Origin of the sequence: Achromobacter sp. ESBL13 (genome assembly GCF_036668755.1) — a bacterium.
Taxonomy (GTDB): domain Bacteria; phylum Pseudomonadota; class Gammaproteobacteria; order Burkholderiales; family Burkholderiaceae_B; genus Achromobacter.
Genome location: NZ_JAZEVT010000001.1, coordinates 1,658,354 through 1,887,332, shown reverse-complemented (window position 1 = coordinate 1,887,332; position 228,979 = coordinate 1,658,354). Strand labels below are relative to the sequence as shown.

Genomic DNA, 228,979 nt, shown 5'->3' with positions numbered 1-228,979 from the left:
GCCACCAACCATCCCAGCCCGCCCGTGGGCACGCTTTCGATCAGCGGCTTGATGGCGATGACCACCAGCCAGCCCATCGCCAGGTACAGCCCCGTGGACAGCGCCGGCCGGTTCAAGCGTTTGCTGGCTTTCAGGCCGACGCCCAGCAAGGCCATGGCCCAGACCAGGCCGAACAGCGTCCAGCCCCATGGCCCCCGCAGCGCGCCCAGGGCAAACGGCGTGTAGGTACCGGCGATCAGCAGGTAGATGGCCGAATGGTCCAGCACGTTGAAAATCTGTTTGGCGCGGCACAGCGGCAGCGCGTGATAGATGGTGGACGCCAGGTACAACAGGCACATCGACGCCGCGAACACGGCCGCCGCCGCGATGAAGGCGGCGTCGCCCTGGCGTACGGCGGCCACAATCAAGATGGGCGCGGCGGCCAAAGCGCCAACGGCGCCGATCCCGTGGCTGATGGTGTTAGCGATTTCCTCGCCTAGGGTCTGGGGTCTGTCGTTCGGAAACATGTGCGTCTGGTGAATGCGTGGTGCGGGTTGCAAGATCATCACCTTAAGCGCTTTGCGCGGCGGGCTCAACGGGACGGGGCTGGCCACCGCAGCGGAAACGCGCGCCGCTTGATTTTCAGCAAGAGGCGCCGCCACGCGCAGGACAAAAGGGTGGGAACGCTGGTTACCCTGTGATACATTTCCTGCGGCTGTTTTACCGACACCGGTTGACTGAGTTCTACCGCCCGCAGAGGTGGGCTACGTTCTTTTTTCTGGGCTCGCACCCGCGTTCGCGCAGTCGCGCAGGACGCAACGGATATCCTTACCGATCTGACCATCGCCGTCGCGCTGGTGGCCTGTGCGCCATGCGCGGCAGGCGGCCCCGGCCCGGCCGGGAAGGTTCAAGCAGGTTTACTGGCCGAGGCCTACCAATGGCGCGCAGTTTCTCCAATCTGTTTTTCAAAGCCGCAAAGAAGATCAGCAAGCTACAGCGCACGGCGCTGCGCATGGCATCGCCCAAGCCCGCCAGAAAGCGCGCCACCCCACCACGCAAAACCGCGACCAAGACGGCATCCCCCGCCACCGCCGCCCGTCAGCCCGCGACCCCATCGTTGGGCAACGGGCGCTGGGAAGGCACCCGCCAATTTTCCGATGGCAAGGGCCGCCAGCTGACGTTTGCGCGGTACACCCCGGCCGGTGCCACGCCGGGCCATCTGCCGGTCGTGGTCATGCTGCACGGTTGTCGGCAGACCGCACTGGCTTTCGCGCGCGGTACGCGCATGAACCAGTGGGCAGACGCCGGCGGCTTCATGGTGCTGTACCCGCAGCAATCCATGACGCGCCAGGTGCAGCGCTGCTGGCGCTGGTTCCAACCCGATGACGCCCATGGCGGCGCAGAGGCCGACCTGATCGCGGCGTTGATCCAATCGGAAGTGGCGCGGCATGGGCTGGACCCCGAACGCGTGTATGTAGCCGGCTTGTCCGCAGGCGCGGGCATGGCGGCGCTGGTGGCGTTGCGGCACCCGTCGTTGGTCGCCGCCGTGGCCATGCATTCCGGGCCGGTAGTGGGCGACGCCCATAGCGCCGCCGCCGGCATCGGCACCATGCGGCGCGGCTCGCTCAAGCCATTGGCGTCGCTGGTGCGTGACGTGGCTGACCCCGCCGTGTTCGAACTGGGCATGCCCGCGCTGATACTGCACGGCCAGTTGGACCCGGCCGTGGCCCCGCGCAACGCCAAGCAATTGTTCGAGCAGTTTCGCGCTTTGAACGACCCGCGCCCCGAGGACGTGCCCGTCGAGCGTGTCTTGGGTTTGGGGTCCGAGAAGGCGTATCGCCGCGTTGACCTTATGCGGGGACGCAAGACGGTGCTGCGCCTGTGCGAGATCACGCGCTTGGAACACGCCTGGAGCGGCGGCGATCCGTCGGTGAAATATCACGCGCGTAACGGCCCGGATGCGTCGGCGTTGGTGTGGCGGTTTTTCCAGGGACTGCGGCGCGCGGGCGCGGGCGGACCCGGCTCCGGAGACTGACGCCGACCCCGACCCCGACCCCGACCCCGACCCCGACCCTGACCCCGGCCCCAACCCCGAGCCCGCTACCAATTGTTCGCCGATTGGGAATGGATATGTCGGCCCGTCGCATCATGGCGCCGGCCCTGCGCGGCGGTAACATCGCCGCATCCCCGGTTGGCGCTGCATTGACGCAGCCGCCGGCCAGGACTCAACTGGAACTTCTGCCATGACTCTTTCTGTTTATCAGGCTTCCGTGCCTGTGTTCATCCGCGGCATGACCGTGCTGGCATCGCTGCTTGAAAAGGCGGCCGCGCATGCCCAGGCTCAAGGCATCGACCCCGCCGAACTCGTCAATGCCCGCCTGGCGCCCGATATGTACCCGCTGTCGGGTCAGATCCAACGCGCCAGCGACGCCGCCAAATTCGCGGTGCAGCGCCTGTCGCAAGGTCAGGCGCCCAAGTTTGCCGACGAAGAAAAGACCTTTGAAGAATTGCAGCAGCGCATCGCCAACACCATCGCCTACCTGCAAAGCGTGACGGCCGAACAGGTGGAAGGCGCCGCAGACCGGCAGATCGTCGTCAACTTTGGCGACTTCAAGCCGGAATTCCGAGGCGACACCTACCTGCTGACCTTCGCGCTGCCCAACTTCTACTTCCACGTGACGACCGCTTACGACATCCTGCGCCACGCGGGCGTGAAGATCGGCAAGCTGGACTTCCTGGGTCCGTATTCGCAGTAAGCGGATTCTGACGTTGCCAGGAAGGGCGGGGCGCTCAGCGGGTCAGTCGGCGTTGCCGCAGCCTGACATCTCGCCCATCTTGGCCATGTTCTGCTGGATTTCTTCGGGCGTGTAATCGAATTGGTGCGTGGCAATCGACCAGCGGTGGCCGAACGGGTCGATCACCTGGCCGTAGCGGTCGCCCCAGAACATGTCGGCCACCGGCATCGCAACCGTGGCGCCGGCATCCAGCGCCTGTTTGAACGAGGCGTCCACGTCCTTGACGTACAGGTGCAGCGTCACCGGCGAGCCCTTCAGCCCCTTCGGGCCCAGGCTGCCCCACTGAGGAAAATCGTCCATCAGCATCAGCACCGAATCGCCGATACGAATGGCCGCGTGCATGACCTTGCCTTCCGGCCCGGGCAGGCGCGCCAGTTCTTCCGCGCCGAAGGCTTTTTTGTAGAAGGCGATGGCGTCGGACGCGCCCTCGCAAACGATGTGCGCGGTCAGCGTGTGCATGCCGGCGGGAATGGGCGTGGTTGCGGGCGTAGCCATGATGCGTCTCCAAAATCGGTGTTGGGTTGGCGGGACAAGCTGTAGGCCCTGTCCCTGCCTATACGACGAACGGGCAGCGCCGATATCGACACGCCCCACGGTTTTTATTTTGCTACCAGCGTGCTGAATCCGCCCCAGCACATGCGTTTGAAATCAAATACGCCTTCGCAGCACGTGTTGGCCAGGCGCGGATCGGCCATCACCAGCGCATTGATTCGGTCGCGTTCGGCCTTGCTGGCGTAGACGATCCAGGCAAACACCACGGTTTCGTCGTCCTTGGCGCTGGCCGCTTCCCTGAACGACCGAAAGGTTTCGCTGGCCAGGTCATCGGCCACGCATTCGCGGTAATCCAGCGCGCCGTGCTCCAGCCAGACCGCCTTGGCCTGGTCCGCCATCTTCTGGTAGGCCGGCACGTTCGCCTTGGGCACCGGCAGCACGAAACCATCTATGTATTCCTGCATCGCACACTCCTTGGGTTGCTGTTGTTGTGTTGAAGGCGGCATGCCCGCTGGCCACACCCCCTCCACCCGGCACGAGGGGCCGGTAGACGCCACTTTATCGGGATCGCCGGCGCTTTCAGATAGGGGATTGCGACATTCTTGCGGGTGGATTGCGACAGCGCTCGGGCGTATGCTTACCGACATGAAAAACGTCGCTTTCCTACTGCCGACGGGCACCAATATTGCGTCCCTGGAAACGGCGCGCCACGGCTTCCAGGTGGCCAACGCCTACCTGGTCGCGCAAGGCCGCGAACCGCAATTCCACGTGTGCACGCTGGCGTTGACGCGCGAGGTCAGCCTGGACGACGGGCGTATCAAGGTGCTGGCGGATCAGGTGCTGGCCGACGCGCCGCGCATCGATATCTGCATCGCGCCGCCCCTGCTGGGCGCGGTGCCCGACGTGGTGCTGTCCAACCGCGAACTGATCGATTGGCTGGCAAGCCACCATCGCGCCGGCGGCGAAGTGGCCAGCCTGTGCATGGGGGCCGCCTTGCTGGCGGCGGGCGGCGTGTTGGACGGGCAGCAGGCCGTGGTGCATTGGGTGGCGCAAAATCTGTACGCCACCCTGTTTCCCAATGTCCACTGGATCAGCGATCGCGTGGTGATGGCCGAGAACGGCGTCTACACCAGCGGCGGGGCGTTTTCCGCCGCCCATCTGGTGCTGCACCTGATCGAAAAATACACCGATCGCGATACCGCCATCTGGTGCGCCAAATATTTCCAGCTGGACTGGAGCCGTCAGAGCCAACTGCCGTTCGCCGTGTTCATGGGCCAGAAGGCGCATGCCGACGAGGTCGTGCGCGCGGTGCAAAGCTACATCGAACGTTGCTACACGGAAAAGATCACCGTCGAGTCCCTGGCCGAGCGCCACGCGATGGGACGGCGCACGCTGGAACGGCGCTTTCGCCAGGCCACCGGCAACAGCATCGTGCAGTACCTGCAACGCGTGCGGGTGGAGGCCGCCAAGAAACGGCTGGAAACGTCGCGCATAAGCGTGGCCGAAGTCATGTATGAAGTGGGCTACAACGACACGAAGGCGTTTCGCGACATCTTCAGCAAGCACTGCGGGATGTCGCCGGTCGGGTATCGGGACCGATATCAATAGGACGTCGAAGAAGTCGCTATGGCACTCGCAAAAGTGCTAGCCGAACTCCCCCTGAAAATAGGATATCTACTACAGCTATTGGCGCGCCACCGGCCTATCCTTGACACGTCGCGGCCTGACCCCAGGCCCGGAGGGCGAGTCAAGATGAGCATCAGCGTGACGCCAGGCGATCCCCGCTACAAGACCTTGAAAAAGGGCTTCAACCTGCGTTGGCCGGCGCGGCCCAGCCATGCGGCCACGCGTATCGAACTATGCGAAACGCCGGAGCAGGCGGCGGCGGCACTAAGTCGTATCGTGGCCGAGGGCAAGCGCCCCACGATACGCAGCGGCGGCCATTGCTATGAAGACTTCGTCTCCAACAATCCGGGCGGCGTCATCCTGGACCTCAGCCTGCTGGACCGCGTGCCGTCCTCAGAGGGCCTGCTGCGGGTGGCGGCCGGTTCGCAAAACTGGAATGGCGATCAAGACCTCTACAAGCGTCACGGCGTGTCGCTACCCGGCGGGTCCTGCTATTCGGTGGGCGCGGGCGGCCATATCAGCGGCGGCGGGTATGGGCTGCTGTCACGCCTGCAAGGGCTGGCGTGCGACTGGCTAAGCGCGGTCGACATCCTGACCGTGGACGCCCACGGCAGTGTCGTGCCACGCACCGCCAGCGCCACGCAAGACGCCGCTCTGTTCCGCGCATGCCGGGGGGGTGGCGGCGGCAATTTCGGCGTGATCACCAGCTATGGCTTTGCCGCGCTACCGCGTGCCCCGCGCGAAGTGGCCATCGCCACCGTCGCGTTCGACTGGGCGGGCATGACGCCCAGCCGCTTCGCGCAGTTGCTGGATATTTACGGCGGCTACTGGAACACGCGCGGCCGCGACGCCGACACCTGGGGCATGTTCTCGTTGCTGAAACTGACACATCGCTCTGCCGGGCAGATCGTCATGATCGTGCAATTTTGCAACCCCGACGGCACCTGCCAGGACCTGTCCGTGCTGCAAGATTTCCTGGATCGCTTCCGCCCCTGCGCACCGGTGGCCGCGCGCGCCACCACGCCGGGGCTGCCGCGTCCACGCGCAGGCGGCGACCTGCTGTGCAGCGAACCGCACACGGTCATCCGCCATGACTTTCTGGTGGCCACGCAAGCGCTTAACGGCTCGGGGCCGAATCAACGCGGCAAATACAAATCCGCCTACATGAAGCGCAATTTCACGGCCCACGAAGCGGCGCGCATCCACGCCCACCTGACGCGCGACGTCCCTGGCGCCGACCTGCGCCAGTCGCTGTTGCAGGTGGATTCGTACGGGGGCGCCGTCAACCAGCCGGACCGCCTGCGCGACACCGCCGTGCACCAGCGCGCGTCCACCATGAAGCTGCAATACCAAACGTACTGGAACCACGCCGACCACGACCCCCTGCACGTACGCTGGATGGCGGATTTCTATCGCGATGTATATACCGACCCGGCGGCCCGGCCCGAACACGCCGGCACGCCGTATCCCGGCGACCGCTACGAAGGGTGCTACATCAATTACCCCGACAGCGACATGCTGGCGTACCCGTTCTGGCCACGGTTGTACTACGGCGACGGCGGGCTTTATCCTTTCCTGCAAGAGGTCAAGCGCCGCTACGATCCCAACAACGTCTTTCACCACGCGATGTCGGTGCGCCCGTCATGACGCGCCGCCCGCCTTGCCGGATTTCGCCATGAATTCCCTATCCAGTGCTCCCCGCAGATCCTTCATCCAGTTCGCCGGAGGCTTGTCGGCGGCCAGCGCGGCGGGGCCCTGGCTGTCGGCCATGGGCGCCACGACCGCCCGCGCCGATGCCCGCTACGCCTATGTGGGTACCTATACCCGCGACGCGCCCGGCGGCACTGCCGGCGGGCCGCCATCGCGCGGCATACATGCCTATGCGCTGCGCCCGCAGGGTGGCTGGCATCTGATCCAGGTGATGGAAAGCGACAATCCGTCCTACCTGGCCGTACACCCCACGCAACGCTTTCTTTACGCCATCAACGAGATCGATCAATGGGAAGGCCTGGCCCGAGGCACGGCCGAATCCTATGCGATCGACCCGGCTGACGGCAGCCTGCGCTTTTTGAACCGGCAGCCCTTGTCGCTATCCAGCACCGCGCCTGCGTACCTCGCCGCATCCCCGGATGGCCGCTACCTTGTCACCGCGCAATACGGGGGTGGCACCTACAACGTGCTGCCCATCCAGGCCGACGGCGCGTTGGGTGAAGTGTCGGGCATCGTCAAGGAAACCGGCTCGGGTCCGCGCCCCGAACAACAATCCGCGCACCCGCACATGGTGCTGTTCGACTCCACCGGCCAGCGCGTCCTGGCTACCGACCTGGGCAGCGATCGCATCAACCTGTTCACGTTCAAGGACGGCAAGCTGGCGCTGTCCGAACGCACGACGCTGCCCGCGGGCAGCGGGCCACGCCATCTTGCGCTGCATCCCGATGGCGCGCTGTTATATGTCTTGAACGAGCTTGACGCCTCTATCGCATGCTTTGGCTACGACGCCCGCGCCGGCCGCGTGCTGGCGCAGCGCCACCACGTAGCTGCCACACCACCCGGATTCACCGGCGCGGGCAACGCGGCGGCATTGCTCATCCACCCCTCTGGGCGCTTCCTGTACGCATCCACCCGCCGCGTCGATAACGACCACCCGCAAGCCGACAGCATCGCCGTCTTTGCCGTCGCCAAAGACGGCGCATTAAGCCGCGTGCAAACCTGGACTGACGGGCTGCGCTTCCCCCGCGCACTCACCCTGGCGCCAGACGGGGGCAGCTTGTACGCGCTGAACCAAAAGGGCGATTCCATCCTGCGCTTGCGCATCGATGCGGCAACCGGGCATTTAAGCGACATGCAGGTGGCGGCGCAGGCACCGACACCGGTTTGCCTGATGTTCGTCTAGAAGGCTACGGCACGCGATATTGACTGCCGGCGGGACAGCCCCTCGGGAACCCCTCGGCATACCCGCCGTCGAACCTTGCATGACCGTTGATCCTGTATTGCGCTTCCTTCGCCGCCTTGTCGTCCTGGGCTTATTGATCTGGCTTGCTGCCTGGGCATGGCCGCGCCTGCCCGACGCCGCGCGCGCACCCTGGCATATGGCCCGGCTGGCCTGGCAGCAAGCGCCGACGTCCTTGCCCGTGCCGGTACAGGGCGTGTCCGCCAGACGGTTGGCCGACACCTGGGGCGCGGCCCGGGCGGGCGGCCGCCAACACGAGGGCATCGACATCTTCGCCGCGCGGGGCACGCCTGTGCTGTCCACCACGGAAGGCGTGGTCATGCAGGTGGGCACGAACAACCTGGGCGGTCAGGTCGTGTGGGTGCTGGGCCCCGGACGCCAGCGGCATTACTACGCGCACCTGGATGGCTACGCCGATATTCAACGGGGGCAACTGGTGGCGCCCGGAGACGTACTGGGCTACGTCGGCAACACCGGCAACGCGCAAGGCACGCCGCCGCATTTGCATTACGGCATCTACGACGGCGGCGCCATCAACCCCTATACGTTGCTGGTGGCGCCGGCAGCACCGCCCTGACGCTTTGCGCCAGCACCTGCGCCGTCGCGGCTGACAACGTCCACCCCAGATGCCCGTGCCCGGTGTTGTAGAACACCCCCGGACGCTTGCCCGGCCCCACGCGCGGCATCATGTTGGGGGTCATGGGGCGCAGGCCGCACCACGGCACGACGCGCGTGGTATTGATATTGGGAAAGTGCTTGCGCGTCCAGTCGATCAGCGGCTGCACGCGCTCGGCTCGGATGTCCATGTTGAAGCCGTTGAATTCGGCCGTGCCCGCCACGCGGAAGCGGTCCCCCAGGCGGCTGGTGACGATCTTCGCGGCTTCATCCAGCAGGCTGACGCGCGGCGCGGCGCCCTGGCTGTCGGCGTCGTCCAGGTGCACGCTGATCGAATAGCCCTTGACCGGATAGATGTTGATCGAATCGCCCAGCAGGCGGGCAAATTTCCTGCTGGCCGCGCCTGCGCACACGACGATGGCGTCCGCCTCGTGTCGATCGCGCTGCGTGCCGCCGTCGCGACGGATGTCCAGCACGTAAGGGCGGTCGTGGCGTTGGATGTTGTCGATGTCGGCATCGTGCACGAACGTGACGCCACGGCGCTGGCATGCCCGGGCCAGGCCGCGCGTGAACTTGTGGATGTCGCCGGTGGCGTCCGACGGGGTGTAGAAACCGCCGTGGCATCCGGCTTGCATGGCGGGTTCGATAGCGCGCGCTTCGTCGGCGGTGACTGCATAGCGGTCCAGGCCGCCGGCTTGCAGCAGCGCGTTGGCGCGGTGCGCGGCCTTGAAGCTGTCGGCGTCATGGTAGATGTGCAGGATGCCCCGGCGCTCCAGGTCGAAGTCGATGCCTTCGGCCTCGGCCATGTCGAACAGATGCTGGCGCGCTTCGATGGCCATCCGCGTGGTGGCGATGGTGTTGTCACGGTAGTGCGGAATCTGCGCCATGAACTGCGCCAGCCACGAATACTTGTGCCAGCTGAAGCGGGGGTTCAGCAACAGCGGCGCGTCTTTGCGCAACATCCAACGCAGGCCCTTGATGATGGTGGCCGTACTGTTCCAGACTTCGGCGTTGCTGGCGGACAACTGGCCGCCGTTGGCATACGACGTTTCCATGGCGGGATAGCGCTGGCGGTCGTAGACGGTGACCGCGTATCCCAGCTTCGACAGGGCATAGGCGGACGTGACGCCGGTGATACCGGCGCCAATGATGGCGATGCGGGGCATGGTGGCTCCAGGCAAGGTGGCCGCGACCAATGTGGACGCGGCACCCCATCTGTCTTTGGTACCTGAGAGTTTCACCCGCGCGGGCGGCGGGTTCCCCTTCGGTGGGCGCGCACGGCGCCTCTCTCCAGATTGTCTACACGCGCGCAGTCCTGTTGCCTGAGAGTTTCCGGGGCGGTTGCTCCGTCGGCGCCGGCCGCAAGGGCCGGTCTCTTCTGCGCGGTTTTGAATCGACGGCGTACAGAATAGCTAAGTTCATGTCGCATTTGCTTCAGGGTTAGTACTATGTCGCCTGCGCCGTTGGGCTGGCGTGAATTGAAATAGGACGATAGGAATGAGCTTTCACGCCGCGCGACGCGCTGTTTTGCAAGCCCTGGCCGTGATGGCCGGCGGCGCCGTGTTTTCGTTGGCCGCAGCCGAACCCGTGGCCCCCGGCGCCGACATCAACGACGCCGTGCATGCGCTGATGCGCGAGTACGACGTGGCGGGCCTGGCCATTGCCGTTACGCGTGAAGGGCGACACGAATTCCGCAGCTATGGCGTGGCCTCTTTGCAAACGCAGGCGCCTGTCAGCCGTGACACGCTGTTTGAGGTGGGCTCGATCAGCAAGACGTTTACCGCCACGTTGGCGACTTATGCCCAGGCGTTGGGCAAGCTGTCGCTGACCGACAGCCCGGCGCGCTTTGTGCCCGCCCTGCAAGGCACGGAGTTCGCCAAGCTGAACCTGATCCACCTGGGCACGCACACGGCTGGCGGCTTCCCGCTGCAAGTGCCCGACGCGGTGCGGGACAACGCCCAGTTGATGGCCTACCTGTGCGCGTGGACCCCGCGCTACGCCCCGGGCACGTACCGCACCTATGCCAACCCCAGCATCGGCATGTTGGGCGTGGTGGCGGCCAAGAGCCTGGGCCAGCCTTATGCGCAGGCCATGGAGAAGACGCTGTTGCCCAGGCTGGGCCTGGCCGACACCTATATTCACGTGCCGGCCGCCAGGATGGGCGACTACGCACAGGGCTACAACAAACAGAACGCGCCGGTGCGCGTGAACCCGGGCGTGCTGGCCGACGAAGCCTACGGCGTCAAGACCAGCGCCAGCGACCTGATCCGCTTTGTGGACGCGAACATGGGCGTGGCGTCAGCGCCCGCGCAATTCAGCGCCAAGGCCGCCCGCGATGCGAAGATCGCCAAGGCCGTCATCGCCGACCCCGTAGTGTCCAAGGCCTTGGCCGATACGCATGTGGGCTACTACGACGTGGGCGGAATGACGCAGGACCTGGCCTGGGAACAACTGGCGTATCCGGTGACGCTGAACGCGCTGTTGGCAGCGAACGCCGGCACGTTGAACAGCCAGAACCACCCGGCCAAGGCCTTGACCCCGCCGCAGCCGCCGCGTGCTGATGCGTGGATAAACAAGACGGGTTCCACCAACGGCTTTGGCGCCTACGTGGCATTTGTGCCGTCCAGGAAAATCGGCGTGGTGATCCTGGCGAATCGAAATATTCCGAACGAAGCCCGCGTGCGTCTGGCGTATCGCATTCTTGAAGAGGAAACGGCGGCGGAGACGGAACCGGGATCGCAACCGGGATCGCAACCCGACGCCCCCGCGCAAGCGAACTGAGAAGGGCAAGCGGCGTACCCGGCCCCCTTGCTGGCCTCTTGCTGGCCTCTTGCTGGCCTCTTGCTAGCCCTTGCCGCCCTCAGCCGTCAGCGCCCGGCAACGTGCGCGCCCCGTCAAAGCGCGGCAATAACCCCATCACCTCCAGCCTTTTGCACAGCTGGCCCAGGCGCTGCATCTTGTAGGCGTCCACGTCCCTGTCGGCGTAGTCGTAAAAGCCCTTGCCATCGCGCAGGCCGTTGCGGTTTTGCTCCATGTTTTGGGCAATGACAGCAGGCGATGCAAAGCGCGGGCCGATCTCGGCTTCCAGGTAGCGCGATGCGTAGTACAGGATGTCGCCGCCGCCCCAGTCGATGAACTCCAACAGGCCCAACACCGAAAACCGCAGCCCGAATCCCAGGCGCACGGCAGTGTCGATATCTTCGGCGCTGGCCACGCCTTCCTCGACCATGCGCGCGGCCTCGTTCATGGCAAGCGCCTGGATGCGCGGCACGATGTAGCCGGCTGTGGGCGCGCATTGCACGGGCGTCTTGCCGGCTTGGCGCAGCACGGCAAGCAACGCTTGCAGGGCGGCATCGGCGGTGCGAGGCCCGGCGCTGACTTCAACCAGAGGAATCAGATAGGCGGGGTTGAGCCAGTGCGCATTCAAAAAACGCTCGGCGCCCGGCATCAGTTCGGCCAGCTCGGTCACCAGAAACGTGGACGTGGTTGACGCTATGACGGTGTCTGCCGCGCACACCCGGCCCAGCCAGGCGAAGGTGTCGCGCTTGGCGTCCAGGCGTTCCGGCACGGCTTCGAAGACGATGCGCGCGCGTTGCAGGTCGGCCTGGGCTTCGTCGCGTCCGCACAGGCGAACGCGCTGCATGGCGGTGTCGGCTTGCTGGGCATCCAGCAGGCCAAGCCGGCTTAGCGTGGCCAGTTCCCGCCGCAGGTTCGCCAGCACGCGCGCGTGGTGGTCGGCTTGTTCTGTCGGGGATCGGGGTTTGATGTCGACCAGCGTCACGGCGCGTCCCGCGTGGGTGTATGACAGCGCGATGCCTTCCCCCATGCGCCCGGCGCCGATCACGCAGATTCTTTCTTCCATGGTCAGCATCCTTGTTCCAGCAATTCAGCCATGCCGGCGCGCGACAGGCGATCCAGCCCCAGGCGTTCCAGCGTGCGGCCCTCGGCGTACAGATCGCGGCCCGTGATGGCGCTGGCGATGCCAAGCAGGCCTTGCGCCACCGGCGTTGGCACGCCTGCCCAGCTTCCCGTGGACACCAGGAAGGAAAGACCCAGCCGCGTGTCCTCAAGCATGTAGCGGTGCGTGTGCAGGTCGATGGTTTCGCGCCAGTCGCCACTGTCGGTCAGCTTGCCGTGTGCGCCGCGACCGTACATCCATTCATCGCCTTCGGTGGCGTAGTGGTCTGCCAGTGGAAAGTGCGGCGCGGCATAGCCCAGCGCCTCGCGGATGGCGATGCGTTCGGCGTCCAGCGCGTCGGTGACGCGGCGGATCGACGGCTGCGTGCCTTCGTTGTGAATGTCCCACTTGTCGAAATGCTCCAGGGGGCCGGCGTTCATCATGATGAGCGGCGGATGAATGATGGGGCCGGCGTTCATCAAGGCGCCCGCTAATCCGTCTTCAATGGGCTCGATGCTGGGGTAGACCTGGCCCAGCAACGCCAGCGCGTCGTCGGTCAGCCGGCTGGGGAACACGCCGGTGGGCAAGCGCGTGGCGTAGCCGCTGATGACGACCGTGTTGCCGTGCTTGCGCGCCAGATAGGGCAGGGTGCCGGTCTCGGCAAACGCCACGCGGGCGGTGTTGCCGGCGTCCCGCTGCGCGCGGGCAAACAGGTAGCAGCCAAACGTGCCGGGCGGCAGGAACACCACCTGCCCGTCCTGCAACAGCGGGGCCAGCATGGGCGCAAGCGCGTCGTGAGTGGTCGAGGGCAGGGGAATGACGACGACCCGCGCGTCGGCCAGCGCGGCCTCCAGCGAGGCTTGCAGCGCCAACTGCCCGGGGCCCTGGCCCAGCGGGACCTGGCGCGTGCCGCGGTAGTCTGTGACGGTCAGCGCACCGGCCTTGCGCAAGCCGTCGAACGCGTCGTCATCCCGGCGCCACCAGCTCACCTCGTGTCCTTTTTCGGCAAGTTCGGCCGCGGCCGCGTAGCAGCCGTGGCCGCCGCCAATTACGCTGATTCGCATGATCAAGCTCCTTCTTTGAAGGCTTGATCCTAGCGGCGGCGCGGCGCGTGGGCTGCGCCAAATGCGCAAGCGCCGTTCCGATCCGGCAAGGGATTGCGACGGGGCGGGCGCGGGATTTCGATGGCGCGGGCGATGGCCGACGACATCGCGCTAGGGCCGATGCCGACGCAGCGTGTCCGACGGCAGGCAGCCGTAGCGCTTGCGGTAATGCGTGGCGAAATGGCCAAAGCTGCTGACGCCGTGGCGCAGCAGGATGTCGGTCACGCTATCGCCGCCGCGCGCCTGTTCCAGCGCGGCGTGCACCAGGGCCAGGCGGTGGTTGCGCACGTAGTCGCTGGGGCTTTGCTTGAGGAACTGCGTAAAGCCGTTTTGCAGCGTCCGCACCGACACGCCGCAGTGCGCCGCCAGATCCGCCAGCGAAATCGCTTCGTCGACATGGCTTTCGATGTAGTCGCGCGCGGCGCGCACATGTTGGGGCAGGGGCTGGCGGTGGTCGGCGCGCAAGGCGTCGGAATAGTTGTGCGGCAGCTGGGTCAACAGCAGCGCCAGCAGGTAGTCGGAAAAGCCGGCCGCGAGCGTCTGCGTGACGCCGTCGATGGCGGGGTGCTGGTATAGGCGACACAGGTAGTCCAGCGTTTCGCGCACGGCGGCCAGGCCGGGGCAATCCGGCGGCGCTTCCAGGTCGAACACCAGCGCGTGCTTGATGGGGCGGTCCAGCAGGCGCTGCAATTGATGTTCCAGCGCCTGCCGCTCGACACGCAGGATCAGGTTGCGGCAGTCGCGGCCGATGCTGATCACGCTGGGTTCGGACGGCGATGAAATCGTCAGGCTGCCCGCTTGCATGGACGCGCTGCGTTTGCCCAGCGTGACCAGACCCGACCCTTGCAGCGTGATGCGGATCAGGTAATAGCTGGAGATGTCGCCCGCGTCGATTTCGACTTCGGCGCCGTAGTGCAGATCGAACAGCGCCGCGTTGCCGAAGAACACGCCATACAGCCGCGATTGCAAGGGTTTGCCCTGGGCCACGCACATGCGGTGCGACCACAGGTGTTGGCTGACCTGGTCTTTGACCTCGGCGGCGTTGCCCGAGTCCAGCAAGCAATGGCGGTTCAGCGGATAGGTGTCGTTGAACATGCTTTCCTGCGCGGTGGGAACAGTCGTTGCGCGCCGCGTATAGAGGCCGGCTGCGCAAAGACCTACAAACGATGGACAAGACTAAGCAAAACAAGGGAAAAACATGACTGACGCGACGCTGCCGCCACTGACGAAACGAAGCTACGCCTACGAGTGGTACGTCGTCGTGATATGCATGCTAGCGTACATATTTTCCTTCGTCGACAGACAGATCCTGGCGCTGATGATCGAACCGATCAAGCACGATCTGCGACTGTCCGACACGCAATTCAGCCTGCTGCACGGCTTGGCATTCTCGCTGTTCTACGCCGTCATGGGCATCCCCATCGCCTTGCTGGCCGACCGCTATTCGCGCCCGAGGATCATCGCCATCGGCGTGGCGTTCTGGAGCCTGGCAACCGCCGCCTGCGGCCTGTCGCGCAGCTTTGCGCACATGTTCCTGGCGCGCATCGGCGTGGGGGTGGGCGAGGCCGCCTTGTCGCCCGCCACCTATTCCATGCTTAGCGATATGTTCCCGCGCGACAAGCTGGGCCGCGCCGTCGGCATCTATTCGATCGGCTCGTTTATTGGTGGCGGCATGGCGTTCCTGATCGGCGGCTATGTCATCAACCTGCTCAAAAGCGTGGACAGCGTGGTGGTGCCGTTGGTCGGCGCGATGCGACCGTGGCAGGTCACGTTTTTCATCGTGGGCTTGCCGGGTCTGCTGGTGGCGCTGCTGATCCTGCTGACGGTGCGCGATCCGCGGCGCTTGGGCTTGCGCCGCAACGCAGACGGCCACGCGCCCAAGCCCACGGTGGCCGACACGTTTCGTTTTCTGGGCCGTCATCGCCGCACATTCTTTTGTCACTACCTGGGCTTTTCGTTCTATGCCATGGTGCTGTTTGCCTTGCTGGGCTGGACGCCCGCCTTCTACATGCGCAAGTTCGGCATGTCGCCGGTGGATGTGGGGTACATGCTGGGTGTGGTGGTGCTGGTGGCCAATACGGCGGGCGTTTTTTGCGGCGGCTGGCTGATGGACGGGCTGGCCCGACGCGGCTATCGCGATGCGCCGATGCGGGCGGGCGTGATCGGCGCGGTAGGCATGGCGCTACCGGCCGTGGCGTTCACCCAGGTGGACAGCTTGGCGGCGTCGGTGGCGCTGTTGCTGCCGGCAATGTTCTTTGCGTCCTTTCCCATGCCCACGTCCACGGCGGCGATGCAGATTCTGCCGCCCAACCAGATCCGCGCGCAGGTGTCGGCGCTGTTCCTGCTGATCTCCAATTTGACCGGCCTGGGGTTGGGGACGACGGCGGTGGCGTTGTTGACCGATCGCTTGTTCAAAAGCCCGGCGGCGGTGGGGCAGTCGTTGTCGTTGCTGATCGGCGTTGCCACCGTGCTGTGCGTGCTGCTGCTGGCGGCGGGATGCGCCAGTTATCGGCGCAGCCTGGGGCAAGAGGAATCGCGCGGGGAAAACGGGGTCAGTTCCGCATTTGCTCCCCGACCCCGTTAAAACTGTTTCAAGGGATCACGGTGGGCGGGGGGCGATTCGCCACCGGCCCATTCCTGGCCGATAATGCCCGCTTTACGCCAAAAGCCGGACCCCTCATGCCCAGCGTTACCCGTCGTCTGCCCGTTTCCTTGTTTGTCTGCCTGACGGCGATCCTTGCGGGATGCAGTTCGCCCAAGCCGGCTTACGAAAGAGAAGACTTCGCGCAAAACGATGTGTTCTCGCGCACCTTCCCCTCGGCCAGCACCACCGCCTGCGATGCGGGCCGGCGTGCCCTGCTCAGCCAGGGCTACAACATCGACCGCTTCGACCCGGCCCGCGTGTCCGGGCACAAGAACTTCCAGGGCGAGGACGGGCTGCACACGCAGATCAATTTCAATATCGACTGCGCCTCGGACGGCAGCGCCAACCAGCGCGCCACGGTGTTTGCCAACGCGGTGCAAGACCGCTATTCAATCAAGCGCACTTCCAGTTCGGCCAGCGTGGGCGTCAGCGTGCTGGGTCAGGTGTCGATGCCGTTCGGCTCCAGCGACGACTCGCTGGTCAAAACGGCCAGCCAGACCGTGTCGCGTCCGAAATTCTACGAAGGCTTTTTCCAGCTGTTGCAGCGCTTCCTGCCCGACGCGGAAGCCGCCGCCGCCCCGCATGTGCCGCCAAGCCCCCGCGCCCGCGCGTCGCAAGCCAAGCCGCCCGCGCCGCCTGCCGATCCGGTCGTGTCCCCGGACGCGCCCGCCGACACCTTGAATCCCGCTGCGGCGAACGGGCCGTCGGGGCCAGGCGCCGGCAGTGACAAGGCCGGTGACAAGGCCGGTGACACGACCACGCAAAAGCCCGCCGTGGACACGCCCCACGCCGCGCCGGCATCCACACCGGGCAATACTCCAACCGGCACGCCGCCCGCCGCGGCCGCCACGTCTCCGGCGTTGCCGGGGCCGGGCGCGTCGATCTCGACTCCGTCAGCGGTCAGCCCGTCCGCTGCACCGACCGGTGCGACCTCCAGCGCTACGACCAGCGCCACGGCCGGCGCCACGACCAGCGCCACGACCAGCGCCACGGCCGGCGCCACGGCCGGCGCCGGGGGCCCAGCCACGGCTGCGACCGCCGGTACCACGACGGGCTCCACCTTCACTGTCAGCGGCGCCGCTGCCGGCCCCGCAGCGTCCGTGTCCTCCACCGGCAACTGAGCCCTGACGCGCACGCCGGACCCGGCGTGCACGCCGGCGCGCTCTCCGGCATGTCATCTGGCCTGTCATCCGCCGCGACCGACATGCCGCCGCGGCCGACTACTGCCCGCCGCTGCATCCGGCGATAATGCCGGCCATGACTTATCAACTGCTGAAAATGGCCCACGTGGCCGCCGTGGTGGCCTGGCTGGGGGGCTCGCTATTTGTTTCGCTGTTCCTGCTGTCGTCAGCGCCGCAAGAGGGCGATGAAGCGCCCAAGGAACGCAAGATGCTTGGCGCGCTGCGTCGTTGGACCTTATGGGTGACCACGCCCGCGATGGTCGTGTCGTGGCTGATCGGCCTGCATCTGGCGATGACATTCGGCTGGTTCGCCATGAACTGGATCTGGGTCAAGGCAGGTTTCGCCTTGGCGCTGTCGGCGCTGCTTGGCATCCAGAGCGCGTCGTTGCGTCGCATGGCCAACGGTACGCTCAAGCGCCCGCCGATGGTGGACTTCTACGCGCCGTTCACCGTCATTGCCTGCGGCGTCATCGTGACGCTGGTGCTGGTGAAGCCGTTCTGACGGTGGCGCGCAATATCGACCCCGGCTTGTAATAAGGATTCAACCAAGTCGTCGTTGGCGCACGGCTGCCGGCTGCCTAGAATCGTCTGTCCTGTCCGCGCACGCTTTCCATTGCACGGACGTATCCGCGCAAGACCGCGAAGGCGATTCGATCATGACAACCCGCACTGTCCAGACCGACGCGGGCCGGGAAGACGGCAACGCGTCGCCACGCAAGCCCAGCCACCGAAGCTGGCTCCGGGCGCTGCTTGGCGCCGCGCTGGATGCGGCGTCGATGTTTCATGGGCCGGATTTTCCGGCGGACCCCAGCGCTTTCAACAACAAGCGTCCGCGCCAAGCTTCCCGCCACTGACGGGCGGCTGCGCGCCGGCAGCGCCAGGTGGCGCTACGGCAGCACCGCTGCAACACCAAGGCAACACCAAGGCAACACCAAGGCAACACCACGGCAACACCACGGCAACACCAAGGCAACACCAAGGCAACACCACGGCACCGCTATGGCAGCGCCGAGAACAAATTGGCCAACTGTTGCTTGCCCAGCTTTTCCTGTTCGGTCGCCATGGTGTTGATGGCCGCCATATGCGCGTAAAAGCGCTTCAGGTCATCGTCGCGTTCAAACATCAGTTCGTCGTGATCCGCGTACCAATACTGGCGGTTGTCGTCCAGCAGCGTGATCATCTGGCCAAACTCTTGCAGGATGCGCGTTTCCAGCAGCCACACCTTGCCCAGGCTGTCGCTGCGGCGCGCCAGCGTAGAGGTCAGCGTCGCCATCATTTTCTGTTTTTCGGGTTCCCGAATGGCCAGCGACCGGATCAGCTCCGGCATGTCTTTCAACACCTGCATGCTTTGATCGCGGTATTTCGGCACCAGCCGTTCGGCAAGCTCAAGAATCATGCGGCTTTCCACCAGCCCCGTGTCCAGCGCCAGCCGATGCGCGTCCAGCAGCCGGGGCATGCCGATGTCTTTCAGCTCATTCAGATAGGCCTTGTGCTGCGCGACGCGCTCGCTGGCCACGGTTTTGATCGCGCGTTCCAGCTCGCCGTAAAAGCCTTTCGCCTTGGGGGTGGGGTCGATGGAGGGCAGGTTGTCCGGCACGCCGTCGCCGCCCGTCACCATCTGGTTAAGCGTGTCGGCCACCTTGCGGATTTCAGCGGTAGCGACTTTTTCTTCCGCGCGTTCGCCCATCCGGTTCCAACCCACGGCCAAGCCCAGCGCCAGCAGAATCAGCGCGGCCCCCGTTAGCAAGCGCCGGCTGTCACGACGCACGCGCAAGCGCCTGAAAAGCGTAAGGGTGTCTTCCTGCGGAGTCATGGCGCACCAAGATTGGGGTCATAGGGCATGAATGTAGTGAGCGGGCCAGCACGCGTCAACGCGCGCCGGTAGCGGTAACGGTCTGGCGAGGGTCAACGGCCGGTCCGCGGCCGCTCTACGGCGGGTCTACGGCCGGTCCAGCGCCGGTCTACCGCAAGTGCCGTGCCGGCCTCGCCCGCCGGGCGTTATGACGCGGCGGCATCGCGCCGCCACGCCGCCCATTCGCCTTCGCCTTCAAAGTGGCGGGGGCCGCGCGCCGCGGTGGCCAGCCCCTCTTGCAGCACGCCCATGTCCAGCCCCGGCAGGTTGCGGAGCAGTGCGGGCGGCAAGTTCCTGGCGTCAAGCAGGCGCTCGTCCAGAATCACCCGCATCATGTCGCCGTCGTCACAGCGCACCCATAGGTACCAAAGGCTTTCCATGTAGTCGCCGGACCAGGGGTCGGGGTATATCGCGGGGCGAAACGAGAAGCCGAATTCGTGCACGTCCGCCCAGGCCCAGTGCTCTTGCAGGCCTATCGCGCGCGCCAGTTCGCAGTGCCGGGTGAAGCCGGTGTCGTCAAAGCTGACCGACTGCCGGAATGGGTCTTCCACGGGGGGCGGACCGGACAGAAAGCGCTTGATGCGTGACCACATGGGATAGGGGATGGGAATCGGGGAAGGAAATCGGGGAAGGAAATCGGGGAAGGAAATCGGGGAAGGAAATCTGGGGAAGGGAATCGGAGAAGAAACTCGGGCGCGCGCGGGCTGGCCGTGCCAGGGACGTTTACGGGAGTGTAGCGGGCGCACACTCATGTAATAAATGTTACAACGTTTGATTCTCGTCAATCCCATGCGGTCTACAAGCGGGTAGGGTGGCGCCTTGCCTCTTGGGGCGTCCCGTAACGGGGCGACACCGGCGTGGGGCAGACGACCAGCGCAGCCAGGACAGGATCGATGACAGACAAGACACCGCAAGCAGCCTCCAAGCAAGACATTGCCGTGACACCGCGCAAGCGCGGCACCGCGTCGCCCGGCGCCAAGCGAAGCGCCGCAATCGCCAAGGCGGCGGGGGCCGGCCCGGCGACGAAGACGGCTTCCAAGGCGCGTTCCAAAGCAACTTCCAAAGCGACCTCCAAAGCGACCTCCAAAGCGACCTCTGAGACGGCTTCCCGCCCCGCCATCAAGCAGCCTTCCGAGCACACTCTGCTGGCGCGCAAGAAAGTCGTGGCGCGTGAAGACGCTGCTCGCCAGGAAGCGGTGTCGGTGCTGGCTGACATTGCGCGGCGCTACAACGTGGTGCCACAGGCGCAAGCCCACGAGGCGCTGCGGTCCGTTATTGAAGAACTGTCGCCCGATGACGCACGCGCCGTGCATCGCGCCTTGCTGGAGGCAAACGCGCAGGCCCCGGCCGTGCGCCGCAACCCCGACGAAGAGCTGGCGACGGACTGGCGCGACGGCATCTATCCGTATCGCAACCGCATGCTGCGCCGCAACTACGAAAAGCAGAAATACCAATTGCAGGTCGAACTGTTGAAGCTGCAAGCCTGGGTAAAAGCGACGGGCCAGCGCGTGGTGATCCTGTTTGAAGGCCGCGACGCGGCGGGCAAGGGCGGCACCATCAAACGCATGATGGAACATTTGAACCCGCGCGGCGCGCGCGTGGTGGCCCTGGAAAAGCCGTCGGACACGGAAAAAGGCCAGTGGTATTTCCAGCGCTACGTGCAGCATCTGCCCACCGCCGGCGAGATCGTGATGTTCGATCGGTCCTGGTACAACCGCGCGGGTGTTGAGCGCGTGATGGGCTTTTGCACGCAGCAGGAATATTTGGACTTTCTGCGTCAGGTGCCCGACTTTGAACGGCACCTGGTGTCCAGCGGCATCCACCTGGTGAAGTTCTGGTTTTCGGTCAGCCAGGAAGAACAGCGCCGCCGCTTCCTGCAACGCAAGGTGCACCCGCTGAAGCAGTGGAAATTAAGCCCCGTGGACCTGGCGTCGCTGGACAAATGGGACGATTACACGCGCGCCAAAGAGGCGATGTTCGCGCATACCGATACCGCGGACGCGCCGTGGATCGTGGTCAAGTCGGACTGCAAGAAGCGCGCGCGGCTGAACGCCATGCGCTATGTCTTGAGCCGCCTGCCGTACGAAGGCAAAAGCGCCGAACCCGGCCTGGCGCTGGACCCCTTGATCGTGGGCCGCGCGCTGTAAGCGCTTAGCCGCCCAGCGCGGCCAGGTTCAACGTGTGGCTATGCCCGATCCACACCGCGCAATCGCGGTGGTCGCGCAGCGAATCGCCCGTGTTCGGATGCATGAATACGTCCAGCGCGCCGTGGTTCAACGTCAACCACGTGGCGATCTCGGCCAAGTGCGTGGGGCCGAAGGCAATCTGATAGCTCCATTGCGGGTGCGGGCCGACGGGGCGCTCATGGAAGCGCCCCATTTCCATCTTGCCGTCGAAGTGCACCACCACGCGTTCGCGTAACGCAAACGCGGCATCGCGGCTGGCCGCGTCGAAGTACACATGGGCGTGCCAGCTGGTCACGCCGCTTACTGCCAGATCGTTCATGGTTGTCTCGTTGATTCAGCCGCCGGCGCGCTTGGCGCGATGGCCGCTGGTAGTCAGCACTTCGATGATGCGTGCGCAGTGGTCGCCCTGCACTTCGATCACCCCGTCCTTGACCGTGCCGCCCGACCCGCAGGCCGTGCGCAATTGCTTGCCCAGCACGGCCAGCGCCATCGGGTCCAGCGCCAGGCCCCGCACCACGGTCACGCTTTTGCCACCCCGGCCCTTGGTCTCGCGTGACACGCGGGCAACGCCGTCGCCCGCCGGTGCGCCGCGCGCCGCCGCCTGGCATTGGCATTGCGCCAGTGGCTGGCGGCATTGCGGGCACATGCGGCCGCTTTCGGTGGAATAGACCAGCCCGCCGGTGGTTGCGCGCTTCATCACTTGCCCCGCATCAGGTCGATCAGGCGGCGGTCACGCTTGGTGGGCCGGCCGGTTTCGATGCCCAGCGCGGGCTCTGGCGCCAGCCGCCGCATTTCCGCCGCGCGTTCGCGGGCGGCGATGCTGTCCGGCGTTTCCTCATACAGCAGGCGTGCCACCGGCGCGGGGCCGCGCACGCCGCTGACCGCAACCACCTTCACCTGTAGCGCCGGGTCTTCCTTGCGGATGGTGATGCGGTCGCCGGGCGCGACCTCGCGCGACGGTTTGGCGGCCTGGTCGTTCACGAAGACGCGACCCTTGCCGATCTCTTGCACGGCCAGGCTGCGCGTCTTGTAAAAGCGCGCGGCCCATAGCCATTTGTCGAGTCGAATCTTGTCCATGTTGCTGCTCTTTGCGTGGGTTCTAGCCAAGCCGCAATCATAGCGCCGGGATGCAGGCACAAAAAAAGCGCCCTTTGGGGCGCTGGGGTGCTGCGGTGTAGCGGTGCTGGGTTGCAATGCTGTGTTGCTGGGTTGCAGTGCTGTGTTGCTGTGTTGCTGTGTTGCTGTGTTGCTATGTTGCTATGTTGCTATGTTGCTGCGTTGCGATGTAGCGGTGCAGCGATGTAGCGGGCCAGATGGCCCGCCCCGCTTTTAATCCAGTTTCAGATTGGCTTCGTTCACCACGCGCTGCCATTTGGCAATTTCGGCGCGGCGGAACGTGTCCAATTCGGCCGGCGTCGAACCGATGGGCTCCGCGCCGATACCCGCAAGCTGCTCGGCGATGGCCGGATCGCGCAGCACCTTGGCCAGCGCTTGCGACACCTTGTCCACAATGGCCGGCGGCGTGCCGGCGGGGGCGAACACGGCGTTCCATTCGTACGTCTCGTAGCCCGGCACGCCGGATTCCGCGATGGTGGGCAAGTCGGGCGCCGTCTTGGACCGTTCCAGCCCGCCGACCGCCACCGCGCGCAGCTTGCCGTTCTTCACGTGTTGCCAGGCCGAGCCCATGCTGGCGAACATGACGGGCACCTGGCCCGACATGACGTCGATCATGGCCGGGCCGCCGCCCTTGTAGGCCACGTGCTGCAAATGCGTCTTGGCCAGCAGGTTGAACAATTCCCCGGCCAGGTGCTGGGCCGACCCCGGGCCTGCCGACGCGAAGTACACCTGCTCTTTCTGTCCGGGCTGGCCCAGCCTGATCAGGTCGGCCACCGACTTCACTTCGTACGACGGCGTGACGACCAGCACGTTGGGCACGCGCAACAGCAGCGACACGGGCGCGAAAGCGCTCAGCGTATCGAACTGCATCTTGGAATGCAGCGCGGGATTCTGCGCGTGGTTGGACGCGTCCAGCATCAGCGTGTAGCCGTCGGGCTGCGCCTTGGCGACAACCGCGCCGCCGATCATGCCGCCCGCGCCGCCGCGGTTTTCGATGACCACGGGCTGGCCAAGTTCGGCGGCCAGCTTGGGGCCGATCAGGCGCGCCACCACGTCTACCGTGCCGCCCGGCGGGTATGTCACGACCAGCGTGACGGCGCGTTCGGGGTAGGCGGCGGACGCGGTAGCGCCCGCACCCGCCAGCAGGCCGGCGGCGGCCAGCATCGCGCTGTTACGCGCCAGACGTTTGATGAAGGGGGTCATGATTTGTCTCCTGGGAGGTGGATCTGGTTTTGGTTTTGGGTTTCGCCTTGGGACTGGCCTTGGGTCTGGGCCTGGGTCTGGCTTTGGGTCTGGCTTTGGGTCCGGTCTTGGATCTTGAATAGCTGCATCGGCGTGTCCGCCAGCACGATGCGTCGCTGCGTGGCGTCGTCGATCCACGCGTCCAGCCACTGCGTCGCAGCGGGGTAGGACGCCAGGTGGCGGTGTTCGGTGTGGGGCCAGTCGCTACCCCACAGCAACCGCTTGGCCGTATAGGCGGCCAGCAGCAGCTGGGCAGCCTGACGGCCGGCAACGCCGTAATCGGGGATGCCCGGGCGAAGGGCGAGGCCGGTGAGCGCGGACGGGGCGGTGGGCGCGTTGGCATCGGCGCGGTCGGCACTGTCCGCTACCGGCCAATTGCGGTAGGGCGCCGACAGCTTCACCCATACCTGCCCGCTTTTGGCCTGTTGCAGCAGGTAGGCAAAGCCCGGGTCCGACACGCCCAGCGCCGGGTCAGGCCGACCGAAGTGATCGACAACCACGCGGCAGCCCGCTGCCAGCAACGCGGGCAACACGTCGCCGAGCCGGCCCGCTTGCACGTGCACCTCAATATGCCAGCCCAGCCCGTTTACGCGCGCCAGCAAAGCCTGCCAGTGTGGGGTTTGCAGCTCGGGCGTGGGCAGGCCGATCAGGTTCAGCCGTATGCCCACGACACCGGCGTTGGCCAACGCCTGCAACTGCGCGTCGCTGGCTTCAGGGGACACGACGGCCACACCGCGCAGGCGCTGCGGGGCCGCGCGCAACGCTTGCACCAGGTGGCTGTTGTCGGTACCCAGGAAGCTGGGCTGCACCAGTACGCCGTGGCTCATTCCATAGGCGTCCAGCAACGCCAGGTACTGCTCCAGCGTGGCGTCGTAATCGGGGGTATGGCGGCGGGTGTCCGCCAGCGCCAGGCCTTGCCGGAAAACATGGGCATGGGTGTCGACGGCAACGCCAAGGGGGGGCGGGGGCAACGCGGTCTCCTGTCTTATGCGCCGGCGTGGCCGCGCGCTGTTCTATGAGGCGGATTCTAGGCAGCGCGGGTATAGTTTTCTATTGGCTAAAGCCGCTTTTTATATATCGGAACAATATGGAAACCCGGCATTTGCGGTATTTTCTGGCGGTGGTGGACCATGGCAGCGTCAGCCGCGCGTCGGAATGGCTGGGCATCGCACAACCCGCGCTGAGCCAGGCCCTGGGCCGCATGGAAAAGGACCTGGGCGTGCGTCTCTTCGACCGCTCGCGCCAAGGCGCCGCGCCCACGCCCGCCGCGCTGGCCATCCTGGAAGACGTGCGCATCAGCGTGGCCCGCATCGACGCGGCGGCCCATCGCGCGCGCGAGATCGGGCGCGGCAGCGCGGGGCAGTTGACCGTGGGGCTGGTGTCGTCCGCGCTGTTCGACACGCTGCCGCGCGCGTTACGCGAAATGCGTCGGCAGGCGCCGGGCGTGCGGGTGATCCTGCGCGAGATGAGCAACGCCGAGCAGGCGGATGCGCTGCAAACCGGCGAAATCGATATCGGCCTGATGCACACGCCTGTCGCAGTGGGCGGACGCATGCGCGAACGTCAGCTGCTGCGCGACCGGCTGGTGGCGGCGGTGCCGGACGAGTTCGATGTGGCGGCCGATGGCACGGTAACGATGGCGCAAATTGCACAAGCCGGCCTGGTGATGTATCCGCAAGCGCAATTGCCGGCGTTCTATGCCGGCATCATGGACGCGATGCGCAAGGGCGGCCATGCGGTGCAGGTCGCGCAAGAGGCCAACCGCACGCTGACCGTGTTGTCGTGCGTGGCCGGCGGTTGCGGCGTGGCGCTGTTGCCCAGCTGGATCCGTACGATGAATTTTGGCGGCGTCCGTTTTTGCGAAGTGCGCGATGGACAGGCGCTGCCCAGTTTCGACCTGAGCGCCATCTGGCCCGCCCGATCCGTGCCCACGCTGGCCGACGTCTTCGCCAATCTGGACCTGGGCAGAGGCTGATTTCCGCCCATCTTTCAATGCGCCTTCAGTTGCCCCGCCAGAACGCTTAAGCGACGCTTAAAGCGGCAGTTTTCGTGGAACCCGGCGCACGCCTCCCGTCTAACCAGAAACGGTTTCGAATGGGGTGCGCCAATGGATCTGAACTGGCAGCAGCAGTTGATGGAAAGCGCCATCTGGCTGGCGCAAGCGTTTGGCATCACGGCCGTCGTGCTGGTGGCCGTGGCTGTCGTGCTGGCACGCACGACGGATTGGGGGCAAAAATTTTGGCGCCTGGCGTGGCCGTATCTGACGCCCCGGCGCAGTTGGCGGCCGCTGCTGATGCTGGCGTTGTTGCTGCTGTTGGCGATGGCCGCCGTGCGCATGACGGTGCTGTTTTCGTTTTGGTACAACGGCTTCTACAGCGCGTTGCAAGCGCTGGACCAAAGCGCGTTCTGGCGCTTCCTGGGCATCTTTTCGGTATTGGCCTGTGTGCATGTGGTGCGCTCGCTGGCGGACAGCTACGCGGGCCAGGCCTTCGACATACACTGGCGCGTCTGGCTGAACGACCGCCTGACGCACGACTGGCTGGGCGCGGGCGCGTACTACCGAGGCCACTTTGTTGAAGAACCGGTCGACAACCCCGATCAGCGTATCGAGCAAGACATCGCCATGTTCGTGACGGGCTCGCGCACGTTGGCCATCGGCGCGTTAAGCGCGATGGTGTCGCTGGTGGCGTTCACGGGCATCCTGTGGGGGCTGTCCGGGCCGCTGACCGTGGCAGGTGTCGAAATTCCCCGCGCGATGGTCTTCGTCGTGTTCCTGTACGTAATCGTCGCGACCTGGTTTGCCTTCAAGATCGGCCGACCGCTGATCCGCCTGAATTTTCTGTCTGAACGATTGACGGCCAATTTCCGCTATGCGCTGGTGCGGCTGCGCGAGAACGCCGAAAACGTCGCGTTCTATCAAGGCGAAGCCGTAGAAAGCCGGAACCTGTTGCAGCGGTTTTCCGCCTACATCGTCAACCTGTGGGCACGCGTGTACCGGGGCTTGAAGTTCGACGGTTTCAACTTGTCGGTCAGCCAGGTGGCCGTGGTGTTCCCGTTCATCTTGCAGGCCCCACGCTTCTTCAGTGGCGCCATCAAGCTGGGTGACGTGATTCAAACGTCGCAGGCGTTCGGGCAGGTGCAGGATGCGCTGTCATTCTTTCGCACGTCGTACGACACCTTTGCGCAGTACCGCGCCACGCTGGACCGTCTGAACGGTTTTTTGGATGCCAACGAAGCGGCGCGCGCGTTGCCGACGGTGCATACCGAACCCTTGCCCAACGGCCTGGACATTGACGGCGTCACGGTCAGGCGGCCTGACGGCAGCACCTTGCTGCGCGAGTTGACGCTGCGCCTGCGGCCGGGCCAGACCCTGCTGATCAAGGGGCCGTCGGGCAGCGGCAAGACGACGTTGCTGCGTGCGCTGGCGGGCTTGTGGCCGTATGCACAGGGCCGGGTGCGGCGGCCGGAAGGAGCGCTGGCGTTGTTCCTGTCGCAGCGGCCGTATCTGCCGCTGGGCGACCTGCGCAGTGCCGTGGCGTATCCCGGACACGCACAGCCGCAAGACGATGCGCGCCTGGCGCAGGCGTTGCATCAGGTCAACCTGGGCCACTTGAGCCAACGCCTGGACGAGGCCGCGGATTGGTCGCGCATCTTGTCGATTGGCGAGCAGCAGCGCGTGGCCTTTGCCCGCGTGCTGTTCAACCGACCGGCCATCGTGTTCCTGGACGAAGCAACATCCGCTACCGACGAAGGCCTGGAACATTCGCTATACAGCCTGCTGCGCAGCGCCTTGCCCGATTGCATGCTGGTCAGCGTGGGCCATCGCAGCACGCTGGACCCGTTTCACACGCACCGGCTGCAACTGGACGGCGCGGGCGGCTGGACGATGGGACCGATCGGACCGATGGACCCGTATGGCCCGCCGCAGGCGGCGGCGCTGCGCGAGGCGGCGTGATGCTTAAGTGCCCACGCGCAGCGGGCCGGTCAGCTTGCGCAACGCGGCAACGACGCTTTGCGCGGTGATGCGGCCGGTCTTGGGATTGGCGGAGGGGATGTTCTGTATTTCCATCGAGAAATTTGCCGAGTCGGACACGACTTCCACGCGGTGCACGTTACGTTCCAGCGACGGGTCGGCCCAGATTTCCAGCGTGGTGCGATCCGGCCCGATGCCGGCCAGCGACACACTGACCGCCACATTCAGGTTGGCGGGAAAACCCGTGGCGGCATCGCGCGGCGAGCCTCGGAAAATCAGGCGGGGTTCGGTGACGTCGTCAAGGCTGATGTTGTTGTCCGTCAGGTAGGGCGCGCCCAACAGCCCGCGCGGGGGCTTGCGGGTGATCATCGTGACCGAATGGATGACGCCTTCGGCGGCGGCCGTGATCGCATCCAGCCCCAGGATGGCGCCGGACGGCACCAGGATCTGCCCGTGATGCTGGCGCGCCACTTCGATCAGGTCTTCATTGGCCAGCAAGGCGCCGGAACTGAGCACCACCAGCTTCTTGCCGGCGCGCAGCACAGGTTCGGCAATGCTGCGAAACACGGCGGCGGGTGCGCATTCAACAACGACGTCGCAATGTTCGTGCAGGGCGTCCAGCGTGGTGAATTTGGGGGCCGCCTGGGTCCAGGCGAAGTCGGGCGCGGCCTTGGGGTCGCGCACAGCAACGGCGGCCAGCGCCAGGCCGGGCAGCCCGGCGTCCAGGGATTGCGCCACGGCCTGGCCGATGGCGCCGAAGCCGGCGATGCCGACGCGGTAGCTGTTCATGGTGAATCCGGAAGGTAGGGCCGCGGCGGACCGCAAGCCGGGCTAAGAAAAAAGAACGCCATCGATACCGATGGCGCAAGATTGCCAGCCACTTTATCCAGCGCCCGGGCGGGCGTCAATGCGTAGCGACCGCAGGCTACCGGCTCAGCCGCCCGACTGTTGTTGCGCGCGCGCCATGTAGTCCACCGTCAGGTTCGACAACGCGCGCACCCCGTTGATCAGGCCGGATTCATCCACGTAAAAGCGCGGCGAGTGGTTCGGCGCGGCCTTGTCCACGTCGGTGCCCTTGGGGGTGACACCCAGGTAGAAGAACATGCCCGGCACCTTCTCTTGATAGAACGAGAAGTCCTCGGACGCGGTGGACTTGGGCTGCAAGCCATAGTTGCCTTCGCCTGCCACGCGCCGCAAGGTCGGGCCCATCTTCTCGGTCAACGCCGGGTTGTTGACGGTGGCGTTGTAGAGTTCCACCACGCGCACATCGGCCTTGGCGCCCGCGCTTTGGGCAATCATGTCGGCGGTGCGCGCGATACGCTGGTGAATGTCCTTCTTCATGCCCTCGTCGTAAGTGCGGATCGTGCCCGTCATGGCCACGCTATCCGGCACGATGTTCATGCGGTTGCCGCCGTGGATGGCGCCCACCGTGATGACGGCCGGCTCCAGCATGCTGTTGATCTGGCGGCTGGGAATGGTCTGCAAACCCAGAATGATCTGCGAGCTGACGACGATAGGGTCGATGCCCGACCACGGGCGCGCGCCATGCGTCTGCTTGCCGGTGACGTCGATCCAGAACTGATCGGCGGCGGCCATGGCCGGACCGCTGCGCCACGACAACCAGCCGGCCGGATACGCGCTGGACACGTGCAAGCCGAAGATGGCGTCCACCTTGGGATTTTCCAGCACGCCTTCCTGCACCATCATCTTGGCGCCCCAGATCTTCTTGCCGTCGGGCTCGAAGTCGGCGGGGCTTTCCTCGGCGGGCTGGAAGATGAATTTCACGCTGCCGGGCAACTGGTCTTTCATGCCGGCCAGCACTTCGGCCGTGGCCATCAGGATGGCGGTGTGGGTGTCGTGGCCGCAGGCGTGCATCACATCCACTTCCTTGCCCAGGTACGTGCCCTTGGCCTTTGATGCAAACGGCACGTCAACTTGTTCCTTGACGGGCAACGCGTCCATGTCGGCGCGCAGCGCGACCACGGGGCCCGGCTTGCCACCCTTGAGCACCGCGACAACGCCCGTGCCCGCCACGCCCGTCTTCACGTCCATGCCTAGCGCGCGCAGGTGGTCCGCCACCAGCTTGGACGTGCGCGTTTCCTGATTGCCCAGTTCGGGGTGCTGATGAATGTCGCGCCGCCACGCGATGAGCTTGTCTTCGATGGCGCGGGCGCGCGTGTCGATCTGTTCGGACAGCGCGGCGTTGGGGGCGGGCGCAAGCGGCCCCTGCGTGCCGGGGGCGCTTTGCGCGGCTGCCGGGCCGCTGATCAGCAGATGGGCGGCCAGGGCCAGCGGCGCCAGCCGGAATCGCATGTTGCGAGACTGCATGGGTGTTCTCCTCGTGGTTGTTAACCTGTTATTGGACAAGGATCTTACCCAAGCGCCACACCGCCGGCGTGTTTGTTACGGATGCTTAAATTCCGGCTGGTTTGATTCCGAAAGGTGAAATTTTCTCCGTGGAGTTTCTGCATTGACGTGTCTACTGCAACTTGATGCCCAGCTCCTTGATCAGCGGCTCCATGTCCGCTCGGTCCGCCTTGATGGTGGCCGCCAGTTCTTCCGGCGTGCTGCCGATTGGGATCATGCCCAGCGTTTCCATCTGCGCGCGCATCGCCGGTTCTTTCAGAATGTCCGCCACCGATTTCTGAATCAGCGCCACACGGTCTTGCGGCACACCGGCGGGCGCCATCAAGCCGATCCAGGGTTGCGGGGCGTAGTCTTTCAAGCCCGACTCCTTCAACGTGGGCGTATCGGGCAGGCCGCCAAAGCGTTCCGGACTGGTGATCGCCAACGCGCGCAAGCGGCCACTGTCGATCAAGCCCTTGGAGCTGGACGGCGCGTCCAGGCCCACGTCCAATTGACCACCTATCAGATCGTTCTGCGTTTTGCCCGACGAGGACGACGGCACGTACAAGGCGCGGATGCCGGCGCGTCGCGCGGTTTGTTCCCAGACCAGATGAAACGCGGTGCCGATGGAAAACGAGCCCACGCCAAGGCTGCGCGTCTTGCTTTCGCGCACGAAGTCGTCCCAGGTCTTAAGCGGACTGTCCTTGGGCACGATGAAGATGAATGGCGTGCGCGCCACCAGCGAAATTGGTTGCAGGTCTTTTTGCGTGTCAAAGGGCAGGCTGTCGACCGCGAAGGGCACGATGGTGACGGACGACGCCACCACCATGCCCAGCGTATAGCCGTCGGGCGCGGACTTGATCAGCGCGCCGGTGCTGATGATGCCGGACGCGCCGGGGCGGTTTTCGACGACGACGGGCTGGCCCCACGCCGCGCCCAGCTTGCTGGCCAGCACGCGCAGCATCACGTCCACCGGGCCGCCGGGCGGGTTGGACACGATGATCTTGACCGGCTTGTCGGGATAGGCGGCTTGCGCGGCCAGCGGCGTCAGCAACGTGAGCATTAGCATCAGTGCCAACGTGCGCATCGGCGCAATGTTCTTAATCATGGAATTCCCCTTGTGTTGTAGGTGTGTACAGAATGTTCGCCGTCAAAGGTCAGGCTTTGGCGTCCGGCATGTGCCATCCGGCGTGTGCCATCCGGCGTGTGACATTTGGCATGTACCCTCCGGCAGTGACATCTGGCACGTGGCGTCGGGCATGTCACATCCGGCAGGTGACATCCGGCAGGTGACATCCGGCAGGTGACATCCGCCGCCCCAAGTCAGCGGTCAGGCAAAGACGTGCAGGTGCGGCGCCATCGGCCAATCGGGTGCGTCGCCGCGTATGAACGCGATCCATGCCTGCTGCGTCTGCGCGGTCAGGCGCTGGGCGTGGGCCGCGTCCAATCCGGCCAGCATCGGCGCGTCGCCGAACGCGGATACCGTGTCGAACACGAAGGGCAGTTCAATGCAGTGGCACGCCATGAAGCGCGCGGTCGGAGCAACGTCGAAACGCGCCAGCCAGGCTTGACGGCCCTGCGTGGCCGCCGCCCGCGCCCACGCGCGTGACGGTGCGCCGAACACTTGATCGCCGATGGGGTCGCCAAAGGCGGCGACGACGTGGTCAGCGTGGCCGATGTGGTCGACGTGGCCAGGCTTGACGTGGTCGAGGTGGCTGGGGTCGACTTGGGCGCAGGCGTGGTCATCCTTCGCCGCCTGCCCTTCGGCCTTTGTTGCAATCGCCACGTACCCGGGAAAGGCCGCCATTTCATTGCGCGTGTACGCCACCAGCACGTCGGCGCGGGACACGGCCCGCTGTAGCGCTGGCGCGATGTCCTCGGGCAGCACGTGCCCGTCCAATACCGGGCAGAACTGGCTGCGGCTGCTGCCTTCGGCCCGCAACACCTCTGCGACCGCAGGCGATTGCTGCGCGGCCAGCAAAGCGGAAACGGGAAGCGCGCGCGCGGCGTCCAGCGACGCTACACCGGCCGCTTCCAGAAAGGCCTGGCCTAACGCCTGCGCCTGTGCCGCCGACCGAAACCCCCGGCCCAGCGCGGCGCTTTGCAAGATAGCGCGCGAGAAGCGCGGCTTGCGCGCCAGCATTGCGCAGATCGACGACGCGCCGGCCGACTGTCCCATCACTGTGACGCGTTCGGGGTCGCCGCCCAGGCCCGTGATGTTGTCAAACACCCAATCGATGGCGGCCTCTTGGTCCAACAGGCCCACGTTCGCGGTCTGACCCGGCACGTACAGCCAGCCCAGCGCGGCCAGCCGGTAGTTGACGGCCACCACCACCAGGTCGCCACGCGCGGCCAGGGCGGACCCGTCATACCAGTCCAGCGCGCCGCCGCCGCTTTGCCAGGCGCCGCCATGCAGCCACACGACGACCGGCCGACGCGCGCCGTCCGCGGCCGGCGTCCATACCGTCAGATGCAAACAGTCTTCGGATTGCGGCGCGTTGAAGTCGCCCATGGCATCGCGCAGGCGCGACGGCAGTTGCGGCGCCACGGGGCCGGGCCGTGTGGCGTTCAGTTCCCCTTGCCAGGTCGCGGTTTCAGGTGGCGCAAAACGCAGCTTGCCCACCGGCGGCCGCGCATAGGGAATGGCGCTGAAGCGGCACACGCCGCCGCGTTCCTGCACACCGGTCAGCGTGCCTGCCGGCAGCGTCGCCTGGACGGTTTGATTCATCGTTGCCCCTGTCTTTTCGTGGTGGCTGTTCATATGGCGCCAAGCTGCCGGCGTCGGGATAGCAGGCCTATGGTAGGGACGAAAGCGGCGCGGCGGACATGCCGGTTTTGAACGAGGCCATGCGAAACCCGCATGGCCGGCCGGGAGGCAAGGGCGGCGTAAAAGGGGCGGCGTGAAAGGGCATGCCGGACCAAAGTCGCCCACCGTCGCGCGGGCCAGAATTGACTCGACCGGGCCAATTCTGGCCCAGTGAACCTCCTTAGGAATCAGGCACTTGCAAAGCTCCGGGCCAGATCTGGCCTGATTTATTGCAGAACAAGCCGGTTTTCGCGAGGAATCCCTGTGTTTTCACGGGGTTTGGCGCGTTTGGCGATAACCAGGTCCATTTCTTCGCCGTTTACCCTGCACCCGAAATCCTAAGTCGCTGAAAGCATTGGGTTTAACCGGACGCCGTGAAAGTTGGCATGGATGTTGCATAGCTGTGGGGACTTATTCCAGGATCCCCATGGCCCATTCATCCGACCTGCGTTTTACCTTCGTGCCCGCCGCCCGTGGCGTGGCGTTCGACGTTATTGAATTCACGCTGGACGAGGCCCTGTCCGAGACCTATCGGCTGGAGCTTGATTTATCCAGCTTCGACCCCGCCATCGACTTTGGCGCGCTGCTGGATCAAACAGCGCTGTTCACGCTATGGCGGCGCGATGTGCCCGTGCGCCACGTGCACGGCATCGTCACCGCCTTCGAGCAAGGCGACACCGGCTTTCGGCGCACGCGCTACCGCGCCGTGGTCGAACCGTCGCTGGCGCGCGCGGCGCTGTGTTCGGACTGGCGCATCTACCAGCAACTGTCCGTGCCGGAAATCCTGGCCGATGTGTTCAAGCGCCATGGCATTACCGACTACGAACAGGTCACCACCCACAACCACCTGGTGCGCGAATACTGCGTGCAGGCCGGCGAAACCGATCTGGATTTCGTGGTGCGCCTGGCCGCTGAAGAAGGCTACTTCCACCGCTACGCCCATACCGAAAATTCCCACCGCCTGATTCACGGCGATCGCATCTACATCCATGGCGAGATCGCAGGCGGGCCGGTCATCTACCACCCCACGCCGGGCGGCGATCAACACCAGCCCGCATTGCATCGTTTCATCTACACCGAACAACTACGCACCGCCCGCCAGACGCAACGCGACTACACCTACACACACCCGCAGTACGACCAGGAACACACGCACGTTGCCACCGACCTGCAACATCAGGACACCCGCTACGAACGCTACGACTATCCCGGCCGCTACAAGCGCGACGAGGCAGGCAAACCCTTCACGCAAAGCCGTCTGCTGGGCCTGCGCCGCGACGCGCGCATGGCACAGGTGCACGGCGACGACGCGCGCCTGATTCCCGGCGTGGCGTTCGACCTGACCGGCCACCCGCGTGATGACTGGAACCACGGTTGGCGCCCGGTGCGCATGCGCCACCATGGCATCCAGCACACCAGCCAGGAAGAAGACGGCGCGGGCGCTGAACAAGGCACGCGCTATGGCTATACCGCCGACATCGTGCCCGACAAGGTCGATTGGAAACCCGAGCCCAGCCGAAAGCCGCTAGTGGACGGCCCGCAGATCGCTAGCGTGGTCGGCCCGCCCAATGAAGAAATCTACTGCGACGAATTCGGCCGCATCAAGGTGCAATTTCCGTGGGACCGGCTTGGCCAGAACAACGAGCACAGCTCGTGCTGGATTCGCGTGTCGCAGAATTGGGCCGGCGCGGGCTGGGGCCACATGGCCATCCCGCGCATTGGCCAGGAAGTCATCGTCAGCTTTCTGGACGGCGATAGCTCGCAGCCGATCGTCACGGGCAGAACGCACCGATCGATCAACCCGCCGCCGTACGAGCTGCCGCGCCACAAAACGCGCATGACCATCAAAAGCCAGACACACAAGGGCGATGGCTATAACGAGCTGCGCTTTGAAGACGAACGGGACCAGGAAGAGATATACGTCCACGCGCAAAAAGACCAGAACATCCACGTCAATCACAACGAGACCACCTTCGTCGGCAACGACCGCAGCGAACAGGTCGAGCATGACGAAACCATCACCATCGGCCACGACCGCGGTGAATCGGTGGGCAGCGATGAACAGGTCCACATCGGCCAGGATCGCCGCCACACCATCGGCCAGGACGACTTCCTGACCATCGACCGCAACCACACCATCGCCACTGGCCGCGACCGCACGGAAGACGTGGGCAACAACCGGCGCGACAAGACGGTGGCCAATCACTGGATTGAAACGGGCGGCCATGTGGAACATAAGGTGCAGGGGCATTTCCAGGTGCATGCAGGCGAGCGGATCGAGGGCAAGACGGTGACGCTGGAGTTGCAGGCCGCGCAAAGCGTGGTGATCAAGGGGCCGGGCGGCACGATCACGATCAACGGCTCCGGCATCACATTGGAAGCGCTTGCCATCAACCTCAAAGGCCCGGTCGCGCAGGCGGGCGGCGGCGGTAATTCTCTGTCGATGTCGGGCGATGTGGTCGAAGGCTTGCTGGACGACTGCATGGAACGCGCCCGGTGACGGTGCGCACGGTGACGTCAGGCAATATGACGGCGGCTACGACGGGGGCAGTCCAGCCTGCGGCACGCATGGTGCCGACAGACCCGGCGACGTCAGGCACGATGGCCGCCCTGCTCGCAGAGCGCCGCGCAGCGGATGACAGCGTCTACCTGTTGTTGAATCCCCTGGCGGACTGCGCGCCGGAGCACGCGTTAAGTCTTGCGTCGTTGACGAAGGCGTCGGGCGCCGATGCGCTAACGACCGTCGCGCGCCCCGACCTGGCACACTCGCCGGAGGCATGCCCGGTGCTGGTCCAACTGGCCGGATGCGGCAACGCGCCCAAGCTCGAACTTTTGGAGCGCGTCGAGCAGCTTGCGCGGGCCGACGCTGCCCGCCGCCGTCGCTACGTGTGCGGCTGCCTGCTCAGTCCCTTGGACGGGCACGCGTTAGCCGTTCACGTGGCCGCGCGCTGCATCGACTTTTCGGCGGATGCCCCGCGCGGAATGTCTCCATGGTTCGAACCGTTGCGGCTGGAACTGCTGGCCGCGTCCATCCACGCTGAAACGCTGGGGCCGCTGATGTGGCCGATACGCACGTGGTTGCTGCCTACCAGTTGGGGATCGCTTGCGATGGTGAGTGGTTTCCAGCGCAGTAAGGGGAATGGTGTGGAAAGTGGCCCGGGGCGCATTGGTGCCGGCATTGGGGTCGGGATTGGAACAACAAGCGCGACGATGACCGGGCCAGCGGCCGGCACCGCCCTTCAGCCGTCCATCCCGCTCCCCGCGCTTGCCAAACAGACTCAACGGGACGCGCCGCTAATTGCACAACTGCTGTCGGCCTGGCGTCGATCGCTGCAATTGCCGTTGTCGTACGCACCGCGTCGCTGGCAAGGTCCCTCGCTATTGCCCCCTCAGGCCGCCGCACAAGCCTTCCGCTGGATACGCCAAGCCCGGCAAGCGGGGCTGACCGATACCCGGGACATCACCGTGCTGGCGTTGCACCAAGCGGCAATACACCCGCGCTTACTCGATTACGAACCGCTGCGACTCGCACTTGCCAGTGCAGCGCCCGGCGGTGCTTCCACCGTGCTGGCCGCCTATGGCGACCATGCCTGGCACCGCATTGCCGCCCATCTTGACCAAGCAGGTTTGCCCACATGACCACCAGCAGCCAATTAGCCATCGCCGCCCAAGAGACGTCGCCCCTGCCGTTGGGCAGCTGCCCCGCCTGCCGGCGCACAGGCATCCCTATCCTGTTGCTGCGCCCCGCCGTCATACCCAAGACGGGGTCGTTGCACGGGCACGGCGCAATCAAGCACCCCGACCTGCAACAGTCGCTGCGCTTGCTGCGTACTGGCTACGTCTACGTGCTGTTGGACCATGAGGTCTGGCAGGCGTACGAAGTCACCGACGCCGGTCACCTGCGTCAATTCGACCCTTACGAGATGGCTAAGGGCCCACCCGCGCTCTTGTCCGAACGCTGCGTCCAGAGCGCGCACGATCTGCCGGCGTCTTTTATCGGTATCGACGTCGATACGTACACGACAGCCTGGGTCGCGTACGCGCAAGACCCGTGGCCCGTGGCTGTGCTGGACGGGTACAAGGCCGGCGCGGGTGCCGCGAAGGCGGCGAGGGCGTCACAGCCGGCAGCGGGCGCCTCACACGGGACGGCACGCGCGGCACATCCAGTCGCTGCTGCCCAACAGGCGACAGCGAACTCGGACCACGCACTGCGCTTTGTCATCCTGGACCTATCCAAGCTGCGTGAAGAGCCCACGGCGGGAGGCGCGGCGCTGGCGCTGGAACACGCCCACCGCATCGATCGACACATAGCAGAGTACAGCCACGGCGTCCGTGATTTTGGCAGCGTCCATGGCTGGCATTCGCGGGTATTGCAGGCTACGGGCATGCGCAATTATCTGAGGCTGATGGAGCTTCAGCACGATCTGGCCAAGGGCGTGCCCGGGCTGATCCTGCCCGACCCGGTGGGCCTGGCGCAGGAACTGAACAACTTCCGTTTGGCCGCCTACACGCAAAAGCGCATGTGGGCGGAAGAGCCGCAGCGGCGCTATGCGTATCTGACCTCGCAATGTCTGCTGGGCATTGAGCAGCTTTACGCCGCCCAGGCCGATGCCGATATACCGGACAGCCCCACCTACATGCTGGACACGATGCCCAGCGAATCCGGCATGGCGCCGATCTTCCGGGATCCGGCCTTGGAGCGCCGCGAACGCATCGCCTACAAGACCGCGCAGCGGATGGATCGGCTGAAGGAACGCTATTGGGAATCTGACCCGCCCTCCGAGCTAGGCCGCAAGGGCCGCGCCAGTTTTCAAGCGAGCTATGACAAGGAGTCCAAACGGCTGGAGGCAATCATCGATGCCTATGGCGAAGACTGGGCACAGGTTGTGCGCGGCGCCGCCTGGAAGCGGGTGGTAGAGCTGGATTACAGCGACACCGATGAACGCTCGCGCCGCCTGCGCCTGCTGATGGTCAGCGCGTGCCTGGACGGCGGCATTACCGATGCGGTGCCTGTGCCGCTTGTCGTTGCGGGTAGCGGCGCTTCGTCGGGCGCCGCCAGCTCGGCTGCGACGGCGAATCAGGCGACTGCCGGACATTCGGGGGCTGCTGCCGATCCCGCCCGCACCGACAATCCGGGCCCCACATCGCAAGCTTGGAAGGAGCTATTGTCCGACCCCCACAGCGCCGTCTATCTGGCGTTGAACGGCCAAGGCGGTGATCTGCAATCCAGCTTTCTGCCCCTGTTCAGTGCAGGCGCTGGGGGCGGGGCCAACGACGCCGCGAAGAAATACTTCGACGCCGTCAAAAACCTGGTCAGCAGCAAAGAGATCGGCGCCTGGCGCGAAGGCTTGGCGGCGGACGCCGCGGACCAACTGCTGGCCGCCGTGCACGGCGCCAGCAGCCGCCTTCACGCCCAGTTAAACGACGCCACGCGCGCGGCCGTCAACGCCGTGCACGTCGGCGGCGCCTGGCTGTACCGTGGCGCGCAAATGACGCAGGTCGTGATCCAACTGACGGTCAGCGAGCTCCTCGCCATTTACGCCGACGAACTGCAACGCGTCGGCGATTCCCTGAACCAAAACACCGGCCGCCGAGTACGCGCTTTCATCTTCGCCGGCCTGATCAGCATTCCGGACCCCGCGTTGCACAAGATACTGGTCAACGTGACGATCTGGATGGAAGGCAGCGCGGAGGATATCGCCCAGAGAATAAAAACAATGAGGACCGGCGCGGCGGACGTGTCCGACGCAGCGCGAGACGCCGCGCACAGCATGCAAGCGGCCATTGATGACGTCACGCACAGTACGCGCGCCATGGCGGGCAGCCTGATGCGAAGACTGTCGATTGGCGTCCATCGCCTGGAAGCCCCGGTAGCCGACCTGCTGATCGGTCTGGAACTGACCGCCGAACAAGCCCGAGAATTCGCCAAGAACGGCTTCATCAGCTTGAAGCGTCTGTCGGTAGGCTCGGGCTACGGCGCGCTATCGCTCGTCAGCCTCTACTTTCTGCACGACAGCGTACAAGCCAGCCTGCAATCCGCTCGAAACGCGGTGGGCGCGGAGCATGCCGAGGCGATGGCTGCGTTGTACGGAGCGGGCATCGGCATGCTAGGCGCGGGTGTCGAGGCGGGCGGGTTGGCGGTCAGTGTGGCAGGCGAGGCGGTCCAGCCGTTTATGCGGAGGATTGCGAATGCGGAGCTGGGGGTGGTCGCGAAGGCGATTGGGTTGGGGAAGGGGTTGGTGAAGGCGGGTGGGGCGATAGCGGCGTTGGGGGGAGTGGCGGATGGGGTTGGGAGCTTTAGGGCTGCGGGGCGTGCCGGTGCGGTGGGGGACGGCGATGCAAGCACGACATACACCATCGCTGGATCGGTCTCATTTGCTGGAGCTGTCTTTAGCTTTATTGGGGCCGCGACTGGGGCCGTATTGTTGGGGCCCCTAGGGATCGGGATTGCGGCCGGGCTTTTGGCATTCACTCTGTTGCAGGCTGCAAAAGCTCAAGAGTCAGACGCCCTGGAGTTATGGGCTCGTCGTTCGTATTTCGGTCAGGCAGAAGCCAACTTCCGATGGCTGAAGGCAGACCAAATGGATGCCGCCATCTCGGAGCTGAATGCCGCACTTATCGGTATGGAGGCGATCCTCGGCTTTCGTTCGATCAAGCGGCCAATGGATGTCGATTCGCTCCTGAAGACCGACATATTGCATATCCAGGCAACGGGCGGCATGGAATCGAGCTCGGAGCTCGGCTATCGAATCGTCCTGCCGGGCTTCGATCCGGAGGTGTCACGCTATGAATTCAAGCTTCTTGTAGAGTGCTTCGGGGTAAACAAAGTCGGACGACATACTCCGGCGACGGTAGAAGGCGTTCTTGAGTCCGTCCATCACAACAGCGTCCTAAGTGCTCTCACTCTCGATGAATTCCGGTGGTTGACGCCTAGAGGCCAGGTGTTGCCGACTAAGGAAGCGCCAATGCTAGCGTGCAATTACTCGCTCGAGCCTTTGCACGGAATCAAGAGTGCCACGGTCAGCATCATCTATTGGTGTGACAAGGACGATCTTTCCGGTTATGCCAGCATCACTCGGACGGAGGTGGCGTGATGGCGCGATCCAAACTCATTCCTTCGTGTGCGGGATGGCAGCGCGATTTGTCGGGCCCAAATGAAAAGCCCGTTGTGACGCCAAGCATCAGGACGGATGCCCCCAATCACGTTGACGACATCTACTTGGAATTATCCAGACGTTCATCCACCATCCGGGGGCTATTGCTGTTCGCGGCGGTCTTAACAGGTTATTGCGCCATCGTTGAGTCGCCAATCGTCCTTTTTAGGGTGATTTTGCGCGCGCTTTCCACTTTTAGTGCATTCCATCTGCTTATGGTTTTAGCCGCGTTGCTCGCCATGGCGTTATGCATCTGGGTCACCGTGCTTGTTTATCGAATCGAGGTGACGCAACCCCGCGACCTCCCCATCCGCTTCAACCGTCTCCGCCGAAAAATCTACGTCTACGGTTTCCACATGGTCTGGTGGAAGCCTTTCTCCCACTGGTACGTCACCACCGCCAGCTACGACTGGGACGACGTTCGCGCGGAAGTCTGGGAGCAATGGGGCGCGTCATCCAGCGGCACGCTGATGATCAAGTGGGGCGTCTCAATCGCCATCGTCAAACCCGGCACGAACGAAGTTATCGAACGTTTCCACCTCAGCACCTACAACCAAGACCTGGACAATCTCTGGGCCTATGTCTGCACCTACATGCAGCAAGGCCCTGACGCCTTGCCGCCGTGCGAGATCGAACCACGCGATGCCAATGACGTGCCGGCATACAACCTGGCGCTGCGTTGGGCGCCGTTGGTTGAATGGCCGGAGGCAATGGATATCGAATCGCGGAGTGCGCCGTGATGGGCGATACCAGATTGAATCAAGCTCGCGAAATAGCCAGGGGCTGATCCCTCCGCTGCTTTACATCTGGCCACGGCCGCACCGCCTTCCTCCACGCCTCACTTCGCGATGCGCGCATCCAGACTGTTATCCGCCAGCGCCTTCGCCTGATCCTGCGTCATGCCCAAATGTTCATGCAGCGCCTGAAAATTCTCGGTCACATACCCGCCGAAATAAGCCGGATCATCCGAATTCACGGTGACCTTCACGCCCGCGTCCAGCAGCGTCAGGATGTTGTGGTCGCGCATGTGTTCGAAGACGCGTAGCCGGGTGTTGGATAGCGGACAGACGGTCAAGGGGATCTGTTCGTCGATCAGCCGCGCGATCAGGTTTGGGTCTTCGGCAGCGCGCACGCCGTGGTCCACGCGCAGCACCTTCAACAGGTCCAGCGCTTCCCAGATGTACTCGGGCGGGCCTTCTTCGCCCGCATGCGCCACGGCGGGCAGCCCTTCGGCGCGCGCGCGGTCGAAGACGCGCTGGAACAAACGGGGCGGGAAACCTTTTTCGCTGCTGTCCAGGCCGACGGCGATGAATGCGTCACGAAAGGGCAGGGCCTGGTCCAGCGTGCGCATGGCTTGCTCTTCGGGCAGGTGGCGCAGGAAGCTCAGGATGAGCCCGCTGGATACGCCCAGCTGCTTGCGGCCGTCTTCCAGTGCGCGGCTGATGCCATCCAGCACGACCTGGAACGGAATGCCGCGATCGGTGTGCGTTTGCGGATCGAAGAAGGGTTCGGTGTGCACCACGTTCTGCTCGCGGCACTTCAACAGGTAGGCCCAGGTCAGGTCGTAGAAGTCCTGCTCGGTGCGCAGCACGTCCGCGCCCATGTAATACAGGTTCAGAAATTCCTGAAGGTTGCCGTAGTTGTAGGCGCCGCGCAGCGCATCGATGTCGGGCCAGGGCAGCGCAACACCGTTGCGTTGCGCCAGCTGGAACAGCAGCTCGGGTTCCAGCGAGCCTTCCAGGTGCAGGTGCAGTTCCGCCTTGGGCAGTGCGTTGAGCCAGTCGTACATGGGTGCTCCGAAAAAAAGGGGCGTGTTCAGAAAATGGGAATCAGCGAAAAGTGCCGGCGTTATAACGAACGATCACGCGGCCAGCGCGATCTCGTCCGCTTCGATGGCCTGCGCCAAATGCGCCGCGAAAGCGCGGGCCTGTCGGGTGCTGGGGCGGTCGCGCCGCCAGATCGCGGCAAGCGGGGACTTCTTGATCGCGGGGCGCGCGGGCAGGACGACCAGTTCGCCGCGTGCCTGGCGCACCGTGGCCACGCTGCCGGGCAGCATCCACAGATAGTGGCCGTCTAGCAGCATTTCGCGGCCAAACTCCAGGGACAGGGCGCCGATCATATCCGGAATCGCCAAACCGGCCTGGCGCAGGGACATTTCCAGCTCGCCTCGGATACGGCTGCCGGGCAACGCGGTGATCCAGGGGTAGGCCACATAGTCAGCCAGCGTCGTGCCTGCCACCCCGGCCAACGGATGGTGCGTGGCGCAACCGAGCACGACGGCGTCTTCCAGCAAGGTGGTGGAACGATAGATCTGCGGGTTGACGGTGGACGAGAATCGGCTGATCAACACGTCCAGCGCGCCCGCGTCCAGGTCTTCGATCAGGCGTTCATGCGTGCCGATCTCGATGGTCAGCGTGATGCGCGGATACGCTTGCCGAAACGAGCGCGCCGCCTGCGCCACCGGCCAGCCGGCAAACATCGAGAAGCAGCCGACGGTCAGGCTGCCTTCGTCGCCGCGCGACACGGCGGCCAGGTCGATCTCTGCCTTGCGAAAATCCGTCAGCAGCAGGCGGGCGTGGCGGCACATCGCCTCGCCCAGCGGCGTGCAAGTGGTGCCCTTGGCCGTGCGCTCGAACAGGCGCGCGCCCACCAGCTCTTCGATCTCGGCGATAGCGCGCGACAAGCCGGATTGCGTGCTGTGCAGCTGCGCCGCCGCTTTGGACAGGTTGCCCAGCTCGGAGACGGTCAGCACGATTTCCAGGTGCCGGATGCGAAGTTTGCCTCGGAACGGTGTCATGGTGCGTGGCCGGTGGAGATGTGCCGATTATTCTCCGCCGCGCACCGCTTGGCAACGGCGGGGCGGGTTTCAGATATAGTTCAGCGCCGATCCCGGCTGGACGCGCGCCAACAATGAATCCATCCATATTTTCCGCCCAACCGCTTGCTGCGCCCTGCGCGAGCCGCGTGCCTTCGCTTGTCCGCATGGGGGCGACAGGCCTGTTGACGTTGACCTTGGCCGCTTGCGGCGTGTCGCGCGTGGATGAAGTGGCCGTCACGTGGCCGTCGTTCAAAAGCGGCGAGCCGGTGGTGCTGGCTTCGGACCCTGTGCAATGCCCAAAACTGGCGGGCACGTATCGCGCCCAGGGCGAATTGCGCGCGGGCGAAGAGAACGGGGCGTTAAAGGACCTGCGTACCTTCTTCCTGTATCCGCTGGACTTGCCCGGCATGCGCGAATCGCTGCTGCCGGAATGGCGGTCGACGGATCAGGCCACCGTGTCACTGGTGGCCGAAGCCCGGGGCTGGAGCGTGCTGGCGCTGGACGGGCAGGGCGCGCACTCCGTCGCTCGGCTGCCGATGCAGGACGGCACGCAGGACATGACGGCCATGCCGGGCGATGCGCGTTTGAACATGCCCGACGGCATTCGGCGCTACACCGGTTGCACCCAGGGCAGGCTATGGGTCAGCGTGCGGCACGATTGGCGCCAGCATGAAGCCATGGGTGTGCGACGCCACGTGGCAATGTTTCGGCCCCAGGACGGCGGCCTGCTGGTGACGGTGCAGCGCGAGTCTGACAGCATCGGCTTGCTGCCGTGGTACTCGAACGAAAGCAGAGTGTCGCAATATTGGTTCGCGCCGGTCCAGCCCTGATTTTCATCCCGTATTCCATGCCCCCATGACCCGTAAAAGCCTGCTTATCTCCGCCTTGGTCTTCATCGCCTTCATCCTGCTGACCGCGTTGTTCTGGCGGCAGCAGTTTGCGCATAACCCGCTTTCGCTGCGCAGCATGATCGAAGACCCGGTGGGCAATGACGCGCATGTGTATGGCGAGTCGCCGCGTCAGGACGCCTTGGCGCAGCGCGCCTTGCTGGCCGATGCCCAGCGCGGCAATCCCGACGCGCAATACGTGCAGGCGATGATCCTGGAACAGACGGATATGAAAGCCGCACTGCACTGGTACGAAGCGGCCGCCGCGCAAGGCCTGGAGGCGGCCATCGAACGCTTGCAGCAGCTGCGCGGCGACGCGGCGCCTCGGTAGATAGCAGTGGATACGCCCCGCGCGACGCGACCTGAAGCCGCATCCACCAGCGTGGGGCATGAGGCGGGCGTAGACGACCACGCAGCCGTCGGCGCGGGCCAGTCAGCGTATCCCCAGGCTGACGTCTCGCGCGCCCGCTTCATAGCGGGGCCGCTCGGGCCGCATGTGCTTGAAATGGTGTTGACCGGCTGGGCCAGCATGCTGGCCGTCTTCGCTGTGGAATTCCTGTCGCTGTTGTATCTGGGCACCTTGCACGACGAAGCGGTAATGGGCGCGGTGGGCTTTGGATCGATGACGCAGTTCACGATCACGTCCGTGTGCATCGGCGTCACCGTGGGCGGCGCCGCGCTGGTGTCGCGCGCACTGGGCGCGGGCAATGCGCCGCGCGCGCGCACGTTGGCCGGTGCGTCGCTCATCTTGATGGCAGGGTCCGCGCTGGCGGCCGGTGTCCTCTTTTTGGCGGCAATCGGCCCGTTCACGGCGGCGATCAAGCTGGCGCCCGACATGCGCGAACACCTGTTGTCCTACGTGCTGATCACGACGCCGTTCGCAGTGGTGATGGGCATCGGCATGATGTTGTCCAACCTGCTGCGCGCATCGGGGCGCGGCAGGCAGTCCATGTGGGTGCTGTTGGCGGGGACGACGACGGTGGCGGTGCTGGATCCCATCGTCATCTTCGTGCTGGATGGCGGCATGCAAGGCATTGCGTGGGCGGGCGGGGTGGGGCGCATGGCCACCGTGGCGTTGGGCGGCTGGTTGGTGTTCGGCAAGCATCGCCTGGTGGCGTGGCCTGTACGGGCCGCACTGCTTGGCGACCTGGCCGCCATAGGCAGGATCGCGCTGCCGGCCGCATTGACCGCGCTGGCGACGCCAGCGGCCGTGATCTTCACCGTGTCGACCTACGCCACGTTCGGCCCCAGCGTCATGGCGGGGGCGACGGTGGTCGACCGCGTGCTGCAACTGGCTTATTCGCTTTACTTCGTGCTGCCCGGCGCGATAGGCCCCATTCTTGGACAGAACCTGGGCGCGTGCCAATGGGACCGTGTCAGGCAGGCGGTAAGCCTGACGTCGCGCTGGGCTGTGTTGTATGGCCTGGGTGCGGCGACCTTGCTGGCGCTGGCCGCGCCGTGGGTGGCCGACCTGTTCCGCATGACGGGGCCGGGGCGTGACCTGGTGATTTTCTTTTGCCGCTACGGCAGCTTCGCCTGGGCAGTAAACAGCCTGTTCTTCGTGGCGGTCGCCGTGTTCAACAACCTGGGGTACGCCACGTATTCGACGATGATCGGTTGGCTGCGGTCCACGGTAGGCACGATGCCGTTTGTGTGGCTGGGCGCGCACTATGGTGGCGCCGAGGGCGTGCTGCTGGGACAGACGCTGGGCTTTGCGGTGTTCAGCCTGATTGCGATGGCGGTCTGCCTGCGCGTGTTGCGCGCGCCGCCGGTTGACCAGAATCAGTCGCGCGCGGCCTGACGTCAGGCGGGGCGGCAAGGCGACGCAAAAACATCACTGCGCCGCGTTCGATTTCGGCGGCCGGTCGCGGTACGATCCGGGCTGACTTGGATTTTTCAGGAATACCATGCGTCTGCGTTCTTCACGCCCTCGAATCGATTCCCCTGGCCTGTCGCGCCTGGTGTTGGCAGCCGCCATCATCGCCGCCGTGGGCACCGCCCACGCGCAATCGCCCGCATCCGCCACGGGCTCGCGCGCGCAGAGTGCACCCGCGCCCGCCCAGCCGCAGCCCACGCTGACGCCCAAGCGCAGCTTTGACGACGTTGTTGCCGAGCAGGAAGCCGCAAAGGCAGGCACCGCAACGCCCGCGCCGGCCGCCGCGTCGTCGTCGGCGCCCGCTGCCGCTCCGACTGCCGCTGCTGCCCCAGCCGCTGCTGCCCCAGCCGCCGCGGCTCCGGCCGCTGCTGCCCCAGCCGCCGCTGCTGCTCCAGCCGCTACCGGCACACCCGCCACCACTGCCACGCCTGCGGGCGCCGCCGCCGCGCCGACGGTCATCATTCCGACCGAGCTGGACACGAAGGCGTGTATCGCCAAGTTGCGCAAGGGTGCCACCGCCAATGGCCTGACCGTGGCGGATTGGGATAAATACACAGCCAGCGCCAAGCTCCTGCCCACTACCGTTGCGTCCGCCAAGGGCCAGCCCGAAGGGCGCGAAAGCTGGTGGGACTACATCGCCAAGACCGTGGACGACGAGCGCGTCAATGACGGCCTGGCGGTGATGAAGAAAGTGGGCCCGCAACTGGGCACCATCAGCCAGCAATACCAGGTGGACCCCGCCACGCTGGTGGCGATTTTTGGTATTGAAACCAACTACGGCCGGCAGATTGGCAAGACCGACGTGCTGAATGCCTGGTTGACGCGTGCCTGCACGGAAAACAAAACGCTGTGGGAAAAAAACGCCTACGCCTCGGTGCGCCTGCTGCGTGACGGCACGGTTCCGGCGGACAGCTTCGTGGGTTCCTGGAGCGGCGCTTTCGGCATGACGCAGTTCATTCCGACGTCCTTCTACGAACTGGCCGCCGATGGCGATGGCGACGGCCGCATCGATCTTTACAATTCGCTGCCTGACGCGCTGGCGTCTACCGCCAACCACCTGCGCAAGCGCCGCGCCAAGTGGACGCATGGGCTGCCGGCCGTGGTAGAAGTGCGCGTGCCGGCCGAATTGGCCGCCGCCATCCCGCCCGAACCGGACGCGGAATACGTGGGCTCGCAAGACCGCCGCACGATTGCCCAGTGGGCGCAGGCCGGCTTGAAGCAGGGTGATGGGTCGGTGCTGAAGCTGCCGTCGGGCAATGACGAGCAAGCCTATCTGTTCGCGCCCACCGGCGCCAAGGGGCCGGTGTTTCTGGCTACGGTGAACTTTGACGCCATCCTGCATTACAACCAGTCGCGCCGTTATGGGTTGGCGGTGTCGTTGCTGCTGAACCGCTTGCAGGGCCGCCCGGGCATCATCGCGGCGTGGCCGACGGATGACCCCGGCCTGTCGCGCGCCGAGATCAAGCAGTTGCAGGAAGAGCTGTACGGCCGTGGCTACGACGTGGGCGAGGCGGACGGCATACCCGGCGCCAAGACCCGCGACGCGGTGCGCGCCGAACAGGAACGCCGCAACCTGCCGCAAGATGGCCGGGTGGGCAAACGCATTCTGGATGCGCTGAAGGCTGACAAGCCCGACGCCCTGCGCGCGCGGCCGGCGAAGTAAGCCCGCCGTACCGGGGCGGCTACTGTCATGCGTCGCCTTGCGCCGCTATGATGTAGCCGCCCCGTTTTCTTTTCGACCGTCATGCCGCATGCCGCATTTCCTGACGTTTTCCTGACACCTCGCTTGCGCGCCGAGCGCATGCGTCAGTCGCACCTGCCGTTCATCACGCAGATGCATGCCAATGCGGACGTGATGGCCACAATGGGCGGTACGCGCGACGCCGCCGCCAGCCGGTTGTACTTGGCGCAAAACGTGGCCCATTGGCTGGACCATGGCTACGGCATGTATGTGCTGCAAACGCGGGAGCATGGCGCGTTGGCAGGGCGCGCCGGCCTGAAGTTCACGGTTACCGATGAAGGCGGCGCCATTGAGCTTGCCTATGCGTTCGACCCGGATTGCTGGGGCCGGGGTTACGCCGTCGAGATCTCAACGGCGCTGGTCGGGTTGGGTTTCAGGCTGCTGCCGGTGGACACGTTGTGCGCGGCCGCGATCCGATCCAACACGGCATCGCGCCGGGTGTTGGAGAAGATCGGCATGCGCCTGCTTGGCGATGTGGAGGCGGCAGCTGACAACGCCAACGCCAACAACGCCAACAACGCCAACAACGCCAACAACGCCAACAACGCCAACAACGCCAACAACGCCAACAACGCCAACAACGCCAACGCCAACAAGGCCGACAACGCCGTCGCCAACGCCAAGCCCGACTCCAACGCCAAGGTCCGCTACGAGATTCACCGCGGGCAATGGCGCGACCAGCAAGACGTGGCCGACGCGAATGCAGCGTTGCCGTCGCGTTAACATCCGGCCATGAGCCCCCGCCTACCGACCCCTCCCGACGACGATCCTATCCCTGTCCCGCCGGAACCGCCCGCGCCGGATGAATGCTGCAACAGCGGCTGCATCCCCTGCGTGTACGACCGGTATGACGAAGCCATGGACAACTATCGCCAGGCCCTGAAAGCCTGGCGTAGCCGTCATGAGGCGCTCAGCCCGCCAGCTTCATGTGAATGATGGGGAAGGGGCGGCCGGCGTCATCGTGCGCCGAGCGCCCGGTGTCGACGAAGCCGTAGTGCTTGTAGAAGCCATGCGCCTGCGGGTTTTGTTCATTGACGTCCACCAGCAGCGTGCCGTGCAGCGAGCGGGCAAAGTTCAGCAGGCGGCGGCCCGCGCCCTTGCCGCGCTTGCTGGCATCCACGAACAGCATGTCGACCTTGTTGCCCGTCAGCCCCATGAAGCCGGCGATGTCGCCGTCTTCATCTTCGCAGACCCACACCCGCACTGACGGGAGGTAAGTGTTGAGGATCTGCGGGTACATCCCCTGGATTTCTTTTTCGGTCAGGAAGGAATGCGTGGCGCGCACCGAACGGAGCCAGATGTCCGCCAGGGCCAGGTCGTCGCCGTGATTGCGTTCTCGGATATTCATTTCTTATTGGTCTTTACAGCCCTGAGCGGTACAGCTCGGTCGCAGCCAGGACGGTTTCCATTTGCACAGTATGCGCGAAGATAAAGCGGTCGCCGTAGACGGTTTCATCCGGAAACTCGGAAATCAGCGCCAGCGGCAGTTCTTCGCGGTCGGTCTCGGTGATCTGTACGGGAATGCCGTTCATGACATCGAACCCTGTTTCGAGTGCATGCGCATGAAACAGTTCCAATTGCCGCGCATTGAATTCCACCAGCCCCGGCACGTTGCGGGCCAGGCGCGCGGTAACGCCTTCTATCAGGCGGTGCGCGCGCTCGCCCCAACCCGGGTGATGGCGCAGCACCAGGAAGAAGCCCTTGGGGATCGTCCACAGTTCAAAGTTGCGGGGCAGGTAGCCCGATAGCGGCCGGGTCCATTCGTGCGCGGGGTAGCCGTGCAGGTTGATGTGCAATTGCGCGCCGCTGATGGCATGCGCCTGATGGCGGCCGTCGCGTTCGAAGAATGGAGCATGCTCGCGGTAGGCGATATCGTCGCCCAGCGCGCTGTAGCGCGAGGCGTGCAGCATGTGGCGCGGGTGGTGTTCGCGCAGGCGGTTGAACAGCGCGTAGCCGTCGGGGTTTTCCGAGGCAATCAGCGCGAAGTGCGCGTCGCCGCGTTCGGCCAGCGCCTGGGTGGCGCGCAACGCGCCGACGACGCCCGAGGTTTCATTGGCATGCTGCGCGCCCGAAATGAAGACGGCGGGGCCCGGGCCACGGACATACGTCCCCAGCACGGGTCTGCCTTGGCGCGATACCGCCTGGAACGTGTCGCCGCCAAAAGCCGCCATACAGCCGGCGATCTGGCCCGCCGTCAGCGGCTCGCGGCATTGCGCCAAGGGGGCGTCGGTCAGCACGGGCGTGACGGCTGCAACATGCGCGAACGGCTCTAGCGAAATCTGCACGCGTGCCGCGCCGTCGTGGCGGCGGATGTCGGGAATGATCTGGCCCGGTTGCAGACCGCGGTCGCCGGACGGGCGGCCCGAATGATGTTGAAAATGTTCCAGCAACGTGAAGTAAACGTCCTCGTGCAACGCCTCGAACGTGCTGACGATTTCTTCATCCACCGGCAGCGCGAAGTCCATGCCGGGCAGGTCCACGCGGATTTCCAGGCGGTCGAAATACGGTTCATGCGCGCCCCAGGGGTGGTTGCGCACCGTGTCCACGATGCTGCGGAACACCTGCTGGTATTCAGTCGATTGCGCGCCATTGGTTTGCACCACGCCGTCGGCGTCCTGCACGCGCAGCCAGCCGGTAGGCGAGAGTTCGGGCGTGCCATCCTGGGCCGCGCCCACGACGTTGGGGGCGAACACGCGTGCGTCGACCTGGCGGCCGTCGGCGTAGGTCAGGGTGACGTCGTAATGCAAGTCGTTGGCGCCGGCCTGCATGACGACGCGCACGCCGTCCAGCAGCGCAACAAGCGGATACGCTTCCAGCGTGAAGCGCTTGGCCTGCGCGTGTTCGTGCAGCGGGTAGCGCACCAGCGCGGACACCAGGCCCTCGCGCTGGACGTCTTCCAGAAAGAAATGCAGCAGCGGTTTGTACGCGCTGCGAAAGCGCGCGGTGACGCCGGCCTGCGCCAGCCGGGCCTGCGCCGCGCGGCGGGCTTCCACGCCTTCGAAGAGCCAGCCTTCCACGACCGCGCCGCGCCAGGCGGGCGCCAGGTAGGCATGGGTCCAGGCGTCCAGCGTGCGGTCAAATGTTTTATCAAGCAAAGACATGCTTTGTGTTCCTTCGGGGTTCTGGCGGCATCCTGCAAATTCACAAATGCCCCTTGCGGGGCATTTGGTCTTTTACACCTTTCCGGTCGGGTCCAGGCGGTCGCGCAGCCAATCGCCCAGGAGGTTCAGGCCCAACACGGTCAGCATGATCGCCACCCCGGGAAAGACGCTGACCCACCACGCCGTCTGCATATACGTGCGGCCATCGGCCAGCATGCCGCCCCAGCTGGGAATCATCGGGTCCACGCCCAAGCCCAGGAAGGTCAGGCTGCTTTCCAGCAGGATGTTGTTGGCCACGTTCAAGGTCATCAGGATCACCAGCGGGCCCAGCAGGTTGGGCACGATGTGGTGGCGGATCATGGCCAGGTCACGTACGCCGAACGCGCGGGCGGCCAACACGAATTCGCGTTCACGCAGCGCCAGCACCTGGGCGCGCACCAGCCGCGCATACTGCACCCACTGCGACACGATCATGAAAAAGATCACGTTGAACAGGCCGCCGCCCAGGATGGCGATGAACGTGATGGCCACCAGGATGAACGGCAGCGCCAATTGCACGTCGGCAAAGCGCATGACGATCATGTCCCAGAAGCCGCGGTAATAACCGGCGATCAGGCCCATGACGATGCCCAGCAACGCGCCGCCGATCACGGACGCAAAGCCCACCATCAGCGAGATCTTGCCGCCGACGATGACACGCGCCAGCACGTCGCGGCCCAGCGGGTCGGTGCCGAAGGGATGCGCGGCCGACGTGAAGGGCGCCATCAGGCGGGCGGCCAGGTCCATGGATTCGCCGCCATCGGGAAACAGCCAGCCCGACGTCAGCACCAACAGGATCATCACGCCGGTCAGCAACGCGCCCAGCACGAATTCCAGCGAACGATAGCGGCTGCGCGGCTTGATGGGGGCGGGCGCGGCGGCGGTGGAGGAGGTTGTCTGCATAAGGCTCAGCGCGTGCGGATACGGGGGTCGACGATGCCGTAGGCGATGTCGACGATCAGGTTGACCAGGACAATGACGGCAGCCAGCACGGTGACCGTGCCTTGCAGCACCGGGTAGTCGCGGCCTGAAATGGCGTCGAACGCCAGCGTGCCCAGGCCCGGCCAATTGAAGACCATTTCAATGACGACGATGCCGCCGATCAGGCCGCCAAATTGCAGCCCCAGATACGTAATGAGCGGAATCGCGCAATTGCGCAGCGCATGCTTGTACAGCACCACGCGTTCCTTCAGGCCCTTGCTGCGCGCCACCATGATGTATTGCGCCGACAGCGTTTCAAGCATGGTCGTGCGCACCAGGCGGATGTTGGTGGCGCTAAGGATGATGGCCATCGTCAGCGACGGCAGCACCAGGCTGGCCGGCCCGCTCCAGCCCGAAGGCGGCAACAGCGGAAAGGTTATCGACAGCAGCAGCACCAGCATCAGCGCCAGCCAGAAGTTCGGAAACGACAGGCCCACCAGCGACAGGATGCGGATGGCTTGGTCCGTGGCCTTGCCGCGTTTGATGGCCGCCTGGATGCCCAGCGGCAGCGAGATCAGAATCGACACGATCAACGACGTAAACGCCAGCATCAGCGTGGCGGGCAGGGCGTCGCCGATCAGCTTGGCGACAGACGTGCCGCCCATGAAGCTGCGGCCGAAATCGCCATGCAGCAGCCCTTGCATGTAAGACAGGTATTGTTCGTGGAAGGGGCGGTTCAGGCCCAGCGCCTGGCGGATGTTGGCCAGGTCTTGTTCGGTGACGCTGCCCGAGCCCTGGCTGAGCATCAGCGCGGGGTCGCCGGTCAGGCGTACGGCATAGGAAACCAGCAATGTCACGGCGACGATCACGAAGACCGCCTGCAACACGCGCTTAATAAGAAATCCGGTCATGAGGCGCCGCCCCGGTTTTCACCGGGGCGGATCAGTGAGTTGATGCTACGAGTCCTGCTTTGGCCTGCCGGCGGGATGCCGCCGGGGCGAAGCGCCTGGCGCTTCGGAGCCGTTACTCCACGCTGGTCTGAAGGAAGCGGAAGCGAATATCGCCGGGCACTTCCAGGTTCTTCACGCGCTTGTTCACGCCCACGATCGTGTTCAGGCTGTACAGCGGCATTTCCAGCGCCTGATCGGCGACGTACGCAGCGATTTCCTGCAACATGGCTTCGCGCTTCTTCACGTCATAGACGGTGCGTTGCGCTTCCAGCATGCCGTTCAGCTTGGCGTCATTGTCGTACGGGTTCCATTTCTGGCCCGTGTGATACATCAGGTATGCGGTGTTGTCGTAGTCGTACGTCCAGCCGCCCCATTGGTTCTGCCACATCTCGCCCGTCTTGCCGCCCGGGATGATGTCGTTAAGCAGCACGCCGGTTTCATACGGCTTGATGGTGGCGCGCACGCCCACGCCTTGCAGGTAGCCGGACACGGCCTGGGCCACTTCGCGGAAGTTCGAATCGCTGCCGCGCACGTCGATCTGCACGGTGGCGCCCGGCTTCACGCCGGCTGCGGCCAGCAGCTTCTTGGCTTCGGCGGGGTTGAAGGGCAGCGGCTTTTGCTCGGGGTTGTAGCCGAACGATTGCGGGCCCTGGAAGCTGGCAATGACCTTGGCCTGGCCCAGCAGCAGCTGCTTGACGATGGCCTCGCGGTCCACCGCCATGATCAGGGCGCGGCGCACGTCACGGTTCTGCGTGATGCCGCCGGTGGTCTTGTAGCGCAGGGCAAAGGCAACCGGGCCGCCCGTCGAGATAACGTCGGCGTTGCCCGACTTCTTCACCGTTTCGATCAGGCCCAGCGGGATCAGCGTGGCGATGTCGATGCGGCCGGCTTGCAGTTCGGCCACTTGCGTGCCGGGTTCGCTGATGAAGCGGTACACGACCTTGTCCAGCTTGGGCTTGCCGCCCCAGTAGTCGTCGTTGCGCGCCAAGGTCACGTTGACCTTGGGCTGATAGCTTTCAAACTTGAACGGGCCGGTGCCGACCGGGTTCGTGTTGAAGTAGTCCTCGCCCTTTTCCTTGATGTACTTGGGCGGCACGATCATGGCGCCGTAGCCGGCCAGCTTGGTCAAGAGCACGGGGTCCGGCTGCTTCAGGATGAAGTCGACGGTGTAGTCGTCCACCACCTTGATTTCACCGATGGAATCGTAGTTGGACTTTTGCGGGCCCTTGGCGCCTTCCGCGCCCAGCAGGCGTTCAAACGTGAACTTCACGGCTTCGGCGTTGAAGGGTTCGCCGTTATGGAACTTGACGCCTTCGCGCAGCTTGAAGCGCAGGCGCTTGTTGTCGTCCAGGTATTCCCAGCTGGTGGCCAGGCCCGGTTGCAGTTTCAGGTCGGCGCCGCGCATGGTCAGGCCGTCGTACAGGTTGCCGCCCACCGAGCCCCAGAACGTCACGAAGGTGTCGATGGGATCCCAGCTGCCCGGGTCCTGGTTGATGGCTACGCTGAGCGTGCCGGCGGCATGCGCGGTCGAGAAGACGGCGGGCATCGCGCCGCCCAACGCCAGGGTCAGGGCGGTGGCGGTGAAGGTGGTGCGTAGGAATTGCATGTTCGCTCCAGGGACGGGAACTCGGATCACACCGAGGAAAAAAAGGGGGGCTGAGGCTAGGCCGCGCGGGCCACCTGGTGGCCGGGCGCGAATTCAGTCAGCGGAATAATGGCCGGTTCGTCGCCGACGCGGCGTACCGGGCTGGGGATTTCACCTTCAATCAGCGACGTGTCGATGTGGCGGCCGGGTTCGGCCACCGGCACGGCGGCCAGCAGCTTGCGGGTGTACGCGTGCTGCGGCGATTCAAAGATCTGCCGGCGCGTGCCTAGTTCCACTATCTGGCCCAGGTACAGCACCGCGACGCGATGGCTGACTTTTTCCACCACCGCCATGTCGTGCGTGATGAACAGGTACGACAGGCCGCGGTCCTTTTGCAGATCCATCAGCAGGTTCAGGATCTGCGCCTGGATGGACACGTCCAGCGCCGACACGGATTCGTCGGCAATGATCAGCTTGGGGTTGCTGGCCAGGGCGCGCGCGATGCACACGCGCTGACGCTGGCCGCCCGAGAATTCATGCGGATAGCGCTTGGCGTGCTCGGGCTTCAAGCCCACCTGTTCCAGCAGTTCGCCCACGCGCCGCGCGATGGCGTCTTCGCCATGCAGCAGCCCGTGCGTGCGGATGGGTTCGGCAATGCTGAAGGCCACCGTCTTGCGCGGGTCCAGCGATGCGTAGGGGTCCTGGAAGATGTACTGGATTTCCTGGCGCAGACGCTGGCGGCCGGCGGCGTCCATCGAAAAAATGTCCTGGCCGTTGTAGCGCACCGCGCCCGAGGTGGGCGCCACCAGCTGCTGCAAGGTCTTGCCGATGGTGGATTTGCCGCTGCCGGACTCGCCCACCAGCGCCAGCGTTTCGCCGGGATAGACGTCAAAGCTGACCTCTTCCACGGCATGCACGCGGTGTGTCACGCGGCCGAACAGATCGTGGCCGACGTCAAAACGCGTCGTCAGCTTTTCCACGCGCAGCACGGGTGCGTCGTACGTGGCGGTGTCTTGTTCGCGGGTTTCGCCCACTTCGCGCAGGCTGTCGCCTTCCAGCACGGTTTGCGGCGTGCGCAGGGGCAGGTCGCGGCCCGTCAGGCTGCCCAGGCGCGGCACGGCGGCCAGCAGCGCGCGCGTGTACGGGTGCTTGGGTGCGTTGAAGATCCGGTCGACGGTGCCTTGCTCGACCTTCTTGCCGCGCAGCATCACGACCACGTCGTCGGCCATCTCGGCCACCACGCCCATGTCGTGCGTGATGAAGATGACGGCGGTGCCCAGGTCGCGCTGCAATTCGCGGATGGTGTTCAGGATCTGCGCCTGGATGGTGACATCCAGCGCGGTGGTGGGCTCGTCGGCGATCAGCAGGCGTGGCTGGCACGACAGCGCCATGGCGATCATCACGCGCTGGCGCATGCCACCCGACAGTTGGTGGGGATAACGGTCGAGCAGCTGCTCGGCATCCGGTAGGCGCACCTTGTCCAGCAGCTTGCGCGCGGACGCGCGCGCGGCCGAGCGCGACAACTGCTGGTGCAGCATGATGGCTTCAACGATCTGGTCGCCGATGGTGAACACGGGGTTCAACGATGTCATCGGTTCCTGGAAGATCATCGCGATGTCGTTGCCGCGAATGGCGCGCATCTGCTCGTCCGTGGCGCGGGTCAGATCGGTCTCGCGGCCGTTGTCGTCGCGAAACAGGATCTGGCCGGTGGCGATGCGCCCGTTCGAGTAGTCCGTCAGCCGCATGATGGCCATGGACGTCACGGACTTGCCCGAACCGGACTCACCGACAATCGCCAGCGTGCGGCCGGGCTGGACGTCAAAGTCCAGGCCATCGACGGCGCGAAACACGCCGTTGTCGGTATTGAAGTCAACCGATACGCCGCGCACGGACAGCAGCGGGGCGGATGAAGATGCGGTGGTGCTAGACAACGTGGATTCTCACAGCGAGGTGGCGGCGCGGGCGGCCTGGTCGTACAGGCCCGACAGGGCGCGCAGGGTGTTGGCCAACTGGTGGCTGGCCTCGTTTGCCGCGGGCGAGTCGATGAAGGACTTGACCAGGCACTGCTCGCGCACTTCGGCGTAGCGCGCAATGGCGGCGGCGCCGGCGTCGGTGGTGGTGTAGATCACTTCCTTGCCGGTCTTGGCGCTTTGCACGACACCCAGCCGCTCAAGTTTCTTTAGCGAATAGTTCACCAGATGCGTGTCTTCGACGTTCAAGGTGAAGCAAATGTCGGCCAGCTTCTTGCCGCGTCCACGGTGATACACGTGGTTCAGCACCAGGATGTCCAGCGAAGTCAGATCAGGCAGGCCGGCGCAGGCCATGCAGCGCACCATCCAGCGGTTGAACGCGTGCGACGCGATGATCAAGCCGAACTCCACCTCGGATAACTGCGGGGCGGACGTGGCCAGATGAGCGGAAGAAACGATGGCGTCCCGGATGGAAGCAGACATGGCAGGTGTAAAGGGACGGATCGATGACAAAACGTTGGCGAATTATTGACGATTTGTTGTTATGCAGGCATTCGGGATAACCCTGGGTAATAAGGGACGCCTTTCGTGTGGGCCTGCGCTTCGCGGTTGCCCTGGCGTAGCGTCCAGCCGCCATCGTCGGCGCACGATAAATAGTGCGTGGGGTTGAGCCGGTCCAGAAACACCGCATCGTGCGAGACCACGACCAGCGCGCCCGGGTAATGCGTCAACGCGTCCTCCAGCGCCTGCGCGGACGCCATGTCCAGGTGGTTCGTGGGTTCGTCCAGCAGCAGCAATTGCGCGGGCTGCCTGCGCCACAACGCGCAGGCCAGCGCGGCCTTGATGCGTTCGCCGCCGCTTAAAGTGGCTGCGGGCGCCTGGACCTGCGCTGCGCCCAGGCCGAGCAGGGCCAGCCGGCTGCGCAATTCGCCCGGTGACAGCGGCGTGCCCTGCGCTTCCAGGGTTTGCAATAGCGACGCGTTCGCGGGCAGTGCATTCGCGCGCAATGCGTGTGCAGGCGATGCGTGTGCAGGCAATGCGTTGGCAGCCTGGTCCAGCATCGCGGTGGGCACCCGCACATCGCAGCGGCCGGCACGTGCCGTAAGCACACCGGCCAGCATCGCCAGCAGCGTGCTTTTGCCACAGCCGTTGGGGCCTTGGATGGCCAGCCGGAACGGGCCGTCCAAGGTCAAGCTAAGCGGTTTGGCGTGGGACGGCCAAGGCGGCAGGGCGGCCTCCAGATGGAGAACGCGCCGCCCGGCCGGCACCGTGGTGTCGGGCAAGGCCAGCGCAATGTCCGCTGCCGTGGGCGCCCGGGATACGGCCTGTCTGACGGCGTCGTCCAAGGCGGCGGCGGCTTCTTGACGGCGCAGGCGGTCACGTCCGGCGTGCGCTTGTGCGCTGGCCTTTTTGCCGCCCAGCAGCACGGCGGCCTGATTGGTTTCGCGGGCGTTGCGGCTGTTGCGCGCGGTGCGTTGTTGCTGGGCATCGTGCTGTTGCCGGAGCGCACGCAGGCCCGTGGCCCTTTCATGGCGGGCATGCGCCAGGGCGGCGAGCGCGGCGGCGTCCTGCCTGTCGCGTTGCGCGCGCCAGGCGCTGTAGTTGCCGGTGTGGCCGCGAAGGGCCGCGTTGTCCAGTTCGACGATGCTGTCCATGGCGTCCAGCAGGCGGCGGTCGTGGCTGACCACGATCAGCGCACCCCGCCAGGCATGGATTTTTTTTGTCAGCCAATCGCGCGCGCGGGCATCCAGGTGGTTGGTGGGTTCGTCCAGCAACAGGCCGTCGGCGCCTTGCAGGAAAGCGCCCGCCAACGCCACGCGGGTCAACTCGCCGCCACTTGCCGCGCGGGCGGGATGCGCAGGCTGCCAGTCCGGCAGGGCGGCGTCGGCAAGCATGCGCGCCCAGTCTTGATGGATCAGCCAATGGCCGTCGGCCAAGTCAAAGTCTGCCCGGTCGGTGCTGCCCGCTTCGATATTGGCCAAGGCGCGAAACACCGGGCCCAGGCCCGCAACATCCGCCAGCGTGGCGTTATCGGGCCAGGCTGGCGTCTGAGCAACATAGGCCAGCCGCCCGTGGCGCACAATGCGGCCGGACTGCGGCGGCAGGGCGCCCAACATGACGCGCAGCAGCACCGATTTGCCCGCGCCATTGCGCCCGATGACGCCATGACGGACGGACGCGAAGTCGTAATTAACGTCGTTCAGCAGCACGCGGCCGTCGGGCAGGGCGATGCTGACATGTTGCAAGCCAAGGAACAGGGACGCGGAATGCGGCAAGGGTTGCGCCGGGGGCGGCGCGCTGGATGACCGGGCCATGGATAGCTCTCCGAAATAATGAACGCTTTGCGCGGCAGCGGCCATAGGGCACGGACTGCTGAGCAAAGGGAAATCAAAGGGAGTGCTTAAAGAATCATGGCCTTGCGGGTCTCCGGGATAGTGCGAGCGGCACTGGCGTTCGAACCGCATCGTACGCGAAAGTTCCCGCCGAAGCCCACTGACGTAGCCCCCGTCAGGTCTCCAACAGCCGCAGGTCCGGCGGTCGGTTTTCAATGATGGCTTCCATGCTGAAGAAGCCTGTCACGGTGGACAGTTCAAAGTCCGTGATCAGCTTTTGGTAGAAGCGGTCGTAGCCCGCCATGCCGCGGCAAACCACTTTGATCAGGTAGTCCCAATCGCCACCGATGCGATAGAACTCGGTCACTTCCGGAAGGCGTTCGACGTGTTGGCGAAAACCGTCGGCCCAGGCCTTGGCGTGGTGGCTGGTTCGGATCATGACGAATACCGTCAGGTCCAGCCCCAGGGCAACCAGGCTGACCTCTGCGCGGGTGCCCCGAATGATGCCGCAGGCGTTCAAGCGCTGTAGCCGGCGCCAGCACGCGTTCTGCGACAGGCCGACCCGGTCGGCCAGCTCGCGCTGGGACAGGGAGCCGTCTTTTTGCAGGCAAGCAATGATGCTGAGATCAAGCTTGTCTATTTTCCCAATTGGTTCGTTCATATGACCCAATATCCATCCATTTATGCAAAATAACGGTGATGTTTGTTGTTGGCTTCCATCGTATGATATTTCGCATAAATTGGAAGACTCATCATGACAACGCTTAACGCCACGGCCACGGCCGGGGCCATAAACACCGAAAGCCCCTTGCAGCAGTTTCAAGACAGCCTGGCATTCCCAGACATCGCGGCCCGGCTTGCCGATGGGCTGATCGGCAAAGACGCGTTCATTGACGGCCCGTTCGGCCGCAAGCCCCTGGTCTATGCCGACTACGTGGCGTCGGGACGCGCGCTGATGCAGGTCGAGCGCTTCGTCATGGAACAAGTGCTTCCGTATTACGCCAATTCACACACCGAAGCCTCGTATTGCGGCGGCTTCATTACCCGCTTGCGCCGCGAGGCCCGCGCCGCCATCGCGCGTTGCTGCGGCGCGACCGAGGCCCATGCCGTGATCTTTGCCGGGTCCGGCGCCACGGCGGGCATCAACCGGCTGGTGCATTTGTTTGGCGTGCACGCGGCGGTGGCGGCAGGCAAGCCGGTCCGGGTCATCATCGGCCCGTACGAACATCATTCCAACATCTTGCCGTGGCGCGAATGCGGCGCGCAGATCGTGGAAGTTGCCGAGGCCGCCGAGGGCGGGCCTGACCTGACCGCGCTGGACGCGGCGCTAGACGCGCCCGACGGCACGTTGTTGATCTGCGCGTTGTCGGCCGCGTCGAACGTGACCGGCATCGTGACGGATGTGGCCGGCATCACCCGGCGCGTCAAGCAGGCAGGCGCCAAGCTGTTGTGGGACTACGCGGGCGGCGCGCCCTACCTGCCTATCCGTATATCGCCGGCGCCGGACGCGCACATCGACGCCATCGTGTTCTCGCCGCATAAGTTCATTGGCGGGCCGGGCGCCTCCGGCGTGCTGATCGTTCGCCGCGATGCGGTGATCGACGCCAAACCGACCTGGCCGGGCGGCGGCACCGTCAAGTTCGTGTCGCCCGAAGGCCATGACTACAGCGCCAGCCTGGAATCGCGCGAAGAAGCGGGCACGCCGAACGTGGTGGGCGACATCCGCGCCGCGTTGGTGCTGCTGGTCAAGGAAGCGCTGGGCGCCGACTTCATGCGCGAGCGCAACGCGCATTTCGTGCAGCGCGCACTTGCCGCCTGGCAAGGCGCCGAACAACTGGAACTATTGGGTTCGCTGACGGCCGAGCGCTTGCCGATCTTCTCGTTCCGCGTACGCGACGGCAAGGGCGGCTATGTGCACCAGCAATTGGTGACGCGCATGTTAAGCGACCGTTTCGGCATCCAGGCGCGCGGCGGTTGCGCCTGCGCGGGGCCGTACGTGCATCGGCTGCTTGATATCGGGCCTGCGCAGTCGCGGCAGATGCGGCAAGCCATCCTGGATGGCCGCGAAATTGAAAAGCCCGGCTTCATCCGCCTGAACTTCAGCGTGTTGCTGCCCGACGCCAAAGCGGACTTCATCCTGGATTCCGTGCTGGCCCTGGCCGCCGACGCCACGCAGTTCGAATCGCGTTACGGCTTTGATCCCAGCCGCGCGATCTTCTACCCGCAAAGCGTCGAAATGGAAATGACGATCTGAGCGACCGGCAAGGCGGTGGGGGCAATGAGAACAACGGGTCAATGGGCCTATCGCCAACCGGTTGGCCCCGGGGCCCCCGCTTGCGGTCAGTCCTTCATCTGGCGGCCGCAGGTACGGACCCAGGCCGCCTTGGCGTCGGCCAACTCGTCCGACGCGCGAGTCAGGTCGCGCGCGACCGCCTCTGAGAATGTGGTGCCGTTGCGGCGGCACGCTTCGAAATCATCAACCAGCGCATAGCGCGCATCCAGCAAGTCCAGCCGACCCTGGCATAGCTCGCGGTTCAATTGCAGGTTGTCGGCGGCCTCGCGCGTGCGCTGCACATCCTGCGCGCGCTTGATCGTACGCAGCTGCTCGTCGACGCGCGACACGCACGCGTCGTCCGCGTGCGCGGACCAGGCAGCGCATGCCGTCATGATGAAAAAAACGGCCAGGGGCCGGCGGTGGTTTGCTGCCATGCGAAAAGCCTTCGTGTGGTGTGCATCATAACTGGTGCGAAAAAGCCCTGCGGCATGGTGCGCCGCACGCCTGCCACTGCATGGAAAACCAGTATGGTGAATCGGCCGAACGCGTCTACCATCAATCACCGCATCACTGACCGTTCATGTTTTCAAAATGACCCGACCCGCAACGGGATCGGGCGCCTTCTTGGCTGCTGTTCTGTTTTATCAACACGTACGTTGGAGATGAAAGAGAATGACGACACCCCTCATCACGGTCGACCTGGACCAGTCCCCTTACGAAAACAAGCAGATCCATAACCGGTGGCACCCCGATATCCCCATGGCTGTCTGGGTCAAGCCGGGCGATGACTTCGTGCTGGAAACCTATGACTGGACTGGCGGAGCCATCAAGAACGATGACAGCGCCGACGACGTGCGCGATGTGGACCTGTCCACCGTGCACTTTCTGTCGGGGCCAGTGGGCGTCGAAGGCGCGCAGCCCGGTGACCTGCTGGTGGTTGACCTGCTGGATATCGGCGCCAAGCCCGACAGTCTGTGGGGGTTCAACGGTTTTTTCAGTCGCAATAACGGCGGCGGTTTCCTGACCGAGCATTTCCCGCACGCGCAAAAATCCATCTGGGATTTTCACGGCATGTTCACGTCGTCGCGCCATATTCCCGGCGTGAATTTCGCCGGCCTGATCCATCCCGGACTGATCGGTTGCCTGCCCGACAAGAAGCTGCTGCAAACGTGGAACCGGCGCGAACAGGCGCTGATCGACACCAACCCCAACCGCGTACCGCCGCTGGCCAATCCGCCCGCGCCCAAGACGGCCCACATGGGCGCCTTGCAAGGAGCCGACCGGGAGCGCGCGGCAGCCGAAGGCGCACGCACGGTGCCGCCTCGCGAGCACGGCGGCAACTGCGACATCAAGGATCTGTCGCGCGGCGCGCGCGTGTTCTTTCCGGTGTACGTTGACGGCGGCGGCTTGTCGGTCGGCGATCTGCATTTTTCGCAAGGCGATGGCGAAATTACGTTTTGCGGCGCAATCGAAATGGCGGGCTGGGTGCACATGCGCGTGTCGCTCATCAAGGGCGGCATGGAAAAGTACGCCATCAAGAATCCCATCTTCAAGCCCAGCCCCATCACGCCCGCGTACAAGGACTACCTGATCTTCGAAGGCATCTCGGTGGACGAAGAGGGCAAGCAGCACTACCTGGACGTAAACGTGGCGTATCGGCAGGCGTGCCTGAACGCCATCGAATACCTGAAGAAATTTGGCTATTCCGGCGCCCAGGCCTATTCGATTCTGGGCTGCGCGCCCGTGCAAGGCCACATCAGCGGCGTGGTCGACATCCCCAATTCCTGCGCCACGCTGTGGCTGCCCACCGAGATCTTTGACTTCGATATCCAGCCGTCGGCATCCGGGCCGATCAAACATATAAAAGGCGGGGTGGACATGCCGCTGTCACGCGATCGCTAGGAGAACCGCCATGCCCATGTATGACTATTCCTGCGGCGGATGCGGCGACTTTGCCGCGTTGCGGCCGCTGGCGCAATGGCGCGAACCGGCCGCCTGCCCGCAGTGCGGCACCTTGTCCGCGCGCATCATCGGCGGCGCGCCTGCCATCTCGGCCTTGTCGTCAGCCGTGAACCGGGCGCGCGCGGTCAATGAACGCAGCGCCAACGAGCCGCGCAGCTCGCGCGCGGGCCATGGCATGAACTGCGGCTGTTGCTCGGGCGGACGCGCGTCCGGCAAGACGCGCACCAGCAGCGCCGACGGGGCAAAATCATTCGCGGGCGCCAGGCCCTGGATGATCAGCCACTAGCCTACCGGGCGAGGTCAGGGCGCGTCGTCCTGCGGCGCGTCCTTGTCCATGCCCTGCATGTTTTCCAGCAGCTTCAGCAGATAGTGCAGGGTGTGGCTCAGATCGCCGACCGAGAAGTCGGCCAGCGCGTCTTCGTAGTAATCATGGATGCGCGGAATGGCGTCGTGCACCCACACTTTGCGACCGGATTGCGTCATCGTGACCAAGCGCGAGCGCCGGTCGCGCCCATCCGGTGCACTGCCGATATGGCCGTCGCGCTCCATCCGGCCAAGCAAACCCGACAGGCTCTGGCGACTGACCATCAGGTAGCGCGCCAAGTCGCCCACGCTCATGCCGTCGGCCGCTTCCGGCCGCGATAACGCGCCCAATACGGCCCATTGCTGCGTGGTCAGCCCCAGATGTTCAACGGCGCGGCTGCCCGTTTTGTGCAGCATGTTGGCGCATTGGTAAAGCCGAAAAAACAAGCGATTGGCTAACTCCATTCGGGCTATTTCTGTGTTTTTGTTAGGGTTTTTCATAAGCTTGGTACCGTGTTTCGCAACTTGATGCGGCGTCGCCAAGCCTCTAATATACGTCAACATGTTTACGTATATGGGCTTGGCCTGATTCGTTGGCAAGGATACCAAGCCTGCAATCCACGCAGAGGAAATCATGCAAAGACTGGCAGGCAAGACGGCCGTGGTGACAGGCGGCGGTGGGGGTATAGGGGACGCGACCTGCGCGCGTTTCGCCAGGGAAGGCGCCGCCGTGGCCGTGCTGGACTTGAACGAAGAGCATGCGCGGCGGGTAGCCGAAAAAATCGAAGCGGCCGGTGGGCGCGCGTTGGCCATCGCTTGTGACATTACTCAGCGCCACGAGGTGGACGCGGCCATTGCCGAAACGGAAACCGTGCTGGGCCCCATCGACATCCTGGTCAACAACGCCGGGTGGGACGTGTTCAAGCCATTCACCAAGACGGAACCCGCGCAATGGGAGCGGCTGATCGCCATCAACCTGGTGGGCGCCTTGCATCTGCACCACGCCGTGCTGCCCGGCATGGCGGCGCGCAAGGCCGGGCGCATCGTCAACATCGCGTCGGACGCGGCGCGTGTCGGCTCTTCGGGCGAAGCGGTGTACGCGGCGTGCAAGGGCGGTCTGGTGGCGTTTTCCAAGACCATCGCCCGCGAGCACGCGCGGCATGGCATCACGGTCAATGTGGTGTGCCCGGGTCCGACCGACACCGCGCTGTTCGCTGATTACAAGGAAGGCGCCGGCAATCCCGAAAAATTGCTGGAGGCCTTTACCCGCGCCATCCCCCTGGGGCGAATCGGCCAGCCGGACGACCTGCCCGGTGCGATCCTGTTCTTTGCCAGCGACGATGCCGCCTACATCACCGGGCAGGTGTTGAGCGTGTCGGGCGGTTTGACGATGAACGGCTGAAGGCCGGCGACACCGCTTTCGCATGCCCCTTAAGGACCCAGAATGAACTACGAAGATATTCTCTACGACGTGCGCGATGGCGCCGCCTGGATCACGATCAACCGGCCCGAAAAGATGAACGCGTTTCGCGGCCGCACTTGCGACGAACTCATTCACGCCATCAACCGCGCCGGCTACGCGCCCGACATCGGCGTCATCGTGCTGGCGGGCGCGGGGGACAAGGCCTTCTGCACCGGCGGCGATCAATCCGCGCATGCCGGGCAATACGACGGCCGGGGCACCATCGGCCTGCCCATGGAAGAACTGCACAGCGCCATCCGCGACGTGCCCAAGCCGGTGATCGCGCGCGTCCAGGGCTACGCCATCGGGGGCGGCAACGTGCTGTGCACCATTTGCGACTTCACCATCGCGTCCGATAAAGCCGTGTTCGGCCAGGTGGGGCCCAAGGTCGGGTCGGTGGACCCGGGGTACGGCACCGCGTACCTGGCGCGCGTCGTGGGCGAAAAGAAGGCGCGCGAGATCTGGTACCTGTGCCGCCGCTATCCGGCGGTGGAAGCCTTGGCCATGGGCCTGGTCAACGCCGTCGTACCGCACGAGCAACTGGACGACGAAGTGGCCAGCTGGTGCGCCGAGATCATGGAGAAAAGCCCCACGGCCATCGCCATCGCCAAGCGCTCGTTCAATATGGACACCGCGCACCAGGCCGGCATCGCCGGCATGGGCATGTACGCGTTGAAACTCTATTACGACACCGAGGAATCCCGCGAAGGCGTGCGCGCGTTCCAGGAAAAGCGCAAACCGGATTTCCGCCGCTACGCGAAATAACCGAGACTGCGCCGCAACGATCGGCGCGCCGGAGGAGACAACATGAATCCGTACATCGACGAAGACCTGACCGTCTTGGCCGAGCACGCGGGGCGATTTGCAGCCGGGCGCGTGGCGCCGGGCTACCTGGAGCGCGACCGGACCCGTGTGCTGGATCGCGCCCTGATGCGCGAAATGGGGCAGCTGGGATTCATCGCGCCCGAGTTGCCCGAGGACTGCGGCGGACAGGGCCTGGGTTGCATGGCGGCCGGCGTCATCCATGAGCAGATCGCTCGCGCCGACTTGAGCTTTTCCTACGTCAATCTGCTTGCCTCGTTGAATGGGCAGATCCTGGCGCAACATGGTCAACGCGAGGTCGCCGCGCCGTGGCTGAGCCGGCTGACGCAGGGCGACGCGCTGCTGTCCATTGCCTTGACCGAGCCGCGCGGCGGTTCGGACGCGGCCAACCTGCGGCTGCGGGTCGAGCGCGTGGACGGGCACTACGTGCTTAACGGTGAAAAAACCTCCATATCCGCCGCCGATCAAGCCGACGCCGCCATCGTGTTTGGCCGCAGCGGCACCGTGGAATCGGGCGCGCATGGCGTGACGGCCTTGCTGGTGCCGATGGACTTGCCCGGCATCACGCGCAACCGCTTCGACTGCCACGGGCAGCGCGCCATCGGACGGGGCTCGCTATTCTTCGAGAACGTGCGGGTGCCGGCGGATCATCGGCTGGGGCAAGAGGGCCACGGCTTTGTCCAGGTCATGCAGGGCTTTGATTATTCGCGCGCACTGATCGGGCTTCAGGTGCTGGCGGTGGCGCGCGCGGCGCTGGACGAGGCGTGGGCGTATGCGGCCCAGCGCGAGGCGTTCGGCAAGCCGTTGACCGCATTCCAGGGCGTGTCGCATCCGCTGGCCGAGGCTGAAACCCAGCTTGAGGCTGCGCGCCTGCTGTGCCTGCAGACGTTGTGGCTGAAGGACCGCAACCTGCCGCATGGCACGCAAGCCGCCATGTGCAAATGGTGGGCGCCCAAGCTGGCGTACGACGTGGTCCATCAATGCCTGCTGACGTTCGGCCATGGCGGTTACGACCACGGCTTGATGGAGCAACGGCTGCGCGATGTGCTGGGATTCCAGATCGGCGACGGCACCGCGCAAATCATGAAGATCATCATCGCTCGCGAGCGCGCGGGTCGACGCGCCGTTCCCGCTTGAGACGGCATCGCTTTCTTTGCAACCCTTCTGGGAGAGGCATCCATGGAATTTGACGCCGTATTGATCGCGCCGCGCCGGGCGTTGAGTATCGCCAGCGGTTGGTGGCCGGACGTGACCATCAACGACCTGCTGGACCAGCGCGTGGCGGCGCATCCCGACAAGATTGCATTGACGGCCGTGCAGTCCGACGCCGGCACGCAGCGCGCGTTCTCGTATCGCGAGCTGGCTGCGCTGGCGGACCGGGCGGCCGTGGGGCTGGCGCGTCTGGGCGTGGGGCGTGGCGATGTGGTGGCGTGCCAGTTACCCAACGGCTGGGAATTCGTCGTCACGTATCTGGCGTGCTCGCGCATTGGCGCGGTGATGAATCCGCTGATGCATATTTTTCGGCAACGCGAACTGTCGTTCATGCTGCGCCATGGCGAAGCCCGCGTGTTGATCGTGCCGCATCGGTTTCGGGGCTTTGACTACCCGGACATGGTGGCCGGCTTGCGGGCGGATCTGCCCGCGTTAAAGCATGTGATCGTGGCGGGTAGCGACGGGCCCCAGGGTTTCCACACGCTGCTCGTGGGCCCCGAATGGGAACGCGAGCCGGATGCGCACCGCATCCTGACCCAAACCCGCCCCGGCCCGGACGACGTCACCCAGCTGATGTACACGTCTGGCACCACGGGCGAGCCCAAGGGCGTCATGCACACCGCCAACACCTGCCTGTCCAACATCGCCGCCTACGCCGAACGGCTGCGCCTGGGGGCCGATGACGTGGTGCTGATGGGCTCGCCCATGGCGCACCAGACCGGCTTCATGTATGGCCTGATGATGCCGTTCTATCTGGGCGCCAGCGCCGTCACGCTGGATATCTGGAATGCCGAGAAGGCCGTCGCGCTGATGCGCGAAATGGGCGTCACGTTCAGCATGGCATCGACGCCCTTCCTGACGGATATCGCGCGCCAGGTGGCGCAGTCGGGCTTGACGGTGCCCACGCTGCGCGTCTTTCTTTGCGCGGGCGCGCCGATCCCCGGCCCGCTTGTCGAACAGGCGACTCGCGCGCTCGGCGCGAAAATCATCTCGGCCTGGGGGATGACGGAAAACGGCGCGGTGACGTTGACGTTGCTGGACGATGACGACACGCGCGCGTGCACCACCGACGGCAAGCCCCTGCCCGGCGTTGAAATCAAAGTAACGGACACCTCGGGCGCGACCTTGCCCGCCTGCGTCGAAGGCCAGCTTTGGCTTCGGTCATGTTCCAATTTCGGCGGCTACTTGAAGCGGCCGCGGTTGAACGCGACGGATGCCGACGGGTGGTTCGATACGGGCGACATGGCCCGCATCGACGCCGACGGCTATCTGCGCATTACGGGGCGCAGCAAGGACGTCATCATCCGAGGCGGCGAGAACATCCCGGTGGTTGAGATCGAGTCGCTGCTGTATCGGCATCCCGCCGTGGAAATGGCCGCCATCGCGGCGTATCCCGATGCCCGCCTGGGTGAACGCGCGTGCGCGGTGGTAACGCTAAAGCCCGGGCAGGCGTTGACCTTGCCGGACCTGGTGCAGTTTCTGACGGGCTTCGGCGTGACCAGGCAATACATACCCGAGCGGCTTGAGGTGCTGGATCAACTGCCCGCCACGCCCACGGGCAAGGTCCAGAAATTCAAGCTGCGCGAGATGCTGCGCGCAAACCTGGGCGAGGGGCAGGACGGGACGCCGGGGTAGGCGGACGTCGGATATCAGGTCTGATATCACATGGGGGCGGGGCGTACTGGCCGAAACAACCCGGCTCAGGCTGGCGCGGCTTCCAGCGGCGCCACCGCCGCGCCCTGGATCTTGTGGCGCGCCAGCGCGTCGGCCACAAACCCGGCCTTCTTCATCGCTTCCACGTAGGCCGCCAGATAAGCACTGGCCTTGTCGCCCCGGCTTTTGGGCACGCCCATGGCTTGGCGGATCAACATGAAATGGCCGTCCAGCAGCCGCAGGCCACCCAGGCGCGCGGCGTCGGCTTGCAACTGCTGCTTGACGCCTGCGGCCACTTCCAGGTTTTCCTTCATGAAGGTATCGACGACGGCGGGCGAGGTCGGCGCGCGGAAGATCTCGGCGTGCTTCAGTTCGCGCGTCAGGTACAGGTCGTAGGCGCTGCCTTTGCCCACCACCACGCGCACGCCCTGGCTGTCGACCTGGTCCATCGCGGTAACCGGCGAATCGTCGCGCACCAGGTAGGCGCCTTCGATCACGACGTAGGGGGCGGTAAAGGCGATTTGCGCGCCGCGCAACGGGTCGATGGCGAAAAATCCCACGTCCGCCTGTTCAGCCGCCACGGCGTTGACCGATTCGCCGGCCGATTTGAACACCACCAAATCCAGCTTGACGTCCAGGCGGCGCGCCAGTTCCGTGGCCAGGTCCACCGACACGCCGACCGGCTGGCCGGTGGCCGGGTCGGTGTTGGCCAGTATGGGATTGCCCAGGTTGATGGACGCGCGCAGCGTACCGGTGGGGGCGAATGCGGAAAGCAGCTCGTGGTCGGTCTTCATGGCTTCCTTGATCGGTATGCGCCGCGCCGTCAGGGTGCGGCGGTTCGCCCTCAAGAATAGCTGGATCGGCGGCGCCTGTGCGCGGCCGGGTCGGCGCCGGCATGAAGCCCGAGCCGCGCTTTATTGTGCGCGGCGCAGCACGTAGTGCGGGGCTAGCGGGCCGGTGGGGCGGGTGCCGTCGCGGTACAGCATCGTCACCTGGTTCTCGGCGACGAAGTAGCGTTGGCTGTCGCCGGCGGCGTCCAGGCGGATGGTGCTACCGTCCGACTCCCAACTGAATGTGCCGGTCACGATTTCGGGTTGCGGCTCGCGATCCAGGTACTGGGTCTGGCGTTCGTAGCGGTCGCCCTTGAGTAGCGTCAAGCGCGTCTTGATGCCGGGGCAATCCGCGCAGGGCAGGGTGCCTTCGTAGCTGCCCGGCCAGTCCAGGGCATTGCGGGCGGTGTGGTTATCGGCGGGCGTATCGCGCGCGTCGTGCGACTTGAACGGCGCGCAGCCGGCAAGCAAGGCCAGGCTCAGGGTGCAGGTCAGGGTGGTCTTCATCATGGCGAGCTCCTGTGGGTAAGTGGTTTGCCGAAAGTCTTGCTGGGAAGTGTCTGGCTTGAAGTGTCTTGCGGGAAGCGTCGTGCTGGATCCACGATACGGACAGTAACGGGAGGGTGCTGAAACGGGATGTAAAGTGCCGCAATCCGTTGCGGGAAAGGCGCATTGCAAGCCTGAACGGCTGGAGTAGACTGCCGGCATCAATCTCCTGACGCGCCATGGATCCTGAACTGCTCAACCTGCTGGTGACCCGCGATATGCCGTTTGGCAAATACAAAGGGCGACTCATCGCTGACCTGCCCGGTCCTTACCTGGCATGGTTTGCGCGCAAGGGTTTTCCGCCTGGCGAGCTTGGGCGCCTGCTGGCACTCATGCATGAGCTGGATCACAACGGCTTGTCGTCGCTGCTGGCGCCGCTGCGTCCTGCGCGGGCCGGGTCTGGGCCCAGAGCGTAGCCCTGGATGTAGCTCAGAACGGCGCCAGAACCGAGCCCGGAGTGGCACAAGGGCCGGCCCCAGAGGTGGCCGCTGGAGGCCCACACAATGCCCGACCGCATGGCCCGGTCGGAAACGGCGCGAAACAACTGTGGGGGCGCTTGTAGCGGTTTGGCACGACGACGGCGCGCACCGGGCGCTACGATAAGCCGGCGCGCCCCGGGCGGCCGCGCATCCGCCATCCGGTCGCCAAGGGCGCTTGCCCATTAAAGAAGAGGTCCCCATGAAGAAATTCTCCGTTCCGGCCGCCATGTTTGCCGCGCTTTGCACGTTGGGCGCCGCCAGCGTGGCGCATGCTCAGTCCATGCAAAGCCCCGCGCCCGCTTCCCAGGAAATGCAGTTTCCCAGCATGCCTTCCAAGGACGGCAGCCAGTCGCCGCCGTCAACCTTGCGCATGACCGTCACGCCCGACCCAAGCGCACTCCCGCCGGTCATGCGCGACACCGAGGAAAGCCGGGCGCAGTACGTGCGTTGCCGCGAAGTGTCCGACCGCGCGGCGGTGTCGAACGCCCAGATGCAGGCCGGCGTTGCCCAGTGCCTGAAAGAACTGGAGCAGCGCCGCCAGCAGCAGTAGGCCGCGGGCAGGGCGCGCTGGCCCCGCTCGGTTTGAACTGCCCGCTGGGAACCGCCACTGAAGCCACTGACGCCCGTCCCTGATATACCGCCTTGGCAACCGCCGCGCAGGCGTTCCCATCGTTCATCAGCGCAGCGCTGCATCATTGATGGCCAGCTTGGGCGACGCGGCGCTTGCCTTGGGTGGCGAACGCGGCGGGCCTTTGGGCGTAGTCGCTTTCGGATTGGCGCCGGGCGTGAAGACGGGTGCGGGCGGCGCCGGCGCCGATTTGGATGCCTCGGCCAACAGGGTTTGCGGCAAGACAAACCCATCAAAACTCGCCTGCGTGAACGGGTTGTTCGACTTCTCGGCCGTGATGCGATAGCGCATGGCGCCGTCGTTGGCCGAAAAGCTCAGGTCCACGCTATTGGCCGTTGCGCTGTCCAGGCGCGCCTGGCTCAACAGGCGGAACATCGACCACGACCCGCGATACACCAGCCCGCTGCTGGTGCCCGCCGCGCTGACCAGCGTGATGCGGCTTTCAGTGGAATCGCCCAGATTGTTTGGCCAGATCAGGCCGACGCTATTGCTCGGGCCGTGGCTGTAGGCAATCAGCTGCCCTTCGACGCTTAGCACGCTGCTGCGGCGGCTGGACGTCAGCCCCAGCGGCTCGATGCTGAACTGCACGCCCAGCGCTCCACGGCTGTTGAAGAAGGCGTCGCGGATTCGGTCGGCCGCCTCAAGCTGCTTTAGCACGTCCATGCGCACCAGGTAGCCGCCACGGCGTTCCGAATACAAGGCTTCAAGGTTGTCATCAAAGAACAGTTTCAGGTATTGCTCCTTGAACTGCGCCAGCCTGCCTAGCGGGCCGAACAGCGCCGTGAAGTCCTCAAGCGAGGCATCCACGCGGCTGTTCGGGTTGAACGGGTAGCGCCCGGCCAGCCGTTCCTGGTAGTAGCGGTAGACGTCGGTGTCCCAGCGCCGTTCCAGTTCCTTCAGCGCCTCGATCAGCAACACCTGCGAGGATTCGTCGGCCAGTTTTTTCACCTGCCGGTTCAGCGGTTCGGGCAGGCCCACCGCCACGCGTTGCAGGTTGCCGATGGGGTCGGCGCCCTTGAGCGCAAAGCGGTCCAGCACGACGGCCAGCGCCGCCTTGCCGGGTTCTGGGCTGTCATGCACGCTTTTCAGGGTGTCGTGGACGCGGCCGATGGCGCCCATGCTTTCATCCAGGTAGGAAGGCTTGTCGCCCTTGGACAGCAGCAGTTCGGACAGGGGCGCAAACGGCCGCGCTATGACCGCCACCTGCGGAACGTTCGCGCCCGTGATGGCGTTGGCGGTTACCGGCTCGACCTTGTCAGAAGGCTGGCCGGGCGTGGCGACGCCGGGCGAGGGCGGGCTCAACACCGTGTTGTCGCGCACCGTTTCGACCAGGCGGCGCAGCGGCGCAGCCGGGCTGGTGACGTTGCCCAGCACCGTTACCGCCTGGCCCAGGTCGTTGAAATCCACGACTTCAAGCTGGTTCAGGTTGCGTTGCCAGGTGTCGATGTAGTCGCTGCTGTACAGCGCGCGCACGCGTTCGGCCAGCACCTGCTTATCGGCCTCTGAATAGTCGATGCGTTGGCGTTCGCCCAGGGTCCAGCGGTCGATCATGGCCAGGTCGGTAAAGTCCTTGCCGTGCGCAGCAAAGTAGCCGTGATAACCCGCCGCCGTCAGCAGCGGATCGATGCGGGTGGTGGCGCCCGCGGTGCTGCCCGGCGCGGCGGGATCTTTGTAGAGGATGTCGAAGGCGGGGCCGACTTCATGGCGCAGGTCCAGAGGCGAATGCAGGAGCTTGCCGGCCTGTTCGCGCATCGTCATGTAGACGCGCTGCGGCATGGGCAACTGCCGCAGGCGCTGCTGGACGTCGGCGATGCGTGCCTGGTTTTGTGGCAGATCGGCGTCGGCATATTTCATGGCGTAGTCCAGGTGTCGCATCAGGCCGTTCTGCACCGAGCCCTGGCCCGGGTAGGCCGCCTGCCATTGCTGCGTCATCCAATCTTCGACGATGGGCGCGCGGCGGTTGTCGCGGTCTTCGATCATGCGATAGACGCGCAGCGCGGCCAGTTGCTGGTTGCTGCCCGACGGCGCGCTGTTAATGGCGTGCATGACACCGCCGGCCAACTCGGGCAGGAAACGCTTTGACAGCAGTTGCAAATAAGCCTCGTCGACCTTAGGCCCGATCTTGCGGCCCTGGTACAGACCCAGCTCGGACACCACCGGCCAGGCACCGCGGTAATCGCCCACGACCGCGACGGCGCTGCGGATCCGGTCCAGCGGCTGCAACAGGTTGCGCCCCGTGGGGTCGCTGCTGCCGTCGATCTTGTGCACGCTGAATTCCCGGCTTTTCTCCAGTACGGACATCGCCATCTGGCGGTTGACTCCGTGGTAGTGGTACCAGCCGCCGGCCATCAGCAGGCAGCCCAGCCCGGCCACGCCAAACCCCACCAGCAGGGTGCGGCGCTTGTCGGCCATGACCTTCAGGTTGTCGCCGGCCAGCCCGGCTTCGGGGTAGATGATGCGCTGGAACACCTGCTGCGCAAAATACACCACCGAGCGCCCGCTGGGCTTGGCATGCACGGCCGCCTCTTCAAGGCCATACGATTGCGACGCGGCATTGATGAACGCGTCGCACAGCAGCCCTTGTTGATAGACGGATGAAAAGTACACGCCGCGCGGCAAGGCGGGCGTGATGTATCGATCACTGCCCAGCACGTCTTCCAAAAAGCCCAGCAGCACCGGCCGCATGCCGGCCAATTGCCGCACCAGTGAAAACAGCGCCTCGCGCGCTTCCATCGTGGCGGCCTGGCCCAGCGCGTCGAATATCTGTTCGTTCAAGCGTTGGATGAAGCCGTCATAGCGGCCGGCCAGCTCATCCAGCCACGCGTCGTAGTCGTGCACCGAGTCCAGCGTGAAGGTGAAGCCGAAGATGTCTTCGCGCACGGCGCGCGGCAAGCGGGCAAAGAAGGGTTCAAAACCATTGAGCAGGTCGAACTTGCTCAAGACGACATACAGCGGCGGGCGCGTGCCCAGGTGGCGGCTCAGTTCGGCCAGGCGCGTGCGCAGCAGAATCGCCAACGCCTTGCGGTCGCTGGCCTTTTGATTCAGCAGCGTCACCAGGTCAACCATCAACACCACGCCGTTCAGCGGACGCCGGCTGCGGTTGCGGCCCAGCCAGTCCAACAGCCCGGCCCACAGACGGGCGTGCGCGCCGGGCGGCAACAAGACCTGCCCCGGGGAACGCGAAGAGGGGACAGCCTGTGGGGGGGATGGTGGGGTGGACCGTGTGCCGGCAAGGGCGGGACTGTCGCCCAGGGGCGCGGCTTGCGCGGCGGCCTGAGCAGCGGCCGTGGCCCCGTCGCCAGCCGCGCCGGCATCGGCTACCCGGTCCACGAGTTCCGGCGCCGGCGCGGCCTCTGTCTGGCTGACAAGTTCGCCGGGTGGGTCGATCAGCACCGCCTCATCGCCCATCCACCAATCGATTTCGTACGCCAGGTCCGGGTCCGCATACGCGCGGCGCACGCCGGCCTTGACCTCGTTGCTTAGTGAAAAGCTCTGGCTGGATCGGTTGATGAAGCTGGTCTTGCCGGAGTTTTCCTGACCCAGCACCAGATACCACGGCAGCTCGTAGATCGCGTTGCGGCCCTTCAGGTTGGCACGCAGCACGTCAAGGCTTTGATCCAGCGCGCGCTCTTGCGCCTGGACGAAGCGCAGCGCCGGGTCGTCCTCGCGCCGCGCCAAAGCGCCGCGCTCGGCCTCTAGCCGGCGATTGCGTCGGCGCAACGCCCACAGCCATCCCAGCGCGGGCGCCATCAGGATCAGCAGCGTGCAAAGGATGCGCAGCGTCAAGTCAGCCAATGGCTGCTGGCCACGCCAGGTCCAGAACGGGCCCAGCCACCACAGGCCGATCAGCAGGAACGCGATGGCGATCAGCACCAGGATCGGCATGGCGCTTTTGAATTGACTGGCGACCGGCACGCCGTAGCGCTTGATCATCGACCACACATTCTTCATCGCAGGACTCCTTGGCTCTTGCTGTCCGCGTCGTTGGCGGGGCGCGCGGGCAGATTTGGGTTCAATTGTTCGGCCAGCTCGGGCTCCCATTCGTGGGCGGGCATCGCGCGCAGCGTGACGGCCACATTCGTGTAGAGGTTCTGAGCCAGCCATGACAGGCCGCGAGCGGCAAGCAGGTCCGCCGCGATGACGGTGGCGTACGCGCGCTGGCGTGGCGATTCCGAATTGCCCTGTAGTTCTTGCAGCCGATGCAGCACGGTTTCGACCCCGTCGCTGTCCAACTGCGCAATCAGTTCTTCGCGCAGGGCGGAAAATTCCGGGTGAGGGCCGACGCTGCCGTCGTGGCCATCCGCGCCGCTGATCCAGGCCAGTGTTTCGCTATCCACAAAGGCGCGGCCGTCGCTGAAGCTCAAGTCCACCAAGGCGGGAATGCGGCGCACGAAGCGTTCCGTGGCAAGCCGGATTGCGGCGGCGGCATCCTTCATTTCAAGGCGCGCGGCGATACCGGCCGCCAGAAAGCTGCCGCGTATCCAGTAGGGCGACGCGACGACGCTTTTTTCCACGCGTTGCAGCAGCGCCGGGTTGACGGCGTTGCCGGCCAGGGCTTCGCCGTAGCCGTCCACGATGTCGGTGGGCACCGCCATCAATTCCGTCCGCATGCCCTGACGCGTGTTGGGCGCGGCGTGCAGATGCGCCCACAGCGCGAAGCGGCGCAGCTGGTAACCAGTGGGGTCGTAGGCGTCCTGCTGGTTGATGAATTCGGCCACGCTCAACAGGGAACGGCGGTTCTCGCGCTCGTCGCCGGCGCTGAGCGAGGCAGTGGGCGCGGCGCCGGAGAACGTGCCGGAAGATCCCCCGGCGGACCCACCGCCAAACCCGCCACCAGAACCGCCACCAGAACCGCCGGGTCCGCCGAAGAAGCTCTCGCTGATGGCCTGACCGCCTTGTTGGCCGGCGCCTCTTTTGGGGGAGGCGGATGTGGCTGCGTCGGGATACCGGGCCTGTTCGACGCGGCGGGAAAAATGCGCTTCCAACCGGGTCAGCACCGCCTGGTCCAGCTTGGCCTCGGGCGCACTGGCCTGAAGCCGGTCCAGCGCCTGCTGCGCGCGGGCCTGATCCGCCGGGTTGAAACCCGCCGCCGGCAACGTTTCCAGCGCGTCGCGCAGGCGGTCGGCCAGTAGCGACACCAGACGGCGCTTGCCCAGATAGCCGGTGGGTCCGGGCTTGGGGTGCCCGGTTTCCCAGTAGTGCTGGACCATGCCCGCCAGCACATCGGCCGCCTCGGCCCAGCGGCGCCACGAGCCCGCCTTGATGCGCGCCGAAATCAAATGACCCGCGACGCGAAAGTGCTTGCACTGTGATGCCAGGTACTGGCGGGCGGCCTCGTCTACGTACAGCCAGTCCAGCCGCGCCTCTTGCAGACCGCCCAGCTTGATCATCTCGTGGTCGATCCCCTGGAAGGTTTCGTCTTCTTCGTCGAAGTGGCCGGCGGGCTGGCGCGCATCCAGCGGCGCCAGCAAGGCATCCATGTCAAGAGCGGCGTAGTGCGTCACCAGTGACACGCCTCGCGCTGGCGCGACAACAGGGCTTGCAGACCCGTGGCGTCAAACGTCAGGCCGTTGACGGGCGCATAGTCGCTTTCCACGCGCAGCCGCGCGCCCGCGACGAAAGGCCGCAGCTGCTCGATGGCAACCAGCCCCCGGCCGGCGTCCGCCACGTTGCCTTCGTCCAGCACGCGCCACGGCCGCGCGGGCGACAGCGGGCGATCGTCCATATACAGCCGCACCGACATCTGATGCCGTTCGAAGGGCCGGTCGGCCAATAGCTGCAGCCGCGAGATATTGGACAGGCAGGTGATGGCCAGATAGATGGGTGGGCGCATGTTCAACGCGGGCGCGGAAATCACCACGCGCTGCTGGCCGGCGGGCGGCTCGTTCGAGTCGCTTATCAAAAACGACCTGTCGCCCTCGGGGCGCGTCGATTCGTTCTGCCTGACGATGTCGTACGCCCGGGCGGATGGCGGCAGCAGCGCGGCCGACGCGTCGGGGGCGGGGGTGGGCTCGGCGGTCCACGGGTTGCCTGCGGCTGGGTCCAGCGCAACCGTGTGCCGATGGCCGCTCAGCGGCGTGGAGAGCGCGGGCGGCGTGCCCGCCGCCGCATCAAAGCAGGCCAGCCGTTCAACGCCGGACACGATCTGCGTGCAGTCGCGCGCGGGCGCGTCAAGGTCGTTGGCCGCCTGGCCCGCAGGCGCGGCCAGCATCAGCACAACCAAGCTAGGGGCAAGTTTCATGAGGTGTGGTCCTCCCGATCCAGATTCCACGCCTGACAGCGGCGCGCCAGCGTACGTTTGGGGATGCCGAGGCTTTGGGCAGCCCGGCTACGAGATCCATTGACTTGCCGCAGGCGCGCACGGATGACCAGGCTTTGAAAGGCGTCCAGCGCCTGCGGCAGGTTGTCGGTGTGCAGCAGGCCATGCAGCAGATCCGTGCCAGCGGTGTGGCCCGGCAACGGCGGCACGTCGCCTTGCGACAGTTCAAGCGTGTCGGCGCGGATGGCATGTCCCGGCGCCGTTCTTTCGGAGGCCACCAGGATCAGGCTGCGAAGCTGGCGCACGTTGCCGGGCAGGGCATGCGCCGCCAGCACCGCCAGCGCGTCGGGCGCGATACCGGTCACGCGAGTCTGGCGCTCGCGATTGTGTTGCAGCACGGTGTGGTGGGCCAATGCAGGGATATCTTCCGGCCGCTCGCGCAGCGGCGGCAGCGCCAGCGTCAGCTGCCGGATGCGAAAGTACAGGTCTTCGCGAAAACGGCCATCGCGGATCAACTGCGGCAATGGCCGGTGGGTGGCGCAGATCAAGCGGAAGTCCGAGCCGTGCTCGCGCGTGGCGCCCAGCGGCCGGAACTTCTTTTCATTCAGCAGGCGCAGCAGCGTGCCCTGCAACGCCATGGGCATGTCGCCGATTTCATCCAGGAAAAGCGTGCCGCCGTCGGCTTCGGCAACCAGGCCGGTACGCGCCTGCACGGCGCCGGTATACGCGCCGCGCACGTTGCCGAACAGCTCGGCTTCGATCAGGTCTTGGGGAATGGCCGCGCAGTTGACGGGCACGAACTTGCCGTTGCGCGACGAGGCCTGGTGTATCAACCAGGCGGCGTGGTCCTTGCCTGTGCCGGTTTCGCCGGTAAGCAGCACAGCTAGCGCCGAATCCGCGAAGCGCAGCATCGCTTCCCGCGCCGCTTTTGCCGCCGCGCTGATGCCGATGAATTCGGCCGCCAGCAAGCGGGCGGCGCGCTGCTTGCCTGCGTCGGCCGCCGGGGTCTGGCGCAGCGCCCGTTGGTAGCGCGCGTCGTCGGCGGCATGCGCCTGGGCGTGCAGCCGCATGAACAGCGCTTCGTGCGTTGCCTGCAGGGCGCGCCAGACGGGGTGGTCGCGCCACGTGGACAAGGTCAGCGAGGGCCCCGCCAGAATCAGCACGGCCAACGATTGCCGGCGCGCATCGTGCAGGGGCACGGCCAGCAAGCCGTGCCCCGCGCCCAGGCGTTCACGCAATCGTTCAAAGCCCGCGCCCACGCCCACCAGGGCGGACATCCGCTCTACCAGGCAGGGCTTGCCGCTGGTCATTGCGTAGACCAAGGGGTCATCCAGCGCGTCCATGCTGATGTCGTGCAGGTCGGCGCCGGGAGACCCGGCCGACGCCAACGGCACCAGCGTGTCGCCCGTGGCGTTGCGGGCGTACAGGCAGGCGGCCGAGACGGCGGGCGCTGCCGCGCAGGCGGCGACGAACACTTGCGCCAGCGCGTCGGGCCGGCTGGCGCTTGCCATGTCGCGGGCTACGTTGGCCACGCTTTGCGCGTCCATGTCGGGCCTCAATGCAACTGGGCGGTGAATGCGCCCTCGGCCCAATGCAGATGCGCGCCGCCAATGGCCTCGCCGGTAGCCAGCCGCCGCAGCACGGCTAATGACAGCGGCGGCAGCAGTTCGCCGTCGATGCCGGCGTCGAGCAGGCGCGCGCCGTTTTCGTGGCGGATGCAGCGTCCGCGCAGTTCGTCACGGGCGCTGTCCGTAATGTGCAGGGTGGCATCGTAGCGGGTGGCAAACTGAACGCGCAGACGCTCAAGCCGGCTGTGGATGATCTGGTCCAGCACGTCTTCGCCCAGGTACTGGTAGGGAACCAGCTGCATCCGCGCAAGCAGAGCGGGCTTGAAGAAGGCGCCCAAGCGGGCGCGCAACGCGTCTTCGGACAGGTCGGCAAGCTGCCCGTCCTGTTGGTCGAAGCCCAGGTTCGAAGTCAGGAAGAACAACACGTTCTTGCAGTCGATCTGGCGGCCTTCGCCGTCGGCAAGCTCGCCTTTGTCGAAGGCCTGGTAGAACAGGCTCATGACTTCCGGGTGGGCTTTTTCCACTTCGTCCAGCAGCACGATGGAATAGGGCTGGCGTCGGATCGCTTCGGTCAACACGCCGCCTTCGCCATACCCGACATAGCCGGGCGGCGCGCCCAGCAGCCGCGACACGGTGTGCCGTTCCTGGAATTCCGACATATTGATCGTCGTCAGGAACTGCCTGCCGCCAAAGAGCGCGTCGGCCAGCGCCAGCGCGGTTTCGGTCTTGCCCACCCCGCTGGGGCCGGCCAGCAGGAACGCGCCCAACGGCGTGCCGGGCCGGCGCAGGTCGGCCATGGCGGTCAAGAGGTGTTTGTGTATGCGGTCGATGGCCGCGTCCTGGCCCTTGATGCGTTCGCGCAGCGCGTCGGGTAATTGCGTCAGCCGTTCCATCTGGCCGCGGCTGATGGTGGTGGCGGGTATGCCGGTCCAGTCGGCGATCACTTGTGCGATCTGTTCGTGGCCGACGTCGGCGTGCAGCAGCGCGCCGCCCCGTTGCAGGTCGTGGAGTTCGGCAACGGTTGTGGCCAGCACGTCGGCAGTAAGCGCCGCACCACTGTGCGCGAGGCGGTCATTCACAACCGCGCCATCCGCGACCTGTTCATCCACGACCTGTTCATCCGCGACCTGTTCATCCGACAGCAGCGCGGCGCGCAAGCCCAGAATCTTATCCACAAGCGCCTTTTGGCGTTCCCATGCCTGTTGCAGCGCCAGCATGCGGTCGGCCACGCCCGCGCCGTCCGCCTCAAGCTGCGCAATGCGACGCGGGTCGGGCGTTCGGCCCGCGCGCGAGTCGCGCCGCAACTGGGTCAGTTCCGCCGTGATCTGCATTTGCTCGTGTTCCAGCGCGGTCAAGCGGCGCGGAGGCTCGCCCAGCGCGGTCGCGACGCGTGCGCTGGCGGTGTCCAGTACATCGATTGCCTTGTCGGGAAGTTGCCGGCCGGACAGGTACCGCGCAGAGAGGCTGACGGCGGCGCGCAAGGCGTCATCGCCGATGTAGACCCGATGCGCCTGTTCGTAGGTGGCCCGCAAGCCGCGAAGTATGTGCACCGCTTGTTCCTGGGTGGGTTCGTCCAGCTTCACCAGTTGAAAGCGGCGCGTCAGCGCGGGGTCTTTTTCAAAGTACTTTTTGTATTCCGACCACGTGGTGGCTGCAATGGTGCGTAGCTCACCGCGCGCCAGGGCGGGCTTGAGCAGGTTGGCGGCATCGCTGCCCCCGGCCGCGTTGCCCGCGCCGATCAGGGTATGCGCTTCGTCGATGAACAGGACGATGCGGCCCGCCGATGCCTTGACCTGATCAATGACGCTTTTCAAGCGCTTTTCGAATTCGCCCTTGACGGACGCGCCCGCCTGCAACGCGCCCAGGTCCAGGCCCCAAAGGGAAACGTGATGCAACGGTTCGGGTACACGTTGCTGCACGATGCGCAGCGCCAAGCCTTCCACGACCGCGCTTTTGCCCACGCCCGCATCGCCGACCACGATGGGGTTGTTTTTGCGGCGCCGGGAAAGGATGTCGATCATCAAGTCGATTTCGGCGTCGCGGCACAGCACCGGGTCTACCGCGCCCGCGCGGGCCTGCGCGGTGAAGTCGTGCCCGTATCTGGCCAGCGCCGTGTCGTCGCCATCGACGCGTGCAGCGGGTGCGTGCGCCGCGGGATCGGGCGATTCGGCCGACTGCGCGAACAGCGTGTTGAACGTTTTGCGCAACGCTTCGCGGTTGACGTGTTCGAACAGGGTGATGGCGGCCAACGGCAGGTAGCGACCCGCGTTCAATAACGCGGCCAGCGCCAGGCTGCCGCCGCGCAGCTTGGTCTGTGCAAGCTCAAGCGAGGCCAACAGCCAGGCCTCTTGCAGCCATTCGATCAGCAGCGGAGAGAAGGTGGGGTATTGGCCCGGCGTGGCCTCGTGATAAGGGGTGCCGTTCGCCAGTGCCTGCCGCACGGAATCGGCGTCTAGACCCGCGTGCTGGATCAGCACGCGCATGTCGGACAGCGGCTGATCCACCAGCTTGGTCAGCACATGCGCGACGGTGATTTCGGCGCAATGCTGGCTGATGCACAGGCTGGCGGCTTCTTCGACCGCCTGGCGGCAAACGGGGTTCAAGCGATCGATGAGGGACGAGAGATCAATTCTGATCATGACTCACACACTTTCGAACAAAGAAGTAATCCGCAACGACAACATGCCGCGATTTTTATTTCCATAGGAGGAATCAGAAAGAGATAAATATCGCGGTTACTACTAAGCGAAATTGCGCGTGATTGCGAAGTTCCGGCGTTTTCTTATTCGTCCTATTGCCGCTTCGTATCCCGCGCTCTTAGCATCCCAGCACTACTTATCGCGGTAGCCCCGAGTGTTTTTTTTGTGATTCACAACAGGAGCTTTCATGTCGAAGAAATCGGTCTCCGTCGCCCCGCCGGAACGGATCAACATCAAGTACGTGCCCGCCACCGGCGACCAGCAAGCCGAAGTGGAATTGCCGCTGAAGATGTTGATCACCGGCGACTTCAAAGGCCACGGTGAAGAGACGGCGTTGGAAGAGCGGCAGGCCGTTCGCATCGATAAGGACAACTTCGACGACGTGATGGGCGAAGCCGGCCTGGCGCTGACGATGCAGGTGCCCTCGCGGCTGGGCGAACCCGGTCAGGAAGACGACACGCTGAACGTGTCGCTGAACTTCAAGCGCATGAAGGACTTTGCGCCTGACGCCATCGCCCGCCAGGTGCCGGAGCTGAACAAGCTGTTGGACCTGCGCGAAGCGCTCGTGGCGCTTAAGGGCCCGCTGGGCAACGTGCCGGCGTTTCGCAAGCAGTTGCAGACGCTATTGGCCGATGACAAGGCGCGCACGGCGCTGGCCAAGGAACTGAACCTTGTGTTGGACAAGCCGGCTGCGTAAGCCGCCATTCCTGTCGCAATGCCAAACCGCAATCAAAGGATATGAGCATGAAGGCCCAAGCCGCCGCCAAGTTGGAAGATAAGCCGTCGATCGGGTTGCTGGAGCAGATCATGGCCCAGACCCGCATCGAACCCAGTCACGAAGGCTATGCCGTGGCCGAACGCGGGGTTGCCGCGTTCATCTCGGAAATTCTACGAACGCAAGAACCGCAACAACAGGTCAACAAGCAGTTGGTCGACCAGATGATTGCGCAGATCGATCGCAAGCTCGGTCTGCAAATGGACGCCATCCTGCACCAGCCGCCGCTGCAAGAGCTGGAGTCCGCCTGGCGCGGCCTGAAGCTGCTGGTGGACCGCACCGATTTTCGCGAGAACATCAAGATCGAAGTCCTGCACGTCACCAAAGATGAAATGCTGGAAGACTTTGAAAGCGCCGGCGACATCACGCGCAGCGGCCTGTACAAGCAGGTCTACACGGCGGGCTACGGCCAGTTCGGCGGCGAGCCCGTGGCCACCATCGTCAGCAACTACACGTTCGGCCCGTCATCGCCCGACATCAAGTTGCTTGCCTATGTGGCGTCCGTGGGTGCGATGTCGCACGCCCCGTTCCTGGCCGCGGCCGGGGCAGAATTCCTGAACATCAAGAGCTTCCAGGAACTGCCCAACCTGAAGGAGGTGCGAGACATCTTCGAAGGCCCGCGCTTTACCAAGTGGCGCGGCCTGCGCGAATCCGAAGACGCGCGCTACCTGGGCCTGACGATGCCGCGCTTCCTGCTCCGGCAACCGTACGACCCGTTGGAAAATCCCGTCAACAGCTTTAACTACCGCGAAACCATCGACGGCGCCCACGAGAACTACCTGTGGGGCAACACGTCGTACCTGCTGGCCAGCCGCATCACCGACAGCTTTGCCAAGTACCGCTGGTGCCCCAACATCATCGGCCCCCTGTCGGGCGGCGCGGTGGACGACCTGCCGGTGCACCTGTACGAGTCGCTGGGTCAGTTGCAGGCGAAGATCCCGACCGAAGTGCTGATCTCGGACCGGAAGGAATTCGAGTTGGCCGAAGAGGGCTTCATCGCGCTGACGATGCGCAAGGACAGCGACAACGCCGCGTTCTTCTCCGCTAACTCTGTGCAAAAGCCCAAGCTGTTCCAGAAGACGCCGGAAGGCCAGGCCGCGCAGACCAACTTCAAGCTGGGCACGCAGCTGCCGTACATGTTCATCGTCAACCGCCTGGCTCACTACATCAAGGTGTTGCAGCGCGAGCAGATCGGCAGCTGGAAAGAACGCCAGGATCTGGAACGCGAACTGAACACGTGGCTGCGGCAGTACATCGCGGATCAGGAAAGCCCGTCATCCGATGTGCGCAGCCGCCGCCCGTTGCGTGCCGCCAAGGTCCTGGTGCAGGACATCGATGGCAATCCCGGTTGGTACCAGGTGTCGCTGGCGGTGCGCCCGCACTTCAAGTACATGGGCGCCAACTTCGAACTGTCGCTGGTTGGCAGGCTGGACAAGGAATAAGGGGCAGGCGGATGCCCAGGTCGCGGGGGCAGGGCAGTTTGTTCGAACGGCTGGTGCCGGACGCCCAGCCCCGGCGCACCCGGTCGCGGCAGGAGCTGGCGGCCGAGCGCATCCACGCCATCAAACGCCACCTGGAACGCATCCTGAACAGCCCCGAGCTGGGGCTGCATGACTTCAACGACGCCGCGATGGGCAGTGCCGACTTGCTGGCGCACGTCAGCCAGGACATACGCGCGTCGGTGCTGGCGTTTGAACCGCGCATCAAGGTCCTGCATGTGCATTCGCGGCCGGACCCGGCCCAACCCCTTAGCTTGAACTTCAGGCTGGAATGCCTGGTGCCGGTCATGAACCACGAAGAACAGGTCGAGATCGATCTGGTGATTCACCATCAGGACCGGTACGCCCGGGTTGTTTGAGCGCGGTGCCACGGAGGCGGGACGACATGCCGTTGCGAGGAAAATTTCGCGAAGAGATCGATTACCTGCGGCGGCTTGGACGCGAGTTTGCGCGTGACAACCCGCAGCTGTCGCAGTTTTTAGGGGATGAGGCCGCTGACCCCGACGTGGAACGGCTGCTTGAAGGCTTTGCATTCCTGACGGCCAAGCTGCGCCTGAAGATCGAAGACGATCTTCCGGAACTTACCCATTCGCTGTTGCAACTGCTTTGGCCGAATTACCTGCGGCCCTTGCCCAGCGCGACCATCATGCGGTTCACCCCGGTTGAACGCGCGATCACGACGCGCCAGGTGATTCCCAAGGGCACACGCGTGCTGTCCCGGCCGGTTGACGGCACCCGCTGCCAGTTTCGTACCAGCACGGATGTGGTGATTTATCCGCTGGAAATCGTCGAGGTCAGCGACGCGCACACGCGCGAGAAATCCATCATGCGCGTCGATCTGGCGCCGCTGGCGGGAAACGCCATCGATACCTTCGATTGCGACAAGCTGGATTTCCATCTGTCAGGCGACGACACGACCGCCATGACGCTGTACCTGTGGCTGTCTTGCTACCTGGGCGAAATCCGCCTGGAAGCCGGTGGGCAAACGCGCATGATCGCGCCCCGGCAAGTGACGTTTCCCGGTTTTGCGCCTGAAGAATCGTTGCTGCCGTATCCCAGGAATGTGTTCGATGGCTATCGCATCCTTCAGGAGTACTTCATTTTTCCGCGACGCTTCCTGTTCTTCAGCCTGAATGCGCTGCGTTCGTTGTGGCCCGAGGGCACGACCGAGCGCGTGCGGCTTGAATTCCATTTCACGCGGCCGATGCCCGCCGACATCCGCCTGCGCATCGGCGATCTGGCCTTGTATTGCGCGCCGGCGGTGAACCTGTTTGAGCAAGATGCCGAGCCGATCAACCTGAATGGGCGCGCGGTTGACCAGCGGCTGCTGCCGGGCGGCCACCGCGCCGACGCCTGCGAGATCTTCAGCATCGACGAAGTCACCGGCTGGCAGAGAATCGCCGAAGGCAAGCGCGGCCGCTACCTGCGCACGTTTCATCCCTTTGAATCGCTGCAACACGAGATCGAGCACGCGCGCGGCCGCCACGCGCTGTACTACCGCAGCCGGATCGAAAACGCGGTCGGCGAACAGGGCGTCGCGCATCGCATTGCGTTTATCCGTGGTGACGAAACCGACTACATCGACGAAGACGAGACCGTCTCGCTGGCGCTGACCTGCACTAACCGCGACTTGCCGCTGGCGTTGGGCGTGGGCGATATCTGCGTGCAGACGCAGACAACGCCCACATTCGCCCCCTACAGCAATATCGTGCGTCCCACCCCGCCATACCGGCCGGTATTGGACGGCGCGTTGCAGTGGACGCTGATTTCAAACCTGTCGCTCAATTATCTGTCACTGCTGTCCACCGAACCGCTTAAAGCCGTCTTGCGCGCCTATGACTTCGCGGCCTTGCATGACATTCAGCATGCGCGCGCCGGCAGCAAGCGGCTGGACGGAATCGGCGACGCCGTCACGCAACCCACCGATCTGCTCATGAAGGGCTTGCCGATACGCGGGCTGAAAACGCGGCTCACGCTGGATCCCGCCGCGTTTCTCTGCGAGGGCGACCTGTATTTGTTCGGCACGGTGTTAAGCCATTTCTTTGCCTTGTACGCCAGCATCAATTCCTTCCACCTGCTGGAAGCCGCCAACACCGGTAACAACGAGCTCTACGAATGGCCGATGCAAACAGGAAGACAACCGCTGATCTAGCGGACCATTTGCTGGCCGATGCGAAGAACTACGACTTCTTCCGGTTGCTGGAGCAACTGCACGGCCTGCATGACGATGACCTGGAATCCCGGGACAGCCACGAGCCCGAGCGCCAGCGTGTGCGCCTGAGCAGCTACGCCGGGCTGGGGTTTCCGGCGTCGGACGTGGCGCTGGCCGAGCGCATGCCTGCCGGCGCGCGCACCGACTACCACGTGCAGGCGACGTTCTTTGGCCTGCATGGGCCTGACTCGCCGTTGCCGGGCCACTACCTGGACCGGCTGGCCTACGAATACGGCCAAGGCGTCGGCATCCGCCCGGCGTTTCTGGATTTCTTCAATCACCGGCTGCTGACGCTGCTGCACCAGGCGTGGCGCAAATACCGCTATTACGTCAGGTTTCGGCGAGAAGCGCGGGATAGGTTTTCGCGCTATGTGTTTGCCATGGTTGGCCTGGGCGACGTCGAACTGCGGGGCGCCACGCCCATCCCCTGGAGCCGGCTGCTGAGTTTTGCCGGCGTGATCGCCAGCCGCAGCCGTTCGCCGCAGGTGGTGTCGGGCATCGTCGCGCATTGCTTTGACCTGAAGCACGTGCGCGTGCGCGAGTTCGAGCAGCGCTACATGCATGTGGCGGACAGCCAGCGCCTGCGGCTTGGGCGCCGCAACGGGGTGCTGGGGGACAGCTTTGTCGTCGGCGGGCGGGTGCGCACGCGCTACAGCAAGTTCTCCATTGTGATCGGCAATCTGGATCAGGCGCGGTTCCGCGAATTCCTGCCCAGCGGCGAGAACTTCGAACGGCTGCGCAAACTGATCGATTTCCTGTTGCGCGACCCCGCCGCCTATGACCTGGAACTGGGTTTGCGGCATGACCAGGTGCCGCCCTTCAACCTGGGACGCGACACCGGCGCCCACCTGGGCTGGACCAGCTTTGTCCAGCACACGGCGGTGCGCCGGCCGTTCACTGTTCGTATCAAGGCCCGTCTATGACCTCTACCGCAACCTCGCCCAAGGCGTTGGCGCTTGTTGTCGCCAACCCTGGATCCCTGACCCATGGCAGCAAGCCGCATCACAGCTTTGACGCCGCCGGCGGCACGATCGGCGGACGGGGCGCCGATTGGACGCTGCCGGACAAAGCCGGACGCGTCGACCCGATTCATAGTGAAATCGTCTACCGCGATGCCGCCTTTTGCGTGGTGGACCGCAGCGGCCACACCCGTGTGAACGATGCCGATGCGCCGCTGGGCAAGATGGTCGGCGCCAAGCTGCGTGACGGCGACGTCCTGCACATAGGCCCGTACGACATCACCGTGCACCTGAACCATCCGCACCAGGAACTGCTGGACCCGGCGCGGCACCTGGCGCAGTACGGGGTGGGCGAGATCCTGGAAGGCGAGTCCAGCGGCCATGACGACCTGCCTGCCGGTTCCTACGTGTTTGAACAGGACGCCGCGCCGCCGCCTGCGGACGCCGACTTCTTGGCGCTGAGCACCCCGTTTGACGCGCGCGCCGACAGCGACCCCCTGCGGGCGCTGGATGCGGCCGAGCGCGCCGCCGCTCTGCCTGCCGTGGTGATGGAACCCTGGGATGTGCGGCGCGGCGGTTCGGCCGCGCCGACCCAGGCGGACCTGGCCACAACGCGATTCGAAGCCGTGACGGGGTCGCCCGTTACCGGTTCTCCCTTGCCATTTCCCGGAGAAGTCCCCATGCCGAAGTCCCTGCACAAACCGTCGCCCCAGCCTTATCGCCTGAACAACCGGCAGGCCATGGTGGGCGACCCGACCGAGGCGGCCGAGCTGTTGATGCAAGGGCTGGAAGTGCCGTTGGGACCGCTGGACGCGCAGGCCGGACAGGCGCTGTTGCACGAAGCCGGGCAGGCGCTCAATGCCGCCATTCGTGGCATCGCCCAGGTCTATGCCGCGCAGGCGGACGACACGCAGCCACGGCGGCTGTTGGGCCGCAGCCTGCAACCGATTGAAGACAACCCCTTGCGGCTGGGCCTGAGCTATCCCGACACGGTGCGCGCCATGTTCGCCACCGATCGCAGCGTGGTGCACCTGTCGCCCAAGGCGGCGGTGGATGAAAGCCTGGCGCAGTTGCACGCCCACCATGGCGCGGTCACGCAGGCCATCCAGGCCGGGCTGGACGCGGTGTTGCGCAGCTTGGCGCCGGCGCTGTTGCTGCAACGCTTTAACCGTTACCGCCCCGACCAGGCATCGGCAGCGGGTGGCGGCGATGACTGGGCCTGGGGCATGTACACGCACTACTACGACGAGCTGGCCTCCACGCGCCAACGTGGCTTTGAAAAACTGTTCTGGGACGTGTTCGAGCAGGCGTACGACCGCGTGTTGCGGGCGGAGGCCGAATGAAGCGGCTTGCGTCCGTTGTCGTGCTGACGACGCTGTTGACCGCCTGCGGTACGGTGGGCGATGTCCTGTCCAAGACGGGGCAGATCCTGATGGATCCGTCCATCCCCATCGGGCCGCCTGACGAGCAGCCTTCCCTGGTGGGCCTGAGCCTGTACGCCGCCGCCGACGTCAACCCCAACCCCGCCAGCATGCCGGACGACAGCGCCGACACCGGGCCGGACCCGGCGTCCAACCGTGAAGAAGGGCCGCTTGAGGTCAAGCTGAAAAGCGGCGACCGCCAGGAACTGACCGAGAGCCTGCGCAGCCTGCTGGAAGAGCTGGAAGAAGGGCGCCCGTCCTTGCATCCCTTGCGGCGCGTGGATACCGGGTCGTCGAAATTATGGCGGGGTCCGGTGGATGTGGGCGCGGTGGAGGATGTGGAAGACGTGGATGGCGTGGTGGGCGTGGATGGCGTGATTGGCCTGGCGCGCCAGGCCACAGCCAAGCCCGTGCCTGCGCCGGGTTCGTCGCTGAATGCCGTCGTCACGCGCGAGCTGTTGCCGCCGCCAGGGATTTCGCCGCATTACCTGCCGGGGCGGCAATTCGGTTCCGGGCGGCACGTGTTGGAGCAGGGGTTTTCGGGCGTGCCCTTGCCGGTGGGCGGTGGCTTGGCCAGCGCGCCGGCGACCGAGGCGCCCGACGCGATGCCGCGGACAGGCGAAGGCGACCTCGGCTCCAGTTCGGGCGGGGACACGGGCGCAGACACGGGCATGGGTGCCGGCAGCGGCCTGGGCCTGGGCCTGGGCCAATACAGCCGGGGGGCCAGCCTGCCACCGGCTGATCCCGCCCCGCCGCCGCGCGGCGCCGCGACGCCCATCGCCTTCAAGGTGCTGCAACTGAAAGACGATTCGCTGTTGCTTAACGTGGACCCGGAACAATTGGCCAAGGATCTGAAAAAGGCGCTGGGCAGCACCTATATCACCCAGGACGACTACGTCTTGCAGCCGGGCCAGTTCAAGTTCATCGACTTTGCCCGGATCGATAAAGACACCCGTTACGTCGCCATCGTGGCCGACTTCCACGATCAGAATGGCGCGGTATGGAAGCAGGCTTTCCGACTGGAACCCAATGGCCGCCGCTACGCGCTCTTGATGACGTTGCACGGCAACCGCGTCGGTATCGTCGATGAGAGCTTTCGCGCGTCGCAACCGAGATCCCAACCATGACTACACGCAACCCCGTCATCTGGAACGAAGGGCTGTTCGTCAAGCCCCAGCACTTTCAGCAGCAGGCCCGCGCCCTGGAACACCACGCAAACCAACGCATCGGCGGGGTCAGCGAACACCTTTATGGCCTGAGCGAACTGGAGCTGAATCAGGAATACCTCAGCTTTGGCAAGATCGCCATCGTGCGGGCCCGGGGCGTGATGCCGGACGGTACGGTGTTCGACATTCCGAACGACCAGCCCCCGCCCGTGCCGCTGGCCATCACCGATACGTCGTCCGTCAATCAGACCGTTTACCTGACCCTGCCGCTGCGTTCGGACGGCGTGCTTGAAGTGCAATGGCCGGACACCTACGCCAAGGCGCGCTACGTGACGCGCAGCGAAGAGGTGCGCGATACGCACAGCCAGGAAGGCGATTACGTGGCGATGGACCTGGCCGCGCCCAACCTTCAGCTGACGCTTGAACGCGAGGACCGCAGCGCATTCACGGGCGTGGCGCTGTGCCGCCTGCTGGACCGGCGCCCGGACGGCAGCTTGTTATTGGACGATGCGTTCTACCCCACCGGCATGTCGCTGAACGCCATCCCGCCGCTCAAGCGTTACCTGGGCGAGATCGCCGGCCTGATGCGCGAACGCGCCAAGAACATCGCGCAGCGCATCGGCTCGCCCGGGCAGGCTGGCGTGGCGGACGTCACCGACTTCAACCTGCTGCTGGTGTTGAACCGTCTGCACCCTTTGTTTTTGCACCTGTCCCGCTTGCGCCACGTGCACCCTGAACAGCTGTACGTGGCCTTCAGTCAGGCGTGTGGCGAGCTGGTTACGTTTACCGACGAAGGGCGCTTGCCGCAAGAGTTTCCGGCCTATCAGCACGACGACCCCCGACAATCGTTCCGGATGCTGGAAGACACGCTGCGACGCGCGCTCAGCACGGTATTGCAGCCACGCGCCGTGTCGCTGCCGATCGAGCGCCAGCAATACGGCGTGCTGACGGCCGCCGTGCACGACCGCGCGCTGTATGCCGATGCCGACTTCATCCTGGCAGTGCGCGCGCGCATGCCGCTGGACCGGTTGCGCCAGCAGTTCATGCAGCAGACCAAGGTGGCGTCAATGGAAAAGCTGGGCGAACTGGTCAGCCTGCAACTGCCGGGCATCCCTTTGCAGCCGCTACCGGTCGCGCCGCGCCATTTGCCGTTCCACGCGGGATTCACCTATTTCCAGTTCGACCGCAGCCACCCTTCGTGGCAGATGCTTCGGGATACCGCGGGCTTCGGCCTGCACATCGCCGGCGACTACCCCGAGATGGAATTGCAACTGTGGGCCATCAGGAGCCAATGACATGACCACCCCCGCCACCGCCGAGCGTGCCAGCGGCAATTTCCTGCGCACGTCCGCCACGCCCGAAGTCAACGACAAAGCGCGCATCGGCTATGACACCATCGGCCATATCGACCGCGACGAAGACCTGGGCTTTCAGCTGCGCGGGCATGGCTACAACCCCTTGGTGGACGGCGCGCTGCCGCTATTCGGCCTGGTGATCCGCCTGCGCAAACTGAGCGAATACGACAACATCCAGAACCTGTACGCCACCGTGCGCGACCAGATATCCGCGCTGGACGAAGAAATCCGCCAACACGGCTACGACGGCGCGACGCAGCTGGCATACCGCTACGCGCTATGCACCTTCATCGACGAAGCCGTGATGGGCACGCCCTGGGGCGCGCATTCAACATGGGCGGAACGCTCGCTGCTAAGCGTGAACCACAGCGAGACCTGGGGCGGCGAGAAATTCTTCACCGTGCTGTCGCGCATGATGATGGACCCGGCACGCTATCGCGACGTGCTGGAATTCAAGTACCTGTGCCTGTGCCTGGGCTTCAAGGGCAAGTACGGCTTGCAGCACAACCAGAACGAGGCGCTGCAAACCATCATCGTCAAGCTGCACCGCGCCTTGCGCGAACTGCGCGGCGAGACCCCGGAAGCGCTGACAGACGCCAGCACCAACATCGCCTCCCGCCGCTATCGCGTCGGCCGCCAGTGGCGATGGTGGACGCCCTGGCTCAGCGCCGCGGTGCTGCTGGCCGGCCTTTACGCCGCATTTGCGCTTAGCCTGGGCAGCACGACCGACATCGTGCTGCATTCGCTGGACGGGATATTGAAAAACTAGGCAGATGAAAGCGGCGCCCGGGCGTGTGGGCGCGGCGTCTAGAGTCCCATGTCGCACGCTTCCGATTTTCGGTTTGAGTTTTCGGTTCAGTTCGGCCCTGCCTCACACAAGTAGCCGAATGGCGCATTTGGGGGACGGATTATGGCCGCCCCTGCCCGGGGAAGCGAGTACACTTGTCCGCCGTTTTGCTTTCAGCCCCAGAATTCTCCATGATCTCCACCGCATGCGGCGTCGACTTCGGTACGTCTAACTCCACCGTCGGCTGGAGCCGCCCCGACCAGCGCGCGCTTCTCGCCCTGGAAGACGGCAAGACCACCTTGCCGTCGGCCATTTTCTTCCATGACGAAGATGCCGAGGTCAGCTACGGCCGGGCGGCGATTTCCGATTATCTGGCGGGTTACGACGGGCGCTTGATGCGCTCGATGAAAAGCCTGCTGGGCAGTTCGCTGATCGATGGGTCCACGGAAGTCCAGGGGCGTTCCATTCCGTTCCGCGTGCTGTTGACGCGCTTTATTGCCGAACTGAAACGGCGCGCCGAAACGGCCGCCGGTCGTGACTTCACGCGGGCCGTGCTGGGCCGGCCGGTGTTCTTCGTGGATGACAACACCGCCGCGGACCAGACCGCCCAAGACACGCTGGGCGAGATTGCGCGCAGCGTCGGCTTTACCGATATCGAGTTCCAATTCGAGCCGCTGGCCGCCGCGTTCGATTACGAGTCGCAGATTGACCGCGAGGAATTGGTGCTGGTCATCGACATCGGCGGTGGTACGTCCGACTTTTCCTTGATCCGCCTGGGACCGGGCAGGGCCGCCAAGGCCGACCGGCGCGAAGATATCCTGGCGTACGGCGGCGTGCATATCGGCGGGGTGGATTTCGATAAGCAGCTGAGTCTGGCGCACGTCATGCCCCTGCTGGGGCTGGGCAGCCAGTTGCGCAGCGGCAAGGATGTGCCGTCGACCCAATACGGCAACCTGGCCTGCTGGCACACCATCAACCAGGCCTACACGCGCAAGGCGGCAGAGCATTTTGCGTACATCCGTGCCGAAGCGGGCGACCGTGACAAGATCGACTTGCTGTTGAACCTGGTGAAGCAGCGCGCCGGCCACTGGGTGGCGGTACAGGTGGAAGAGGCCAAGATCTCGCTGTCTGAGAATCCGGCGGCGCGCATCGATTTGTCGCGCGTGGCGCCTGACCTGGGCGTGGATGTCACGCGCGCGTCGTTCGATGCCTGCGTCAGCCGCCTGATTGAAAAAGTGGAAACTACCGTTGGTGCCTTGCTGCGCGACGCGGGCGTGGCCACGGCAGATGTGGATACGGTGTTTTTTACCGGCGGCTCCAGCCGCGTGCCGCGCTTGCGCGAGACGGTATCGGCGCTGGTGCCGGGCGCGCGCAGCGTGGAAGGCGACCTGTTCGGCAGTATCGGCGCCGGCCTGGCGCTGGATGCCAAGCGCAAGTTCGATTAAGCCGCTAGCAGTTGCTAAAGGCCCGGGGCAGGGCTGTGCCCGACTGCTGTCCGGCGCTGGACGTCTGAGACAAGTGTGTTCAGGCCCGGGCACAGTGCGCCCAAGCCGCGGGCGTAGCCCGTCAACGCGCCGCGCCCGGCGGCGATGGTAAGCTGCAAAGCTTGCCCGGGGCGGCCCGCCGCCCGCTTGTTTCAACAGACCCAGTTGCCGTCATGACCCGCCCATCTTCCGTTAGCGATACGCATCTTGTCGAAACGCTGGTGACCAGCGAAGCGCCGTTTGAAGGCAGCTTTTTGAAGGTTCGCCGCGATACCGTCAGCCTGCCCAACGGCCACACCGCCACGCGCGAATACATCGTGCATCCGGGCGCGGTCGTGGTGATTCCCTTGCTGGACGATGGCCGGGTGTTGCTTGAACGCCAGTTCCGCTACCCGATCGGTCGCGTCATGACCGAATTCCCGGCCGGTAAGCTGGACCCGGGCGAAGACCCGCTGGTGTGCGGAAAACGCGAATTGCTTGAAGAAACCGGCTATACCGCCGACCAATGGGCGCATGCCGGCGCGCTGCATCTGGCGATTGCCTATTCCACCGAAATCATCCACATCTTTTTTGCGCGCGGTCTGCGTGCCGGCGACAGACAGTTGGACCAGGACGAGTTCCTTGACGTGATCAGCGCCGACCCCGCCGAACTTCTGGCTGCATGCAGCCGTGGCGAAGTCACCGACGCCAAGACGTTGACCTGCGTGTTGTGGATGCAAAACGTCCTGTCGGGCGCCTGGAAGCTGGACTGGCAAGACAACGCCGCCTAGGCGCCACGGGGACCTGAGCCGCCATGGCCGCATTTCCTGTTCTGATCCAGCCGTCCGGCCTGGGGTTTGACGCCGACGCGGACAGCTCGGTGCTGCTGGCCGCCCAGGCGGCCGGCATCAAGCTGCCCAGTTCGTGCCGCAACGGCACTTGCCGGGCCTGCATGTGTTTGATGCTGGAAGGCTCGGTGACGTACTCGGTCCAATGGCCCGGGTTGTCGCGGGACGAAAAGGAAGAGGGCTGGATTCTGCCGTGCGTGGCCAGGGCGACGTCGGCGCTTGAGATCCAGGCCCCGCATGCCGAGCCGATCGCGCCCGCGCCGCCGGCCGCGCGCCCGTTGACGGGGGCTCGGCGCTGAAGGCAGCCCGTGGGCGCCCTAAGCGCCTCTGAGTGCGTCCTAAGCCTATCTCTCTGCGCGCCCCAAGCCCGTCTCTGCGCGCCCTAAGCCCATCTCTGCGCGCCCCAAGCTCGTCTCTGCGCACCCTAAGCCCGTCGCAGCGCGGCCAAAGGCAACACGGCGACCGCCATGCCTGCCGCCATGCCAAGCACCAAGCCGATAAAGGGCGACGCGCCCGCGGATAGCGCCATCCCCACGCCCAGCCGTGCGCCCACCACCATGCCGGCAGCCATCAGCGCGGCGCACAATGCGCGCGCGGCGGCCGACGGCGCGCCGGGCCAGGGGGCCAGCGCCGCCAATGCCATCGCGACGCTGGTGGCAGGCATCAGGGCGGCATGCCGCCACGCCAGCTGCCACCAGGTGCCCGGCGCGCCGCATTCGCTGGCGAGCAATGGCGCGGGCGTCTGGCGGGCGTCGATCGCCAGCCCGATCAGCATGGCCGCCACGCAAGCCAGCCATAACCACGTCATGGCGCGCGCCGCCCGGGCCGCGCTAGCCGCACGCGTGGCAGGCCGACGGGGCGTTGTCGTACCGGTCATGGTGGCGCACCCAGTCGCCCAGGTTGAACTGCGGGCCGGATTCGTTGCGGCCCAGCGGCGCGAATTCCAGGTAGTTGTAGGCGCCCGCCAGGCGTTCCACGCCGCGTTCGAACGTCGAATAGGTGTGAAAGATTTCGCCGTCCGGGTCACGGAAAAATGCGCTGATACCCGATCGCTCTTCAACGCGGTCGTCAGCCTGGGCGACCGAGGCCTGCATGTCGAAATTGAAGTCGCAACCTTCGGACGATACCCACGGAAACTGCCAGCCCATGCGCTGCTTGAACGCTTGCAGCTTGGCCAACGGCGCGCGCGATACGCCGACCACCGACACATCGTGATGGCGCAGATGCAGCAACGCCGCGTCCAGATGGTCGACCAGGAACGAGCAGCCTACGCAGCCTTCATCCCAATCCGGTCCATACATAAAGTGGTAGACCAGCAACTGGCTGTTGCCGGCGAACAGATCGGTCAGGCCCAACGGCCCGTGCTCGCCTTGAAACTGGTAGCGTTTGTCCACCTGCACCCAGGGCAGCTCAAGGCGTTCGCGTGCCAGCGCGTCCTGGTTGCGGGTCAGTGCTTTTTCGCGGGCCAGCAGCGCCAGGCGCGCGGCTTCCCATTCGGGACGTGATACGACGGCGTGATTTGTCTGCATGATGCGGCTCCTGATGGCGGACCGGTCCGGCCCGCGGGCGGCAAGGCAACTCAGACGATGCTTGCCAGGTGATCCGCCAGTCGGTCCATGGCGCCCGCCCAGCCGGTCTCGTGGCCGTCTCGGGTTGCCTGGTCGACAAACGGGGTTTGCAGGAAGGCCAGTTCGGTGCCGCCCTGCGCGGGGGTGAATTCAAGGGTGATCAATGAGGTTTCGTCGGGCGTGTCGCGCCACGCCCAGGTGAACACCAGGCGGCGCTGCGGCTCGACTTCCTGGTACACGCCGCTGGCGTAATGGGCCTGGCCGTCGTCCGTGACGAAGCCAACTTCATAGGCGCCGCCCACGCGCACGTCGGTGTCGGCCTGCAACACGCGCTGCGTGCCGGCGGGGCCGAACCATTGCATCAGCGCTTGCGGGTCGGTCCACGCGCGCCAGAGGCGCTCGGCCGACGCGGTGAAACGTCGGGTGAGTCGGAGTTCAAGCGGGGCGCGGGCGCTGGCGTCGCTGCCGGCGCCGCGGCTTGGGTCGCGGCCGGAAATGGCGGCGGCGTTGTCGCCGGGCTTGTTTGGGATGGGTTCGGTGGGCATGGGTGGATCTCCTCGTCGTGATACAGGTATCGGGCCAGTGAATCCAGTTGCCCGGTCCAGAACTTCTCGTAGCGCGCCAGCCAGTCGGACGCGGCCCGCATCGGCTCGGGCGACAACGTGCAGCTGACCACGCGTCCATCCTTGGCCCGTGCGATCAGCCCCGCGTCTTCCAGCACCCGCAAGTGTTTCAGGAAGGCGGGCAAGGACATCGCGTGCGGGCGCGCCAGTTCGCTGACGGACGCGGTGCCGTTTTCCAGATCGGCCAGCACCCGGCGCCGCGTGCCGTCGGCCAGGGCGGAAAAGACGCTGTCTAGCGTGTCATCGTTTAAGTTAACCATAAGGTTAAGTATCCGCCCGGAAAAAAGCCGGCGTCAAGCCGGCGGTGATTGGGAATTTCCCTGACGTCAATCGTGGCGGTGCATGGCGGATTGATGCTTGGTGTCTCGCATCGTGGCATACACCAGCAGCGACACGAAAATCACGCCGGCCAGGTAGTAATAGAACCATTGCTCGTGGCCTTGCTGCTTGAAGAACAGCGCGATGGCCGGCGCCGTGCCCCCGAAGATCGACACGGTGATGGCGTAAGGCACGGCCACGCCGGTGGCGCGGATGTTGGTGGGAAACAATTCCGCTTTCACGACGGCGTTGATCGATGTGTAGCCCGCCGTGAAGACCCACGCGCCGCAGATCAGCAGAAACGCGATGAAAGGGGATCGCGTGTGCGACAGGGTCATCAAAATGGGCACGGTCAGCGCCGCGCCCGCCACGCCGAAGAAGATCAGCAGCGGCTTGCGTCCTACCTTGTCGGACAGCGCGCCATACAGCGGCTGAAGGATCAAGGCAAAGATCAGCGAGCCGGCGATGATGTAGGTGGTGGTGATGTCGGTAAAGCCCGCCGTCTGGCGGACAAAGGTCTGCATATACGTGGTGAAGGTGTAGAAGGCGGCCGTGCCGCCGGCGGTCAGGCCGACCACGATGGCGACCTCGCGCGGGTACTTCGTCAAGCCGCGCAGCGAACTCGTTCTGGGCTTGGCTTTCTGCGCCTCTTGCGCCGCTTTATACGAATCGGTTTCTGGCATGTCGCGCCGCATCAGCGCCGTCACGATGGCCAGCAATGCGCCGATCACGAACGGAATGCGCCAACCCCATTGCACCAGTTCTTCATGCGTCAGGAACACGTTCTGCAGCAGCAGCAACACCAGGATGGCGCAAAGCTGGCCGCCGATCAGCGTGACGTATTGGAAGCTGGAATAAAAGCCACGATGTTCGGGGTCGGCAATTTCGGTCAGGTAGGTGGCGCTGGCGCCATATTCGCCGCCCAGGCTCAGGCCTTCGACCACGCGCGCCAGCGCCAGCAGCGCGGGCGCGGCAAAGCCGATCGTGGCGTAGGTGGGCGTCAGCGCGATGATCAGCGAGCCCACGCACATCATCCCCACCGATACCATCAGCGACAGGCGTCGCCCGTGCCGGTCCGCAAGGTGGCCGAACAGCCAGCCGCCCAATGGCCGCACGATGAAGCCGGCCGCGAACAGCGTGGCGGCATTCAGTTGCTGGACGACGGGATCGTGCGAAGGAAAAAAGGCGGGCGCGAAATACAGGGCAAAGGCGGTGTAGGCGTAGAAGTCGTACCACTCGACCAGGTTGCCCATGGACCCGATGAAAATCGCCTTGATGCGGCGTTTGGCGTCGGGCATGGCCAGATACGTTTGCGTCATGACTGTTCTCAAGGTGAGCTTGTCGGGGAGTCGCCGGACACGCGAGCGCGCCTTGTCCTCGCCCGTCAAGATCGCAAGGTCAGCCGCGAAATGGAACACGCACGGGCAATATCTTGCGCCTGCCGGCCGCGAAATGCACGCGTCGGCAAGGGCTCTTCTTTCAGGTTTTGGTCAGGTATGGCGCTTGCGACCGTGGCCCGCTGGGCCGCGCATTGCCCGCATTGCCGCGCGTCGCAAAGCGGGGCCGTAAGCCCGTTATTTGCCTGCTGTTTGCGGCCTGTTCGTCGCCTGTTCGCCGGCCAGTTGCCCGCTATTTACCGCGCGGCTTGATGATGTCGCAGGCAGCGGCGCGGTCGTCCGTCTGGGCATCGCTGCCCAGCAACGCCTGGGCGCCGCAAACCGAAGTGAACATGCCTTTGTTGTCATGCCCGACGCCGCCCACCTCGAAGCTGCTGCGATGCAGCGGGACGGGTTTCGAACCACGGCCGGCCAGCACATATTCGTATTGGATGTATCCCGTGCCTCGCGCCAGGCGGGTGGCGCCCTGCGCTTCGGCGCCGCAGGTTTTGTCCAGCAGCCGGTGTTCGGGATTGTTGTCGGCGCCGCCCAACAGGTAGGTCACGTCGCGCGCCGCGTAGCGCACGAACAGCCGGGTGTCGTCGGTTTCGCGGGCGTAGGCGGGCAGCTTGTCGGTGCCGTACTTGTACTGGTTGTAGGTGGGGCAGATGCCGCGTTCGTAAGGCGCGTAGCCCTTGCCGTCGGCGCGGGGGCGCTCGTTGGTCAGGTACAGGTAGGACGACGGGTTGGCGATGACGTAGCGCAACGCCAGGCCGTCGCGCCGCAGCGCGCCGTCAACGTTGTTCAGGATGGCGTAGCGTTGCACCAGCTGCGCGCCGGCGGAATGGCCGGCCAGCACGATGCCGGCCAACGCGGGCAGGCGCTTGCGGTCGTCCAGGCTGCGCAGCAGATCGTCCAGCACCTGGAACGAGGCTACCGGCGCGGGGCGGCCACTGGCCTGAATGCTCTCTTCGCCGTCTTCCCAGCTGGATTTGCGCCACGCGGCCATGCCGCCAAAGCCCGAGTCGATCGACCCCGAAAACCGGGGCGCCAGAATCAAGGTGTCTCGGGCACGGTCGGGATTGTGCGACAGCAGTTGCGCGGCGGTGTCGTAGTAGCGGTCGGCGTCGCGCTTGACGCCATGCACCACGATCAACACCTGCTTGATGTCGCGCAGGTCGTCTTTGCTCAGGTTGCGGTTGGCGTAGACGGGAATTTTGTAGCGATGCCCCGGCTTGCCCAGCTCAACGGGCTGCCAACGCAAGGGCGTGGCGCGCTTGGGCGCGGGCACCGTTTCGTCGTAGTCGTAGGGGTCGGGCAGGGGCGTTTGCGCGGGTGCCGGCCGGGGTGCAAGCACGGCAGCCAGGGCCAGCGACACCCCCAGCGCTACGCCAACCGCCCGCCAAGCGGCGGGACGCGGGGTGGAGCGGGCGGTGGCATGAGCGGCGGTTGCGCGCATGACGTGGGCAGCAGAAGTTGTTGCAGCAGAAGCTGTTGCAACAGAAGGGGCAGGCGCGCGTCGCATGGCGCGGCGGGCGTTCAGCAGGCCTCGTGGCCCAGCAGTTGCTTCAGGGCGGGCAGGTCCAGGATGCGGACCTCGCGCTGGTTGATCTTGATCAGGCCTTCGCGCGCGAATCGGGAGAACAATCGGCTGACGGTTTCCAAGGTCAAGCCCAGGAAGTTGCCGATTTCTTCGCGGCTCATGCGCAGCACGAACTCGGTCGACGAATAGCCCAGCGAGGCATAGCGTTGCGACAGATTCAACAGGAAGGCGGCCAGGCGCTGCTCGGAACGCATCGACCCCAACGAGGCCAGCATCTGGTGCGACCGCGTGATCTCGCGGCTCATCAGGCGGCGAAACTGCTGTTGCAGCGAGGGCAGGTGCGCGGCCACGCGATCCACTTCGTTCAGGCGGATGACGCAGACTTCAGAGTCTTCCAGCGCGACGGCGGCGGACACATGCTTGCCTTCCAGCATGCCGTCCATGCCGACGATTTCGCCGGGCAGGTGAAAACCGGTGATCTGGATCTGGCCGGTGGCGTCTTCCAGCTGCGTCTTGATGCTGCCAAAGCGCACGCCATACACGGCGTCAAGCGGGTGATCCAGCGAGTACAGCATCTTGCCTTTCTCAAGGCGTACGCGTTCTTGCACCAGCTCGTCCAGCTTTTCCACTTCGGCGGCTGCCATGCCCACGGGCACACACACGTGACCCAACATACACGTGGAACAGTGGGCGGCATCCGGGGCGACGGGAACCCGTTTTTGCATACGATGACCTTTATAGTGCCCGTCGCGCCGGGAATGGCGCGTACGGGTGTACAAGCGTGAAGACAAAAAGCATTGTAGTCGGTTGTTACTACGGGCGTCTTACGTGCCGTTGGTTGCCGGACGCGACTTCCGGTAAGCGATCCAGTCGTCTGTCGGGATATCCACGGCCAACGCCCGTAGCGACGGATCTATTGGATAGTACTGGCAGTGCACGTCGCGCCCGCCGTTCAGGGGCGCTTCCAGGCGCGCGATGGTTTCCCGGCGCACGAAACAGCAGGTTTGCCCGGGTACGTATTCCTCGATCTCGTCCATCAGCGCGATCAGCGCAGGTTCGACTTGATACACATCGCCGCGCACCCGCCGCCCGTCGTCCACGGGGATCAAGCCGGGCCATGCACCGAAGTCGACCAGCATGCCGGGCACCGTGGCCGGGCCCGCCCAGCGGGCCTCGGGCAGGCCACGCCGGGCGGCTGCCTGGGCCAGGTCATTGATTTCGCCCGTGCGTAGGGTGCCGTAGACGAAAACGTATATGCTCATAAATCGGTTTATCTCGCACGTCGAAGCAATGAAGTGGGCGGCTGGGTGTTGAAATTTTGTCATCCGGCCACATATTCAGGGTATCGAGCCAGCCGGCACGTATCGGTCAGGCTCTCCAACAAGCCAAACGACCATTATGCGATTCGACAAACTAACCACCAAGTTCCAGCAAGCCCTGGCCGACGCCCAAAGTCTGGCCGCGCGCAACGACCACCCCTACATCGAGCCCGTGCACGTGCTGTCGGCGCTGCTATCCGACCCGGACAGCGGCGCGGGCAGCCTGCTGGCGCGAGCGGGCGTGGCGGTTAATCGCCTGACCCCCGCGCTGGAGGCCGCGATGAAGTCGCTGCCGCAAGTGCAAGGCGACGACAACGTGCAAGTGGGCCGCGATCTGAACGCGGTGCTGACCCGCACCGACAAGGAAGCCGCGCGCCGTGGCGACACCTATATTGCCAGCGAGCTGTTCCTGCTGGCGCTGGCCGAAGACAAGGGCGAGGCCGGCCGCATCCTGCGTGAAGCGGGGTTGCAGAAGAAAGCTCTGGAAGCCGCCGTCGACGCCGTGCGCGGTGGCGAAAACGTGTCTGGCGCCGAAGGCGAATCCAACCGTGAAGCCCTGTCCAAGTACACCCAGGACCTGACCGAGCGCGCCCGCCAGGGCAAGCTGGATCCGGTGATCGGCCGCGATGATGAAATCCGCCGCACCATCCAGATCCTGCAACGTCGCACCAAGAACAACCCCGTGCTGATCGGCGAACCCGGCGTGGGCAAGACCGCCATCGTCGAAGGGCTGGCGCAGCGCATCGTCAACGACGAAGTGCCCGAAAGCCTGCGCGGCAAGCGCGTGCTGTCGCTGGACCTGGCGGCGCTTTTGGCCGGCGCCAAGTTCCGTGGCGAATTCGAAGAACGCCTGAAGGCCGTGCTCAAGGAATTGGGCCAGGACGACGGCAGCAACATCGTCTTCATCGACGAGCTGCACACCATGGTCGGCGCGGGCAAGGCCGAAGGCGCGATGGACGCGGGCAACATGCTCAAGCCCGCGCTGGCACGCGGCGAGCTGCACTGCATCGGCGCGACCACGCTGGACGAATACCGCAAGTACATCGAAAAGGATGCCGCGCTTGAGCGCCGCTTCCAGAAGGTGCTGGTGGACGAGCCCGACGTGGAATCCACCATCGCCATCCTGCGCGGCCTGCAAGAGCGCTACGAGATTCACCACGGTGTTGAAATCACCGACCCGGCCATCGTCGCGGCGGCCGAGCTGTCGCACCGCTACATCACCGACCGCTTCCTGCCCGACAAGGCCATCGACCTGATCGACGAGGCCGGCGCGCGCATCCGCATGGAAATCGATTCCAAGCCGGAAGTGATGGACAAGCTGGATCGCCGCATCATCCAGCTGAAGATCGAGCGCGAAGCCGTCAAGAAGGAAACCGATGACGCCTCCAAGCGCCGCCTGGGCGTCATCGAAGATGAGCTGGAAAAGCTGCAACGCGAATACAACGACTTCGAGGAAATCTGGAAGGCCGAGAAGGCCGCCGTGCAAGGCACGCAGGCTATCAAGGAAGAGATCGACAGCGTGCGCGCCGAAATGGCCGAGCTGCAACGCAAGGGCCAGTTCGACAAGTTGGCCGAACTGCAATACGGCAAGCTGCCCGATCTGGAGTCGCGCCTGAAGGCCGCCGAAGTGGGCGCCGCGCAGGCCGCGGAAAACGCCGAGGGCGACGATAGCCGTCCGCGTCTGTTGCGCACCCGTGTGGGCGCGGAAGAGATCGCCGAGGTCGTGTCGCGCGCCACTGGTATTCCGGTGTCCAAGATGATGCAGGGCGAACGCGAAAAGCTGCTGCACATGGAAGAGTTCCTGCACAAGCGCGTGGTCGGCCAGGACGAGGCCGTGCGCCTGGTGTCGGACGCCATCCGCCGTTCGCGTGCGGGCTTGGCGGACCCGGCTCGGCCGTATGGGTCGTTCCTGTTCCTGGGCCCCACCGGTGTGGGCAAGACCGAACTCACGCGGGCGCTGGCCGAGTTCATGTTCGACTCTGAAGAGCACCTGATCCGCATCGACATGAGCGAGTTCATGGAGAAGCATTCGGTGGCGCGGCTGATCGGTGCGCCGCCCGGATATGTCGGCTACGAAGAGGGCGGTTACCTGACCGAAGCCGTGCGTCGCAAGCCGTACAGCGTGGTGCTGCTGGATGAAGTTGAAAAGGCGCATCCGGACGTGTTCAACGTGCTGCTGCAAGTGCTGGACGACGGTCGCCTGACCGATGGCCAGGGCCGCACGGTGGACTTCCGCAACACGGTGATCGTGATGACGTCGAACCTGGGTTCGCATCACATCCAGAGCCTGGCGGGCCAGCCGTACGACGTGGTCAAGGAAGTGGTGTGGGGCGAGCTCAAGCAAACCCTGCGTCCTGAATTCCTGAACCGTATCGACGAAGTGGTGGTGTTCCATGGGCTGGAAGCGCAGCACATCGAGTCCATCGCCCGGATCCAGTTGCGTCGCCTGGGCGCCCGACTGGAAAAGCAGGAGATGCGGCTGGAAGTCACCGAGGCCGCGCTGGCGGAACTGGCGCGGTCTGGGTTCGATCCGGTGTTTGGCGCACGCCCCTTGAAGCGTGCCATCCAGCAGCAGATCGAAAACCCGGTCGCGCGCCTGATCCTGGAAGGCAAGTTCGGGCCGCGCGATGTCGTGCCGGTGGATTGGCGCGACGGGGAATTCGTGTTCACCCGTACGTTGCAGTAAGCAAGTCGCTTTGCGGTAAACAAAAAGCCTGGCATTGAAAAATGCCAGGCTTTTTATATGCTCCTTGCGGGACTTACTGTGCAACCGTCACGAACACCGGGTTCGAATAGAACCACAGGTCGTTGTAGTTGCGCGCGTTGATGGCGTTAAAGCGCGCCACATTGTCGGCCAGGTCCACCTTGGCGTCGGGCAGCGGTTCACCGGCCGCGGTCTCGCCGGCAACGTCAACGCCAAGATTGGTGCCGCGCAGACGCAGGTACTGGCTCTTGTCCGCCGTGATCGTGGTCTTGATGACGTTGTAGCCGTCGGCGTCCACCGTCCAGTCGGCGCGTGTGTACCGGGCCAGCACGCGCGTGGACGGGTTGGTGTCGGCGTCATATCCCGGCGTGCCGGCGGCGGCGCGTGCACCGACGTCGCCCACGATCAGGTCCACGTGGTTGACGGTGGGCTTGACGTAAGTGGGGTTGCCGCTTTCGATCGGGTATTCGTAATGGTTGCTGTCCGGGCTGCGAAAGCGGATGGTGACCTCCACCTTTTCGCCCTTCGTCGCTTGCAATTCACCGCCCATGTGCACGACGCCGGCCGCGCCTTGCGCCTGGAAGTCCAGCGCATCGATCAGGTCGCCGAACACGCCGAAGACCCGGCCGCTTTTCAAGCCGGCCACCACCGCCTTCATGTCGTCGCCGTCCTTCCATACATGCGTCTTGGCGTATTCGCCCGGCGCGTAGCCCGAGCTGTACAGCCCTGAGGCGGTGCGGAAGTGGAAGTCGGAATCGGCCACCGTCCAGATGCGTCGGCCTTCGCCCAGCAGCGCGTCCCAGGTTCCGCCCAGGTGCGCCACCAGATAGTCCACGCCGCCATACGTGCGGTTGGGCAGGAAGGCGTTGGTATAGGCCGTGGCGTAGCCGCCGCGATCCGGTTCCATCTGGTTGCCGACCATGCCTTCGATGGCGAAGAAGATGCCGGGCGCCAGGTCGTTCATTTCGCGCAACTGCGCGGCGGTGTACTTGCCCGCGTACCGCGACGGGTGGTTCAGCAGCATGTAGCTGTCGGGATGCTTGCCGCGCAGCCACGTCAGCGCCGCCAGCGAATCGGCATGCGTGGTGTAGGCACGGGTCTGGCCCGACAGGCGCGACACCAGCAGGGGGTCGAACAGCGCGGGGGCCCGGTTGGTGAACAGGTATTCGAACTCCGCCACGGCTTGCAGTGACTTGGCCGACAGGGGGTCGTCGGTGCCGATGCCGATGTTCACGTGGTCATGCGTCGGCATGTCCCATTCGAACGACGAGAAGATAATCTTGTCGGCATAACGGCCGGCGGCCTGCGCGGTCTTGATGAAGGGCACTTCATACTGCGCCATGCCGGTGGAAAACGGGATGGCGCCGCCCGCCAGCGTGGTGCCGGTATGGTCGCGTCCCGATAGCCGCAGATGGTTTGAAATGGCCGCCCAATCCAGCTTGTAGCGGTCAAAGGCCTGGTCCAGCGCGCTTTCCAGGCTGACCTGTGCGTCGTCGGACTGATAGGTGTGCACGTGCAGGTCGCCCGTGGACCAGGCGCCGGTTTCGACGGGCTTGGCGGGTTCTACCGGCGGGGCCGGCTCGGTGATCGCGGGCGGGGTGGGCGGCGCGACGGGTTCTTCGTCGTCGTCGCTACCGCCGCAGGCGCTCAACAAGGTGACGCAAGCCAGCGACAAGGGCAAAATGGCCCGCCGCACGCGGGATACTTCGAACTGCATGGACACACTCCAACGTCTGGCGACCCGCAACGGCGGGCCGCAAAACGCGGAACTATGCCCACGACGAGTGACGCGGGCATGACAGCAGGCAGCCCCGATACGACGCGCGCGCTTATTTCTTGGCCTTGCTGCCGCCCTTGCCCACGCCCGTGCCCCCGCCGGTGCCCGCGCCCGCACCCGCGCCCGCACCCGCGCCCGCGCCCGCGCCCGCACCCGCCTCGGCCAGCGCCTGCGTGATGATGGCGTTGGCCGTCCAGCGCACCACGTCCGTGACGGCGGGCAGGTCCAATTGCCAGATGTCTTTCAACACCAGGAACACTTCGGTGCCATACACCAGCGACAGCGCTTGCGCCACGCGGTCCTGGTGCGCGGGCGTCAATGTCTGCGCCAGCGGCGCGATCGCCCGCTTGAGGATGTCGACGCGATGGCCGCGTACCAGTCGGGGCTCGGCCGCGTCCTTGCCGGCGTTGGCTTGTGCATGCTGCTGTAGCGACACCATGATGGCCGCGCGCAACGGCGCCTCATGGGACGCCAGCCGGGGGTAGGCAAAGCGCAGCAGTTCGTCGACACGGGCGGCTGCGTCGGACGAGTCGGAATCCCAGGCCAGGATGGGGCCCAGGCTTTCGTCCACCACCGCCGCGATCATTGCGCTTTGGCTGGGAAAGTAGCGGTACGCAGTCGCGCGCGACACCTTGGCGTGTTCCGCCAATTCCGCCACCGATGGGGTGATGCCCTGAGCCATCAGCTGTTGCGCCGCGTCCAGCAAGGTCTTGCGCATGCGCGCGCGCGGCCCGTGCGGCGGTTCGCCGCTGGCTTCGGCTTGGCGGCTGGCGGGGGCGATCAGCCGGGCCGTGCCGCTGGTGGCCGAACGGCTTTCCGGTACGGCGGGAGTTTGACGTGAGACAGGCGTCTCAGTATGATTCTTTCGTCTCATTTCTTGATTCTACACAGGCCTTCAGGGCCTCACATATCGAGGCGCGCACCGAGTGTAGCCGCCCGCGGAGGAGCCATGACGCATTCGAACCGGCGGGTATTTGTTGCCGCCACCTATGACACCAAGGGCCAGGAAGCCGAGTACGTCGTTGACCTGCTGCGCCGCGACGGCGTGGACGTGGTGTCGGTGGACGTGTCCACCACGGGCGCGCCCAGCGCAGCGCGGATCCAGGCGCGCGACGTCGCCGCCAGCCACCCGGGCGGGGCGGAAGCGGTGTTCACCGGTGATCGCGGCACGGCCATCGCGGCCATGGCGCTGGCGTTCGAGCGCTACGTGGCCGGCCATGCCGGCATTGGCGCGCTGTTGGGGCTGGGCGGTTCCGGCGGCACGGCGCTGATCGCGCCGGCCATGCGCGCGCTGCCCATCGGCACGCCCAAGGTAATGGTGTCCACGATGGCATCGGGTAACGTCGCGCCCTATGTCGGCCCGTCCGATATCGCGATGATGTATTCCGTGACGGACGTGGCGGGGCTTAACCGCATTTCGCGCCGCGTGCTGGCCAATGCGGCCGGCGCCATTGCGGGCGCGCACCGCATGGCCGCTGCCAGCGCCACCGACAATGACGGCCGCCCCGCCGTGGGCATCACCATGTTCGGCGTCACGACGGCATGCGTGCAGCAGGTGACCCCGCTGCTGGAATCGCGCTATGACTGCCTGGTGTTCCACGCCACCGGCACGGGCGGGCAATCGATGGAAAAGCTGTTGGACAGCGGCTTGCTGGCCGGCGTGCTGGACCTGACGACCACCGAAGTCTGCGACTTTCTCTTTGGCGGCGTGCTTGCCTGCACGGGAGACCGCTTCGGCGCCGTGGCTCGCACGGGCGCGCCCTATGTGGGGTCTTGCGGCGCGTTGGATATGGTCAATTTCGGTGGCATGGATACCGTTCCTGCACGCTATCAGGGCCGCCAGTTCTATCCGCATAATCCGCAGGTGACGCTGATGCGCACCACGGTCGAGGAAAACCGACAACAGGGCGAGTGGATCGCCGCGAAGTTGAACCAATGCAATGGCCCCGTGCGCTTCTTGATACCGGAAGGCGGCGTGTCGGCGCTGGATGCACCGGGCCAGGCGTTCTGGAACCCCGAGGCCGACGCCGCCTTGTTCGCGGCGCTGGAGGCCAATGTGGTCCAGACCGCCGACCGCCGCCTGGTGCGCGTACCCTGCCATATCAACGACCCGCTGTTCGCCAGCACGGCGGTGGACCAATTTCTTGCCATCGCCACCCATTGAATTCGCTACCCATTAAGGAAGGCCCCCATGCCGCGTTTTGACCGTAACGAACTGCTGGACAAGTTCCGCGCCATGGTGCGCGCCCGTACGCCGATTGTGGGCGGTGGCGCCGGCACGGGCTTGTCGGCCAAGTGCGAGGAAGCGGGTGGCATCGACCTGATCGTCATCTATAACTCGGGGCGCTATCGCATGGCGGGACGCGGGTCGCTGGCCGGCTTGCTGGCCTACGGCAACGCCAACGAGATCGTGGTCGACATGGGGCGCGAAGTGCTGCCGGTGGTCAAGAAGACGCCCGTGCTGGCCGGCGTGAACGGCACCGACCCGTTCTGCGATTTCGATGTGTTCCTGGACGACCTGAAACGCCAGGGCTTTGCCGGCGTGCAGAACTTTCCCACCGTTGGCCTGATCGACGGCACGTTTCGCGCCAATCTTGAAGAAACCGGCATGGGCTACGCGCTGGAAGTCGACATGATCCGCCTGGCCCACCAAAAGGGCATGCTGACCACGCCGTACGTTTTCAACGAGGACGACGCCGTGGCCATGTCGAAAGCGGGCGCGGACATCATCGTCGCGCACATGGGCCTGACGACGGGCGGCTCCATCGGCGCGGAAACGTCGCAGACACTGGACGATTGCGTCGCCGCCATCGACCGCATTGCCGATGCCGCGCTGGCGGTGCGCCCGGATATCATCGTGCTATGCCACGGCGGGCCTATCGCCACCCCGGAGGACGCGGCCTACGTGCTGCGCCACTGCAAGCAATGCCATGGTTTCTACGGCGCCAGCTCGATGGAACGCCTGCCCACGGAACTGGCCTTGACCGCCGCCACCCGCGAATTCAAAAACCTGACCTTCTGAGGTTCTCATGTCGCATACCGTCTTTGTCAGTGCCGTTATCCACGCACCGCTTGAAAAGGCGTGGCCGTGCTTTCGCGATTTCGACGGCTTGGCCGCCTGGCATCCGGGCGTGGCGCAAAGCCGCCTGGAAGCGGACGGGCGCCATGACGCGGTCGGCAGCGTGCGGTATCTGACTCTTGAGCCATCAGGCTTTGTGCGCGAGCAGTTGTTGATGCTGGACGATCCCAACGCGGCACTGCGCTATTCGATCATTGAAACCGACCTGCCCATGCGCGACTACACGGCGGGGGTGTCCTTGCATCGCATCACGGAGTCTGGGCAGGCATCGGGCGAACACACGCTGGTGCAATGGTGGGCGGACTTCCGTGTCGAAGGCGCCGAGCTTGCCGATGTGGCCCGCGCCGTGGGGCAGAATGTATTCGCGGCGGGGCTGGCGGCGCTGGACGAAAAGCTGCGCACCGGCCAGGCATAGCGCATCGCGCAATCGCCGCCGCTACGTCAGCGGCAACTCGGTCAACGTCTTGCGGCTTGCCGGCACGCGCTTGCACCCGGCGGGTAGCGCCGCGCTGCGCAGGTAATCGTGGATCGCGCGGATCAGCGCCTGCGCAGCCGGGCTGGTCGGGTATTCCTTGTGGCGGATGACGCATACGGTTCGCACCACCGTCGGGCGAGCCAGCAGCGCATAGGCCAAGCCGGGTTCCTGTACCCGGGCGGCGGCCAGTGCCGGCAACAGCGCCACGCCCAGGCCGGCCTTGACCAGCGCCGCCTGCGACGTGGTGCTGGACGCTTCGTAGAAAGGGGCGCCGGCTTCGATGGGCAGGTCGGCGCGGGCGCGCAGCAGCGCCATGATGCCGGTTTCGTCCACCACCCCCACCAATTTGCGCCCCGCCAGATCCGACCACCGCATCGTGCCGTCCCGCCCCGGCGTCAGATGCGGGTCATCGGCCCGATACAACACGCCGAAGCGGTCTTCCAGCAAGGGCTCAAAGTGCAGCCCGGGCGCATCGGCCCACCGGCTGGTCAGGCCGAAGTCCACCTCGCGCGCGGCCACCTTGCGCTGGATGCGGCCGGAATTATCGTCGCTTAGATATAGCCGCACGGCGGGATATTGCGCCGCGAATGCCGCCGCCGCCGGCGCAATGATTTCGGTGATGGCCGACGGTGCGGCCGCCACGCCCACGCGCCCGCGCTCCAGCGCGCCATAGCGCACCACGTCTTCGATCACGCCATCAAAATCGGCCAGCAAGCGCATCACGCGCGGCAAGAATTCTTCACCTGCCGCGGTCAGCAACACGCGCCGGCTGGTGCGTGCGAACAGCTGCGTGGCCAGCGCGTCTTCCAGCTGCCGCACCAGGCTTGTCACGGACGATTGGGTCTGGAACAGCCGCTTGGCGGCGTGCGTGAAGCTGGATTCCTGGGCCACCGCGACAAACGCGGTCAGGTGCTTCAACGTGACATGCTTGGGCAGGCGATTCATTTCAAACCACGATAGATGGATCAATAAAAACAATTTTTCCAGATTGATCCCCCGGACGATACTAGGGGCTTCATCCAGGCAGGGCACACATGGACCACGGAAAATTGGATCTGATCATTGAAGGCGGCTGGGTCATCGATGGCCTGGGCGGCCCGCGACGGCTGGCGGACATAGGCGTGAAGGACGAACGCGTGGTGGCCATCGGCAGTCTGGCCCATGCCCAGGCCACGCGCCGCCTCGACGCGCGCGGCAAGATCGTGGCGCCCGGCTTCATCGACTCGCACGGTCACGATGACTTGATGTTCGTGGAAAAGCCCGGCTTGCCGTGGAAGACCAGCCAGGGCATTACATCGGTGGTGGTGGGCAATTGCGGCGTCAGTGGCGCGCCCGCGCCCTTGCCGGGCAACACCGCGGCGGCCTTGGCGCTGCTGGGCGAAACGCCGCTGTTTGCCGACATGCACGCGTACTTCGATACGCTGCGCGCGCAGCAACCCATGATCAACGTCGCGGCGCTGGTCGGCCACGCCAACCTGCGCCTGGCCGCCATGCGCGACCCGACCGCCACGCCAAGCCCGGACGAGCAGGACACCATGCAGCGCATGCTGGACGATGCGTTGACGGCCGGCGCGGTGGGTTTCAGCACAGGGTTGGCCTACCAGCCGGGCGGCGTTGCACAACAGCACGAACTGGACGGCTTGGCCCGCGTGGCGGCCGCGCACGGCGCGCTGCACACCAGCCACATCCGCAACGAAGGCGACGAGGTGGAAGCCGCCGTGGACGAGGTGCTGTCCGTGGGCCGCAACACGGGCTGCGCCACGGTGCTGTCGCACCACAAGTGCATGATGCCGCGCAACTGGGGCAAAAGCCGGGCCACGCTGGCCAACATCGACCGCGCGCGCGCCGAAGGCATCGACGTGGCGCTGGACATCTACCCGTATCCCGGCAGCTCGACGATCCTGATTCCCGAACGCGCCGACAGCATCGACGACATCCGCATCACCTGGTCGGTGCCGCATCCCGAATGCAGCGGCGAATCGTTGTCCGACATTGCCGCGCGCTGGGGCTGCGACAAGATGCAGGCCGCACAGCGGCTGTGCCCGGCCGGCGCCATTTACTTCGCCATGGACGAGGCCGAAGTGCAGCGCATCTTTCAACACGAATGCTGCATGGTCGGGTCGGATGGCCTGCCCAATGACGCGCACCCGCATCCGCGCCTGTGGGGCAGCTTTACCCGGGTGCTGGGCCGCTATGTGCGCGAGGCCGAATTGCTGACGCTTGAAGCCGCCGTGGCCAAGATGACGGCATTGCCCGCGCGCGTGTTCGGGCTGTCCGGGCGAGGCCAGCTCAGCGTGGGCGCCTGGGCGGACATCGTGGTGTTCGACGCGGACACCGTGGCCGACCGCGCCACCTGGGACGCGCCGACGCTGCCATCCATTGGCGTTGAACACGTGCTGGTCAATGGCCAACAGGTATTCCCCGAAACCCCGGGCATGAACCGCCCCGGCAAGATCTTGCGGCGCGAAGCCCCTGACAAAACCCCCAAGGAGACAAACCCATCATGATGCAGAAGACATTGATTGCCCTGGCGCTGGCGGCGCTGCTGCCCACTGCCCACGCCGCGTTCCCGGACCATCCCATCACGCTGATCGTGCCGTTCCCGGCGGGCGGGCCCACCGACATTGTCGGCCGGGTGGCAGCGGCCAAGGCGGGCGAAATTCTGGGCCAGCAGATCGTGGTGGAAAACCGTACGGGCGCATCCGGCACCATCGGCATGGCGGCCACGGCGCGCGCCAAGCCCGACGGCTACACCGTAGGGCTGGCCACCGTCAGCACGCACGGCACCGCGCCGCACCTGTTCCCGAATCTGGCGTACGACCCGGTCAAGGATTTCACGCCGATCAGCAATCTGGTCACCAGCCCCAATATTCTTAGCGTCAACCCGAGCTATCCGGCACGCACGCTGGCCGATTTTGTGGCGCATGTGCGCGCCAATCCGAACAAGGACGGCTACGCCAACGCGGGCGCGGGCGGGGTGAACGATCTGGGCATGATCTGGTTCTTGCAGATCATCGGCGGCAAGATGAACAGCATTTCGTACCGGGGCTCGGCGCCGGCGCTAACCGATACGGTGGGCGGCGTGGTGCCCGTCATCTTCGATAATTTCCCGTCGTCGTTGCCGTATGTGAAAAGCAAGCATCTGCACCCGCTGGCCATCACGGGCACCGAGCGCAACCCGCGCCTGCCCGATGTGCCGACGTTCGCCGAGCAGGGCTACAAGGATTACGACGTCACGGCCTGGTATGGCGTGGTGGGCCCGGCCGGCATGCCCGCGGAGGTGCGTGACAAGCTGGCCAAGGCGTTTGCGCAAGCGGTGCGCGACCCGGCCACGGCCGCCAAGATGGAGGAAACGGGCGCCTTTGCATTGGGCAATACGCCGGCGGAATTCGCGGAACAGATTCGCACGGAACGCGATCGCTGGAAAACGGTGATCGACCGCGCGCAGATCAAGCTGCAATGAGAGCTGGCTGTGAGGAGAGCCGGCTGTGATGCGATCAAGCTGCGATGAGATCAAGCTGCGATCAGATCGATCTGCGCGAGATCAAGCCGCAATCAGCAATTGGGGCCGGGCTGCGGCAGGCCCCGGCTGCGATGGCATCGTGCGCAGCGCCGTAGCCTTAGTACACGTCGCGCCGGTAACGGCCGGCGTGCAGCAACGCCTGCAAGGCGTCGTCGCCCAGCACGTCTTGCAGTGCCGTGTCTACCCCGGACGCCATGCCTTGCAGGCTGCCGCAGACGTAGATGGCGGCGCCGTCCGCTACCCAGGCGCGTAACGCATCGGCTTGCTCGCGCAGCACGTCTTGCACGTAGCGGCGCCGGGATTGGTCGCGCGAATAAACGGTGTCCACGCGTTCCAGCGTGCCGTCCGCTTTCCAGACGTCGATGTCGGCGCGGCAAAACGCATCGTGCGCGGCGTTGCGTTCGCCGAAGATCAGCCAGTTGCGTCGATGCCCTGCCGCGCGTCGTGCCTTGATCAGCGCGCGCAGCCCGGCCAGCCCGGTGCCGTTACCCACCAATATCATCGGGCGGCCATCGTCCGGCGCATGGAAGTTGCGATTGGTGCGTACGCGCAGATCGATCTGATCGCCCACCTGCGCCACCTGTGTCAGCCAGCCGCTACCCACGCCCAGTCCACCGTCTGCCCCGGGCATCTGGCGCACCAGCAGGTCGATGGCGCCGTCTTCCGGCAGCGATGCAATGGAATATTCGCGGTGCGTTTGCAGCGGCCCGTCGCGCTGTAGCCGGGGCCCGATTTCCGCGATGTCACCGGCAAGCCATTCCGGCTTGCCGTGGGCGGGGGGCGTCAACGTCAACAGGTAGCAAGGGCCGCCAGCGCTGCCGGGGTTCTGCAATGTGCGCGCCGCGAGCCGCCACGGTTCGTAATCCGGCGCCTGCCAGTCCGGCAGGTCGCTGCGGCCGGTCAACAGGCCCAGGTGATGTTGCCAGTGACGCAGCGCAGCGGGGTCGCCGTTGTCCACTTCCACCATGTCGAACAAGGGCGTGGCGCCCTGGGCGTGCAGCCAGTCGTTCAGCTGATGCCCAAAACCGCAGAACCGCGTGTATTCGCTATCGCCCAGCGCCAGCACCGCGACCTGTACGCCGGCCAATGCGCGCGAGGGCGCGCCCTGCATCTGGCTGGCGAAGGCGGCAGCGGCGTCGGGCGGATCGCCTTCACCATAGGTGCTGACCACGAACAGCACGCGGCGGTAGGCGGGCGATTGCCCCGACAAGCGCGCCACATCCAGCTGCCCCAGCGACGCCACATGCACCGTCAGGCCGCCCGCGCGCAGTGATTGCGCGGTTTGTTCGGCCAGGGCCTCCGCATAGCCCGTCTGGCTGGCATACGCGATCAGCAAGGCATTGGATGCAGTACCCCCGTGGGCGTTCAGGCTCAAGGCGGCCAGCGCCCGCGCCTGGCTGGCCTGATGCCGCCGCGCTCGCCGCCATGCCCACAGGCATAGCAACAGCCACACTGCCACCACGCACGCTGCGGCGAACAATCGGGTGGCGCTCATCGGGTCAGCAAGCTTGAGCCAGCGCCTGAAACGCCGGGGTGGCGACGACGCGGTATTCGCGCGCGTCGCGCAGAATGAACAGGGCCGCCAGGTCGTGGCGGCGGGCGTAGGCCAGGCCGTCGGCTTCGCCCAGCACCGTCAACACCGTGGCCAGGGCATCGGCCTGCATGCACTCGGCGTGCAGCACGGACACGGACGCGACGTTGTTGCGCACCGGCTGCCCGCTACGCGGATCGATGGTGTGGGCATAGCGCGCGTCGCCGCTGCCGGCGTGCCGTCGATAGTCGCCCGATGTGGCGATGCAAAGGTCTTGCAGTGGCAAGGCCAGCGCGTGGTTGTCGCTGGCATCCGGCACCTCGATCGCAACGCGCCAGGCCTGGCCATCGGGCCGCTTGCCGCGCGCGCGCAGTTCGCCGCCTACTTCCACCAGGTATTGCGATACACCCAGCGCGTCCAGCGCCAACGCGGCGCGGTCCACGCCATGGCCCTTGGCGATGGAAGACAAATCCAGGTACGTGCCGCCAGGCTGCATCGCGGCTTGTCGCGCGACGTCCAGCGGCACGCGGCGCCAACCGCAACGGGCGCGCGCCGTGTCGATGGCGGCAGGCGAGGGCGGTTCAAAGGCGCGCTGATGCGGGCCGAATCCCCAGGCATTGACCAGCGGCCCCACCGTGGGGTCATACGCGCCGCCGCTGTCCTCGGCCAAGGCCAGCGCATGGCGCAACACGTAGAAAAAGCCGTCGGGCAGCACCTGCCAGCCTGGCAGGGCCCGGTTGAACCGCGTGATGTCGGAGGCCGATTCCCAGGTACTCATCTGCGCCACGACGTCGTCTAGCGCCGCCTGGATAGCGCGGCGGGCGGCGTCACTGTCCATGCCGGCTGGCAGCGCCATTCGCGCGGACCACGTCGTGCCCATGGTCGCGCCCGCCAACGCCGCCGGCTCAGGCAGTGCGGGCGGGGCAGCCAGCGCGGCCGGCGCGGACGACGTGGCCACGGCGGGCGACGCTGACAGGGCTGGCGATGCTGACAAGGCTGGCGATGCTGACAAGGCGGGCGACGCTGACAACGCTGGTGATGCGGGACGCGCCGCCGGCATGGCGCCATAGCTCACGCGCACGGCGGGAGCCGCCGTGCCGCGAGGCGCATAGGACCGGGCAGCCGACACGCGCGGCGCCTTAGGGTTGCAGCACTTCGACGGTGCCGGCGTAGGACAGGCGGCGCTTGGTGGCCTTCGGCACGCTGACCTTGGCGTCTTCCATGCCCGCTTCAATCCAGTACAGGCCAGGCTGCGGCCACTTGACCGAGAACTTGCCGTCCTTGTCCGTGGTCAGCTTGATCTCGCCGACCTTGTCGCGATAGCGGCTGCCGCCGGGCACCACGTTCACTTCCAGGTTGGCGGCGGGCTGGCCGTCCAGCAGCATCTGGAAGGTGGCCGCTTCGTCCGTGAACAAATCGTTGGGGTGCGTGACCGGCGCCAGTTCCAGGCCACGGCCCACCGGCTTGACGGTCGACGGCTTGCCCGCCGTGACGAACGTTTCCACTCGGCCCAGGCTTTGGGACACTTCCAGCTCTTGCGCGTGTGCCGGCACGGCCTGCTCCATGCCTTCGACCTTGCCGAAGTAGCGCTTGTTCTTGCCGTCTTCCTTCCAGCGCGCAAACACGCCGTCGTTGACCACGGCCACGCGATAGGTGCCGCTTTGCTTCAGTTGCAGGTCGAACGTGCTGCGCAGCTTGCCACGGTTCAGGTTTTCGGCGTCGGCCGGCTTGCCGTCCGGCGCGATGACGGCCAGGCCGTCCAGGCGCATCGGCGCATGGTTGAAATAGAACTTGTCGTTGCCGACGGCGGCGTCAACGGTGATCCAGCTGTCGGTGCCCGACAGCACGGTGGACGACGGCACGATCCACACGTCATGCGCGTGGGCGGCAAAGGGCAGGCACAGCGCCAGGGCGGCGGCCAGTTTGGCGGCGGTTTTCATGGTTGCGGTCCTTGAAGGCATGCGGGGGGCATCAGGGTTTGAGGTTGAGCGCGATGGCGCCCAGTTCGTGTTCGCCTTGCGCGGTCAGCTGTTCGGCCTTTTGCGGAGGCCACTGGAACGGAATGCGCAGTAATTCACGGCCGCCGACTTCGCGCGCCGCTTCCACCACGACCGCGTACTGGCCGGGCTTGAGCGATGCCAAGGGCTTGGAAGCCGCGTCGAAGCTCAGCGCGTGCTTGCCCACGGGCTTGGTCGCGCCGCTGACGCCGTCCACCGGAAACTGCTGGTTGCGGCCGCTGCGGCGCCACCATTGGCGCATGTCCTTGAGCCACTCGGTGCCTTCGTTGTTCTTCTTGGCCACGTCGTACCAGACGGCCAGGTCGGCGGCCACGCTCTGGTCGGGGTTTTCGATCCAGATCGCGACGTACGGGCGGTGGTATTCGGCCACATCCAGGCGCGGCACCTCGATGGACAGGCCGATGTCGGCCGCATTGGCCGTTCGGGCGATCGCGCCGGCCAAGAGGGCCGACAACAACAGTTTGCGCATGGAAATCTCCAGGGGCGGATCGAAGGAATCAGTGGATGAAAATCAGTGAATGAAGAGCAGCGCGAGGACGACGGGAATCACAACGCCAAGCCCCACCATGGGCCAGGTGGCGCCGCGGTTGCCGGCGTGCATTTTCAGCAGCACCAGCCCGGTCAACGAAAAGACCAGACAGGCGAGGGCGAAGATGTCCAGGAACCAGCTCCAGGCCAGTCCGGTGTTGCGGCCCTTGTGCAAATCGTTCAGGTAAGACACCCAGCCGCGATCGGTGCGCTCGTATTCGACATCGCCGCTGGCGCGGTCGATGGACAGCCAGGCGTCGCCGCCCGCGCGGGGCAACGACAGGTAGACTTCGTCGGCGGACCATTCGGCGGCCTTGCCCGCCGCGCCGGCATCCAGGGTGTCATCCAGCCACTTTGCGACAGGAGCCGGTAGCGGCGCTTTTTTCTGGCCGGGCGGGGCGGTCAATTGCTTGAGCTCGGGGGCAGGAAGTTGCGCTTGCCGGCTGGTCACCACCGCACGGGATTCAATGTGCGACGCGTTGTTCAGCGTGAGGCCGGTGACGGCAAACAGCAGCATGCCCAGCAGGCATAGCGCCGAGCTGATCCAATGCCATTGATGCAGCGTCTTGAGCCAGTAGGCCCGGCGCCGTGGAGTGGGTTGACTGTCCATGCGGGATTCGGTTTGAAGCGGCGGATTCTAACATTTAATGAGAATTACTCGTATAAAAGGCAGGGCCCGCGGGACACGCTGATTTCAATCGATTTCGAACGCGTGCCGCCGCAAAATCGCCGGGTTTGCCGCGCAGCCGTGATCCCCTTGTTCGGCCCGGCTTCGGGGGCGGCGCGTTATGCTGCTGCTGGCCTTTTTCTTGCGCCTTGTCCCCGCCTGGCGCCCCGACACTTATGACTGCCTATCAAACCCTGATCCCGTTGAATTTCCTGGCCGTGGGCCTGGGCGCCGTACTGGGCGCCTGGACGCGGTGGCTGGTCAGCCTGTGGCTGAACGTGGAGTCCTGGCCATGGGGCACGTTCGCGGTGAATCTGGCGGGCGGTTATTTCGTGGGCGTGGCGCTGGCGCTGGTAGCCGGGCATCCGGAATGGCCGACGTGGGTCCGGTTGGGCGCCATCACCGGGTTCATGGGCGGCTTGACGACGTTTTCCACCTTCTCGGCGGAAACCGTATCGATGCTTGAACGCGGCGCGTATGGCACGGCGCTGGGCTATGCGGGCGTGAGCCTGGTGGGATCGTTGGCGCTGACGGCGGCGGGCATCGCCACGGTGCACTGGCTGCGGTAGGCGCCAGGGGCAAAGAGCAGGGCGTTTGGCGGTGGGTGTTATGCGCCCTAGCCGCCGGGGCTGGCGACGGGCTGTCGCCCGCCGCATTCACCCATCAATCGGCGCGGGGGTTCAACACGCGAGCGGCTTGCAGGCCGCTGCGCACCGCGCCTTCCAGCACGCCGGGGTAGCCCGTGTCGGTCCAGTCGCCCGCCAGCGCCAGGGTGCGCCATGGCGTGGTGTTCAGCGGACGCGTCAGGCCGGGCAGCGCCGCGAAAGTGGCGCGCTTTTCAATCAGCAGTTCGGCCGCCGTCACTTCCGGCATGGCGGGTAAACGCGCGGGATGGCGCGCCGCCTGTTCGGCGACCTGGTCGATCAGCGCTTCGATCACCTGGCGCCGGTTGCGTTCGGCAATGCTGGTGGCCGCGCTGGCCACCACGGCAAGCTCGCCCGCCTTGGTGTCGCCCGCCAATTGCGCGCGGTCGAACACCCATTGCCCCACATGCCCGCGCGCGGCTTCTTCGCGCAGCATCATCATGGGTTCCGGCAGCCGCCAGGGTTCGGCCAGCCGCACGTTCAGGGTGGCGATCGGCAGATAGTCGAACGCCTTCAGCGCTTCCAGCAGGCCGGTCGCGCCGGCCAGGCGCAAGGGCGCGTCCAGCAAGCGGGCCGCATAGGTCGGCGGTACGGCCAGCACGGCGGCGTCAAAGCGTTCCTGGTTGACCACAATGCCGTCGTCCGACGGATGCAGTTGGCGCACCGTGTTGCCATAGCGCATGGTGACCTGGCGCGCCGCTGCGTCGGGCCACAGCGCCGACAGGTCGGTGCAGGGCAGCAGCAGATCGCTGTCTTCGCGCGTGCCCGCCAGGCTGTCGCGCAATACGCGCGCAAACAGTGTGGCGCTGGCGGTGGCGCACGGCGTGTTCAGCGCGGCCAGGCACAGCGGTTCCCAAATTTGCCGGATCAGCGCGTCGGATTGCGCGTGATAGTGCAGCAGATGCAGCACGGTCCAGTCGCGCGGCGGCGACCAGGACATGGCCTTCAAGCCGCGCATCAGGCGCAGCGACGCATAGCGGTCGGCCCAGCTCAGCCCGCGCGCAAACAGCAAGGCGGCGGCCATGTGCAAGGGCGCAGGCAGCCGGGGCGCGGACAGGCGAAAGCGCCCGTCCAGGCTGGCCAGCCGCAGCGGCCGGCGCATCAGCAGCGCATCGGGGTTGCGGCCCACGCGGCGCATCAGCGCAAGCGTATGCCGGTAGGCGCCCGACAAAATGTGCTGGCCATTGTCCAGCGGCGCCTCGAACGATTCATGAAAGACGCGGCGCGCGCGCCCGCCGGGCGTGTGCCCGGCTTCAAATACCGTGACCTTGGCGCCGGCTTCGCGCAGCGCGATGCTGGCCGCCAAGCCGGCCCAGCCCGCGCCAATTACCGCCGCCTTCACCGCGCCAGCCGGCGGACCAGTCCGCGTCCGCCGCCCACCCAGGTTTTCCAGGCCAGCCACAGCTTGCGCAGTGGCGTCAGCGAGATGCGCTGGTGCAGCACCTGCCAGTTGTCGCGCTCGATTTCATCAAGCAGCGCGTAGTAGATGGCGGCCATCATCAAGCCCGGCCGCTGCGAACGGCGGTCGACCTCGGGCAGGTTGCTCATGGCTTCGCGATAGAGTTCGCGGGCGCGATCGGCCTGGAACTTCATCAGCGCGCTGAAGCGCTCGGAGTATTCGCCATTCAGGATGTCCGAAGCCTTGACCTCGAACTGCTGCATGTCGTTGACCGGGATGTAGATGCGGCCACGGCGCGCGTCGTCGCCGACGTCGCGGATGATGTTCGTCATCTGGAACGCCAGACCCAGCTTTTCGGCGTAGACCAGCGTCTTGGGATCGCTATAGCCGAACACGCCGGCAGACAATTCGCCCACCACGCCGGCCGCGTGCCAGCAGTATTTGCGCAGGCCGGGCCAGTCCAGGTAGCGCGTCTGGTCCAGGTCCATTTCCATGCCGTCCACCACCGCCAGCAGGCGCTCGCGGGTGATGGAACAGGTTTCCAGGTGCGGTTGCAGCGCGCGCGTCACGGGGTGATCGGGCTTGCCGTCGAACATCTGGTCAACCTGCGTGCGCCACCAGGCCAGCTTGATGCGGGCCAGCGACGGGTCGGTGCATTCGTCGACCACGTCGTCCACTTCGCGGCAGTAGGCGTAAAGCGCCGTGATCGCGCGGCGGCGTTCGGGCGGCAGGAACAGGAATGAGTAGTAGAAGCTGGAACCGCTTTTGGCGGCTTTCTCCTGGCAATATTCGTCAGGGGTCATAGATAGGCAGGGCCTGTTACTTGATAGAGCGCCACAGCATGATGGCCCAGTCTTTGGCGCCCAATTCGGGGCGGTTCATGAATACATCGTAGCCGCTGGCTTCGATACGCTCCAGCACGCGCAGCCCGCCTTGCACCACCAGGCGCAACTCCAGGCCGATGCGGCCGGGCAGGCGGCGCGCCAGCGGAGCGCCGAAGTGTAGCAGCGCGCGCGTGCGTTCAACCTCAAAGGCCATCAGCTCGCGCCATTGCGCGGTCAGCCGGCATGCGGCCAGGTCTTCTTCGGTGACGCCATGGCGGCGCAGGTCTTCCTGCGGCAGATAGACGCGCTGCTTGTGCCAATCGACCCGCACATCCTGCCAGAAGTTCACCAGTTGCAAGCCGGTGCAGATGGCGTCGCTTTCGGCCACGTCTTGCGGGCTGGACGCGTCGAACAGATGCAGCATCAGGCGGCCCACCGGGTTGGCCGAACGCGTGCAGTAGTCGGCTAGCGTGGCGTAGTCTTCGTAGCGCTTGACGGCAATGTCCTGCTCGAAGGCGGACAGCAGGTCGTAGAACGGCGTGATGGGCAGTTGATGGCGCGCGATGGTCTGGGCCAGCGGCGTGAAGATGTCGGCCAGTGGCGGCAAGCCTGGCGCGGGCGTCACGCCCGGTTCGGCGCCAATGCGGTGAAGTTCGGTGCGAAAGGCCGCCAGCTGCGCCAGCCGCTCTTCGTCGGACGCGCTGCCTTCATCGGCAATATCGTCCGCCGCGCGGGCAAACCGGTAGATATCGGTCACGGCGCCGCGCAGCCTGCGCGGCAACAGCAGCGAGGCGACGGGAAAGTTCTCGTAGTGATCGATGGACATGGATAACGGGTACAGGGGGCGGTCCCGGGACGGGATCGCACCATTTTAGAGTAGTCGCCTTTGGGGGCGTGATGCCATCAGTGATGTCATTGCAGAGGCCCTCCCTCTCGGGCGGCGATCAGTTAGACTTAAGCGCCACAGGATCTCACACCATGCCGCGCCCCATATCCGCCACTGTCTCCGTCTCCGCGCTTGCGCACAATCTTGCCACCGTGCGCCAGCATCTTGAGCAAACCGCCGCCGCCGCGGCCGGGCTGCCGCCGTCCATCTGGGCGGTCATCAAGGCCAACGCCTACGGCCACGGCATTGAGCAGGCGGTGACGGGGTTTTCCAAGGCGCAGGGCCTGGCCATGCTGGATCTGGACGAAGCCGTGCGCTGCCGCGAGGCCGGTTGGGGCGGCCCGATCCTGCTGCTGGAAGGGTTCTTCAAACCCGCCGACCTGGATCTGGTCGACCGCTATCACCTGAGCACCACCGTACACAACCGCGAACAGCTGGACATGCTGTCGCGCGCCCGCTTTACCCGGCGCGTGGACGTCATGCTCAAGCTGAATAGCGGCATGAACCGGCTGGGCTTCAGCCCGGCGTCTTATCCCGCCGCGCATGAGCGCGCCATGTTGCTACAGCAGCAGGGCACGTTGGGGTCGGTGGGCAAGATGACGCACTTTGCCTGCGCCGACGGCCCCCAGGGTGTGACCGAGCAGCTGGCCCTGTTTAATTCGGTGACGCATAAGATGCCCGGCACGGTCAGCGTATGCAACTCGGCCGCCACGCTGCGCTTTGCCGACATCGCGGTCAGCTCGCCCACGCAGACGCATTGGGTGCGCCCGGGCATCTGCCTGTACGGCGCGTCGCCGTTCGCCGATGCCGAAGCCGCGTCGTTCGGCTTGAAGCCGGCCATGACGCTAAGTTCCGAAATCATCGCCGTGCAGGAACTCAAGGCGGGCGATTCCGTAGGCTACGGCGCAATCTTCCGCGCCGAACGCGCCATGCGGATCGGCATCGTCGCCTGCGGCTACGCCGACGGCTACCCGCGCCACGCCACCACCGGCACGCCCGTGGTCGTGGCGGGCATCCGCACGCAGCTGGTCGGCCGCGTGTCAATGGACATGCTGATCGTCGACCTGGACCCGATTCCTGCCGCGGGTGTCGGCGCGCCCGTGGTGTTGTGGGGCGAAGATGGCCCGTCGGTGGACGAAGTGGCACAGGCCGCCGGCACCATCGGCTACGAATTGCTGTGCGCCCTGGCGCCGCGCGTGCCGGTCAGCCGCGACGCCTGAGCGATCCGCCGCCTGGTCTGGCCGATTTTGGCCGGGTGTCCGGTGCGCAGAAATTGCTACGCAATTTACAAGACAGCCATCTCCGGATGGTGTCTACTTGGAACACCGGGCGCCCAAGCGCCCGTTTTTGACCCAGCAATCTGACGACGAGGTTTCAATCCATGAAGGACAAATGCGTGCTCATTACGGGCGCCACCAAGGGCATAGGCTGGGCGCTGACGCAGCGTCTGTCCGACATGGGCTGTCATGTGGTCGGCATTGCGCGGAACACCACCGATGTGGACTTTCCCGGCTATCTGTACGCCTGTGACCTGGCTGACGCCGGCCGCACCGAGGAAGTGCTGCGCGAAATCCGCGAGAAGTTTCCCGTGGACGCCGTGGTCAACAACGTGGGCATCGCGTCGCCGCAGCCCTTGGGCGAGATCGACCTGGCCACGCTGTACAACGTGCTGGACCTGAACGTGCGCGTGGCGGTGCAGGTCACCCAGGCGTTTATCGAATCCATGAAGGTGCGTCGCGCCGGCCGTATCGTTAACGTGGTCAGCCGCGCCATCCATGGCGGGTTGGACCGTACGGCGTACTCGGCCGCCAAGAGCGCGCTGGTGGGCTGCACCCGCACGTGGGCGCTTGAACTGGCCGAATACGGCGTGACCGCCAACGCGGTGGCGCCCGGCCCGATCGAAACGGAAATGTTCCGCGCCACCCGTCCGGCGGGTAGCGATGGCGAAAAACGCGCGCTGGCCTCCGTGCCCATGAAGCGCCTGGGCACGCCGGCCGAAGTGGCGGCGGCCATTGCCTTCCTGCTGTCCGATGACGCCGGTTTTATTACCGGCCAGGTGCTGGGCGTGGACGGCGGCGGCAGCGTGGCGGGCCGATCCTGATCACGGTCTGGCCCAAACTAAAAGCGCACCGGAATGAGTCGGTGCGCTTTTTTTCTGCCGTTTGATGCGTCGTAGATTCAGTAGGGGCCTTTGCCCGCCGCCACCGGCCGCACGTCCTTGAATTCGGCGGCCAGTTTTTCCGCCGCGCGCGCCAGCAGCACGGCGTCCACGCCCACGGCCACGAAGGTCGCGCCCAAGGACAGGTAGTGCTTGGCCTGTGCCACTCCGCTGTGCAGGATGCCGGCGGCCTTGCCCGACCGCACAATGCGCGCAATGGCCTGGTCGATGGTCGCCAACACCTCGGGGTGATCCGGCTGGCCCAAAAAGCCCATGCCTGCCGACAGGTCGGCCGGGCCGATGAAGGCCCCATCCACCCCGTCCACCGCCAGGATGTCGTCCAGCGCGTCGATGCCGGCCGGCGTTTCAATCTGCACCAGCACGCACATCTGATCGTTGGCGCGTTCCAGGTAGTTGGGGATGCGGTTCCAGCGCGAGGAACGCGCCAGCGCGCTGCCCACGCCCCGGATGCCTGCCGGCGGATAGCGCACGGCGGCCACGGCCGCGCGCGCTTCGTCGGCGGACTGGATCATCGGCACCAGCAAGGTCTGCGCGCCGGTGTCCAGGATCTGCTTGATCTGTACCGGGTCGTTCCACGCCGGGCGCACCACGGGCGCCACCGGGTAGGCGGCCACCGACTGCAATTGCGACAAGGTGGTCTGCAAGGTGTTCGGCGCATGTTCGCCGTCGATCAGCAGCCAGTCGAAGCCGGCGCCCGCGATGATTTCCGATGTGTAGGCGCTGGCCAGGCCGGCCCACAGGCCAATCTGGGGTTGGCGGTCGCGCAAGGCTTGCTTGAAGGTATTGGTCAGGATGTCCATGGACGGCGTGCCGTGTTAGTTGAAATGACAGTTGACGGAACCCAGCGCGCCGTAATCGACGTGGAAGGTGTCGCCCGGCCGCGCGGCCACGGGGCGGGTGAACGAGCCCGACAGAATGATCTCGCCCGCTTCAAGCGCCACGTCGTGGGCGGCCAGCTTGTTAGCCAGCCATACTACGCCATTGGCCGGGTGATTCAAGACGCCCGCGGCCACGCCGGTTTCTTCGATCACCGCGTTGCGTGACAAAATCGCGCCGACCCAGCGCAGGTCGAAATCGCCCATCTTCACAGGCCGCCCGCCCATCACCACGCCTGCGTTCGCCGCGTTGTCGGCAATGGTGTCGAACACCCTGCGCGGGCGCTTGGTGTCGGGGTCGATGCCGTGCGAGCGCGCGTCAATGATCTCCAGCGCGGGGATCACGTAGTCAACCGCGTCATATACCTGGAACAGCGTCACCCGGGGGCCTTGCAGCCGCTTGCCCAGCACGAAGGCCAACTCGACTTCCAGGCGCGGCAGGATGAAGCGGCCGGCGGGAATGGTACCGCCGTCCTCGAAGAACATGTCGTCCAGCAGCATGCCGAAATCGGGCTCGTCGATCTGCGATGACTGCTGCATCGCGCGGGACGTCAGGCCGATCTTGTGGCCGCGCTTGACGCGGCCTTCGGCCAGCTTGATGTCCATCCAGGCGCGCTGCACGGCGTAGGCGTCAGCGATATCGATGTCGGGATGGTCGAGCGAAATCTGGCGGATCTGCGTTCGCGTTCGTTCCGCTTCATGCAGGCGCGCGGCGATGCTGCGTACGGTTTGGGTGTCTAGCATAGAGAGTCCGGTTAAAGGTTAAGACGGGAAGGGCGCCAGCGTGTTGACCAGCCTTCCGACGCCTTCGATTTCGGTCACGACCTAGTCGCCGGGCATGACGTTGACGATGCCGTCCGGCGTGCCGGTCAGGATCAGGTCGCCGGGGGACAAGGTCATGAAGCTGCTGAAGTATTCAATCAGCGCGGGCACGTCGAACACCATGTCGCGCGTGTTGCCCAGCTGGGTCTGAACGCCGTTGACCGTGGTACGCAGGGTCAGGTTCATGGGGTCGGGCACGTCGTCGCGGTCCACCAGCCAGGGGCCTAGCGGCGTGCACGTGTCGCGGTTTTTCACGCGCAGGTTCGGGCGATACCAATTTTCCAGGTAGTCGCGCAGCGCATAGTCGTTGGCCACGGTGTAGCCCGCTACATAGTCGTAGGCTTGCCCGCGCGGGACGTTGCGCGCCGTCTTGCCGATGACCACGGCCAGCTCGCACTCGTAGTGCATGAAGGCTACGTCGGCCGGGCGCAGCGTATGCGCACGATGACCCACGAAGGTGTTCGCGGCTTTCAGAAAGCCCAGGGGCTCGTCGGGCGCCTTGAACGCGAGTTCCTTGGCGTGGTCCGCGTAGTTGATGGCCAGCGTGAAGGTCGTGCGCGGTTCGATGGGCGGCAACCACGTCACGGCGTCTTCCGCCAGGACGCGCCCGTCTGGCAGCAGGACGCTGCCCGGCGCGCTGTCCGCTTCGGTCACGGTGTGAATGGCGCCTTCGTAGGCGATGCGTGCGTGTTTCATGGCGATGTCCTCAGGATGCGGCCAACGTGTTGCCCAGCGTGCCGACCTGAGCGATGCGGATGTCAAAGCGTTGCCCGGCACGCACGCGTGGCGCGTCGTGCGGCGTGCCCACCAGCAGGATGTCGCCGGCGTCAAAGCTCATGAAGTCGGTTACGTCGGCGATCAGGCGCGCAACGGGGCGGATCAGGTCGGCGGTGCTGGCGCGTTGCCTGACGACGCCATCCACCAGCACTTCGATGGCCAGCGCATCCGGGTCGATTGCCGGCGATGCCGGCGCCAGCGCATCGCCGATGGGGCAGAAGCCATCGCGGCACTGTTGTTTAAGGGCGGGCCGGAAGTAGCTGTCGTGCGGCACGGACAGGTCCGCCACCACGCGATAGCCCGCCACGTAGTCCAGCGCATCCGCCTGGCTGACTCGGCTGGCGCGGCGCGCGAACACCACGCCCAGGCAAGCGCCCACCTGCACCTCTTGCACATCGGCGGGCAGCGTGATGGTGGCGCCATCGCGTGCATAGGTGTTGGCGGGCTTGATGTACAGCACGGGCGCGCGCGGCGCGGCCTTGTAGGGCGGCGCGTTGACGGCGTCGCCCAGCGCGTCCAGAGACTGGCGCGTGTTGAGCGCCACGCCAACCACGGTGCGCGGCGGCTGCGCCAAGGCCGCGCTGGCCGCTTCGGCGCGCTGCGCAAGATAGTGGCGGTAGTTATTGTGCTTGTAGTTCAGCACCGGGTCCGCTTCTTCGATCTGCATCGAAATGCCCAAGGGCCGCATGGCCAGATGCGGCGCCAGCGCGGTGTTCAGCGCCTGGAACACCCGCTCGCCCAACGCCGCCTTTTGCGCGTCGGTGCGGCCGTGGCCGATGCGCAGCACGACGTGCACGAAGGCGTTGTGGGGGTGGCCGTCCACGATCAGGCAGTCGTCCACGCGTAGCGCCCGGGTGCGGGCGCCGGCCAGCGGAAACAGGCTGCCGTCGCCAATGGCGGCGCCTTGCACCGCGCGCATCAGCGCGCGGGTATCCAGGGCAAGGTTGCCTGAATACTCGATCCAGATATGGGGCATGGTGTCTCCGCCATAATAGTTAGCATGTTAATTAGAATAGCGGGAAAGTCGGTTGGCGGCAATGCGCCGGACGCGCGATGCGGCGCGGGAATCCCGCCGTTGACAGCGCCACGTCAGGCAGCATAAAGTTAACGTGTTAATTAAATGGGGCGGCGCATCGCGCCGCGATAAGAACAAGGAGCCGCACGTGAGCATCAAGCATTGGATCAACGGCCAGCAAGTCGATAGCGCTGACCGCTTCGTCACCTACAACCCGGCCACGGGCGAGGCCATCGCCGAAGTGGCGGCGGGCGGGCAGAAAGAAATCGACGCGGCCGTGGCGGCGGCGGCGGATGCGTTTCCCAAGTGGGCCAACACGCCCGCCAAGGAGCGCGCGCGGTTGATGCGCCGCCTGGGCGAACTCATCGACGCCAACGTGCCGCACCTGGCCGAACTTGAAACGCAGGACACGGGCCTGCCCATTTCGCAAACGCGCAAGCAGCTGATTCCCCGCGCGTCCGAGAACTTCAATTTCTTTGCCGAAGTCTGCACCCGCATGAACGGCCACACGTATCCCGTGGACGACCAAATGCTGAACTACACGCTGTATCAGCCGGTGGGCGTGTGTGCGTTGGTGTCGCCCTGGAACGTGCCCTTCATGACGGCCACCTGGAAGACGGCGCCGTGCCTGGCGCTGGGCAATACCGCCGTGCTGAAGATGTCAGAATTGTCCCCGTTGACGGCCGACCAGCTGGGCCGGCTGGCGCTTGAAGCCGGCATCCCCGCCGGCGTGCTGAACGTGGTGCAGGGCTATGGCGCAGATGCCGGCGATGCGCTGGTGCGGCATCCTGGCGTGCGCGCCATCTCATTCACGGGCGGCACGGTCACCGGCAAGAAAATCATGGCCAGCGCGGGCGGCATCAAGAAATACTCGATGGAGCTGGGCGGCAAATCGCCCGTGCTGATTTTTGACGACGCCGATGTAGACCGCGCGCTGGACGCGGCGCTGTTCACGATCTTTTCGCTGAACGGCGAACGCTGCACCGCGGGCTCGCGCATCTTCGTGCAGCAATCCATCTACGACGATTTCGTGCGCAAGTTCGCCGCGCGCGCCCAGCGCCTGGCGGTGGGCGACCCCACTGATGAGGCTACCCACGTGGGCGCGATGATCACGCGTCAGCACTGGGAAAAGGTCACCGGCTACATCCAGCTGGCCGAACAGGAAGGGGCGCGTATCCTTGCGGGCGGCGCGGGCAAGCCGGACGGGCTGCCGGCCCATCTGGCGGGCGGCAACTTTGTGCGGCCCACGGTGCTGGCGGACGTGGACAACCGCATGCGTTGCGCGCAGGAAGAAATTTTTGGGCCCGTCGCCTGCCTGATCCCGTTCAAGGACGAAGCCCACGGGCTGGCGCTGGCCAACGACGTCAAATATGGCCTGGCCTCGTACATCTGGACTAGCGACATCGGCCGCGCGCATCGCTTGGCGCGCGGCATCGAAGCAGGCATGGTGTTCATCAACAGCCAAAACGTGCGCGATCTGCGCCAGCCGTTCGGCGGCACCAAGGAATCCGGCACGGGACGCGAAGGCGGGGAATACAGCTACGAGGTGTTCGCCGAAATCAAGAACGTGTGCGTGTCGATGGGCAGCCACCACATCCCCAGATGGGGCGTGTGAATGCAACAAGGAGACAACCATCATGGGTAAGCTTGCACTGGCCGCCAAGGTGACCCACGTGCCGTCGATGTACTTGTCGGAGCTTCCGGGCAAGCATCACGGTTGCCGAGAGGCCGCCATCGAAGGCCACCGCATCATCGGCCAACGCTGCCGCGAGCGGGACGTGGACACGATCGTGGTGCTGGACGTGCATTGGCTGGTGAACGCGGGGTATCACGTCAACGCCAACCGCGCCTTCAAGGGCTGCTACACCAGCAACGAACTGCCGCATTTCATCAAGGACATGCGCTACGCGTACGATGGCAACCCCGATCTGGGTCGCCGCATCGCCGAAAGCGCCAACGCAGCGGGTGTGGGTACGCGCAGCCACGAAATCGACAGCCTGGAACTGGAATACGGCACGCTGGTGCCCATGCGCTACATGAACGGCGATGGCCGCTTCAAGGTGGTCTCGGTGGCGGCGTGGTGCGCCTGGCATACCCTGGACGACAGCCGGCGTTTCGGCGCGGCGCTGCGTCAGGCCATCGATGCCGGCGACAGCCGTGTTGCCGTGCTGGCCAGCGGGTCGTTGTCGCACCGCTTCAACGACAACAACAGTCCCGAAGCCGCCATGCACCAGATCAGCCGCGAATTCTTCAAACAGGTGGATCTGCGTGTCGTCGATCTTTGGCGCCAGGGCGACTGGAAGACGTTCTGCGCCATGCTGCCCGAATACGCCGACCTGTGCGTGGGCGAGGGCGGCATGCACGACACCGCCATGCTGCTGGGCCTGTTGGGGTGGGACGGGTACGACAAGCCAGTGGAAATCGTCACCGACTACTTCACCAGTTCGGGCACGGGGCAGATCAACGCGATCTTTCCGGTGCCGGACTAAGTCGCGGCAGGCGGCCGGCAGGCGCGGCTACGCGTCGGCCGTGTCCTTGGCGGTGGCCGGGGGCGGGTCACGGCGTATCAGCTCGACCATCGTGTCAACGTCCTGGTACAGGCGGTCGAGCAATTCCTTGCCGATCTTGGCCTCGATTTCCTGATACTTCGCGTCCACGTGCGGGCGCATGCGGTCGATCAGTTTGTGGCTCTTGGGAGTCAGGGATATTTCCTGGCGACGCTGGTCCGCGCTGGACCGGGCGCGTTTGATCAGGCCCTGTTCTTCCATGCCGGCCAGCATCCGCGTCAGGCTGGGGCTGAGGATCTGGCAACTACGCGCAATCTGATTGGGCTCCATCGCGCCCGTTTCGCTAAGGGTGCGCAACACCCGCCATTGTTGTTCGGTGACGCCGGCCGCGTGCAGCACGGGGCGGAAATGCGCCATCAGGGTTTCGCGCGCGTATAGCAGCAGGTGGGGAAGATTGCGGTGGTGGAAGCTCGGACTCATGGCGGCTATGTTAGCAAGAAGCCGCCCAATTTTTGACCACAAATTTTGATGCGTCATGCACGCAACACCGCCGCCCGCGGCGCCTGAAGGGCGGGGCGGCGGCGGTGCGGCCAAGCCCGTACGGGGGTGCTATGTCCGCCCGTCAGGCCGGATTCTGCTGAGCCAATTCCTGCAAGTCGTCGGGCAAGGTCAGGTCGGGCGCGCCTTGTTGCAGCTCGTGCAAGGCCTGCACGGCATCGGCTTGCTGGTCGTCTTGCACCAACTGCCGGATGTGCGCCACGCGGGCCTCGATATCGGCTTCGCTGAACGCCACGACCTCGGTGGCCGTCGCGTCACCCTCTTGAGCAACGCCCGCGGGGGCGGCTTGCGCCTGAGGTTCGGCGGTGGCCGCCGGTAGCGGCGGGGCGGCGGCAGGTTCGTTTTGGGGGGCAGAGACGCGCTGGGCCACGGCGGCCGACTTGCCCGCCAGTGCTTCCGTCAAGGCAATGGGGGACGGGCTGCGGTCGGTGCTGCTGTCATGGGAGGCGGTCAGCGGCGCGTTCTGATCTTGCATGTCCGCGGCTTCGCGCATGTCCGTCCAGGCGAACAGGCCGGCGACCATGGCCGCGCAGGCGGCGGCGGCCCAGCCGGGGTGCCAACTGTGGCCGGGGTGCCAGGCGCGACGTACCGCCGCGTCCAGTTCGGGACTGCTGCCGGGTCCGGGCTTGCGGTACAGGGCGCGCAGATCCCGTTCATCGTCTTCGTCGAAGGGGGGCCGATAGGTAATGCTCATGCGCGTACTCCTCGCGGCGGCGTCTGGTGGCGGGACGCCTACGCGTTTGACCTTTGCTGGGCGCTGCGCCGGTGGGCCGGCGGTCTCGTCGTGGCTAGGGTCGTGTTCCGGTTTATGCGGCCAGGGCCGCAGGGCGAATGCGCCGCGATTCCCGTTGCTGCGCCCTGACGGGCGTTCGGCGCCGGGTATGCCGCCCTGGGCTGGGCGGTTCGACAATGCGCTGCACTCGACGATTATGCGCGATTTGCGCGATTCCGGGAGGGGTTTTCTTGCATGCCGACGATGTTATTTTGGCCCGGCCCTGTTATTGAAAGCAGATTGAAATCTTGCGCTTGCCGGTACACTTTCGCGCATGGCCAAATCCCGAACCGTATATGTGTGCGCCGACTGCGGCGGCACCACCCCGAAGTGGCAGGGTAAATGCCCGCATTGCAACGCCTGGAACACGCTGGAAGAAACCGTCGAGTCCTCGACGCCCGCCGCCGCCGCGCACCGTTACGCGCCGCTGGCGTCCGCCAGCCCGGTGCGCAGCCTGTCTGAAATCGAAGCCCGCGAAACACCACGCCAGCCGACCGGGCTGGACGAATTCGACCGCGTGCTGGGCGGCGGCCTGGTCGCCGGCGCCGTCGTGCTGATCGGCGGCGATCCGGGCATCGGCAAGTCCACGCTGTTGTTGCAGGCGCTGGCCTCGCTGTCCGAAACCACCAACGTGCTGTATGTGACGGGCGAGGAATCGGCCGAACAGGTCGCCTTGCGCGCGCGCCGGCTGGACTTGCAGACGGGCAATGTGAACCTGCTGGCCGAGATCCGCCTGGAAGCCATCCAGGCCGCCGTGTCCGAGCAGAAGCCCACCGTGGCCGTCATCGATTCCATTCAGACGCTGTACAGCGGTGAACTCAGCGCCGCGCCGGGTTCGGTGTCGCAGGTGCGCGAATGTGCGGCGCAACTGACGCGCCTGGCCAAGCAGACCGGCATCGCGATCGTCATGATCGGCCACGTCACCAAAGACGGTGCGCTGGCCGGACCGCGCGTGCTGGAACACATCGTGGACACCGTGCTGTATTTCGAAGGCGACACGCATTCCTCGTTCCGGTTGGTGCGCGCGTTCAAGAACCGCTTTGGCGCCGTCAACGAGCTGGGCGTTTTCGCGATGACCGACCGTGGCCTGCGCGGCGTGGCCAACCCGTCGGCCCTGTTCCTGTCCCAGCACGAGCAGCAGGTGGCCGGTTCCTGCGTGATGGCCACGCAAGAGGGCACGCGCCCGCTGCTGGTTGAAATCCAGGCCCTGGTCGATAGTTCGCATTCGCCCAACCCGCGCCGCCTGACGGTGGGGCTTGAAGGCAACCGGCTGGCCATGTTGCTGGCGGTGATGCACCGGCACGCGGGCGTCACCACGTTTGACCAGGACGTGTTCGTGAACGCGGTGGGCGGCGTGCGCATCACCGAGCCGGCCGCCGACTTGCCGGTGCTGCTGGCCATCATGTCTTCGTTGCGCGACAAGCCCTTGCCGCGCGGCCTGATCGCGTTCGGCGAAGTTGGCCTGGCCGGCGAGATCCGTCCCGCGCCGCGCGGTCAGGAACGCTTGCGCGAAGCCGCCAAGCTGGGTTTTTCAATTGCGCTCATCCCCAAGGCCAACGCCCCGCGCCAACCCATTGAAGGGTTGGAGATCTGGGCCGTGGACCGGCTGGACGCCGCGTTGGACAAGTTGCGCTGACGCGCTGTTTTCCCCTTGCCGCGCAGGCAAGGGCTGTTGGAGCAAGACGTGAGTCTGTTAGTGATTGCCGCGTGCCTGGCCGCGGGTAGCCTGATCGGTTTCATGGGCGGCGTGCTGGGCATCGGGGGCGGGCTCATCGCCATTCCGGCGCTGGTGCTGTTGATGGGCATGTCGCAGCAGTTGGCGCAGGGCACCGCGCTGATCATGGTGCTGCCCGCCATCACCATGGCGGTGCGGAAATACAACCAGCAAACGCGCATCGATAAACGGGTGGCGGCTGCCGGGGCGGCCGGCGCGGTGGTGTTCACGTGGGTGGGCGCGCGGCTGGCGCTGGGCATTGATTCCAGCCTGCTGCGTCGAAGCTTCGCGGTGTTCCTGTTCTTTATCGCGCTGTTCTACGTCTGGCAGACCTGGCGTGCCGGCCGCCTTGCCGCACGCCGTGCAGCGGGGCAAGCGCCGACCAGCGCGCAAGCGGACAAGAGGCCCGCACCGGCTTTCACGCCGCGCCGCGCCAGCGTGCTGGGCATGCTGTGCGGCACTTTGGGCGGCTTCTTCGGCGTGGGCGGCGCGGTGCTGGCCGTGCCCATCATCACCACGCTGTTCCGCTTGCCGCAGACCGTGGCACAGGCGCTGGCGTTAAGCATGGTGATCCCCGGTTCGACCATCGCGCTGATTACGTATGGATGGGCGGGCCAGGCGGACTGGATGGTGGGTGTACCCCTGGCCATCGGCAGCCTGTTGTTCGTGCCAGTGGGTGTGCGCCTGGCCTACAAGCTGCCTGAACGCAAACTGAGAGCCTGCTTCGCGTTGATGCTGTTCGCCACCGTGGCGTTGCTGGCGTTTGAATCATAGGCATCACTTCGGACCATATTTCCAAGCGTTAGCAGCCGAAATTTTCTGGTTCCGCGTTGAACCTTCGCGGCGCGTGAACTTCAAACGGAGTACGGGGTAAGCGGCGATGTTGCCGCCCCGTGTCGGTTAGGCTTCGGCCTTGCACATTCAGGAGTTCATGTAATGACGACTCACTCCCGTATCGCTGCGTTTTTATCCACCTCGGCCTTGTGCCTCGGTCTTGCTGCTGCGCCTTCGGCGTTCGCGGCGGGCGCCGATGCCACGGCCAAGGCGGGTGATACCAAGACCCACGCGCAGCACAAGCATCACAAGTCTGACAAAACGTCCGCCAAACCGGCGGCCGCGAAATCAGGCGCAACAAAGATGGACCATTCCGGCGCCACGACGCCGGCGAAGTAGGCAGGGGGCTGAAAAGCCCAACGTAGTTCCTTTGCAGGAAGACTACCGACCTCTTGGGGCCGGAAAGTCGAAAGCCTCTCGGTATGGGCACCGAGAGGCTTTTTCATTTTGGTTTCTGCTATCTGCCTTGCCGCGCCAACGCGCGGCGGCGTTCATTCCACCGGCGTGATCACGCGGCCCGTGTCGAAGTACGCCTTCAGGTTGTCCAGCATCAGGTTTTCCATGGCCAGGCGCGTCTCCAGCGTGGCGCTGCCGATGTGCGGCAGCACGACGGCGTTGTCGCCGGTCTTCAGCGCGTCCGGCACCTTGGGTTCGTGCTCGAACACGTCCAACGCGGCGCAACCCAGCTTGCCCGCTTCCAAGGCGGCCACCAGCGCGGCCTCGTCAATGACCGGGCCACGCGCGATGTTGACGATGATGCCCTTGGGGCCCAACGCTTCCAGCACGGCCTGGTTGACCAGGTGGCGCGTGCTGGGCCCGCCCACCGTTGCGACCACCAGGAAGTCGGCCCACGCGGCCAGATCCACCAGCGATGCTTCATAGCCGTACGAGATGTCGTCGCGCTTTCTGCGGTTGTGATAGCGCACGTCCATGTCGAAACCCGTGCCCCGCTTGGCGATGGCTTCTCCAATGCGGCCCAGGCCCACGATGCCCAGCTTCTTGCCGCTGACGCGCTGGCCCAGCGGGATGCTGCCATGCACCTGGCCCCATTGGCCGGCGCGCACAAAGCGTTCGCCTTGGCCCATGCGGCGCGCGCCCGCGATCAACAAGCCCCAGGCCAGGTCCGCGACGCAGTCCGTCAGCACGTCCGGCGTGTTGCTGACCTGCACGCCGCGTTTTTTGGCGGCGTCCACATCGATGGTTTCATAGCCCACGCCCCAGCTGCAAATGGCTTTCAGGTCGGGCAGCGCGTTGATCAGTTCAGCGTCCGCGCCAAAGTTGGCTGACGTGACGACAGCGGTGATGCCCGTGCCATGCTCGGCCAAAGCCGCCTTGCGGTCAGGAAATTTCCATAGCTCCACGACGTCATAGCGGTCGGCTAGGTTCTTGTTGGCGGAGGGCGAGCCGGCCAGCGAGCCGACCTGGATGATGCGATGCTTGGTGGTCATGTTGTCGTACGGATGGGTGGCAAAACGGTCATGCTACTTGATTCGACCTTGAAAACCGCTGAGGGGATGCCCGTAGGCATCCCCGCAGGGGTTGCTTGGCCCTGGCGCGGCGGCGTTTTACTCCAGCTGGATGTTCGCCTTCTGGATGACGTCCTTCCACCGTTTGACTTCGCCTTGCTGGAACGCGGTGAACTGCTGCGGAGTATTGGCCACGACTTCAAAGCCCAGGCCTTGCAGCGTCTGCTCGGTCTTCGGGTCGCGCAGCGCGGTCTGCAAGGCCTTGGACAGCTGTTCAACCACCGCCGGCGGCGTGCCCTTGGGCACGGCGAACCCTTGCCACGAATACACCACCATGTCCTTGATGCCGGCTTCGGCCAAGGTCGGCACGTTGGGCAGATCGGTGGCGCGCGCATCGCCCGTGATGGCCAGCGCCTTGAGCTTGCCGGCCTTGATGTGGTTTTGCACCGCGCCCAGGTTCTGGAACGACACGTTCACCTGTCCGCCAATCAAGTCCGCGATGGCGGCGCCGCCGCCCTTGTAGGGCACGTCCACGCCCGTGCTGTCCGTGCGCTGGCGAAACAGCACCGCCGACAGGTGGTCGGACGACCCCGTGCCGGACGACGCGTACGACACGCTGCCCGGATTCTTCTTGGCATAGGCCACCAGTTCCGCCACCGTGCTGGCGGGGAAGTTGGGGGACGCGACCAGCACATTGGGGTTGCGCACCGCCTGCGTCAGGTAGGCAAAGTCTTTGCTGGGGTTGTAGGCCAGGTTCTTGTACAGCGCCTCGTTGATGGCGAAGGTGCCGATCGAGCCCACCATCATCGTGTAGCCATCCGGCGTGCTGCGGGCCAGCGCCTGCGCGCCGATGGCGCTGTTGGCGCCTGGCTTGTTCTCGACCACGAAGGTCTGGCCCAGGATCTTGGTCAGCGCCGGCGTGACCGAGCGCGCGGTGATGTCGGACGAGCCGCCCGGCACGAACGGCACGATCATCGTGACGGGTTTTTCCGGATAGCCGGCAGCCTGCGCCGTCGGCCCCGCAAGTAGAACGGCGCCCGCCGCGGCAGCCGCGCAGAACAGTTTATTCATGTTGTCTCCTGGTTCGCGTGGTGATGAAAAGCCCGGCGCTCACGCGTTGCGCACGGGCCTGAATCTACGTGGTTCAGTCGACTTTCGCGCCCGAGGCTTTCACCACCTCGGCCCACTTGACGGTCTCTTGCGCCATGAACTGTTTGAACTGCGAAGGCGTGTTGCCCGACGGCGTGGCCCCTTGCGCCTGCAACTGCGCGCGCACCGGCTCTTGCTGCAGGGCGGCGGCGACGTCGCGCTGGATTTTTTCGACAATGGCCGGGGGCGTGCCGGCAGGCGCCAACAGGCCGAACCAGCTGGACGCCTCGTAGCCCTTCACGCCGGCTTCGGCCATCGTGGGCACGTCGGGCAGCGCGGGCGAGCGCGCCGCCGTGGTGACGGCCAGCGGGCGCAGCTTGCCGCCCTTGATGTAGCCCATGGACGAGGGCAGGTTGTCAAAGATCAGGTCGGCCGAGCCGCCCATCACGTCGGTCAGCGCGGGGCTGCTGCCCTTGTAGGGCACGTGCGTCATGCGCGTGCCCGTCATTGTCTGGAACAGTTCGCCCGACAAATGGGTGGACGTGCCGTTGCCGGTGGACGCCATGTTGACGCTGTCGGGATGGGCCTTCAGGTACTTGATCAGGTCCGCCACCGTGCGGATGCCGTGCTTGTCCGCGAACTTCGGATTCAGCTCAAGAATGTTCGGCACCGGGATGACCAGCGTGACCGGTACAAAGTCCTTTACCGGGTCGTACGGCAGTTTGCTGTAGACGGACTGGTTGATGGCGTGCGTGCTGACGGTGCCCATCAACAAGGTGTAGCCGTCGGCCGTGGCGCGCGCGGCTTCGGCCGTGCCCACATTGCCGCCCGCGCCGGCCTTGTTGTCGACCACCACCGACTTGTTCCAGCTTTTGCCCAGCTCCGCGGCCACTACGCGCGCGGCGATGTCGGCGGTGCCGCCGGCAGGGAAGGGCACGATGATCTTCACGTCGCGTTCGGGATAGTCGGCGTGGGCCTGCGCGGCGGGCAAGGCCAAGGCAATGGCCGTGAGGCTGGCGGCAGCAAGCAGCCGGCGTCGCGCGAATAGGGCATGCATGGTGTTGTCTCCTCGGTGTGCGCGTGGCCGCGCATCGTTTGTGGGATGTTGTGGTGATGCCGTTTCACTTGTCAAACAAATATAGGTATTGAGAATATGCTTGTCAACCAAGTATACTTTTTTCACCTTACTTATCTGACAACTGGATCAGCCAGGAGCCCCGTCCATGAAAACTTCCCCGGTCACCGCGCAGGACTTGCAACGCTCGGTCATTGCCGTGCCGCCGCTGGCGCGCCACGACGATCTTTCGCTGAACGAAGCCGCCAACAAGGCCCTGCTTGGCCATCTGGAAGCGGGCGGCGTGCGCAACGTCATGTACGGCGGCAATGCCAATTTCTACAACGTGGGCGTCAGCGAATACGCGCGCATCGTCGACATGCTGGCGGGTCTGGCCGGCGCGGACACGTGGATCCTGCCGTCGGTAGGCCCCGACTACGGCAAGATGATGGACCAGGCCGCCATCCTGCGCTCGCGCGCGTTTCCCACCGCCATGCTGTTGCCCATGTCGTTCCCGTACACGGACGCCGGTCTGGCCGACGGCGTGCGCCGCTTTACCGATGCGCTGGGCAAGCCGGCCGTCGTCTACATCAAGTCGGCCGACTACCTGGCCCCCGAGACCGCCGCGCGCCTGATCGAGGAAGGCCGCATCGCCGCGTTCAAGTACGCCGTGGTGCGCGATGAACCCGCCAAGGACGCGTACCTGTCGTCCATGCTGGAAGCGGTGGACGCGCGCTGGATCGTCAGCGGCATCGGCGAACGTCCCGCCATCGTGCACTACCGTGATTTCGGCTTGAAGAGCTTCACGTCGGGCTCGGTCTGCATCGCCCCGCGCGGGTCCATGCGCTTGCTGCACCTGTTGCGCGATGGCCGCTACGACGAAGCCGAATCCGTGCGCCAACATTATCTGGGCCTGGAAGACTGCCGCGACGGGATCAGCCCGATCCGCGTGCTGCACGACGCGGTGACCTTGTCCGGCGTGGCGGACATGGGTCCCATGTTGCCGCTGCTGACCGGTATTTCCAGCGCCGAGCGCGAACGCGTGGCGCCGGTCGCGCGCAAATTGGCGGCTTGGGACCGGGAAGCCGTGGCGGCCTGAACGTGAGGGGCACGGCCACGCATCGCCCGTCTCACCGCCCGTTGGCGGTACGATGGGCGCTGTCCGCGTAATGGCGGGCAGGCCTTACGCATTCAGGAGGTTTCGTGGCCCGATCCAAAGCAACAACATCATCCGAACCGCAAGCACCGGCCGAGACCGAAGCGGCCGGTTCCCATGTGCTTGAACGGGGACACCGGGTGCGGCTGGCGGACCAGGTCTACGGGCAGATCTTCGAACAGATCGTATCGGGCGGGCTGAATGTCGGCGACAAGCTGCCGTCCGAAAATGAAATTTCCGAACGCTTCGGGGTCTCGCGGCCGGTGGTGCGTGAAGCGCTGCTGCGCCTGCGTGCCGATGGCCTGATCACCGCGCATCAAGGGCTGGGCACCTTCGTCAGCCACCAGCCCGCGCCACGCCTGAAAACGTTCAACGATGTGCAGAACGTCAGCGCGTACCTGCGCGCACAAGAAGTCCGCGTGGCGCTGGAAGGCGATGCGGCGCGGCTGGCGGCGCTGCGCCGCACCGACGAACAGCTCAAGAAGATCACCGACGCGCACGCGGCCTTTGCCGACAGCCTGACGCATGGCCAGGTTTCGCCCGAGGCGGACCTGGCTTTTCACGCCAGCATTGCCGAAGCCAGCGGCAATGACTTTTACCTGGGCGTGCTGGAAAGCATTCACGAATCCATCAACGGTTTCATGCGTCTGACGTTGAGCCTGACCCGCACCGGCTCGCGCCAGCGCGCGCAGCGCGTTGTGGACGAACACGCCACCATCCTGGACGCCATCCGCGAACAGGACAGCGAACGCGCCCGCGTCGCCATGCAGTTTCACTTGGGGCAGGCGCGCCATCGGCTGGTGGACCGCGAACGCGATTGACCCCCACGCGTGGCGCGCCGCCGCCCTTCATCACATCAAACGGAGACAACCCGTGCAAGGCAATGGAGCAACAGCGAGAAACGTGCCGGTAGAGCAGGTGCTTGAACAGATATTGCAGGTACTGCAAGCGTGGGGCATGGACGAAGACCTGGCCCACACCACCGCCAGCCTGATGGCGCGGACGGACCTGTTGGGAATTGATTCGCATGGCATTTCGATGCTGCCCTCGTACGAGGAAAAGTGGCGCGCCGGGTCGTTGCGGCTGGATGCCCGCGCGCGCGTGGTGCGCGACAGCGGCGCCAGTGCGCTGATCGACGGCATGGGCGGGCTGGGCTACCCGGTGGCGGCGCAGGCCATGCATCTGGCCGTGGACAAGGCGCTGGAACACGGGGTGGGCGCAGTATCCGTCTGCAATTCGCATCACTTCGGCGCGGCCGGCGTCTACGCGCGCATCGCGGTGGAACGCGGCGTGGTCGGTCTGGTGACCAGCAGCGCCAATGGCATCATCATGGTGCCCACGCGCGGCGCCATGCCCATGCTGGGCACCAACCCCATCGCGTTCGGCGCCCCGGCCGCGCACAACGAAGCTTTCGTTCTGGACATGGCCACCACGACGGTGGCCGCGAACAAGGTCAAGGTCTATGACTTTCTGGGCAAGCCCTTGCCGCCCGGATGGGCGGTGGACGGGCAGGGCGCGGCGGTCACCGATGCCGACGCGGCGATGCAGTACATCTTCAAGCAGCCCGAAGGCGGGCTGACGCCATTGGGCGGCACGCCCGCAATGAGCAGCCATAAAGGCTACGGCCTGGCGATGATGGCGCAGATCCTGGGCGGCACGCTTAGCGGCAGCGCGTTTGCCGCGCGCCGCGCACCTACGCGCAAGGCCGGTGAACCGGATGACGTGGGTCACTTCTTTCTGGCGCTTAACCCCGATGCGTTCCGTGCGGCGGGCTCGTTCGAAGCCGATATGGACGACATGATCGACGCGTTGCACGACACGCCGCCCGCCGACCCCGACGAACCCGTGCTGGTGGCGGGCGAGCCCGAAGCGGCCGAGCGCGCACGTCGGCTGCGTGCGGGCATCCCCATTTCGGCAGCCTTGGCCGAACGCTTGCGCGGCATCTGCGAACGCGCCGGCACGCCTTATCTGCTGGACGATATCTGAGCGCACGGCGCTTGTTGCACTGACTTTGTTGTACCCATAACAGCAGACCCGGCCACCGGGCTCATTCCCCAAGAAAAACCATACGGAAGAGACAACCATGCAACAACCCAAACCTTCGGCGCGCAGACGCCTTGCCGTGCTCGCGGCGGCCACGCTTGGCGCCCTGACGCTATTGCCCGGGGCGGCAATGGCGCAGGCCGCCTGGCCAGCCAAACCGGTCAAGCTGATCGTGCCTTTCCCGGCCGGCGGCAGCACCGATTCGGTCGGCCGCCTGCTTGCGGCCGAGCTGTCCAAAGAGCTGGGCCAAAGCGTCATCGTCGAGAACAAGGGCGGCGCCAACGGCAACATCGGATCGGACGTCGTGGCCAAGGCAGAGCCTGACGGCTATACCTTGCTGCTATCGGGCGTGGGCTCCAACGCCATCAGCTACGCCGTCTACCAAAACATGCCGTATCGCAACAGCGACTTCGCGCATATCTCCTTGCTGGCCACCGGCCCCAATGTGCTGGTGGCCAACATGGAATTCCCCGGCAAGACGTTTGCCGACTTCATCAAGTTGGCGCGCGAGAACCCCGGCAAATACACGCATGCCAGTTCGGGCAGCGGGTCGTCGGGCCATCTGGCCATGGAGATGCTGAAGCAAGACGCCAAGATCGATCTGGTGCATGTGCCCTACAAGGGCGGCGCGGCCGCGATTACCGACATGATCGGCGGGCGGGTGTCGGTGATGTTCCTGAATCAGGACACGCTGCTGCCGCAGGTCACGTCGGGCAAGCTGCGCGCGTTGGCGGTGGCCAGCGCCAAGCGCAACCCCGCATATCCCGACACGCCGACGGTGGCGGAATCGGGCTATCCCGGCTTTTCGGCTGAATCGTGGTTCGGCTTGTCGGCGCCCGCCAAGACGCCGCCCGCGGTGATCCAGCGTTTGAACCAGGCGACGGTAAAGGCGTTGGCGTCGCCCGAGATCCGGCAAAAGCTGGAAAGCGTGGGCTTTGTGGTGGTGGGCGACGACCCGAAGTCGTTCTCGGCGTTTGTCGACAACGAAATCGCCAAGTGGGGCAAGGCAGCCAAGGCGTCGGGCGCGCGCATGGATTGATACGGGCGCGCCGGGCTTCGGTCCCGGCGCGTGCTCTCTGATTTTTATTTTGCGATATTGAAGGTGGCAATGAACTCACCCTTACCCAACCGTTTCCGCCAACGCATCCTGGCGCGCGAGCGGCTCATCGGCTTTTGGATGTGCATGTCCAGCCACATCACGGCCGAACTGGTCGGCCTGGCGGATTTTGACTGGCTGCTTCTGGATGGCGAACATTCGCCCAACGAAGTGCCGATGTTCCTGCAGCAGCTGCAGGCGTTGCAGGGCAGCGCCAGCGCGGCCGTGGGCCGACCGTCGTGGAACGATCCGGTGCAGATCAAGCGCTTGCTGGATATCGGCTTCTACAACCTGCTGATCCCGTTCATTGAATCGGAAGCGGACGCGCGCCTGGCGGTAGCCGCCACCCGTTATCCGCCCGAGGGCATACGCGGCGTGGCCGGCGCGCAGCGCAGCAACCGTTACGGCACGGTGCCCGACTACCTGCAAACCATCAACGACAACATCTGCGTGCTGCTGCAAATTGAAAGCCGTCCGGGCATCGATGCAGTGGACGAGATCGCGGCGGTGGAAGGCGTGGACGGCGTGTTCATCGGCCCGTCGGATCTGGCTGCCGCGTTAGGCCACATCGGCAACCCGAGCCATCCCGAAGTGCAAGAGGTCATTCGCCATCTGCACGAGCGCGTGTCGGCTCAGGGCAAGGCCGTGGGAATCCTGGCACCCGTGCAGGCGGACGCGCGCCGCTATCTGGACATGGGCATGCAGTTTGTGGCGGTGGGTACGGACCTGGGCGTGTTCAAACAGGCCACGTTTGCCTTGCGGGAAACGTTTCCCAGCTGATTGCGGCCGCTGGTGTTGGCATGCAAAACGCCCCGCGACGATGCGGGGCGTTTTGTGTTTTGCGTTTTGCGTTTTGTGCTTTGCGTTTTGTGTTTTGCGCGCTGTTTGCAGTGCTTGGTTTGCAGTGCTGGGTTGCTGGCGCCTTGTTGGTGGTGCATTGGGCGTTGTGCCCGCTTTGGTGTTGCCCGGCGTCAGTCTTCCAGCGCCAGCAGTTCGCCGACTGTTTGGCGACGGCGGATCAGCCGCGCCTGGCCGTTGTCCAGCAACACTTCCGGCGCCAGCGGCCGACTGTTGTAGTTCGATGACATCGACGAACCGTACGCGCCCGCGTTGTGCAAAACCATGAAGTCGCCGATGCGCGGCTGCGGCAGCAGCTGGTCCGACATCACGCCGCCTTCTTCCTGCGTGAACACGTCACCCGATTCGCACAGCGGCCCGGCCACCGCGATGCGCGTCTGCGGGACGCCCTGCGGGTCGGAACCGTCCGGCGCATGCACGGAAATGCGGTGGTAGCTGCCGTACATGGCCGGGCGCATCAAATCGTTGAAACCCGCATCCACCAGCGCGAAGTCGCGCTCGGGGCGGTGGTTGATGGCGTGCACTTCGGTCACCAGCGCACCGGCTTCGGCAACCAGGAAGCGTCCAGGTTCGATCTCCAGGCGGATCGGGTGTTGCAGAAACTGTTCGATGCGCTTGCGGGCCGCGTCCCACTGTTCGAAATAATGGTCGCAGTCGATGCGGGGCTCGCCATCGCGGTAGGGAATCGACAGGCCGCCGCCTGCCGAGATCGCTTCGATGTCGTGGTCCAGCGAGCGCACCACGTCGACCATGGCGTCGCAAACGCTGGACAGGTGGCCGTAGTCCACGCCCGATCCGATATGCATATGGATGCCAACCAGCTTCAGGCCGTGGCGGCGCACGATGGACACGGCGCGGGCCACGTCGTCGATCCAGATGCCGTGCTTGCTTTGCGGGCCGCCGGTGTTGGTCTTGTTGCTGTGGCCATGGCCGAAGCCGGGGTTGATGCGCAGCCAGACGCGGTGGCCGCGCGAGGCTTGGCCCACGCGGTCCAGCATGTCCAGCGAACCGGCGTTCACGGTGATGCCATGGCGCAGGACGGTGGCCAGCGTGGCGTGGTCGATTAAATCGGCCGTGAAGACCATGCCTTCCGGCTCGCCCTTAGGATCAAATCCGGCGGCCAGGCCGCGTTCGATCTCGCCCAGCGAAACGGCGTCGACCACCGCGCCTTCCTCGCGCATCAGGCGCAGGATGTGCAGGTTCGAGCACGCTTTCTGCGCGTAGCGGATGGTGTCGAAGCGGCGCAGCTGCGCAATGCGTTCGCGGATGACGCCGGCGTCGTACACCCACAGCGGCGTGCCATGTTGCGTGGCGAGTTCGGTAAGTTGGCGCGGATCAAAAACCATGACGCATGAACCTTGAAGAATGAGAGGAAACCAGGCGGCATGATGCCGGGTTCGCGTCATCCAGTAAAATGCTTATATGTTCAAGAGTCATTCATTCCTGATATGGAGTGCGCCGTGTTGACGCATCGCCATATCGAAGTATTCTGCGCGGTGATGATCGCGGGCAGCGTGACGCGCGCAGCGCAGCTCCTGAACACGTCGCAACCGACCATCAGCCGTGAATTGGCGCGGATGGAGCAGAGCATCGGCTTTGCATTGTTCGAGCGCGTGCACGGGCGTTTGCGGCCCACCATGCCGGCTTTGGCGCTGTACGACGAGATCCGGCAATCGTATGCGGGGCTGGAAAGGGTCGTGTCGGCGGCGGCCCGTTTGCGAGAGTTCCGGGGTGGGCAGCTGTCCGTGATTGCGTTGCCGGCGTTTTCGCATTCAATTTTGCCTGACGCGTTTCGGCGCTTTCACGGTCGGCATCCCGGCGTCAGCCTGTCGGTGGAAACGCAGGAATCGCCGTTTCTGGAAGAGTGGCTGACGGCTCAACGCTACGACCTGGGCTTGACCGAGCGGGATGCCGCGCCGGCCGGCACGCGCTTGCAGCTGTTGTTGCAAGTGGACGAGGTCTGCGTGTTGCCCGACGGGCATGCGCTCTTGGCACGTAAGGAAATCGATCTTGCGGATTTCGAAGGGCATGCCTTTGTCAGCCTGTCCGCCCACGATCCCTACCGGGTACAGATCGACGAAGCCTTCGCTGAAGTCGGCGTGCTGCGCCGGTCGATCGTGGAAACGCCTACCGCCGTGTCTGTTTGCACATTCGTGCGTCAGGGCCTGGGCCTGGCGATCGTGAACCCGCTGACCGCGCTGGACTTTGTCGGCAGGGGCCTGCATATCCGGCCGTTGCGGCGTTCGTTGCCGTTCAGTGTTTACGCAGTGTTCCCCGAACATCGCCCGGCCAATCCCTTGGTCAACGAGTTCATGGCCTCGTTATCCGAGGCGGCTGACGCAATCAAGGTCCGCTTGGCCAAGCCCTAGCCGCGCGTTGGCCTGGTAGTTGTGCCCGAACCGATCAGGCAACAAAAAAGGATGCCCAAGGGCATCCTTCTTCATTTGCCGTATTCATGACGCCCCAGAAAGCGGGGCGGCAGAATCTTAGGCCAGCGCCTTGATAGCGGCAGCCAGGCGGCTCTTGTGGCGAGCAGCCTTGTTCTTGTGGATGATGTTCTTGTCAGCCACGCGATCGATCACGCTCGAGGCCTTCTGGAACACGTCGCCAGCCGCAGCTTTGTCGCCAGCGGCGATAGATTGGCGAACGCGCTTGATGGCGGTGCGCAGCATCGAGCGCAGGCTGGAATTGTGCTTGTTGCGCTCAACGGATTGGCGAGCGCGCTTGCGGGCTTGGGCGGTATTGGCCATGTTGCTATATAAGTTGAATTCGGCAAAGTCGAACATTGTAGCAAGTCCCGATGGGATTGCAAGCTTTTAATGTCAGATCTGTCGATGGAGCGCCCGTCAACCGGGCGGGGGGCGCTGGGGGGAAAAAGTTCCTGGGCTAAAGAGTCCTAGCTAGAGAACCCTTTCGGAAGATTCCCTGCCAAAGCCTGGAATACAGCCTTGAGGAAAACCCGCGGCGCCTACTGGATAAAAACACGGTGCTCAGTATACAACGAAGCGGGCGCCAGGCACAGGTGCGCCGCATAGCGTTGTCAGGTCGCGACGCTGATCGAAACAAACCACGGGGTGAAGCGGCGGACATGGATGGGCATCATCTCTTGCAGCGTGTCCAGCGCGGCGTTGGTGTCGTCCAACGGGAAATGCCCCGAAACGGGCAGGCCGCCGGCCGCCATCGACACGCGCAGGGCACCCGTGCGATAGGGGCGCAGCGCGGCGATTACCTCGGCCAGCGGGCGCCCCCGGGCATCGACCCAGCCGGATTCCCATGCGGCTTCCGCCATCAGCTCGGCGCGCGGGATGTCCATGCGAGACACATCGAACCGCGCGCCCGTTCCGGCGCGGACGGTGCCATGCGCGCCGGCCATGGTTTCCACTTCAACCTCGTGCTCATGCACCACGACCACGGTACGTTGCGCTTGCTGGCGCACCATGTAGCGGGTGCCCAGCGCGCGCACGGTGCCCTCGGCGGTCTGTACCAGGAAAGGGCGGCGCGCGTCGGGCGCCACGGAGACCGTGACGGCGCCATCCAGCAGGCGAACCTGCCGATAAGCGGGGGTGAAGTCCAGATTGACGCGGCTACGGGCGTCCAGCAGCAATTGGCTGCCGTCGGACAGCAGGTAGCGGCGGCGTTCGCCGGTGGCCGTGGCGGCATCGGCGGCTACGTTGTTCAGCGGATAGAAGGCGTTGCCGACATACGCGGCGCCGGCTGCCGTACTGGCGAGCGCCAGCGAACCGGCCAGAAAACGGCGGCGTGGCGGCACGATGGCCGGGGGCGGAGGGATCAGCGGCTGCGACGTGGGGGCGGCTCCGGCGGCGTACCCGGCTGCGGGATAAGCATCGCCTAGTCGTCCAAACGTCGAACCTGCCAATGAGCCCGTCAGCTGTTGCCAGGCGTTCTCATGGACAGGGTCAGCCGCACGCCACGCCAGGAAGTCGTTGTAGTCCTGCGCTGTCGCTTTACCCGAGCGCAGCAGTAGCAACCAATTGATCACCTGGTCCGCCATGGGTTGTCCTTGGGCGTACTTCACTTCGTGTTCCCGCCAGTGAATCGGCGGGGGTTCCTCTTGATGGCAATTTGTAAATAATAAAGGTTTTTTACCAAAGATTACGGGGCTGTTGGCATTTCTTGACGAATCTAGTGCAAAAAGCCGGCAGGAAGCCGGCTTTTTGGTGGGTTTGTCAGCGCAGCGGTCGAAATCAGGCTTTTGGCCGACGTCCAAAGTCCTTGAGCCGGAAGCCAAAGAGTAACAACGTTCCGAAGTACACCACCCCGCTTGCCACCAAAACGCCACCCAGCAAGCCGGCGCGCTGTCCCGCATGGGCCTGCATGCCGAGCCAGTCGATTTTGCCGTCGGCGTACCACAGCAATGCCGCCAACGCCGCCAGGGCGGGCAGCAGGCGCAGCACGAACACGGTCCAGCCCGGCCCCGGCTGGTACACGCCCCGGCGGCGCAAGCCGATCAGAAGCGCCAAGGCGTTCAGGCAGGCGCCCAGGCCAATGGCCAGTGCCAGACCGGCATGCGCCATGAAAGGTACCAGCACCAGGTTTAGCAACTGTGTCAAAACCAGCACGCCGATGGCGATCTTGACGGGCGTGCGGATGTCTTGCTTGGCATAGAAACCCGGGGCAAGGATCTTGACGGCCAACAGGCCGATCAAGCCGGCGGAATACGACATCACTGCCAGACGGGTTTGCAGCACATCCTGCGCGGCGAAGGCGCCATAGTGGAACAGCGTGGCCACCAGGCCGTCTGATAGCAGCGCCATGCCCACGGCGGCGGGCAGGCCCAGCAGCAGCACCAGCCGCAGGCCCCAGTCCAGCAGGCCGCTGTAGCCGCCATGGTCGTCGCGAGCGTGGGCCGCGGACAGGCTGGGCAACAGCACGGTGCCAAGCGCCACGCCCAGCAAGGCGGTCGGAAATTCCATCAAGCGGTCGGCGAAAGACAGCCACGTGACGCTGCCCGGTGTAAGCCAGGTGGCGATATTGGTGTTGATCAACAGGGAAATCTGCGCCACCGACACGCCCAGGGTGGCGGGCGCCATTTGCTTGAGGATGCGCTGGACCGTCGGGTCGGCCCACGCTTCGCGAAAGCGCAGCGAAAAGCGCGGCGTCAGGCCCAGGCGGGCCAGCGCCACCCACTGCACGGCCAGTTGCGCTACGCCGCCGATCATCACGCCGACGGCCAGAGCGTAGACGGGCACATCCATGCGCGGCGCCAGCCAGATGCAGGCGGCAATCATCGACAGGTTCAGCAGTACGGGCGTGAAGGCCGGCACGGCGAATCGGCGCCAGGTGTTCAGCACGCCGGAGGCGAACGCAATCAGAGACATGCAGAAGATGTAGGGAAACATCATCCGCGTCATCCAGACGGCGGCGCCAAATTCGGTATCGCGGGCAGCGCCACGCAGGCCGCTGGCCATGGCCGACACCACCCAGGGCGCGGCGACGATGCCGATCAACGTGATCAGCATCAGCGTGGCCGTCAACAGCAGCGCCACGCGGTCCAGCAGTGTGCGCACTTCTTCTTCCGACCGCTTGTTGCGCGCAGCGCCGAGTATGGGCACGAACGCCTGGGCAAACGCGCCCTCGGCGAACAGGCGGCGCAGCAGGTTGGGAATGCGGAAGGCGACCCAGAAGGCGTCGGTGATGGGACCGGCGCCAAAGGCGCGCGCGACCAGGATGTCGCGGATCAGGCCGGAAATGCGGGACAGCAGGGTGAAGCTGCTGACGGTGGCCGCCGAACGAAACAGGCTCATGGATGGGACTACGAAAAATTGGGGCAGACTGGCCCCGTAAACACAACGCCTGTTGAAAGGACCGGCGCGCTCCCCGCCCACGCACTACGCAAGAATGCCCTTTCCCCGCCGGGCCGCCCCAAGGGGAAAGACGCCCCCCCGGGGGTCAGCAAGCGTGCGCAGCACGCGCGGCGTGGGGGCCGCATGCCGCCGCCGGGCCGCCCCAAGGGGAAAGACGCCCCCCCGGGGGGCAGCAAGCGTGCGCAGCACGCGCGGCGTGGGGGCCGCATGCCGCCGCCGGGCCGCCCCAAGGGGAAAGACGCCCCCCCGGGGGGGCAGCAAGCGTGCGCGGCGTGGAAGCATTATTACTTCGGCGGCATGCGGATGGCGCCGTCCAGGCGGATGGTTTCGCCGTTCAGCATGTCGTTCGTGACGATGCTGTAGACCAGTTTGGCGTAGTCTTCCGGGCGGCCCAGGCGGGCGGGGAAGGGGATGCTGGCGGCCAGCGAATCCTGCACTTCCTGCGGCATGCCGAAGATCATCGGGGTGCCGAAAATGCCCGGGGCGATGGTCATGCAGCGGATGCCGGTCTTGGCCAGATCGCGGGCGATCGGCAGGGTCATGCCCGCCACGCCGGCCTTCGATGCCGCGTAGGCAGCCTGGCCGATCTGGCCGTCGAAAGCAGCAACCGATGCCGTGTTGATCATGACACCGCGTTCACCGGTGGGTTCCGGGGTGTTGGCGCTCATGGCCTCGGCCGCCAGGCGCATCATGTTGAAGCTGCCGATCAGGTTGATCGACACGACCTTCTGGAACAGTTCCAGCGGGTGCGCGCCGTTCTTGCCGACGATCTTCGCGGCGGGCGCAACGCCCGCGCAGTTCACCAGGCCAAACAATGCACCCAGTTCCAGCGCGGCCGCCACGGCGCTTTTGCCGTCGGCTTCCTGCGTGACGTCGCAATGCACATAACGCTGGCCCAATTCCTTGGCCAGGGCCTGGCCCGGTTCGTCCTGCACGTCGGCAATGACGACCTTGGCGCCATTTTCCACCAGCATGCGCACGGTGCCCGCGCCCAGTCCGGACGCGCCACCCGTAACGATGAATACCTTGTTCGCGATTTCCATGTCTCTACCAGTTCAATTCAAAGGTGATGAAAGCGGCGCGGCAGGCGCCGAATGCGACAAGGCCTTCGGGCCGATGCCGGAGCGCAGTGCGTCCAGCCGGCGCCGAAGGCCTTTGGGCCAACCAAGCGCCTATCAGCTATTGACAGCCTCGAACAGGCGCGACTTGATTTCGTCGACGGCGCCCACGCCCGAGATCTTTCGGTACTTCGGGGCTTCGGCGGCGTTTTGCTGCGCCCAGGTCGAGTAGTAATCAACCAGCGGACGGGTTTGTTCGCGGTACACGGACAGGCGGTGGCGCACCGTTTCCTCGCGATCGTCGTCGCGCTGGATCAGTTCTTCGCCGGTGAGGTCGTCGCGGCCTTCAACCTTGGGCGGGTTGAAGCGCACGTGGTAGCTGCGGCCGCTGGGCTGGTGCACGCGGCGCCCGCTCATGCGTTCGATGATGTCCTCTTCGGGCACTTCGATTTCCACCACGTAGTCCAGCTTGACGCCGGCGCTTTTCAGCGCGTCGGCTTGCGGGATGGTGCGGGGGAAACCGTCGAACAGGTAGCCGCCGGCGCAGTCGGGCTGCTTCAGGCGGTCCTGGACCAGGCCGATGATGATCTCGTCGGAAACCAGACCGCCGGCATCCATGACCTTTTTGGCTTCAATACCCAAGGGCGTGCCTGCCTTCACCGCGGCTCGCAGCATGTCGCCGGTGGAGATCTGGGGAATGCCGAAGTGTTGGGTGAGAAACGCGGCCTGGGTGCCTTTGCCGGCGCCGGGAGGTCCGAGCAAGATGAGACGCATGAGTGCTCCTGATGGGGTTTATTTTTTGTGATCCGGGGGATTATGCCGCAACGCAGCAGCCAATGCGGGGCTGCGCCATGGGAAATAACCCTTACATCTGTTTGCTGTAGACCAAGCGCACGCGTTCCAGGTCCGCCGGGGTATCTACGCCCGCTGCGGGAGGGTTGAGCGTGCGGTGTACGACGATTTGATGGCCATGTTCCATGGCGCGTAGCTGTTCCAGTGCTTCGAACCGTTCCAGCATGCCTTGCGGCAGCGTCGGGAAGCGGCGCAGGAACGACACGCGGTAGGCGTACAGGCCGATGTGATGCCAGGCGGGCAGCCCGTCGGCCAGCACACGTTCGCCGCCGGCCAGCGCATCGCGCGCCCAGGGAATCGGGGCGCGCGAAAAATACATGGCGCGATCGTCGGCGGTGCACACGACTTTCACGACGTTCGGGTTGAACAGCGCCTCGGCGTCGGCCAGCGGGCAGGCGGCGGTGGCGATATCGGCGTGGGGGCAAGCTTGCAGCTTGGCCGCCACGGCGTCGATCAGTTCGGGTTCGATCAGCGGTTCATCGCCTTGCACGTTCACCACGATGGCGTCGTCCGGCAACCCCAGTTGCTGGACGGCTTCGGCCAGGCGGTCCGTGCCCGTGGGGTGGTCGCCGCGCGTCATCAGGGCGGTCAGGCCATGGGCCTGCACGGCCGCCTGCACGCGCGCGTCGTCCGTGGCGATGTACAGCCGGGATGCGCCCGATAGCGCGGCACGGTCGGCCGTGCGCACGACCATCGGCTTGCCGGCGATATCGGCAAGGGGCTTGTCGGGCAGGCGGGTCGAGGCGGCGCGCGCCGGAATCAATGCGATGAAACTCACGGTGCGGCGGTCAGGTGGGGGCGGTTTCGTCCAGCACCCGGGCTTCCGACTCCAGCATGACGGGGATGCCGTCGCGGATCGGGAAAGCCAGGCGGTCGGCGCGGCAAACGAGTTCGGCGTGCTGCCGGTCGTTTTCGAGGCGGCCCTTGCACAGGGGGCAGACGAGGATGTCGAGAAGTCGGGATTCCATGACCGGGATTCTAAAACAGTTTGCGGCGGGCAAGGCTGCGGCGGGCAGGGCGAAAGTCCGATTTTCGCCGCGGCAAGTGCACGGCCGGGCTCGGGTGAGGGGTGAACGGCACGGTGCAACGCGCCGATGGGCACAGCGCTAGGCGGGAGCCCGGTCGCGCAGCGCCTGCGCCAGCCAATCGAACAACCCCGGGTCGGAAAACGCCGCTTGCACCGGCACTTCCCACAGGCGCGCGTCGTGCAGCGCGGCGCATTTGATGGCGTCCTTGGACGTCACCAGGATCGCGTCGGCCGTCAGGCCCCGGAACGGCGAGTCGGCGTAGTCGTGATGGTCGGGTAAGGGCAGGGTCGCGTCCGGTTCGATTCCCGCGGCGCGCAGCGTCGAGAAGAAGCGGTCCGGGTTGCCGATGCCCGCGGCGGCCGCCACGCGAGGCTGGCCCGCAAAGGCGGAAAGCGCCCGCGTCGCGCCGTCTTCGATGTGACGGGCATCGCCCGGTTCCAGCCACATCCGCACCGGGCGCGGGCGGAGGGGGGGGGTGGCGTCGGCGTTGGCCGGTTCACCGGCGCCGTCAGCCGTACCGATGTTGGTGATGAGCACATCCACGTCTTGCAAGCGCTGCGCGGGTTCGCGCAGCGGGCCGGCGGGCAGCAACCGGCCGTTGCCCACGCCGCGCGCGTCCTGCACCACGATTTCGACGTCCCGCGCCAGCGCCAGGTGTTGCAGGCCGTCGTCCGAGACGATCACGTCCACGTCCGGATGCGCCCGGAGCAGCGCACGGGCGGCCAATGCGCGTTTCGGGTGTACGGACACCGGGGCGCCCGTGGCGCGCGCGATCAAGGCGGGTTCGTCGCCAAAGCGATCCGCCGCCAATGCGCCCACTCCGACCCGGGCTTGCGGGCCGACTTTCACGCCATAGCCTCGGCTGACCACGCCGGGCGTGAAGCCGCGCGCGCGCAATCCTTGGACCGTGGCGATCACCATGGGGGTCTTGCCCGTGCCACCGACGTAGATGTTGCCCACCACCACCACCGGTACCGGCGCGCGGTAGCTGGGCTTGGCGCCACTGAGGTAGGCGGCGCGCTTTCTGGCCACCGCCCATTCGGTCAGCGCGGCCAGCGGTGACAGCAGGGTCGACAGCCAGCCGCCATGCTGCCACTGGCGGGCCAGCAGCGATGGGGACGAACGCGGGGTGCTCACCGTGACGTCTGGGCGGCGAAATTGACGCGGCCGATGCCCGCCAGGCGGGCGGCTTCCATGATGTTGATCACGGATTGATGGGTGGCTTGGGCGTCGGCGTTGATGATGACCAGCGGCTCGGTCTTGCCGGCCGCCGCCTGACGCAGCACGTCGGCGATTTCAGGAGGCGTGGACACGTCGATCAGCGTGCCGTTCAGCGCGTAGCGCCCGTCCTGGCTGACGGCCACCTCTAGCGCGGGCGGCGTGTCTTGCTCGGACGATGCCTGCGGCAGGGTCACCTTCAATTGCGTGAATCGGGTGAACGACGTGGTGGCGGCCAGGAAGATCAGGATGACCAGCAAGACGTCGATCAGCGGGATCAGGTTGATGTCCAGCTCGTCGCGATCGCCCCGGGAACCGCGGAAATTCATGAACGCCCCTCGCGCGCGGGGTAGGCGGAAGGGGCGGGCGGCACGGGCGACACGGCGCGTACCAGCCGCGAGGCGGATTGCTCCATGGCGCTGAGATAGCCGTCGACCCGACCGCGCAGGTAGCGATGCGCAATCATGGCGGGAATGGCAATCAGGATGCCGAAGCCGGTGTTGTACAGCGCGATGGAAATGCCGCGTGCCAGTTGGGCGGGGTCGCCGCCGCCGGGTGTGTACGACCCGAAGATCTCGATCATGCCGACCACGGTGCCGAACAGCCCCATCAGGGGCGCGACGACGGCGATGGTGCCGATGGCGGGGATGTAGCGGCTGAGGTCATGAGCGACGGCCCGGCCGGTGTCTTCGACCACGTTGCGCAGTTCTTCGCGGGGCAAATGGCGGTGACGCATCACTTCGGCCAGCACCCGGCCCAGCGGCGAATTTCGTTCCAGGCGGTTGATGGCTTCGGGGGTGTCCTGGCGGTTGCGCAGCATGTCCACGACCTGTTCGTTCAGGCCACGGGGCAGGATAAGGCTGCGGCGCAGGGAGAGGAAGCGCTCGAAAATCAGCGCCAGTCCCAGCACGGATGTCGCCAGCAGGGGCCAGATGGGCCAGCCGGCCTCGCGCAAAATGGAAAGCAAAGCGTTCAACTCCCGGGGGCCATAGGGCGGCAACAGTACGTGCGCCGTGGCATCAGATCAAGCCGAAACTGTAACGGCGCGGCGGGTTTGTGGCAAGGCGGGAAGGCCCCCGATTTATCCACAGAAATTGTGGATAATTCTGTGCAAAACTTCGCCGGAACGCTTGTGGGCACAGGGCTTGCGCTTGTTTGCTTCAAATTAGCGCAATTGAGTTTTTATAATTTGTCTATAAAAATCAACGGCTTGCACGGAGTTTGCTGGCTTTCGGGCCTGCCGCTGCAAAAATCTGTGGACGCGGTATCATTGCGCCCCGCTACGTATGCCCTGTGGACAGGTACGCATCGGAAAGCCTCATGACAATTGAATTTGCAGTCACAAACAACGCATTCACGCGGGATATCCTGACAGTTGCCCAGCTAAACCAAGCAGTGGGGCAGTTGTTGGAGCGCAGCATCCCGGCTTTATGGGTGCGCGGAGAGATTTCGAACTTCACGCAGGCGGCATCCGGGCATTGGTACTTCACGCTCAAGGACAGCCGGGCCTCGGTGCGGGCTGTTATGTTCCGAAGCCGCGCCAGCGCGGTGGGTTTTGTACCCAAAGCGGGGGACCAGGTCGAAATCCGTGCGCGGGTGTCCCTGTACGAGCCGCGCGGCGACTACCAGTTGCAGGCCGACGCCATGCGCCGGGCCGGTCTGGGCAATCTGTATGAAGCGTTTTTGCGCCTGAAAGAGCAATTGGCCTCGGAAGGTCTGTTCGACCCGGCCCGCAAGCGCGAACCCGCCCGTTTGCCGCGCGCAATCGGGGTCATTACGTCGCTGCATGCAGCGGCGCTGCGCGATGTGTTGTCGGCGCTTGCCCGGCGCGCGCCGCAAGTGCCCGTCATCATCTATCCGGCTCCGGTTCAGGGCGCCGATGCCGCCCACCGCCTGGCTGCCCAGGTGCGGCTGGCCAACGCGCGCGCCGAGGTTGACACTTTGTTGCTGGTGCGCGGCGGGGGCAGCATCGAAGATCTGTGGAGCTTCAACGACGAAGACCTGGCGCGCCAGGTCGCGGTCAGCGAAATCCCGGTGATCAGCGGCGTGGGGCATGAAACCGACTTCACCATCGTGGACTTTGTGGCCGACGTGCGCGCGCCCACGCCCACCGCCGCCGCCGAATTGGCCTGCGTACCGCGTTCCGAATTGATCGGCCGCGTCATGCAGTCGGCCCAAGCCATGGTCCGCGGTCAGCAACGGCGGCTGGAACGCGCCGCGCAACGCCTGGACCGTGCGTCCGGGCAGTTGGTGTCGCCCTCGCAACGGCTTGAGCATCAGCAAGAACGCTTGAACAGCCTGCGCTTCCGGCTGGCGTCGGCGTGGTCGGGCCCGCAAGCCCGGCGCACTGCGCGCGTCAATCTGCTGACGCAACGCCTGGCGCATCGCGTGCCCGATACCGGACGCGCCGCCGACCGCCTGGCAGGCGCCGTGCGCCAGCTGGGCCAGGCGCATGCGCGTCTGCTGGTGCAGGGCCGCAATCGGCTGGCGGCCGCCACGGCGCAGCTGCGCGCGCTGGACCCGGGCAATACCTTGTCGCGCGGCTACGCCATTGCACGGGATGCCGACGGCCGCATCGTGCGGGATGCGGCAAGCCTGGCTACCGGGCAGGCGCTGGACCTGAGCTTTGCGCAGGGTGGCGCACAGGTTCAGGTGCAGCAAACCCGCAAGAACCGCGACGCCGGTTAAGCAAAAACGATCCGCCGGCCGGCCACGCCCACGCATTCGGCGCGGCGTCGGCACGGTGGCGTGGGACAGGTCGACGCACTCTGAGGCGATGCAATGCGGCACAACGAAAGCATGGGTTGGATGGCCGGTGTGTTGGCCGGAACGGTCATGGCACTTGGGCATGTAGCGCTAGTACAAGCGGCAGAGGCAAGCGCGGTGCAGGTAACCACCGAGGTGACGCCGCCCATATCAGCTGGGGTATCGGCGCAGGTTTCCGCTGATGTGTCCGCTGATGTGTCCACTGAGGTCACAGCGCCGGCAACCGTTCAGCCGGCAAGCCAGCCCCCCGCCGCCAACTGCGATTGCCAGTCTCCGTACCGTGCCTATAAAGAGGCCGATACCCCCGCCACCCAGGCACTGTTTGCCGCCGTACGCAACAACGATCCCGACGCCTTTGTCTCTGCACTGGCGCAGGTCCAGCAGCCAGGCGACTACGCGCTGGACGGCGTGCCGCTGCTGCATGCGCTGCTCATGCCGCCGCGTGAACTGCGCGCCCAAAACGTGTACTGGGGCATTTCAACCGAAGACGCCGACCGCATACGCCAGACTTTGCAGGCCACGCTGCCTGCGCGCACGCGCATGCTGGCCGCGCTGCTGGCCACCCGGCCACCGCTGAACGACGTCACGTACGAATCGCGTCGTCCGCCGCTGCATCTGGCGCTGCTGTATGGCACGCCCGACTTCATGGACATGTTGCTGGCGGCGGGCGCCGACGCCAACCAGCGGGGCGATGAACACCGCACCCCGCTTGAATTCCTGTTGAATCGCGATTTTGAATTCGCGGTGCGCATGACCTATCTGCCGCGTCTGGTCGATCGGCCATCGATGACGCGCATGGTGCTGGCCCTGTTCAAGGCCGGCGCTGGCAAGCCCTTTGCCGATGCGGGCCCCGATGTGGCGGATTACCTGGCGTGGTCGCCGCTGGTGGAACTGACCGAGGGCGCGGCGCCCTTGCAGGCGCTGGCCGCCACCGGTACCAAGCCGGCGTATGAAGATGGGCTGACCGCCTTGGCGCTGGCCGCCTACCCGGGCAACGCCGGCGCGGTGCCCGTGTTGAAGGAACTGGGGCCGCGCCACATTCCCGCCACCGGCTACGGCCAGACCGGTCAGCACGATGTCTGGCTGGATGCGTCCCAGGCGGCGGTGCAGGGCGGGCATCCCGATATTGCGGCGTTGCTGCTGCAAAAAGACATGCCTTTTGCGCAACGCGGCCCACAAACCGGTTCCAGCGCAGCGCTGTTCACCAAAGTGGAATCCGACGCCCAACCCATCATGAATCTGGCGGCGCGCCGTGGCGACGTGCAAACGCTGCACCGCCTGCTGGCGCTGGGCGCGCCGGTTGATGGCGACCCGCAAGATAAAAATGGCAACACGCCGCTTGCCGATGCGGTGCTGGCCCGCAAACCGGAAGCCATCAAGCTGCTGTTAGCCGCGGGCGCCGACCCCCGCGCCAAGCGCGAAGGCTATGACCTGAAATCGCCTGTCGATGTCGCGGTGCAATCGGGCGATGCCGCAACGCTGCGCCTGTTTGCCGATGCGGGCTTTGACTTGCAGGCGTTGGGCACCGGCGCGATCCGGCGCGCGCTGGAAAACCGCGATACGTCATTGGCGATGATGCTGATCGAAGCCGGCGTGCCCATCGAAGTGAAGGCGGGGGACGCGGATAGCGGCGACGGCGCGCCGCTGTTGTTGCTGGCCGCAGCGTCGGGGCAAGTGCCGGTCGTTGACGCCTTGCTGGCCAAGGGCGCGGACCCTGTCGGCCTGGCGCCCGATGGCGAAAGCGCGCTGTATTGGCTGGTCGGCAGGCAAGACACCGCGATGCTGGAACGGCTGCTGCGCGCGGGCGCCAAGCTGGACGATCCGCGACTGCCGCGCGCCCCGGCCTCGTACGCGCTATTGAACGCGGCGGTGGCCTCGGGCGACATCGCGCTGGTGCGCCGCGTCAGCAAGGCCACCGGCCAACCCGTGGCGCAAGCCTGCATGCCCGAACGCGGCGAAGCCAGCTTGACCCAATCGCCAGGCTATGTTGCGGCATTGCAGGCGGCGGGTTTTACCGGCAAGCCCGCGGCCTGCGCGCCCGACGCCGCACCGCTGTCGCGACGCATCGTCGTGCAGTTGCTTCATAGCCGCCAGTGGTACGTGGCCCGGCAGGGCGAGCTTGTGCAGCTGCTGCGGTTTGTAAACGCCACCGGGGGTTCGCTGGACGCCGCCCTGGATGATGGCGCAACGCCCTTGAACACTGCAATCCAGCTGGGTCGCGAGGATCTGGCCCGCGCCATGCTTACGGCCGGCGCGCGTCCCGACCAGGCCGATGCCATGGGCCGTGGGCCGGCGTGGGTCGCCTTGCAGACCGGTCAGCCCGCCATGCTGTCATTGCTGGCGCGCCACGGCGCGCGTTTTGACAAGGTGGCCGCACCGCCTGGCCAGTCCTTCGCCCACACGCTGGCATGCCAGTCCGCACCCGAGTTCCGGCGTGTCGTCCAAGCGGCCGGTGCATCCCCGCTGCCCACTTGCCCGTCTCCCGCGCCGTCCAGGCGAGGGGCCGCCAAGGTTGCCAGCAAATCCGCCGACTCCGCAGGCCTGGCGGGCCTGTATGTGCTGAACGGTGTGCGCGAAGTGGGTAGTCAATTGCTGCTGTCGCCGGACGGCAGCTTTGACTACATGCTGAGCTACGGCGCCGTCGACATCGCGGCGCATGGCGCCTGGCGCAGCGACGGCAGGCAGGTGTTTCTGGACACGCCGCCGATCCAGCCGTATTCGCCCATCCAGGACGTGCGCGCCGACACTCGGCCCGCCCAGCCCGGCTTTGTGTCCGTACGCGTTTTCTACCGCGATCGCCCGGTGAAAGTCGACGTGGCGATGTCGTCCGCGGATGCCGATCACGGGGGCGGCCCGCGCCCGTCCGAAGGCGACGACGCCATCAGCGCGCCCATCGAGCCGGGCGCCTTGAAAACACTGGCCGTGTTTGTGCCGCTGCCTTCCGGCGCGCGTTGGCATCAGGTGGATATCAGCAAACTGGACGCGGGCACGCGTGCGATACGCGTGGACCTGTACGTACCCGAAGAAGCCGCCGGCGCACCGCTGCACAAGACGTTCACCGTGCACAAAGACGGCGCGCTGGTTGAGTCGGAAGCGGGCAGGGAACTGCGATACGAGAAAGAGTAGCGTTTGCAAACAGCCAGGTCGACGCGCCGTGGGTCGGCGTGAACGCGCCTATCATGCGCGCCGTTAACCCCGCGCGGACGCGGGGTTAACGCGGTATCCTCATTAGTTGCCGATACAATTGACCGGCTTGATCGTGCACTCAACAGAAGGAACCAACACATGGCACATACTCTTCCCCCCCTGCCTTACGAACTCGACGCCCTGGCCCCGCACATTTCCAAGGAAACGCTGGAGTTCCACTACGGCAAGCATCACCAGACTTACGTCACGAACCTGAACAACCTGATCCCGGGTACGGAATTCGAAACGCTGTCGCTGGAAGACATCGTGAAGAAGTCCTCGGGTGGCATTTTCAACAACGCCGCTCAAGTCTGGAACCACACGTTCTACTGGAACAGCCTGGCCCCCAAGGCCGGCGGCGCACCCACCGGCAAGCTGGCTGACGCCATCAACGCCAAGTGGGGCAGCTTCGACGCTTTCAAGGAAGCGTTCAACAAGTCGGCAGCCGGCAACTTCGGTTCGGGCTGGACCTGGCTGGTCAAGAAGGCTGACGGTTCGGTTGACATCGTCAACACCAGCAACGCCGCCACGCCGCTGACCACCGCCGACAAGCCGCTGTTGACCTGTGATGTCTGGGAACACGCGTACTACATCGACTACCGGAACGCGCGTCCCAAGTACCTGGAAAATTTCTGGGCGCTGGCCAACTGGGATTTCGCCGCCAAGAACTTTGCCTGATCGGTAACGACGGGTCGGGCCGCGTAAGTGGCCCGCAAGTAAAAAGCCCCTGGTGCCTTGCACAGGGGCTTTTTTATTCCCGTTCAGGAAAAATTCAGCTGACATAACCCTGTCGATTGTCGATTTCATTCCAGGGAAATGACAAAGAAACAACCTTTTCTTTAGGGTTATCCCTAGGATTCCCGGCCGCTATTGTTGCCAGTGGTCAGGGCTGAACCACGGGGCCAACGGATCGCGGCATGCCCGCTTACAACCGGGGTAACTACAGGGAAGGGAAGCATGTTTCGCTTATTTTCAGGCTTGCGCATTGGGGCGCGCCTGTCGGGCGCGTTTTTGCTCGTGGCGGTAATCGGCGGTGCCATCGGGGCATTTGGAGTGTGGGGGCTGTCGCGCATCAACGAATTGAATGACCGGCTGTATGACACCGAGCTGCGTGGCATCTCGGATTTGAAAGAATCCAATCTGAATCTGATCTACGCGGGCCGCGCCCGCAGCGGCTACCTGGCCGCCAGCACCGATCAGGATCGCCAGGCGTTGAAGAAGCAGTTTGACGACGCCGTCAAGAACATGGACGTGCTACGCGATAAAGCCGCGAAGAACTTTCACGAAGAAGAGGGCAAGCGCCTGCTGGCGCAGTTTGTCGAAACCGAACAGGTGTGGAAGCGGGAGTCGGAAGCGTTCTTCACGGCGGCCAGGTCGCAGTCGTTGACGCAAACCGATCCGCGTGTGGCCGAGATCGAAAAGCGCGTCATCGCCTCGTCGCAAAAGCTTGACGACCTGATGACCAACCTGGCCGTGGGCAAGGAAAAAGCCACGGCGCAATCCGTGGACGAAGCCACCGACCTGTACGACACCGTGCGCGCCGTGATGATCATTCTGGCCGTGGCCGGCGTGGTGATCGGCATGCTGTTGGGCTGGCTGGTCACGCGCGGGATCGTGCGGCCGCTGGAGCAAGCCGTGAAGGCCGCGCGCCAGGTTGCCGCGGGCGATCTGACCACCGACATCCAGGTGGCCACGCGTGATGAAACGGGCGACTTGATGACGGCACTGAAGGCCATGAACGAAAGCCTGGCGCGCATTGTCGCGGACGTGCGCGACGGCTGTGAAAGCATCGCGTCGGCTTCCTCGCAGATCGCGCAAGGTAACTCTGACCTGTCGCAACGCACCGAAGAACAGGCGTCGTCACTGGAGCAGACTGCCGCGTCAATGGAAGAGCTGACCAGCACCGTGCAGCAAAACGCCAACAACGCCAGCGAGGCCGATCGTCTCGTGACGCAGGCGTCCACCGTGGCAGTGCGCGGGGGCGAAGTGGTGGAGGGCGTTGTGCAGACCATGAGCGCCATTTCGGACAGCTCGCGCCGCATCGCCGATATCACGGGCGTGATCGACGGTATTGCATTCCAGACCAACATCCTGGCGCTGAACGCCGCGGTGGAAGCGGCGCGCGCGGGCGAGCAGGGCCGTGGCTTTGCCGTGGTGGCGGGTGAAGTGCGCACCTTGGCGCAACGCTCGGCGGTGGCCGCCAAGGAAATCAAGGCGCTGATCGACGAATCCGCCGCGCGTGTGCAGGGCGGTACGCGCCAAGTGGACGAGGCCGGTCGCACCATGCGCGAAGTGGTTGACAGCGTGCGTCAGGTGGCCACGCTGGTGCGCGAAATTGCCAGCGCGTCGGAAGAGCAATCGTCCGGCATCGGCCAGGTCAACCAGGCCGTGGCGCAGATGGATACCGTGACGCAGCAGAACGCCGCGCTGGTCGAAGAAGCCGCCGCCGCGGCCGCCAGCATGCAGGAGCAGGCCGGCCGCCTGGCCCAGGAAGTGCGCCGCTTCAAGGTGGACGCCGCCGCGGGTTCGGGGCGTGGCGCCGAGGCACGCTTGATTACGCCAAGCGCCGCGTCCCTGGCCGCCGCGCGCAAGCCGGCAGCGACCGTGGCGCGCGCCAGCCAGGCGCGGCCGGCGCTGGCGCACGCGTCGGACGACGACTGGTCCTCGTTCTAAGCAGTCGCGGGCGCTGCCGCGCGGGCTTGCGCGGTAGCGCCCGGGCGGTAAGTCTGTGGACGGGAGGTTCGTGGCCCGCGAAGTTGTGGCCCGCAAAGTTGTGGCCCGCAAAGTTGTGGCCCGCGAAGTCGTGGTCTGTGAATTTGTGGGCTGTGAGTCAGGTGGGAATGTTAAGGTTAGCGACTTTCCGCCGCATGCCAGCAGCCCATGAGCCTGACTGAACCTTTCCGCCGGACCTCCGCCGCCACACGTCGCCTGATGCGCCGCAAAGTGCGTCAGATCAACCGCCTGTCACGCAAGAGCCTGCAAATGGCGCTGCTGCTGGGCGGTGCGGGCCTGGTTGCGCTGATGTCGCTGGGTTTTGCGTATCTGGCCGACAAGGCGCTGGACTGGAACCGCGAATGGGTCGGCCACAACGGTTGGCTTGCCTTGCTGGTGCTGCCGTTCAGCCTGGCCGGCCTGCGCTGGCTGACAATGCGCTTCGCGCCCAACGCCGCGGGCAGCGGCATTCCCCAGGTCATCGGCGCGCTGTCATTGCCGCCCGGCCCCAGCCAATCCAGCCTGGTGTCCCTGGCGCAAACTCTCTGGAAAATTCCCCTGGCGTTCTTCGGCATGCTGGCCGGCGCGTCGATCGGGCGCGAAGGCCCGTCGGTGCAGGTGGGTGCAGCGCTCATGCTGGCGTGGGGAGATTTCTGGAAGCGGCGCGGCGTGCAGCTGCGGGGCTTTCACGCCAATGAACTGATCGCGGCCGGTGCGGCCGGCGGCCTTGCCGCCGCCTTTAACGCGCCGCTTGCCGGCGTGATTTTCGCCATCGAAGAACTGGGCCGGGGCACGGTGCTGCGCTGGCAACGGCTGGTGCTGATCGGCGTGCTGGCAGCGGGCTTTCTCGTGGTCGCGGTGCAAGGCAACAACCCGTATTTCGGCGTGTTCGGCGGTGCGCCGCTGGCCCACGGCATGGTGATGTGGATCATTATCTGCGGCGCAATCAACGGCGCGTTGGGCGGTATTTTTGCGCGGCTGCTGGGCAAGGGCGCGGCAGGCGCGGCGCCCGCGGCGTGGCGCGCCTGGATCCGCGCGCATCCCATCTGGACGGCTTTCATCATGGGGCTGGTGCTGGCCGTGATCGGCTTGTGCACGGCGGGCAGCGTGTACGGCACGGGCTATGGCGTGGCCGCCGATCTGTTGTCGGGCCACGACACCGCGCCGGTCGGCTTCGGGCTGGCCAAGCTGGCCGCTACCGTCGCTTCGTATTGGGCCGGCATCCCGGGCGGTATCTTCACCCCCGCGCTGACCACGGGCGCAGGCATCGGCCAACACATCTGGGAACTGGCGGGCGAGGGCGTGGACCAGCGCGTGCTGGTGCTGGTGTCGATGGCCGCCTTTCTGGCCGCCGCCACGCAGGCGCCGTTGACCGCCAGCGTGGTCGTCATGGAAATGACGGGCAGCCAGCCGATGTTGTTCTGGCTGCTGGTGGGGTCGCTGCTGGCCTCGGGCGTGTCGCGGCAGTTCTGCCCGCAGCCGTTCTATCACCTTGCGGCGGGGCGCTTTCGCCGGCAAGCCATTGTCGAGGCGGGCCGCGCCGCGCAATCCGAGGCGGGCGCGGCAACGGTGCCGTCCAAGCCTGCGTCACCCTGAAGCCGTGCGGCCCGCTTTGATGATCAGGGTGAACACCTACCGGACACTGTCCATGTGACGGACATCGCGGGCGTGCACCAAGTTGGCGCGAAAAGCGGTGCGCTAAGATCGTCCGATCCCGAATTTTTCACTTCACTCCGAGCTTCCCATGACCGTGAATGCCTTTATTTGTGATGCGATCCGTACTCCCTTCGGCCGCTACGGCGGTGCGCTGGCCAGCGTGCGTCCTGATGACCTCGCCGCCGTCGCCATCAAGGCGCTGGTAGCGCGCAACCCCGGCGTGCGCTGGGAAGAACTGGACGACGCCATCATGGGCTGCGCCAACCAGGCGGGTGAAGACAACCGCAACGTGGCACGCATGGCCACGCTGCTGGCCGGCCTGCCCATCGAAGTCCCTGGTGCCACGGTCAACCGTCTGTGCGGTTCGGGCCTGGACGCCATCGGCACCGCCGCCCGCGCCATCCGCGCCGGCGAAGCCGGGCTGATGCTGGCCGGCGGCGTTGAAAGCATGAGCCGCGCGCCCTTTGTCATGGGCAAGGCCGACAGCGCGTTCTCGCGCAATGCCGCCATTTTCGACACCACCATCGGCTGGCGCTTCGTCAACAAGCTGATGAAGGCCCAATACGGCGTCGATTCGATGCCCGAAACGGCCGAGAACGTCGCTGATGACTTCAACATCAGCCGCGAAGACCAAGACCTGTTCGCGCTGGCCAGCCAGCAAAAGACGGCTCGCGCGCAGAAAGAAGGCGTCTTCGATGCCGAAATCGTGCCGGTGTCGATTGCTCAGAAAAAGGGCGATGCCATCGTCGTCTCCAAGGACGAGCATCCGCGTGAAACCAGCCTGGAATCGTTGGCCAAGCTCAAGGGTGTGGTCCGCGAAGGCGGCAGCGTCACGGCCGGCAACGCGTCGGGCGTGAACGACGGTGCCGCCGCGCTGTTGTTGGCTGACGAAAAGGCCGCCGCCCGCCACGGATTGACGCCGCGCGCTCGTGTGGTCGGCATGGCTACGGCCGGCGTTGCGCCGCGCATCATGGGTATCGGCCCCGCTCCGGCCACGCTGAAGGTGCTGGCCCAGACCGGCCTGACGCTGGATCAGATGGACGTCATCGAACTGAACGAAGCCTTTGCCGCGCAGGGCCTGGCCGTGCTGCGTCAACTGGGCATCGCCGACAACGACCCGCGCGTGAACCCCAACGGCGGCGCCATCGCCCTGGGTCACCCGCTGGGTGCGTCGGGCGCCCGCCTGGCTACCACCGCGATCAACCAGCTGCACCGCACCGGCGGCCGCTATGCGCTGTGCACGATGTGCATCGGCGTGGGCCAGGGCATCGCGCTCATCATCGAACGCGTCTGAGCCGAACTCTGAGCTCGACGCCTGAAGCCTGAAGTGTTGTTTTTTCCGCCGCGTGTTTCGCGGCGGAATCAAAAAAGGGAGCCTCTGGGGCTCCCTTCTCGCATCTGACCGGCGCGCTGACGCCCTGTGGCCCCCGGGTCAGGGCAGCCCGTCGATTTTCCGGCCTGCCTTGATGCCATGTTGGTCGAACCAGCCTTGGGCCATTTCCAGGGCGTAGCGCACGGGCTTGCGCGCGCAATGCGGATCTTCGGTCTGCGGGGCCATGTCGTCGATATTGACGATCGTGCCGTCGTCGGCGATAAAGGCTATCGAGAGCGGCAAAAGCGTGTTGCGCATCCAGAAGCACTGCACGTCGGGCTGCTCGAAGACAAACAGCATGCCGTCGTTGCCGGGCAGTTCTTTGCGGAACATCAGGCCGGCTTGGCGCGTGGCGTCGGTGTTGGCAACTTCGGCGCGGATAATATGGATGCCTGCCGATAGTTGAGTGGTGGGCAAGGACGGTTGCGGACCGGTTTGCGCCTGGGCGCCCGCGCCCAGCATCAATGCCGCGCTGGCCAATGCCGCCGATACGGCTTTAAGGAATGCGGGTTTCAAGAACGCCGTCGTGAACAACGTAGGAGTGACAGGTAATAACTTCGCATTCTTCAGCATGACTGGCGCAGTAAAAAGAAAATAACAAGGCGGGGCCCGAAAGCCCCGCCTGGATAATGGTGCAACCTTACCGCTGCACTTTATAGGGTAATTTAGGCGGCCGTGATATTAAGCGCCTGCTTGCCCTTAGGCCCCTGGATGATTTCGAAAGCCACTTTCTGGCCTTCCTTCAGGGTTTTAAAACCATTCATCTGTATGGACGAGAAGTGGGCGAACAGATCTTCACCGCCGTCGTCGGGCGTAATGAAGCCAAACCCCTTTGCATCGTTGAACCACTTGACGGTACCCGTCGATTTGGGATTGTCCCCTTGGACGGCGGTTGCGGTCGTATCAGACATGCGGACTGCCTCATTGAATCGTATGTTGACAGAAGGGCATCGCGGTCTAGACCTCTGTCCCCCCCTCCGGCTTCCTGGCAGATTTTCGATGAGTTGAAAACCCCAGAATGCGCTGATAATGCGCCGCTTTTCTTCGTGTCGTCAAGTATGGAAACTACGTATTTCCGCGTGTAATTTTAAGTAAGTTGCACGTTAGGCGTCCCCAGTTTAAATAGAATAGCCGCCCTATGAGTTCTACCTTGGATACCCAGCATGATTTGGCCGTCGAGAAGGCACCGGCACGCGCCGCGCCGCCTCCGATGTATCAGGTTCTGCTGTTGAACGATGACTACACGCCGATGGAATTCGTCGTGAAAGTCCTGCAAAAATTCTTCAATAAAAATCATGAAGAGGCCACGCGGATCATGTTGCAAGTGCATCACGAAGGGCGCGGAGTTTGCGGGGTGTATCCCCGTGATCTCGCCGCCACCCGCATCGCCCAGGTAGGACAGTACGCGCGGGCGCGCCAGCACCCGCTGCAATGCGTGATGGAACCCGTTTAATACCAAGAATGAAGACGCCGCCCTCGAAGGCGGCGTTCTGCTGTGCGCCAACGGCACGGCAATGTCCGCGTTTGGGGAAGCGCGCGGATCCGGATGGTCGGCAGCTCCGCCGCTAAGGAGCGTTGTATTCGAGTAGGCGGAGGGGTTTGCCGTGAGTGGAAAGGTTAGTAAGACCTGGCTGGCGGTTGCCGGCGTTGTAGTGTTGGCCGGCGCCATAGGCGTGGGCTGGTGGATGGGCAAGGACAAGCAGGCGCCGGCTCCGGTGGCGGCCCCGGCGGCGTCCGCCCCGGCTCAAACCCCTGCGGCGGCCCCGCCGGGCGAAGTAAAACCCGCCCTGGGCGCCAGCGCCACGGTCGGCTCGCCCGACCCGTTCGCGGCGCTGACCTGCCAACCGCGCCAATATAACGACGCGCTGTCCCTGTCTGTCACCTTCACCCAACCGGTGGATGCCAAGGCCAAGCTGGATGACTTCCTTCAGGTCACCGATCTGGGCGCGTCGTCGGGCAAAGCCGACCAGGACAGCGAAACGGCCTCCAATGCCGGCGACCAGCCCGCCTCGGTGAAGCCGGGCGACTCCGCCCCGCAAGGCAAGATCGTGAAAGGCAGCTGGATCGTGGGTGACAACCCGCGCATGGTGTATTTCCCGTACATCCAGCCGCAACGCAAGTACGCCATTACCGTGCGCTCCGGTTTGCCGGGCGTGGGTGACAAGGTTGTGCTGACGCAGTCGTCCAACTGCGAAGTGAACACGCAGGCAATGCCGCCGTCGTTCTATTTCGCCAGCCGTGGCGTGGTGTTGCCGGCCGGCCAGAACGGCGGTTTGCCCGTGGCCACCGTGAACGTGCCCGAAGTGGACGTGCAGTTCCTGCGCGTCGCGCCCGACCGCGTGCCGGAACTGTTTGAAACGGTGCTGGGCATTGGCCGCAATACCGCCCAGGCATCGGATGACGAAGAAGAGGGCGGCTACAACGAAGAAGACAGTTGGCGCTATTCCGACAACCGCGGCCTGAAGGGTTCGGTCAGCAACTGGGATCTGGACCGCCTGAATTCGCTGACCACCAGCGTCTATCAAGGCCGCTTCATCACCGACGACAAGCCGAACCGCCGCCACGTGACCTTCCTGCCCGTGGAAGGCGTAAAGGAACTGCAAGAGCCCGGCATCTATATCGCGGTGATGAGCCAGCCCGGCCGTTTCCGCTACGAATACCAGGTCACGTACTTCTACGTCAGCGATATCGGCCTGCACGCGCGCCGCTACAGCGACCGCGTGGAAGCCTATTCCGTATCGCTGAAGTCTGGCCAGGCCATCTCCGGCGCGGTCTTTGAATTGGTTGACGGCGCCGGCAAGACGCTGGCCAAGGCCGCCGCCGATGGGCAAGGCCATGTGCGATTTGACGGCAGCTTCACCAACGCGCGCGTCATCCGTGCATCGCGCGACAAGGAAATGACGGTATTGGCGTTGGCCGAGCCGGCGCTGGACCTGTCGGAGTTCGATACGGGCGGCCATGTATCGCGCCCGAACAACCTGTTCGTTTACGCCGGCCGCAACCTGTATCGCCCCGGCGAAACGTTCAACGTGTCGGTGCTGCCGCGCGATCTGGACGGCCGCATGCTGACGCCCGCACCGTTGACGGCGACGATCAAGCGTCCCGATGGCCGCGTCGTGCAAAACACGCTGTGGCAGCCCAAGAAGGATCTGGTCGGCTATGTCGAGCGCGCAATCGAATTGCCTCTGGACGCGCAGACCGGCTCGTGGCTGCTGGAACTGCGCGTAGACCCGGCCTCGCGCGCACCGGATGCGTCGTGGAAGTTCCAGGTCGAGGAATTCCTGCCCGAGCGCATGAAGATGGCGCTGACCTCTGATCAAGAGGTGCTGTCGCCGGACGAGGAACTGATTGTTGACGTGCAGGGCGACTACCTTTACGGCTCGCCCGCCGCCGGCAACCGCCTGCTGTCCACCTTCCAGGTCAAGCGCGACCGTTTCGCGCAGGCCCAGAAATGGCCCGGATTCATCTTCGGCGACGTCGCCGATGACACGCGCCGTACGTTTGGCGAACTGCCCGAAGAGGCGCTGGACGAGAAGGGCGCAGCACAGATCAGCGTCAACCCCAACGCGGCAGGCACGCATTCCCCCATGAAGGTGCGCGTGTCGGCCAGCCTGCTGGAATCGGGCGGCCGCCCGGTCGTGCGTTCCATTGAACGCAGCGTCTGGCCCGCCGACAAACTGATCGCCGTGCGTCCCCAGTTCGATAGCGACGTGGCGCGCGAGAGCGCACCCGCCGGATTCGAAGTGATCCGCGTCAACGCCCAGGGCGAGATCCAGCCCCTGGCCCAGGCCCAGATGCGTTTGTTCCGCGAAGAACGCCAATACTATTGGCGCTTTGACGATCAGCGCGGCTGGAACAGCGGCTATACCGAAACCGAAGAATTGATCGATTCGCGCGAAGTGGCGTTGAACGATCGCGCCCAGCTGACCGTGCCGGTCAAGTGGGGCCGTTACCGCCTTGAAATTGCCGACCCGGAAACGGGTGAGACGATGCGCTACCGCTTCTATGCGGGCTGGAACGCGCAGGACGCCGACGCGATGGGCAACCGCCCCGATCGCGTGCAGATGAAGCTGGAAGGCGTGCCGGCCAAGCCGGGCGACACCGTCAAGGTCACCTTGACGCCGCCGCACGACGGTCAGGCGTTGGTCACCGTCGAAGGCGACCGCATGCTGTGGTCCACCTGGGTGGCCGTGAAAGCCACGGGCACCGTGGTCGAAATCCCGGTCAGCAAGGACTGGAAGCGCCACGATCTGTACGTGGCCGCCGCCGTGTTCCGCCCGGGTAGCGAAGGCGACCGCGTGACCCCGGCCCGCGCGCTGGGCCTGGCGTTCCTGCCGATTGCCAGCACCGACCGCAAGCTGGATGTGAAGCTGACGGCCGCGCCCAAGGCCGTGCCCGAGACCAAGACGACGGTGCGCGTCAAGGTTGACGGGGCACAGGGCAAGCAAGCCACGGTCACGCTGTCCGCGGTGGACGTGGGCATCTTGAACATCAACCAGTACGCCACGCCCGACCCGCTGGATTATTTCTTCGGCAAGCACCGCTACGCGCCCGAACTGCTGGACATGTACGGCAAGCTGATCGAAAAAATGGACGGCACCAAGGGCAAGCTGAAGTGGGGCGGTGACGCCGCCATGCGCGGCGACAGCAAGAGCCTGCCCAAGAAGGTCAAGCTGGTAGACCTGTTCTCGGGTCCGGTCACGCTGAACGCGCAAGGCGAAGCGGACATCCCGCTGGACCTGCCCGACTTCAACGGCACCTTGCGCCTGATGGCGGTGGCCTTCACGGCCGACAACTACGGCAGCACCGACACCGAAATGGTGGTGGCCGCGCCGATCGTCGCTGAACTGAACACGCCGCGCTTCATCACGCCGGGCGACCAGGCCGCCATCGCGCTGGACTTGACCAACCTGAGCGGCGCCGAGCAAAAGATCAGCATCAAGCTGGAAGCGCTGGACCCGCTGGCCATTACCGATGGCGTACGCACGGTGACGCTGAAAGACAAGCAGCGCACCACCTTGCGCTTTAACGCCACCACGACCGGTTCGTATGGCCTGGGCCTGATGCGCCTGACGATCGACGGGCAGGGCGGCGCCAAGCCCGTGCACCTCGTGCGCGAATCGGTGTTGCAGGTGCAGCCGGCCTACGCGGGCGAACGCCAGGTGCGTCGCCTGCGCCTGAATCCGGGTGAAACCAATGTGGCGCAGGCCTCGTGGGTGTCGTCCTACTATCCGGATTCCGCGCTGGTCAGCCTGACCGTGTCGAATCGCCCGCCGTTCAACGTGAACAAGCTGGTCGAAGGTTTGCTGGCGTATCCGTATGGCTGCGCCGAACAGACCATCAGCCGTGCCTTGCCATGGGTGTTGATCAATGACGCCGTCGCCAAGCAGTTCGGCCTGAAGCCGCATTCGCAGGTGGAACGCGCCGCGCAGGTGTCAGGCGCCATCGGCCGCCTGTCCGGCATGCGCAACGCGGTGGGTTCGTACAACCTCTGGAGCGGTTCCAGCTCGCGCGATGTATGGCTGACGGCCTATGCCGTCGGCTTCCTGCAAGACGCGCGCGACCAGGGCTTTGAAGTGCCCGAAGCCACGCTGGACCGTTCGCGCCAATGGCTGCTGGAGCAAGTGCAGCAGACGTCGAACACCTTCGGCACATGGTCGGTGAACCTGCGCCGCAACGTTGAAGCCGGCCGCATCGACGGCAGCGATGCCAACATCCTGCGCGAAGACCACCGCCGTTTTGCCGGCTTGTCGACCGCCGTGCTGGCGTTGGCTCGCGACAAGAAGGCGCCGCTGTCCACGGTGCGCCAACTGTTCGACAACTACCAAGAGCGCGCGCGTTCGCCGTTGCCCCTGATCCAGTTGGCGGCCGCGTTCAAGCTGATGGGCGACGAAGGGCGCATGAAGTCCGCGCTGGACGCCGCCATGACGCGCGAATACGGTTTCCCGCGACGCAATTACAACGGCTACTACGACGAATGGCTGGGCGACTACGGCAGCAGCGTGCGCGATTACGCCATGTCGTACGCGCTGGCCAACCAGTACGGCCTGAAGCACGAGCGCCTGGAAAACCTGCTGACGCAACTGACTTCGCGCCTGGGCAACCGTTCGTACCTGTCCACGCAGGAACGCATGGCGCTGTTGATGGCGGCACGCGCCATCGGTGGCGACAAGGGCACGCCGTGGGAAGCCGCGTTGACCGTCAATGGCGTGCGCAAGCCGCTGGACGGCGGCAAGACCGACCAGACGGTCGGCCTGACGGCGGCCGATCTGGCCAACACGCAAATCCTCAACACGGGTGCGCAGTCGCTGTTCCTGGAATACGACATCCAGGGCAGCCCGACGGTTGCGCCCAAGCCGCGCAACGACGTGATCCAGCTCAAGCGTGGCTGGTATCGCCCGGACGGCAAGCCTTGGGATGGCGGCACGCTGCAAAGCGGCGACATGCTGGTGGTGTGGGTGCAGGCCAGCGCCAACCAGAACATTCCGGATGCGCTGATCGAGGACCGTGTGCCGGCGGGTTTTGAAGTCGAAAACCTGAACCTGTCGCAAAGCCCCGAGATGCAGGAATGGACGATAGGCGGGCGCCGCGTGGCCGAAGCCATGGCCGATTCCAACATCAAGCATCGTGAGTTCCGCGATGACCGATACGTGGCCGCCGTGTCCCTGGGGCGTGGAAAGGTCGACGTGTTCTACCTGGTGCGCGTCGTGACGCCGGGCCGCTATGCGGTGCCCTCGACCGTGGCGGAAGATATGTATCGCCCGGAAATCCGCGGCGTGGGTGAGCAATGGAGCACGGTCGAAATCCGCGATCGCGGCGCCAAGCGTCCTTGACCGCCGCCGCCACCCCCACGGCGGGCGCCTTGCGCGCTCGCCGCTGGCGGCGGCGCGGCATCATCGCGGCCAGCGTGTTGTTTACGCTGGCCGCGTTGTTATTCGTGCTTGACCGCCTTTACCCGCTGCCGCCTGTCGATTCCGGCGGCGCCGCCGTGGTCGTGGCCGCCGATGGCACGCCGCTGCGCAACTACCCCAGCCGCGATGGCATCTGGCGCTATCCGGTCACGCCGGACCAGGTGTCCCCGCGCTACCTGGAAACGCTGCTTACGTACGAGGACCGCTGGTTCTACTGGCATCCCGGCGTCAACCCGGTGGCGTTCGCGCGGGCCGGCTGGCAGTGGGCCACGAACCGCCGCATCGTTTCGGGTGGATCAACCCTGACGATGCAGGTCGCCCGCTTGATCGACCCTCAATTGGCCGGCAAGCCGTCGCGTTCCATGTCGGCCAAATTGCGACAGGCGTGGCGCGCGGTGCAACTGGAAATGCACTACAGCAAGGATGAAATTCTGTCCTTGTACCTGACCCACGCGCCCATGGGCGGCATCGTGGAAGGCGTGGAAATGGGCTCGCGGTTGTGGCTGGGCAAGGCCGCCCGCGACCTGGGGCCTGCCGAGGCCGCGATGCTGACCGCCTTGCCGCAAGCGCCTTCCCGGCTGCGGCCCGACCGCCGCCCCGAGGCCGCGCAGGCCGCGCGCGACAAGGTGCTGGACCGCATGGCCGAACTGGGCCGCTGGACGCCGGCGGAAGTGGCGGATGCCAAGATCGAAAACGTCGTCGCGCCGCCGCTGCGCGCACGCTGGCTGGCGCCCTTGGCCGCGCAGCGCCTGTTGCAGGAAGCCGGTACCAAGACCACCGCAAGGCGGCCGGGCCAACGCCCGCCGCTGGTGTCGTCGACGCTGGATGCCGACATGCAGGCATCGGTGGAACGAATGTTGCTGGATCGGGTCGATAGCTTGCCGCCCAAGGTTTCCATGGCGGTGCTGGTGATGGATAACGATACGTTGGAGGTCAAGGCTTACGCGGGGTCCGCCGATTTTTCCGACGATACCCGTTATGCCCACGTGGATATGGTGCGTGGCGTGCGGTCGCCGGGTTCTACTCTTAAACCGTTCCTGTATGCGCAGGCGCTCGATGAAGGGCTGATCCATTCGGAAAGCCTGCTGATCGATGCGCCGATGTCATTCGGGGGCTACGCACCCGGCAATTTCCAGGCCGCTTTTTCGGGCCCGGTCAGTGTGGCGCAGGCGTTGCAGCGGTCGTTGAATGTGCCCGCCGTGGACTTGCTGGACCGTGTCGGCCCCGCCAGTTTCGCGTCGGTTATGCTGACCGGCGGCGTACGGTTACGAATGCCGGCGGGGGCCGCCCCAAATTTAAGCTTGATTTTGGGCGGGGGTGGCACCACATTGGAAGAACTGGTCGGCGCTTACCGGGCTTTGGCCCGCGATGGCGTCTCGGGGCGGCCCCGTCTTCGGACAGAGCAGCCTCGAATCGAGTCCCGTATGATGAGCCCTGGAGCCGCCTGGATTGTTCGCGATATCCTCGAAGGCGGCGGGCATCCCGACCGGCCTTTCTACCAGTCGGGCAGCCCGACCCGGCGGCTGGCCTGGAAGACCGGAACCAGCTTTGGTTTCCGGGACGCCTGGGCAATTGGGGTGACCGACAGATGGACGTTAGGCGTCTGGGTCGGTCGTCCGGATGGCACGCCAAACCCCGGTTTCTTTGGGGCGAATGTGGCGGCGCCGTTACTGCAAGATATTGTGGCCGCGTTGCCGGAAGGCACGCAGCAGGTCCGTAGCCGGCCCGAAACGGTGCAGGCGGCGGTCACATGTTGGCCACTGGGTTATCGGTTGGGCAGCGTGCCCTCGGGGCAATGTCCCGAACAGCGCGCCGCGTGGCTGTTGAACGACACGGCGCCGCCGTCATTTGCCGGTTACGCCGACGCTACCCAAGGGCCGTTGCGCGTGGGTGGCGTGGCCAGCGGTTCGGTCCTTCGGCCCGTGCCGGGCAGCCGGCAGGTGGCGCTGGATGTGGATGTTCAAGGCGCCGAAGGAGAAGTATGGTGGATGCTTGATGGGCGCGTGGTGAATCACGGCGCGTCGAGTCATCCGTTTAAATTAGTGCTGGCGCAAGACGGCCGGTATACGCTAACCGTCATGGACACGCTAGGCCGCCACGATAGAGTGGTTTTTGAAATCGCTGGCGTTACGCCATGATCGGCATAGAATATGAATCGTGTATTTGACCGCTTCGATGCAATACGGAGGAAGCGTGATTTCTCAAGAGCTTGAAGTCAGCCTGCATATGGCTTTCGTCGAGGCCCGTTCGGCCCGGCACGAATTTATTACCGTCGAGCACCTGCTGCTGTCGCTGCTCGACAACGCTTCGGCAGTCGAGGTTCTGCGCGCTTGCGCGGCCAACCTCGACGACTTGCGCCGCAACCTCCGTCAGTTCGTTTCGGAAAACACTCCGGTGATTCCAAGCGGCGCCGAGGTCGACACGCAGCCGACGCTGGGCTTTCAGCGCGTGATCCAACGCGCAATCATGCATGTTTCCGCAGGCGGCACCGGCAAGAAACCGGTGACGGGCGCAAACGTGCTGGTGGCCATTTTTGGGGAAAAGGACTCGCATGCCGTGTACTACCTGCAACAGCAGGGCGTCACGCGGCTGGACGTCGTCAATTTCCTGTCGCATGGCATTACCAAACAGCCCCAGGTGGAGTCCGCCGCCGTGCAGAAAGAGCAGCAGACCAACGGTGAAGAGCAGGGCGAATCGCGTCAGTCGCCGCTTGATCAATACGCCACGGACCTGAACGCCGCCGCGCTGGCGGGCCGCATCGATCCCCTGATCGGACGCGAGCACGAAGTCGAGCGCGTCATTCAGGTGTTGTGCCGACGCCGCAAAAACAATCCGCTGCTGGTCGGCGAGGCCGGCGTGGGCAAGACCGCCATCGCCGAAGGCCTGGCCTGGCGTATCACGCGCGGCGAAGTCCCCGAAATCTTGCAAGCCGCCCAGGTCTTTTCCCTGGATATGGGCGCGCTGCTGGCGGGTACCAAGTACCGCGGTGATTTCGAACAGCGCCTGAAGGGCGTGCTCAAGCAGATTCGCGGCAACCCCGATGCGATCTTGTTCATCGATGAAATCCATACGCTGATCGGCGCCGGTTCGGCCTCGGGCGGCACGCTGGACGCGTCCAATCTGCTCAAGCCGGCCCTGTCTTCGGGCCAGCTCAAGTGCATCGGCGCCACCACGTATACCGAATATCGCGGCGTCTTTGAAAAGGACCACGCGCTGTCGCGTCGCTTCCAGAAGATTGACGTGCCCGAACCCAGCGTCGAGCAAACCGTGCAGATCCTGCGCGGCTTGAAGAGCCGTTTTGAAGAACACCACAGCGTGCGCTATTCCGCTGCCGCGCTGTCGGCGGCTGCTGAATTGTCTGCCCGCTTCATCAATGACCGCCATCTGCCCGACAAGGCGATTGACGTTATCGACGAAGCCGGCGCCGCCCAGCGTCTGCTGCCGCGTTCGCGCCAAAAGAAGGTCATCGGCAAGGTGGATATCGAGAACATCGTGTCCAAGATTGCCCGCATTCCGCCGCAGTCGGTCTCCAACGACGACCGCAGCAAGCTGGCCACGCTGGACCGCGATCTGAAAACCGTGGTGTTCGGCCAGGACGGCGCCATCGATGCCTTGTCCGCCGCCATCAAGATGGCGCGCTCGGGCCTGGGCAAGCCGGAAAAGCCCATCGGCGCTTTCCTGTTGTCCGGTCCCACGGGCGTGGGCAAGACCGAAGTAGCGCGCCAACTGGCGTTCACGCTGGGCGTGGAACTGCTGCGTTTCGATATGTCGGAATACATGGAACGCCATGCGGTGTCGCGATTGATCGGCGCGCCGCCGGGATACGTCGGGTTCGACCAGGGCGGCCTATTGACTGAAGCCATCACCAAGCAGCCGCATTGCGTACTGTTGCTGGACGAAATCGAAAAGGCCCACCCGGATGTGTTCAACATCCTGCTGCAGGTCATGGACCACGGCACGCTGACCGACAACAACGGCCGCAAGGCGGACTTCCGCAACGTCATCCTCATCATGACGACGAACGCGGGCGCCGAAACCTTGAACCGTCCGTCGATCGGGTTTGCCAATTCGCGGATGCTGGGCGACGAAATGGCGGAAATCCGCCGCATGTTCACGCCCGAATTCCGCAACCGCCTTGACGCTATCATCCCGTTCGCCGCGCTGGACCGCGAGGTCATCCTGCGGGTGGTGGACAAGTTCCTCATGCAGCTGGAAGATCAGTTGCACGAGCGCCGCGTGGAAGCCGTGTTCACCACGAAACTGCGCGAACACCTTGCCAAGGAGGGGTTCGACCCACTGATGGGCGCGCGTCCCATGCAACGTCTTATCCAGGACACCATCCGCCGCGCACTGGCCGACGAGCTGCTGTTCGGCAAGTTGGTGGACGGCGGTTCGGTCACGGTGGACCTGGACGACACGGGCAAGGTCACGCTGGACTTCGACGACAACGGGAAACCGCCGTCTTCGGACGCGCCGGACAAGCAGGAAGTTGAACTGATCGATTGATGACCGCGGACAGCCAGCCGCTGATCGAGTGCGAACATTGCGCAAGCGTATATCGCCGACATCAGCTTGAACCTGGTGAGACTGCCAATTGCGCCCGCTGCGGGGCCACGTTGTGGCGCTACAGCGGGCTTACTTTGTCCAATTGGCTGGCGCTTGCCATCACTGCCCTGATTGTGTTCGGGGTGGCTAACGCCTACCCGGTCGCTTCCATGTCCGTGCAGGGCATGGTGCAAGAGGCGTCCCTGCTGGACGCCATTTCCATTACGTGGCGCCAAGGCCACTGGGTGGTCGCCGTGATGACGGGCCTGGCCGGCTTTGCCTTGCCGCTGCTGCAACTGACGGTATTGCTGTGGGTGCTGGGCCCCTTGTCGCGGGGCCATGAGCCCGTCGGGTTCCGGGGCACCATGCGTCTGCTGGGCTTTCTCGGGCCGTGGTGCATGGTGCCGGTGTTTCTGCTGGGCGTGCTGGTCGCGGTGGTCAAGCTGGCGGGCATGGCGGCGGTGCAACCCGGTATCGGGCTAGGTGCCTTCGGCTTGCTGACCGTTTTTCTGACGATGCTGGGGCGCTTGTCGCCGCACGTGCTGTGGCGTTACGCCGAAACGGTGGGAGTGGCCCCGGTGCACATTCCCGAAAGCGGTCCGGACTCCGTCCTGGCCGGATGCCATGTCTGTGGGCAGGTACAAGCCCTGCCACGCGATGCCGACCCCGAAGAAGATCATCACTGCGTGCGTTGCGATGCCATCGTGCATTACCGCAAGCCGGACCACGTGGCGCGCACCTGGGCGCTGCTGCTTGCCGCGGTTGTGTTCTATATCCCGGCAAACGTCCTGCCTGTCATGCAGGTCAGTTCAGTGCTGGGTGACAGCGCCCATACCATTCTGGGCGGCGTCGTCGAGCTCTGGCAGATGGGGTCGTGGGATATTGCCCTGATCGTGTTCATCGCCAGCGTGGCCGTGCCGCTGACCAAGCTGTTGGCGTTGATCCTCTTGCTGCTGACCGAGCAATGGCGCAGCACCACCAATCTGCGGCCACGTACCCGCTTGTATCAGATGGTCGAGTTCATAGGCCAATGGTCGATGCTGGACGTTTTTGTCGTTATATTGCTGGCGGCGCTGGCCGATTTTCAGGGGCTGATGGAGATCAGCGCCGGTGCGGGGGCGGCGGCGTTCGGTGTCGTCGTGATTCTGACCATGCTGGCGGCCATGAGCTTTGATCTGCGCCGCAGCTGGGATCTTGAAGGCGAAGTCGATGTCGACTTCGACGCGCCCGAGATCGAGGGCCGGGCGCATTCGGCCCAGGCGGCGCATCACGCGCCGTCCGTGACAAGCAGGGAAGTGGGTTAGCAACAACCGTGGTTCCCGCTCAAGAAGAAAAAGGAAAGTAGATGTCCGACCAAGCACCCGGTGCCGGTGAAGAGAAGTTCAAATCGCCGACCATCTCGCGCAAGCAGAAGCGCCGGATTTCATGGATTTGGCTCGTGCCCATCGTGGCTGCGCTGATGGGCATGTCGCTTGTCATACGCACCTGGATGCAGGCCGGCCCGGATATCTCGATTGCCTTCAATACGGCCGAAGGGCTGGAAGTGGGCAAGACGCAGCTGCGTTACAAAGACGTGAACATCGGCACGGTGAAGTCCATCGGCTTCAATTCCGACCGCAGCAAAGTGGTGGTGAAGGCTGAGCTGGCCAAGGAAGTGTCGGACCTGGCGCGCGAAGGCACCAACTTCTGGGTGGTGCGGCCGCGTCTGGACGTCAGCGGCGTGTCGGGCCTGGGCACCTTGCTGTCCGGTGCCTACATCGGCGTGGACGCGGTAGAGGGCAAGAACGGCGACGAAAAGGCCACCAAGTTCAGCTTCGAAGGGCTGGAAATCCCGCCTGCCGTCACGCATGACCGCGCCGGCAAGCGCTTCAAGCTCAAGGCGTCGGATCTGGGCTCCCTGGACATCGGTTCGCCGGTGTATTTCCGCCGCATCAATGTGGGCCGCGTCATCGGCTACGAGCTCGACAAGACCGGCACGGCCGTCAACGTCGAAGTGTTTGTCGATGCGCCCAACGACAAGTTCGTCACCAACGGCACGCGCTTCTGGAACGCCAGTGGCGTGGACTTCAGCGTCAATGCCGATGGATTGAAGGTGCGCACGCAGTCGCTGGTCTCGATGGCGGTGGGCGGCGTGGCATTCGAATCGGTGCAAAGCGTGCGCGATGGCAGCGCTGCCGCGCCCGCCGACGCCAATTTCGACCTGTATCCGACCGAAGCGGCCGCCAAGGCCAACCCCGACGGCGAAGCCTTCCCGATCCGCATGCGGTTTGACCAGTCCATCCGTGGCCTGACCGTCGGCGCGCCCATCGACTTCAGCGGCATCACGCTGGGCAACGTTACGCAGATCAACCTGGACTTCGACCCCGCCACCAAGCGCTTCTATTCCATCGTGGACGCCACGCTGTACCCGGAACGCCTGGGCCGCGTGTACGAAGAAGTGCGCGAACGCGCGGTCAAGGATGGCGATGTGGCCGGCAACCGCCTGCTGGGCGTGATGATCAAGTATGGCCTGCGCGCGCAGCTGCGCACGTCGAATCTGCTGACGGGCCAGCTGTACGTGGTGCTGGACAACTTCCCGAACGCCAAGCCGGTGGAATTCACCCCGTCTGACCCCGCCGTGATTCCCACCATCCCGGGCAACCTGGATCAGTTGCAGCAGCAGGTCAGCAACATCGTTGCCAAGATCGAGAAGATTCCGTTCGACAAGATCGGCGAAGATCTGCGCACCACCTTGGCCAGCACGTCCAAGCTGATGAACCGGCTGGACAAGCAGGTGGCGCCAGAGGCGCAGAGCATGCTCAAGCAGGCTCGCGAATCCATGGCCAGCATCAATTCGATGCTGGCGTCGGATGCATCCCTGCCGGTCAATACCGAAAAGGCGATGCAGGAATTGAGCCGCGCCGCGCGCTCGCTGCGTGCATTGGCCGATTTCCTGCAATCGAACCCCGAAGCCTTGCTGCGCGGCCGTGGCAAAGACCCGATTCCCGGCTCCGGCCCTGTCAGGAACTAAAGAACATGACTTTATCTTCCCTGCGTCCTGTCCTGTCCTTGCTGGTGCTGGGCGCCGCCCTGGCCGGCTGCGGCTCGTCGCCGCCCGTGCATTACTACACGCTGCAAGGCCCCACCGCACCGTTCCCGGCCGCGCCCGCCGGTTCCGCCGACTTTTTGATCGAGGTGCAACCGGTCAGCCTGTCCACACAAGCCGACCAGCCCCAGTTGATGGTGCGCACCGGCGACGGCAGCGTGTCGGCGCTGTATTCCGAGCGCTGGAGTTCCCCGCTGGGCGACGAGCTGCGCGGGGCCTTGTCCGATGCGCTGAAGGGCCAGCTGGGCGCGCTGGATGTGCAGATGGTCAAGCCCGGCCCGACGGCCCCCGTCTGGCGGGTCCAGACCGACGTTCAGCGTTTTGAATTGGTGTCGGGCAGCATGGCGCAGCTTGACGCTACCTGGCGCGTGCGGCCCGTCAATGCCAAGGGCACCGGTCTGCTTTGCCGCAGCGTGGTGACGGAAAAAGTGTCAGAGGCGGGCATACCCGCTTTGATCGCCGCCCAGCAACGCGCGGTGACCGGGCTGGCCGAGGCGATGGCGTCTGCCATTCGCGGCCAGAGCCCATCCGGTTCCGCTTCCGTGCAAATGCTGGGATGCTCGCCGCTCAAGGACTGAATAGGCGTTCCGGTTAAACCGCGTTAACTCAATCGGTTAACCCGCGATCAACCTAGGGTTAACCTTAATACAAGCCGGGTTGCAACCTGTTTAGCATACGGTCCTACTCATACTGGGTTTCGTTCGAGCTCAGTATCACCTTTGCCATGCGACAGGAAGCAATCTCTTATGGCCAGCACGACCCTCGGCGTCAAAGTTGATGACGCACTGCGCGACCGCCTGAAGGCAGCCGCGAACAAGCTCAACTGCACCCCCCACTGGCTGCATAAGCAGGCAATTCTCTCTTATCTGGACAAGATCGAGCGCGGCCATCTGCCCGCCGAAATGTCCCACCTGGGCGTGGACCCGGGCACGGAAGACGACACGGGCGATGCGCCCGCCGCGCCCACCCCGCCGTTCTACGAATTTGGGCAGGACGTGCAACCGCAGTCCGTGCTGCGCGCCGCGATTACCGCTGCGTATCGCCGCCCCGAGCCCGAATGCGTGCCGCTGTTGCTGGGCCAGGCCCGCGTGCCCAATCTTGAAAAGGTGCACGCGATGGCGTCCGACCTGGTCAAGAAGCTGCGCGGCAAGCGCAGTGGCGGCGGTGTGGAAGGGTTGATCCAGGAATTTTCGCTGTCCAGCCAGGAAGGCGTGGCGCTGATGTGCCTGGCCGAAGCGCTGCTGCGCATTCCCGACCGCGCCACGCGCGACGCGCTGATCCGTGACAAGGTCGCCCGTGGCGACTGGAAGTCGCACATGGGCGGCTCGCAATCGCTGTTCGTCAACGCCGCCACCTGGGGCTTGATGATTACCGGCAAGCTGGTGGCCGTCAGCAGCGAACAGTCGCTGTCCAAGGCGCTGACCCGCCTGATCGGCAAGGGCGGCGAGCCCCTGGTACGCAAGGGCGTGAACATGGCCATGCGCATGATGGGCGAACAATTCGTCTCGGGCCAGACCATCTCTGAAGCCCTGGCCAACAACCGCAAGATGGAAGCCCGCGGCTTCCGCTATTCCTACGACATGCTGGGCGAAGCGGCCACCACGGCCGAAGACGCCGAGCGCTATTACGCATCGTATGAACAGGCCATCCACGCCATCGGCAAGGCCGCCGCCGGCCGTGGCATCTACGAAGGCCCGGGCATCTCGATCAAGCTGTCCGCGCTGCATCCGCGCTATTCGCGCAGCCAGCGCGAACGCGTCATCGCCGAACTGCTGCCGCGCGTGAAGGCGCTGACGGCGCTGGCCCGCAGCTACGACATCGGCCTGAACATCGACGCCGAAGAAGCCGACCGCCTGGAAATCTCGCTGGATCTGCTGGAAGCGCTTTGCTTTGCGCCGGAACTCGAAGGCTGGAACGGCATCGGTTTCGTCATCCAGGCTTATCAAAAGCGCGCGCCGTTCGTGATCGACTACGTGATCGACCTGGCCCGCCGCAGCCGCCATCGCGTCATGGTGCGCCTGGTCAAGGGCGCCTACTGGGACAGCGAAATCAAGCGCGCCCAGGTCGACGGCCTGGAAGGCTATCCCGTCTACACCCGCAAGCTGTACACCGACGTGGCCTACTTGGCCTGCGCGCGCAAGCTGCTGGGCGCGCCCGAAGCGGTGTACCCGCAATTTGCCACGCACAACGCGTACACGCTTGCCGCCATCTACCAATTGGCCGGCCAGAACTACTACCCCGGCCAATACGAATTCCAGTGCCTGCACGGCATGGGCGAGCCCCTCTACGACGAAGTGGTCGGCCCGCTGGCGCAAGGCAAGTTGAACCGTCCTTGCCGCATCTATGCGCCGGTCGGCACGCACGAAACGCTGCTGGCTTACCTGGTGCGCCGCCTGCTGGAAAACGGCGCCAACACCTCGTTCGTGAACCTGATCGGCGACGACAGCATTCCGGTGGAAACGCTGGTGGCCGACCCGGTGGACGCGGCGTCGCGCATTGTGCCGCTGGGTGCTCCGCACGAGAAGATTCCGTTGCCGCGCGAGCTTTACGGCAATCTGCAACAAGGGGCACGCGCCAATTCGGCCGGCCTGGACCTTACCAACGAACACCGTTTGGGCTCGTTGTCGGCCGCGCTGCTGGCCAGCGCCGGAACGCCGTGGCGCGCCGGCCCCATGTTGGGCGAAGGCGAACAGGCTTGGGACGCGGCGCGCGCGATTGAAGTGCGCAACCCGTCCAACCTGCGCGATGTCGTCGGCCATGTAATCGAGGCGCAAGCGGACGAGGCCGACGCCGCGTTGCGCGCCGCCGCCAACACGGCGCCCATCTGGCAGTCCACACCCGTGGCGGAACGCGCCCAGTGCCTGCGCCGCGCCGCCCAATTGCTGGAAGAGCAGATGCAGATGCTGCTGGGCCTGATCGTGCGCGAGGCCGGCAAATCGCTGCCCAACGCCATCGCCGAAGTGCGCGAAGCGGTGGACTTCCTGCGCTACTACGCGGACCAGGCCGAACGCGAATTCAGCAATGACACGCACCGCCCGCTGGGCACCGTGTTGTGCATCAGCCCGTGGAATTTCCCGCTGGCCATCTTTACCGGCCAGGTCGCGGCCGCGCTGGCCGCCGGCAACACTGTCGTGGCCAAGCCAGCCGAACAAACGCCCTTGATCGCGGCGCAGGCCGTGGCCATTCTGCGCGCCGCCGGCGTGCCCGCCGGCGCCGTGCAGTTGCTGCCGGGCCGTGGCGAAACCGTGGGCGCGCAACTCGTGGCCAGCCCCGCCGTGCGCGGCGTGATGTTCACCGGGTCGACCGACGTGGCGCGCATCATCGCGCGCACGCTGGCCGACCGCCTGGACGACGATGGCCACACCATTCCGCTGATCGCCGAAACCGGCGGCCAGAACGCCATGGTGGTGGATTCGTCCGCGCTGTCCGAACAAGTGGTGTTCGACGTGTTGAGCTCGGCCTTCGATTCGGCGGGCCAACGTTGTTCGGCGCTGCGCGTGCTGTGCGTGCAGGAAGACAACGCCGACCATGTGCTGACGATGCTGCGCGGCGCGATGCGCGAGCTGTCCGTGGGCAACCCTGACCGCCTGTCGGTGGATGTGGGCCCGGTGATTGATACCGACGCCCGCAACGGCATCCAGCGCCACATCGAAACGATGCGCACGGCCGGCCATCGCGTGGACCAGGTCGAGCTGAACGGCGAATGCCGCCACGGCACTTTTGTTCCGCCCACCATCATCGAGATCGACCACATCAGCGAATTAACGCGTGAAGTGTTCGGGCCGGTGCTGCACGTGGTGCGCTACAAGCGCGACGAGCTGGACGCCCTGCTGGACGCCATCAACGGCACCGGCTATGGCCTGACGTTCGGCGTGCACACCCGCATCGACGAAACCATTGCGCACGTGACGGGGCAGGTGCACGCCGGCAATGTCTACGTCAACCGCAACATCGTGGGCGCGGTCGTGGGCGTGCAGCCGTTTGGCGGCGAGTGCCTGTCGGGTACCGGCCCCAAGGCCGGCGGCCCGCTGTATATGTACCGCCTGCTGGGCACGCGCCCGGCCGGCCTGCCGCCGTCGCTGGACGCCGCCGCGCCGCTGCCGCAGCGCATCGCGCTGCCCGGCCCCACGGGCGAGACCAACACCTATATGGTCGAGCCGCGTGGCGCTGTGTATTGCGTGGCCGCCACCGAAGCCGGCGCGCGGGCGCAGTGGTCGGTTGCCCGTCTGACCGGCAACCATGCCTGGTTCGCGGACACGCCCGCTGCCCAGGCGCTGCTGGCCACGCTGGATGCCGAACAACAAGGGCAGGCCGGCATCCTGGCTGACGATGAGGTGGATCAGGCCGACTACCAGGCGGTTCTGTTCGAAGGCGATGGCGACGCGCTGCAAGCGCTGAACCAGCGCATCGCGCAGCGCCCCGGCGCCATCCTGTCCGTGCATGGCCTGACGTCCGACGCCTTGGCGGCAGGCGCCAGCTATGTGCCGGAACGGCTCTTGACCGAGCGTTCCATCAGCGTGAACACGGCCGCCGCCGGGGGCAACGCCAGCCTCATGACGATCGGTTGAAGGTGACCGAGGGGTAACCCTCGATGACCGAGGGTTATCTCCAATATCGGGCAGGTTGCACTGGAACGAAAATCCGGTCGCACCTCAAGTCCGGATGTCGCAACCCGACATCCGGACTTTGCAGAAAATGCATACGCGGGACCGGGCCACAGCCCGGCTCGCGGTAGTAGAAAAAACCAAAAGCCTGGCTAAAAGCTCAGGTATAACAAGGCCTTAAGACCAAGGCCAAATGTCCCGATACCCGGAGGGTTTTCCCATGAAGTTCCGCACCACTTTGAAGCTTCTCGCCGCCAGCATCGCCGCTGTGGGCATGACGGCCGCCGCCCAGGCCGCCGACATCAAGCTGGGCTTTGCCGCCCCCCTGACCGGCCCGCAATCGCACTATGGCGAAGACATGCAGAACGGGCTGAACCTGGCTTTGGAAGAAGCCAACAAGAAGGGCATCAAGGTCGACGGCCAGCCCGCCAAGTTCGTGCTGGTGTCGCGTGATGACCAGGCCGACCCGCGCGTGGGCGTGCAGGTGGCGCAGCAGTTGGTTGATCAGGACGTCGTGGGCATCCTGGGCCACTTCAATTCGGGCACCACCATTCCCGCATCGCGCGTCTACCATGAAGCCGGTCTGCCGCAGATCGCCATGGCGACGTCGCCGGAATACACCAAGCAGGGCTACGAAACCACGTTCCGCATGATGACCAGCGACACCCAGCAGGGCGCCGCGGTCGGCAAGTTCATGGTGCAGAACCTGAAGGCCAAGAAGGTCGCCATCATCGACGACCGCACGGCTTACGGCCAGGGCCTGGCCGACGAAGTGGAAAAGGCCGTCAAGGCCGCTGGTGGCGAAGTGGTCCGCCGCGAATACACCACCGACAAGGCCAACGACTTCACCGCCATCCTGACCAACATCAAGGGCGCGGCGCCCGACGCCATTTTCTACGGCGGCCTGGATGCGCAGTCCGGTCCCATGAAGCGCCAACTGGCTACGCTGGGCCTGAAGGCGCCGCTGGTCTCGGGTGAAATGACCCGCAGCGACACGTTCATCAAGCTGGCCGGCGACGCCGCCAATGGCACCTTCGCCTCGCTGGCCGGCGTGCCGCTGGACAAGATGACCGCGGGCAAGGACTTCGAACAGCGCTATCAGGCGCGCTTCAAGAAGGCCCCGGGCGTGTACGCCCCGTATGCCTATGACGGCGCCTGGAACATGATCACGGCCATTGAACAGGCCGGCTCGTCCAAGCCCGAGAAGTATCTGCCGGTGCTGGCCAAGCTTGACCGCAAGGGCGCTACCAGCGAGCACATTTCCTACGACGCCAAGGGCGATCTGAAGGAAATCTCGGTCACCATCTACGAAGTCAAGAACGGCAAGTGGGAGATGGTTGAAACGATGGTCAGCCAAGCCAACTAAGGCCGGCTGACCCGTAGGGCGGACGTGCCGGCGCTGCCGGCGTCCGCCAACGCTTTGCGCACACGCCGCTCGGCGTGTCGCCGCGAGCGCCGCGTTCCATGCATCATGGCGCGGGCCGCTGCAGCGCGATTTTTCCAGGCTTATTTTCGCGGCCCCTATGGATATCTTCATTCAACAACTGATTAACGGCGTCACGCTAGGCAGCGTGTACGCCCTGGTCGCCCTTGGCTACACCATGGTGTACGGCATCATCGGGCTGATCAACTTCGCGCATGGCGACGTCGTCATGATCGGCGCCATGGCGGCCACCACGATCGCCATTTCGCTGGTGGGCGGTGACCCTGGCGTGTCCGCTTTCGTGGTGCTGGGCGCGGGCCTGCTGGTGTCCGTGCCGCTGTGCATGGCGGTGGGCTGGACGGCCGAACGCGTTGCCTACCGGCCGCTGCGCCGCGCGCCCCGCCTGGCCGCATTGATCACCGCCATCGGCGTGTCCATCATTTTGCAGAACGTGGCCATGATGGCCTGGGGCCGCAACTACCTGAACTTTCCGCAGGTGCTGTCGCCGCGCGTGTTCGAGTTTGCCGGCGCCCGCATGAGCACGCTACAGATCGCCATCGTGGTGATCGCGGCGCTGATCATGGGCGGTCTGCTGGCCATCGTGCACAAGACTCGCCTGGGCACGGCGATGCGCGCCACCGCGCAGAACCGCGAGGTGGCGGGGCTGATGGGCGTGAATATCAATACCGTGATTTCGGCCGCGTTCCTGATCGGCTCGGCGCTGGCCGCCGTGGCGGGCATGATGGTCGCCACCTATTACGGCGTGTCGCAATACACCATGGGCTTCATGCTGGGCCTGAAGGCGTTCACCGCCGCGGTGCTGGGCGGGATCGGCAGCATGGTGGGCGCGATGGTCGGTGGCCTGTTGCTGGGCGTGATCGAATCGCTGGGCGCGGGATACATCGGCGACATCACGGGCGGCTTCCTGGGCAGCCATTATCAGGACGTGTTCGCGTTCTTCGTGTTGGTGCTGGTGCTGATCTTCCGCCCCTCGGGCCTCTTGGGCGAACGCGTGGGAGACCGGGCATGAACGCATCCCTGAAACACAGCGGGCTGTCGACCCGCAACCTGATCGGCATTGCGCTGATCGGTATCGTGCTGGCGGTGCTGCCCTTTGTGATCGGCATGGCCGGCCAAAGCTGGGTGCGCATCCTGAACTTTGCGTTGCTGTACGTGATGCTGTCGCTGGGCCTGAACATCGTGGTGGGCTTCGCGGGGCTGCTGGACCTGGGCTATATCGCGTTCTACGCAGTGGGCGCCTATACGTGGGCGCTGCTGGCGTCGCCACATTTCGGGCTGCACCTGCCGTTCTGGGCGATCTTGCCGATCGCGTTGGCGGTGGCCTGCCTGTTCGGCGTTTTGCTGGGGGCGCCCACGCTGAAGTTGCGGGGCGATTACCTGGCCATCGTGACGCTGGGCTTTGGCGAGATCATCCGCATTTTCCTGAACAATCTGAATGCGCCGGTCAACATCACGAACGGGCCGCAAGGCATCAACCGCATCGATCCGTTCAAGGTTGGCGAGTTTACGTTCGGGCGCACCGAGACGTTGATGGGCATCCGCTTCACCGGGCCGGAAAAGTACTACTACCTGCTGCTGGCGCTGACGCTGATCATCATCGTGGTGTGTGTGCGTTTGCAGAATTCGCGTATCGGCCGTGCCTGGGAAGCCATCCGCGAAGACGAAATCGCGGCCAAGGCTATGGGCATCAACACGCGCAACATCAAGCTGCTGGCGTTTGCGATGGGGGCGTCGTTTGGCGGTGTGGCCGGCGCCTTGTTCGCGTCGATGCAAGGCTTTGTCAGCCCCGAAAGCTTCTCGCTGATGGAGTCGATTTCGATTCTTTGCATGGTGGTGCTGGGCGGCATGGGGCATATCCCGGGCGTGATCCTGGGCGCGCTGATCCTGGCGGCCTTGCCGGAATTCCTGCGGGCCGTGGTCGAACCGTTCCAGCACATGGTGTTCGGCGCGGTGGTGCTGGACCCCGAAGGCATCCGCATGCTGCTGTTCGGTCTGGCGATGGTGTGCGTCATGCTGTTCCGCCCGGCCGGCCTGTGGCCGTCGGCGGTGCGCAAGCGTGAACTATCCACCAAGACGCAAGGGGGCCCGGCATGAGCAAACTACTGCAAGCCCAGGGGCTGGGCAAACGCTTTGGCGGACTGCAAGCGCTGTCCGACGTCAGCTTCGATATCGAGCAGGGCGAAATCTATGGCCTGATTGGCCCGAACGGCGCGGGCAAGACCACGCTGTTCAACGTGCTGACCGGCCTGTACATCCCGGAGGACGGCAGCTGCACGTTCAACGGCCAGCCGATGTCGGGCAAGAAGCCGCACGAGGTGGCCCATGCGGGCCTGGCGCGCACGTTCCAGAACATCCGGCTGTTCGCGAATTTGTCGGCGATTGAAAACGTGATGATCGGCCGGCACCTGCGCACGAAGGCGGGTGTGTTCGGCGCGGTGCTGCGCACACGCCGCACGCGCGCTGAAGAAGCGGCCATCGAGGCGCGGGCGCAGGAACTGCTGGACTACGTGGGCATCGGCCATCGCGCCAACGACGTTGCGCGTTCGCTGCCGTATGGCGATCAGCGCCGTCTGGAAATCGCCCGCGCGCTGGCCACGGACCCGAAGCTGCTGGCCCTGGACGAACCGGCGGCGGGCATGAACGCGTCGGAAACGGTGGTGCTGCGCAAGCTGGTCGAAAAGATCCGCAACGACGGCGTCACGGTGCTGCTGATCGAGCACGACATGAAGCTGGTGATGGGCCTGTGCGACCGTGTGCTGGTGCTGGAATACGGCAAGGTGCTGGCCATGGGCAAGCCTGCCCAGGTGCAGCGCGACCCCAAGGTCATCGAAGCGTATCTGGGCGCGGGCGCCGCGCAAGACCCGCTGATTCACAAGGAGAGCCCGGCATCATGACGGCATCCCAACCCTTATTGGAATTGCGCGGCCTGCAAGTCGCGTATGGCGGCATCCGCGCCGTGCGCGGCATCGACCTGCGCGTGGACGCCGGCGAGCTCGTGTGCCTGATCGGGGCCAACGGCGCGGGCAAGAGCACGACGCTGCGCGCCATCTGCGGCCTGGTGCCGCTGGCGGGCGGCGAAATCGTCTACGACGGGCAGTCCATCGGCGGCCAGAAGTCGCACGAACTGGTGCGCCGCGGGCTGGTCATGGTGCCCGAAGGGCGGGGCATCTTCGGCCAATTGACCATTGAAGAAAACCTGGCCATGGGCGCCTACATTCGCCGCGACGCCGCGCAGATCCGGCAAGACACCGACCGCGTGTTCACGCTGTTCCCGCGTCTTGCCGAACGCCGCAAGCAGGCGGCCGGCACCTTGTCGGGCGGTGAGCAACAGATGGTGGCCATGGGCCGCGCCATGATCGCGCGTCCCAAGCTATTGCTGCTGGACGAGCCGTCGATGGGCCTGGCGCCGTTGATGGTCGAAAAGGTGTTCGAAGTGGTGCGCACCATCGCCAGCGAAGGCGTCACAATTCTGCTGATCGAGCAGAACGCGCGCCTGGCGCTGGAAAACAGCCATCGCGGCTATGTGATGGAATCGGGCGAGATCATTCTGTCTGGCCCGGCTACGCAGATGCTGCACGATCCCAAGGTCAGGGCGGCGTATCTGGGCGAAGTCGAAGACGCTCCGGCCTGACGGTTGCACGTGCTTCGATATGCGCCATAAAAAAGCCCGGCATGTGTATGCCGGGCTTTTTCTTGCGCAGGCGAATTGACGCGTTCAAGCAGGCACAGGCACCACCTGCTTCTTGCCGATCCGCAGTGCAATCACCGCGGCGATCAAGCCCGTGGCGCCGGAAATCAAAAAGGCCATCATGTAGCTGCCCTGGGCTTCGCGGATCGCGCCGGCCATCCACGCCGCGCTGGCCGCGCCCAGCTGGTGGCCCGCGACAATCCATCCGAACACGATGCCGGCGTCCCGTTCGCCGAAGGCTTCGGTCGTCAGGCGCAAGGTAGGTGGCACGGTGGCGATCCAGTCCAGGCCGAAGAAGATGGCGAAGATCGACAGGCTGTAGAACGAGAAATCGGAATAGGGCAGGTAGATCAGCGACAGGCCGCGCAGGGCGTAATAAACGAACAGCAGCTTGCGCGGATCGTAGCGGTCGGTCAGCCACCCCGATGCCGTGGTGCCGACCAGGTCGAACACGCCCATCAGCGCCAGCAGGCCGGCGGCTTGCACTTCCAGCATGCCGTGGTCGCCGCACAGCGCAATCAAATGCGTGCCCACCAAGCCGTTGGTGGTGAACCCGCAGATAAAGAACGTGGCGAACAAGAACCAGAAGGTGGTGGTCTTGGACGCGCGCGCCAAGGCACCGAAGGTGGCGGCCAGCATCCCCGTGCGCGGGGCGACGGGGGCGGGCGGCGCGTCGGGGTCGCTGCCGAACGGCGTCAGGCCGACGTTGGCCGGGCGGTCGGGCACCAACCACCATGCCAGCGGCACCATGGCGGCAGCGGCTGCCGCTACGGTCCAGACCACGCGCGTCCAATCTCCGGACGAGGCCAGCGTGGCAAGAATGGGCAGGAAGACCAGCGTGCCGCTAGCGGTGCTGGCGGTCAGCAAGCCCATCACCAGTCCGCGATGCTTGGTGAACCACCGGTTCACAATCGTGGCGCCCAGCACCGAGGCCACTGCCCCCGAACTCAGGCCCGAGAACACGCCCCAGGTCATCAGCAGGTGCCAGGGCTGGGTCATGTAGGCGCTGACGGCGCTGGAGGCCGACATCAGGATCAGGGCGGTGATCAAGACGCGGCGCAGCCCGAAGCGCTCCATCGCGGCGGCCGCGAAGGGGCCCACCAGGCCATACAAAAAGATGCCGGCCGCGGCCGCGAACGAGATCGAACTTCGGCTCCAGCCAAAGGCTTCCTCCAGCGGCACCAACAGCACGCTGGGGGTAGAGCGCAAACCGGCGGAAACCAGCAAGGCCAGGAAAATGACGGCGACGACGACAAAGGCGTACTTCTGTCCGGCGCGCTGAAAGGGGAGCGGAGGTTGGGTTATACTCATGTTACTGACCGGTACGTATCAGGTTTGCGATGTGCGAATAGTACGTACCGGTCAGTAACATCGTCAAGTAGTTTTTCGGCGATTTGTTTTTTGAAGGCGCGGCTACCCGCTGGTGTGGTGGAGGTTGCCATCCGCCTTCCGTTTCAGGAGTCCAGCATGGCCAGCAAGCCTTCCAATGCCTCAGGCGCCACGGCAAAAACCGGCACCAAGCCGCTATTGGCGGCAGACCGCATCCGCAAGACGGCGCGCGAAATGTTCTACCGCGACGGCATCCGCGCCGTGGGGGTTGACGCCATCGTCAATCAAGCCGGCGTGACCAAACCCAGCCTGTACCGCAGCTTTTCATCGAAGGATGAATTGGCGGCGGCCTATCTGCGCGACTACGACGCCGAATTCTGGGCCCGCTTCGACGCCGCCTGCGCGGCCCATCCCGGCGATCCGCGCGCGCAGCTGCTGGACTATCTGTCGGGCTTGGCCCAGCGGGCCGTGGTGAACGGGTATCGCGGCTGCGGGCTGACCAATGCCGCGGTTGAGTACCCCGAACCCGAGCATCCCGCCCGCGCGGTGGCCGTCGAGCACAAGCTGGAATTGCGCCGCCGCTTGAACGAGATGGCGTCGGGCATGGGCGTCCAAGACCCCGCCGCCCTGGCCGATGGCCTGCTTTTGTTGATTGAAGGCGCGTTCGTGTCCAGCCAGCTGTTTGGTGAAGGCGGCCCGGCCGCGCGAGTTGCCGACATGGCCGACAAGCTGATTCAGGCGCATCGGGCCGCCGGAATGGCGCAGGGCGCTGCACAAGACTAGTGCTTAATGTGGTGCCGCATGCACCGTAATGGTGGTGTTTGTCCCCATTGCGCAACGATTAAAAAAATGGTTGAAGTTTTTATTGCGACGCAACAAACGCGGATCTAACATGAAGTTGTGTTGTTCCACATCGCGCTTTCTCAAGGAGAGAATCATGAGCGATACCGCGTTGAAAAATGCCCGTATGTCGGATGCGCTGGAGCGGTCCTTGATCCGCGAGGCCGTCAAAGCGGAAACCTTGTCCGGTCCCTTCAATCGCGGTCTGTGGTTGCGCCTGAAAGTGCGCATGGCCTCGTTGGGCGGCGCCGTCGGCGAAATCCTGCACGACATGGACGCCGGTCGACAGCAGCATCCGGTCATCTCCGCCCGCCACTAAGGCGCCCGGGGCCAGCCAAAAAAACGCCAGCATATGCTGGCGTTTTTTTTGGGGCGGGTCCGGTTCAAGCCACCATGTCGATCAGCAGATAGCCGTCGAGGATGACGATGCCGGCGGTGGCGCCGACAGCGGCCCATGCCCAGGCGCCGCGCAGCGCGTATGCGCCCATTACCTGTTTGCGGCAGGCCAGCACCACCAGCGGGCCCAACGCGAAGGGCAGGGCCAGGCTCAGGATGACCTGGCTCAAGACCAGCAATTCGTCGGGGTCCTTGCCACCCGTGTAGACCAAGAGGCCGACGGCCGCCGCGCCCGCGATCAAACGCGTGGCCAGCGCGCGCCGCCGGTCCGACCAGTTGCTGCGAATCTGAAACCCCTTGGACAGGATGCGCCCGGCCAGCACGCCGGTGATCGTCGAACTCTGACCCGCCGCATACAAGGCAACGGCAAAGACCACGGCGGCCCCCACGCCCAGCGTGTGGCCGATGACGGCATGCGCGTCGTCCAGGCTGGACACGATCTGGCCCGATCCCGACAGCGATGCGGCCGCCACGATCATGATGGCCGAGTTGATCAACATGGCCACCCCTAGCGACACAATGGTGTCGTTGCGCGCCACGCGCATGGCCATATCGCGCGCGGAAGCGGGCAGCGATTGCGCGCGTTCGGCCAACGAGCCGGAATGCAGATACAGGTTATGCGGCATCAAGGTGGCGCCCAGGATGCCCAGCGCGATCAAGAACCCCTGGGGGTCGCGCAAGGCTCGACCGGTCTCGGTCACGCCGTGGGCCACGGCCGTCCACGCGGGGTTCGCCTTGAACAGCAGGAACACGAACGACGCGGCCACCACGCCCAGCAACACCGCGATCACGCGTTCATGGCGGTCGGCGTTGCCGCGGGTCAGTGCCAGCACGGCGAAGGTGCCCACGCCGGTCACCGCCACGCCCGCGATCAGGGGCAGGCCGAACAGCAAGCGCAGCGCGATGGCCCCGCCGATCAGTTCCGCCAGGGCGGTGGCCAGGATGGCGGCCTCGCCGGCCAGCCAGGCCGCCTTGGACCAGCGGGCCGACAGGTGGCGGGCCGTCAGCGTGGCCAGGTCTTGCCCCGTGGCCAGCGCCAGGCGCGATACCAGAATCTGAAAGCCCAGCGCCAGGAATGCGGAGCAGATGACGACCATCAACAGGCCGTAGCCAAAGCCGCTGCCGCCCGCGATGTCGGTGGCCCAGTTGCCGGGATCGATGTAGCCGACAGCCACGAGGATGCCCGAGCCGACCATGCGCCGCAGGTTGGCCGACACGCGCGCGTCCTGAGCCAAGACGGCCTTGCCGCCAGAAATTGCGTAGATGAATCCGGTCATGCGGCACTCCTGAGAATGGTTCTCATTTTCTGGAAGCGCTGGCAGACCGTCAAATTGATTTTGCCCAAGCCCGGGATAGGGCCGACCAATGGCGCGACCCGGGACAGGACGCGCCATTGGCCGGGCGGGAGCTTAGGACTTGAGCTTGGCGTCCATCGAGATCTTGGCGTTCAAGACCTTGGACACCGGGCAGCCTTTTTCGGCCTTGCGGGCGGCCTCTTCAAAGGCCTGCGCGGTGGCGCCGGGGATCACGGCTTCCACGGTCAGGTGCACGGCGGTGATGGAAAAGCCGTCGTCGACTTTGTCCAGCGTCACTTCCGCCTTGGTGTCCAAACTGGTGGCCACCAGGCCGGACTCGGACAGGATGTTGGACAAGGCCATCGTGAAGCAGCCTGCGTGCGCCGCGCCCAGCAGCTCTTCGGGGTTGGTGCCCGGCGTGTCGCCAAAGCGTGTATTGAAGCCATAGGGCTGGGCCTTGAGCGCGCCGCTTTGCGTGGAGATCGTGCCCTTGCCCGTCTTCAAGTCGCCTGACCAGGCGGCGGATGCGGTTTTCTTCATAGTGACTCCTGTAGAGGGGGCGCGCGCGCGCTGGCGCGGCCGGTGCAAAAAACGACCGCCGGTGAGGGCGGTGTGCGTTGCCTTGCAAGGCATGAACGATGATACGGCGATGCCGGGGGGCGGGCGCGGAATCCACCGGTGCGCAACGGCAAGCCGATGTAACGGCTTACGGGCATCAGGCAAAATAGCGGCATCCGTTTCAACCGTCCCAAGAGCTGCTGTCATGTCTCGCACTTTTTTACGCTATGCCTGCGCCGTTGCGCTGGCGCTGGCGCTGCCCGCCTTGTCCGCCCAAGCCGAAATCGTGATTGGCGTGGATGTGTCCACGACCGGCCCCGCCGCCGCCATCGGCATCCAGACCAATAACGCCATCCGCCTGTGGCCCCAGACGCTGGGCGGCGAGCCGGCGCGCTACGTCGTGCTGGACGATGGCACCGACGTCAGCCGCGCGGTGAAGAACATGCGCAAGCTGACGTCTGAAGACAAGGTCGACGCCATCGTCGGCCCCAACACCACGGCGGCTGCCCTGGCCGCGCTGGACGTGCTGGCTGAAACCAAGACGCCCATGATTGCACTGGCCGCCTCCAGCGTCATCGTGGAGCCGTTGTCCGACCCCAAGCGAGCCTGGGCGTTCAAGATGCCTCAGAACGATTCGTTGATGGCCACCGTGCTGGTCGAAGATATGAAGAAAAAGGGCTTCAAGAACGTGGCCTTCATCGGCTTCGCGGATTCTTACGGCGACAGTTGGTGGAAGGAATTCACCGCCGCGGCCGGCACCGACCTGAAGATCGTGGCGCAGGAACGCTTCCAGCGCACGGACGCGTCCGTGGTGGGCCAGGCGTTGAAGGTGATCGCCGCCAAACCCGACGCGGTGCTGATCGCAGGCGCCGGCACGCCGTCGGCCCTGCCGCAGAAGACGCTGCTGGAACGCGGCTACACCGGCACCATTTACCAGACGCACGGCATCGGCACGCTGGAATTCCTGCAAGTGGGCGGTCGCGATGTGGAAGGCACCTTGTTCCCGACCGGCCCCGGCGTCGTGGCGCGCGAGCTGCCCGACAGCAACCCGGTCAAGAAGGTGGCCGTGGAATTTGCCGACAAGTACGAAGGCCAGTACGGCGCCAATACCCTGACGCAATTCGCGGGCGACGCCTATGGCGCCTGGATGCTGCTGGATTCGGCAGTGGGACGGGCATTGAAAACGGGCGCCAAGCCCGGCACGCCGGAGTTCCGCGGCGCCTTGCGCGACGCCCTGGAAAACACCCGCGACCTGATCGTGCCCAATGGCGTCCTGAACATTTCGAAGGACAACCATCAGGGATTCGATGAGCGCGCCCGGGTTATGGGCGTGGTCAAGAATGGCCGCTTCTCATACGCGCAATAGCCGCTGCCATGGTTTCCTACCGACCGTAACGTTTGTTTACGCTCCATAGGGCAACGGACGCTAAAAGCAGGCTTAGGCCTGCTTTTTTACGCCTATATGATTAGTGTAGAAATCATTTAATAGCGTATTATTTTTAGCGAAGCCATGCACCTAGAAATAGATTCGGGAGAAATCATTCATGACCTTGCTGCAATCCAAACGCTTGCTGTTGGCCCTGGGCCTCGGCGTGTTGGCCGCGTGTTCGGACTCGGGCGGAGACAAGCCCGCGCCCGCCGCCGGCGGCGCGCCGGCCACCGCGACCAGCACGCTGGACGCCGCCAAGGCCGCCGGCAAGATCCGTGTCGGCTATGCCAACGAGGCGCCGTTTGCGTACATGGACAGCAAAGAAGCCAAAGTCACCGGCGAATCGGTCGAGATTGCGCGCGTGGTGCTCAAGCGCATGGGCATCAATGAAGTGGAAGGCGTGCTGACGGAATTCGGCTCGTTGATTCCCGGCCTGGCCGCCAAGCGCTTCGACATCATTGCCGCCGGCATGTACGTCACTCCTGAACGCTGCCAGCAGGTCGCGTTTTCCGACCCGACCTACGGCGTGGGCGAGGCCTTCCTGGTGAAAGAGGGCAACCCCAAGAAGCTGCACAGCTATGAAGACGTGGTGAAGAACCCGGACGCCAAACTGGGCGTTGTCGTGGGCGCCATCCAAGGCGAGTACGCCGAAAAAGTGAAGGTGCCCGCCGGTCAGGTGGTGGTCTTTCCCGACGCCGTCAGCGCCTTGTCCGGCGTGCAGGCGGGGCGCGCGGACGCCTATGCGGCCACGGCGCTGACCATCAACGACCTGATGGGCAAGACGCAAGCCGGCAGCGGCCTGGAGAAGGCAGAGCCCTTCACCGACCCGGTGATCGACGGCAAGGGCGTGCGCGGCTACGGCGCGTATGCCTTCCGCACCGACGACAAGGCGTTTGCGGATGCCTTCAACGCCGAACTGGCCAAATTCATCGGCACCGACGAGCACAAGAAACTGGTGGCGCCATTTGGTTTTACCGACCAGGAACTGCCGCAAGGCGCGACGGCCGCCAAGCTCTGCGCCGGCCAGTAAGGAGCGCCGATGCAAGTCGTTTCCGAACACATCGCGACGCTTGTGCCGCCCTTGCTTGAGGGCCTGGCCGTAACGCTGCAAATCATGGGGGGCGCCGTCGTATTGGCGGTGCCGCTGGCGCTGGCATCGGGAATCGGGCGCTTGTCGCCCGTGCGGCCATTACGGTGGCTGGCGTCCGTGTACGTCGAAGTCTTCCGGGGCACGTCGGCTTTGGTGCAGCTGTTCTGGTTCTATTTCGTGCTGCCGCTTTTTGGCGTGCAATTGCCGGCCATGCTGGTGGGCATCGTGGTGCTGGCCCTGAACGCGGGCGCCTACGGCGCTGAAGTGGTGCGCGGCGCCATTCGCGCCGTGCCGCCCGGCCAGCGCGAGGCGGGCGTGGCGCTGAACCTGACGCGCGCACAGATCATGCGGCGCATCGTGGTGCCGCAAGCGATTCCGGCCATGCTGCCGCCCGCCGGCAACCTGCTGATCGAACTGATGAAGAACACCGCGCTGGTCTCGCTCATCACCATCACTGACCTGACCTTCCGCGGCCAGCTGTTGCGCAGCGAAACCCTGCGCACAACCGAGATCTTTGCCCTGATGCTGCTGATGTACTTTGCCGTCGCCCTGGTGATCACGGCCGGCGTGCGGGCCCTTGAGCGGAGGGTCCGAGTCCGATGACACCGATATTCGATTGGGCTTTCGCACTGAAAATCCTGCCTACGCTGGGCTCCGCGCTCATCATCACGATCGAGGCGACGGTGCTGGGCATGCTGGTGGCCGTCACCCTGGGCCTGGTCCTGGCCATGATGCGGCGTTCCCGCTTGCGCATTGTGTCGCTGCCCACCGCCTTCGTGATCGAGTTCATCCGCAGCACGCCGCTGCTGGTGCAGATGTATTTCCTGTTCTATGTGCTGCCGCTGACCGGGGCCCAGATGTCGCCGCTGGCCACCGGCATCGTGGCGCTGGGGCTGCATTACGCCACGTACTGCGCCGAGGTCTACCGCGCCGGCATCGAAGCGGTGCCGCGCGGGCAGTGGGAAGCGGCCACGGCGCTGAACATGTCGCGCTGGCGCACGGCGGTGGGCGTGGTGTTGCCGCAGGCGATTCCGCCCGTGGTGCCAGCGCTGGGCAACTACCTGGTGGCCATGTTCAAGGACACGCCGCTGCTGTCGGCCATCACGGTGGTTGAACTGCTGCAACAAAGCAAAATGATCGGGTCGGCCACGTTCCGATACACCGAACCGCTGACCCTGGTGGGCGTGCTGTTCCTGGCGTTGAGCCTGGTGGCGGCGTGGGGTGTGCGCGGCCTGGAGGCCCGCCTGCAACGATATGGAGGAAAGCGATGAGCGCCAGCTTGACCATCAAGAATCTGCACAAGCGTTACGGAGAGCTGGAGGTGCTGCGCGGCATCAACCTGGAAATTCCGGCGGGCCAGACGGTGGCCGTGATCGGGCCGTCGGGCTCCGGAAAATCCACGTTGCTGCGTGTGTTGATGACGCTGGACCAACCCACCAGCGGCGACATCGAAATCGACGGGCAGCCGATGTGGACCGATGAACACGGCCGGCCGGTGGGCGTCAATTCCGAATACCTGCGGCGTGTGCGCGGCAAGATCGGCATGGTGTTCCAGCACTTCAATCTGTTTCCGCACATGACGGCGTTGGGCAACACGATGGAAGCGCCGGTGCATGTGCTGGGCATGACGAAGGACCAGGCCCGCGAACGCGCGGTCGAATACCTGGACATGGTGGGGCTGGGCGACAAGCTGGACGTTTACCCAGCGCAGTTGTCAGGCGGCCAGAAGCAGCGCGTGGGCATCGCCCGCGCGCTGGCAATGTGCCCGGAAATCATGCTGTTTGACGAAGTGACCTCGGCGCTGGACCCGGAGCTGGTCGGCGGCATCCTGGAGATCCTGCGCAAGCTGTCGGCCCGCCGCAGCATGACGATGATCATCGTGACCCACCAGATGAAGTTCGCCGAACGCAGCTCGGATCGCACGCTGTTCTTCGACCAGGGCAACATCGTCGAGGACGCCGAATCTTCCGTGCTGTTCAGCCAGCCGCAAGAAGCGCGCACGCGCCAGTTCCTGGATTCGGTGATCGAAGGGCAATAGGGCCAAGCACCCCGGATTTAACCCTGACAGGGGCGATGGGATTGCGCCCGGCGTCATGGCCGGGCGCTATGCTTTCGCATCCCATGCCCGGAGGCCTACATGAGTCACCTGTTCAGTCCCACGTCGGTTGGCAACGTCCAGCTGTCCAATCGCATCGTCATCGCGCCCATGTGCGAATACTCGGCCGAAAACGGCTGTGCCAACGACTGGCACATGATCCATCTGGGTCACCTGGCCCTGTCCGGCGCGGCGCTGCTGTTCACGGAAGCCACCGCCGTCGAGCCCGACGGCCGGATTTCGCCGGGGGATCTGGGCCTGTGGTCTGACGAGACCGAAGTGGCACTGGGCCGCGTCGTGGCGGCGGTGCGGCGCTATTCGCCCATCAAGCTGGGCATCCAGCTGGGCCACGCGGGTCGCAAGGCGTCCAGCGATGCGCCCTGGAACGGCGGGCAGCTGGTGCCGCCGTCGGAAGGCGGCTGGCAAGGCTGGGCGCCGTCGGCCATTGCGCACAAGGATTCCGAACCGCCGCCCCATGCGCTGGACGAAGCCGGCCTGGCGCGCGTGCGCAACGCCTTTGTGGACAGCGCGCGGCGCGCCATCAGGCTGGGCTTTGACGCCATCGAGCTGCATGCCGCGCACGGCTACCTGCTGCATCAATTTTTGTCGCCGATCGCCAACCAGCGCGACGATGCCTATGGCGGTTCGCTTGAAAACCGCATGCGCTTTCCGCTGGAAGTCTTCCAGGCGCTGCGTGAAGTCGTGCCGGCGTCGATGGCTTTGGGCGTGCGCGTGTCGGCCACCGACTGGGTCGAGGGCGGCTGGGACCTGGACCAGACCATTGCATTCGCGCATCGGCTGAAGGCGCTGGGATGCGAATTCATCGACGTGTCCAGCGGCGGCGTGTCGTCGCGGCAGCAAATTCCGGTGGCGCCGAATTACCAGGTGCCGTTCGCGGCCGAGGTCAAGCGCCAGGTGGGCATGCCGACGATCACGGTGGGCCTGATTACCGAGGCGCAGCAGGCTGAAGCCATCCTGGCGCAAGAGCAGGCCGACATGGTCGCGCTGGCACGCGGCATTCTGTACGACCCGCGTTGGCCCTGGCATGCGGCCGCGCAACTGGGCGGCCAGGTAGCGGCGCCGCATCAGTACTGGCGCTCGCAGCCGCGTGAATTCAAGGAACTGTTCGGCGAAACGCGCTTCGGGCAACGCTGAAACGCCGGGGTCCTGGACACAAAAAAATCGCCGCGTATCGCGGCGATTTTTCCTTACCGGGCCGACGATGGCTCGGGTTCGATCATTTCAGGCGTGCGTAAGCCTGCTCCAGTTCGCGTGCCATCGCGTCGGCGAAATCGGCGCTGGTGGGGTCCAGCTGCGACAGCAGGCGCGCCAGCACCACGTTGTCTTCTTCGCCGTTCCAGATCTTGATGTAGGTGCCTTCCTTGTAGCCATGTTGCTGGCGGAAGATGTTCAGCACGTTCTTGGACACGTACTGCGTGTAGGCGTCGTTCCAGCTCATTTCGCACGCCGTCATCGTCTGTTCCAGCACCTTGTAGCTGGCGCGGCCGCAAACAGCCAGGCCGCCGAGCAGCTCCAGCAGTTCCGGCACGGGCAGGGCGTCCAGCGCGTAGGCTCGGCCGTCAAGCGTCACGGAGGCTGGCGTGGCCAGATCCGACATCAGCGCGCGCGCCGCGTCGGCCGGCTGGCCGCCGGCCTGGACGATGGTGTGCGACAGATAAAAATGCAGGATGTCGACCAGTTCCATTTGCACCTGGGGCAGGTCGATGGTCTGCTTTTTCCACCATTTCCAGCCGTAGTGCTCAAGCGCCTCGGCCGATTCGACGAAGGCGGCGCGCAGGAAGCGTGAACCGCCGTTGACCCAGTCAGGATTGATCATGCTGTTCAAGTGGTCTTGCAACTTCAGCATCGTGGCCGCCTGGGCCTGGTTCAATCCGACAACGTTATTCACTTTCACTCCGTAATTCTTCAAGGGTCTTTGCGACAGCGGCGGAAATGTTAGCACCATTGCCGCGGCTGCCCGGACGGCGTCAGCTGTCCTTGCGATACGAAGACGTCTTCAAGGGCGGCAGCTTGCCCAGCGACGTGCCGCGCGGCTTGCGCGCGCTGCCCGCCGCCTTGAGCAGCATGAAGGCGAAAAACGCCAGGAACACGGCGGGCATCAGCTGGTCAAGCTCGAAATGCGAAGAGCGCAGGGCGCGGAATGCGATGTTGACCGCCGCCCAACCGGCCAACACGCCGCCAATGGTCAGGATGATGCCGACCTTGCGCTGCCGCGCTTGCCGCGCCAGTGAGATATCGGCCGCGTCCGACGGGGCGGTGGCGCCCGGCGCGCCGGCGGACGAGCGCGGCGATGCGGTATTGCCCCAGGGGGCGGTGGACAGAGAATCGCCCGTGGCGGGCGCGGGCACGGCTACCGTGGCTGTCGCCTGATGGGACGCGCGGCGCTTTTCGGGAACCTTGCCTGGCGTGACCCCGCCGGCCCGCGACAGGTTTTCGATGTAGCGCGCGAAATCGCCGTCTTTGGGCTCAAGGTCTATCGCCATGCCAATTCTCCGATCAGTTGCTGCGCCGTTGCCGCGCCGGCTGGCGGCGCTTGCGCACCATGGCCAGCAGAAGCCCGCATCCTAGCAGCACTGAGAGGCCCGCGCCGATCATCATGGCGATCTGCTGCGCGTTTTCCGCCGTGCCCAGGCTACGCGCGGTGATGTAGCCCGGCGCCAGCATCAGCGGCATCCACAGCAGGGCCGACATGACATTGGCCAATTGGAAGCGGTGATGGGCCATGCCCATCACGCCGGCGACCGTGGGTATGGTCGAGCGGATCGGCCCAAGAAAACGGCCGATCAGCACCGAGGCAAACCCATAGCGGTAAAAAAACAACCGCGCGCGCGCCACGCCGGTGCGCTGCTGCTTGAGCGGCCAGCGGCGCAACACGCCCGGCCCCGCCCAGCGGCCCAGCCAATAGGAAATCGCGTCGCCCACAATGGCGCCCGCGATGCCCCACGCAATGACGCCCCAGGGGTCCAGCGTGCCGGCGCCGATCAAGCCCCCGGTCAGCAGCATCAAGGCCGTGGCAGGAATGAACAGGCCCACCAGTACCAACGATTCCCCCAGGGTCAGCAGGAAGGTGATCGGGCCGGCCCATACCTGGTTGGCCTCGATGAACAGCCCGATTTTGTCGATATATTGATCCATGAAGGCGAAGTCTGAAAATTAGCTGAAAGCAATCGGGTATCTTAACGCCTACCTGGATGGCCAAATGTTATCTAGGCTGTCTGATTGATGCGGTGCGACTGACGGGGTTGATTGGGAAACTATGGATTCGGTAACACAGGCGGTGCTGGGAGCGGGCATACAGGGCGTCATGCTGGGGCGGTTTCAGGGGCGTCGGGCCTTGGTGTACGGGGCGGCGCTGGCAACGGTGCCCGACCTGGACGTGCTGATGCGCTATCCCGACCCGGTCTCGCTGATGACCTACCACCGGGGCTTTTCCCATTCGATATTCGTGCTGACCGGGCTGGCGCTGCTGCTTGCCTGGCTGATACGCAAATATTGGCCGCGGGCGCCGTATAGCGGCAGGCGGCTGTTCCTGACTTTATGGCTGGTGCTGGTGACGCACCCGGTGCTGGACGCGTTCACCGTGTATGGCACGCAATTGTTCTGGCCGATGACACCCGTTCCGGAAAGCTGGTCGGCAATCTTCATTATTGACCCGGTCTATACCGTGCCCTTGCTGTTGGCGGTGTTCTTCGCCATTGCCGTCGGCATGACGGACCGCGCGCGGCGCCTGATGGCCGGCGCGCTGCTCTTCAGCACGGCCTACCTGGGTTTCGGCCTGGCCAGCCGCATGGTCGCGGAAGACCGCGTACGGGATGCCATGCAGCAAGAGGGCATTGCCGTGACCGAGCTGCGGGCGGTGTCGATGCCGTTCACCACCCTGGTGTGGCGGGTCATCGCCAAGACGGCGGACGGCAATTACTACGAAGCCGTCAGCAGCCTGTTCGACCGGGGCAAGCCGGAATGGCTGCGCCAACCGCTGCACCTGGAGCTGGCCCGGGCGCTGGACGATGTGCCGTTGCACCAACGTCTGCGCTGGTTCACCGACGATTGGCTGCGCTATGACGCCATCGGCGACGCCTTGGTCGTCAGCGACCTGCGCATGGGCATGGCCGGCCATTACACCTTCCGTTTCAAGATGGCCCAGCGTGCGCCCGGCGGCGGCTGGACGCCGGTGACGCCGTCCACGTGGCCCAGCGAGCGGGGCGGTTGGGCGGAATTGAAGCTGGTGCTGGCGCGCATCCTGCATGCGCAGCCGCCGTTGCCGCTGGCGCAATGGTCCACGCTTGCCGACCGGTAATTACCCACGCTGAATCAGGCGGTCCCGGCCCTGTGCCCCCAAGCCCTGTGCCCCCAAGCCCTGTGTCTCAGCCCTGTGTCTCAGCCCTGTGTCTCAGCCCTGAGCCCCCGGAGCCCCGGGGGATTTTTTTTGCGGCAACGATCTGTATTGACCGCGTTCCCGGGTCGCATTATTCTTGTTCTCTATTAAGGAACTATGGTTCCGATTTATGGAACAAGCATGAGTATTCTCGATGGAGTCCAGCGCGTCCTGTCGCTCTACGCGGACGGCGCCATGGAGCTGAGCTTTACCGATGTCGCGGCGCGCCTGGCCATGCCAAAAAGCACGGCATCGCGCCTGCTGAACCACATGCAGCGTTACGGCATGCTGGACCAGGACCCCGCCACGCGCCGCTATCGGCCTGGCGCCTTGCTGGCGCAGGCGGTCCGTGCCGGCATGGCTGCCACGCCGTTGGACGAGGCTTGCCGCGATGTGCTGGTACGGCTGTCCGAAGACAGCGGGCTGACCGCGTACCTATCCACCTTGAACCAGCGCGAAACCGTGGTGCTGCAACGCTTGAACGGGTCACATCCCGTGCAGGTGCTATCGCCGCCCGGTTCCCGCCGCAATGCGTCGGGCACCGCCATGGGCCGTGCGCTGCTGTCGCGCTTGAGCGACGCCGAATTCCAGACGCTATATGGCGCCGACCCCGCGCAACCGCTGCCCATGGAAGGCCGCGATTGCCCAGCCACCGTGGGCGACCTGGCGCGGCTGGTCGAGCAGACGCGCGCCGATCACTACGGCGTCGCCATCGACCAGGCCATGCCCGGCATCGGTGCCGTGGCCGCCGCCGTGCGCGACCCGGCCACCGGCGAACTGCGCGGCCTGTGCCTGTCGTTCGTGTCATTCCAGGCCGACGCCGAGCGTGTGGCGCGCTTGCGCGAATTGGTCCTGACGCAAGTGGCCGGGCTGGGGCGCAAGTTGAGCGACCCCTACTGGCTGACCTGAATTCTTCCCTTTGCCTAGTTGATGGAACCTTCCCCATGAACCTTTTGCTACTCAGCAATTCCAGCAGCGACGCCGGCTACCTGGTGCACGCCATGCCGGACATCCGCGAGCTGATCGAATCCCTGCCGCAAGGCGCGCCCGCCGTGTTCGTGCCGTTCGCCGGCGTCACGCGCGATTGGGACGACTACACCGCGCTGGTGCAATCCGCGCTGGCGGACACCGGCCTTGCCATCGAAGGCCTGCACCGCGCACAAGACCCGGTGGCGGCGCTGGAAAAGGCCGCCGTCATCATCGTGGGAGGCGGCAACACCTTCAATCTGCTGGGCCAACTGCGGCGCCAAGGGCTGCTGGACGTGGTCAAGCGCCGCGTCCGCGAGGGCGCGGCGTATCTGGGCTGGAGCGCGGGCTCGAACCTGACGTGCCCCACTATCTGCACCACCAACGACATGCCCATTACCGACCCGGGCGGTTTCGACGGCCTGAACCTGATCAGATTCCAGATCAACCCGCACTACACCAACGCGCATCCCCCCGGGCACCGTGGCGAAACGCGCGCCCAGCGTCTGGCCGAGTTCTGCACCCTGAATCCCGACATGCCCGTGCTGGGGCTGCCCGAAGGCGCGGGGCTGCGCGTGCGCGGCGCCAAGGTGGCGCTGGTGGGTCCGCATGATGCGCCGCTGTTCCTGGGTCACAACGAGCCGCGCGTATTCCGCCCCGGCCCGCTGGAGATCGCGGCATGAAGCAGGTGATAGACACCATCGAACTTCTGTCCTCGGCGCACATCACCGGCGAGGCAGTGGCGCGGGTGCTGCGCGACGCGGGCGATTGCGAGGTGGAAGTCACGCGCCTGGAACGCGACGGCGCCGCGACCGATTTTTTGTCCATCGTCATTCCCGGCCTGGATGCATCCGCGCCGCAGCTGGGCATAGTCGGCCGCCTGGGCGGCATCGGCGCCCGGCCCGCCGTGACGGGCCTGGTGTCCGATAGCGACGGGGCGGTGGTGGCGATTGCCGCGGCGCTCAAGCTGATGGCCATGGCGCGCCAGGGCGACGTGATGCCGGGCACCGTGCGCATCCGCACGCACATCTGCCCGCGCGCCGGCACGCGCCCGCATCATCCCGTGCCGATGATGCGTTCGCCTTTTCCGATGCGCGAAATGATGTCGCACGAGGTGGACCCGCGCATGGACGCCATCCTGTCGGTGGACACCACGCGCGGCAACCGCCTGGTGAACAAGCGCGGCGTGGCGCTGACGCCGGTGGCCAAGCAGGGCTATCTGCTGCGCATTCCCGAAACGATGCTGGACGTGATGGGCTGGGTCAGCGGAGAACTTCCGGTGACGCTGCCCCTGACGACGCAAGACATCACGCCCTACGAAAACGGCCTGTGGCACGTGAACTCGCTGATGCAACCCGCGATTGTCACCAACGCGCCCGTGGTCGGTGTGGCCTTGACGGCGCAAACCACCGTGCCCGGTTGCGCCACCGGCGTGACCAACGCGGTGGACGCCGACGTGGCGATGCGCTTCTGCATCGAAATTGCCAAGCTGTATGGCCAGCGCACGATGACGTTCTTCGATGATGCGGAATGGCGCGCGCTGCAATCGCGATACGGGTCCATGGCGCACTTGCAAACCGTTGGGCATGACGATGGCGGTGCCGCATGAGCGCCGCCGTGACACGCCGCGTGGCGTTCTTCACCATCGGCCAATCGCCGCGCAGCGACGTCGTGCCCGAGATGGCACGCCTGCTGGGCGACGCCGTACACATCGATGAATTTGGGGCGTTGGACGGCTTGGACGCGACCGCGCTGGCCGCGATGGCGCCGCGTGACGGCGAATATCGTTTTGCCACGCGCATGCGCGACGGCACGCAGATCGAGCTGGACGCCGCTGCCGCCGAAGCCCGGCTGGCCCAGGTGATGCGCCAGGCGGACGACGCCGGTTACGACGCGCTGGTACCGCTGTGCACAGGCACCGCCATCGCGCCCATGCGCACGTTGGTGGTTGAGCCGCAGCAGGTGGTCGACCATCTGGTCGCGGGCCTGTCGCAGCATTGCCGCAATGTGGGGCTGGTGGTGCCCCTGGCCGAACAGGTCGACTTCTTTCACCTGGCGGTGCCGCTGGCCTGCGGCACGCAGATCGTGCATGCGTCGCCTTACGAGGCCGACGCGGAATTGGCCGCGCGCAACTTCGCGCAGGCGGGGCAAGCCCTGGCATCGTGCGACCTGATCGTCATGCATTGCATGGGCTACGGGCAGCGCATGCGCGACGCGGTCGCCCAGGCCTCGGGCCGGCCGGTGCTGTTGTCCAACCGCATCGTGGCGCAGGCCTTGTCGGAATTATTGGAATAAAGCCGCCGATGTTTCAGCACGGCGTGGCGCCGGCGTTTTCATGTCGCCGCCATGCCGGATGAGCGGCATGGGGAGACGAAGCTGTCTTCGTCAATTTATTGTTGGGAGTTTTTTCATGTTCAGCCGTACCTTGCACCGCGCCGTTGGCGCCTTGTCCGCCGTTACTGCCTTGACGGTCTTGCCCGCGCTGCTGGCGCCCGCCCACGCCGCCGACGCGTGGAAGCCCACCAAGCCCGTGCGGCTGCTGGTGGGTTTTGCGCCCGGCGGCTCGGCCGACACCTTGGCGCGCCTGCTTGCCGATCCGCTGTCCAAGCGCCTGGGTCAGTCCGTTGTGGTTGAAAACCTGGCCGGCGCCGGCGGCAACATCATGGCGTACCGCTTATCGCAATCGCCTGCCGACGGCTACACCATCGGCATCGCGGCCGCCGGTTCCATGGCCATCACACATGTCTTGAATCCCAAGGGCACCAACTACAAGCCGTCGGACTTCACGCCCATCACGCTGGCCGCCGTGCAGCCCAACGTGGTCATCGTCAACAAGGACGTGCCGGCCAACAACCTGGCGGAGTTGAAAGAGTATTTCCAGAAGACGCCAGCCGCCACCTACGGTACGGCGGGCGTGGGCATTTCCAACCACCTGATCGCCGAGACCATGCTGTACAAGATGGGCGTGAAGGTTCCGCACGCGGCTTATCGTGGCGCGGCGCCGGTCATCACGGACTTGCTCGGCGGGCACATCGCCATGACGATGGACAACATCTCGACCGCCGCGCCGCTGGCCTCGCAAGGCAAGGTCAAGGCGATTGCCGTGGCCTCGCTCAAGCGCGCGCCGCAGTTGCCCAACGTGCCGACGCTGGACGAGCAGGGCCTGAAGGGCTTTGACATGCCGACGTGGCAGGGCGTGTTTGCGCCCGCGGGCTTGCCGGCCGACGTGCTGGCCGCCTATTACGCCGCGCTGCAAGACGTGCTGAAAGACCCGGCGTTGGTTGAAAAGATGGCAGGGCTGGGTTCCGAGCCGGTCACGGAAATGACGCCGGAGAAGACGGCGCAGTTTCTGGAAAAAGATCGGCAGCAATGGGCCGATATCGTGAAGGCCGCGAACATCAGCCTGGAGCAGTAAAGCAGAAGGGCCCGCAAGGGCCCTTCTTTTTTGCCTGGGAATATCCGGTCGGAAAGATCAGGCTGAAACGAATGAGGCAGAAAAAAAAACCTAGTCCGGTACGCGCGCCGCGATTTCGGCGATCAGGCGGCGGGCCGCTTCCAGCTTGTCGCCCGCCGGCAGCGGGTGCGCGCCTTGCTCGTCGAACAGCACCAGTTCGGTGGTGTCGGCGTCCATGACCTTGTGCGCCAGGTTGCCCACCAGCAGCGGGATGCCCTTGCGCTGGCGCTTGGCTTCGGCGTGTTCGGCCAGCTTTTCGGTCTCGGCCGCAAACCCCACGCACCACGGGCCGTTTTCCAGCTTGGCCACTTCGGCCAGGATGTCCGGATTCGGTTCAAATTCCATCACCGGCGCGCCGCCGCCTTCGCTCGTCTTTTTCAGCTTTTGCGTGCTGACGTTTTTCACGCGCCAATCGGCGACTGCGGCCACGGCGATGAAGATGTCGGCATCCGCCGCGCTGGCCATGACCGCGTCGTGCATCTGGCGCGCCGTCATGACCGACAGCGCCGTCACGCCGCGCGGCACGGGCAGGAAGGTGGCGCCCGTAATCAAGGTCACGCGCGCGCCTGCTTCACGCGCGGCGCGGGCCAGCGCGTAGCCGGTCTTGCCCGACGAACGGTTGCTAAGCACGCGCACCGGGTCCACGGGTTCGGACGTGGGCCCGGCAGTCAGCAGCACGTGGCGTCCCGCCAGCAGCTTGGGCTGAAAGAAAGCGATCAGGTCTGTCAGAAGCTCGTGTGCTTCCAGCATGCGGCCGTCGCCTGTTTCGCCACAAGCCTGCTCGCCGGCCGACGGACCCAACACGCTGATGCCATCCGCGCGCAGTTGCTGCACATTGCGCTGCGTGGCCGGGTTGGCCCACATCTCGCGGTTCATGGCGGGCGCCACCAGTAACGGACAGGCGCGCGCCAGGCATAGCATGGACAGCAGGTCGTCGGCCATGCCGTGCGCCAGCTTGGCCATGAAGTCGGCGCTGGCGGGCGCGATCAGCACGGCGTCCGCGCCGCGCGTCAGGTCGATGTGCGCCATGTTGTTCGGCACGCGCGCGTCCCAGGCGTCCACAAAAACCGGGCGGCCCGACAGGGCCTGCATCGTCACGGGCGTGATGAAGTGCGTGGCCGCCTCGGTCATTACCACGTCGACGGTGGCGCCTTGTTCGGTCATGCGCCGCACCAGCTCGGCGATTTTGTAGCAGGCGATGCCCCCGGTCAGACCGAGGACGATGCGTTTGCGGGCGAGATCGAGCATGAGGGCGTGGCGGCGGGTTCAGCGCCGTGAAATCGAGGAATGGAGGGTGATTTTATTCTGCATTGCGGCATTGCGCCGTTCGTCATGCATTCAGGGGGTATCAAGCGAGGCAAAAGCCAGGTGGGGCAGGGGCGGCCGGGGCAGAACGCCCCGGCGCGAAGGCGTCAGGCCTGAGGCTTTTTACGGGCGCGGAGCAACTCGTCCAGCACCAGCAGCACGGCGCCGCAGCTGATTCCCACGTCGGCCAGGTTGAAGGCCGGAAAGTAGGACTCGTTCCAGTAGAACAGCAGAAAGTCCACCACGTGGCCATAGGCAACGCGGTCAATGACGTTGCCGATGGCGCCGCCCAGGATCAGCGTCAGCGCCAGGCTGAAGCGCGGCTGCCCATGGGTGCGGCGCAAGATGATCGTGATGACCACGGCGGCCACGCAGCCCAGGCCGGTGAACAACCAGCGCTGCCAGCCTTCCTCGGACGCCAGGAAGCTGAACGCGGCGCCGCGGTTGTACATCAGCGTGAAGTCGAACACCGGCAGCACGTTGACGCGTTCGCCATACTGGAACGAGGTGTTGAAGTACACCTTGGTCAGTTGGTCCAGCACGATGATCAGCAGCGCCAGCGCCAGCCAGCCCCCCACGCGCGCGGGCGCGGCGCGCGTGGCGGGGGCGCCCGAGGCTCCGGTGTCGGAGGGGCGGGCCATGTTCATGCCTTGTCGCGGGCTTCGCCCGAACCGAACAGGTTCGACACGCAACGGCCGCAGATCTCGGGATGATCCGCGTCCTGGCCCACGTCCAGGCGCCAATGCCAGCAGCGTTCGCACTTCTTGTGCGCCGACGGCGTGACATCGATGCGAGTTTCGCCGTCGCCCGGGTGCACGGTGGCGCGCGACACGATCAGCACAAAGCGCAGGTCGTCGCCCAGGCTGGCCAGCAGTTGCTGGTCGTCGCCGTTGGCGTAAAGGTCCACTTCGGCCTGCAACGACGAACCGATCTCGCCCGCCGTGCGCACCTCTTCCAGCTTGCGCTGGACTTCAGCACGGATGGCGCGCAGGCGCGACCACTTGGCGGACAGCGCTTCGGCGTCGGCAAACGGCGGCAACGCGTGGTAGACCTCGGTGAAGATGGTCGTGCGCGCGGCGTCGGCCTGATGCTTGAGGGCGGAGCCGACCAGTTCCTTCCAGGCCTCTTCGGCAGTAAAGGACAGAACCGGGGCCATCAGCTTGAGCAGCGTCTGGGTGATGTCCAGCAGCGCCGTCTGGGCCGAGCGGCGCGCCACGCTGCCCGGTGCCGACGTGTACAGGCGGTCTTTCAGGATGTCCAGGTAGAACGCGCCCAGGTCTTCCGAGCAGAACGTCTGCAAGCGCGAGACCGCCGGGTGGAAGTCGTAGCGTTCATAGTTGGCCTGCACTTCGGCCTGCATCTGCGCCGTCATGGTCAGCGCGTAGCGGTCGATTTCGAACAGGTCGCCGTAGGGCACGGCTTGCGACACGGCGTCAAAGTCGGCCACGTTGGCCAGCAGGAAACGCAGCGTGTTGCGGATGCGGCGGTAGCCTTCGACCACGCGCTTCAGGATTTCGTCCGAGATGGACAGTTCGCCTGAATAGTCGGTGGAGGCCACCCACAAGCGCAGGATTTCCGCGCCCAGCGAATCCGATACCTTTTGCGGGGCGATCACGTTGCCCACCGACTTGCTCATCTTGCGGCCCTGGCCGTCAACGACGAAGCCGTGCGTCAGCAGCGCCTTGTAGGGCGGTTGGCCGTACAGCATGCAACCGGTCAGCAGCGACGAGTGAAACCAGCCGCGATGCTGGTCCGAACCTTCCAGGTACAGGTCGGCCGGCCAGCCCAGTTCGGCGCCGTGCGAGCCGGCGAAGTCGCCGTCCTTGCCGCCCAGCACCGTGGCGTGCGTGCTGCCGGAATCGAACCAGACATCAAGTGTGTCGCGGTTTTTTTCGTATTGGTCGGCTTCGTCGCCAAGCAGGTCGCGCGGTTCAAGCGCTTGCCAGGCTTCAATGCCGCCTTGCTCGACGCGCTGCGCCACCTGTTCCAGCAATTCGGTCGTGCGCGGATGCAGTTCGCCGGTTTCCTTGTGCACGAAGAACGCCATCGGCACGCCCCACTGGCGCTGACGCGACAGCGTCCAGTCCGGGCGGTTCGCGATCATGGCGTGCAGGCGGGCGCGGCCCCAGGCCGGGTAGAAGGCCGTGGCGTCGATGCCGGCCAGCGCCGATTCGCGCAAGGTCGGGCCGCCGTCTTTCGGGGCCACGTCCATGCCGGCGAACCATTGGCTGGTGGCGCGGTAGATGATCGGCGTCTTGTGGCGCCAGCAGTGCATGTAGCTGTGCTTGTGCTTTTCGACGTGCATCAGCGCGCCCGCTTCGGTCAGCGCCTCGACAATCTTGGGGTTGGCGTCCCAGATGGACAAGCCGCCGAACAGCGCCAGGCTGTCCACGTACTTGCCGTCGCCCATGACGGGGCTGATGAAGTCGGTGTCTTTCATGCCGTGCGCCTTGCACGACACAAAGTCCTCAATACCGTAGGCCGGGGCCGAGTGCACGACGCCCGTGCCCGAGTCGGCCGTGACGTAGTCGCCCAGGTAGACGGGGGCGCGGCGGTCGTAGGCCGGGTTGAACTGCGCCAACGGATGGCGGAATTCGATTTCGGACAGCGCTTCGCCGGGCGCCGTCGCGATGATCTCGCCTTCCAGGTTCCACGATTTCAGGCAGGCTTCAACGCGGTCTTTAGCCACCAGCAGCAGCGGGCCGAACTTGGGCGCGGGCGACACGCGCACCAGCGCGTATTCGAGTTCCGGATGTACGTTCAGCGCCTGGTTGGACGGGATGGTCCAGGGCGTGGTCGTCCAGATGACGATGGCGCCGTTGTCCACCGATTCCAGCCCGAAAGCCGCCGCCAGCTTGGCCGGTTCAGCGAACGGGAAGGCCACGTCAACGGCGGGGTCGACGCGGTCGGCGTATTCGACTTCGGCTTCGGCCAGTGCCGAACCGCAGTCAAAACACCAGTTCACGGGCTTCAGGCCACGGAACACATAGCCCTTGTCCAGGATGCGGCCCAACGCACGGATTTCGTCGGCTTCATTGCTGAAGTTCATCGTCATGTACGGGCGATCCCATTCGCCCAGCACGCCCAGACGCTTGAAATCCTTGCGCTGGCGGTCGATCTGCTCAAGCGCGTAGGCGCGAGCCTTCGACTGCACTTCGGCCACGGGCAGGTGCTTGCCGTATTTCTTTTCGATCTGGATTTCGATCGGCATGCCGTGGCAATCCCAGCCAGGCACATAGTGCGCGTCGTAGCCGGCCATGTTGCGGCTCTTGACAATGATGTCCTTCAGGATCTTGTTGACCGCGTGGCCGATGTGAATGTCGCCGTTCGCATAGGGCGGGCCGTCGTGCAGCACGAAGCGCGGCCGGCCGCGGCTGGCCGCACGGATCGCCTGGTAGACGTGGTTTTCCTCCCACTGCGAAATCCAGGCGGGCTCGCGCTTGGCAAGGTCGCCCCGCATGGGGAAGGGGGTATCGGGCAGGTTGAGGGTCTTTTTATAGTCCATGAACGGCAAAATAGGCGCGCGCGTTTCGCGCGTCTTCGGCGATGGCGGCAGTCAGGGAAGGGAGGTCAGGAAATTTTTCTTCGTCCCGCAGCTTGTGCAGGAATTCGACGCGTACGAGTTTACCGTAAGCATTGATGGTGTCGTCGAGCAGGTGTGACTCAAGTAGCACCCGGCCACGATCTTCAACAGTTGGGCGCACGCCCAGGCTGGCCACGGCGGGCAAGGGCCGGTCGGCCAGGCCATAAACCTGCACTACATAGATGCCCGAGCGCGCGGCGCAGCGTTCCGCCACGCGCAGGTTCATCGTGGGGTAGCCCAGCGTGCGGCCCAATTTCTGGCCGTGGATGACATGGCCGCTGATATGGTACGGATGCCCCAGCAGATGGCGGGCGCGGTCCAGATCGCCCACGGCCAAGGCCGTGCGGACTTCGGAACTGGAAATGCGATGGCCTTGCTGGTCGGTTACGTCGGCCAGCGTCTGCACCTCGAACCCGTGGTGCATGCCGGCTTCACGCAGCAGGTCGATGTCGCCGCTGCGTTTATGGCCAAAGCGGAAGTCTTCGCCCACCAGCAGCCACTTGGTTTGCAGGCCCTGCACCAGCAGGTTTTCAATGAAGGCGTTGGCCGACATCTCGGCCAGTCTGGCGTTGAAGCGCTGCACCACAACTTGGGAAACGCCGTAACGCGCCAGCGCCGACAGCTTGTCGCGCAACCCGGACACCCGGGTCGGCGCCAGTTCGGGGCGTTGGTTCAGGGTGGCGAAGTACTCCCGAGGATGCGGTTCGAACGTCATCACGGAAGGGGTAAGCCCGCGCTCGCGGGCGGCTTCGCAGACGCGCGCCAGCATGGCTTGATGCCCGCGATGGACGCCGTCGAAATTGCCGATCGTCAGCGCGCAAGGAGCGCGCCGGTCGGGCGGAGGCAGGGATCGGTAGATACGCAGCGATGGTTTCACGAGCGAGAGTTTACAATTTTGGATTCCGGGTTTGTTCCAATCCCCCCAATCGTTCACGCGCCGACCGGTTTTCATGGCGCGGGAAGAGGGCGGACAAGCCCGTTGCGCCAAGCGAACCGCGTCCCAGCCGGGCGCGTTGGGGGTCATCATTGGATTCTTTATCTTGCCGGAAACACAACTTTCTAAGCGCCGCCTTGTCATCCTGATTTCAGGGCGGGGCAGCAACATGCAGGCGCTGGCCGAGGCCTGCCGAAATGAGGGCTGGCCAGCTGACATCGCCGCCGTCATCGCCAGCCGTCCTGACGCGGGCGGCCTGGAGTGGGCGGCTGCCCAGGGCATTCCCACCGCGGCCCTGTATCACAAGGACTACGCCAGCCGGGATGCTTTCGATGCCGCGCTGGCCGCGGAAATCGACCGCTATGCGCCCGATTACGTCATCCTGGCCGGCTTCATGCGCGTGCTGACGCCGGGTTTCGTCAACCATTACGCCGGGCGGCTGGTCAATATTCACCCGTCGTTGCTTCCGGCGTTTCCCGGCCTGCATACTCACGCCCAAGCGCTGGCGACGGGCGTGCGCGTGCACGGCTGCACCGTGCATTTCGTGACTCCGGTCCTGGACCACGGCCCGATCATTGCGCAGGGCTGTGTGCCGGTTCTGGCCGGTGATACGCCCGACCTGCTGGCCAACCGCGTACTGGCAGTGGAACATCAGGCTTTTCCGGCTGCCGTGCGTTGGTTGGCGGAAGGCCGGGTTACCCTGACAACCGACCATCGAGTGGACGTGCAGGGGGACCCCGCACGCCTTTTCACCTGGTCGCCGGCCGCCTGAGCGGCCCCGAATCGCATTTACCGGGCGGAACTCCTTCGCCCCACTGGAACACACCATGACTAAACCCCAATCTCCGCGTTCTCGTCCGGCAGGCTCCCCGAGGGCCGCTTCCGAAGGGCGCGACGGTCGGTCCTTTTTCTCGCGTCCCAAGGGCGAAGCCCGCGAGGCGCCGGCCCGCGAGCAGCGTACCGAGCGTGGGCGCGATGAGCGTCCTGCCCGCGACGCGGGACGCCCGGCGCCGCGCCCGTCGTTTGAGGCCCAGCGTGGCGAAGGCCGCGCGGGGGCGCGCGGCGAGCGTGGCGATCGCGGCTCGTTCGGGGGCGACCGCCGGGAAGGGCAGGGCCAGGGTCGCCCGGCCCCCCGCCCGTCTTACGACGCTCCGCGCGGCGAAAACCGGGGCGGTGAGCGCGGTTCCTATGGCGCGGAGCGCCGTGGCGGCCAGGGACAAGGCCAAGGCCGCGCGGATTCGCGTCCGTCCTATGGCAACGGCCCGCGCGGCGAGAATCGTGGCGGCGAACGTGCTTCCTATGGTTCGGAACGTCGTGGTGAACACGGGCAAGGCCAAGGCCGCGCGGATTCGCGTCCGTCCTATGGCAACGGCCCGCGCGGCGAGAATCGTGGCGGCGAACGTGCCTCCTATGGTTCGGAACGTCGTGGTGAACAGGGTCAAGGCCAAGGCCGCCAGGATTCGCGTCCGTCCTACGGCAACGGCCCGCGTGGCGAGAATCGTGGCGGCGAGCGTGCTTCCTATGGTTCGGACCGTCGTGGTGAACACGGGCAAGGCCAGGGCCGCGCGGATTCGCGTCCGTCCTACGGCAACGGCCCGCGTGGCGAGAATCGTGGCGGCGAACGTGCTTCCTATGGTTCGGAACGTCGTGGTGAACACGGGCAAGGCCAGGGCCGCCCGGATTCCCGTCCGTCCTACGGCAACGGCCCGCGTGGCGAGAATCGTGGCGGCGAACGTGCTTCCTATGGTTCGGACCGTCGTGGTGAACATGGGCAAGGCCAGGGCCGCCCGGATTCCCGCCCGTCCTACGGCAACGGCCCGCGCGGAGAAAGCCGTGGTGAGCACCGTGGCGGCGAGCGTGGTTCGTATGGCGCCGAGCGCCACGAAGGTCAGCCGCGCTCGTCGTACGACGGCCCCCGTGGCGATGATCGCGGCGAACGCGGCGAACGCGGCGAACGCGGCGAACGCGGCGAACGGGGCGAACGCGGCCAGTATGCCGGGTCGCGCGGTGGTGAAGCCGGGCAGGGCAATCGCGACCAGACGTCGCAAAAGCCGCAGTTCAACCGTCCGCGCCAATCGTACGCGGCCATCCGCATCGACCAGGTCCAGCGCGTGCTGGGCGAAATCCTGCAATGGACCTATCCGGCCGACGCCGCGCTGTCGCACTGGCTGCGCCACCACCCGAACCTGGGCGCGCGCGATCGGTCCGAGGTCGCCGAAGCCGTCTACGACGTGCTGCGACACCTGCGCCGCTACCGCCAATTCGGCGAAAGCGGCGTGGGCCCCGCGTCGCGTCGCCTGGCCATTCTTGGCCTGAACGCCACCCTGGGCGCCGAAGCGCTGGAAGAGGGCCTGGACGCCGCCGAAGCCGAATGGCTCAAGCGTGTGTCGCAGATCGATTTGTCCACCTTGCCGCGCGCCGTGCGGGGAAGCATCCCTGATTGGCTCGACGAGCGCTTGGCGCTGATGGACAGCCCGGACACGCTGGTCGAAGCGCTGAACCGCCAGGCCAGCCTGGATCTGCGCGTCAACCCCCTTAAGGTCGAACGCGATGCCATGCTGGCGGAGCTGCAACAAAGTGCAGGCCGCTACGAGCCCGTCGCCATGCCGTTTTCGCCGTGGGGCATCCGCATGGAAGGGCGTCCGGCGATCAATCGCTGGCCGCAATTTGAAAACGGCAGCATCGAAGTCCAGGACGAAGGCAGCCAGCTGCTTGCCCTGTTGGTCGCGCCGCGCCGTGGCGAAATGATCATCGATTTTTGCGCCGGCGCCGGCGGCAAGACGCTGCTGCTGGGCGCGCTGATGCGCTCTACCGGCCGCCTCTACGCGTTTGACGTGTCGGCCGCGCGCCTGGCCCGTGCCAAGCCGCGCTTTGCGCGCAGCGGTCTGTCGAACGTGGTGCCTGTTGTGATCGACAGCGAGAACGACGCCCGCGTGAAGCGCCTGGCCGGCAAGGCGCAGCGCGTGCTGGTGGACGCACCGTGCAGCGGTATTGGCACCTTGCGCCGCAATCCCGACCTGAAGTGGCGCCAGCACCCGCAGGCGCTGGCCGAACTGGGCCAGCTGCAGGAACGCATCCTGAACAGCGCTGCGCGATGCGTGGCGCCGGGCGGACGTCTGGTCTACGCCACGTGCAGCCTGCTGGCAGAGGAAAACGAAGTGCAGGCCGAGCGCTTCCTGGCCAGCCATCCCGACTTTGAACGCGTGGACGCGGCCGAGATTCTGGCTTCGCGATGCGAAAGCCTGAAGCTTGAAGGCCCGTATCTGCAACTGCGTCCTGACGTGCACGGCACGGACGGCTTCTTCGCGGCGGTGTTCGAGCGCAAAAAGAAGGGCGCGGCGACCGATACGGTGGCGGATGCGGAGGCGATTGCGGGGGCGGATGTGGCTGCCGAAGCCGTCGACGCCGATCTGCTGGAAGACGGCACCCTTGATGAGAAATCGGATCGGGTACCTGAAACGGCGATCGCGACGGCAGCCGATGATTCAGAGGTTGGGGACGATGCCGAGTTGATTCCTGAGCCGGCAGCATCTGAGGCGGTATCCGAGCCGGTCACTGACACGGGTAAGCAGGACAAACCCGCCTGACGCTTTGGTCAATCGGCTACACCGGTTGGTAGGCGGGTCTTGCGATCTTCGGATCGCTTCCCGCTTGCCGGGCCCAGCTTGCCGGGCCCAGCTTACCGAGCCCAGCTTACCGGGCGGGGGCGACGCCCACGGTGGCGCTATAGCGCCGCGTGCCCAGCGTCTTGTTCTGGTATTTCACTTCCCAGGCCAGTGTGTCGGCACCCGGCTGATCCGCGGCGTACACCACCTGCGACACCGGCACGGCCTTGTAAGCGCACCGGCCGCTGTCACTGGACTGGCCCCGCGTCTGCACGATGCTGGCCTTGCCCAGCGTCGGGTTTTGCGTAATCACCACTCGGGGCGCCCGCAGCGCCAGGCAGTCGGATCCCCGTATCTCGTAATACGACGCCAGCACGGTCACATCGCCGGACTTCAAGTTCTGCGCCAGCGCGGGTGCGTGGACGGCCAGCACCGTCACCGCCAGGGTCGAAAACAATAAGGGACAGGTTTTTCTGGACAGCATGAGTGGGGCAAAAGAGACAGTTTTGAATCCCATCAAGCGCAACAGACGGGGGCTTGCATGGCGCCTCGTCGGGGGGCACGCCGTTTGCTGACAGGAACTTTAGTACCGGAATGTAGCCAAAACCTGGTGTCTTGGCGAATACCCCCCACATAGAAGGGGTAGCCGGCCCAAAGCGCCGTCTACGCGCTGGACTGGCCTCGCGATCTGCCTGAAGCGGTCGCGAGTGAGGTTTTTTGTGCGCAGAAATCGGGGCTTAGTCCTTGATTTCGCTCAAAAACTATTTTGAAACTACCTTGTCATAAGTCGGCAAAGGTAAGCTAAACTTCAGGCACTTAACAAGCGAGGCTCATAACAGCTTTATGGATTACATCCTCTCCTTCATTGCCGGTGGTCTGACCCAAGCCTCTTGGTGGCAGATCGTCGTATTCACCTTGGTCGTGACGCACATCACGATTGTTGCGGTCACCGTCTTTCTCCATCGCAGCCAAGCGCACCGCGGTCTGGATCTCCATCCTGCCGTCATGCATTTCTTCCGCTTCTGGCTCTGGATGACGACCGGTATGGTCACCAAGGAATGGGTTGCCATTCACCGCAAGCACCACGCCAAGTGCGAAAAGGAAGGCGATCCTCACTCGCCCATGCTGTTCGGCATCTGGAAGGTGCTGTTCCGCGGCGCGGAGCTGTATCGCGAAGAATCGAACAACAAGGAAACCATGGCCAAATTCGGTCACGGTACGCCTGACGACTGGCTCGAACGCAACGTCTACAGCAAGCACAGCTTGTGGGGCGTGTTGTCCATGCTCGCCATCGACGTCGCCCTGTTCGGCGCGGTCGGCGTGACGGTGTGGGCGGTTCAGATGGCCTGGATTCCCTTCTGGGCAGCCGGCGTCGTCAACGGTATCGGCCACTATTGGGGCTACCGCAACTACAACAGCCCGGACACCAGCACCAACGTGTTCCCGTGGGGCATCGTGATTGGCGGCGAAGAGCTGCACAACAACCACCACGCTCACGGCACGTCGGCCAAGTTCTCGGCCAAGTGGTACGAATTCGACATCGGCTGGTGCTACATCAACATCCTGAAGTTCTTCGGCCTGGCCAAGATCAAGAAGGTTGCACCCAAGCTCAAGCTGGATGACAGCCGTACCGGCATCGACCTGCGCACGTTGCAAGGCGTGATCACCCACCGCTACGAAGTCATGGCCCGCTACGCGGACGTGATCAAGAGCGCCGCTCGCGAAGAGATGAACAAGCTGAAGGCCTCGCGCCAGGAAGGCAACGCAGATTGCGACTACACCAAGTTGCGTCAGGTGCGTCGTGCCATCCACCGCAACGAGGAAATCCTCCAGCCTGAACAGCTTGCCGCCGTGGATAACGCCATTGCCAAAAACAAGTCGTTGTCGACTCTGGTGCAGATGCGTCGTGAACTCGGCCGCATCTGGGAAAGCTCCAGCGCCAGCAGCGAACAGCTTCTTCATGACCTGCAGGCCTGGTGCCAGCGCGCCCAGCAAAGCGGCATCGCCGGGCTCGAGCAATTCGCTCAACATCTGCGCCGCTACGCGGCATGATGCTAGAGAAGCTCAACCCTGAACAACGCGCCGCAGTAACGTTAGAACCGCAGCACGCCCTGGTCTTGGCCGGGGCGGGCAGCGGCAAGACCCGGGTACTGACTACCCGCATGGCCTGGCTGATTCAAACCGGCCAGGCTTCGCCTTTTGGGCTTCTGGCGGTCACGTTCACCAATAAGGCCGCGCGCGAAATGCTGGCGCGTATGTCGGCAATCTTGCCGATCGATACGCGCGGCTTGTGGATCGGCACCTTTCACGGCCTTTGCAACCGCATGCTGCGTGCGCACCACCGCGACGCCGGCTTGCCGCAAAGCTTCCAGATTCTGGATGTGACGGATCAGCTTGCCGCCATCAAGCGCCTGATGAAGGCCAATGGCGTCGACGACGAAAAGTACCCGCCCCGGGATGTGCAGCGCTTTATCAACGGCGCCAAGGAAGAAGGCCTTCGTCCGCAAGACGTCGAGGCCTATGACGCCCATCGCCGCCGCCTGATCGAAATCTATCAGCTGTACGAAGCCCAGTGCCAACGCGAAGGCGTGGTCGATTTCGCTGAGCTGCTGCTGCGCGCCTACGAACTGCTGTCGCGCAATGCCCCGGTACGCGAGCACTACCAGCGCCGCTTCCGCCATATTTTGGTCGACGAGTTCCAAGACACCAACACGCTGCAATACAAGTGGCTGCGCCTGCTGGCCGGCGGTGGCGCGGCCATTTTTGCCGTGGGCGACGACGACCAATCCATCTATGCGTTCCGGGGCGCGAACGTCGGCAATATGTCCGACTTCGAGCGCGACTACGCGCACGGCACCGTCATACGCCTTGAGCAGAATTACCGCTCGTTCGGGCATATCCTGGATTCCGCCAATGCGCTCATCGGTCACAACAGCGGCCGCCTGGGCAAGAATCTTTGGACGGATCAGGGCGAAGGTGAACCGGTGCGCGTCATCGAACAGCCGTCCGACGGCATGGAAGCCCAATGGATCGTGGACGAAATCCGTTCGCTGATCCACGACGGCAGCCTGCGCCGCGAGATCGCCGTGCTGTATCGCAGCAACGCCCAGTCGCGCGTGATCGAGCACGCCATCTTCTCGGCCGGTATTCCGTACAAGGTCTACGGCGGCCTGCGCTTCTTTGAACGCCAGGAAATCAAGCACGCGCTGGCGTACTTGCGCCTGATGGCCAATCCGCATGACGACACGTCGTGGATGCGGGTCGTCAATTTCCCGACGCGCGGCATCGGCGCGCGCACGCTCGAGCAACTGGCCGATGCGGCCCGCGCGCACGACACCAGCCTGTACGGCGCGGTGGCCCTGGTCGCCGGCAAGGGCGGTTCCAACCTCGCGCAGTTCGCCCAGCTGATCCATCGCCTGATCGAAGAAACGCGCGATCTGCCGCTGCCCGAAATGGTCGAGCACATGCTCGAAACCAGTGGTCTGAACGCCCACTACAAGGCAGAGCGCGAAGGCGCCGAGCGGCTTGAAAACTTGAACGAATTGATCACGGCGGCAGCCGTGTTCGCGTCAGAAGAAAATTACGACGGCATGCCTGCCGGCGTGGTGCCCGATCAGGCCACGTCGTCCACGCTGATGCCCGGCGTGGTCGATGCGCCCATCGTGGCCTCTGACGGCCTGACGCCGTTGGCGGCGTTCCTGTCGCATGCTGCGCTTGAGGCCGGCGATAACCAGGCCCAACAAGGCCAGGACGCCGTCCAGCTCATGACGGTGCACGCCGCCAAAGGACTGGAGTTTGACGCCGTCTTCATCACCGGCCTTGAAGAAGGCCTGTTCCCGCACGAGAACAGCATTCTTGAGCAATCCGGGCTGGAAGAAGAGCGGCGCCTGATGTACGTGGCGATCACGCGTGCACGGCAGCGTTTGTACATCAGCCTGGCGCAAAGCCGGATGCTGCATGGCCAGACGCGCTACGCGATGCGTTCACGCTTTCTGGACGAGATTCCCGAAGAGCATCTGAAGTGGTTGTCACCCAAGGCCGGCTTGGCGCCGGTCAGCAGCACGGGCGCCGGCTGGGGCGGCGGCAATCGGGGCGATGCCTTCGGCCGCAAAGCCACCAATACCATTGCGCCGCGTCAACCTCGGGGCATCGCAAGCGGTGTCACGGTGGGCGACAAGCAGTATCGTGTGGGTCAGGGCGTGCATCACGCGCGGTTTGGCGATGGCACGATTATTGGCTTGAGCGGCGCTGGACAGGACGCCCAGGCAGAAATCCAGTTTCGCGACGTGGGCGCCAAGACCTTGGCGCTGGGTATCGCGAAGCTTGATATTGTTCAGGGTTAAACATGGCCAACAACGAGTCTCCGAAAGCCGAGCTGGCGTCCCTGCGCGCCGAGGTCGATGAAATCGACCAGCAGATCATGCTGCTGTTGGGCGTGCGGTTTCGCTGCACGGACATGATTGGTGAATTGAAAACCAATCACGGAATGGACCTGGTGGACCCGCAACGGGAAAGCCAACAAGTCGAACGCATTCGTCGCCTGGCGGAAGAGGCCGGCGTGCCGCCCGCGTTGGCCGAGTCCATCCTGCGCGAGGTAATCGACACCGTGATCGATCACCACACCCGCTTGCGCGAACGTCCGTACTCGTAGTGATAAAACGGGGGCCAGTCGGCCCCCGTTTTCCATCCTTGATCTCAGCGGTTTGGGCAGTTTGGACTGTGCCGCTGTCGCGGGCTTTGCAGCCGTTTCAGCCCTGCGGTCATGCCTCGCTTTGATCGATCTCTTCCAGGGACCCCTGGATTTCCAGCCATTGTTCTTCCAGTTCGTCCATGCGCTTGCCGTGTTCGCCGTGCTCGGCCATGACCTTCTGGCGTTCGGCGCGGCGGGCGTCCGAATACAAATCTGCGTCGGCAATGACGGCGTCCAGCGCGTGCAATTTGACGCGCAGCTTTTCCATCTCGGCCTCGACCTTGGCCAACTTTGACTCCAGCGGTTTGCGCAGCGCGGATAGGCGTTGGCGTTGTTCGGCTTCAGCGCGGCGTTGCGCCTTGCGGTCCACGACGGGTTCGCCGCCCTCGGCATTTTCGCGCGCGGCTTCGGCGCGTTCGCCGGCGTTGCGGGCAGCCAGCCAGTCGCGGTAGTCCTCCAGGTCGCCATCAAATTCACGTACGGCGCCGTCCGCGACGATCCAGAAGCTGTCCACGGTGGTGCGCAGCAGATGCCGGTCGTGCGACACCAGCAGCATGCTGCCGCCGAAGTCGGCAAGTGCGGCCGCAAGGGCTTCGCGCGTTTCGACATCCAAGTGGTTGCTGGGTTCGTCAAGCAGCAGCAGATTGGGCTTTTGCCAGACGATCAAGGACAGCGCCAGGCGCGCCTTTTCCCCGCCTGACATCGGGCCGACTTTGCTGGTGACGGTGTCGCCGGAAAAACCGAAGCCGCCCAGGTAATTGCGTAGCTCTTGTTCGCGCGTTTCCGGCGCCAGCCGCGCCAGATGGGCGATGGGGGTGCTGTCCACGTCCAGCATATCCAGCTGGTGCTGATGAAAGTAGCCAATCGCCAAGCCACGGGACGCGCGCCGTTCGCCGGCTTGCACGGGGATCTCTTCAGCCAGCGTCTTGATCAGGGTACTTTTGCCGGCGCCGTTGGCGCCTAGCACGCCGACACGGCTGCCCGCGCGCACCATCAAGGTCACATCGCGCAGAATCGGAATGGCGTTGCCTGCCGCGTCCGTATACCCGGCCGACAGGTGTTCCAGCGTCAACAGCGGGTCCGGCACCTGATCGGGCGAGGGGATGCGGATGTCGATGCCGGCTTCGGCATGCAGCGGCGCCAGCACCTGCATGCGGGCCAGCGCCTTGACGCGGCTTTGCGCCTGCTTGGCCTTGGAGGCCTTGGCCTTGAAGCGGTCGATAAAGCCTTGCAGGCGGGCCGTCTCGCGCGTCTGGCGTTCGTAGGCGATGTTTGTCTGGCGCAGGCGCTCGGCGCGTTGCGTCAGGAAATCACCGTAGCCACCGCGATACCGCACCAGTTTGGCGTGGTCGAAATGCAGGATGGACTTGGCCACCGCGTCCAGGAATTCCGTGTCGTGGGAAATCAGCATGACGGTGCCCGGATAGGCCCCCAGCCATTTCTCCAGCCACAGCATGGCGTCCAAATCCAGGTGGTTGGTGGGTTCGTCCAGCAGCAGCAATTCGGAAGGGGCCATCAGCGCGCTGGCCAGTGCCAGGCGCATGCGCCAGCCGCCCGAGAAGCTTTCGACCGGCAGCATCCATTCGTTGGGCTTGAAGCCCAGGCCGGCCAGCAACTGCTCGGCGCGCGAGGCGGCGCTCCAGGCGCCGGCTTCGATCAGCGCCGCTTCCACTTCGGCGATTTGCGTGCCTTGGTCGTCCGTCAGTTCGGCGCGGCGCGCCTGCAATTCGCGCAGATGCGTGTCGCCGTCGATGACAAATTCGCGGGCAGGGCGGTCGTCGGCGTCCAACTCTTGCTTGACGCTGGCAATGCGCCAGCCCGCCGGCAGGTTCACGGTGCCGGCGTCCAGGTCCAGCGCGCCGGTCAGCAGCGCGAACAGCGAGGACTTGCCCGCGCCGTTCTTGCCCACGATGCCGACGCGCTCGCCGGGGTGTACGACGAATTCAGCGCCGTCCAACAGCACTTTCGTGCCGCGGCGCAGGGTTAATCCAGTGGCGCGTATCACAGGCTGAGTTGCTCTCGGGTAAGCAGCAGGATCTGGTCCGACGCTTCTTCCGTGTCCAGCCAGACGGGCGACAGCTGCGGGAAGGCGGCTTCGAAGAAGTCGCGCTCGTGACCGATCTCAAGCACGATCACGCCTTCAGGTGCCAGGTACTGTGGCGCCGACGCCAGGATGCGCCGCACCAGGTCCATGCCGTCGTCGCCACCAGCCAAGGCCAGCTGCGGCTCATGACGGTATTCCTGCGGCAGCACGTCCATCGAACCGCTGTTCACATAAGGCGGATTGCAGATGATGACGTCGTACTGGCAAGCCGGCAGATTGTCGAAGAGGTTGCTGGCATGCAGGTCCAGACGGTCGGCCAAGCCGTAGTCGTCGACGTTGCGCCGGGCAACTTCCAACGCATCGGCCGACACGTCCACCGCGTCAATGTGGGCGTTGGGGAAGGCCATGGCCGACAGGATGGCCAGGCAACCCGACCCGGTGCACATGTCCAGCACATTTTCCACGGCGTAAGGGTCCTGGACCCACGGCGACAGCCCCGCGTCCAGCAGTTCGGCAATGGGCGAACGCGGCACGATGACGCGCTGGTCCACGTAGAAGCGGTGGCCGCGTAGCCAGGCTTCGTTGGTCAGGTAGGCCGCCGGCACGCGCTCGGTCACGCGGCGTTCCAGCAGGTCCAGCACGCGGTCGCGTTCTTCACGGACCACGCGCGCGTCCAGGAACGGTTCAAGCGTGTCCAGCGGCAGGTGCAGGGCGTGCAGCGTCAGATAGACGGCTTCGTCCCAAGCGTTATCGCTGCCGTGTCCCAGCGCCACCTGGGCGCTATTCAGGCGCGACACGCCATAGCGGATAAGGTCGCGCAGCGTCAGCAATTCTTGGCGGGCGGATTGATACATAACAGGCCTTATATCCCCCGTCCAGCATGCCGAACCGGGAAAAACGCGCCCCCTGGGAAGGGGGCAGAGCGCTTGCGCGGCGAGCGCAGCGCGGGGACTTTTTATTTCAGCAGAAGATTTTCCAGCGTCCGCCGATAGATATTCTTCAGCGGCTCCAGCGAAGCCACTTCGACGCGCTCATTCACTTTGTGGATCGTGGCGTTGCCAGGACCGAACTCGATCACCTGCGGGCAGATCTTGGCGATGAAGCGACCGTCCGATGTGCCACCCGTGGTGGACAGCTCGGCGGTCACGCCGGTTTCGCTGAGAATTGCCTGCACCAGCGCGTCGGTCAACGAGCCGCGCGGGGTCAGGAAGGGCTCGCCGCCCAAGTCCCAGTCCAGCTCGTATTCCAGACCGTGCCTGTCCAGCACGGCGTGCACGCGCGTCTTCAGGCTTTCGGGCGTGCTGGCCGTGGAGAAACGGAAGTTGAACAGCGCAACCGCTTCGCCGGGGACTACGTTGGTGGCGCCGGTGCCCGAGTTCAGATTCGACACCTGGAACGTCGTGGGCGGAAAATACTCGTTGCCCTGGTCCCATTCAATCGAGACGATTTCGGCCAACGCGGGCGACAACTGGTGCACGGGGTTGCGCGCCAGATGCGGGTAGGCGACGTGGCCCTGGATGCCCTTGACCGTCAACTTGCCCGACAGCGAGCCGCGGCGACCATTCTTGCAAGTGTCGCCCAGTACGTCGCCCGAGGTTGGTTCGCCGACGATGCAGTAATCCAGCTTTTCGCCGCGCGCCTTCAATGCGTCGCAGACGATGGCGGTGCCGTCGATGGACGGGCCTTCTTCGTCGGACGTGATCAGCAGCGCGATCGAACCGTCATGCTGCGGGTGGGCCGCCACGAATTCCTCGGCCGCCACCACAAAGGCAGCAATCGAGCTTTTCATGTCGGCCGCCCCACGGCCGTACAGCCAGCCGTCGCGTTCAGTGGGCACGAAAGGGTCGCTATCCCACTTTTCGCGCGGACCCGGAGGCACCACATCGGTGTGACCGGCGAACACGGTCAACGGCGCGGCGCTGCCGCGACGGGCCCACAGATTGGTGACGCCGCCCTGTGCGATGGTTTCGCACGTGAAGCCGATGCGCTCGAGCCGGGCGGCCAACGCCGCCTGGCAGTCTTCATCCGCCGGCGTGACCGACGGGCGGGCGATCAGGTCCTTGACCAGATCCAGTACGGCTGACGTGCTCATTACGCCCTCAGCAGATCATTGATGCTGGTCTTGGCGCGCGTTTGCGCGTCGACACGCTTGACGATGACGGCGCAAGCCAGGCTGTGCGAGCCGTCCGCCGACGGCAGCGAGCCCGGCACCACGACGGAACCGGACGGCACGCGGCCGTAGGTGATCTTGCCCGTAGCGCGATCAAAAATCTTGGTGCTTTGCGACAGGAACACGCCCATGGCCAAAACCGAGTTTTCTTCGACGATCACGCCTTCGACGACTTCCGAACGGGCGCCGATGAAGCAGTTGTCTTCGATGATGGTGGGGTTGGCTTGCAGGGGTTCCAGCACGCCGCCGATGCCCACGCCACCCGACAGGTGCACGTTCTTGCCGATCTGCGCGCACGAGCCGACGGTGGCCCAGGTGTCAACCATGGTGCCTTCGTCAACGTAGGCACCAATGTTCACGTAGGAGGGCATCAGCACGACGTTGCGGCCAATGAACGCGCCACGGCGGGCAACGGCGGGCGGCACCACGCGGTAGCCGCCTTGCTTGAAGGCGTTGTCGCCGTATTCCGAAAACTTGAGCGGCACCTTGTCGTAGAACTGCAGCGGTGCCTGGCCCATGATGGCGTTTTCGTTCAGGCGGAACGACAGCAGCACGGCCTTTTTGATCCACTGGTGCACGACCCAGTCGTCGTTGATTTTCTCAGCCACGCGCAGGCGGCCCAGATCCAGCCCGTCGATGGTGTGTTCCACCGCTTCGCGCACTTCGGCGCTGGCGTCGGAGGGAGTCAGGTTGGTCCGGTCGTCCCAGGCTTTTTCGATGGTGGTCTGCAGGTCGAGAGTCATAGCGGCTCAGCTTTTAAAGGTTGATCAAACAGAAGTATGTACAAAATGGGCGATGCGTTCGGCTGCTTGCACGCAATCAGCCAAAGGCGCCACCAACGCAATACGGATGCGGCCGTGGCCGGGATTCACGCCATGCGCTTCCCGCGCCAGGAAACTGCCCGGCAGAACGGTAACACCGGTACGGCCATAAAGGTCGCGCACAAACGCCGTATCCGAGCCCGGCGTGGCCGCCCATAGGTAGAAAGAGGCTTTCGGGCGTGACACATCCAGCACGTTTTCGAGTATGGGGACGACCGCGTCGAATTTTTCGCGATACAGGCGGCGGTTGTCTTTCACGTGCGCCTCGTCGGCCCAGGCCGCGATGCTGGCCGCCGACACCAGGGGGCTCATGGCACTGCCATGATACGTGCGATACAACAGGAAGCGGCCGATCAGCGCGGCGTCGCCCGCCACAAAACCCGACCGCAAACCCGGCACGTTGGACCGCTTGGACAAGCTGGAAAACGCCACCAGATTGCGGTAGTCGTCCCGGCCCAGGCGGCGCGCCGCCTGCAGGCTGCCCAGGGGCGCATCACCTTCGTCCAGATAAATCTCGGAATAGCATTCATCCGATGCAATCACAAAGCCGTAACGGTCGGACAGCTTGAAGAGGACTTCCCATTCGTCCAGCGACATGACGTTACCGGCCGGGTTGCCCGGCGAGCACACGAACACCAGCCGGGTCTTCTTCCACACGGCATCCGGCACCTGGTTCCAGTCGCTGGAAAAATTGCGCAACGGGTCGGCGTTGACGAAGTAGGGCGTGGCGCCGGCCAGCAGCGTCGCACCTTCGTAAATCTGATAGAACGGGTTGGGGCAGATCACAACCGACGCAGCGGACGGGTCAATCACGGTCTGGGTAAAAGCGAACAGGGCTTCGCGCGAACCCAGCGCCGGCAGGACCTGCGTGTCGGCGTCAGGGGCGGGAATGCTGTAACGGCGCGCCAGCCAAGCGGAAATCGCCTGGCGCAGCGCCGGATCGCCCTTGGTTGACGGGTACACGGAAAGCCCACCCATCTGTCCGCGAATTGCCTGCGCCACGCACTCGGGTGCGGCGTGCTTGGGCTCGCCAATCGACAAGTTGATAGGCGTCAGGCCGTTCTGCTGCGCGTCGGCGGAAGCCAGCAACGCACGCAGTTTTTCGAACGGGTAGGGGTGTAAAGCATCGAGGCGCGGATTCATGACGCAAGATTTTAACAAGCAAGCTACAATAGCGGGCTTGACCTTTAGCGAAGGTGGCGAAATTGGTAGACGCACCAGGTTTAGGTCCTGACGCCGTAACAGGTGTAGGGGTTCGAGTCCCCTCCTTCGCACCATACAACTGAAAGCCGTTGCCGGCCTCCCGGGCCACATTGATGGCATCCAGGGCCACGTTGTTGGCCCACAAGGGCTTTTGCATCAACGGCTTAGTGGGAAAGAGAAAGAGAAAGAGAAAGCGAAAAGGTAAGCGAAAAGGAAACTGAAAGCGAAAGGTAGGCGCCGGCTGACTGCCGATAATAATTAGAATTTGCAGTCTTTCAGCCCCATCTTGGCCCCATCCTTTGCACGCTTTGCATGGCCACGCGCCAGCGCCGTTGATACCCCGGTTAGTTAGCTAACTGGCTGCACCAACGGCGGCGTTCAATCAGCTATCAGTTCTTGACCTTGATACGGTCGCGACGCTTTTCGGTTCTGGGTTCGACATCGCGGCCCAGTTCTACGTCCATCAGGATGGCGGCATGGACTTTGGCGCGGCTGGCTTCAATGCGTGGCACGCATGCCCAGCCACGGTCGGCGGCTACCAACAATTTCTTGTCCAGTTCCTGATGGCGCCGACGCTTGTTTTCCGTCGACATATTGCTGAGTTCTTGGTCGGTGATTAAGCGCATGGGTTTCTCCTTGGTGAAACGATGTTGCGAGGGACGTGGGTGTTGGGCAAAGACCTGCGCCTGCGTGGTGGAGCACGCGTGCGCCCGCATGGCGCGTGTGTATGCCACGTTGCGCCATGATGTGTTTTTGTTATTCGGGAATGGAGCGCGGCCGGGAATCGTTCGGCCCGCAGGGTGACGCCAAGATCAAAGAGCGGGCGTAGTTTGACAGCTTATATATTTATTGCAAGTCATTGAAAAATAAGAAGAAAAAGATATAAAAACCCCGCGTTCCATATACTTTCCGGCCGCTTTGGATACTTTCTATGCACCTGCATCAAGCAAAGCCGATATGCCGCGCGGAACAGGGTTTATCCTGATGCCCGCAAGGCTTGACACCCCTTTGCCCAGCCCATAAAGTCACCGCACAGATTTAGATAAAAGACCATCTGTAGGGTGGTCTTTTATTGCGCGCAGTTTGCGTCGACCTCTTACAGAAATAATTCCAAGAGGAGACGACTGTGCAATCATCGACCGTAAAAATACGTGGCATCGACGATGTCATCGCTTTTATCGATTCACGGCCCGGTATCACCGGGCGGGCAGGCCTGATCTGGTGGCTGGCCCTGGGTGGACTGTTCCTGGATGCGTTTGCCAACTCCGCGCTAAGCGCGGGCCTGGGTCCCATGACGCGCGACCTGGGCCTTGCGGCCGGTCAAGTCGCCCTGATGACCTCGTTTGCCGCGTGGGTGGCCATTGCGTTCAATCCCATCGGCGGCTGGATGGCGGATCGTTGGGGCCGGATCCGGCCCTTGGTCATCGCAAAATTCCTGGCTGTCATCGGCGCGTTGCTGGTGATGTTTGCGCCCAGCTTCGAAGTCATTCTGGTCGGCCGGTTTTTCGTAGGTGCTGCCTACGGGATCGACTTCGCCATCGCGATGGCCGTCCTGGCCGAATTCACCCCGCTTAAATTCAAAAGCCGCCTCAATACCTGGCAGGGCATGTGGTACACGGCCGTGTGCACGAACCTGCTGCTGGCCCTGTTGTTTTTCTCGTGGGATGTGGGCGATTCGATCTGGCGTTACTCGGTCGCGGCCACCGCCGTCTTCGCGGTCGTGATCCTGCTGCTGCAAATGCGCTATATGGTCGAAAGCCCGATCTGGCTGGCCCGCAAAGAGCGTGTCGAGCAGGCGGCGCGCGCCATGACGCGCATCTACGGGCAGCCCTTCGCGGCGGCGCCGATGCACGAGCGTGTGCCGGTGGTCAACCAGGCCAAGCGCGGCATTGCCAACGTGTTGTTGATCTTTCGCGGCGTTTACCTGCCGCGCACGATCCTGGCGGCAACGGTCCAGATCGGCCAGTCGATCCAGTACTTCGCCGTGGGCTGGTACCTGCCCTTGATCAGCGCCGCGCTGTTTGGCAAGGACTTTGTCTTCGCCACCATCGGCGCGTTGGTGTTCAACGTGTTCGGCATTTTCGGCGGGTTTCTGTCGCCGTACATCGGCCGCAAGCTGGGCCTGCGCCGCGCATCGGCATTCGGCTTTGCCGCGGTGTTTCTGATGCTGCTGATCCTTGGTACCTTCCACGGCAAGATGCCGCTGTGGCTGGCCGTCGTGGTGCCGTCGCTGTTCATCCTGTTCCATTCGGGCGGACCGGGTGCCAACGGCAAGAGCCTGTCGTCGCTGTCGTTCCGTAGTGAACTGCGCGCGGGCGCCAACGGCATCATCGGCGCGCTCGGTTCCACGGGCGCCGCGATCGGACTGCTGGTGTTTCCGCTGTTCCGCGAAAACTATGGCCTTGAAAAGACCTTCCTGATTCTCTCGATAGTGCCGCTGATCGCCAGCATCATCTGCTTCGTGATCAAGTGGGACCCCACCCGCACCACCATCAATCCGGACAACGAAGCCGACGCGCCCCAGTTCAAGGACGACGCCGTGCTGCCTGCCCTGGACCCCGCCATTGGGAAAGCCTCGCGATGACGAACAACAAAGTGATTCTGGCCATAGACGAGGGCACGTCCGGCACGCGGGCGGCCACGGTGTCACGGGACGGCCATGTGTCTTGCCTGCAATACGTGGCGCTGCATGTTGACTCGCCCCGGCCAGGTGTTGTGGAGCAGGACGCCAACGATATCCTCGACCGCACCGTCCAGGTCTGCCGGGATGCCATCGCCCAAGCGATCGCCGAGGGGCAGGAGATCGTTGCGCTGGCGCTGGCCACACAACGTGCCACGGCGGTGCTGTGGGACACGCAGACAGGGCGCGCGCTGGTGCCGGCCATGGTCTGGCAGGACACGCGCTTCGTCGACGAACTGGACCAATTGGCGCCGGAATGGGACGCCCGGCTGCGAGAGCGCGTGGGTCGGCCGGTGGGGGTGCGCTCGTTGTATCTATGGGCGGCGCGCCATCTGCGCGATTCGCCGCTTGTTGCCCAGGCTTGCCAAGAGAAGCGCTTGGCGTTCGGCACCGTGGACACGTGGTTGCTGTGGCATTTTTCACAGCGGCGCGAATGCGTGACTACGCCCACGAACGCCACCTCCGCCGGCGCCTATGTGCTTGCGGACCATCGCTACTACCTGGAATGGGTGCAGGAGCTTGGCTTTCCGCACGAGCTGCTGCCGACCCTGCGTCAGGACGCGGATGATTTCGGACGGACGCGCCCGGCGCTTTTGGGTATCGACGTGCCGATCCTGGCGTCTGCCGGCGACCAGCACGCGGGCGCCATCGGCCTGGGTTGCCTGGACCGGGGGCAAGCCATGTGCGTGCATGGCACGGGCAGCTTCGTGGACCTGGTCATCGGCACCGAAACTCCCTTGGAAGCCGGCATGTCCGACGGGTCGTTGACGATGACGGCCCGGCGGCAGTCAGGCGTGTCGCACTTCGCGGTCGAGACTTTTGTGGCAACGACCGGATCGGCATTGAACTGGGTGTGCGAAAAGCTCAAGTGGTTCAAGGACGCGCACGAGATCAGCGCGTTGGCCGAAACGGTGAACGCGTCGAACGGCGTGACCTTCGTGCCGGCCTTGACCGGGCTGCGCGTGCCCCGGATGGAAGCCGCGGCCCGCGCGTCGTTGACGGGCGTATCGATGGCCACGACGCAGGCCGAAGTGGCCTACGCCATTCTGGAAGGCATTGCGCATTCCGTCGCCAGCTGCATCGAAGCGGACGAGCAGGCGTCCGGCGTGCGCGTGTCCGAACTGGTCGTGGGCGGTGGCCTGTCGCGCAGCGACCCCTTGTTGCAGA

Annotated in this window: 199 protein-coding genes, 1 tRNA gene, 2 pseudogenes and 1 riboswitch (2 of these 203 cut by a window edge); of the genes and pseudogenes, 106 read left to right on the top strand and 96 right to left on the bottom strand. The window is 65.1% G+C overall.

Annotated features, from left to right (window positions below; all coding sequences use genetic code 11):
- Positions 1-506, bottom strand: partial view of a PAQR family membrane homeostasis protein TrhA gene (gene trhA, locus V6F88_RS08390; RefSeq protein ID WP_104144330.1) — the 5' portion only. The gene continues 139 nt to the left of window position 1, outside the view; only the first 506 of its 645 coding nucleotides appear in the window; its start codon is at positions 504-506; its stop codon lies off the left edge, out of view.
- A 410-nt stretch (positions 507-916) separates the two neighbouring features.
- Between trhA and V6F88_RS08385 the strand changes: the two genes are divergently transcribed.
- Both V6F88_RS08385 and V6F88_RS08380 read left to right on the top strand, forming a co-directional pair.
- Positions 917-2,014, top strand: a complete 1,098-nt coding sequence (locus tag V6F88_RS08385) for an extracellular catalytic domain type 1 short-chain-length polyhydroxyalkanoate depolymerase (protein WP_332608825.1) — start codon at positions 917-919, stop codon at positions 2,012-2,014.
- A 208-nt stretch (positions 2,015-2,222) separates the two neighbouring features.
- Positions 2,223-2,735: a DUF1993 domain-containing protein gene (locus V6F88_RS08380; protein ID WP_332608824.1), complete on the top strand. Its 513-nt coding sequence runs from the start codon at positions 2,223-2,225 to the stop codon at positions 2,733-2,735.
- Positions 2,736-2,777: 42 nt separating this feature from the next.
- On the opposite strand, the gene V6F88_RS08375 is transcribed toward V6F88_RS08380, so the two are convergent.
- Together V6F88_RS08375 and V6F88_RS08370 are read right to left on the bottom strand one after the other, a co-directional pair.
- Positions 2,778-3,269, bottom strand: a complete 492-nt coding sequence (locus V6F88_RS08375; protein WP_332608823.1) for a VOC family protein — start codon at positions 3,267-3,269, stop codon at positions 2,778-2,780.
- Between the two features lie 104 nt (positions 3,270-3,373).
- Positions 3,374-3,730, bottom strand: a complete 357-nt coding sequence (locus V6F88_RS08370) for a DUF1428 domain-containing protein (RefSeq protein ID WP_332608822.1) — start codon at positions 3,728-3,730, stop codon at positions 3,374-3,376.
- A gap of 169 nt (positions 3,731-3,899) precedes the next feature.
- Here V6F88_RS08370 and V6F88_RS08365 point away from each other — a divergent pair, with 169 nt between their 5' ends.
- The 4 genes from V6F88_RS08365 to V6F88_RS08350 all read left to right on the top strand — a co-directional run bounded on the left by V6F88_RS08365 (position 3,900) and on the right by V6F88_RS08350 (position 8,419).
- Entirely contained in the window at positions 3,900-4,874 is a 975-nt protein-coding gene (locus tag V6F88_RS08365) for a GlxA family transcriptional regulator (protein ID WP_332608821.1), read from the top strand.
- A 144-nt stretch (positions 4,875-5,018) separates the two neighbouring features.
- The gene (locus tag V6F88_RS08360) at positions 5,019-6,539 is read left to right on the top strand and encodes an FAD-binding oxidoreductase (RefSeq protein WP_332608820.1); all 1,521 of its coding nucleotides are present in this window, start codon (positions 5,019-5,021) and stop codon (positions 6,537-6,539) included.
- Between the two features lie 28 nt (positions 6,540-6,567).
- Positions 6,568-7,785, top strand: a complete 1,218-nt coding sequence (locus V6F88_RS08355) for a lactonase family protein (protein ID WP_442880229.1) — start codon at positions 6,568-6,570, stop codon at positions 7,783-7,785.
- A 79-nt stretch (positions 7,786-7,864) separates the two neighbouring features.
- On the top strand, positions 7,865-8,419 hold the full coding sequence (locus V6F88_RS08350) for a M23 family metallopeptidase (RefSeq protein ID WP_332608819.1): 555 nt from the start codon (positions 7,865-7,867) through the stop codon (positions 8,417-8,419).
- On the opposite strand, the gene V6F88_RS08345 is transcribed toward V6F88_RS08350, so the two are convergent.
- Positions 8,376-9,623, bottom strand: a complete 1,248-nt coding sequence (locus V6F88_RS08345) for a D-amino acid dehydrogenase (RefSeq protein ID WP_332608818.1) — start codon at positions 9,621-9,623, stop codon at positions 8,376-8,378. The genes V6F88_RS08350 and V6F88_RS08345 overlap by 44 nt on opposite strands.
- A gap of 134 nt (positions 9,624-9,757) precedes the next feature.
- Positions 9,758-9,848, bottom strand: a riboswitch (glycine riboswitch).
- Between the two features lie 106 nt (positions 9,849-9,954).
- Between V6F88_RS08345 and ampC the strand changes: the two genes are divergently transcribed.
- Positions 9,955-11,238, top strand: coding sequence for a class C beta-lactamase (ampC, locus tag V6F88_RS08340; RefSeq protein WP_332608817.1), 1,284 nt, complete (start codon positions 9,955-9,957; stop codon positions 11,236-11,238).
- A 79-nt stretch (positions 11,239-11,317) separates the two neighbouring features.
- Here ampC and V6F88_RS08335 read toward each other — a convergent pair whose 3' ends face one another.
- From V6F88_RS08335 to V6F88_RS08325, 3 genes are all read right to left on the bottom strand, one after another.
- Positions 11,318-12,328, bottom strand: a complete 1,011-nt coding sequence (locus tag V6F88_RS08335; RefSeq protein ID WP_332608816.1) for a 3-hydroxybutyryl-CoA dehydrogenase — start codon at positions 12,326-12,328, stop codon at positions 11,318-11,320.
- Positions 12,322-13,419 (bottom strand): NAD/NADP-dependent octopine/nopaline dehydrogenase family protein, encoded by a 1,098-nt coding sequence (locus tag V6F88_RS08330; protein WP_332608815.1) that lies wholly within the window; start codon positions 13,417-13,419, stop codon positions 12,322-12,324. The genes V6F88_RS08335 and V6F88_RS08330 overlap by 7 nt, the downstream gene beginning before the upstream one ends.
- Positions 13,420-13,569: 150 nt before the next feature.
- Entirely contained in the window at positions 13,570-14,553 is a 984-nt protein-coding gene (locus V6F88_RS08325) for an AraC family transcriptional regulator (RefSeq protein WP_332608814.1), read from the bottom strand.
- Between the two features lie 103 nt (positions 14,554-14,656).
- Here V6F88_RS08325 and V6F88_RS08320 point away from each other — a divergent pair, with 103 nt between their 5' ends.
- From V6F88_RS08320 to V6F88_RS08305, 4 genes are all read left to right on the top strand, one after another.
- On the top strand, positions 14,657-16,042 hold the full coding sequence (locus V6F88_RS08320) for a spinster family MFS transporter (RefSeq protein WP_332608813.1): 1,386 nt from the start codon (positions 14,657-14,659) through the stop codon (positions 16,040-16,042).
- Positions 16,043-16,137: 95 nt separating this feature from the next.
- Positions 16,138-17,223, top strand: a complete 1,086-nt coding sequence (locus V6F88_RS08315; protein ID WP_332608812.1) for a DUF2242 domain-containing protein — start codon at positions 16,138-16,140, stop codon at positions 17,221-17,223.
- Between the two features lie 136 nt (positions 17,224-17,359).
- Positions 17,360-17,785: a CopD family protein gene (locus V6F88_RS08310; RefSeq protein WP_223264877.1), complete on the top strand. Its 426-nt coding sequence runs from the start codon at positions 17,360-17,362 to the stop codon at positions 17,783-17,785.
- Between the two features lie 154 nt (positions 17,786-17,939).
- Positions 17,940-18,137 (top strand): hypothetical protein, encoded by a 198-nt coding sequence (locus V6F88_RS08305; RefSeq protein ID WP_332608811.1) that lies wholly within the window; start codon positions 17,940-17,942, stop codon positions 18,135-18,137.
- 143 nt (positions 18,138-18,280) lie between these two features.
- Here the strand turns inward: V6F88_RS08305 and V6F88_RS08300 are convergent, their stop codons facing one another.
- Positions 18,281-19,051: a hypothetical protein gene (locus V6F88_RS08300; RefSeq protein ID WP_332608810.1), complete on the bottom strand. Its 771-nt coding sequence runs from the start codon at positions 19,049-19,051 to the stop codon at positions 18,281-18,283.
- A 230-nt stretch (positions 19,052-19,281) separates the two neighbouring features.
- On the bottom strand, positions 19,282-19,728 hold the full coding sequence (locus V6F88_RS08295) for a hypothetical protein (protein ID WP_332608809.1): 447 nt from the start codon (positions 19,726-19,728) through the stop codon (positions 19,282-19,284).
- A gap of 300 nt (positions 19,729-20,028) precedes the next feature.
- Between V6F88_RS08295 and ppk2 the strand changes: the two genes are divergently transcribed.
- Positions 20,029-21,282, top strand: coding sequence for a polyphosphate kinase 2 (gene ppk2 / locus V6F88_RS08290; protein WP_332608808.1), 1,254 nt, complete (start codon positions 20,029-20,031; stop codon positions 21,280-21,282).
- A gap of 4 nt (positions 21,283-21,286) precedes the next feature.
- On the opposite strand, the gene V6F88_RS08285 is transcribed toward ppk2, so the two are convergent.
- The 5 genes from V6F88_RS08285 to V6F88_RS08265 form a co-directional block, all read right to left on the bottom strand.
- Entirely contained in the window at positions 21,287-21,640 is a 354-nt protein-coding gene (locus V6F88_RS08285) for a DOPA 4,5-dioxygenase family protein (RefSeq protein WP_332608807.1), read from the bottom strand.
- A gap of 15 nt (positions 21,641-21,655) precedes the next feature.
- Positions 21,656-22,018, bottom strand: a complete 363-nt coding sequence (locus V6F88_RS08280; protein ID WP_046805363.1) for a translation initiation factor Sui1 — start codon at positions 22,016-22,018, stop codon at positions 21,656-21,658.
- Positions 22,018-22,398 (bottom strand): RNA-binding S4 domain-containing protein, encoded by a 381-nt coding sequence (locus V6F88_RS08275; protein WP_046805362.1) that lies wholly within the window; start codon positions 22,396-22,398, stop codon positions 22,018-22,020. Before V6F88_RS08275 ends, V6F88_RS08280 begins: the two co-directional genes overlap by 1 nt.
- A gap of 252 nt (positions 22,399-22,650) precedes the next feature.
- Positions 22,651-23,640, bottom strand: coding sequence for a tripartite tricarboxylate transporter substrate binding protein (locus V6F88_RS08270; protein ID WP_332608806.1), 990 nt, complete (start codon positions 23,638-23,640; stop codon positions 22,651-22,653).
- Positions 23,637-24,650 (bottom strand): amidohydrolase family protein, encoded by a 1,014-nt coding sequence (locus V6F88_RS08265; RefSeq protein ID WP_332608805.1) that lies wholly within the window; start codon positions 24,648-24,650, stop codon positions 23,637-23,639. Before V6F88_RS08265 ends, V6F88_RS08270 begins: the two co-directional genes overlap by 4 nt.
- 116 nt (positions 24,651-24,766) lie before the next feature.
- Here V6F88_RS08265 and V6F88_RS08260 point away from each other — a divergent pair, with 116 nt between their 5' ends.
- Positions 24,767-25,654, top strand: coding sequence for a LysR family transcriptional regulator (locus tag V6F88_RS08260; RefSeq protein ID WP_332608804.1), 888 nt, complete (start codon positions 24,767-24,769; stop codon positions 25,652-25,654).
- Positions 25,655-25,786: 132 nt separating this feature from the next.
- Positions 25,787-27,634, top strand: coding sequence for an ABC transporter ATP-binding protein/permease (locus tag V6F88_RS08255; protein WP_332608803.1), 1,848 nt, complete (start codon positions 25,787-25,789; stop codon positions 27,632-27,634).
- Between the two features lie 3 nt (positions 27,635-27,637).
- Here the strand turns inward: V6F88_RS08255 and V6F88_RS08250 are convergent, their stop codons facing one another.
- From V6F88_RS08250 to V6F88_RS08235, 4 genes are all read right to left on the bottom strand, one after another.
- Complete coding sequence (locus V6F88_RS08250) at positions 27,638-28,441, bottom strand: aspartate dehydrogenase (RefSeq protein WP_332608802.1); 804 nt, start codon at positions 28,439-28,441, stop codon at positions 27,638-27,640.
- 144 nt (positions 28,442-28,585) lie between these two features.
- On the bottom strand, positions 28,586-29,980 hold the full coding sequence (locus tag V6F88_RS08245) for an amidohydrolase (protein ID WP_332608801.1): 1,395 nt from the start codon (positions 29,978-29,980) through the stop codon (positions 28,586-28,588).
- A gap of 151 nt (positions 29,981-30,131) precedes the next feature.
- Positions 30,132-31,106 (bottom strand): Bug family tripartite tricarboxylate transporter substrate binding protein, encoded by a 975-nt coding sequence (locus tag V6F88_RS08240; protein WP_332608800.1) that lies wholly within the window; start codon positions 31,104-31,106, stop codon positions 30,132-30,134.
- Between the two features lie 222 nt (positions 31,107-31,328).
- Positions 31,329-32,726 carry a carboxylesterase/lipase family protein gene (locus V6F88_RS08235; protein ID WP_332608799.1) on the bottom strand — a complete coding sequence of 466 codons (1,398 nt, stop codon included), beginning with the start codon at positions 32,724-32,726 and terminating at the stop codon, positions 31,329-31,331.
- A gap of 505 nt (positions 32,727-33,231) precedes the next feature.
- On the opposite strand from V6F88_RS08235, the gene V6F88_RS08230 reads away from it, so the two are divergent.
- The 4 genes from V6F88_RS08230 to V6F88_RS08215 all read left to right on the top strand — a co-directional run bounded on the left by V6F88_RS08230 (position 33,232) and on the right by V6F88_RS08215 (position 40,698).
- Entirely contained in the window at positions 33,232-35,304 is a 2,073-nt protein-coding gene (locus V6F88_RS08230; protein ID WP_332608798.1) for a type VI secretion system Vgr family protein, read from the top strand.
- 101 nt (positions 35,305-35,405) lie between these two features.
- On the top strand, positions 35,406-36,443 hold the full coding sequence (locus tag V6F88_RS08225; protein ID WP_332608797.1) for a hypothetical protein: 1,038 nt from the start codon (positions 35,406-35,408) through the stop codon (positions 36,441-36,443).
- Positions 36,440-39,898 carry a T6SS effector BTH_I2691 family protein gene (locus tag V6F88_RS08220; RefSeq protein WP_332608796.1) on the top strand — a complete coding sequence of 1,153 codons (3,459 nt, stop codon included), beginning with the start codon at positions 36,440-36,442 and terminating at the stop codon, positions 39,896-39,898. Before V6F88_RS08225 ends, V6F88_RS08220 begins: the two co-directional genes overlap by 4 nt.
- The gene (locus V6F88_RS08215; protein WP_332608795.1) at positions 39,898-40,698 is read left to right on the top strand and encodes a DUF6708 domain-containing protein; all 801 of its coding nucleotides are present in this window, start codon (positions 39,898-39,900) and stop codon (positions 40,696-40,698) included. The genes V6F88_RS08220 and V6F88_RS08215 overlap by 1 nt, the downstream gene beginning before the upstream one ends.
- Before the next feature lie 98 nt (positions 40,699-40,796).
- Here V6F88_RS08215 and V6F88_RS08210 read toward each other — a convergent pair whose 3' ends face one another.
- Both V6F88_RS08210 and V6F88_RS08205 read right to left on the bottom strand, forming a co-directional pair.
- On the bottom strand, positions 40,797-41,747 hold the full coding sequence (locus tag V6F88_RS08210) for an adenosine deaminase (RefSeq protein WP_332608794.1): 951 nt from the start codon (positions 41,745-41,747) through the stop codon (positions 40,797-40,799).
- A gap of 72 nt (positions 41,748-41,819) precedes the next feature.
- Positions 41,820-42,755 (bottom strand): LysR family transcriptional regulator, encoded by a 936-nt coding sequence (locus tag V6F88_RS08205; protein ID WP_332608793.1) that lies wholly within the window; start codon positions 42,753-42,755, stop codon positions 41,820-41,822.
- A 167-nt stretch (positions 42,756-42,922) separates the two neighbouring features.
- Here V6F88_RS08205 and V6F88_RS08200 point away from each other — a divergent pair, with 167 nt between their 5' ends.
- From V6F88_RS08200 to V6F88_RS08175, 6 genes are all read left to right on the top strand, one after another.
- The gene (locus V6F88_RS08200; protein ID WP_332608791.1) at positions 42,923-43,606 is read left to right on the top strand and encodes a hypothetical protein; all 684 of its coding nucleotides are present in this window, start codon (positions 42,923-42,925) and stop codon (positions 43,604-43,606) included.
- A gap of 25 nt (positions 43,607-43,631) precedes the next feature.
- On the top strand, positions 43,632-43,994 hold the full coding sequence (locus V6F88_RS08195) for a sel1 repeat family protein (protein WP_332608790.1): 363 nt from the start codon (positions 43,632-43,634) through the stop codon (positions 43,992-43,994).
- A gap of 6 nt (positions 43,995-44,000) precedes the next feature.
- Positions 44,001-45,464 (top strand): MATE family efflux transporter, encoded by a 1,464-nt coding sequence (locus V6F88_RS08190; RefSeq protein ID WP_332608789.1) that lies wholly within the window; start codon positions 44,001-44,003, stop codon positions 45,462-45,464.
- 106 nt (positions 45,465-45,570) lie between these two features.
- The gene (locus tag V6F88_RS08185; protein WP_332608788.1) at positions 45,571-47,202 is read left to right on the top strand and encodes a lytic murein transglycosylase; all 1,632 of its coding nucleotides are present in this window, start codon (positions 45,571-45,573) and stop codon (positions 47,200-47,202) included.
- An 81-nt stretch (positions 47,203-47,283) separates the two neighbouring features.
- Entirely contained in the window at positions 47,284-48,003 is a 720-nt protein-coding gene (locus V6F88_RS08180; protein WP_442880225.1) for a GNAT family N-acetyltransferase, read from the top strand.
- A 9-nt stretch (positions 48,004-48,012) separates the two neighbouring features.
- Complete coding sequence (locus V6F88_RS08175; protein ID WP_332608786.1) at positions 48,013-48,216, top strand: oxidoreductase-like domain-containing protein; 204 nt, start codon at positions 48,013-48,015, stop codon at positions 48,214-48,216.
- Here V6F88_RS08175 and V6F88_RS08170 read toward each other — a convergent pair.
- The 9 genes from V6F88_RS08170 to V6F88_RS08130 all read right to left on the bottom strand — a co-directional run bounded on the left by V6F88_RS08170 (position 48,191) and on the right by V6F88_RS08130 (position 58,840).
- Positions 48,191-48,628: an acetyltransferase gene (locus V6F88_RS08170; protein WP_046806971.1), complete on the bottom strand. Its 438-nt coding sequence runs from the start codon at positions 48,626-48,628 to the stop codon at positions 48,191-48,193. The genes V6F88_RS08175 and V6F88_RS08170 overlap by 26 nt on opposite strands.
- Before the next feature lie 13 nt (positions 48,629-48,641).
- Complete coding sequence (locus V6F88_RS08165) at positions 48,642-50,381, bottom strand: peptidase M14 (RefSeq protein WP_332608785.1); 1,740 nt, start codon at positions 50,379-50,381, stop codon at positions 48,642-48,644.
- A 72-nt stretch (positions 50,382-50,453) separates the two neighbouring features.
- The gene (locus tag V6F88_RS08160; RefSeq protein ID WP_332608784.1) at positions 50,454-51,323 is read right to left on the bottom strand and encodes an ABC transporter permease; all 870 of its coding nucleotides are present in this window, start codon (positions 51,321-51,323) and stop codon (positions 50,454-50,456) included.
- A gap of 5 nt (positions 51,324-51,328) precedes the next feature.
- Entirely contained in the window at positions 51,329-52,252 is a 924-nt protein-coding gene (locus V6F88_RS08155) for an ABC transporter permease (protein ID WP_332608783.1), read from the bottom strand.
- A gap of 112 nt (positions 52,253-52,364) precedes the next feature.
- Positions 52,365-53,897 carry an ABC transporter substrate-binding protein gene (locus V6F88_RS08150; protein WP_332608782.1) on the bottom strand — a complete coding sequence of 511 codons (1,533 nt, stop codon included), beginning with the start codon at positions 53,895-53,897 and terminating at the stop codon, positions 52,365-52,367.
- Positions 53,898-53,953: 56 nt separating this feature from the next.
- Entirely contained in the window at positions 53,954-55,807 is a 1,854-nt protein-coding gene (locus tag V6F88_RS08145) for an ABC transporter ATP-binding protein (protein ID WP_332608781.1), read from the bottom strand.
- A 9-nt stretch (positions 55,808-55,816) separates the two neighbouring features.
- Positions 55,817-56,329 carry a winged helix DNA-binding protein gene (locus V6F88_RS08140; RefSeq protein WP_332608780.1) on the bottom strand — a complete coding sequence of 171 codons (513 nt, stop codon included), beginning with the start codon at positions 56,327-56,329 and terminating at the stop codon, positions 55,817-55,819.
- Positions 56,330-56,388: 59 nt separating this feature from the next.
- A complete protein-coding gene (locus V6F88_RS08135; protein WP_332608779.1) occupies positions 56,389-58,161 on the bottom strand; it encodes an ABC-F family ATP-binding cassette domain-containing protein in 1,773 nt (590 codons plus the stop codon).
- A gap of 193 nt (positions 58,162-58,354) precedes the next feature.
- Positions 58,355-58,840, bottom strand: coding sequence for an Lrp/AsnC family transcriptional regulator (locus tag V6F88_RS08130; protein WP_332608778.1), 486 nt, complete (start codon positions 58,838-58,840; stop codon positions 58,355-58,357).
- A 93-nt stretch (positions 58,841-58,933) separates the two neighbouring features.
- On the opposite strand from V6F88_RS08130, the gene V6F88_RS08125 reads away from it, so the two are divergent.
- A complete protein-coding gene (locus V6F88_RS08125) occupies positions 58,934-60,433 on the top strand; it encodes an aminotransferase class V-fold PLP-dependent enzyme (RefSeq protein ID WP_332608777.1) in 1,500 nt (499 codons plus the stop codon).
- Positions 60,434-60,519: 86 nt separating this feature from the next.
- Here V6F88_RS08125 and V6F88_RS08120 read toward each other — a convergent pair whose 3' ends face one another.
- Positions 60,520-60,888, bottom strand: a complete 369-nt coding sequence (locus tag V6F88_RS08120) for a hypothetical protein (protein WP_332608776.1) — start codon at positions 60,886-60,888, stop codon at positions 60,520-60,522.
- A gap of 238 nt (positions 60,889-61,126) precedes the next feature.
- Between V6F88_RS08120 and fmdA the strand changes: the two genes are divergently transcribed.
- Together fmdA and V6F88_RS08110 are read left to right on the top strand one after the other, a co-directional pair.
- Entirely contained in the window at positions 61,127-62,356 is a 1,230-nt protein-coding gene (gene fmdA, locus V6F88_RS08115) for a formamidase (RefSeq protein ID WP_332608775.1), read from the top strand.
- 10 nt (positions 62,357-62,366) lie between these two features.
- On the top strand, positions 62,367-62,702 hold the full coding sequence (locus V6F88_RS08110) for an FmdB family zinc ribbon protein (protein WP_332608774.1): 336 nt from the start codon (positions 62,367-62,369) through the stop codon (positions 62,700-62,702).
- Between the two features lie 14 nt (positions 62,703-62,716).
- Here the strand turns inward: V6F88_RS08110 and V6F88_RS08105 are convergent, their stop codons facing one another.
- Positions 62,717-63,220, bottom strand: coding sequence for a MarR family winged helix-turn-helix transcriptional regulator (locus tag V6F88_RS08105; protein WP_442880223.1), 504 nt, complete (start codon positions 63,218-63,220; stop codon positions 62,717-62,719).
- 133 nt (positions 63,221-63,353) lie between these two features.
- On the opposite strand from V6F88_RS08105, the gene badH reads away from it, so the two are divergent.
- From badH to aliA, 4 genes are read left to right on the top strand one after another with little or no spacing between them, the layout of a single operon-like run.
- A complete protein-coding gene (gene badH, locus V6F88_RS08100; protein WP_332608772.1) occupies positions 63,354-64,121 on the top strand; it encodes a 2-hydroxycyclohexanecarboxyl-CoA dehydrogenase in 768 nt (255 codons plus the stop codon).
- A gap of 42 nt (positions 64,122-64,163) precedes the next feature.
- Positions 64,164-64,946, top strand: coding sequence for a 2-ketocyclohexanecarboxyl-CoA hydrolase (gene badI / locus V6F88_RS08095; protein WP_332608771.1), 783 nt, complete (start codon positions 64,164-64,166; stop codon positions 64,944-64,946).
- 42 nt (positions 64,947-64,988) lie between these two features.
- Positions 64,989-66,140 (top strand): cyclohexanecarboxyl-CoA dehydrogenase, encoded by a 1,152-nt coding sequence (gene aliB / locus V6F88_RS08090; RefSeq protein WP_332608770.1) that lies wholly within the window; start codon positions 64,989-64,991, stop codon positions 66,138-66,140.
- 42 nt (positions 66,141-66,182) lie between these two features.
- A complete protein-coding gene (gene aliA / locus V6F88_RS08085; protein ID WP_332608769.1) occupies positions 66,183-67,850 on the top strand; it encodes a cyclohexanecarboxylate-CoA ligase in 1,668 nt (555 codons plus the stop codon).
- Positions 67,851-67,915: 65 nt separating this feature from the next.
- Here aliA and V6F88_RS08080 read toward each other — a convergent pair whose 3' ends face one another.
- Positions 67,916-68,662 carry an ABC transporter substrate-binding protein gene (locus tag V6F88_RS08080; RefSeq protein WP_332608768.1) on the bottom strand — a complete coding sequence of 249 codons (747 nt, stop codon included), beginning with the start codon at positions 68,660-68,662 and terminating at the stop codon, positions 67,916-67,918.
- Positions 68,663-68,782: 120 nt separating this feature from the next.
- Entirely contained in the window at positions 68,783-69,208 is a 426-nt protein-coding gene (locus V6F88_RS08075; RefSeq protein WP_332608767.1) for a copper resistance protein NlpE, read from the bottom strand.
- 215 nt (positions 69,209-69,423) lie between these two features.
- Here V6F88_RS08075 and V6F88_RS08070 point away from each other — a divergent pair, with 215 nt between their 5' ends.
- The gene (locus tag V6F88_RS08070) at positions 69,424-69,660 is read left to right on the top strand and encodes a DUF3820 family protein (RefSeq protein ID WP_332608766.1); all 237 of its coding nucleotides are present in this window, start codon (positions 69,424-69,426) and stop codon (positions 69,658-69,660) included.
- 262 nt (positions 69,661-69,922) lie between these two features.
- Positions 69,923-70,273: a hypothetical protein gene (locus tag V6F88_RS08065; protein WP_332608765.1), complete on the top strand. Its 351-nt coding sequence runs from the start codon at positions 69,923-69,925 to the stop codon at positions 70,271-70,273.
- Positions 70,274-70,399: 126 nt separating this feature from the next.
- On the opposite strand, the gene tssM is transcribed toward V6F88_RS08065, so the two are convergent.
- The 5 genes from tssM to tssH are packed head-to-tail and all read right to left on the bottom strand — an operon-like array spanning position 70,400 to position 80,817.
- Positions 70,400-74,302 (bottom strand): type VI secretion system membrane subunit TssM, encoded by a 3,903-nt coding sequence (tssM, locus tag V6F88_RS08060; protein ID WP_332608764.1) that lies wholly within the window; start codon positions 74,300-74,302, stop codon positions 70,400-70,402.
- Positions 74,299-75,855 carry a type VI secretion system protein TssA gene (tssA, locus tag V6F88_RS08055; protein ID WP_332608763.1) on the bottom strand — a complete coding sequence of 519 codons (1,557 nt, stop codon included), beginning with the start codon at positions 75,853-75,855 and terminating at the stop codon, positions 74,299-74,301. Before tssA ends, tssM begins: the two co-directional genes overlap by 4 nt.
- Positions 75,852-76,592 carry a type VI secretion system-associated protein TagO gene (locus V6F88_RS08050; RefSeq protein WP_332608762.1) on the bottom strand — a complete coding sequence of 247 codons (741 nt, stop codon included), beginning with the start codon at positions 76,590-76,592 and terminating at the stop codon, positions 75,852-75,854. The genes tssA and V6F88_RS08050 overlap by 4 nt, the downstream gene beginning before the upstream one ends.
- On the bottom strand, positions 76,589-78,157 hold the full coding sequence (locus tag V6F88_RS08045; RefSeq protein WP_332608761.1) for a sigma 54-interacting transcriptional regulator: 1,569 nt from the start codon (positions 78,155-78,157) through the stop codon (positions 76,589-76,591). Before V6F88_RS08045 ends, V6F88_RS08050 begins: the two co-directional genes overlap by 4 nt.
- A gap of 8 nt (positions 78,158-78,165) precedes the next feature.
- The gene (tssH, locus tag V6F88_RS08040) at positions 78,166-80,817 is read right to left on the bottom strand and encodes a type VI secretion system ATPase TssH (protein WP_332608760.1); all 2,652 of its coding nucleotides are present in this window, start codon (positions 80,815-80,817) and stop codon (positions 78,166-78,168) included.
- Positions 80,818-81,064: 247 nt separating this feature from the next.
- Here tssH and tssB point away from each other — a divergent pair, with 247 nt between their 5' ends.
- The 12 genes from tssB to V6F88_RS07980 all read left to right on the top strand — a co-directional run bounded on the left by tssB (position 81,065) and on the right by V6F88_RS07980 (position 93,661).
- A complete protein-coding gene (tssB, locus tag V6F88_RS08035) occupies positions 81,065-81,574 on the top strand; it encodes a type VI secretion system contractile sheath small subunit (RefSeq protein WP_332608759.1) in 510 nt (169 codons plus the stop codon).
- A gap of 41 nt (positions 81,575-81,615) precedes the next feature.
- Positions 81,616-83,094: a type VI secretion system contractile sheath large subunit gene (tssC, locus tag V6F88_RS08030; RefSeq protein WP_442880221.1), complete on the top strand. Its 1,479-nt coding sequence runs from the start codon at positions 81,616-81,618 to the stop codon at positions 83,092-83,094.
- Between the two features lie 11 nt (positions 83,095-83,105).
- Entirely contained in the window at positions 83,106-83,510 is a 405-nt protein-coding gene (tssE, locus tag V6F88_RS08025) for a type VI secretion system baseplate subunit TssE (RefSeq protein ID WP_332608757.1), read from the top strand.
- 26 nt (positions 83,511-83,536) lie between these two features.
- Positions 83,537-85,303, top strand: coding sequence for a type VI secretion system baseplate subunit TssF (tssF, locus tag V6F88_RS08020; RefSeq protein ID WP_332608756.1), 1,767 nt, complete (start codon positions 83,537-83,539; stop codon positions 85,301-85,303).
- Complete coding sequence (gene tssG / locus V6F88_RS08015) at positions 85,267-86,286, top strand: type VI secretion system baseplate subunit TssG (protein WP_332608755.1); 1,020 nt, start codon at positions 85,267-85,269, stop codon at positions 86,284-86,286. Before tssF ends, tssG begins: the two co-directional genes overlap by 37 nt.
- On the top strand, positions 86,283-87,665 hold the full coding sequence (gene tagH / locus V6F88_RS08010; protein WP_332608754.1) for a type VI secretion system-associated FHA domain protein TagH: 1,383 nt from the start codon (positions 86,283-86,285) through the stop codon (positions 87,663-87,665). The genes tssG and tagH overlap by 4 nt, the downstream gene beginning before the upstream one ends.
- Positions 87,662-88,870 (top strand): type VI secretion system lipoprotein TssJ, encoded by a 1,209-nt coding sequence (gene tssJ, locus V6F88_RS08005; protein ID WP_332608753.1) that lies wholly within the window; start codon positions 87,662-87,664, stop codon positions 88,868-88,870. The genes tagH and tssJ overlap by 4 nt, the downstream gene beginning before the upstream one ends.
- Positions 88,867-90,204 carry a type VI secretion system baseplate subunit TssK gene (gene tssK / locus V6F88_RS08000; RefSeq protein WP_332608752.1) on the top strand — a complete coding sequence of 446 codons (1,338 nt, stop codon included), beginning with the start codon at positions 88,867-88,869 and terminating at the stop codon, positions 90,202-90,204. Before tssJ ends, tssK begins: the two co-directional genes overlap by 4 nt.
- Position 90,205: 1 nt before the next feature.
- The gene (icmH, locus tag V6F88_RS07995; protein WP_332608751.1) at positions 90,206-91,033 is read left to right on the top strand and encodes a type IVB secretion system protein IcmH/DotU; all 828 of its coding nucleotides are present in this window, start codon (positions 90,206-90,208) and stop codon (positions 91,031-91,033) included.
- A gap of 209 nt (positions 91,034-91,242) precedes the next feature.
- Positions 91,243-92,496 carry an Hsp70 family protein gene (locus tag V6F88_RS07990; protein WP_332608750.1) on the top strand — a complete coding sequence of 418 codons (1,254 nt, stop codon included), beginning with the start codon at positions 91,243-91,245 and terminating at the stop codon, positions 92,494-92,496.
- Between the two features lie 212 nt (positions 92,497-92,708).
- Complete coding sequence (locus tag V6F88_RS07985; protein WP_332608749.1) at positions 92,709-93,305, top strand: NUDIX hydrolase; 597 nt, start codon at positions 92,709-92,711, stop codon at positions 93,303-93,305.
- A gap of 23 nt (positions 93,306-93,328) precedes the next feature.
- A complete protein-coding gene (locus tag V6F88_RS07980; RefSeq protein WP_332608748.1) occupies positions 93,329-93,661 on the top strand; it encodes a 2Fe-2S iron-sulfur cluster-binding protein in 333 nt (110 codons plus the stop codon).
- Between the two features lie 125 nt (positions 93,662-93,786).
- Here V6F88_RS07980 and V6F88_RS07975 read toward each other — a convergent pair whose 3' ends face one another.
- The 8 genes and pseudogenes from V6F88_RS07975 to V6F88_RS07940 form a co-directional block, all read right to left on the bottom strand.
- Positions 93,787-94,170 (bottom strand): hypothetical protein, encoded by a 384-nt coding sequence (locus tag V6F88_RS07975; protein WP_332608747.1) that lies wholly within the window; start codon positions 94,168-94,170, stop codon positions 93,787-93,789.
- Positions 94,171-94,192: 22 nt separating this feature from the next.
- Positions 94,193-94,891 carry a DUF899 domain-containing protein gene (locus V6F88_RS07970; RefSeq protein ID WP_332608746.1) on the bottom strand — a complete coding sequence of 233 codons (699 nt, stop codon included), beginning with the start codon at positions 94,889-94,891 and terminating at the stop codon, positions 94,193-94,195.
- A gap of 50 nt (positions 94,892-94,941) precedes the next feature.
- Entirely contained in the window at positions 94,942-95,475 is a 534-nt protein-coding gene (locus V6F88_RS07965; RefSeq protein ID WP_442880220.1) for an SRPBCC family protein, read from the bottom strand.
- Between the two features lie 104 nt (positions 95,476-95,579).
- Positions 95,580-95,813, bottom strand: a pseudogene (locus V6F88_RS27905) (ArsR/SmtB family transcription factor); the annotation flags it as partial.
- A 66-nt stretch (positions 95,814-95,879) separates the two neighbouring features.
- Positions 95,880-97,190, bottom strand: a complete 1,311-nt coding sequence (locus tag V6F88_RS07955; RefSeq protein ID WP_332608744.1) for an MFS transporter — start codon at positions 97,188-97,190, stop codon at positions 95,880-95,882.
- Between the two features lie 310 nt (positions 97,191-97,500).
- Positions 97,501-98,706: a hypothetical protein gene (locus V6F88_RS07950; RefSeq protein ID WP_332608743.1), complete on the bottom strand. Its 1,206-nt coding sequence runs from the start codon at positions 98,704-98,706 to the stop codon at positions 97,501-97,503.
- 80 nt (positions 98,707-98,786) lie between these two features.
- Positions 98,787-99,515, bottom strand: a complete 729-nt coding sequence (locus V6F88_RS07945; RefSeq protein ID WP_046804751.1) for a helix-turn-helix domain-containing protein — start codon at positions 99,513-99,515, stop codon at positions 98,787-98,789.
- A 99-nt stretch (positions 99,516-99,614) separates the two neighbouring features.
- Positions 99,615-100,052 (bottom strand): gamma-glutamylcyclotransferase family protein, encoded by a 438-nt coding sequence (locus V6F88_RS07940; RefSeq protein WP_332608742.1) that lies wholly within the window; start codon positions 100,050-100,052, stop codon positions 99,615-99,617.
- 136 nt (positions 100,053-100,188) lie between these two features.
- On the opposite strand from V6F88_RS07940, the gene clpB reads away from it, so the two are divergent.
- A complete protein-coding gene (gene clpB / locus V6F88_RS07935) occupies positions 100,189-102,795 on the top strand; it encodes an ATP-dependent chaperone ClpB (protein ID WP_332608741.1) in 2,607 nt (868 codons plus the stop codon).
- Between the two features lie 73 nt (positions 102,796-102,868).
- On the opposite strand, the gene V6F88_RS07930 is transcribed toward clpB, so the two are convergent.
- Together V6F88_RS07930 and V6F88_RS07925 are read right to left on the bottom strand one after the other, a co-directional pair.
- Entirely contained in the window at positions 102,869-104,530 is a 1,662-nt protein-coding gene (locus V6F88_RS07930; protein ID WP_332608740.1) for an S-layer protein, read from the bottom strand.
- A 112-nt stretch (positions 104,531-104,642) separates the two neighbouring features.
- Positions 104,643-105,374 carry a TetR/AcrR family transcriptional regulator gene (locus V6F88_RS07925; protein WP_332608967.1) on the bottom strand — a complete coding sequence of 244 codons (732 nt, stop codon included), beginning with the start codon at positions 105,372-105,374 and terminating at the stop codon, positions 104,643-104,645.
- A gap of 165 nt (positions 105,375-105,539) precedes the next feature.
- Between V6F88_RS07925 and V6F88_RS07920 the strand changes: the two genes are divergently transcribed.
- From V6F88_RS07920 to V6F88_RS07910, 3 genes are read left to right on the top strand one after another with little or no spacing between them, the layout of a single operon-like run.
- Positions 105,540-106,754, top strand: coding sequence for a Tm-1-like ATP-binding domain-containing protein (locus V6F88_RS07920; RefSeq protein WP_332608739.1), 1,215 nt, complete (start codon positions 105,540-105,542; stop codon positions 106,752-106,754).
- Between the two features lie 27 nt (positions 106,755-106,781).
- Positions 106,782-107,612 carry a phosphoenolpyruvate hydrolase family protein gene (locus V6F88_RS07915; protein WP_314358703.1) on the top strand — a complete coding sequence of 277 codons (831 nt, stop codon included), beginning with the start codon at positions 106,782-106,784 and terminating at the stop codon, positions 107,610-107,612.
- A 7-nt stretch (positions 107,613-107,619) separates the two neighbouring features.
- On the top strand, positions 107,620-108,084 hold the full coding sequence (locus V6F88_RS07910; RefSeq protein ID WP_332608738.1) for an SRPBCC family protein: 465 nt from the start codon (positions 107,620-107,622) through the stop codon (positions 108,082-108,084).
- Between the two features lie 21 nt (positions 108,085-108,105).
- On the opposite strand, the gene V6F88_RS07905 is transcribed toward V6F88_RS07910, so the two are convergent.
- Positions 108,106-109,089: a LysR family transcriptional regulator gene (locus tag V6F88_RS07905; RefSeq protein ID WP_332608737.1), complete on the bottom strand. Its 984-nt coding sequence runs from the start codon at positions 109,087-109,089 to the stop codon at positions 108,106-108,108.
- A gap of 89 nt (positions 109,090-109,178) precedes the next feature.
- Here V6F88_RS07905 and V6F88_RS07900 point away from each other — a divergent pair, with 89 nt between their 5' ends.
- The gene (locus V6F88_RS07900) at positions 109,179-110,651 is read left to right on the top strand and encodes an N-acyl-D-amino-acid deacylase family protein (RefSeq protein WP_332608736.1); all 1,473 of its coding nucleotides are present in this window, start codon (positions 109,179-109,181) and stop codon (positions 110,649-110,651) included.
- On the top strand, positions 110,648-111,607 hold the full coding sequence (locus tag V6F88_RS07895) for a tripartite tricarboxylate transporter substrate binding protein BugE (protein ID WP_332608735.1): 960 nt from the start codon (positions 110,648-110,650) through the stop codon (positions 111,605-111,607). The genes V6F88_RS07900 and V6F88_RS07895 overlap by 4 nt, the downstream gene beginning before the upstream one ends.
- A gap of 157 nt (positions 111,608-111,764) precedes the next feature.
- Here V6F88_RS07895 and V6F88_RS07890 read toward each other — a convergent pair whose 3' ends face one another.
- The 5 genes from V6F88_RS07890 to V6F88_RS07870 all read right to left on the bottom strand — a co-directional run bounded on the left by V6F88_RS07890 (position 111,765) and on the right by V6F88_RS07870 (position 116,354).
- Positions 111,765-113,162 carry a sulfite reductase subunit alpha gene (locus tag V6F88_RS07890; protein WP_332608734.1) on the bottom strand — a complete coding sequence of 466 codons (1,398 nt, stop codon included), beginning with the start codon at positions 113,160-113,162 and terminating at the stop codon, positions 111,765-111,767.
- Between the two features lie 4 nt (positions 113,163-113,166).
- Positions 113,167-114,192, bottom strand: coding sequence for an FAD:protein FMN transferase (locus V6F88_RS07885; RefSeq protein WP_332608733.1), 1,026 nt, complete (start codon positions 114,190-114,192; stop codon positions 113,167-113,169).
- Between the two features lie 145 nt (positions 114,193-114,337).
- Positions 114,338-115,138 carry a DUF4198 domain-containing protein gene (locus V6F88_RS07880; protein ID WP_332608732.1) on the bottom strand — a complete coding sequence of 267 codons (801 nt, stop codon included), beginning with the start codon at positions 115,136-115,138 and terminating at the stop codon, positions 114,338-114,340.
- 31 nt (positions 115,139-115,169) lie between these two features.
- On the bottom strand, positions 115,170-115,685 hold the full coding sequence (locus tag V6F88_RS07875; RefSeq protein WP_332608731.1) for a DUF2271 domain-containing protein: 516 nt from the start codon (positions 115,683-115,685) through the stop codon (positions 115,170-115,172).
- A gap of 42 nt (positions 115,686-115,727) precedes the next feature.
- The gene (locus tag V6F88_RS07870) at positions 115,728-116,354 is read right to left on the bottom strand and encodes a PepSY-associated TM helix domain-containing protein (protein WP_332608730.1); all 627 of its coding nucleotides are present in this window, start codon (positions 116,352-116,354) and stop codon (positions 115,728-115,730) included.
- 233 nt (positions 116,355-116,587) lie between these two features.
- On the opposite strand from V6F88_RS07870, the gene crcB reads away from it, so the two are divergent.
- Positions 116,588-116,980, top strand: a complete 393-nt coding sequence (gene crcB / locus V6F88_RS07865; protein ID WP_332608729.1) for a fluoride efflux transporter CrcB — start codon at positions 116,588-116,590, stop codon at positions 116,978-116,980.
- A gap of 94 nt (positions 116,981-117,074) precedes the next feature.
- On the opposite strand, the gene hpnE is transcribed toward crcB, so the two are convergent.
- From hpnE to hpnC, 3 genes are read right to left on the bottom strand one after another with little or no spacing between them, the layout of a single operon-like run.
- The gene (gene hpnE, locus V6F88_RS07860; RefSeq protein WP_332608728.1) at positions 117,075-118,397 is read right to left on the bottom strand and encodes a hydroxysqualene dehydroxylase HpnE; all 1,323 of its coding nucleotides are present in this window, start codon (positions 118,395-118,397) and stop codon (positions 117,075-117,077) included.
- Positions 118,394-119,257 (bottom strand): presqualene diphosphate synthase HpnD, encoded by an 864-nt coding sequence (gene hpnD / locus V6F88_RS07855; protein ID WP_332608727.1) that lies wholly within the window; start codon positions 119,255-119,257, stop codon positions 118,394-118,396. Before hpnD ends, hpnE begins: the two co-directional genes overlap by 4 nt.
- 16 nt (positions 119,258-119,273) lie before the next feature.
- Entirely contained in the window at positions 119,274-120,104 is an 831-nt protein-coding gene (gene hpnC, locus V6F88_RS07850; RefSeq protein ID WP_332608726.1) for a squalene synthase HpnC, read from the bottom strand.
- Positions 120,105-120,256: 152 nt separating this feature from the next.
- On the opposite strand from hpnC, the gene alr reads away from it, so the two are divergent.
- Both alr and V6F88_RS07840 read left to right on the top strand, forming a co-directional pair.
- Entirely contained in the window at positions 120,257-121,384 is a 1,128-nt protein-coding gene (alr, locus tag V6F88_RS07845) for an alanine racemase (protein ID WP_332608725.1), read from the top strand.
- A gap of 161 nt (positions 121,385-121,545) precedes the next feature.
- Positions 121,546-122,265 carry an SDR family oxidoreductase gene (locus tag V6F88_RS07840; RefSeq protein WP_046804732.1) on the top strand — a complete coding sequence of 240 codons (720 nt, stop codon included), beginning with the start codon at positions 121,546-121,548 and terminating at the stop codon, positions 122,263-122,265.
- Between the two features lie 77 nt (positions 122,266-122,342).
- On the opposite strand, the gene hpaI is transcribed toward V6F88_RS07840, so the two are convergent.
- From hpaI to V6F88_RS07820, 4 genes and pseudogenes are all read right to left on the bottom strand, one after another.
- Positions 122,343-123,143: a 4-hydroxy-2-oxoheptanedioate aldolase gene (gene hpaI, locus V6F88_RS07835; protein WP_332608724.1), complete on the bottom strand. Its 801-nt coding sequence runs from the start codon at positions 123,141-123,143 to the stop codon at positions 122,343-122,345.
- Positions 123,144-123,158: 15 nt separating this feature from the next.
- Positions 123,159-123,962 carry a 2-oxo-hept-4-ene-1,7-dioate hydratase gene (gene hpaH, locus V6F88_RS07830; RefSeq protein ID WP_332608723.1) on the bottom strand — a complete coding sequence of 268 codons (804 nt, stop codon included), beginning with the start codon at positions 123,960-123,962 and terminating at the stop codon, positions 123,159-123,161.
- A gap of 84 nt (positions 123,963-124,046) precedes the next feature.
- Positions 124,047-124,736, bottom strand: a pseudogene (locus V6F88_RS07825) (fumarylacetoacetate hydrolase family protein); the annotation flags it as partial.
- Between the two features lie 10 nt (positions 124,737-124,746).
- On the bottom strand, positions 124,747-125,793 hold the full coding sequence (locus V6F88_RS07820) for a fumarylacetoacetate hydrolase family protein (protein ID WP_332608722.1): 1,047 nt from the start codon (positions 125,791-125,793) through the stop codon (positions 124,747-124,749).
- 187 nt (positions 125,794-125,980) lie between these two features.
- On the opposite strand from V6F88_RS07820, the gene hpaE reads away from it, so the two are divergent.
- Both hpaE and hpaD read left to right on the top strand, forming a co-directional pair.
- Complete coding sequence (hpaE, locus tag V6F88_RS07815; RefSeq protein ID WP_332608721.1) at positions 125,981-127,447, top strand: 5-carboxymethyl-2-hydroxymuconate semialdehyde dehydrogenase; 1,467 nt, start codon at positions 125,981-125,983, stop codon at positions 127,445-127,447.
- Between the two features lie 22 nt (positions 127,448-127,469).
- Positions 127,470-128,321, top strand: a complete 852-nt coding sequence (gene hpaD, locus V6F88_RS07810) for a 3,4-dihydroxyphenylacetate 2,3-dioxygenase (protein ID WP_332608720.1) — start codon at positions 127,470-127,472, stop codon at positions 128,319-128,321.
- 27 nt (positions 128,322-128,348) lie between these two features.
- Here the strand turns inward: hpaD and hpaR are convergent, their stop codons facing one another.
- Both hpaR and V6F88_RS07800 read right to left on the bottom strand, forming a co-directional pair.
- A complete protein-coding gene (gene hpaR / locus V6F88_RS07805; RefSeq protein ID WP_332608719.1) occupies positions 128,349-128,819 on the bottom strand; it encodes a homoprotocatechuate degradation operon regulator HpaR in 471 nt (156 codons plus the stop codon).
- Positions 128,820-128,961: 142 nt separating this feature from the next.
- Positions 128,962-129,591, bottom strand: a complete 630-nt coding sequence (locus V6F88_RS07800; RefSeq protein ID WP_332608718.1) for a hypothetical protein — start codon at positions 129,589-129,591, stop codon at positions 128,962-128,964.
- Positions 129,592-129,943: 352 nt separating this feature from the next.
- On the opposite strand from V6F88_RS07800, the gene radA reads away from it, so the two are divergent.
- The 3 genes from radA (at position 129,944) to V6F88_RS07785 (ending at position 132,556) form a co-directional block, all read left to right on the top strand.
- The gene (gene radA / locus V6F88_RS07795; RefSeq protein WP_046804723.1) at positions 129,944-131,305 is read left to right on the top strand and encodes a DNA repair protein RadA; all 1,362 of its coding nucleotides are present in this window, start codon (positions 129,944-129,946) and stop codon (positions 131,303-131,305) included.
- 48 nt (positions 131,306-131,353) lie between these two features.
- Entirely contained in the window at positions 131,354-132,157 is an 804-nt protein-coding gene (locus tag V6F88_RS07790; RefSeq protein WP_332608717.1) for a sulfite exporter TauE/SafE family protein, read from the top strand.
- A gap of 162 nt (positions 132,158-132,319) precedes the next feature.
- A complete protein-coding gene (locus V6F88_RS07785; protein ID WP_332608716.1) occupies positions 132,320-132,556 on the top strand; it encodes a hypothetical protein in 237 nt (78 codons plus the stop codon).
- A gap of 152 nt (positions 132,557-132,708) precedes the next feature.
- On the opposite strand, the gene V6F88_RS07780 is transcribed toward V6F88_RS07785, so the two are convergent.
- The 3 genes from V6F88_RS07780 to V6F88_RS07770 form a co-directional block, all read right to left on the bottom strand.
- Complete coding sequence (locus V6F88_RS07780; RefSeq protein WP_332608715.1) at positions 132,709-133,665, bottom strand: 2-hydroxyacid dehydrogenase; 957 nt, start codon at positions 133,663-133,665, stop codon at positions 132,709-132,711.
- 117 nt (positions 133,666-133,782) lie between these two features.
- Positions 133,783-134,754 (bottom strand): Bug family tripartite tricarboxylate transporter substrate binding protein, encoded by a 972-nt coding sequence (locus V6F88_RS07775; RefSeq protein WP_332608714.1) that lies wholly within the window; start codon positions 134,752-134,754, stop codon positions 133,783-133,785.
- Between the two features lie 73 nt (positions 134,755-134,827).
- Positions 134,828-135,829 carry a Bug family tripartite tricarboxylate transporter substrate binding protein gene (locus V6F88_RS07770; protein WP_332608713.1) on the bottom strand — a complete coding sequence of 334 codons (1,002 nt, stop codon included), beginning with the start codon at positions 135,827-135,829 and terminating at the stop codon, positions 134,828-134,830.
- 166 nt (positions 135,830-135,995) lie between these two features.
- Here V6F88_RS07770 and V6F88_RS07765 point away from each other — a divergent pair, with 166 nt between their 5' ends.
- The 5 genes from V6F88_RS07765 (at position 135,996) to garL (ending at position 140,901) form a co-directional block, all read left to right on the top strand.
- On the top strand, positions 135,996-136,925 hold the full coding sequence (locus V6F88_RS07765; RefSeq protein WP_332608712.1) for a dihydrodipicolinate synthase family protein: 930 nt from the start codon (positions 135,996-135,998) through the stop codon (positions 136,923-136,925).
- 176 nt (positions 136,926-137,101) lie between these two features.
- Positions 137,102-137,803 (top strand): FadR/GntR family transcriptional regulator, encoded by a 702-nt coding sequence (locus tag V6F88_RS07760; protein ID WP_162941334.1) that lies wholly within the window; start codon positions 137,102-137,104, stop codon positions 137,801-137,803.
- Positions 137,804-137,855: 52 nt separating this feature from the next.
- Positions 137,856-138,968, top strand: coding sequence for an Ldh family oxidoreductase (locus V6F88_RS07755; protein ID WP_332608711.1), 1,113 nt, complete (start codon positions 137,856-137,858; stop codon positions 138,966-138,968).
- 97 nt (positions 138,969-139,065) lie between these two features.
- Entirely contained in the window at positions 139,066-140,064 is a 999-nt protein-coding gene (locus V6F88_RS07750; protein WP_332608710.1) for a Bug family tripartite tricarboxylate transporter substrate binding protein, read from the top strand.
- A 69-nt stretch (positions 140,065-140,133) separates the two neighbouring features.
- The gene (gene garL, locus V6F88_RS07745; protein WP_332608709.1) at positions 140,134-140,901 is read left to right on the top strand and encodes a 2-dehydro-3-deoxyglucarate aldolase; all 768 of its coding nucleotides are present in this window, start codon (positions 140,134-140,136) and stop codon (positions 140,899-140,901) included.
- A 191-nt stretch (positions 140,902-141,092) separates the two neighbouring features.
- Here garL and lysA read toward each other — a convergent pair whose 3' ends face one another.
- Entirely contained in the window at positions 141,093-142,325 is a 1,233-nt protein-coding gene (lysA, locus tag V6F88_RS07740; RefSeq protein ID WP_332608708.1) for a diaminopimelate decarboxylase, read from the bottom strand.
- Positions 142,326-142,439: 114 nt separating this feature from the next.
- Here lysA and V6F88_RS07735 point away from each other — a divergent pair, with 114 nt between their 5' ends.
- Positions 142,440-143,348: a LysR family transcriptional regulator gene (locus V6F88_RS07735; RefSeq protein WP_332608707.1), complete on the top strand. Its 909-nt coding sequence runs from the start codon at positions 142,440-142,442 to the stop codon at positions 143,346-143,348.
- Positions 143,349-143,465: 117 nt separating this feature from the next.
- On the opposite strand, the gene rpsT is transcribed toward V6F88_RS07735, so the two are convergent.
- The 10 genes from rpsT to V6F88_RS07685 form a co-directional block, all read right to left on the bottom strand.
- The gene (gene rpsT, locus V6F88_RS07730; RefSeq protein WP_025135824.1) at positions 143,466-143,729 is read right to left on the bottom strand and encodes a 30S ribosomal protein S20; all 264 of its coding nucleotides are present in this window, start codon (positions 143,727-143,729) and stop codon (positions 143,466-143,468) included.
- A 290-nt stretch (positions 143,730-144,019) separates the two neighbouring features.
- Positions 144,020-144,991, bottom strand: a complete 972-nt coding sequence (locus V6F88_RS07725; protein ID WP_332608706.1) for a FecR family protein — start codon at positions 144,989-144,991, stop codon at positions 144,020-144,022.
- Positions 144,992-145,184: 193 nt separating this feature from the next.
- Positions 145,185-146,744 (bottom strand): murein biosynthesis integral membrane protein MurJ, encoded by a 1,560-nt coding sequence (murJ, locus tag V6F88_RS07720; RefSeq protein ID WP_332608705.1) that lies wholly within the window; start codon positions 146,742-146,744, stop codon positions 145,185-145,187.
- Positions 146,745-147,088: 344 nt separating this feature from the next.
- The gene (locus V6F88_RS07715; protein WP_332608704.1) at positions 147,089-147,847 is read right to left on the bottom strand and encodes a 3-hydroxyacyl-CoA dehydrogenase; all 759 of its coding nucleotides are present in this window, start codon (positions 147,845-147,847) and stop codon (positions 147,089-147,091) included.
- Positions 147,848-147,979: 132 nt separating this feature from the next.
- The gene (adk, locus tag V6F88_RS07710) at positions 147,980-148,636 is read right to left on the bottom strand and encodes an adenylate kinase (RefSeq protein WP_046804709.1); all 657 of its coding nucleotides are present in this window, start codon (positions 148,634-148,636) and stop codon (positions 147,980-147,982) included.
- Between the two features lie 91 nt (positions 148,637-148,727).
- The gene (gene kdsB, locus V6F88_RS07705; protein ID WP_332608703.1) at positions 148,728-149,492 is read right to left on the bottom strand and encodes a 3-deoxy-manno-octulosonate cytidylyltransferase; all 765 of its coding nucleotides are present in this window, start codon (positions 149,490-149,492) and stop codon (positions 148,728-148,730) included.
- 10 nt (positions 149,493-149,502) lie between these two features.
- Positions 149,503-149,682: a Trm112 family protein gene (locus V6F88_RS07700; RefSeq protein WP_120156251.1), complete on the bottom strand. Its 180-nt coding sequence runs from the start codon at positions 149,680-149,682 to the stop codon at positions 149,503-149,505.
- Positions 149,683-149,820: 138 nt separating this feature from the next.
- On the bottom strand, positions 149,821-150,879 hold the full coding sequence (lpxK, locus tag V6F88_RS07695; RefSeq protein ID WP_332608702.1) for a tetraacyldisaccharide 4'-kinase: 1,059 nt from the start codon (positions 150,877-150,879) through the stop codon (positions 149,821-149,823).
- Positions 150,876-151,289: an ExbD/TolR family protein gene (locus tag V6F88_RS07690; protein WP_046804705.1), complete on the bottom strand. Its 414-nt coding sequence runs from the start codon at positions 151,287-151,289 to the stop codon at positions 150,876-150,878. The genes lpxK and V6F88_RS07690 overlap by 4 nt, the downstream gene beginning before the upstream one ends.
- Positions 151,286-151,927 carry a MotA/TolQ/ExbB proton channel family protein gene (locus V6F88_RS07685; RefSeq protein WP_332608701.1) on the bottom strand — a complete coding sequence of 214 codons (642 nt, stop codon included), beginning with the start codon at positions 151,925-151,927 and terminating at the stop codon, positions 151,286-151,288. The genes V6F88_RS07690 and V6F88_RS07685 overlap by 4 nt, the downstream gene beginning before the upstream one ends.
- A 353-nt stretch (positions 151,928-152,280) precedes the next feature.
- Here V6F88_RS07685 and xseA point away from each other — a divergent pair, with 353 nt between their 5' ends.
- From xseA to pcaF, 6 genes are all read left to right on the top strand, one after another.
- A complete protein-coding gene (gene xseA / locus V6F88_RS07680; RefSeq protein ID WP_332608700.1) occupies positions 152,281-153,648 on the top strand; it encodes an exodeoxyribonuclease VII large subunit in 1,368 nt (455 codons plus the stop codon).
- Positions 153,649-153,741: 93 nt separating this feature from the next.
- A complete protein-coding gene (locus V6F88_RS07675; protein WP_332608699.1) occupies positions 153,742-156,852 on the top strand; it encodes an ankyrin repeat domain-containing protein in 3,111 nt (1,036 codons plus the stop codon).
- A 159-nt stretch (positions 156,853-157,011) separates the two neighbouring features.
- Positions 157,012-157,590: a superoxide dismutase [Fe] gene (gene sodB / locus V6F88_RS07670; protein ID WP_046804702.1), complete on the top strand. Its 579-nt coding sequence runs from the start codon at positions 157,012-157,014 to the stop codon at positions 157,588-157,590.
- 279 nt (positions 157,591-157,869) lie between these two features.
- Positions 157,870-159,585, top strand: a complete 1,716-nt coding sequence (locus V6F88_RS07665; protein WP_332608698.1) for a methyl-accepting chemotaxis protein — start codon at positions 157,870-157,872, stop codon at positions 159,583-159,585.
- Between the two features lie 207 nt (positions 159,586-159,792).
- Complete coding sequence (locus tag V6F88_RS07660) at positions 159,793-161,220, top strand: chloride channel protein (RefSeq protein ID WP_332608697.1); 1,428 nt, start codon at positions 159,793-159,795, stop codon at positions 161,218-161,220.
- Positions 161,221-161,368: 148 nt separating this feature from the next.
- The gene (pcaF, locus tag V6F88_RS07655) at positions 161,369-162,574 is read left to right on the top strand and encodes a 3-oxoadipyl-CoA thiolase (protein ID WP_332608696.1); all 1,206 of its coding nucleotides are present in this window, start codon (positions 161,369-161,371) and stop codon (positions 162,572-162,574) included.
- A 138-nt stretch (positions 162,575-162,712) separates the two neighbouring features.
- Here pcaF and V6F88_RS07650 read toward each other — a convergent pair whose 3' ends face one another.
- Together V6F88_RS07650 and V6F88_RS07645 are read right to left on the bottom strand one after the other, a co-directional pair.
- Positions 162,713-163,114 (bottom strand): DUF192 domain-containing protein, encoded by a 402-nt coding sequence (locus V6F88_RS07650; RefSeq protein ID WP_332608966.1) that lies wholly within the window; start codon positions 163,112-163,114, stop codon positions 162,713-162,715.
- Positions 163,115-163,317: 203 nt separating this feature from the next.
- Positions 163,318-163,563, bottom strand: coding sequence for a cold-shock protein (locus tag V6F88_RS07645; protein WP_006220277.1), 246 nt, complete (start codon positions 163,561-163,563; stop codon positions 163,318-163,320).
- Between the two features lie 227 nt (positions 163,564-163,790).
- Between V6F88_RS07645 and clpS the strand changes: the two genes are divergently transcribed.
- The 13 genes from clpS (at position 163,791) to V6F88_RS07580 (ending at position 186,872) form a co-directional block, all read left to right on the top strand.
- Positions 163,791-164,105 (top strand): ATP-dependent Clp protease adapter ClpS, encoded by a 315-nt coding sequence (clpS, locus tag V6F88_RS07640; RefSeq protein ID WP_006220276.1) that lies wholly within the window; start codon positions 163,791-163,793, stop codon positions 164,103-164,105.
- Between the two features lie 151 nt (positions 164,106-164,256).
- On the top strand, positions 164,257-169,485 hold the full coding sequence (locus V6F88_RS07635; RefSeq protein ID WP_442880208.1) for an alpha-2-macroglobulin family protein: 5,229 nt from the start codon (positions 164,257-164,259) through the stop codon (positions 169,483-169,485).
- Entirely contained in the window at positions 169,482-171,701 is a 2,220-nt protein-coding gene (gene pbpC, locus V6F88_RS07630; protein ID WP_332608695.1) for a penicillin-binding protein 1C, read from the top strand. The genes V6F88_RS07635 and pbpC overlap by 4 nt, the downstream gene beginning before the upstream one ends.
- A 37-nt stretch (positions 171,702-171,738) precedes the next feature.
- On the top strand, positions 171,739-174,069 hold the full coding sequence (clpA, locus tag V6F88_RS07625) for an ATP-dependent Clp protease ATP-binding subunit ClpA (protein WP_232294760.1): 2,331 nt from the start codon (positions 171,739-171,741) through the stop codon (positions 174,067-174,069).
- Positions 174,069-175,412 (top strand): paraquat-inducible protein A, encoded by a 1,344-nt coding sequence (locus V6F88_RS07620; protein ID WP_332608694.1) that lies wholly within the window; start codon positions 174,069-174,071, stop codon positions 175,410-175,412. The genes clpA and V6F88_RS07620 overlap by 1 nt, the downstream gene beginning before the upstream one ends.
- A 41-nt stretch (positions 175,413-175,453) precedes the next feature.
- Complete coding sequence (locus V6F88_RS07615; protein WP_332608693.1) at positions 175,454-177,118, top strand: PqiB family protein; 1,665 nt, start codon at positions 175,454-175,456, stop codon at positions 177,116-177,118.
- 5 nt (positions 177,119-177,123) lie between these two features.
- Positions 177,124-177,771 carry a PqiC family protein gene (locus V6F88_RS07610; protein ID WP_332608692.1) on the top strand — a complete coding sequence of 216 codons (648 nt, stop codon included), beginning with the start codon at positions 177,124-177,126 and terminating at the stop codon, positions 177,769-177,771.
- Between the two features lie 168 nt (positions 177,772-177,939).
- The gene (gene putA, locus V6F88_RS07605) at positions 177,940-181,761 is read left to right on the top strand and encodes a trifunctional transcriptional regulator/proline dehydrogenase/L-glutamate gamma-semialdehyde dehydrogenase (RefSeq protein ID WP_332608691.1); all 3,822 of its coding nucleotides are present in this window, start codon (positions 177,940-177,942) and stop codon (positions 181,759-181,761) included.
- A gap of 256 nt (positions 181,762-182,017) precedes the next feature.
- A complete protein-coding gene (locus V6F88_RS07600; RefSeq protein ID WP_046804693.1) occupies positions 182,018-183,163 on the top strand; it encodes a branched-chain amino acid ABC transporter substrate-binding protein in 1,146 nt (381 codons plus the stop codon).
- Positions 183,164-183,320: 157 nt separating this feature from the next.
- On the top strand, positions 183,321-184,250 hold the full coding sequence (locus tag V6F88_RS07595) for a branched-chain amino acid ABC transporter permease (protein WP_332608690.1): 930 nt from the start codon (positions 183,321-183,323) through the stop codon (positions 184,248-184,250).
- Positions 184,247-185,335 carry an ABC transporter permease subunit gene (locus V6F88_RS07590; RefSeq protein ID WP_332608689.1) on the top strand — a complete coding sequence of 363 codons (1,089 nt, stop codon included), beginning with the start codon at positions 184,247-184,249 and terminating at the stop codon, positions 185,333-185,335. Before V6F88_RS07595 ends, V6F88_RS07590 begins: the two co-directional genes overlap by 4 nt.
- Positions 185,332-186,135 carry an ABC transporter ATP-binding protein gene (locus tag V6F88_RS07585; RefSeq protein ID WP_332608688.1) on the top strand — a complete coding sequence of 268 codons (804 nt, stop codon included), beginning with the start codon at positions 185,332-185,334 and terminating at the stop codon, positions 186,133-186,135. The genes V6F88_RS07590 and V6F88_RS07585 overlap by 4 nt, the downstream gene beginning before the upstream one ends.
- Positions 186,132-186,872: an ABC transporter ATP-binding protein gene (locus V6F88_RS07580; protein ID WP_332608687.1), complete on the top strand. Its 741-nt coding sequence runs from the start codon at positions 186,132-186,134 to the stop codon at positions 186,870-186,872. The genes V6F88_RS07585 and V6F88_RS07580 overlap by 4 nt, the downstream gene beginning before the upstream one ends.
- 84 nt (positions 186,873-186,956) lie before the next feature.
- Here V6F88_RS07580 and V6F88_RS07575 read toward each other — a convergent pair whose 3' ends face one another.
- Positions 186,957-188,240, bottom strand: coding sequence for an MFS transporter (locus V6F88_RS07575; RefSeq protein ID WP_332608686.1), 1,284 nt, complete (start codon positions 188,238-188,240; stop codon positions 186,957-186,959).
- Positions 188,241-188,396: 156 nt separating this feature from the next.
- On the opposite strand from V6F88_RS07575, the gene V6F88_RS07570 reads away from it, so the two are divergent.
- Entirely contained in the window at positions 188,397-189,041 is a 645-nt protein-coding gene (locus tag V6F88_RS07570; RefSeq protein WP_332608685.1) for a TetR/AcrR family transcriptional regulator, read from the top strand.
- A 154-nt stretch (positions 189,042-189,195) separates the two neighbouring features.
- The gene (locus V6F88_RS07565) at positions 189,196-189,417 is read left to right on the top strand and encodes an XRE family transcriptional regulator (RefSeq protein ID WP_104144431.1); all 222 of its coding nucleotides are present in this window, start codon (positions 189,196-189,198) and stop codon (positions 189,415-189,417) included.
- Positions 189,418-189,481: 64 nt separating this feature from the next.
- Here the strand turns inward: V6F88_RS07565 and V6F88_RS07560 are convergent, their stop codons facing one another.
- On the bottom strand, positions 189,482-190,771 hold the full coding sequence (locus V6F88_RS07560) for an Nramp family divalent metal transporter (RefSeq protein WP_332608684.1): 1,290 nt from the start codon (positions 190,769-190,771) through the stop codon (positions 189,482-189,484).
- A gap of 132 nt (positions 190,772-190,903) precedes the next feature.
- Positions 190,904-191,329 (bottom strand): OsmC family protein, encoded by a 426-nt coding sequence (locus V6F88_RS07555; RefSeq protein ID WP_332608683.1) that lies wholly within the window; start codon positions 191,327-191,329, stop codon positions 190,904-190,906.
- A gap of 223 nt (positions 191,330-191,552) precedes the next feature.
- On the opposite strand from V6F88_RS07555, the gene V6F88_RS07550 reads away from it, so the two are divergent.
- The 6 genes from V6F88_RS07550 to V6F88_RS07525 all read left to right on the top strand — a co-directional run bounded on the left by V6F88_RS07550 (position 191,553) and on the right by V6F88_RS07525 (position 197,116).
- On the top strand, positions 191,553-192,713 hold the full coding sequence (locus V6F88_RS07550) for an ABC transporter substrate-binding protein (protein WP_332608682.1): 1,161 nt from the start codon (positions 191,553-191,555) through the stop codon (positions 192,711-192,713).
- 178 nt (positions 192,714-192,891) lie between these two features.
- Complete coding sequence (gene ehuB / locus V6F88_RS07545; RefSeq protein ID WP_332608681.1) at positions 192,892-193,806, top strand: ectoine/hydroxyectoine ABC transporter substrate-binding protein EhuB; 915 nt, start codon at positions 192,892-192,894, stop codon at positions 193,804-193,806.
- A gap of 9 nt (positions 193,807-193,815) precedes the next feature.
- The gene (ehuC, locus tag V6F88_RS07540; RefSeq protein ID WP_332608680.1) at positions 193,816-194,469 is read left to right on the top strand and encodes an ectoine/hydroxyectoine ABC transporter permease subunit EhuC; all 654 of its coding nucleotides are present in this window, start codon (positions 193,816-193,818) and stop codon (positions 194,467-194,469) included.
- On the top strand, positions 194,466-195,137 hold the full coding sequence (gene ehuD, locus V6F88_RS07535; protein ID WP_332608679.1) for an ectoine/hydroxyectoine ABC transporter permease subunit EhuD: 672 nt from the start codon (positions 194,466-194,468) through the stop codon (positions 195,135-195,137). The genes ehuC and ehuD overlap by 4 nt, the downstream gene beginning before the upstream one ends.
- Entirely contained in the window at positions 195,134-195,904 is a 771-nt protein-coding gene (gene ehuA, locus V6F88_RS07530) for an ectoine/hydroxyectoine ABC transporter ATP-binding protein EhuA (protein WP_332608678.1), read from the top strand. Before ehuD ends, ehuA begins: the two co-directional genes overlap by 4 nt.
- Before the next feature lie 99 nt (positions 195,905-196,003).
- Positions 196,004-197,116, top strand: a complete 1,113-nt coding sequence (locus tag V6F88_RS07525; protein ID WP_332608677.1) for an NADH:flavin oxidoreductase/NADH oxidase — start codon at positions 196,004-196,006, stop codon at positions 197,114-197,116.
- Between the two features lie 82 nt (positions 197,117-197,198).
- Here V6F88_RS07525 and V6F88_RS07520 read toward each other — a convergent pair whose 3' ends face one another.
- The 3 genes from V6F88_RS07520 to V6F88_RS07510 all read right to left on the bottom strand — a co-directional run bounded on the left by V6F88_RS07520 (position 197,199) and on the right by V6F88_RS07510 (position 199,117).
- The gene (locus V6F88_RS07520) at positions 197,199-197,852 is read right to left on the bottom strand and encodes a dUTPase (RefSeq protein ID WP_332608964.1); all 654 of its coding nucleotides are present in this window, start codon (positions 197,850-197,852) and stop codon (positions 197,199-197,201) included.
- Positions 197,853-197,949: 97 nt separating this feature from the next.
- Entirely contained in the window at positions 197,950-198,465 is a 516-nt protein-coding gene (locus tag V6F88_RS07515) for a hypothetical protein (RefSeq protein WP_332608676.1), read from the bottom strand.
- A 13-nt stretch (positions 198,466-198,478) separates the two neighbouring features.
- Complete coding sequence (locus tag V6F88_RS07510) at positions 198,479-199,117, bottom strand: DedA family protein (RefSeq protein ID WP_104144439.1); 639 nt, start codon at positions 199,115-199,117, stop codon at positions 198,479-198,481.
- A 121-nt stretch (positions 199,118-199,238) separates the two neighbouring features.
- Between V6F88_RS07510 and V6F88_RS07505 the strand changes: the two genes are divergently transcribed.
- From V6F88_RS07505 to V6F88_RS07480, 6 genes are all read left to right on the top strand, one after another.
- Complete coding sequence (locus V6F88_RS07505; protein WP_332608675.1) at positions 199,239-200,279, top strand: metal-dependent hydrolase; 1,041 nt, start codon at positions 199,239-199,241, stop codon at positions 200,277-200,279.
- Between the two features lie 219 nt (positions 200,280-200,498).
- Positions 200,499-201,266, top strand: coding sequence for an IclR family transcriptional regulator (locus tag V6F88_RS07500; protein ID WP_332608674.1), 768 nt, complete (start codon positions 200,499-200,501; stop codon positions 201,264-201,266).
- A 35-nt stretch (positions 201,267-201,301) separates the two neighbouring features.
- Entirely contained in the window at positions 201,302-202,006 is a 705-nt protein-coding gene (pepE, locus tag V6F88_RS07495; protein WP_332608673.1) for a dipeptidase PepE, read from the top strand.
- Positions 202,003-202,932, top strand: coding sequence for a DUF1177 domain-containing protein (locus tag V6F88_RS07490; RefSeq protein ID WP_332608672.1), 930 nt, complete (start codon positions 202,003-202,005; stop codon positions 202,930-202,932). Before pepE ends, V6F88_RS07490 begins: the two co-directional genes overlap by 4 nt.
- Entirely contained in the window at positions 202,929-203,618 is a 690-nt protein-coding gene (locus V6F88_RS07485) for an AroM family protein (RefSeq protein WP_332608671.1), read from the top strand. Before V6F88_RS07490 ends, V6F88_RS07485 begins: the two co-directional genes overlap by 4 nt.
- A gap of 115 nt (positions 203,619-203,733) precedes the next feature.
- Positions 203,734-204,738: a Bug family tripartite tricarboxylate transporter substrate binding protein gene (locus V6F88_RS07480; protein ID WP_332608670.1), complete on the top strand. Its 1,005-nt coding sequence runs from the start codon at positions 203,734-203,736 to the stop codon at positions 204,736-204,738.
- A gap of 90 nt (positions 204,739-204,828) precedes the next feature.
- Here the strand turns inward: V6F88_RS07480 and coaBC are convergent, their stop codons facing one another.
- From coaBC to V6F88_RS07460, 4 genes are all read right to left on the bottom strand, one after another.
- Complete coding sequence (coaBC, locus tag V6F88_RS07475) at positions 204,829-206,025, bottom strand: bifunctional phosphopantothenoylcysteine decarboxylase/phosphopantothenate--cysteine ligase CoaBC (RefSeq protein ID WP_332608669.1); 1,197 nt, start codon at positions 206,023-206,025, stop codon at positions 204,829-204,831.
- 164 nt (positions 206,026-206,189) lie between these two features.
- Positions 206,190-206,723, bottom strand: a complete 534-nt coding sequence (gene lspA, locus V6F88_RS07470; protein WP_332608668.1) for a signal peptidase II — start codon at positions 206,721-206,723, stop codon at positions 206,190-206,192.
- A gap of 2 nt (positions 206,724-206,725) precedes the next feature.
- Positions 206,726-209,587, bottom strand: a complete 2,862-nt coding sequence (gene ileS, locus V6F88_RS07465) for an isoleucine--tRNA ligase (RefSeq protein ID WP_332608667.1) — start codon at positions 209,585-209,587, stop codon at positions 206,726-206,728.
- Positions 209,577-210,542 (bottom strand): bifunctional riboflavin kinase/FAD synthetase, encoded by a 966-nt coding sequence (locus V6F88_RS07460; RefSeq protein ID WP_319305278.1) that lies wholly within the window; start codon positions 210,540-210,542, stop codon positions 209,577-209,579. Before V6F88_RS07460 ends, ileS begins: the two co-directional genes overlap by 11 nt.
- 163 nt (positions 210,543-210,705) lie before the next feature.
- Here V6F88_RS07460 and purN point away from each other — a divergent pair, with 163 nt between their 5' ends.
- The gene (gene purN / locus V6F88_RS07455) at positions 210,706-211,371 is read left to right on the top strand and encodes a phosphoribosylglycinamide formyltransferase (RefSeq protein ID WP_332608666.1); all 666 of its coding nucleotides are present in this window, start codon (positions 210,706-210,708) and stop codon (positions 211,369-211,371) included.
- A 1,339-nt stretch (positions 211,372-212,710) separates the two neighbouring features.
- Positions 212,711-214,186, top strand: a complete 1,476-nt coding sequence (locus V6F88_RS07450) for an RsmB/NOP family class I SAM-dependent RNA methyltransferase (protein ID WP_332608963.1) — start codon at positions 212,711-212,713, stop codon at positions 214,184-214,186.
- Positions 214,187-214,292: 106 nt separating this feature from the next.
- Here V6F88_RS07450 and V6F88_RS07445 read toward each other — a convergent pair whose 3' ends face one another.
- Positions 214,293-214,688: a hypothetical protein gene (locus V6F88_RS07445; RefSeq protein WP_332608665.1), complete on the bottom strand. Its 396-nt coding sequence runs from the start codon at positions 214,686-214,688 to the stop codon at positions 214,293-214,295.
- Between the two features lie 359 nt (positions 214,689-215,047).
- On the opposite strand from V6F88_RS07445, the gene V6F88_RS07440 reads away from it, so the two are divergent.
- The 3 genes from V6F88_RS07440 to V6F88_RS07430 are packed head-to-tail and all read left to right on the top strand — an operon-like array spanning position 215,048 to position 218,855.
- Positions 215,048-216,256: a DesA family fatty acid desaturase gene (locus V6F88_RS07440; protein ID WP_332608664.1), complete on the top strand. Its 1,209-nt coding sequence runs from the start codon at positions 215,048-215,050 to the stop codon at positions 216,254-216,256.
- Entirely contained in the window at positions 216,253-218,547 is a 2,295-nt protein-coding gene (locus V6F88_RS07435; protein ID WP_104144452.1) for a UvrD-helicase domain-containing protein, read from the top strand. The genes V6F88_RS07440 and V6F88_RS07435 overlap by 4 nt, the downstream gene beginning before the upstream one ends.
- 2 nt (positions 218,548-218,549) lie before the next feature.
- Positions 218,550-218,855 carry a chorismate mutase gene (locus V6F88_RS07430; protein WP_332608663.1) on the top strand — a complete coding sequence of 102 codons (306 nt, stop codon included), beginning with the start codon at positions 218,550-218,552 and terminating at the stop codon, positions 218,853-218,855.
- Between the two features lie 109 nt (positions 218,856-218,964).
- On the opposite strand, the gene V6F88_RS07425 is transcribed toward V6F88_RS07430, so the two are convergent.
- The 5 genes from V6F88_RS07425 to dapC all read right to left on the bottom strand — a co-directional run bounded on the left by V6F88_RS07425 (position 218,965) and on the right by dapC (position 225,072).
- Positions 218,965-220,899 carry an ABC-F family ATP-binding cassette domain-containing protein gene (locus tag V6F88_RS07425; protein WP_332608662.1) on the bottom strand — a complete coding sequence of 645 codons (1,935 nt, stop codon included), beginning with the start codon at positions 220,897-220,899 and terminating at the stop codon, positions 218,965-218,967.
- A complete protein-coding gene (prmB, locus tag V6F88_RS07420; RefSeq protein WP_332608661.1) occupies positions 220,896-221,792 on the bottom strand; it encodes a 50S ribosomal protein L3 N(5)-glutamine methyltransferase in 897 nt (298 codons plus the stop codon). The genes V6F88_RS07425 and prmB overlap by 4 nt, the downstream gene beginning before the upstream one ends.
- A gap of 101 nt (positions 221,793-221,893) precedes the next feature.
- Positions 221,894-223,030: a succinyl-diaminopimelate desuccinylase gene (dapE, locus tag V6F88_RS07415; protein ID WP_332608660.1), complete on the bottom strand. Its 1,137-nt coding sequence runs from the start codon at positions 223,028-223,030 to the stop codon at positions 221,894-221,896.
- The gene (dapD, locus tag V6F88_RS07410) at positions 223,030-223,851 is read right to left on the bottom strand and encodes a 2,3,4,5-tetrahydropyridine-2,6-dicarboxylate N-succinyltransferase (RefSeq protein WP_046804657.1); all 822 of its coding nucleotides are present in this window, start codon (positions 223,849-223,851) and stop codon (positions 223,030-223,032) included. Before dapD ends, dapE begins: the two co-directional genes overlap by 1 nt.
- Before the next feature lie 24 nt (positions 223,852-223,875).
- Positions 223,876-225,072: a succinyldiaminopimelate transaminase gene (dapC, locus tag V6F88_RS07405; RefSeq protein ID WP_332608659.1), complete on the bottom strand. Its 1,197-nt coding sequence runs from the start codon at positions 225,070-225,072 to the stop codon at positions 223,876-223,878.
- A gap of 47 nt (positions 225,073-225,119) precedes the next feature.
- Here dapC and V6F88_RS07400 point away from each other — a divergent pair.
- Positions 225,120-225,206 (top strand) — tRNA-Leu (locus V6F88_RS07400).
- Between the two features lie 315 nt (positions 225,207-225,521).
- Here V6F88_RS07400 and V6F88_RS07395 read toward each other — a convergent pair.
- Positions 225,522-225,758, bottom strand: a complete 237-nt coding sequence (locus tag V6F88_RS07395) for a toluene tolerance protein (RefSeq protein WP_332608658.1) — start codon at positions 225,756-225,758, stop codon at positions 225,522-225,524.
- A 500-nt stretch (positions 225,759-226,258) separates the two neighbouring features.
- On the opposite strand from V6F88_RS07395, the gene V6F88_RS07390 reads away from it, so the two are divergent.
- Together V6F88_RS07390 and V6F88_RS07385 are read left to right on the top strand one after the other, a co-directional pair.
- Positions 226,259-227,716 carry an MFS transporter gene (locus V6F88_RS07390; RefSeq protein ID WP_332608657.1) on the top strand — a complete coding sequence of 486 codons (1,458 nt, stop codon included), beginning with the start codon at positions 226,259-226,261 and terminating at the stop codon, positions 227,714-227,716.
- Positions 227,713-228,979, top strand: partial view of an FGGY family carbohydrate kinase gene (locus V6F88_RS07385; protein ID WP_332608656.1) — the 5' portion only. 275 nt of this gene lie beyond the right edge of the window; 1,267 of the gene's 1,542 nt are visible here — the first part of the coding sequence; the start codon lies at positions 227,713-227,715; its stop codon lies off the right edge, out of view. The genes V6F88_RS07390 and V6F88_RS07385 overlap by 4 nt, the downstream gene beginning before the upstream one ends.

What these genes read in the sequence shown, in the direction of transcription:
- V6F88_RS08385 (WP_332608825.1), top strand. Translation starts at nt 917, where the DNA reads ATGGCGCGCAGTTTCTCCAATCTGTTTTTCAAAGCCGCAAAGAAGATC.
- V6F88_RS08380 (WP_332608824.1), top strand. Translation starts at nt 2,223, where the DNA reads ATGACTCTTTCTGTTTATCAGGCTTCCGTGCCTGTGTTCATCCGCGGC.
- V6F88_RS08375 (WP_332608823.1), bottom strand. Translation starts at nt 3,269, where the DNA reads ATGGCTACGCCCGCAACCACGCCCATTCCCGCCGGCATGCACACGCTG.
- V6F88_RS08370 (WP_332608822.1), bottom strand. Translation starts at nt 3,730, where the DNA reads ATGCAGGAATACATAGATGGTTTCGTGCTGCCGGTGCCCAAGGCGAAC.
- V6F88_RS08365 (WP_332608821.1), top strand. Translation starts at nt 3,900, where the DNA reads ATGCTTACCGACATGAAAAACGTCGCTTTCCTACTGCCGACGGGCACC.
- V6F88_RS08360 (WP_332608820.1), top strand. Translation starts at nt 5,019, where the DNA reads ATGAGCATCAGCGTGACGCCAGGCGATCCCCGCTACAAGACCTTGAAA.
- V6F88_RS08355 (WP_442880229.1), top strand. Translation starts at nt 6,568, where the DNA reads ATGAATTCCCTATCCAGTGCTCCCCGCAGATCCTTCATCCAGTTCGCC.
- V6F88_RS08350 (WP_332608819.1), top strand. Translation starts at nt 7,865, where the DNA reads ATGACCGTTGATCCTGTATTGCGCTTCCTTCGCCGCCTTGTCGTCCTG.
- V6F88_RS08345 (WP_332608818.1), bottom strand. Translation starts at nt 9,623, where the DNA reads ATGCCCCGCATCGCCATCATTGGCGCCGGTATCACCGGCGTCACGTCC.
- ampC (WP_332608817.1), top strand. Translation starts at nt 9,955, where the DNA reads ATGAGCTTTCACGCCGCGCGACGCGCTGTTTTGCAAGCCCTGGCCGTG.
- V6F88_RS08335 (WP_332608816.1), bottom strand. Translation starts at nt 12,328, where the DNA reads ATGCTGACCATGGAAGAAAGAATCTGCGTGATCGGCGCCGGGCGCATG.
- V6F88_RS08330 (WP_332608815.1), bottom strand. Translation starts at nt 13,419, where the DNA reads ATGCGAATCAGCGTAATTGGCGGCGGCCACGGCTGCTACGCGGCCGCG.
- V6F88_RS08325 (WP_332608814.1), bottom strand. Translation starts at nt 14,553, where the DNA reads ATGTTCAACGACACCTATCCGCTGAACCGCCATTGCTTGCTGGACTCG.
- V6F88_RS08320 (WP_332608813.1), top strand. Translation starts at nt 14,657, where the DNA reads ATGACTGACGCGACGCTGCCGCCACTGACGAAACGAAGCTACGCCTAC.
- V6F88_RS08315 (WP_332608812.1), top strand. Translation starts at nt 16,138, where the DNA reads ATGCCCAGCGTTACCCGTCGTCTGCCCGTTTCCTTGTTTGTCTGCCTG.
- V6F88_RS08310 (WP_223264877.1), top strand. Translation starts at nt 17,360, where the DNA reads ATGACTTATCAACTGCTGAAAATGGCCCACGTGGCCGCCGTGGTGGCC.
- V6F88_RS08305 (WP_332608811.1), top strand. Translation starts at nt 17,940, where the DNA reads ATGACAACCCGCACTGTCCAGACCGACGCGGGCCGGGAAGACGGCAAC.
- V6F88_RS08295 (WP_332608809.1), bottom strand. Translation starts at nt 19,728, where the DNA reads ATGTGGTCACGCATCAAGCGCTTTCTGTCCGGTCCGCCCCCCGTGGAA.
- ppk2 (WP_332608808.1), top strand. Translation starts at nt 20,029, where the DNA reads ATGACAGACAAGACACCGCAAGCAGCCTCCAAGCAAGACATTGCCGTG.
- V6F88_RS08285 (WP_332608807.1), bottom strand. Translation starts at nt 21,640, where the DNA reads ATGAACGATCTGGCAGTAAGCGGCGTGACCAGCTGGCACGCCCATGTG.
- V6F88_RS08280 (WP_046805363.1), bottom strand. Translation starts at nt 22,018, where the DNA reads ATGAAGCGCGCAACCACCGGCGGGCTGGTCTATTCCACCGAAAGCGGC.
- V6F88_RS08275 (WP_046805362.1), bottom strand. Translation starts at nt 22,398, where the DNA reads ATGGACAAGATTCGACTCGACAAATGGCTATGGGCCGCGCGCTTTTAC.
- V6F88_RS08270 (WP_332608806.1), bottom strand. Translation starts at nt 23,640, where the DNA reads ATGACCCCCTTCATCAAACGTCTGGCGCGTAACAGCGCGATGCTGGCC.
- V6F88_RS08260 (WP_332608804.1), top strand. Translation starts at nt 24,767, where the DNA reads ATGGAAACCCGGCATTTGCGGTATTTTCTGGCGGTGGTGGACCATGGC.
- V6F88_RS08255 (WP_332608803.1), top strand. Translation starts at nt 25,787, where the DNA reads ATGGATCTGAACTGGCAGCAGCAGTTGATGGAAAGCGCCATCTGGCTG.
- V6F88_RS08250 (WP_332608802.1), bottom strand. Translation starts at nt 28,441, where the DNA reads ATGAACAGCTACCGCGTCGGCATCGCCGGCTTCGGCGCCATCGGCCAG.
- V6F88_RS08245 (WP_332608801.1), bottom strand. Translation starts at nt 29,980, where the DNA reads ATGCAGTCTCGCAACATGCGATTCCGGCTGGCGCCGCTGGCCCTGGCC.
- V6F88_RS08240 (WP_332608800.1), bottom strand. Translation starts at nt 31,106, where the DNA reads ATGATTAAGAACATTGCGCCGATGCGCACGTTGGCACTGATGCTAATG.
- V6F88_RS08235 (WP_332608799.1), bottom strand. Translation starts at nt 32,726, where the DNA reads ATGAATCAAACCGTCCAGGCGACGCTGCCGGCAGGCACGCTGACCGGT.
- V6F88_RS08230 (WP_332608798.1), top strand. Translation starts at nt 33,232, where the DNA reads ATGGCCCATTCATCCGACCTGCGTTTTACCTTCGTGCCCGCCGCCCGT.
- V6F88_RS08225 (WP_332608797.1), top strand. Translation starts at nt 35,406, where the DNA reads ATGGCCGCCCTGCTCGCAGAGCGCCGCGCAGCGGATGACAGCGTCTAC.
- V6F88_RS08220 (WP_332608796.1), top strand. Translation starts at nt 36,440, where the DNA reads ATGACCACCAGCAGCCAATTAGCCATCGCCGCCCAAGAGACGTCGCCC.
- V6F88_RS08215 (WP_332608795.1), top strand. Translation starts at nt 39,898, where the DNA reads ATGGCGCGATCCAAACTCATTCCTTCGTGTGCGGGATGGCAGCGCGAT.
- V6F88_RS08210 (WP_332608794.1), bottom strand. Translation starts at nt 41,747, where the DNA reads ATGTACGACTGGCTCAACGCACTGCCCAAGGCGGAACTGCACCTGCAC.
- V6F88_RS08205 (WP_332608793.1), bottom strand. Translation starts at nt 42,755, where the DNA reads ATGACACCGTTCCGAGGCAAACTTCGCATCCGGCACCTGGAAATCGTG.
- V6F88_RS08195 (WP_332608790.1), top strand. Translation starts at nt 43,632, where the DNA reads ATGACCCGTAAAAGCCTGCTTATCTCCGCCTTGGTCTTCATCGCCTTC.
- V6F88_RS08185 (WP_332608788.1), top strand. Translation starts at nt 45,571, where the DNA reads ATGCGTCTGCGTTCTTCACGCCCTCGAATCGATTCCCCTGGCCTGTCG.
- V6F88_RS08180 (WP_442880225.1), top strand. Translation starts at nt 47,284, where the DNA reads ATGCCGCATGCCGCATTTCCTGACGTTTTCCTGACACCTCGCTTGCGC.
- V6F88_RS08175 (WP_332608786.1), top strand. Translation starts at nt 48,013, where the DNA reads ATGAGCCCCCGCCTACCGACCCCTCCCGACGACGATCCTATCCCTGTC.
- V6F88_RS08170 (WP_046806971.1), bottom strand. Translation starts at nt 48,628, where the DNA reads ATGAATATCCGAGAACGCAATCACGGCGACGACCTGGCCCTGGCGGAC.
- V6F88_RS08165 (WP_332608785.1), bottom strand. Translation starts at nt 50,381, where the DNA reads ATGTCTTTGCTTGATAAAACATTTGACCGCACGCTGGACGCCTGGACC.
- V6F88_RS08160 (WP_332608784.1), bottom strand. Translation starts at nt 51,323, where the DNA reads ATGCAGACAACCTCCTCCACCGCCGCCGCGCCCGCCCCCATCAAGCCG.
- V6F88_RS08155 (WP_332608783.1), bottom strand. Translation starts at nt 52,252, where the DNA reads ATGACCGGATTTCTTATTAAGCGCGTGTTGCAGGCGGTCTTCGTGATC.
- V6F88_RS08150 (WP_332608782.1), bottom strand. Translation starts at nt 53,897, where the DNA reads ATGCAATTCCTACGCACCACCTTCACCGCCACCGCCCTGACCCTGGCG.
- V6F88_RS08140 (WP_332608780.1), bottom strand. Translation starts at nt 56,329, where the DNA reads ATGTCTGCTTCCATCCGGGACGCCATCGTTTCTTCCGCTCATCTGGCC.
- V6F88_RS08135 (WP_332608779.1), bottom strand. Translation starts at nt 58,161, where the DNA reads ATGGCCCGGTCATCCAGCGCGCCGCCCCCGGCGCAACCCTTGCCGCAT.
- V6F88_RS08130 (WP_332608778.1), bottom strand. Translation starts at nt 58,840, where the DNA reads ATGAACGAACCAATTGGGAAAATAGACAAGCTTGATCTCAGCATCATT.
- V6F88_RS08125 (WP_332608777.1), top strand. Translation starts at nt 58,934, where the DNA reads ATGACAACGCTTAACGCCACGGCCACGGCCGGGGCCATAAACACCGAA.
- V6F88_RS08120 (WP_332608776.1), bottom strand. Translation starts at nt 60,888, where the DNA reads ATGGCAGCAAACCACCGCCGGCCCCTGGCCGTTTTTTTCATCATGACG.
- fmdA (WP_332608775.1), top strand. Translation starts at nt 61,127, where the DNA reads ATGACGACACCCCTCATCACGGTCGACCTGGACCAGTCCCCTTACGAA.
- V6F88_RS08110 (WP_332608774.1), top strand. Translation starts at nt 62,367, where the DNA reads ATGCCCATGTATGACTATTCCTGCGGCGGATGCGGCGACTTTGCCGCG.
- V6F88_RS08105 (WP_442880223.1), bottom strand. Translation starts at nt 63,220, where the DNA reads ATGAAAAACCCTAACAAAAACACAGAAATAGCCCGAATGGAGTTAGCC.
- badH (WP_332608772.1), top strand. Translation starts at nt 63,354, where the DNA reads ATGCAAAGACTGGCAGGCAAGACGGCCGTGGTGACAGGCGGCGGTGGG.
- badI (WP_332608771.1), top strand. Translation starts at nt 64,164, where the DNA reads ATGAACTACGAAGATATTCTCTACGACGTGCGCGATGGCGCCGCCTGG.
- aliB (WP_332608770.1), top strand. Translation starts at nt 64,989, where the DNA reads ATGAATCCGTACATCGACGAAGACCTGACCGTCTTGGCCGAGCACGCG.
- aliA (WP_332608769.1), top strand. Translation starts at nt 66,183, where the DNA reads ATGGAATTTGACGCCGTATTGATCGCGCCGCGCCGGGCGTTGAGTATC.
- V6F88_RS08080 (WP_332608768.1), bottom strand. Translation starts at nt 68,662, where the DNA reads ATGAAGACCGACCACGAGCTGCTTTCCGCATTCGCCCCCACCGGTACG.
- V6F88_RS08075 (WP_332608767.1), bottom strand. Translation starts at nt 69,208, where the DNA reads ATGATGAAGACCACCCTGACCTGCACCCTGAGCCTGGCCTTGCTTGCC.
- V6F88_RS08070 (WP_332608766.1), top strand. Translation starts at nt 69,424, where the DNA reads ATGGATCCTGAACTGCTCAACCTGCTGGTGACCCGCGATATGCCGTTT.
- V6F88_RS08065 (WP_332608765.1), top strand. Translation starts at nt 69,923, where the DNA reads ATGAAGAAATTCTCCGTTCCGGCCGCCATGTTTGCCGCGCTTTGCACG.
- tssM (WP_332608764.1), bottom strand. Translation starts at nt 74,302, where the DNA reads ATGAAGAATGTGTGGTCGATGATCAAGCGCTACGGCGTGCCGGTCGCC.
- V6F88_RS08050 (WP_332608762.1), bottom strand. Translation starts at nt 76,592, where the DNA reads ATGAAACTTGCCCCTAGCTTGGTTGTGCTGATGCTGGCCGCGCCTGCG.
- V6F88_RS08045 (WP_332608761.1), bottom strand. Translation starts at nt 78,157, where the DNA reads ATGGACGCGCAAAGCGTGGCCAACGTAGCCCGCGACATGGCAAGCGCC.
- tssH (WP_332608760.1), bottom strand. Translation starts at nt 80,817, where the DNA reads ATGATCAGAATTGATCTCTCGTCCCTCATCGATCGCTTGAACCCCGTT.
- tssB (WP_332608759.1), top strand. Translation starts at nt 81,065, where the DNA reads ATGTCGAAGAAATCGGTCTCCGTCGCCCCGCCGGAACGGATCAACATC.
- tssC (WP_442880221.1), top strand. Translation starts at nt 81,616, where the DNA reads ATGAGCATGAAGGCCCAAGCCGCCGCCAAGTTGGAAGATAAGCCGTCG.
- tssE (WP_332608757.1), top strand. Translation starts at nt 83,106, where the DNA reads ATGCCCAGGTCGCGGGGGCAGGGCAGTTTGTTCGAACGGCTGGTGCCG.
- tssF (WP_332608756.1), top strand. Translation starts at nt 83,537, where the DNA reads ATGCCGTTGCGAGGAAAATTTCGCGAAGAGATCGATTACCTGCGGCGG.
- tssG (WP_332608755.1), top strand. Translation starts at nt 85,267, where the DNA reads ATGGCCGATGCAAACAGGAAGACAACCGCTGATCTAGCGGACCATTTG.
- tagH (WP_332608754.1), top strand. Translation starts at nt 86,283, where the DNA reads ATGACCTCTACCGCAACCTCGCCCAAGGCGTTGGCGCTTGTTGTCGCC.
- tssJ (WP_332608753.1), top strand. Translation starts at nt 87,662, where the DNA reads ATGAAGCGGCTTGCGTCCGTTGTCGTGCTGACGACGCTGTTGACCGCC.
- tssK (WP_332608752.1), top strand. Translation starts at nt 88,867, where the DNA reads ATGACTACACGCAACCCCGTCATCTGGAACGAAGGGCTGTTCGTCAAG.
- icmH (WP_332608751.1), top strand. Translation starts at nt 90,206, where the DNA reads ATGACCACCCCCGCCACCGCCGAGCGTGCCAGCGGCAATTTCCTGCGC.
- V6F88_RS07990 (WP_332608750.1), top strand. Translation starts at nt 91,243, where the DNA reads ATGATCTCCACCGCATGCGGCGTCGACTTCGGTACGTCTAACTCCACC.
- V6F88_RS07985 (WP_332608749.1), top strand. Translation starts at nt 92,709, where the DNA reads ATGACCCGCCCATCTTCCGTTAGCGATACGCATCTTGTCGAAACGCTG.
- V6F88_RS07980 (WP_332608748.1), top strand. Translation starts at nt 93,329, where the DNA reads ATGGCCGCATTTCCTGTTCTGATCCAGCCGTCCGGCCTGGGGTTTGAC.
- V6F88_RS07975 (WP_332608747.1), bottom strand. Translation starts at nt 94,170, where the DNA reads ATGACGTGGTTATGGCTGGCTTGCGTGGCGGCCATGCTGATCGGGCTG.
- V6F88_RS07970 (WP_332608746.1), bottom strand. Translation starts at nt 94,891, where the DNA reads ATGCAGACAAATCACGCCGTCGTATCACGTCCCGAATGGGAAGCCGCG.
- V6F88_RS07965 (WP_442880220.1), bottom strand. Translation starts at nt 95,475, where the DNA reads ATGCCCACCGAACCCATCCCAAACAAGCCCGGCGACAACGCCGCCGCC.
- V6F88_RS07955 (WP_332608744.1), bottom strand. Translation starts at nt 97,190, where the DNA reads ATGACGCAAACGTATCTGGCCATGCCCGACGCCAAACGCCGCATCAAG.
- V6F88_RS07950 (WP_332608743.1), bottom strand. Translation starts at nt 98,706, where the DNA reads ATGCGCGCAACCGCCGCTCATGCCACCGCCCGCTCCACCCCGCGTCCC.
- V6F88_RS07945 (WP_046804751.1), bottom strand. Translation starts at nt 99,515, where the DNA reads ATGCAAAAACGGGTTCCCGTCGCCCCGGATGCCGCCCACTGTTCCACG.
- V6F88_RS07940 (WP_332608742.1), bottom strand. Translation starts at nt 100,052, where the DNA reads ATGAGCATATACGTTTTCGTCTACGGCACCCTACGCACGGGCGAAATC.
- clpB (WP_332608741.1), top strand. Translation starts at nt 100,189, where the DNA reads ATGCGATTCGACAAACTAACCACCAAGTTCCAGCAAGCCCTGGCCGAC.
- V6F88_RS07930 (WP_332608740.1), bottom strand. Translation starts at nt 104,530, where the DNA reads ATGCAGTTCGAAGTATCCCGCGTGCGGCGGGCCATTTTGCCCTTGTCG.
- V6F88_RS07920 (WP_332608739.1), top strand. Translation starts at nt 105,540, where the DNA reads ATGACGCATTCGAACCGGCGGGTATTTGTTGCCGCCACCTATGACACC.
- V6F88_RS07915 (WP_314358703.1), top strand. Translation starts at nt 106,782, where the DNA reads ATGCCGCGTTTTGACCGTAACGAACTGCTGGACAAGTTCCGCGCCATG.
- V6F88_RS07910 (WP_332608738.1), top strand. Translation starts at nt 107,620, where the DNA reads ATGTCGCATACCGTCTTTGTCAGTGCCGTTATCCACGCACCGCTTGAA.
- V6F88_RS07905 (WP_332608737.1), bottom strand. Translation starts at nt 109,089, where the DNA reads ATGAATCGCCTGCCCAAGCATGTCACGTTGAAGCACCTGACCGCGTTT.
- V6F88_RS07900 (WP_332608736.1), top strand. Translation starts at nt 109,179, where the DNA reads ATGGACCACGGAAAATTGGATCTGATCATTGAAGGCGGCTGGGTCATC.
- V6F88_RS07895 (WP_332608735.1), top strand. Translation starts at nt 110,648, where the DNA reads ATGATGCAGAAGACATTGATTGCCCTGGCGCTGGCGGCGCTGCTGCCC.
- V6F88_RS07890 (WP_332608734.1), bottom strand. Translation starts at nt 113,162, where the DNA reads ATGAGCGCCACCCGATTGTTCGCCGCAGCGTGCGTGGTGGCAGTGTGG.
- V6F88_RS07880 (WP_332608732.1), bottom strand. Translation starts at nt 115,138, where the DNA reads ATGAAAACCGCCGCCAAACTGGCCGCCGCCCTGGCGCTGTGCCTGCCC.
- V6F88_RS07875 (WP_332608731.1), bottom strand. Translation starts at nt 115,685, where the DNA reads ATGCGCAAACTGTTGTTGTCGGCCCTCTTGGCCGGCGCGATCGCCCGA.
- V6F88_RS07870 (WP_332608730.1), bottom strand. Translation starts at nt 116,354, where the DNA reads ATGGACAGTCAACCCACTCCACGGCGCCGGGCCTACTGGCTCAAGACG.
- crcB (WP_332608729.1), top strand. Translation starts at nt 116,588, where the DNA reads ATGACTGCCTATCAAACCCTGATCCCGTTGAATTTCCTGGCCGTGGGC.
- hpnD (WP_332608727.1), bottom strand. Translation starts at nt 119,257, where the DNA reads ATGACCCCTGACGAATATTGCCAGGAGAAAGCCGCCAAAAGCGGTTCC.
- hpnC (WP_332608726.1), bottom strand. Translation starts at nt 120,104, where the DNA reads ATGTCCATCGATCACTACGAGAACTTTCCCGTCGCCTCGCTGCTGTTG.
- alr (WP_332608725.1), top strand. Translation starts at nt 120,257, where the DNA reads ATGCCGCGCCCCATATCCGCCACTGTCTCCGTCTCCGCGCTTGCGCAC.
- V6F88_RS07840 (WP_046804732.1), top strand. Translation starts at nt 121,546, where the DNA reads ATGAAGGACAAATGCGTGCTCATTACGGGCGCCACCAAGGGCATAGGC.
- hpaI (WP_332608724.1), bottom strand. Translation starts at nt 123,143, where the DNA reads ATGGACATCCTGACCAATACCTTCAAGCAAGCCTTGCGCGACCGCCAA.
- hpaH (WP_332608723.1), bottom strand. Translation starts at nt 123,962, where the DNA reads ATGCTAGACACCCAAACCGTACGCAGCATCGCCGCGCGCCTGCATGAA.
- V6F88_RS07820 (WP_332608722.1), bottom strand. Translation starts at nt 125,793, where the DNA reads ATGCCCCATATCTGGATCGAGTATTCAGGCAACCTTGCCCTGGATACC.
- hpaD (WP_332608720.1), top strand. Translation starts at nt 127,470, where the DNA reads ATGGGTAAGCTTGCACTGGCCGCCAAGGTGACCCACGTGCCGTCGATG.
- hpaR (WP_332608719.1), bottom strand. Translation starts at nt 128,819, where the DNA reads ATGAGTCCGAGCTTCCACCACCGCAATCTTCCCCACCTGCTGCTATAC.
- V6F88_RS07800 (WP_332608718.1), bottom strand. Translation starts at nt 129,591, where the DNA reads ATGAGCATTACCTATCGGCCCCCCTTCGACGAAGACGATGAACGGGAT.
- radA (WP_046804723.1), top strand. Translation starts at nt 129,944, where the DNA reads ATGGCCAAATCCCGAACCGTATATGTGTGCGCCGACTGCGGCGGCACC.
- V6F88_RS07785 (WP_332608716.1), top strand. Translation starts at nt 132,320, where the DNA reads ATGACGACTCACTCCCGTATCGCTGCGTTTTTATCCACCTCGGCCTTG.
- V6F88_RS07780 (WP_332608715.1), bottom strand. Translation starts at nt 133,665, where the DNA reads ATGACCACCAAGCATCGCATCATCCAGGTCGGCTCGCTGGCCGGCTCG.
- V6F88_RS07775 (WP_332608714.1), bottom strand. Translation starts at nt 134,754, where the DNA reads ATGAATAAACTGTTCTGCGCGGCTGCCGCGGCGGGCGCCGTTCTACTT.
- V6F88_RS07770 (WP_332608713.1), bottom strand. Translation starts at nt 135,829, where the DNA reads ATGCATGCCCTATTCGCGCGACGCCGGCTGCTTGCTGCCGCCAGCCTC.
- V6F88_RS07765 (WP_332608712.1), top strand. Translation starts at nt 135,996, where the DNA reads ATGAAAACTTCCCCGGTCACCGCGCAGGACTTGCAACGCTCGGTCATT.
- V6F88_RS07750 (WP_332608710.1), top strand. Translation starts at nt 139,066, where the DNA reads ATGCAACAACCCAAACCTTCGGCGCGCAGACGCCTTGCCGTGCTCGCG.
- garL (WP_332608709.1), top strand. Translation starts at nt 140,134, where the DNA reads ATGAACTCACCCTTACCCAACCGTTTCCGCCAACGCATCCTGGCGCGC.
- lysA (WP_332608708.1), bottom strand. Translation starts at nt 142,325, where the DNA reads ATGGTTTTTGATCCGCGCCAACTTACCGAACTCGCCACGCAACATGGC.
- rpsT (WP_025135824.1), bottom strand. Translation starts at nt 143,729, where the DNA reads ATGGCCAATACCGCCCAAGCCCGCAAGCGCGCTCGCCAATCCGTTGAG.
- V6F88_RS07725 (WP_332608706.1), bottom strand. Translation starts at nt 144,991, where the DNA reads ATGGCGGACCAGGTGATCAATTGGTTGCTACTGCTGCGCTCGGGTAAA.
- murJ (WP_332608705.1), bottom strand. Translation starts at nt 146,744, where the DNA reads ATGAGCCTGTTTCGTTCGGCGGCCACCGTCAGCAGCTTCACCCTGCTG.
- V6F88_RS07715 (WP_332608704.1), bottom strand. Translation starts at nt 147,847, where the DNA reads ATGGAAATCGCGAACAAGGTATTCATCGTTACGGGTGGCGCGTCCGGA.
- adk (WP_046804709.1), bottom strand. Translation starts at nt 148,636, where the DNA reads ATGCGTCTCATCTTGCTCGGACCTCCCGGCGCCGGCAAAGGCACCCAG.
- V6F88_RS07700 (WP_120156251.1), bottom strand. Translation starts at nt 149,682, where the DNA reads ATGGAATCCCGACTTCTCGACATCCTCGTCTGCCCCCTGTGCAAGGGC.
- V6F88_RS07690 (WP_046804705.1), bottom strand. Translation starts at nt 151,289, where the DNA reads ATGAATTTCCGCGGTTCCCGGGGCGATCGCGACGAGCTGGACATCAAC.
- xseA (WP_332608700.1), top strand. Translation starts at nt 152,281, where the DNA reads ATGACAATTGAATTTGCAGTCACAAACAACGCATTCACGCGGGATATC.
- V6F88_RS07675 (WP_332608699.1), top strand. Translation starts at nt 153,742, where the DNA reads ATGCGGCACAACGAAAGCATGGGTTGGATGGCCGGTGTGTTGGCCGGA.
- sodB (WP_046804702.1), top strand. Translation starts at nt 157,012, where the DNA reads ATGGCACATACTCTTCCCCCCCTGCCTTACGAACTCGACGCCCTGGCC.
- V6F88_RS07665 (WP_332608698.1), top strand. Translation starts at nt 157,870, where the DNA reads ATGTTTCGCTTATTTTCAGGCTTGCGCATTGGGGCGCGCCTGTCGGGC.
- V6F88_RS07660 (WP_332608697.1), top strand. Translation starts at nt 159,793, where the DNA reads ATGAGCCTGACTGAACCTTTCCGCCGGACCTCCGCCGCCACACGTCGC.
- pcaF (WP_332608696.1), top strand. Translation starts at nt 161,369, where the DNA reads ATGACCGTGAATGCCTTTATTTGTGATGCGATCCGTACTCCCTTCGGC.
- V6F88_RS07650 (WP_332608966.1), bottom strand. Translation starts at nt 163,114, where the DNA reads ATGCTGGGCGCGGGCGCCCAGGCGCAAACCGGTCCGCAACCGTCCTTG.
- V6F88_RS07645 (WP_006220277.1), bottom strand. Translation starts at nt 163,563, where the DNA reads ATGTCTGATACGACCGCAACCGCCGTCCAAGGGGACAATCCCAAATCG.
- clpS (WP_006220276.1), top strand. Translation starts at nt 163,791, where the DNA reads ATGAGTTCTACCTTGGATACCCAGCATGATTTGGCCGTCGAGAAGGCA.
- clpA (WP_232294760.1), top strand. Translation starts at nt 171,739, where the DNA reads ATGCAATACGGAGGAAGCGTGATTTCTCAAGAGCTTGAAGTCAGCCTG.
- V6F88_RS07620 (WP_332608694.1), top strand. Translation starts at nt 174,069, where the DNA reads ATGACCGCGGACAGCCAGCCGCTGATCGAGTGCGAACATTGCGCAAGC.
- V6F88_RS07615 (WP_332608693.1), top strand. Translation starts at nt 175,454, where the DNA reads ATGTCCGACCAAGCACCCGGTGCCGGTGAAGAGAAGTTCAAATCGCCG.
- V6F88_RS07610 (WP_332608692.1), top strand. Translation starts at nt 177,124, where the DNA reads ATGACTTTATCTTCCCTGCGTCCTGTCCTGTCCTTGCTGGTGCTGGGC.
- putA (WP_332608691.1), top strand. Translation starts at nt 177,940, where the DNA reads ATGGCCAGCACGACCCTCGGCGTCAAAGTTGATGACGCACTGCGCGAC.
- V6F88_RS07600 (WP_046804693.1), top strand. Translation starts at nt 182,018, where the DNA reads ATGAAGTTCCGCACCACTTTGAAGCTTCTCGCCGCCAGCATCGCCGCT.
- V6F88_RS07595 (WP_332608690.1), top strand. Translation starts at nt 183,321, where the DNA reads ATGGATATCTTCATTCAACAACTGATTAACGGCGTCACGCTAGGCAGC.
- V6F88_RS07590 (WP_332608689.1), top strand. Translation starts at nt 184,247, where the DNA reads ATGAACGCATCCCTGAAACACAGCGGGCTGTCGACCCGCAACCTGATC.
- V6F88_RS07585 (WP_332608688.1), top strand. Translation starts at nt 185,332, where the DNA reads ATGAGCAAACTACTGCAAGCCCAGGGGCTGGGCAAACGCTTTGGCGGA.
- V6F88_RS07580 (WP_332608687.1), top strand. Translation starts at nt 186,132, where the DNA reads ATGACGGCATCCCAACCCTTATTGGAATTGCGCGGCCTGCAAGTCGCG.
- V6F88_RS07575 (WP_332608686.1), bottom strand. Translation starts at nt 188,240, where the DNA reads ATGAGTATAACCCAACCTCCGCTCCCCTTTCAGCGCGCCGGACAGAAG.
- V6F88_RS07570 (WP_332608685.1), top strand. Translation starts at nt 188,397, where the DNA reads ATGGCCAGCAAGCCTTCCAATGCCTCAGGCGCCACGGCAAAAACCGGC.
- V6F88_RS07565 (WP_104144431.1), top strand. Translation starts at nt 189,196, where the DNA reads ATGAGCGATACCGCGTTGAAAAATGCCCGTATGTCGGATGCGCTGGAG.
- V6F88_RS07560 (WP_332608684.1), bottom strand. Translation starts at nt 190,771, where the DNA reads ATGACCGGATTCATCTACGCAATTTCTGGCGGCAAGGCCGTCTTGGCT.
- V6F88_RS07555 (WP_332608683.1), bottom strand. Translation starts at nt 191,329, where the DNA reads ATGAAGAAAACCGCATCCGCCGCCTGGTCAGGCGACTTGAAGACGGGC.
- V6F88_RS07550 (WP_332608682.1), top strand. Translation starts at nt 191,553, where the DNA reads ATGTCTCGCACTTTTTTACGCTATGCCTGCGCCGTTGCGCTGGCGCTG.
- ehuB (WP_332608681.1), top strand. Translation starts at nt 192,892, where the DNA reads ATGACCTTGCTGCAATCCAAACGCTTGCTGTTGGCCCTGGGCCTCGGC.
- ehuC (WP_332608680.1), top strand. Translation starts at nt 193,816, where the DNA reads ATGCAAGTCGTTTCCGAACACATCGCGACGCTTGTGCCGCCCTTGCTT.
- ehuD (WP_332608679.1), top strand. Translation starts at nt 194,466, where the DNA reads ATGACACCGATATTCGATTGGGCTTTCGCACTGAAAATCCTGCCTACG.
- ehuA (WP_332608678.1), top strand. Translation starts at nt 195,134, where the DNA reads ATGAGCGCCAGCTTGACCATCAAGAATCTGCACAAGCGTTACGGAGAG.
- V6F88_RS07525 (WP_332608677.1), top strand. Translation starts at nt 196,004, where the DNA reads ATGAGTCACCTGTTCAGTCCCACGTCGGTTGGCAACGTCCAGCTGTCC.
- V6F88_RS07515 (WP_332608676.1), bottom strand. Translation starts at nt 198,465, where the DNA reads ATGGCGATAGACCTTGAGCCCAAAGACGGCGATTTCGCGCGCTACATC.
- V6F88_RS07510 (WP_104144439.1), bottom strand. Translation starts at nt 199,117, where the DNA reads ATGGATCAATATATCGACAAAATCGGGCTGTTCATCGAGGCCAACCAG.
- V6F88_RS07505 (WP_332608675.1), top strand. Translation starts at nt 199,239, where the DNA reads ATGGATTCGGTAACACAGGCGGTGCTGGGAGCGGGCATACAGGGCGTC.
- V6F88_RS07500 (WP_332608674.1), top strand. Translation starts at nt 200,499, where the DNA reads ATGAGTATTCTCGATGGAGTCCAGCGCGTCCTGTCGCTCTACGCGGAC.
- pepE (WP_332608673.1), top strand. Translation starts at nt 201,302, where the DNA reads ATGAACCTTTTGCTACTCAGCAATTCCAGCAGCGACGCCGGCTACCTG.
- V6F88_RS07490 (WP_332608672.1), top strand. Translation starts at nt 202,003, where the DNA reads ATGAAGCAGGTGATAGACACCATCGAACTTCTGTCCTCGGCGCACATC.
- V6F88_RS07485 (WP_332608671.1), top strand. Translation starts at nt 202,929, where the DNA reads ATGAGCGCCGCCGTGACACGCCGCGTGGCGTTCTTCACCATCGGCCAA.
- V6F88_RS07480 (WP_332608670.1), top strand. Translation starts at nt 203,734, where the DNA reads ATGTTCAGCCGTACCTTGCACCGCGCCGTTGGCGCCTTGTCCGCCGTT.
- coaBC (WP_332608669.1), bottom strand. Translation starts at nt 206,025, where the DNA reads ATGCTCGATCTCGCCCGCAAACGCATCGTCCTCGGTCTGACCGGGGGC.
- lspA (WP_332608668.1), bottom strand. Translation starts at nt 206,723, where the DNA reads ATGGCCCGCCCCTCCGACACCGGAGCCTCGGGCGCCCCCGCCACGCGC.
- ileS (WP_332608667.1), bottom strand. Translation starts at nt 209,587, where the DNA reads ATGGACTATAAAAAGACCCTCAACCTGCCCGATACCCCCTTCCCCATG.
- V6F88_RS07445 (WP_332608665.1), bottom strand. Translation starts at nt 214,688, where the DNA reads ATGCTGTCCAGAAAAACCTGTCCCTTATTGTTTTCGACCCTGGCGGTG.
- V6F88_RS07440 (WP_332608664.1), top strand. Translation starts at nt 215,048, where the DNA reads ATGGATTACATCCTCTCCTTCATTGCCGGTGGTCTGACCCAAGCCTCT.
- V6F88_RS07435 (WP_104144452.1), top strand. Translation starts at nt 216,253, where the DNA reads ATGATGCTAGAGAAGCTCAACCCTGAACAACGCGCCGCAGTAACGTTA.
- V6F88_RS07430 (WP_332608663.1), top strand. Translation starts at nt 218,550, where the DNA reads ATGGCCAACAACGAGTCTCCGAAAGCCGAGCTGGCGTCCCTGCGCGCC.
- prmB (WP_332608661.1), bottom strand. Translation starts at nt 221,792, where the DNA reads ATGTATCAATCCGCCCGCCAAGAATTGCTGACGCTGCGCGACCTTATC.
- dapE (WP_332608660.1), bottom strand. Translation starts at nt 223,030, where the DNA reads ATGAGCACGTCAGCCGTACTGGATCTGGTCAAGGACCTGATCGCCCGC.
- dapD (WP_046804657.1), bottom strand. Translation starts at nt 223,851, where the DNA reads ATGACTCTCGACCTGCAGACCACCATCGAAAAAGCCTGGGACGACCGG.
- dapC (WP_332608659.1), bottom strand. Translation starts at nt 225,072, where the DNA reads ATGAATCCGCGCCTCGATGCTTTACACCCCTACCCGTTCGAAAAACTG.
- V6F88_RS07395 (WP_332608658.1), bottom strand. Translation starts at nt 225,758, where the DNA reads ATGCGCTTAATCACCGACCAAGAACTCAGCAATATGTCGACGGAAAAC.